At 61.9% G+C, this 224,609-nt stretch carries 210 protein-coding genes, 5 tRNA genes and 1 pseudogene (1 of these 216 cut by a window edge); 100 read left to right on the top strand and 116 right to left on the bottom strand.

The genetic code is table 11. The annotated features are described in order from the left end of the window. Positions 1-119 precede the first annotated feature (119 nt). On the top strand, positions 120-1,544 hold the full coding sequence (locus CTR2_RS04395) for a methyl-accepting chemotaxis protein (RefSeq protein WP_087084931.1): 1,425 nt from the start codon (positions 120-122) through the stop codon (positions 1,542-1,544). A gap of 58 nt (positions 1,545-1,602) precedes the next feature. Here CTR2_RS04395 and lolD read toward each other — a convergent pair whose 3' ends face one another. From lolD to CTR2_RS04380, 3 genes are all read right to left on the bottom strand, one after another. Next, complete coding sequence (gene lolD / locus CTR2_RS04390; RefSeq protein WP_087084932.1) at positions 1,603-2,292, bottom strand: lipoprotein-releasing ABC transporter ATP-binding protein LolD; 690 nt, start codon at positions 2,290-2,292, stop codon at positions 1,603-1,605. Next, positions 2,285-3,538, bottom strand: a complete 1,254-nt coding sequence (locus CTR2_RS04385) for a lipoprotein-releasing ABC transporter permease subunit (RefSeq protein WP_003076911.1) — start codon at positions 3,536-3,538, stop codon at positions 2,285-2,287. Before CTR2_RS04385 ends, lolD begins: the two co-directional genes overlap by 8 nt. A 78-nt stretch (positions 3,539-3,616) precedes the next feature. Next, on the bottom strand, positions 3,617-4,087 hold the full coding sequence (locus CTR2_RS04380; protein ID WP_087084933.1) for a MarR family winged helix-turn-helix transcriptional regulator: 471 nt from the start codon (positions 4,085-4,087) through the stop codon (positions 3,617-3,619). 160 nt (positions 4,088-4,247) lie between these two features. Here CTR2_RS04380 and CTR2_RS04375 point away from each other — a divergent pair, with 160 nt between their 5' ends. The 4 genes from CTR2_RS04375 to recJ are packed head-to-tail and all read left to right on the top strand — an operon-like array spanning position 4,248 to position 9,378. Beyond that, positions 4,248-5,249, top strand: a complete 1,002-nt coding sequence (locus CTR2_RS04375; RefSeq protein ID WP_087084934.1) for a Bug family tripartite tricarboxylate transporter substrate binding protein — start codon at positions 4,248-4,250, stop codon at positions 5,247-5,249. 43 nt (positions 5,250-5,292) lie between these two features. Then, positions 5,293-6,618, top strand: a complete 1,326-nt coding sequence (locus CTR2_RS04370) for a sulfatase family protein (protein ID WP_087084935.1) — start codon at positions 5,293-5,295, stop codon at positions 6,616-6,618. Positions 6,619-6,670: 52 nt separating this feature from the next. Then, positions 6,671-7,642, top strand: a complete 972-nt coding sequence (locus CTR2_RS04365) for a phosphoglycerate mutase (RefSeq protein ID WP_087084936.1) — start codon at positions 6,671-6,673, stop codon at positions 7,640-7,642. Beyond that, complete coding sequence (recJ, locus tag CTR2_RS04360; protein WP_087084937.1) at positions 7,639-9,378, top strand: single-stranded-DNA-specific exonuclease RecJ; 1,740 nt, start codon at positions 7,639-7,641, stop codon at positions 9,376-9,378. The genes CTR2_RS04365 and recJ overlap by 4 nt, the downstream gene beginning before the upstream one ends. A 69-nt stretch (positions 9,379-9,447) precedes the next feature. Here recJ and CTR2_RS04355 read toward each other — a convergent pair whose 3' ends face one another. Together CTR2_RS04355 and CTR2_RS04350 are read right to left on the bottom strand one after the other, a co-directional pair. After that, positions 9,448-11,166 carry a methyl-accepting chemotaxis protein gene (locus CTR2_RS04355; RefSeq protein ID WP_087084938.1) on the bottom strand — a complete coding sequence of 573 codons (1,719 nt, stop codon included), beginning with the start codon at positions 11,164-11,166 and terminating at the stop codon, positions 9,448-9,450. Between the two features lie 310 nt (positions 11,167-11,476). After that, entirely contained in the window at positions 11,477-13,222 is a 1,746-nt protein-coding gene (locus CTR2_RS04350; protein WP_087084939.1) for a methyl-accepting chemotaxis protein, read from the bottom strand. Positions 13,223-13,412: 190 nt separating this feature from the next. On the opposite strand from CTR2_RS04350, the gene CTR2_RS04345 reads away from it, so the two are divergent. Genes CTR2_RS04345 through CTR2_RS04335 form a run of 3 tightly spaced genes read left to right on the top strand, consistent with a single transcriptional unit; the run spans position 13,413 to position 15,273 of the window. Further along, positions 13,413-14,276 (top strand): 3',5'-nucleoside bisphosphate phosphatase, encoded by an 864-nt coding sequence (locus CTR2_RS04345; RefSeq protein WP_087085248.1) that lies wholly within the window; start codon positions 13,413-13,415, stop codon positions 14,274-14,276. Positions 14,277-14,294: 18 nt separating this feature from the next. Next, complete coding sequence (locus CTR2_RS04340) at positions 14,295-14,939, top strand: L-threonylcarbamoyladenylate synthase (protein ID WP_003066094.1); 645 nt, start codon at positions 14,295-14,297, stop codon at positions 14,937-14,939. Positions 14,940-14,949: 10 nt separating this feature from the next. Continuing rightward, complete coding sequence (locus CTR2_RS04335) at positions 14,950-15,273, top strand: hypothetical protein (RefSeq protein WP_087084940.1); 324 nt, start codon at positions 14,950-14,952, stop codon at positions 15,271-15,273. 1 nt (position 15,274) lies between these two features. Here CTR2_RS04335 and CTR2_RS04330 read toward each other — a convergent pair whose 3' ends face one another. Further along, the gene (locus tag CTR2_RS04330) at positions 15,275-16,531 is read right to left on the bottom strand and encodes a methyl-accepting chemotaxis protein (RefSeq protein WP_087084941.1); all 1,257 of its coding nucleotides are present in this window, start codon (positions 16,529-16,531) and stop codon (positions 15,275-15,277) included. Positions 16,532-16,757: 226 nt separating this feature from the next. On the opposite strand from CTR2_RS04330, the gene CTR2_RS04325 reads away from it, so the two are divergent. The 5 genes from CTR2_RS04325 to CTR2_RS04305 all read left to right on the top strand — a co-directional run bounded on the left by CTR2_RS04325 (position 16,758) and on the right by CTR2_RS04305 (position 23,801). Beyond that, positions 16,758-17,426: a site-2 protease family protein gene (locus tag CTR2_RS04325; protein WP_087084942.1), complete on the top strand. Its 669-nt coding sequence runs from the start codon at positions 16,758-16,760 to the stop codon at positions 17,424-17,426. A gap of 42 nt (positions 17,427-17,468) precedes the next feature. Further along, on the top strand, positions 17,469-18,770 hold the full coding sequence (locus CTR2_RS04320) for a tryptophan--tRNA ligase (RefSeq protein WP_087084943.1): 1,302 nt from the start codon (positions 17,469-17,471) through the stop codon (positions 18,768-18,770). 79 nt (positions 18,771-18,849) lie between these two features. Then, positions 18,850-19,560, top strand: a complete 711-nt coding sequence (locus CTR2_RS04315) for a response regulator transcription factor (protein WP_087084944.1) — start codon at positions 18,850-18,852, stop codon at positions 19,558-19,560. A gap of 72 nt (positions 19,561-19,632) precedes the next feature. Further along, a complete protein-coding gene (locus CTR2_RS04310; protein ID WP_087084945.1) occupies positions 19,633-21,339 on the top strand; it encodes a FecR family protein in 1,707 nt (568 codons plus the stop codon). Positions 21,340-21,455: 116 nt separating this feature from the next. Then, entirely contained in the window at positions 21,456-23,801 is a 2,346-nt protein-coding gene (locus CTR2_RS04305; RefSeq protein ID WP_087084946.1) for a CHASE2 domain-containing protein, read from the top strand. A gap of 53 nt (positions 23,802-23,854) precedes the next feature. Here the strand turns inward: CTR2_RS04305 and CTR2_RS04300 are convergent. The 3 genes from CTR2_RS04300 to hrcA form a co-directional block, all read right to left on the bottom strand. Next, positions 23,855-23,931 (bottom strand) — tRNA-Arg (locus CTR2_RS04300). A 116-nt stretch (positions 23,932-24,047) separates the two neighbouring features. Then, positions 24,048-24,124 (bottom strand) — tRNA-Ile (locus CTR2_RS04295). A 52-nt stretch (positions 24,125-24,176) separates the two neighbouring features. Beyond that, positions 24,177-25,184 (bottom strand): heat-inducible transcriptional repressor HrcA, encoded by a 1,008-nt coding sequence (gene hrcA / locus CTR2_RS04290; RefSeq protein WP_087084947.1) that lies wholly within the window; start codon positions 25,182-25,184, stop codon positions 24,177-24,179. A 29-nt stretch (positions 25,185-25,213) separates the two neighbouring features. On the opposite strand from hrcA, the gene CTR2_RS04285 reads away from it, so the two are divergent. The 7 genes from CTR2_RS04285 to CTR2_RS04255 all read left to right on the top strand — a co-directional run bounded on the left by CTR2_RS04285 (position 25,214) and on the right by CTR2_RS04255 (position 32,784). Continuing rightward, complete coding sequence (locus tag CTR2_RS04285) at positions 25,214-26,113, top strand: NAD kinase (RefSeq protein WP_003066061.1); 900 nt, start codon at positions 25,214-25,216, stop codon at positions 26,111-26,113. A 2-nt stretch (positions 26,114-26,115) separates the two neighbouring features. Next, positions 26,116-27,873, top strand: a complete 1,758-nt coding sequence (gene recN / locus CTR2_RS04280; RefSeq protein WP_087084948.1) for a DNA repair protein RecN — start codon at positions 26,116-26,118, stop codon at positions 27,871-27,873. A gap of 4 nt (positions 27,874-27,877) precedes the next feature. After that, positions 27,878-28,801 carry an RNase adapter RapZ gene (rapZ, locus tag CTR2_RS04275; protein WP_087084949.1) on the top strand — a complete coding sequence of 308 codons (924 nt, stop codon included), beginning with the start codon at positions 27,878-27,880 and terminating at the stop codon, positions 28,799-28,801. A gap of 29 nt (positions 28,802-28,830) precedes the next feature. Continuing rightward, positions 28,831-29,514, top strand: a complete 684-nt coding sequence (locus tag CTR2_RS04270) for a winged helix-turn-helix domain-containing protein (RefSeq protein ID WP_087084950.1) — start codon at positions 28,831-28,833, stop codon at positions 29,512-29,514. Positions 29,515-29,519: 5 nt separating this feature from the next. After that, positions 29,520-30,974 (top strand): two-component system sensor histidine kinase CreC, encoded by a 1,455-nt coding sequence (gene creC, locus CTR2_RS04265; protein ID WP_087084951.1) that lies wholly within the window; start codon positions 29,520-29,522, stop codon positions 30,972-30,974. A gap of 107 nt (positions 30,975-31,081) precedes the next feature. Next, positions 31,082-32,506 (top strand): cell envelope integrity protein CreD, encoded by a 1,425-nt coding sequence (gene creD, locus CTR2_RS04260; RefSeq protein WP_087084952.1) that lies wholly within the window; start codon positions 31,082-31,084, stop codon positions 32,504-32,506. Next, complete coding sequence (locus CTR2_RS04255) at positions 32,503-32,784, top strand: hypothetical protein (protein ID WP_087084953.1); 282 nt, start codon at positions 32,503-32,505, stop codon at positions 32,782-32,784. Before creD ends, CTR2_RS04255 begins: the two co-directional genes overlap by 4 nt. Positions 32,785-32,848: 64 nt before the next feature. On the opposite strand, the gene mutY is transcribed toward CTR2_RS04255, so the two are convergent. From mutY to mutM, 3 genes are all read right to left on the bottom strand, one after another. Further along, positions 32,849-33,916 (bottom strand): A/G-specific adenine glycosylase, encoded by a 1,068-nt coding sequence (mutY, locus tag CTR2_RS04250; RefSeq protein WP_087084954.1) that lies wholly within the window; start codon positions 33,914-33,916, stop codon positions 32,849-32,851. 4 nt (positions 33,917-33,920) lie between these two features. Continuing rightward, the gene (locus CTR2_RS04245) at positions 33,921-35,918 is read right to left on the bottom strand and encodes a dynamin family protein (RefSeq protein WP_087084955.1); all 1,998 of its coding nucleotides are present in this window, start codon (positions 35,916-35,918) and stop codon (positions 33,921-33,923) included. Between the two features lie 266 nt (positions 35,919-36,184). Continuing rightward, a complete protein-coding gene (gene mutM, locus CTR2_RS04240) occupies positions 36,185-37,024 on the bottom strand; it encodes a bifunctional DNA-formamidopyrimidine glycosylase/DNA-(apurinic or apyrimidinic site) lyase (RefSeq protein ID WP_087084956.1) in 840 nt (279 codons plus the stop codon). 50 nt (positions 37,025-37,074) lie between these two features. Between mutM and CTR2_RS04235 the strand changes: the two genes are divergently transcribed. The 7 genes from CTR2_RS04235 (at position 37,075) to pth (ending at position 42,961) form a co-directional block, all read left to right on the top strand. Then, positions 37,075-38,862 (top strand): tetratricopeptide repeat protein, encoded by a 1,788-nt coding sequence (locus tag CTR2_RS04235; protein WP_087084957.1) that lies wholly within the window; start codon positions 37,075-37,077, stop codon positions 38,860-38,862. After that, positions 38,859-39,380, top strand: coding sequence for a lipoprotein insertase outer membrane protein LolB (locus CTR2_RS04230; protein ID WP_087084958.1), 522 nt, complete (start codon positions 38,859-38,861; stop codon positions 39,378-39,380). Before CTR2_RS04235 ends, CTR2_RS04230 begins: the two co-directional genes overlap by 4 nt. A 59-nt stretch (positions 39,381-39,439) precedes the next feature. Next, complete coding sequence (gene ispE, locus CTR2_RS04225) at positions 39,440-40,303, top strand: 4-(cytidine 5'-diphospho)-2-C-methyl-D-erythritol kinase (RefSeq protein ID WP_087084959.1); 864 nt, start codon at positions 39,440-39,442, stop codon at positions 40,301-40,303. 30 nt (positions 40,304-40,333) lie between these two features. Then, a tRNA-Gln gene (locus CTR2_RS04220) sits at positions 40,334-40,410 on the top strand. 44 nt (positions 40,411-40,454) lie between these two features. Beyond that, positions 40,455-41,414: a ribose-phosphate pyrophosphokinase gene (locus CTR2_RS04215; protein ID WP_003066035.1), complete on the top strand. Its 960-nt coding sequence runs from the start codon at positions 40,455-40,457 to the stop codon at positions 41,412-41,414. A 156-nt stretch (positions 41,415-41,570) separates the two neighbouring features. Beyond that, positions 41,571-42,194 carry a 50S ribosomal protein L25/general stress protein Ctc gene (locus CTR2_RS04210; protein WP_034381689.1) on the top strand — a complete coding sequence of 208 codons (624 nt, stop codon included), beginning with the start codon at positions 41,571-41,573 and terminating at the stop codon, positions 42,192-42,194. 128 nt (positions 42,195-42,322) lie between these two features. Beyond that, positions 42,323-42,961 carry an aminoacyl-tRNA hydrolase gene (gene pth / locus CTR2_RS04205; protein ID WP_087084960.1) on the top strand — a complete coding sequence of 213 codons (639 nt, stop codon included), beginning with the start codon at positions 42,323-42,325 and terminating at the stop codon, positions 42,959-42,961. An 80-nt stretch (positions 42,962-43,041) separates the two neighbouring features. Here the strand turns inward: pth and CTR2_RS04200 are convergent, their stop codons facing one another. Beyond that, positions 43,042-43,302 (bottom strand): YfhL family 4Fe-4S dicluster ferredoxin, encoded by a 261-nt coding sequence (locus CTR2_RS04200; RefSeq protein ID WP_087084961.1) that lies wholly within the window; start codon positions 43,300-43,302, stop codon positions 43,042-43,044. Positions 43,303-43,475: 173 nt separating this feature from the next. Between CTR2_RS04200 and CTR2_RS04195 the strand changes: the two genes are divergently transcribed. The 5 genes from CTR2_RS04195 (at position 43,476) to CTR2_RS04175 (ending at position 48,872) form a co-directional block, all read left to right on the top strand. Next, the gene (locus CTR2_RS04195; RefSeq protein WP_087084962.1) at positions 43,476-44,438 is read left to right on the top strand and encodes an ABC transporter permease; all 963 of its coding nucleotides are present in this window, start codon (positions 43,476-43,478) and stop codon (positions 44,436-44,438) included. Next, positions 44,435-45,340: an ABC transporter permease gene (locus tag CTR2_RS04190; RefSeq protein WP_087084963.1), complete on the top strand. Its 906-nt coding sequence runs from the start codon at positions 44,435-44,437 to the stop codon at positions 45,338-45,340. Before CTR2_RS04195 ends, CTR2_RS04190 begins: the two co-directional genes overlap by 4 nt. Positions 45,341-45,358: 18 nt before the next feature. After that, positions 45,359-46,387, top strand: coding sequence for an ABC transporter ATP-binding protein (locus tag CTR2_RS04185; protein WP_087084964.1), 1,029 nt, complete (start codon positions 45,359-45,361; stop codon positions 46,385-46,387). Continuing rightward, positions 46,384-47,214, top strand: coding sequence for an ATP-binding cassette domain-containing protein (locus tag CTR2_RS04180; RefSeq protein ID WP_087084965.1), 831 nt, complete (start codon positions 46,384-46,386; stop codon positions 47,212-47,214). The genes CTR2_RS04185 and CTR2_RS04180 overlap by 4 nt, the downstream gene beginning before the upstream one ends. A gap of 170 nt (positions 47,215-47,384) precedes the next feature. Next, on the top strand, positions 47,385-48,872 hold the full coding sequence (locus CTR2_RS04175; RefSeq protein WP_087084966.1) for an ABC transporter substrate-binding protein: 1,488 nt from the start codon (positions 47,385-47,387) through the stop codon (positions 48,870-48,872). A gap of 27 nt (positions 48,873-48,899) precedes the next feature. On the opposite strand, the gene CTR2_RS04170 is transcribed toward CTR2_RS04175, so the two are convergent. Further along, the gene (locus tag CTR2_RS04170; protein WP_087084967.1) at positions 48,900-49,751 is read right to left on the bottom strand and encodes a LysR family transcriptional regulator; all 852 of its coding nucleotides are present in this window, start codon (positions 49,749-49,751) and stop codon (positions 48,900-48,902) included. Between the two features lie 111 nt (positions 49,752-49,862). Between CTR2_RS04170 and CTR2_RS04165 the strand changes: the two genes are divergently transcribed. Beyond that, on the top strand, positions 49,863-50,255 hold the full coding sequence (locus CTR2_RS04165) for a tautomerase family protein (protein WP_087084968.1): 393 nt from the start codon (positions 49,863-49,865) through the stop codon (positions 50,253-50,255). A gap of 15 nt (positions 50,256-50,270) precedes the next feature. Here CTR2_RS04165 and CTR2_RS04160 read toward each other — a convergent pair whose 3' ends face one another. The 16 genes from CTR2_RS04160 to CTR2_RS04085 all read right to left on the bottom strand — a co-directional run bounded on the left by CTR2_RS04160 (position 50,271) and on the right by CTR2_RS04085 (position 68,152). After that, complete coding sequence (locus tag CTR2_RS04160) at positions 50,271-50,918, bottom strand: LysE family translocator (RefSeq protein WP_087084969.1); 648 nt, start codon at positions 50,916-50,918, stop codon at positions 50,271-50,273. A gap of 79 nt (positions 50,919-50,997) precedes the next feature. Beyond that, positions 50,998-51,888 carry a DMT family transporter gene (locus tag CTR2_RS04155; protein WP_087085249.1) on the bottom strand — a complete coding sequence of 297 codons (891 nt, stop codon included), beginning with the start codon at positions 51,886-51,888 and terminating at the stop codon, positions 50,998-51,000. Between the two features lie 176 nt (positions 51,889-52,064). After that, complete coding sequence (gene folE, locus CTR2_RS04150) at positions 52,065-52,787, bottom strand: GTP cyclohydrolase I (RefSeq protein WP_087084970.1); 723 nt, start codon at positions 52,785-52,787, stop codon at positions 52,065-52,067. A gap of 186 nt (positions 52,788-52,973) precedes the next feature. Further along, on the bottom strand, positions 52,974-53,738 hold the full coding sequence (locus CTR2_RS04145; protein WP_087084971.1) for an endonuclease/exonuclease/phosphatase family protein: 765 nt from the start codon (positions 53,736-53,738) through the stop codon (positions 52,974-52,976). Positions 53,739-53,752: 14 nt separating this feature from the next. Next, positions 53,753-54,256, bottom strand: a complete 504-nt coding sequence (nudB, locus tag CTR2_RS04140; protein ID WP_087084972.1) for a dihydroneopterin triphosphate diphosphatase — start codon at positions 54,254-54,256, stop codon at positions 53,753-53,755. 243 nt (positions 54,257-54,499) lie between these two features. After that, the gene (aspS, locus tag CTR2_RS04135; protein WP_087084973.1) at positions 54,500-56,329 is read right to left on the bottom strand and encodes an aspartate--tRNA ligase; all 1,830 of its coding nucleotides are present in this window, start codon (positions 56,327-56,329) and stop codon (positions 54,500-54,502) included. Between the two features lie 18 nt (positions 56,330-56,347). Then, complete coding sequence (locus CTR2_RS04130) at positions 56,348-56,992, bottom strand: DUF502 domain-containing protein (RefSeq protein ID WP_003058473.1); 645 nt, start codon at positions 56,990-56,992, stop codon at positions 56,348-56,350. Between the two features lie 14 nt (positions 56,993-57,006). Next, positions 57,007-57,276 carry an FmdB family zinc ribbon protein gene (locus CTR2_RS04125; RefSeq protein ID WP_039049629.1) on the bottom strand — a complete coding sequence of 90 codons (270 nt, stop codon included), beginning with the start codon at positions 57,274-57,276 and terminating at the stop codon, positions 57,007-57,009. Between the two features lie 101 nt (positions 57,277-57,377). Beyond that, complete coding sequence (locus CTR2_RS04120; RefSeq protein ID WP_087084974.1) at positions 57,378-58,829, bottom strand: high affinity choline transporter 1; 1,452 nt, start codon at positions 58,827-58,829, stop codon at positions 57,378-57,380. 35 nt (positions 58,830-58,864) lie between these two features. After that, the gene (ubiB, locus tag CTR2_RS04115) at positions 58,865-60,433 is read right to left on the bottom strand and encodes a ubiquinone biosynthesis regulatory protein kinase UbiB (protein WP_034357575.1); all 1,569 of its coding nucleotides are present in this window, start codon (positions 60,431-60,433) and stop codon (positions 58,865-58,867) included. Continuing rightward, a complete protein-coding gene (locus CTR2_RS04110) occupies positions 60,430-61,041 on the bottom strand; it encodes a hypothetical protein (RefSeq protein WP_003065999.1) in 612 nt (203 codons plus the stop codon). Before CTR2_RS04110 ends, ubiB begins: the two co-directional genes overlap by 4 nt. A gap of 90 nt (positions 61,042-61,131) precedes the next feature. After that, positions 61,132-62,133 (bottom strand): Tim44 domain-containing protein, encoded by a 1,002-nt coding sequence (locus tag CTR2_RS04105; protein WP_087084975.1) that lies wholly within the window; start codon positions 62,131-62,133, stop codon positions 61,132-61,134. 51 nt (positions 62,134-62,184) lie between these two features. Continuing rightward, the gene (ubiE, locus tag CTR2_RS04100) at positions 62,185-62,916 is read right to left on the bottom strand and encodes a bifunctional demethylmenaquinone methyltransferase/2-methoxy-6-polyprenyl-1,4-benzoquinol methylase UbiE (protein ID WP_087084976.1); all 732 of its coding nucleotides are present in this window, start codon (positions 62,914-62,916) and stop codon (positions 62,185-62,187) included. 243 nt (positions 62,917-63,159) lie between these two features. Next, the gene (locus tag CTR2_RS04095; protein ID WP_087084977.1) at positions 63,160-63,579 is read right to left on the bottom strand and encodes a gamma-butyrobetaine hydroxylase family protein; all 420 of its coding nucleotides are present in this window, start codon (positions 63,577-63,579) and stop codon (positions 63,160-63,162) included. A gap of 74 nt (positions 63,580-63,653) precedes the next feature. Then, on the bottom strand, positions 63,654-64,091 hold the full coding sequence (locus CTR2_RS04090; protein WP_087084978.1) for an HIT family protein: 438 nt from the start codon (positions 64,089-64,091) through the stop codon (positions 63,654-63,656). A gap of 143 nt (positions 64,092-64,234) precedes the next feature. Then, positions 64,235-68,152: a DUF3683 domain-containing protein gene (locus CTR2_RS04085; RefSeq protein ID WP_087084979.1), complete on the bottom strand. Its 3,918-nt coding sequence runs from the start codon at positions 68,150-68,152 to the stop codon at positions 64,235-64,237. A 503-nt stretch (positions 68,153-68,655) separates the two neighbouring features. Between CTR2_RS04085 and ugpB the strand changes: the two genes are divergently transcribed. The 5 genes from ugpB (at position 68,656) to ugpQ (ending at position 73,851) form a co-directional block, all read left to right on the top strand. After that, on the top strand, positions 68,656-69,969 hold the full coding sequence (gene ugpB / locus CTR2_RS04080) for a sn-glycerol-3-phosphate ABC transporter substrate-binding protein UgpB (RefSeq protein WP_003073957.1): 1,314 nt from the start codon (positions 68,656-68,658) through the stop codon (positions 69,967-69,969). Positions 69,970-70,091: 122 nt separating this feature from the next. Beyond that, positions 70,092-70,973 (top strand): sn-glycerol-3-phosphate ABC transporter permease UgpA, encoded by an 882-nt coding sequence (ugpA, locus tag CTR2_RS04075; RefSeq protein ID WP_087084980.1) that lies wholly within the window; start codon positions 70,092-70,094, stop codon positions 70,971-70,973. A gap of 2 nt (positions 70,974-70,975) precedes the next feature. Beyond that, positions 70,976-71,827, top strand: coding sequence for a sn-glycerol-3-phosphate ABC transporter permease UgpE (ugpE, locus tag CTR2_RS04070; protein ID WP_034364528.1), 852 nt, complete (start codon positions 70,976-70,978; stop codon positions 71,825-71,827). Positions 71,828-71,887: 60 nt separating this feature from the next. Beyond that, positions 71,888-72,895, top strand: a complete 1,008-nt coding sequence (locus tag CTR2_RS04065; protein WP_087084981.1) for a sn-glycerol-3-phosphate import ATP-binding protein UgpC — start codon at positions 71,888-71,890, stop codon at positions 72,893-72,895. Positions 72,896-73,074: 179 nt separating this feature from the next. Continuing rightward, positions 73,075-73,851 carry a glycerophosphodiester phosphodiesterase gene (gene ugpQ / locus CTR2_RS04060; protein WP_087084983.1) on the top strand — a complete coding sequence of 259 codons (777 nt, stop codon included), beginning with the start codon at positions 73,075-73,077 and terminating at the stop codon, positions 73,849-73,851. Positions 73,852-74,052: 201 nt separating this feature from the next. Here the strand turns inward: ugpQ and CTR2_RS04055 are convergent, their stop codons facing one another. From CTR2_RS04055 to CTR2_RS04040, 4 genes are all read right to left on the bottom strand, one after another. Then, on the bottom strand, positions 74,053-75,036 hold the full coding sequence (locus CTR2_RS04055; protein WP_254913448.1) for a Bug family tripartite tricarboxylate transporter substrate binding protein: 984 nt from the start codon (positions 75,034-75,036) through the stop codon (positions 74,053-74,055). A gap of 181 nt (positions 75,037-75,217) precedes the next feature. Then, positions 75,218-76,846 carry an SEL1-like repeat protein gene (locus tag CTR2_RS04050; RefSeq protein WP_087084985.1) on the bottom strand — a complete coding sequence of 543 codons (1,629 nt, stop codon included), beginning with the start codon at positions 76,844-76,846 and terminating at the stop codon, positions 75,218-75,220. Between the two features lie 190 nt (positions 76,847-77,036). Further along, complete coding sequence (locus CTR2_RS04045) at positions 77,037-77,930, bottom strand: N-formylglutamate amidohydrolase (protein ID WP_087085250.1); 894 nt, start codon at positions 77,928-77,930, stop codon at positions 77,037-77,039. Positions 77,931-77,941: 11 nt separating this feature from the next. Next, positions 77,942-78,931: a tripartite tricarboxylate transporter substrate binding protein BugE gene (locus tag CTR2_RS04040; protein ID WP_003058506.1), complete on the bottom strand. Its 990-nt coding sequence runs from the start codon at positions 78,929-78,931 to the stop codon at positions 77,942-77,944. 146 nt (positions 78,932-79,077) lie between these two features. Here CTR2_RS04040 and CTR2_RS04035 point away from each other — a divergent pair, with 146 nt between their 5' ends. Further along, entirely contained in the window at positions 79,078-79,983 is a 906-nt protein-coding gene (locus tag CTR2_RS04035) for a LysR substrate-binding domain-containing protein (RefSeq protein ID WP_087084986.1), read from the top strand. Between the two features lie 89 nt (positions 79,984-80,072). On the opposite strand, the gene CTR2_RS04030 is transcribed toward CTR2_RS04035, so the two are convergent. After that, a complete protein-coding gene (locus CTR2_RS04030; protein WP_409021370.1) occupies positions 80,073-80,366 on the bottom strand; it encodes a hypothetical protein in 294 nt (97 codons plus the stop codon). Positions 80,367-80,420: 54 nt separating this feature from the next. Here CTR2_RS04030 and hemA point away from each other — a divergent pair, with 54 nt between their 5' ends. The 8 genes from hemA to paeA all read left to right on the top strand — a co-directional run bounded on the left by hemA (position 80,421) and on the right by paeA (position 88,840). After that, on the top strand, positions 80,421-81,725 hold the full coding sequence (gene hemA / locus CTR2_RS04025; protein WP_012837115.1) for a glutamyl-tRNA reductase: 1,305 nt from the start codon (positions 80,421-80,423) through the stop codon (positions 81,723-81,725). Between the two features lie 125 nt (positions 81,726-81,850). Beyond that, positions 81,851-82,930, top strand: a complete 1,080-nt coding sequence (gene prfA, locus CTR2_RS04020) for a peptide chain release factor 1 (protein WP_003058512.1) — start codon at positions 81,851-81,853, stop codon at positions 82,928-82,930. Positions 82,931-83,011: 81 nt separating this feature from the next. Further along, positions 83,012-84,988, top strand: a complete 1,977-nt coding sequence (locus CTR2_RS04015; protein ID WP_087084988.1) for a PEP/pyruvate-binding domain-containing protein — start codon at positions 83,012-83,014, stop codon at positions 84,986-84,988. 9 nt (positions 84,989-84,997) lie between these two features. Then, entirely contained in the window at positions 84,998-85,531 is a 534-nt protein-coding gene (locus CTR2_RS04010; protein ID WP_087084989.1) for an SUKH-3 domain-containing protein, read from the top strand. Positions 85,532-85,562: 31 nt separating this feature from the next. Next, positions 85,563-86,420, top strand: coding sequence for a peptide chain release factor N(5)-glutamine methyltransferase (prmC, locus tag CTR2_RS04005; RefSeq protein WP_176391742.1), 858 nt, complete (start codon positions 85,563-85,565; stop codon positions 86,418-86,420). Between the two features lie 127 nt (positions 86,421-86,547). Continuing rightward, positions 86,548-86,868, top strand: a complete 321-nt coding sequence (grxD, locus tag CTR2_RS04000; RefSeq protein WP_003058519.1) for a Grx4 family monothiol glutaredoxin — start codon at positions 86,548-86,550, stop codon at positions 86,866-86,868. 33 nt (positions 86,869-86,901) lie between these two features. Next, positions 86,902-87,360 (top strand): ribonuclease HI family protein, encoded by a 459-nt coding sequence (locus CTR2_RS03995; protein ID WP_087084991.1) that lies wholly within the window; start codon positions 86,902-86,904, stop codon positions 87,358-87,360. Positions 87,361-87,457: 97 nt separating this feature from the next. Next, the gene (gene paeA / locus CTR2_RS03990; RefSeq protein ID WP_087084992.1) at positions 87,458-88,840 is read left to right on the top strand and encodes a polyamine export protein PaeA; all 1,383 of its coding nucleotides are present in this window, start codon (positions 87,458-87,460) and stop codon (positions 88,838-88,840) included. A 109-nt stretch (positions 88,841-88,949) separates the two neighbouring features. Here the strand turns inward: paeA and CTR2_RS03985 are convergent, their stop codons facing one another. Together CTR2_RS03985 and CTR2_RS03980 are read right to left on the bottom strand one after the other, a co-directional pair. Next, on the bottom strand, positions 88,950-89,603 hold the full coding sequence (locus CTR2_RS03985; RefSeq protein ID WP_087084993.1) for a lytic transglycosylase domain-containing protein: 654 nt from the start codon (positions 89,601-89,603) through the stop codon (positions 88,950-88,952). Between the two features lie 12 nt (positions 89,604-89,615). Beyond that, a complete protein-coding gene (locus CTR2_RS03980; protein ID WP_087084994.1) occupies positions 89,616-91,358 on the bottom strand; it encodes a proline--tRNA ligase in 1,743 nt (580 codons plus the stop codon). A gap of 94 nt (positions 91,359-91,452) precedes the next feature. Here CTR2_RS03980 and CTR2_RS03975 point away from each other — a divergent pair, with 94 nt between their 5' ends. Then, positions 91,453-92,157: an RNA pyrophosphohydrolase gene (locus CTR2_RS03975; RefSeq protein ID WP_087084995.1), complete on the top strand. Its 705-nt coding sequence runs from the start codon at positions 91,453-91,455 to the stop codon at positions 92,155-92,157. Between the two features lie 52 nt (positions 92,158-92,209). Here the strand turns inward: CTR2_RS03975 and proB are convergent, their stop codons facing one another. The 4 genes from proB to rplU all read right to left on the bottom strand — a co-directional run bounded on the left by proB (position 92,210) and on the right by rplU (position 95,317). After that, positions 92,210-93,349 (bottom strand): glutamate 5-kinase, encoded by a 1,140-nt coding sequence (gene proB / locus CTR2_RS03970; RefSeq protein ID WP_087084996.1) that lies wholly within the window; start codon positions 93,347-93,349, stop codon positions 92,210-92,212. A 110-nt stretch (positions 93,350-93,459) separates the two neighbouring features. Next, positions 93,460-94,575 carry an Obg family GTPase CgtA gene (gene cgtA / locus CTR2_RS03965; protein ID WP_087084997.1) on the bottom strand — a complete coding sequence of 372 codons (1,116 nt, stop codon included), beginning with the start codon at positions 94,573-94,575 and terminating at the stop codon, positions 93,460-93,462. Positions 94,576-94,731: 156 nt separating this feature from the next. After that, the gene (gene rpmA / locus CTR2_RS03960) at positions 94,732-94,989 is read right to left on the bottom strand and encodes a 50S ribosomal protein L27 (RefSeq protein WP_003058534.1); all 258 of its coding nucleotides are present in this window, start codon (positions 94,987-94,989) and stop codon (positions 94,732-94,734) included. 16 nt (positions 94,990-95,005) lie between these two features. Next, positions 95,006-95,317, bottom strand: coding sequence for a 50S ribosomal protein L21 (rplU, locus tag CTR2_RS03955; RefSeq protein ID WP_003058536.1), 312 nt, complete (start codon positions 95,315-95,317; stop codon positions 95,006-95,008). Positions 95,318-95,659: 342 nt separating this feature from the next. On the opposite strand from rplU, the gene CTR2_RS03950 reads away from it, so the two are divergent. From CTR2_RS03950 to CTR2_RS03915, 8 genes are all read left to right on the top strand, one after another. Beyond that, positions 95,660-96,589: a polyprenyl synthetase family protein gene (locus CTR2_RS03950; protein ID WP_003062198.1), complete on the top strand. Its 930-nt coding sequence runs from the start codon at positions 95,660-95,662 to the stop codon at positions 96,587-96,589. 39 nt (positions 96,590-96,628) lie between these two features. After that, positions 96,629-96,705 (top strand) — tRNA-Pro (locus CTR2_RS03945). A gap of 137 nt (positions 96,706-96,842) precedes the next feature. After that, positions 96,843-98,585, top strand: a complete 1,743-nt coding sequence (gene pilB, locus CTR2_RS03940; protein WP_087084998.1) for a type IV-A pilus assembly ATPase PilB — start codon at positions 96,843-96,845, stop codon at positions 98,583-98,585. A 24-nt stretch (positions 98,586-98,609) separates the two neighbouring features. Then, a complete protein-coding gene (locus CTR2_RS03935; protein ID WP_087084999.1) occupies positions 98,610-99,827 on the top strand; it encodes a type II secretion system F family protein in 1,218 nt (405 codons plus the stop codon). After that, positions 99,827-100,696 carry a prepilin peptidase gene (locus tag CTR2_RS03930; protein ID WP_087085000.1) on the top strand — a complete coding sequence of 290 codons (870 nt, stop codon included), beginning with the start codon at positions 99,827-99,829 and terminating at the stop codon, positions 100,694-100,696. Before CTR2_RS03935 ends, CTR2_RS03930 begins: the two co-directional genes overlap by 1 nt. Positions 100,697-100,699: 3 nt before the next feature. After that, on the top strand, positions 100,700-101,326 hold the full coding sequence (gene coaE, locus CTR2_RS03925; protein WP_087085001.1) for a dephospho-CoA kinase: 627 nt from the start codon (positions 100,700-100,702) through the stop codon (positions 101,324-101,326). 87 nt (positions 101,327-101,413) lie between these two features. After that, complete coding sequence (zapD, locus tag CTR2_RS03920; protein WP_087085002.1) at positions 101,414-102,169, top strand: cell division protein ZapD; 756 nt, start codon at positions 101,414-101,416, stop codon at positions 102,167-102,169. 99 nt (positions 102,170-102,268) lie between these two features. Continuing rightward, on the top strand, positions 102,269-102,478 hold the full coding sequence (locus CTR2_RS03915) for a DNA gyrase inhibitor YacG (protein ID WP_034357520.1): 210 nt from the start codon (positions 102,269-102,271) through the stop codon (positions 102,476-102,478). A gap of 117 nt (positions 102,479-102,595) precedes the next feature. Here the strand turns inward: CTR2_RS03915 and CTR2_RS03910 are convergent, their stop codons facing one another. The 4 genes from CTR2_RS03910 to secA all read right to left on the bottom strand — a co-directional run bounded on the left by CTR2_RS03910 (position 102,596) and on the right by secA (position 108,671). Continuing rightward, positions 102,596-103,066, bottom strand: coding sequence for an NUDIX domain-containing protein (locus CTR2_RS03910; protein ID WP_087085003.1), 471 nt, complete (start codon positions 103,064-103,066; stop codon positions 102,596-102,598). Between the two features lie 12 nt (positions 103,067-103,078). Beyond that, positions 103,079-104,014: an ATP-binding protein gene (locus tag CTR2_RS03905; protein ID WP_034381627.1), complete on the bottom strand. Its 936-nt coding sequence runs from the start codon at positions 104,012-104,014 to the stop codon at positions 103,079-103,081. A gap of 258 nt (positions 104,015-104,272) precedes the next feature. After that, positions 104,273-105,502, bottom strand: coding sequence for a bifunctional glutamate N-acetyltransferase/amino-acid acetyltransferase ArgJ (gene argJ / locus CTR2_RS03900; protein WP_087085004.1), 1,230 nt, complete (start codon positions 105,500-105,502; stop codon positions 104,273-104,275). A 406-nt stretch (positions 105,503-105,908) separates the two neighbouring features. Next, a complete protein-coding gene (gene secA / locus CTR2_RS03895; RefSeq protein WP_087085005.1) occupies positions 105,909-108,671 on the bottom strand; it encodes a preprotein translocase subunit SecA in 2,763 nt (920 codons plus the stop codon). 315 nt (positions 108,672-108,986) lie between these two features. On the opposite strand from secA, the gene CTR2_RS03890 reads away from it, so the two are divergent. Then, positions 108,987-109,292 (top strand): hypothetical protein, encoded by a 306-nt coding sequence (locus tag CTR2_RS03890; protein WP_087085006.1) that lies wholly within the window; start codon positions 108,987-108,989, stop codon positions 109,290-109,292. A gap of 56 nt (positions 109,293-109,348) precedes the next feature. Here the strand turns inward: CTR2_RS03890 and CTR2_RS03885 are convergent. The 6 genes from CTR2_RS03885 to petA form a co-directional block, all read right to left on the bottom strand. Further along, positions 109,349-109,424 (bottom strand) — tRNA-Thr (locus tag CTR2_RS03885). A gap of 84 nt (positions 109,425-109,508) precedes the next feature. Further along, the gene (locus CTR2_RS03880) at positions 109,509-110,027 is read right to left on the bottom strand and encodes a ClpXP protease specificity-enhancing factor (protein WP_087085007.1); all 519 of its coding nucleotides are present in this window, start codon (positions 110,025-110,027) and stop codon (positions 109,509-109,511) included. A gap of 99 nt (positions 110,028-110,126) precedes the next feature. After that, positions 110,127-110,738 carry a glutathione S-transferase N-terminal domain-containing protein gene (locus CTR2_RS03875; protein ID WP_003058564.1) on the bottom strand — a complete coding sequence of 204 codons (612 nt, stop codon included), beginning with the start codon at positions 110,736-110,738 and terminating at the stop codon, positions 110,127-110,129. Positions 110,739-110,838: 100 nt separating this feature from the next. Further along, positions 110,839-111,594 carry a cytochrome c1 gene (locus CTR2_RS03870; protein WP_087085008.1) on the bottom strand — a complete coding sequence of 252 codons (756 nt, stop codon included), beginning with the start codon at positions 111,592-111,594 and terminating at the stop codon, positions 110,839-110,841. A gap of 17 nt (positions 111,595-111,611) precedes the next feature. Further along, positions 111,612-113,027: a cytochrome b gene (locus CTR2_RS03865; RefSeq protein ID WP_087085009.1), complete on the bottom strand. Its 1,416-nt coding sequence runs from the start codon at positions 113,025-113,027 to the stop codon at positions 111,612-111,614. A gap of 14 nt (positions 113,028-113,041) precedes the next feature. After that, on the bottom strand, positions 113,042-113,644 hold the full coding sequence (petA, locus tag CTR2_RS03860; protein WP_087085010.1) for a ubiquinol-cytochrome c reductase iron-sulfur subunit: 603 nt from the start codon (positions 113,642-113,644) through the stop codon (positions 113,042-113,044). 149 nt (positions 113,645-113,793) lie between these two features. On the opposite strand from petA, the gene mscL reads away from it, so the two are divergent. Further along, the gene (gene mscL / locus CTR2_RS03855) at positions 113,794-114,228 is read left to right on the top strand and encodes a large conductance mechanosensitive channel protein MscL (RefSeq protein ID WP_087085011.1); all 435 of its coding nucleotides are present in this window, start codon (positions 113,794-113,796) and stop codon (positions 114,226-114,228) included. A gap of 157 nt (positions 114,229-114,385) precedes the next feature. Here the strand turns inward: mscL and pdxA are convergent, their stop codons facing one another. From pdxA to CTR2_RS03840, 3 genes are all read right to left on the bottom strand, one after another. Further along, positions 114,386-115,444, bottom strand: a complete 1,059-nt coding sequence (gene pdxA / locus CTR2_RS03850) for a 4-hydroxythreonine-4-phosphate dehydrogenase PdxA (RefSeq protein WP_087085012.1) — start codon at positions 115,442-115,444, stop codon at positions 114,386-114,388. 79 nt (positions 115,445-115,523) lie between these two features. Further along, the gene (locus CTR2_RS03845) at positions 115,524-116,276 is read right to left on the bottom strand and encodes a Nif3-like dinuclear metal center hexameric protein (RefSeq protein ID WP_087085013.1); all 753 of its coding nucleotides are present in this window, start codon (positions 116,274-116,276) and stop codon (positions 115,524-115,526) included. 102 nt (positions 116,277-116,378) lie between these two features. Continuing rightward, a complete protein-coding gene (locus CTR2_RS03840) occupies positions 116,379-117,704 on the bottom strand; it encodes an MFS transporter (RefSeq protein WP_087085014.1) in 1,326 nt (441 codons plus the stop codon). A gap of 364 nt (positions 117,705-118,068) precedes the next feature. Between CTR2_RS03840 and CTR2_RS03835 the strand changes: the two genes are divergently transcribed. After that, on the top strand, positions 118,069-119,229 hold the full coding sequence (locus CTR2_RS03835) for a Do family serine endopeptidase (protein WP_003074040.1): 1,161 nt from the start codon (positions 118,069-118,071) through the stop codon (positions 119,227-119,229). 194 nt (positions 119,230-119,423) lie between these two features. On the opposite strand, the gene tatC is transcribed toward CTR2_RS03835, so the two are convergent. The 9 genes from tatC to hisF form a co-directional block, all read right to left on the bottom strand. Continuing rightward, positions 119,424-120,236 carry a twin-arginine translocase subunit TatC gene (gene tatC / locus CTR2_RS03830; RefSeq protein ID WP_087085015.1) on the bottom strand — a complete coding sequence of 271 codons (813 nt, stop codon included), beginning with the start codon at positions 120,234-120,236 and terminating at the stop codon, positions 119,424-119,426. Between the two features lie 156 nt (positions 120,237-120,392). After that, the gene (tatB, locus tag CTR2_RS03825) at positions 120,393-120,914 is read right to left on the bottom strand and encodes a Sec-independent protein translocase protein TatB (RefSeq protein WP_087085016.1); all 522 of its coding nucleotides are present in this window, start codon (positions 120,912-120,914) and stop codon (positions 120,393-120,395) included. A gap of 22 nt (positions 120,915-120,936) precedes the next feature. After that, on the bottom strand, positions 120,937-121,173 hold the full coding sequence (tatA, locus tag CTR2_RS03820; protein WP_087085017.1) for a Sec-independent protein translocase subunit TatA: 237 nt from the start codon (positions 121,171-121,173) through the stop codon (positions 120,937-120,939). A 121-nt stretch (positions 121,174-121,294) separates the two neighbouring features. Then, positions 121,295-121,663 carry a histidine triad nucleotide-binding protein gene (locus CTR2_RS03815; protein WP_087085018.1) on the bottom strand — a complete coding sequence of 123 codons (369 nt, stop codon included), beginning with the start codon at positions 121,661-121,663 and terminating at the stop codon, positions 121,295-121,297. A 98-nt stretch (positions 121,664-121,761) separates the two neighbouring features. Next, positions 121,762-122,805, bottom strand: a complete 1,044-nt coding sequence (locus CTR2_RS03810) for a patatin-like phospholipase family protein (protein WP_087085019.1) — start codon at positions 122,803-122,805, stop codon at positions 121,762-121,764. 270 nt (positions 122,806-123,075) lie between these two features. After that, the gene (locus tag CTR2_RS03805) at positions 123,076-123,474 is read right to left on the bottom strand and encodes a DUF4870 family protein (protein WP_087085020.1); all 399 of its coding nucleotides are present in this window, start codon (positions 123,472-123,474) and stop codon (positions 123,076-123,078) included. Positions 123,475-123,485: 11 nt separating this feature from the next. Then, positions 123,486-123,884 carry a phosphoribosyl-ATP diphosphatase gene (locus CTR2_RS03800; protein WP_087085021.1) on the bottom strand — a complete coding sequence of 133 codons (399 nt, stop codon included), beginning with the start codon at positions 123,882-123,884 and terminating at the stop codon, positions 123,486-123,488. 4 nt (positions 123,885-123,888) lie between these two features. After that, positions 123,889-124,317 (bottom strand): phosphoribosyl-AMP cyclohydrolase, encoded by a 429-nt coding sequence (hisI, locus tag CTR2_RS03795; RefSeq protein ID WP_254913467.1) that lies wholly within the window; start codon positions 124,315-124,317, stop codon positions 123,889-123,891. Between the two features lie 68 nt (positions 124,318-124,385). After that, complete coding sequence (gene hisF, locus CTR2_RS03790; RefSeq protein WP_003058607.1) at positions 124,386-125,186, bottom strand: imidazole glycerol phosphate synthase subunit HisF; 801 nt, start codon at positions 125,184-125,186, stop codon at positions 124,386-124,388. 783 nt (positions 125,187-125,969) lie between these two features. Here hisF and glmM point away from each other — a divergent pair. From glmM to CTR2_RS03755, 7 genes are all read left to right on the top strand, one after another. Beyond that, the gene (gene glmM / locus CTR2_RS03785) at positions 125,970-127,304 is read left to right on the top strand and encodes a phosphoglucosamine mutase (protein WP_003062134.1); all 1,335 of its coding nucleotides are present in this window, start codon (positions 125,970-125,972) and stop codon (positions 127,302-127,304) included. Between the two features lie 160 nt (positions 127,305-127,464). Then, positions 127,465-128,646 (top strand): non-hydrolyzing UDP-N-acetylglucosamine 2-epimerase, encoded by a 1,182-nt coding sequence (gene wecB, locus CTR2_RS03780; protein WP_087085023.1) that lies wholly within the window; start codon positions 127,465-127,467, stop codon positions 128,644-128,646. Next, entirely contained in the window at positions 128,633-130,855 is a 2,223-nt protein-coding gene (gene nfrB / locus CTR2_RS03775) for a cyclic di-3',5'-guanylate-activated glycosyltransferase NfrB (RefSeq protein WP_087085024.1), read from the top strand. Before wecB ends, nfrB begins: the two co-directional genes overlap by 14 nt. A 10-nt stretch (positions 130,856-130,865) precedes the next feature. Next, positions 130,866-133,616, top strand: a complete 2,751-nt coding sequence (locus tag CTR2_RS03770) for an NfrA family protein (RefSeq protein ID WP_087085025.1) — start codon at positions 130,866-130,868, stop codon at positions 133,614-133,616. Positions 133,617-133,717: 101 nt separating this feature from the next. Then, positions 133,718-134,041: a hypothetical protein gene (locus CTR2_RS03765; protein WP_087085251.1), complete on the top strand. Its 324-nt coding sequence runs from the start codon at positions 133,718-133,720 to the stop codon at positions 134,039-134,041. Positions 134,042-134,073: 32 nt separating this feature from the next. Then, positions 134,074-135,708 (top strand): DUF2334 domain-containing protein, encoded by a 1,635-nt coding sequence (locus CTR2_RS03760; protein WP_087085026.1) that lies wholly within the window; start codon positions 134,074-134,076, stop codon positions 135,706-135,708. Positions 135,709-135,755: 47 nt separating this feature from the next. Then, positions 135,756-136,625, top strand: a complete 870-nt coding sequence (locus tag CTR2_RS03755) for a DUF4434 domain-containing protein (RefSeq protein ID WP_254913450.1) — start codon at positions 135,756-135,758, stop codon at positions 136,623-136,625. A 134-nt stretch (positions 136,626-136,759) separates the two neighbouring features. Here CTR2_RS03755 and CTR2_RS03750 read toward each other — a convergent pair whose 3' ends face one another. From CTR2_RS03750 to CTR2_RS03715, 8 genes are all read right to left on the bottom strand, one after another. Beyond that, positions 136,760-137,626 (bottom strand): D-hexose-6-phosphate mutarotase, encoded by an 867-nt coding sequence (locus tag CTR2_RS03750; RefSeq protein WP_087085028.1) that lies wholly within the window; start codon positions 137,624-137,626, stop codon positions 136,760-136,762. Next, the gene (gene hisA / locus CTR2_RS03745; protein ID WP_003058631.1) at positions 137,619-138,362 is read right to left on the bottom strand and encodes a 1-(5-phosphoribosyl)-5-[(5-phosphoribosylamino)methylideneamino]imidazole-4-carboxamide isomerase; all 744 of its coding nucleotides are present in this window, start codon (positions 138,360-138,362) and stop codon (positions 137,619-137,621) included. The genes CTR2_RS03750 and hisA overlap by 8 nt, the downstream gene beginning before the upstream one ends. Before the next feature lie 109 nt (positions 138,363-138,471). Then, the gene (hisH, locus tag CTR2_RS03740; RefSeq protein WP_034357476.1) at positions 138,472-139,140 is read right to left on the bottom strand and encodes an imidazole glycerol phosphate synthase subunit HisH; all 669 of its coding nucleotides are present in this window, start codon (positions 139,138-139,140) and stop codon (positions 138,472-138,474) included. 81 nt (positions 139,141-139,221) lie between these two features. Continuing rightward, complete coding sequence (gene hisB / locus CTR2_RS03735; RefSeq protein WP_003058637.1) at positions 139,222-139,845, bottom strand: imidazoleglycerol-phosphate dehydratase HisB; 624 nt, start codon at positions 139,843-139,845, stop codon at positions 139,222-139,224. Then, entirely contained in the window at positions 139,842-140,960 is a 1,119-nt protein-coding gene (hisC, locus tag CTR2_RS03730; RefSeq protein ID WP_087085029.1) for a histidinol-phosphate transaminase, read from the bottom strand. Before hisC ends, hisB begins: the two co-directional genes overlap by 4 nt. A gap of 69 nt (positions 140,961-141,029) precedes the next feature. Next, complete coding sequence (locus CTR2_RS03725) at positions 141,030-141,470, bottom strand: PIN domain-containing protein (protein WP_003058641.1); 441 nt, start codon at positions 141,468-141,470, stop codon at positions 141,030-141,032. Further along, entirely contained in the window at positions 141,467-141,739 is a 273-nt protein-coding gene (locus CTR2_RS03720) for a hypothetical protein (protein ID WP_238707592.1), read from the bottom strand. Before CTR2_RS03720 ends, CTR2_RS03725 begins: the two co-directional genes overlap by 4 nt. A gap of 52 nt (positions 141,740-141,791) precedes the next feature. Beyond that, the gene (locus CTR2_RS03715) at positions 141,792-143,228 is read right to left on the bottom strand and encodes an aminotransferase-like domain-containing protein (RefSeq protein ID WP_087085030.1); all 1,437 of its coding nucleotides are present in this window, start codon (positions 143,226-143,228) and stop codon (positions 141,792-141,794) included. A 152-nt stretch (positions 143,229-143,380) separates the two neighbouring features. On the opposite strand from CTR2_RS03715, the gene CTR2_RS03710 reads away from it, so the two are divergent. Next, positions 143,381-143,707, top strand: coding sequence for a DUF2917 domain-containing protein (locus CTR2_RS03710; RefSeq protein ID WP_087085031.1), 327 nt, complete (start codon positions 143,381-143,383; stop codon positions 143,705-143,707). Positions 143,708-143,760: 53 nt separating this feature from the next. Here the strand turns inward: CTR2_RS03710 and CTR2_RS03705 are convergent, their stop codons facing one another. The 16 genes from CTR2_RS03705 to CTR2_RS03630 all read right to left on the bottom strand — a co-directional run bounded on the left by CTR2_RS03705 (position 143,761) and on the right by CTR2_RS03630 (position 156,797). Next, the gene (locus tag CTR2_RS03705) at positions 143,761-144,606 is read right to left on the bottom strand and encodes a hypothetical protein (protein WP_087085032.1); all 846 of its coding nucleotides are present in this window, start codon (positions 144,604-144,606) and stop codon (positions 143,761-143,763) included. Positions 144,607-144,804: 198 nt separating this feature from the next. Continuing rightward, on the bottom strand, positions 144,805-146,121 hold the full coding sequence (gene hisD, locus CTR2_RS03700) for a histidinol dehydrogenase (RefSeq protein WP_087085033.1): 1,317 nt from the start codon (positions 146,119-146,121) through the stop codon (positions 144,805-144,807). 21 nt (positions 146,122-146,142) lie between these two features. Further along, a complete protein-coding gene (hisG, locus tag CTR2_RS03695; RefSeq protein ID WP_003058649.1) occupies positions 146,143-146,805 on the bottom strand; it encodes an ATP phosphoribosyltransferase in 663 nt (220 codons plus the stop codon). Further along, positions 146,802-148,073: a UDP-N-acetylglucosamine 1-carboxyvinyltransferase gene (murA, locus tag CTR2_RS03690; RefSeq protein ID WP_087085034.1), complete on the bottom strand. Its 1,272-nt coding sequence runs from the start codon at positions 148,071-148,073 to the stop codon at positions 146,802-146,804. Before murA ends, hisG begins: the two co-directional genes overlap by 4 nt. Positions 148,074-148,165: 92 nt before the next feature. Beyond that, positions 148,166-148,408 (bottom strand): BolA family protein, encoded by a 243-nt coding sequence (locus CTR2_RS03685; RefSeq protein WP_087085035.1) that lies wholly within the window; start codon positions 148,406-148,408, stop codon positions 148,166-148,168. A 73-nt stretch (positions 148,409-148,481) separates the two neighbouring features. After that, positions 148,482-149,237, bottom strand: a complete 756-nt coding sequence (locus CTR2_RS03680) for an ABC transporter permease (RefSeq protein ID WP_003058656.1) — start codon at positions 149,235-149,237, stop codon at positions 148,482-148,484. Then, positions 149,234-150,169 (bottom strand): ABC transporter ATP-binding protein, encoded by a 936-nt coding sequence (locus tag CTR2_RS03675; RefSeq protein ID WP_034348309.1) that lies wholly within the window; start codon positions 150,167-150,169, stop codon positions 149,234-149,236. The genes CTR2_RS03680 and CTR2_RS03675 overlap by 4 nt, the downstream gene beginning before the upstream one ends. A gap of 73 nt (positions 150,170-150,242) precedes the next feature. After that, positions 150,243-150,569 (bottom strand): STAS domain-containing protein, encoded by a 327-nt coding sequence (locus CTR2_RS03670; RefSeq protein ID WP_087085036.1) that lies wholly within the window; start codon positions 150,567-150,569, stop codon positions 150,243-150,245. A gap of 19 nt (positions 150,570-150,588) precedes the next feature. Then, complete coding sequence (locus CTR2_RS03665; RefSeq protein ID WP_087085037.1) at positions 150,589-151,221, bottom strand: MlaC/ttg2D family ABC transporter substrate-binding protein; 633 nt, start codon at positions 151,219-151,221, stop codon at positions 150,589-150,591. A gap of 79 nt (positions 151,222-151,300) precedes the next feature. Continuing rightward, positions 151,301-152,101: an MlaA family lipoprotein gene (locus tag CTR2_RS03660; protein WP_087085038.1), complete on the bottom strand. Its 801-nt coding sequence runs from the start codon at positions 152,099-152,101 to the stop codon at positions 151,301-151,303. Continuing rightward, positions 152,098-152,598: an outer membrane lipid asymmetry maintenance protein MlaD gene (gene mlaD / locus CTR2_RS03655; RefSeq protein WP_087085039.1), complete on the bottom strand. Its 501-nt coding sequence runs from the start codon at positions 152,596-152,598 to the stop codon at positions 152,098-152,100. The genes CTR2_RS03660 and mlaD overlap by 4 nt, the downstream gene beginning before the upstream one ends. Before the next feature lie 28 nt (positions 152,599-152,626). Next, on the bottom strand, positions 152,627-153,403 hold the full coding sequence (gene mlaE / locus CTR2_RS03650) for a lipid asymmetry maintenance ABC transporter permease subunit MlaE (protein WP_003062071.1): 777 nt from the start codon (positions 153,401-153,403) through the stop codon (positions 152,627-152,629). Next, the gene (locus CTR2_RS03645) at positions 153,400-154,212 is read right to left on the bottom strand and encodes an ABC transporter ATP-binding protein (RefSeq protein ID WP_087085040.1); all 813 of its coding nucleotides are present in this window, start codon (positions 154,210-154,212) and stop codon (positions 153,400-153,402) included. Before CTR2_RS03645 ends, mlaE begins: the two co-directional genes overlap by 4 nt. 221 nt (positions 154,213-154,433) lie before the next feature. Continuing rightward, the gene (locus CTR2_RS03640; RefSeq protein ID WP_269476157.1) at positions 154,434-155,210 is read right to left on the bottom strand and encodes an amino acid ABC transporter ATP-binding protein; all 777 of its coding nucleotides are present in this window, start codon (positions 155,208-155,210) and stop codon (positions 154,434-154,436) included. Continuing rightward, positions 155,191-155,844, bottom strand: coding sequence for an amino acid ABC transporter permease (locus CTR2_RS03635; protein ID WP_003058677.1), 654 nt, complete (start codon positions 155,842-155,844; stop codon positions 155,191-155,193). Before CTR2_RS03635 ends, CTR2_RS03640 begins: the two co-directional genes overlap by 20 nt. Positions 155,845-155,987: 143 nt before the next feature. After that, on the bottom strand, positions 155,988-156,797 hold the full coding sequence (locus CTR2_RS03630; RefSeq protein ID WP_087085041.1) for an amino acid ABC transporter substrate-binding protein: 810 nt from the start codon (positions 156,795-156,797) through the stop codon (positions 155,988-155,990). A 178-nt stretch (positions 156,798-156,975) separates the two neighbouring features. Here CTR2_RS03630 and CTR2_RS03625 point away from each other — a divergent pair, with 178 nt between their 5' ends. After that, positions 156,976-157,425: a DUF3293 domain-containing protein gene (locus tag CTR2_RS03625; protein WP_087085042.1), complete on the top strand. Its 450-nt coding sequence runs from the start codon at positions 156,976-156,978 to the stop codon at positions 157,423-157,425. 145 nt (positions 157,426-157,570) lie between these two features. Here CTR2_RS03625 and CTR2_RS03620 read toward each other — a convergent pair whose 3' ends face one another. The 4 genes from CTR2_RS03620 to CTR2_RS03605 all read right to left on the bottom strand — a co-directional run bounded on the left by CTR2_RS03620 (position 157,571) and on the right by CTR2_RS03605 (position 165,673). Then, positions 157,571-159,046 carry a glutamate synthase subunit beta gene (locus tag CTR2_RS03620; protein WP_087085043.1) on the bottom strand — a complete coding sequence of 492 codons (1,476 nt, stop codon included), beginning with the start codon at positions 159,044-159,046 and terminating at the stop codon, positions 157,571-157,573. Positions 159,047-159,119: 73 nt separating this feature from the next. After that, positions 159,120-163,856, bottom strand: a complete 4,737-nt coding sequence (locus CTR2_RS03615; protein ID WP_087085044.1) for a glutamate synthase-related protein — start codon at positions 163,854-163,856, stop codon at positions 159,120-159,122. 183 nt (positions 163,857-164,039) lie between these two features. Further along, entirely contained in the window at positions 164,040-164,747 is a 708-nt protein-coding gene (locus CTR2_RS03610) for a transposase (protein ID WP_003062049.1), read from the bottom strand. A gap of 89 nt (positions 164,748-164,836) precedes the next feature. Beyond that, positions 164,837-165,673: an IclR family transcriptional regulator domain-containing protein gene (locus tag CTR2_RS03605; protein WP_087085045.1), complete on the bottom strand. Its 837-nt coding sequence runs from the start codon at positions 165,671-165,673 to the stop codon at positions 164,837-164,839. A gap of 103 nt (positions 165,674-165,776) precedes the next feature. On the opposite strand from CTR2_RS03605, the gene CTR2_RS03600 reads away from it, so the two are divergent. The 5 genes from CTR2_RS03600 to CTR2_RS03580 all read left to right on the top strand — a co-directional run bounded on the left by CTR2_RS03600 (position 165,777) and on the right by CTR2_RS03580 (position 170,459). Further along, positions 165,777-166,478, top strand: a complete 702-nt coding sequence (locus CTR2_RS03600; protein ID WP_034357433.1) for a 3-oxoacid CoA-transferase subunit A — start codon at positions 165,777-165,779, stop codon at positions 166,476-166,478. Positions 166,479-166,505: 27 nt separating this feature from the next. Continuing rightward, on the top strand, positions 166,506-167,147 hold the full coding sequence (locus CTR2_RS03595; protein WP_087085046.1) for a 3-oxoacid CoA-transferase subunit B: 642 nt from the start codon (positions 166,506-166,508) through the stop codon (positions 167,145-167,147). Between the two features lie 60 nt (positions 167,148-167,207). Beyond that, the gene (gene pcaF, locus CTR2_RS03590; RefSeq protein ID WP_087085047.1) at positions 167,208-168,419 is read left to right on the top strand and encodes a 3-oxoadipyl-CoA thiolase; all 1,212 of its coding nucleotides are present in this window, start codon (positions 167,208-167,210) and stop codon (positions 168,417-168,419) included. Between the two features lie 164 nt (positions 168,420-168,583). Further along, the gene (locus tag CTR2_RS03585; protein ID WP_034381559.1) at positions 168,584-169,579 is read left to right on the top strand and encodes a Bug family tripartite tricarboxylate transporter substrate binding protein; all 996 of its coding nucleotides are present in this window, start codon (positions 168,584-168,586) and stop codon (positions 169,577-169,579) included. Positions 169,580-169,721: 142 nt separating this feature from the next. Then, the gene (locus CTR2_RS03580; protein ID WP_087085048.1) at positions 169,722-170,459 is read left to right on the top strand and encodes an SDR family oxidoreductase; all 738 of its coding nucleotides are present in this window, start codon (positions 169,722-169,724) and stop codon (positions 170,457-170,459) included. 255 nt (positions 170,460-170,714) lie between these two features. Here CTR2_RS03580 and CTR2_RS03575 read toward each other — a convergent pair whose 3' ends face one another. Then, positions 170,715-171,560, bottom strand: a complete 846-nt coding sequence (locus CTR2_RS03575; RefSeq protein ID WP_003058703.1) for an SIS domain-containing protein — start codon at positions 171,558-171,560, stop codon at positions 170,715-170,717. A 244-nt stretch (positions 171,561-171,804) separates the two neighbouring features. Between CTR2_RS03575 and tal the strand changes: the two genes are divergently transcribed. Then, positions 171,805-172,770, top strand: coding sequence for a transaldolase (tal, locus tag CTR2_RS03570; RefSeq protein WP_087085252.1), 966 nt, complete (start codon positions 171,805-171,807; stop codon positions 172,768-172,770). 12 nt (positions 172,771-172,782) lie between these two features. Continuing rightward, positions 172,783-174,387: a glucose-6-phosphate isomerase gene (gene pgi / locus CTR2_RS03565; RefSeq protein WP_087085049.1), complete on the top strand. Its 1,605-nt coding sequence runs from the start codon at positions 172,783-172,785 to the stop codon at positions 174,385-174,387. 42 nt (positions 174,388-174,429) lie between these two features. Here the strand turns inward: pgi and CTR2_RS03560 are convergent, their stop codons facing one another. The 10 genes and pseudogenes from CTR2_RS03560 to CTR2_RS03515 all read right to left on the bottom strand — a co-directional run bounded on the left by CTR2_RS03560 (position 174,430) and on the right by CTR2_RS03515 (position 184,212). Next, positions 174,430-175,335 carry a class I SAM-dependent methyltransferase gene (locus CTR2_RS03560; RefSeq protein ID WP_087085050.1) on the bottom strand — a complete coding sequence of 302 codons (906 nt, stop codon included), beginning with the start codon at positions 175,333-175,335 and terminating at the stop codon, positions 174,430-174,432. Beyond that, complete coding sequence (locus tag CTR2_RS03555; protein WP_087085051.1) at positions 175,335-175,952, bottom strand: DUF1415 domain-containing protein; 618 nt, start codon at positions 175,950-175,952, stop codon at positions 175,335-175,337. Before CTR2_RS03555 ends, CTR2_RS03560 begins: the two co-directional genes overlap by 1 nt. Positions 175,953-176,107: 155 nt before the next feature. Further along, positions 176,108-177,286: a deoxyguanosinetriphosphate triphosphohydrolase gene (locus tag CTR2_RS03550; RefSeq protein ID WP_087085052.1), complete on the bottom strand. Its 1,179-nt coding sequence runs from the start codon at positions 177,284-177,286 to the stop codon at positions 176,108-176,110. An 85-nt stretch (positions 177,287-177,371) separates the two neighbouring features. Further along, on the bottom strand, positions 177,372-178,469 hold the full coding sequence (gene aroB, locus CTR2_RS03545) for a 3-dehydroquinate synthase (protein WP_087085053.1): 1,098 nt from the start codon (positions 178,467-178,469) through the stop codon (positions 177,372-177,374). A 64-nt stretch (positions 178,470-178,533) separates the two neighbouring features. Continuing rightward, on the bottom strand, positions 178,534-179,070 hold the full coding sequence (locus CTR2_RS03540) for a shikimate kinase (RefSeq protein WP_087085054.1): 537 nt from the start codon (positions 179,068-179,070) through the stop codon (positions 178,534-178,536). Positions 179,071-179,184: 114 nt separating this feature from the next. Then, positions 179,185-181,296, bottom strand: coding sequence for a type IV pilus secretin PilQ (locus CTR2_RS03535; RefSeq protein WP_087085055.1), 2,112 nt, complete (start codon positions 181,294-181,296; stop codon positions 179,185-179,187). Then, complete coding sequence (locus CTR2_RS03530) at positions 181,293-181,844, bottom strand: pilus assembly protein PilP (protein WP_087085056.1); 552 nt, start codon at positions 181,842-181,844, stop codon at positions 181,293-181,295. Before CTR2_RS03530 ends, CTR2_RS03535 begins: the two co-directional genes overlap by 4 nt. After that, positions 181,841-182,515: a type IV pilus inner membrane component PilO gene (locus tag CTR2_RS03525; protein WP_087085057.1), complete on the bottom strand. Its 675-nt coding sequence runs from the start codon at positions 182,513-182,515 to the stop codon at positions 181,841-181,843. The genes CTR2_RS03530 and CTR2_RS03525 overlap by 4 nt, the downstream gene beginning before the upstream one ends. Next, on the bottom strand, positions 182,515-183,126 hold the full coding sequence (locus tag CTR2_RS03520; RefSeq protein WP_087085058.1) for a PilN domain-containing protein: 612 nt from the start codon (positions 183,124-183,126) through the stop codon (positions 182,515-182,517). Before CTR2_RS03520 ends, CTR2_RS03525 begins: the two co-directional genes overlap by 1 nt. Beyond that, positions 183,123-184,212: pseudogene (locus CTR2_RS03515) on the bottom strand (pilus assembly protein PilM). The gene CTR2_RS03520 and the pseudogene CTR2_RS03515 overlap by 4 nt, the downstream one beginning before the upstream one ends. Before the next feature lie 349 nt (positions 184,213-184,561). On the opposite strand from CTR2_RS03515, the gene CTR2_RS03510 reads away from it, so the two are divergent. Then, entirely contained in the window at positions 184,562-186,892 is a 2,331-nt protein-coding gene (locus CTR2_RS03510; RefSeq protein ID WP_087085059.1) for a penicillin-binding protein 1A, read from the top strand. A 67-nt stretch (positions 186,893-186,959) separates the two neighbouring features. On the opposite strand, the gene cyaY is transcribed toward CTR2_RS03510, so the two are convergent. Continuing rightward, a complete protein-coding gene (cyaY, locus tag CTR2_RS03505) occupies positions 186,960-187,301 on the bottom strand; it encodes an iron donor protein CyaY (RefSeq protein ID WP_087085060.1) in 342 nt (113 codons plus the stop codon). Positions 187,302-187,313: 12 nt separating this feature from the next. On the opposite strand from cyaY, the gene lptM reads away from it, so the two are divergent. Continuing rightward, positions 187,314-187,562 (top strand): LPS translocon maturation chaperone LptM, encoded by a 249-nt coding sequence (lptM, locus tag CTR2_RS03500; protein WP_087085061.1) that lies wholly within the window; start codon positions 187,314-187,316, stop codon positions 187,560-187,562. Positions 187,563-187,636: 74 nt separating this feature from the next. Further along, positions 187,637-188,464, top strand: a complete 828-nt coding sequence (locus CTR2_RS03495; RefSeq protein ID WP_087085062.1) for an oxygen-binding di-iron domain-containing protein — start codon at positions 187,637-187,639, stop codon at positions 188,462-188,464. On the opposite strand, the gene CTR2_RS03490 is transcribed toward CTR2_RS03495, so the two are convergent. The 5 genes from CTR2_RS03490 to CTR2_RS03470 form a co-directional block, all read right to left on the bottom strand. After that, positions 188,428-189,060 carry a protein-methionine-sulfoxide reductase heme-binding subunit MsrQ gene (locus tag CTR2_RS03490; RefSeq protein ID WP_087085063.1) on the bottom strand — a complete coding sequence of 211 codons (633 nt, stop codon included), beginning with the start codon at positions 189,058-189,060 and terminating at the stop codon, positions 188,428-188,430. The genes CTR2_RS03495 and CTR2_RS03490 overlap by 37 nt on opposite strands. Continuing rightward, positions 189,060-190,052 carry a protein-methionine-sulfoxide reductase catalytic subunit MsrP gene (gene msrP, locus CTR2_RS03485; RefSeq protein ID WP_087085064.1) on the bottom strand — a complete coding sequence of 331 codons (993 nt, stop codon included), beginning with the start codon at positions 190,050-190,052 and terminating at the stop codon, positions 189,060-189,062. Before msrP ends, CTR2_RS03490 begins: the two co-directional genes overlap by 1 nt. A gap of 194 nt (positions 190,053-190,246) precedes the next feature. Beyond that, positions 190,247-191,581 (bottom strand): c-type cytochrome biogenesis protein CcsB, encoded by a 1,335-nt coding sequence (gene ccsB, locus CTR2_RS03480; protein WP_087085065.1) that lies wholly within the window; start codon positions 191,579-191,581, stop codon positions 190,247-190,249. Then, entirely contained in the window at positions 191,578-193,758 is a 2,181-nt protein-coding gene (locus CTR2_RS03475; protein WP_087085066.1) for a cytochrome c biogenesis protein ResB, read from the bottom strand. The genes ccsB and CTR2_RS03475 overlap by 4 nt, the downstream gene beginning before the upstream one ends. Before the next feature lie 130 nt (positions 193,759-193,888). Next, complete coding sequence (locus CTR2_RS03470) at positions 193,889-194,512, bottom strand: c-type cytochrome (protein ID WP_034357400.1); 624 nt, start codon at positions 194,510-194,512, stop codon at positions 193,889-193,891. Between the two features lie 77 nt (positions 194,513-194,589). Between CTR2_RS03470 and yihA the strand changes: the two genes are divergently transcribed. Then, positions 194,590-195,330, top strand: coding sequence for a ribosome biogenesis GTP-binding protein YihA/YsxC (yihA, locus tag CTR2_RS03465; RefSeq protein ID WP_254913452.1), 741 nt, complete (start codon positions 194,590-194,592; stop codon positions 195,328-195,330). Positions 195,331-195,374: 44 nt separating this feature from the next. Next, positions 195,375-196,292: an alpha/beta fold hydrolase gene (locus CTR2_RS03460; protein WP_087085068.1), complete on the top strand. Its 918-nt coding sequence runs from the start codon at positions 195,375-195,377 to the stop codon at positions 196,290-196,292. Positions 196,293-196,342: 50 nt separating this feature from the next. On the opposite strand, the gene CTR2_RS03455 is transcribed toward CTR2_RS03460, so the two are convergent. Together CTR2_RS03455 and CTR2_RS03450 are read right to left on the bottom strand one after the other, a co-directional pair. Further along, positions 196,343-197,224 carry a lysophospholipid acyltransferase family protein gene (locus CTR2_RS03455; RefSeq protein ID WP_087085069.1) on the bottom strand — a complete coding sequence of 294 codons (882 nt, stop codon included), beginning with the start codon at positions 197,222-197,224 and terminating at the stop codon, positions 196,343-196,345. Next, complete coding sequence (locus CTR2_RS03450; RefSeq protein WP_087085070.1) at positions 197,221-198,072, bottom strand: lysophospholipid acyltransferase family protein; 852 nt, start codon at positions 198,070-198,072, stop codon at positions 197,221-197,223. Before CTR2_RS03450 ends, CTR2_RS03455 begins: the two co-directional genes overlap by 4 nt. Positions 198,073-198,198: 126 nt before the next feature. On the opposite strand from CTR2_RS03450, the gene metK reads away from it, so the two are divergent. Together metK and CTR2_RS03440 are read left to right on the top strand one after the other, a co-directional pair. Further along, positions 198,199-199,386: a methionine adenosyltransferase gene (metK, locus tag CTR2_RS03445; RefSeq protein ID WP_003061970.1), complete on the top strand. Its 1,188-nt coding sequence runs from the start codon at positions 198,199-198,201 to the stop codon at positions 199,384-199,386. Positions 199,387-199,575: 189 nt separating this feature from the next. Then, positions 199,576-199,749 carry a DUF1328 domain-containing protein gene (locus tag CTR2_RS03440; protein WP_003058756.1) on the top strand — a complete coding sequence of 58 codons (174 nt, stop codon included), beginning with the start codon at positions 199,576-199,578 and terminating at the stop codon, positions 199,747-199,749. A gap of 90 nt (positions 199,750-199,839) precedes the next feature. On the opposite strand, the gene CTR2_RS03435 is transcribed toward CTR2_RS03440, so the two are convergent. Further along, entirely contained in the window at positions 199,840-200,523 is a 684-nt protein-coding gene (locus CTR2_RS03435; RefSeq protein ID WP_087085071.1) for an NUDIX hydrolase, read from the bottom strand. A 122-nt stretch (positions 200,524-200,645) separates the two neighbouring features. Here CTR2_RS03435 and CTR2_RS03430 point away from each other — a divergent pair, with 122 nt between their 5' ends. From CTR2_RS03430 to CTR2_RS03405, 6 genes are all read left to right on the top strand, one after another. Beyond that, on the top strand, positions 200,646-201,494 hold the full coding sequence (locus CTR2_RS03430) for a cysteine hydrolase family protein (protein WP_087085072.1): 849 nt from the start codon (positions 200,646-200,648) through the stop codon (positions 201,492-201,494). Positions 201,495-201,561: 67 nt separating this feature from the next. Further along, complete coding sequence (gene pncB, locus CTR2_RS03425; RefSeq protein ID WP_087085253.1) at positions 201,562-202,767, top strand: nicotinate phosphoribosyltransferase; 1,206 nt, start codon at positions 201,562-201,564, stop codon at positions 202,765-202,767. A 16-nt stretch (positions 202,768-202,783) separates the two neighbouring features. Then, on the top strand, positions 202,784-204,487 hold the full coding sequence (locus CTR2_RS03420) for an NAD+ synthase (protein ID WP_087085073.1): 1,704 nt from the start codon (positions 202,784-202,786) through the stop codon (positions 204,485-204,487). A gap of 219 nt (positions 204,488-204,706) precedes the next feature. Continuing rightward, entirely contained in the window at positions 204,707-205,867 is a 1,161-nt protein-coding gene (locus tag CTR2_RS03415) for a bifunctional nicotinamide-nucleotide adenylyltransferase/Nudix hydroxylase (protein WP_087085074.1), read from the top strand. Between the two features lie 66 nt (positions 205,868-205,933). Next, positions 205,934-206,428 (top strand): GNAT family N-acetyltransferase, encoded by a 495-nt coding sequence (locus CTR2_RS03410; RefSeq protein ID WP_087085075.1) that lies wholly within the window; start codon positions 205,934-205,936, stop codon positions 206,426-206,428. Positions 206,429-206,616: 188 nt separating this feature from the next. Further along, positions 206,617-206,955, top strand: coding sequence for an H-NS histone family protein (locus tag CTR2_RS03405; RefSeq protein WP_012837020.1), 339 nt, complete (start codon positions 206,617-206,619; stop codon positions 206,953-206,955). Positions 206,956-206,969: 14 nt separating this feature from the next. Here the strand turns inward: CTR2_RS03405 and CTR2_RS03400 are convergent, their stop codons facing one another. Then, positions 206,970-209,597 carry a chemotaxis protein CheW gene (locus CTR2_RS03400; protein ID WP_087085076.1) on the bottom strand — a complete coding sequence of 876 codons (2,628 nt, stop codon included), beginning with the start codon at positions 209,595-209,597 and terminating at the stop codon, positions 206,970-206,972. 261 nt (positions 209,598-209,858) lie between these two features. On the opposite strand from CTR2_RS03400, the gene groES reads away from it, so the two are divergent. Together groES and groL are read left to right on the top strand one after the other, a co-directional pair. Then, positions 209,859-210,149, top strand: coding sequence for a co-chaperone GroES (groES, locus tag CTR2_RS03395; protein WP_003058782.1), 291 nt, complete (start codon positions 209,859-209,861; stop codon positions 210,147-210,149). A gap of 91 nt (positions 210,150-210,240) precedes the next feature. Next, positions 210,241-211,884 (top strand): chaperonin GroEL, encoded by a 1,644-nt coding sequence (gene groL / locus CTR2_RS03390; RefSeq protein ID WP_087085077.1) that lies wholly within the window; start codon positions 210,241-210,243, stop codon positions 211,882-211,884. Positions 211,885-212,042: 158 nt separating this feature from the next. Here groL and CTR2_RS03385 read toward each other — a convergent pair whose 3' ends face one another. Both CTR2_RS03385 and CTR2_RS03380 read right to left on the bottom strand, forming a co-directional pair. Continuing rightward, positions 212,043-213,212, bottom strand: coding sequence for a porin (locus CTR2_RS03385; RefSeq protein WP_087085078.1), 1,170 nt, complete (start codon positions 213,210-213,212; stop codon positions 212,043-212,045). A 224-nt stretch (positions 213,213-213,436) separates the two neighbouring features. Continuing rightward, on the bottom strand, positions 213,437-214,522 hold the full coding sequence (locus CTR2_RS03380; RefSeq protein ID WP_087085079.1) for a porin: 1,086 nt from the start codon (positions 214,520-214,522) through the stop codon (positions 213,437-213,439). 330 nt (positions 214,523-214,852) lie between these two features. Between CTR2_RS03380 and coq7 the strand changes: the two genes are divergently transcribed. After that, positions 214,853-215,470 (top strand): 2-polyprenyl-3-methyl-6-methoxy-1,4-benzoquinone monooxygenase, encoded by a 618-nt coding sequence (gene coq7 / locus CTR2_RS03375; RefSeq protein ID WP_003061949.1) that lies wholly within the window; start codon positions 214,853-214,855, stop codon positions 215,468-215,470. A gap of 58 nt (positions 215,471-215,528) precedes the next feature. Here the strand turns inward: coq7 and CTR2_RS03370 are convergent, their stop codons facing one another. After that, positions 215,529-215,981: an OsmC family protein gene (locus tag CTR2_RS03370; RefSeq protein WP_087085080.1), complete on the bottom strand. Its 453-nt coding sequence runs from the start codon at positions 215,979-215,981 to the stop codon at positions 215,529-215,531. A 383-nt stretch (positions 215,982-216,364) separates the two neighbouring features. On the opposite strand from CTR2_RS03370, the gene ilvA reads away from it, so the two are divergent. The 3 genes from ilvA to CTR2_RS03355 all read left to right on the top strand — a co-directional run bounded on the left by ilvA (position 216,365) and on the right by CTR2_RS03355 (position 219,713). After that, positions 216,365-217,918, top strand: coding sequence for a threonine ammonia-lyase, biosynthetic (ilvA, locus tag CTR2_RS03365; protein ID WP_087085081.1), 1,554 nt, complete (start codon positions 216,365-216,367; stop codon positions 217,916-217,918). A 104-nt stretch (positions 217,919-218,022) separates the two neighbouring features. Beyond that, on the top strand, positions 218,023-218,850 hold the full coding sequence (locus tag CTR2_RS03360) for an adenosylcobinamide-GDP ribazoletransferase (RefSeq protein WP_087085082.1): 828 nt from the start codon (positions 218,023-218,025) through the stop codon (positions 218,848-218,850). 299 nt (positions 218,851-219,149) lie between these two features. Beyond that, positions 219,150-219,713 carry a histidine phosphatase family protein gene (locus tag CTR2_RS03355; protein WP_087085083.1) on the top strand — a complete coding sequence of 188 codons (564 nt, stop codon included), beginning with the start codon at positions 219,150-219,152 and terminating at the stop codon, positions 219,711-219,713. Here CTR2_RS03355 and CTR2_RS03350 read toward each other — a convergent pair. After that, the gene (locus CTR2_RS03350; RefSeq protein WP_087085084.1) at positions 219,706-220,176 is read right to left on the bottom strand and encodes a general secretion pathway protein C; all 471 of its coding nucleotides are present in this window, start codon (positions 220,174-220,176) and stop codon (positions 219,706-219,708) included. The two genes, CTR2_RS03355 and CTR2_RS03350, sit on opposite strands and share 8 nt — an antisense overlap. A 70-nt stretch (positions 220,177-220,246) precedes the next feature. Here CTR2_RS03350 and gspG point away from each other — a divergent pair, with 70 nt between their 5' ends. The 6 genes from gspG to gspL form a co-directional block, all read left to right on the top strand. Continuing rightward, complete coding sequence (gspG, locus tag CTR2_RS03345) at positions 220,247-220,675, top strand: type II secretion system major pseudopilin GspG (RefSeq protein WP_080554087.1); 429 nt, start codon at positions 220,247-220,249, stop codon at positions 220,673-220,675. A 124-nt stretch (positions 220,676-220,799) separates the two neighbouring features. Beyond that, a complete protein-coding gene (locus tag CTR2_RS03340; RefSeq protein ID WP_409021392.1) occupies positions 220,800-221,315 on the top strand; it encodes a prepilin-type N-terminal cleavage/methylation domain-containing protein in 516 nt (171 codons plus the stop codon). Continuing rightward, complete coding sequence (gene gspI / locus CTR2_RS03335) at positions 221,312-221,677, top strand: type II secretion system minor pseudopilin GspI (RefSeq protein WP_087085085.1); 366 nt, start codon at positions 221,312-221,314, stop codon at positions 221,675-221,677. Before CTR2_RS03340 ends, gspI begins: the two co-directional genes overlap by 4 nt. Before the next feature lie 3 nt (positions 221,678-221,680). Continuing rightward, on the top strand, positions 221,681-222,373 hold the full coding sequence (locus tag CTR2_RS03330; RefSeq protein WP_087085086.1) for a prepilin-type N-terminal cleavage/methylation domain-containing protein: 693 nt from the start codon (positions 221,681-221,683) through the stop codon (positions 222,371-222,373). After that, positions 222,370-223,428 carry a type II secretion system minor pseudopilin GspK gene (gene gspK / locus CTR2_RS03325; protein WP_254913454.1) on the top strand — a complete coding sequence of 353 codons (1,059 nt, stop codon included), beginning with the start codon at positions 222,370-222,372 and terminating at the stop codon, positions 223,426-223,428. Before CTR2_RS03330 ends, gspK begins: the two co-directional genes overlap by 4 nt. Positions 223,429-223,473: 45 nt before the next feature. Beyond that, positions 223,474-224,609, top strand: partial view of a type II secretion system protein GspL gene (gene gspL / locus CTR2_RS03320; RefSeq protein WP_087085088.1) — the 5' portion only. Its footprint extends 91 nt past the window's final position; the window shows 1,136 of its 1,227 coding nt (coding positions 1-1,136); it begins with the start codon at positions 223,474-223,476; its stop codon lies beyond the right edge, outside the window.

Below are 224,609 nucleotides of genomic sequence, written 5' to 3'. Positions count from 1 at the left end.
TGACACGTCAAGTGACTACAGACAGTTTCCAGTGTTGTCCTACGGTACACACATTGAAACAAATAAAACATTAAGCAACCTTACCCCCTGCCCTGTGCTATCGGCCAAAGGAGCAAGTTATGACGGGACTTATGCAAAGCACGCTCTGGCAACGCCTGAGCCAAAGTCATCAGCGCGCCGACATGCAGGGCAAGCTGGCCGCGCTGGATCAGGTGCAGGCCGTGATCGAGTTCGATCTGCAAGGCCATGTGCTGACGGCCAATGACAACTTTCTGCGCACCATGGGCTATAGCGCCGAACAGATCATCGGCCAGCACCACCGCATGTTTGTCGATGAGGAAACCCGCGGTTCTGCCGAGTACGCCCAGTTCTGGCAACGCCTGGCAGCAGGCCTGCACGACAGCGGACGCTACCGCCGCATCAACAGCCAGGGCGAGGATGTGTGGCTGCAGGCCAGCTACAACCCGATCTTCGACAGCCAGGGCCAGCCGCGCAAAGTCATCAAGTACGCCACCGACATCACCGAGCAGCAGCAGCAAGAAGACGATGCCCGCGGCCAGCTCCAGGCCATTGCCAAGGTGCAGGCCATCATCGAGTTCGATCTGAACGGCAACATCCTCACGGCCAATGATCTGTTCCTGCAGACCATGGGCTACTCCCTCGCCGAAGTCGTGGGCAGGCACCACAGCATGTTCGTCCAGCCGCACGAACGCCAGTCCCCGGCCTATCAGCATTTCTGGCACAAGCTGGCCCTGGGCCATCATGATGCCGGCCAGTACCTGCGCATAGGCAAGGCCGGCCGCCAGGTCTGGATCGAAGCCAGCTACAACCCCATACTCGACGCCGAAGGCCGCCCCTTCAAGGTCGTCAAGTTCGCCACCAACATCACGCGCCGCGTGACCGCCGCGCAAACCCTGCGCGCCACGGTGGAAGGGCTGACCGAGAGCGCCAACCATGCACGCCAGGCCAACGAGCTGGCCCAGGACGCCTGCAGCGTGGCCGAGGCCGGCGGCCGTACCGTGCAGGACGTGGTGAGCACCATGGAATCCATCAGCGCCAGCTCGCGCAAGATCAGCGACATCATCGGCATGATGGACTCCATCGCCTTCCAGACCAATCTGCTGGCACTCAACGCCGCCGTGGAAGCGGCCCGCGCCGGTGACCAGGGACGCGGCTTTGCCGTGGTGGCCAATGAGGTGCGTCAGCTGGCCCAGCACAGCGCCGAAGCCGCCAAGGAGATCAAGCAGCTGATCCAAACCTCCGTCACCCAGGTCACCCAGGGGGTGACCCAGGTGCGCGAGGCCGGCACCACCATGGCCGAGATCGTGAACTCCTCGCGCCAGGTCACGCAGATCATGGGCGAGGTGGTGCAGACCTCGCTGGCCCAGTCCGCCAGGCTGCGCGAGGTCACCGACGATCTGACGGCGCAGGATGTCTCGGCCAATCATGGCCCGGCCAAGCCGCGCCCCGTCATGCCGCCGCAGGTCTCGGCCCGCGAGCAGGCCACGATCGCCATCCGAAACGCGGCGGTCGGCGCTTATTGAAAAAGGCCCGGCGCTGCAAAGGCCGCGACCGGGCCTTTGCCCATCGACAGACAGGAGGTCAAGCCAGTTGCCCGCGCCCCAGCCTGACCATGCGATCGCAGCGCGCGGCCAGTCCTTCGTCATGGGTGACCATCACAAACGCCGTGCCATGGCTGCGCGCCAGCTCCAGCATCAGCGCAAACACCGTATCAGCCGTGCCGCGATCCAGATTGCCCGTGGGCTCGTCGGCCAGCACGCAGGCCGGACGCGTGACCAGGGCACGTGCAATGGCCACGCGCTGACGCTCGCCGCCCGACAGCTCGGCCGGGCGATGCGCCATGCGCTGGCCCAGGCCCACGGCGCGCAGCATCTCGGCCGCGCGATCCATGCAGTCCTCCTTGGCATCGCGGCGAATGCGCAGCGGCATGGCCACATTCTCCTGGGCCGAGAACTCGGCCAGCAGATGATGGAACTGGTAGATGAAGCCCAGATGCTGGTTGCGCAGCGCGCCCTGCTTTTGCGGGCTGAGCTGGTGCAAGGGCTGGCCCATGAGGCTGACGCTGCCCGTGGTGGGCGCATCCAGCCCGCCCAGCAAGTGCAGCAAGGTGGATTTGCCCGAGCCCGAAGCGCCGACAATCGCCAGCGTCTCGCCCGCCTGAACCTGCAGATCCACGCCCTGCAGCACGGTCACATCCAGCTTGCCTTCGGCAAAGCGCTTGGTCAGGCCGCGTGCCTCCAGCACGCTCTGGCCCATCACGACATCATTCATAACGCAGTGCCTCCGCAGGGTTCACGCGGCTGGCACGCCAGCTGGGGTAAATCGTGGCCACAAAAGAAAGAATCAGGGAAATCACGGCAATCGGCACGATGTCCGTGGACTGCGGCTCGCTGGGCATCTTGCTGATCAGGTAGATGTCCTTGGGCAGGAAATTGGCATGCAGCGCCTGCTCTATGGCCGGCACGATGACGTCGATATTGAAGGCAATCGCCAGCCCCAGCGCCAGACCGGCCAAGGTGCCGATGACGCCGACCATGGCGCCCTGGACCATGAAGATGCCCATGATGGACGAAGGTGAGGCTCCCAGGGTACGCAGGATGGCAATATCGGCGCGCTTGTCCTGCACGCTCATCACCAGGGTGGACACCAGATTGAAAGCCGCCACGGCCACGATCAGGGTCAGGATGATGAACATCATGCGTTTTTCGAGCTGCACGGCGGCAAACCAGGTCTTGTTCTGCTGCGTCCAGTCGCGGATGAACAAACGGTCCGTCAAGGTGTCCGCCAGTTCATGCGCCACGCGCGGGGCCTCGTGCAAATCCTTGAGCTTGAGGCGAATGCCGGTCGGCCCTTCCAGGCGGAAGATGCGCTGCGCATCCTCGTAATGCATCATCACCAGCGCCGAGTCATATTCGTAGTGACCAGAATCGAAGGTGCCGGCTACCGTCATCTGCTTCATGCGCGGCAGCACGCCGGCCGGCGTGACCTGTCCGCTGGGAGCGATCAGCGTGATCACATCGCCTTCGCTCACACCGAGGCTGCGCGCCAGCTCGATGCCAAGCACCACCTTGAACTCGCCGGGCACCAGGCGCTTGAGCACCTCGCCGCTGGTGGCCGCCAGATCGGTTACCTCGCCCTCACGCGCCGGATCGATACCGCGCACCAAGGCGCCTTTCATATCCTCGCCGCGTGCCAGCAATGCCTGAGCCGCCACGAAAGGCGCGGCCCCCACCACATCGGGGTTGGCTCTGGCCTCGCGCATGGTGCGCTCCACATCGGGCAGAGGCGCGCCCTGCGGGGCGTAGATTTCCACATGGGAGACAACGCTGAGCATGCGATCCCGCACTTCCTTCTGGAAGCCGTTCATTACGCTCAGCACAATGATCAGCGCCGCCACGCCCAGCGCAATGCCAAGCATGGAGACACCCGAGATAAAGGAGATGAAGCCATTGCGGCGTGTGGCGCGCCCTGCACGGGTATAGCGCCAGCCCACGGCCAGTTCGTAGGGAAATTGCATGTTGCCAGCATTGTGGCATTGCAGGCAATGCCCTGCCGACGGCGCCAGCCTTATGCGATCTGACTGCCCACCGCCCCTCTATCGGGGCGGCCTGCTGCGCCCTATGCGCGGCAAATCCGCGTATCGCTCCTGCTGCTCCAGCGTCACCGCATGGGCCTGAAGCTTGGCCAGCAGGCCGTCAAACAAGGCCAGCTCTTCATCGCTGAGGACGGACACGATGTCGGCATGAATCTTGACCATCTCGGGCAGGATCAGGCCGTACATGCGCCGCCCCTCCTCGGTCAGATAAATGGCCACGCGCCGGCGATCTCCATCCAGAGGCTTGCGCAGCACCCAGCCTTTTTCCTCCAGGCCACTGAGCGCCCGCGAAGTGCGCGCCCTGTCCAGCTGCACCTTCTGCGCCAGCTCGGAGGACAGCAAACCCTCCTCGGTCGCCAGCGTCGCCATCACGCCCCATTCGCGGCGCGTCAGGCCGAAGTGAGCCTCGCACATGCGCATGGCCATGCCGCCCGCCACGCCAAAGAAGCGGCTGATGCGAAACAGCAGCATCTGCTGAATGGAGGTCGGTTGTCGGGTATTCACGGAGATGAGTTGATTAGATCAATTGTGGATGTCACTTCTACAGTGTGTATTCCCAATACAGAGACAAAGGGAAGTGCTTGGGATTTTCGCAAATGCCAGCTCTTCCCTCAGACAAGAGAGTGATTCCATGGCTCGCCTGACTGCACCCCGCCGCCTTCTTCAAACCAGCCTGGCTTTGCTGCTGGGCTGCTCCGTCTTCGCCTCCCAGGCTCAACCTGCTGATGGCGCGGCCGCCTCTGCCTGGCCCGGCAAGCCGGTTCGACTGATCGCCTCCTTCGCTCCCGGAGGAGCGGTGGACATACTGGCGCGCGGCGTCGGAGAAGTGCTTCAACGCGAGACCAAGCAGCCATTCGTGGTGGAGAATCGCACCGGCGCCGGCGGCAACATAGGAGCCGATTACGTCGCCAAGGCTGCCGCCGACGGCTACACCATGCTGATCGGCCTGGACACGAGCTTCACGGTCAACCCGCTGATCTACAAAAGCATGCCGTTCAAAAATGGCGACCTGCGTCCTGTCATGGTGTTCGCCTCGCAAGGCATGCTGATGGCGGTCAGCCCCAAGACCAATATCAAGACACTGGAGCAGTTCATCGCCCGCGGCAAGGACAAGGGCCTGACCCTGGGGTCCGCCGGCTATGGAACCCCCGGCCATCTGGCCTCCAGCATCCTGACTTACGCCACCGGTGCCAAGGTCAACCATGTGCCCTACAAAGGCAATGCACCTGCCACGCTGGCGATGCTCTCGGGCGAGGTGGACGGCGGCGTCATCAGCTCCACCGCCATGCTGCCCCATGTGACCACTGGAAAGATCACCCCGCTGGCGGTGACCACGGCCCAACGCAACCCCTTGCTGCCGGAAGTCCCGTCGGTGACCGAACTGGGACACAAGGAGCTGCAGCAGGAAGTGCTTTTCGCCGCCTGGGTGCCCAGCAGCACGCCTGAGCCGCTGGTGCAGAAAATCCAGGCCCAGTTCGAGAAGGCAATGAAGGACGGCACATTGCGTGAACGCATGCGTGTCAACGACATGGTCTACGAAGGACTGACAGGCGATGCAGCCGCCAAGCGCATTCAGGCCCTGACCGACCGCTACCGGGTGCTGGCCCAGGCCACGGGCATGAAGATGGAATAAGCGCCTGCGCCAAGCTTCAGCCTCCTCACAACAGCAAGCTTTCATGACCCGCCCCAACATCATCTTCATCGTCGCCGACGATCTCGGCTATGCCGACCTGGGCTGCTACGGCGGCCGCGATGCCGAGTTCGGTCCGGTATCCCCGGTGCTCGATCGCCTGGCGGCCAACGGCCTCAGGCTCACCCAGGGCTATGCCAATTCACCCGTGTGCTCGCCCACACGTTTTGCCTTGGCCACGGCCCGCTATCAATACCGCTTGCGCGGCGCGGCCGAGGAGCCCATCAACAGCAAGACGCGCGGCACGCCGCTGGGCGCCAAGCTGGGCCTGCCGCCCGAAATCCCCACCGTTGCCTCGCTGCTCAAGGGCGCGGGCTACCGCACGGCACTGATAGGCAAATGGCATCTGGGTTACCCTCCCCACTTCGGCCCGCTGCGCTCGGGCTACGAGGAATACTTCGGCCCCATGTCGGGCGGCGTGGATTACTTCACCCATCTGAGCAGCTCGGGCCAGCACGATCTGTGGGTGGGCGAAGAGGAGCACCACGACGAAGGCTATCTGACCGACCTGCTATCCCAGCGTAGCGTGGACTTCGTCAACCGCATGAGCGAAGGCAACTCCCCCTTCTTCTTGAGCCTTCACTACACGGCGCCGCACTGGCCCTGGGAAACCCGTGATGACCGTGAGACTGCCGAGCAGTTGGGGGCGGGCATCACGCATCTGGCGGGCGGCAATATTCACCAGTACCGCCGCATGATTCATCACATGGATGAAGGCATAGGCTGGATCGTCGAAGCACTGCGCAAAAACGGCCAACTCGACAACACGCTGATCGTCTTCACCAGCGATAACGGCGGCGAGCGCTTCTCGGACAGCTGGCCTCTCGTGGGCGGCAAGATGGACCTGACCGAAGGCGGCATTCGCGTGCCCTGGATCGCCCACTGGCCCGCCGTGATCGATGCCCATCGCAGCAGCGCCCAGCCATGCATGACCATGGACTGGTCGGCCACGGTGCTGGACGCAGCCGGTGTAAGCGCCGATCCGGACTACCCGCTGGACGGCGTCTCCATCCTGCCCGTGCTGCGCAGCGACGGTGCGGAGTTTGCCCGACCGCTGTACTGGCGCATGCTCTACCGCAACCAGCGTGCGCTGCGCGAAGGCGAATGGAAATACCTGCGCGTGGAAGACAACGAATACCTGTTCAATCTGGCGCAGGACGAACGCGAGCGTGCCAATCTGGCCGGCCAGCACCCCGAGCGCCTGCAGGCCATGCGACAGCGCTGGGACGACTGGAATGCCAACATGCCCGCCATTGCCGATGATGCGAGTTACAGCCTGGTCTACACCCTGAAAAATATGCCGGCGAGGTGACAAAGCACCCCGCAGCATGCCCGGGCGGCGGCCATGCCCGACAATAGCGCCCATGTCTTTGACCGCGCCTTTGCTGCCTGCCGCCCAAGCCCTGGGCACAGGCGCCCCTGAAATCATTGTTGCCTATGCCAGCGGCCCTGCCGACATTCCCCAGGCATGGGACGGTTTGCAACTCCCTCACCTTCAGGCCTTGCTGGCAACGCTGGCCCCGACCCTGCTGGTGCAGGGCGACGAGATGGACTTCTCCCCCCCGCATGAGCGAGTCCTGGCCCGTGGCATGCAGCTGCCCGATACACCCGGGCTGATTCCCTGGGCTGCGCTGGCGGCCGGAGACAGCAACCAGGCCTGTGCCTTCATCACGCCCTGCCACTGGCATATCACGCCGGACCAGGTCCACCAGACCGACCCGGCCAGCGCGCCACTGGACGAAGACGAATCCCGCCAGTTGCTGGCGTTGATCGCACCCTGGTTCAGCGACGACGGCATCACGCTGGAATATCTGCGTGCCGACCTCTGGCTGGCACGCGGAGCGGCCTTCAAGGACCTGGCTACCGCCTCGATGGACCGGGCACTGGGCCGCGACGTGCGCCCCTGGATGCCCGAGCCCATACAGGGAGCCATCATCCAGCGTCTGCAGACCGAGTTGCAGATGCTGCTCTACACCCATGTCTTCAACGACCAGCGTGCCGCACGCGGTCTACCGCCCATCAACTCCTTCTGGGTACATGGCACGGGAAGCCTGAGCAGCCTGCCCGCAGCGAGCCCTGCCGCAGTCTGTGTCGATGATCTGCGCCACACCGCGCTGCAGGGCAATGTGCAAGGCTGGCAAAAAGCCTGGCAGACGCTGGACAGCGGCCTGATCGCCGAGCTGCAGCAGCGGGCTGCCCGTGGCGAGCCCGTCAAGCTCACTCTCTGCGGCGAGCGCAATGCCGTGCAATGGCAAAGCCAGCCGCGCGGTCTGCTGGACAAGATCAAGAGTGTTTTTGGAACGAAACGCTTGCCTGACCTGCGAGAGATGCTATGAAAATAATCCCCAGGTCCGTGCCCAATGACAGTGTCTCTGCACTACTGCAGGCCAAGATTCATCCCTTGCTGGCCCAGCTCTATGCAGCACGCGGCGTTTGCTCCGCCGACGAGCTGGACGATGCACCGGCCCGGCTGCTCCCGCCCTCGGGCCTGCGCGGCATCGATACTGCCGTGCAGCTGCTGGCTGATGCCATCACCGCGCAAAAGCGTCTGTGCATCGTCGCCGACTATGACTGCGATGGAGCCACGGCCTGCGCCGTGGGCCTGCGCGGCCTGCGCATGCTGGGCGCAGCCCATGCCGACTACCTCGTGCCCGACCGCGTGGTCGACGGCTATGGCCTGACGACCCCCATCTCGCGCCGCGTCAAGGAGACCGGTGCCGACATGCTGATCACCGTGGACAACGGCATTGCCAGCGTCGAAGGCGTGGCCGTGGCCAAGGAGCTGGGCATGTCGGTCGTGGTGACCGACCACCATCTGCCGGGCGACCACCTGCCGCTGGCCGATGCCATCGTCAATCCCAACCAGCCCGGCTGCGAGTTCGCGAGCAAGTCCATGGCCGGTGTGGGCGTCATGTTCTATGTGCTGCTGGCCCTGCGCACCGAGCTGCGCAACCGTGGCCGCTTTGATCGCCACAACCAGCCCCGTCTCGAGCAATTGCTGCCCCTGGTAGCACTGGGCACGGTGGCCGACGTGGTCAAGCTCGATGCCAATAACCGCCGCCTGGTGGCACTGGGCCTCAAGCAGATTCGCAAAGGCGTCATGCAGCCCGGCATACGCGCGCTGTTCGAGGCATCGGGCCGCCGCTTCGACATGGCCACCACCATCGACTTCGGCTTTGCCCTGGGCCCGCGCATCAATGCCGCCGGTCGTCTGGCCGACATGACCATAGGCATCGAGTGCCTGACCACGGAAGATGTCAGCCGCGCCGACAATCTGGCACGCATGCTGGACAGCATCAACCGTGAACGCCGCGAGATCGAAGTAAGCATGCGCGAGCATGCCCTGCTCATGGCCGAAGGCCTGTGCGAGGACGGCATGACGCCGCCGCCTGCCATCAGCGTGTTCGACCCCGACTTTCATGAAGGCGTGGTCGGAGTGGTGGCTTCGCGCATCAAGGACAAGCTGCACCGGCCCACGTTTGTCTTTGCAGCCAGCGGCGCCCCGGGCAAGGAACACGAGCTCAAGGGCTCGGGCCGCTCCATTCCTGGCTTTCATCTGCGCGATGCGCTGGATCTGGTCAGCAAGCGCCACCCCGGTCTGATACTGCGTTTTGGCGGCCACGCCATGGCGGCAGGCTGCACCATCGCGGAAGCGCACTTTGACGAGTTCGAAAAGGCTTTTGCCCAGGTCGCCAGGGAATGGCTGGATGCCGCCACGCTGACGCGCAGGCTGGAGACCGATGGCCCGCTGTCGCCCCAATGGCTGGACACCGGCCTGATCGAACAAATGCAGCTGGCCGTCTGGGGCCAGGGCTTTGCCGCCCCGACTTTCAGCGAAGAGCTGGAAATCACCTCGCAGCGCCTGGTCGGCGAAAAGCACCTGAAGCTGGAACTGCTGCACCATGGCTTCAAGATCGACGGCATCTGGTTCAACCACACCGACCCTCTGCCCGCGCGCACCACCCTGGCCTATCGCCTGGACATCAACGAATGGCGCGGCGAACGCAAGGTGCAATTTCTCGTGGAAGCCGCACAGGACTTCGAGGGCGGTGCCGGCAACATGGGCTTCTGATCCTCGCCCCAGCCTGGACCGCCGCCACCGCGAACGTGGCGGCTGCCCATTTCACGCTTTGCCCGAAACTTAGAACTGTTCCCAGCTATCGTCATCCGCAGTGCTTGCGACCGACCGTGCCTTGGGTCTGGCCTCCGTCAGCCTGGGAACTGCTACGACAGGCTGAGCAGCGGGCCTGATCGCCTTGGTCGTCGCTGTCACTTTCGCAAGCGATACGGGCATGGCCTCGAAAGCCTCGGTATCGCGTCCCAGCTTGAAGACAGACACCACTTCCGCCAGGCGACGCGCCTGCTCCTGCATGGACAGCGCTGCCGCACTGGATTCCTCCACCAGCGCCGCGTTCTGCTGCGTCATCTGATCCAGATTGCTCACCGCCTGGTTGACCTGGTTGATGCCGTCGCGCTGCTCGGTGGACGAGGCCGTGATCTCGCCGATCAGATCGCTGACGCGGCGCACGCTGGCCACGATCTCGCTCATGCTCTGGCCCGCCAGCTCCACCTGCTGCGAGCCCGACTGCACATTGTCCACGCTGGTGGTGATGAGCTGCTTGATCTCCTTGGCTGCCTCGGCGCTGCGCTGCGCCAGGCTGCGCACCTCGCCCGCCACCACGGCAAAGCCACGGCCCTGCTCGCCGGCGCGTGCCGCCTCGACGGCTGCATTCAGAGCCAGGATGTTGGTCTGGAAGGCAATGGAGTCGATCACGCCGATGATGTCGGCAATCTTGCGGCTGCTGTCGGTGATCTGGCCCATGCTCTGCACCACCTGCTGCACCACGCGACCGCCTTGCTCGGCTGCCTGGGCAGCGGTCGAGGCCAGTTGATTGGCCTGACGCGCAGTGTCGGCAGACTGGGTGACGGTGGCCGTCAGCTCTTCCATGCTGGCTGCGGTTTCCTCGAGGTTGGCCGCCGTCTGCTCGGTGCGGGCCGACAGGTCCTGGTTGCCCGTGGCAATCTGGCCCGAGGCCGAAGAGACGGATTCCACGCCCGAGCGCACCTGGCCGACGACAGAGCGCAGGCGCTCGGCCATGGCATTCAGAGACTGGTGCAGATGCCCTAGCTCGTCTTCGCTGCCATGCCCGGTTCTGAAACTCAGATCGCCCTCGGCGATCGCATCTGCCAGCTCCACGGCCTTGACAAGAGGCCGGGTGATGGAGCGCATGATGAGCAAGCCAGTCGCCAATCCCAAAAACATGATGACGCCGCAAGCGACGGCGATCACCACATAGGCTTTGGAGCGGCTGGACTCACCCTGCTCCAGCGCCTGCACCCGGTAGCGGTCCTGCAGTTGCACATAGGCATCCAGGGCCGCGTAGTACTTTTGCGCCATGGGGTTGAGCCGCTCTTCGATCAGCTTTTGTGAACGCGCGAAATCCTTGGATTGACGAGCCTGATCCACCTCCTTGTTCACCGCAAACAAGGCATCTCTATGCGTGTTCACATCGACCATCAGGCTCTTGGCCTCTTGCGTATGAACCTGTGCCAGCACCTTGTCGCGCAACTCGTTGATGCTGGCGATCAGACCGGCCATGGCCTTGTACTGGTGCTCGACCAGATTCTCTTCCGTGGACATGGCGGCCGCCGTGAAGCGATCCATGCTCATCTGGGTCAGGATGCGCCACTCCTTTGCCTGCGCAGCAGCCGTCTGCGCCTCCAGCGCCGCCGTAAAAACGCCCTCGTTGACACGCTTGGAATAAGCCAGGCTGCCTGCCACCAGCAACAACATGCCCGCCAAAAGACCGATCACCAATGCCCACAGCTTCCGGGCCACGGTGAATTGAAACAACTTCATGAACCAACCAATCCAGACAAAAGAACTCACACACAGGCACGTCCGCATCGTGAACTCCGGGCTGGCTTGTGCATGACTCTGACGGTCAATTCCTGGCCCCTGACGTCCTCCCTCCACCTCTCCGGGATGCTCTCCCCGAGGTTGCATCAATATATTAATAATTGTTACAACTGCTTTGCGCATTGCGCACAACTGATGTTCTCAGTACTTTCCCGCTTTTCGGCAAGGCTGGAGTTGGCAATCCAGAATGAAAAAGCCCGCAGCCTCCTGTCAGAAGCGGCGGGCCTGCAAGCGGGTGTCGGCCTGCGGTTTAGAAAGTTTCCCAGTCCCCATCGTCGGAGTCCGCAGCAGGCTTGGCCTTGCTGGCACTCAGTGCTGTGGGAGCCGGGCCAGCAGGCGCTTTCTTGATCGCGGGTCTGGCTGCAGCAGCAGTCTGCTTCACCGGCGCCATGGCCGGCATGGCGCGGCTGGCCGAGCGCTGAGGTGTGGCGACCTTGGCATAGCCGGCTTCATGGCCGAGCTTGAAGACTGAGACCACTTCGGCCAGGCGACGCGCCTGCTCCTGCATGGACAGCGCCGCCGCACTGGATTCCTCCACCAGAGCCGCGTTCTGCTGCGTCATCTGATCCAGATTGCTCACCGCCTGGTTGACCTGGTTGATGCCGTCGCGCTGCTCGGTGGACGAGGCCGTGATCTCTCCGATCAGATCGCTGACGCGGCGCACGCTGGCCACGATCTCGCTCATGCTCTGGCCCGCCAGCTCCACCTGTTGCGAGCCCGACTGCACATTGTCCACGCTGGTGGTGATGAGCTGCTTGATCTCCTTGGCTGCCTCGGCGCTGCGCTGCGCCAGGCTGCGCACCTCGCCCGCCACCACGGCAAAGCCACGGCCCTGCTCGCCGGCGCGTGCCGCTTCCACGGCTGCATTCAGAGCCAGGATATTGGTCTGGAAGGCAATGGAGTCGATCACGCCGATGATGTCGGCAATCTTGCGGCTGCTGTCGGTGATCTGGCCCATGCTCTGCACCACCTGCTGCACCACGCGACCGCCTTGCTCGGCCGCCTGGGCAGCGGTCGAGGCCAGTTGATTGGCCTGACGCGCAGTGTCGGCAGACTGGGTGACGGTGGCCGTCAGCTCTTCCATGCTGGCCGCGGTTTCCTCGAGGTTGGCCGCCGTCTGTTCGGTGCGTGCCGACAGGTCCTGGTTGCCCGTGGCAATCTGGCCCGAGGCCGAAGAGACGGATTCCACGCCCGAGCGTACCTGGCCGACGACAGAGCGCAGGCGCTCTGCCATGGCGTTCAGGGACTTGAGCAGACGGCCCAGTTCGTCATGACGGTCATTGCGCACGGTGGCCGTCAAGTCGCCGGCAGCGATGGAATCGGCCAGAGCTACCGCCTCATTCAACGGAGCGATGATCGAGCGCAGGATCAGAGCCGCCATCGCCAGACCCAGCAGAACGATCAGGCCGCAGACCAGACCGATAGCCACATAGGCCTGAGACTGACGTGCTTCGCCATCGGCAATCGCACGCTGGCTACGTTGCTCCTGCAACTGCACGAACTTGCGCTGCGCCTCCACATAGACCTTGGCGTTGGGACGCAGCTGCTTTTCAACCAGATCGAAGGCAGTCGCAAAATCATTGTCTTTGCGCGCAGCCTGCACGGCGGCATTGCTCTCCAGCGTGGCGCGCCTGCGCTCGGCGACCTCGTCCAGCACCTTGCGCGATTCATCGTCAGTGACCAGCTCGTTGAGCTTTTTCTGCAGTTCGGTGATATGTGCAATCCCGTCACTCATCAGCTTGCGCTGCTGCTCCACCAGGTTTTCCTCGGAGGAAATGGCCGCGACGATGGAGCGATCCACACTTTGCTCGGTCAAATGACGCCACTCGCTGGCAATGTTGGCAGCCATTCGGGTACGTGTGGCCTCCTTGGAGATGCTCACATACACACGATCCAGATAGATCAGGCTGCCTGCAGATACCAGCAGCAAGCCCGCCAGCAAGCCAATCACCAAAGCCCACAGCTTTTGTGACACAGAGAACTGATTCAATTTCATTTTTTTATCCATCTCAATAGATCAAGCAAAACCGTGGCAGCCTTAACGAATTCAGAAACTCACAAGCGCTGTAGCCAATCCTTAATCGGCATACTGGCGGGAGATTTGAGCTTTGTTACAAGCTACGACCGCAATAGCGCTCGTGCTATGACACAAATCATGATTGCGTACAGCCACCTACAATCAAGCCGTGCCCAAAACCTATCTGAACGCCGATCTGCACTGCCACTCCGTCGTCTCCGACGGCACTCTGACGCCCGAGCAACTGGCTCTGCGTGCCGCCGAGCGAGGGGTTGAGCTCTGGGCGCTGACCGATCACGACGAGGTCGGCGGCCAGCACCGGGCAGCAGCCGCAGCCAGCTCAGCAGGGCTGGACTATCTGACAGGCACTGAAATTTCCGTCAGCTTCTCGGGCAGCGGCGTACATATCGTGGGCCTGGGCTTTGACGCCGACGATGCCGCTCTGACGCAAGGCCTCTACGACACGCGCCACGGCCGCGGCCCGCGCGCCCGCGAAATGGCCAGGCAGCTGGAGCTGGCCGGCATTCCCGGTGCCTATGAAGGAGCGCTGCGCCACGCAGGCAACCCCGAGCTGATCTCGCGCACCCACTTTGCCCGCTTTCTCGTGGAGACCGGGGTCTGCGCCGATACCTATGAGGTCTTCAAACGCTATCTGACCGAAGGCAAGCCTGGTTATGTCGCCCATGTCTGGGCGAATCTGGAGGACGCCGTGCGCTGGATCGTGGAGGCAGGCGGCGTGGCCGTGATTGCTCACCCGGCGCGTTACGACTTGAGCCAGAACGAGGAATATGCGCTGTTTTCCAAGTTCAAGGAGCTCGGCGGCCAGGGCGTGGAGGTCGTGACCGGCAGCCACCGCCCGCACGAATATGCGATCTATGCCGATCTGGCCCTGGAATTCGGCCTGGCCGCATCGCGCGGCAGCGACTTTCACAGCCCCGATGAATCGCAGATAGACCTGGGACAGCTGCCCTATCTGCCCGGCCAGCTCACTCCCGTCTGGGAGCTGCTGCAGGACCGCATACAGCGCGCATAAATCACAGAGAGAGATTGCATGACCACCGTTTTTGAAGTCTATCCAGAGAACCCGCAACCCCGCATCATCAAGCAGGCTGCGGACATGCTGCGCAAGGGTGCCATTCTTGCCGTACCCACCGATTCCAGCTATGCCCTGGTCTGCCACCTGGACGACAAGAACGCCGTGGACCGCATGCGCCGCATCCGGCAGATCAACGACAAGCACCACCTCACGCTGCTGTGCCGAGACCTGTCCGAGCTGGCCAACTATGCCCGCGTGGACAACCGCCAGTACCGCTTGCTCAAGCTGGCCACGCCAGGCCCCTACACCTTTATTCTTGAAGCCAGCAAGGAAGTGCCCAAGCGCCTGAGCCACCCTTCGCGCAAGACCATCGGCCTGCGGGTGCCGGATCGCAAAGGTCTGCAGCTGCTGCTGGAAGAGCTGGGCGAGCCCTTGCTGGCCACCACCTTGATCGCGCCCGGCGAGACCGAGCCGCTCAATGATGCCGAGTCGATTCTGGAGCGCTTCCCCCATGAGCTGGATGCCGTGGTCGACTCCGGTGCCTGCCCGCAGCAACCCACCACAGTGCTGGACCTCACGCCCATGGCCTTGAACAATCCCCCCGTCGTGGTGCGCCAGGGCATGGGCGGCCTGAAAGACATAGGCCTTCAGCCTGAATAGGCATGTCCCCATGCAAGAGCAGCAGCTGCCGCAAGACTTTGTTCAGCGTCACTGGCCCTGGCTCATCGGCTTTTTGTGCACTTACTCTTTGGTCGTGGGGCTGGTGTTTCGGCAGACATCCCAGCTATGGACGGTCTATGCCCTCGCGACTCTCTGGACGGCATGGACGATTCGGGCTTATGCCAGGGGCCAATCATTCCATGTCTCGCCAGGGCTGTCGGCACAGGCGGATGACTCCATGCTGCGCCGCAGAGTCCTGCTGGGAACGGCTATCTGCCTCCATTTCGGCTTTACCCTCGTAGCCATTTACGGCTATCTGCACGAAATTCGCTGAATCAAAGCTCTTCATAGGCCAGCTCGCGGGCACGAACTGGACGCGCCTGCGCGGCCCCAGCTCCGCGCGGAGCCGGCATGGCAGAAGGAGCCAGACCAGGTGACTCATCGTCATCGAGTTTGAAGGCCCCCACCGCCTGCTGCAGATCCTGCGTGCGCGCATTGAGCGCAGCAGCGGCTTGCGTGGCCTGCATGACCAGGGCTGCATTTTCCTGATTGGTGCTGTCCATGTGAGCCACGGCCGTATTCACATGGGCGATGCCCTCGCTTTGCTGCTGCAGCGCGCCGGAGATTTCACTCAGCAGACCTGTGACCTGACCCACGGACTGCATGATTTCCTTCATGGTGCTGCCGGCCTGGCCCACCAGGCCAGAGCCGCTTTCCACCTGAGTCACGCTGGCCGTGATCAGCTCCTTGATCTGTTTGGCCGCTTCGGCACTGCGCTGCGCCAGCGAGCGCACCTCGCTGGCCACCACGGCAAAGCCACGCCCCTGCTCTCCAGCGCGGGCCGCTTCCACGGCCGCATTGAGGGCCAGGATATTGGTCTGGAAGGCGATGCCTTCAATGACCTGAATGATGTCCACAATCTTGCGCGAGCTGCCGCTGATGGCATCCATGGTGTGAACGACCTGGTCCACCACATCACCGCCACGACCGGCCGTGGCCGATGCAGTGACTGCCAGAGAGCTGGCCGAATGAGCGCGCTCTGCGTTCTGGCGCACGGTGACGGTGAGCTGCTCCATGCTGGCTGCGGTTTCGGTCAGCGCGCTGACCTGCTGCTCGGTGCGGCTGGAGAGGTTGATGTTGCCCGCATCGATTTCATAGGCCGAAACGGCCAGCGAATCGGTGGACTGCTTGATGCGCCCCACCAACTCGGTCAGCGTGTCTTCCATGGTACTCAGCGCAGTCAGAAGACGGCCGAACTCGCCTTCGGCATTCGAAGAGAACTCCTTGCTCAAATCACCTGCCGCCACGGTCTCGGCAATCAGGATGGCTTCCTGCAAGGGCGCCACGATACGGCGGCGCAGGCTGATCCAGGACCAGGTGCAGGAAATGCAGACCCAGGCGCCCAGTGCCAGCAACCACCAGCGCGAACGCTCGACTTCCGCCATCAAGCTCTGCGACTGCTGCGCCGTGAGCGATCCCGCCTTCAACACCTCCAGCACATCAGACATCGCTGACCAGGCAATTCCCATCAAAGCCAGGACAAAAACACTGATGCTGACAAATGCAATCACCAGTCGCTTGCTTACCGTCATATTGATCCCCTTGCCCTGTCCTGCCGAACGCCGTGTTATGTATTGATGTCGTCAACCCGCACAAAACCTGTTCCGCTGCGCAGGCAGCAACCACGGATTTGCGCGAGTTGCATTTTGCTACATCTGGTTTACCACACAACTATGTGCAACCCGTATTTCTGCAACAGCAAGCGGCTTGTCCCTGCACAAGACAGCAGCTTGGCGCGACGTCTGAGACAATCAGTGCGTGGAACTCACCGAACTCATACAAACCGTACTGATTTACGCACTGCCCGTGCTGTTCGCCATCACCATCCATGAGGCGGCGCACGGCTATGCTGCGCGCCACTTTGGCGACAACACTGCAGCCATGATGGGCCGCATCACGCTCAACCCCATCAAGCATATCGACCCCATCGGCACCATCTTGATGCCGCTGCTGCTGTATTTCGCTACCTCGGGCGCGTTTCTTTTCGGCTATGCCAAGCCCGTTCCCGTGCGCTTTGACCATCTGCGCCACCCCAAGCGCGACATGATCTGGGTAGCGCTGGCCGGTCCTGCCTCCAATTTCGTGCAGGCCGTGTTCTGGGGTCTGCTGCTGATCGTCTTCGTAGGCACAGGTCTGCACGAGCGCTTTTTCCTCGAGATGTGCCGCGCCGGCATTCTGGTCAACCTGGTGATGTGGGCTTTCAATCTCTTTCCGCTGCCGCCTCTGGACGGCGGCCGCATTCTGGTCGGTCTGCTGCCCTGGAAACAGGCACAACTGGTGGCGCGTGTCGAGCCCTATGGCTTTTTCATCGTCATGGCACTGGTGATTGCCGGCGTGGTCGGCAGCTACTGGCTGCGCCCGTTGATGAGCCTGGGCTACTCGGCCATCGATCTGATCCTCTACCCCTTCATGGCCTTGTTGCGCTGATCCCAGCACCTGGTCTGCTACTGATATCTGTTGTTGATCCCTATGAGCACCACCCGTTTTCTGACCGGCATCACCCCCAGCGGTACCCCACACCTGGGCAATTACGCAGGCATGATGCGTCCCGCCATCGAAGCCAGTCGCGACAAGAATGTGGAGAACTTCTACTTTCTGGCCGACTACCACGCGCTCATCAAGTGCCAGGACCCCGAGCGCGTGCAGCGCTCGACCATCGAAATCGCCGCCAGTTGGCTGGCCGCGGGACTCGACCCCGAGCATGTGACCTTCTACCGTCAGTCGGACATCCCCGAGATTCCGGAGCTGACCTGGTTCCTGACCTGCGTGACCGGCAAGGGCCTGCTCAACCGCGCCCACGCCTACAAGGCGGCGGTGGACAAGAACAATGCATCCGGCAGCGAACCTGACGACGGCGTGACCGCCGGTCTCTTCATGTACCCCGTGCTCATGGGTGCCGACATTCTGATCTTCAACGCCAACAAGGTTCCTGTGGGTCGCGACCAGGTGCAGCACCTGGAGATGGCGCGCGACATGGCGTCGAGCTTCAACCACATCTATGGCGGCGAGTACTTCACGCTGCCCGAGGCCGTGGTGGAAGAGTCCGTCGCCACCCTGCCCGGCCTTGACGGCCGCAAGATGAGCAAAAGCTACAACAACACGATTCCGCTGTTTGCGCCACGTGAACAACTCAGGAAGCTCATCAACAGCATCACCACCGACTCGCGCGCCCCCGGCGAGGCCAAGGAAGTCGAAGGCTCGGCCCTGTTCCAGATCTATCAGGGCTTTGCCAGCGAAGACGAAAGTGCCGCCCTGCGCCAGCAATATGCCGAAGGCATTGCCTGGGGCGATGCCAAACAGACACTGTTCGAGCGCATCGACCGCGAAATCGCCCCCATGCGCGAGCGTTATGAATACCTGATTGCCCACCCCGCAGAGCTGGAAGAGATTCTTCAGGCCGGTGCCATCAAGGCACGCAAGCTGGCGACCCCTTTGCTGCAGCAACTGCGCGGCGCCGTGGGCATCCGCAATCTGGCGCAAGCCAGCAAGGCCAAGACCAAGGTTGCCAAGACGGCGCTGCCCCAGTTCAAGCAGTATCGCGAGTCCGATGGCCAGTTCTACTTCAAGCTGGTGGCTGCCGACGGCCAGTTGCTGCTGCAAAGCCTGGGCTTTACCGCCCCCAAGGAAGCGGGGCAGAACATCGCCCGGTTGCAGCGCGAAGGCGCGACGGCTCTGGCCGCCATCAAGCCGCGCCTGCAGACGCTGGCCGACGTCAGCGACGATCAGGTGATCCAGGCCCTGGAACAACTGCGTGAGGCCGCCGAGCAATAGCTCCTCACCCCCTATGGGATGCTGCCTCCTCACTCACGGGGCAGCGCGGATTTAATCCTTCGCACTAAAGGAACGACCGATGCGTATTGCTGCCCTGGATGACGATCCACTACAACTGGAACTGTTGCAACAAGTCGCGACGGAAGCCGGCCACAGCTGTCACTCTTACCTCAAGGGGGCCGCCCTGCAGCAAGCCCTGCGCCGCGAAAGCTTCGATTTGCTGCTGATTGACTGGGAGCTGCCCGATAGCAGCGGGCCGGATATCGTGCGCTGGGTGCGCGAGCAGATCAGCAAGGAGGTGCCGGTCATCTTCGTGACCCACCGCAGCGAAGAGGCCGACATTGTCGAAGGCCTGGCCAGCGGCGCCGATGACTTCATGATCAAGCCCATCCGCGCGGGCGAGCTGCGTGCTCGCATCTCCGCCCTGCTGCGCCGCGCCTATCCGCTGACCGCACAAAGCGTGCTGGACTTCGGCCCCTACCGCTTTCTCACCACCACCAATGGCATAGAGATGGACGGCCAGCCCGTGGAGGTTACGCACCGTGAATACACTCTGGCACTGACGCTGTTCCAGAACCAAGGCCGTTTGCTCTCGCGCGATCATCTGCGCGAAGTCGTCTGGGGCCATAACGCCGAGGTGCAGTCGCGCTCGCTGGACACCCATGTCTCGCGCCTGCGCAATCTGCTGAACCTGCGCGCCGGTCAGCCCTATGCCATTTCAGCCGTTTATGGCTATGGTTACCGCTTGGATGCCCCCGAAGCTGCGCAGCCCGCAGCCCCCGCTGCTTGAGTTCGGCAGCCCCCTCACCCATCTTTAAAAATGCCTGATTTACGTCAAAACCTCTTTTCCGCCCACTCCCCGATGCCCATTCTGGGCGCAGGCATGCTGTGGGTGGCGTTTGGAGGGATGACGGCAACAGGTCTGGCCCATGCCCAGATCACGCCCCGCGGCAACGATGTCATTGCCCACCGCGTGGTGACTGGAGATACGCTGGAGATGCTGGCAGCACGCTATCTTGGCGACCATAAGCGCTGGACAGCTCTGCAAAGCCACAACAAGGTGGAAGACCCTCTGCGTCTGCGCCCCGGCTCGGTGCTGGAAATTCCCACGCGCCTGTTGCGCGCCGCGATGGCTTCGGTGGTGTTTGTGCAAGGCGATGTGCAAAGCACACGCTCTGCGAGCCATCTCGCAGACTCCGTCAACGCGCCGCCTCAGCCCGTGCAAAAAGGCCAGCTGCTGCAGGAAGGTGATTCGCTCCAGGTTCCGGCCAACGCCTTTGTCTCCGTCCGCCTGGCAGATGGCTCACTGGTGCGTGTGCAGTCCGAATCCGATGTCGAGCTGCGCCAGATGCGCCGCAAAGGCCGAGCCGGCAGTCTGCAGTCCGTCATCGATCTCCGCGAGGGCGCAATTGAAGCACAAGTGTCCAGGCAAGCCAATAGCGAGCGCCGCTTCGAGGTGCGCACCCCGGCGGCTTCGACCAGCGTGCGCGGCACCCAGTTTCTGGTGATGAGCGATGACGAGGGCCGCACGGCTGCTGCCGTCGACGAAGGCTCGGTCGCCGTGCAGACGGGCCAGCCCTCAGCCTTGCTGAGGCCTGGTCAAGGTCTGTCCGTTTCCGCCAACGGCCAGATCGGCAGGCCCACTGCCATGCTGGGGGCTCCCGATATTGCGGCCTGGCCCGCTCTTGTCGAAGACGCCAACTGGGTCAGCCTGCCCCTGCCTGCCATGGCCGGTGCCGTGCGCTACCAAGTGCTGCTCGCTCAGGACAAGGAGCTGACCCAGATCGTGCGCGGAGGCATGTTCACCAAGTCACCTGCACGCCTGACGGGTGTGGAAGACGGCAGCTACATTGCGGCCATTCGCGCCATTGACGTCAACGGCATTCCTGGCAAACGCAGCCTGCAAGCGTTGCGCGTCAAAGCCCATCCGGTGCCCCCGCTCTATGAGTCTCCAGCACCTGAAGCCACCATCGGACAGGGCCAGCACGGCCTGCAATGCACCCAGGTGGCGGAAGCCTCGGCCTACCGCATCCAGGTAGCCACCGCCGACGGCAGCTTTGCCCGGCCACTCATCGACGCCAACGACCTCAAGGACTGCGCCCTGCCTGCCAGTACGCTGGCCAAGCTGCCTGTCGGCGAATATATGTGGCGCGTAGGCAGCATCCGTAAGCTCGGCAGCGGCCAGCTGGATGCGGGTCCTTTCGCCGCCCCGCAAAAGATGAAACTGGCCCTGGCACCCAAATCGCCCGAACTCCAGATCGGCGGCGCGCCCGGCGAAGGCAGCCGCCATATTCACTGGGCAGGTGAAGAGGGTCAACGCTACCGTATCGTGGTGGCCAGCGACGCCGGTTTTACTGCGCCCCTGATCGACACCTGGATGACCCAGCCTCAGTGGAGCACGCAGGGTCTGCCTCCTGGCACCTACTATCTGCAGATGCAGGTCGAGGATGCCAACGGCCTGCGCAGCAATCTCTCTGTCGCGCGCCAATTCCAGACCGGCAACTGGGTGACCTCGTCCGAGGGACAGGCGCTGACTTCCGGCGACGGTTCACGCCTGATGCGCCAGTAAAAACCATAGCTGCCAGCGCTTGAATTCCATGAAGCTTCATAGGATTCATATCTTGATCGCTTATATGACAGGCGCTGGAAGCTATTGTTTTACGAGCTTCTCACCGAGTCGCCCATATGGTTGAAGCTCCCAACCTGCGTAAAAACCGCTTGCAGGACCTGCGCCTGAGCTGGCTGCTGCTCAGCGCTTTCCTGCTCGGCATGACCTGGTGGCTCAGCGGCCCGGGGCAGCTGGCACGTCTCAACGGCATTATTCAGGACACCTCGGCCTGGCTTCATCAGCGTCCTGCCTCGCCCGAAGTCGTCATCGTGGCCATCGACGATGACAGTATCGACAGCATAGGCCGCTGGCCCTGGCGGCGTGCGCTGCACACAGCCTTGCTGGATCGCATCGCGCAGGGCCAGCCCCGCGCCATCGGCATGGATGTGGTCTTCAGCGAGGAAGACTGGGACTACCCCGGCGACGATCTGCTGCTGCAACGAGCACTGAAAAAAAGCGGCAACGTAGTGCTGCCCGTCACGCGTGCCGCGCAAAGCGCTGCCACCGCCCCTTTACAGAGCCTTGCCAGCGAGGCTGCTGCTCTGGGGCACACCCAGATGCCTGTGGATGCCGACGGTGTGGTGCGACGCTTTTATGCGCAGGAAGGCAAGGCCGGCCAGCTCTGGTGGCATATGGCGCTGAGCCTGCACTGCGTGGGCCAGAACGCCCAACCCTGCCAACCATCTGCCCCACCTCCAGCAGGCTCGGTTGCAGCCGACTCCTGGCAAAAGCTGCAGCCCCAGTTCATCGCCTTTGCCCAGGCGGCGCAGGACCGTCAGAAAAGCCTGGGCTCGCCGTTCACCACCTACTCCTATATCGACGTCTTGCGCGGCAACATTCCGGCAGCCGCCTTTCGCGGCAAATACGTGCTGATTGGAGCCACTGCCGCAGGTCTCGGCGAAAAATTCACGGCCCCCATCGGCTTTGATGCGCGCCTGATCTCGAATGTGGAGATGCTGGGTCATGTGCTCAACGGCATCCTTCAGGACACACATCTGGAGCCAGCCACTGCCACGCTCAACCGCAGCCTCAATGTGCTGCCCGTGCTGCTGGGCCTGCTGGCTCTGGCCTGGCTCGGCCCTTCTGGCGGGCTGATTTCCAGCATCCTGCTGGCCTTGCTCAGTCTGTCGATAGCCGGTTTGGCGCCGCGTTGGGGTCATGTGCAGACAGCCCCCGCTGCGGCACTGCTGAGCCTGTCGCTTGCCTACCCGCTCTGGAGCTGGCTGCGCCTGCGCGCCGCCACACGCTTTCTGGCGCTGGAGCTGCGCGATCTGCAAGGCCAGGGCCTGCCCGCCCCCTCGCTCAAGAGCGATGCACTCGATCAGCGGATCGACGCTGTGGAACAAGCCTCGCGCCAGCTGCGCGCATTGCATCACTTCGTCAGCGAAAGCCTGCGCCAACTGCCCTCGGCCACTTTTGTCTGCGACCGCGAAGGGCTGCTGCTGCTTGCCAACACGGCCGCGCACCGCTATATCGAAAGCCTGGAACACAAACTCCAGCAAGGTGACGATCTGGTCGCCTTGCTCCAAGGCCTGAACAGCGCCAGCAGCGGCGGCGCCCGCACTGCCAGCAGCACACCACTGCTCACGCGCAGTGCATTGCAGCAGGCCACTCTGTCACGCCAGAGCGAAGGGCGCGACACCCAGGGCCGCCATCTGATGCTGCTGAGCCAGAGCTTCGAGGCACCGCCCACCTCAGGCTGGCTCATCACCCTGGTCGATATCAGCGACCTGCGCAGTGCACAGGCCCAGCGCGACCAGGCCATGCAGTTCATCTCCCACGACATCCGTGCCCCGATAGGGTCCATCATCACCTTGCTGGAGATGCAGCGCACAGGCAAGCGCATCGAGTCGCAAGATGCACTGTTTGACCGCATTGAGAGCTATGCCCAGTCGTCTCTTCAGCTGGCAGACGATTTTGTGCATCTGGCCAGAGCCCAGCAGCAGCAATACCGCAGCGAAGTCCTGGATCTGGGTCTGCTGGCGGATCAGGCCGTCTCGGATTGCTGGACCCTTGCCCAGCAGCAGAACATGCAACTGCTATTCCAGCTGCCGGATGCCGAAGCCTGCGTACATGGAGATCCCGGTCTGCTGCACCGCGCCGTCATCAACCTGCTGAGCAATGCCATCAAATACGGCAAGCCACAGACTGGGGATGGCGGAGCCCAAGTGGAAGTCGCCGTTGTCGAGCAAGACAACCAATGGGGCATCGCCGTGCGCGATCACGGATCCGGCATGGACGAGGCATCGCTGGCCAGACTCAGCCAGCCGTTCGAGCGCCTGCAGCAACACCAGCGCATGGATGGCGTGGGCCTGGGCCTGGCCTTCACGCGCACCGTGGCACAGCGTCATGGCGGCAGCCTGCAGATAAGCAGCCAGCTGGGCCAAGGCAGCAGCTTCACCTTGCTGATACCCAAAGCCTGAGTCCAGAAACGAAAAAGCCTCAGAACTTTTCAGTTCTGAGGCTTGACGTTTTGTGGTGCGGCTGGCAGGAATCGAACCCACGACCCCTTGGTTCGTAGCCAAGTACTCTATCCAGCTGAGCTACAGCCGCAACAGGGTTGTATTCTAGCAGTGCAAAAACGGCTCTCGGACCAAATCGACAACTTTTTCGCGTTCATGCAAAGAAAAAGCCTGCCATCGGTGAAGACGGCAGGCTTTCATGCAGCTTGGTAGGGCGTGGCGGACTTGAACCGACGACCAAAGGATTATGAGTCCTCTGCTCTAACCAACTGAGCTAACGCCCCAACACTGACAACAGCCGTGGCTGCCACCAGAAAAACTTCGCCATTGTAGGGCCTAACGCTTGTGGCTCAGAGCATTGCTCACCAGTTTGGACGTGATATCGACAATCTGGATCATCTTGTCGTAGTGCATACGCGTGGGGCCGATCACCCCCAAGGTGCCAACCACCTTGCCGTCGAGCTCATAGGGAGCACTCACTACGGACAGATCTTCAAATGGAACGATCTGGCTCTCGCCGCCGATGTAAATGCGTACGCCATCAGCCTGATTGGAGAAGTCCAGCAGCCTGAGAATCTGCGTTTTCTGTTCGAACAGGTCGAAAGCGCGGCGCAGATTGCCCATATCGCTGGAAAAATCGCTCACGGACAGCAGATTACGCTCGCCGGCGATCACCACATCCTCGCGATCATGGTTGCTCATGACCTCAGTGCCTACATTCACCGCTGCCTGCATGAGGCTGGCAACCTGGCCCCGCAATTGCTCCACCTCGGTTTGCAGCCGCGTGCGCACCTCCTCCATTGCCAAACCGGCGTAGTGGTGATTGAGGAAATTCGAGGCTTCTATCAGTTGCGAGGACTCGTAGTCCACATCTGTGAAGATCACGCGGTTTTGCACATCGCCCTCGGGCGAGACGATGATGACCAGAAAGCGCCGCTCCGACAGGCGCACGAACTCGATATGCTTGAAGACGGAGCTGCGACGCGGCACCATGACCACACCCACGAACTGGGAGAGGTTGGACAGCAGATTGGCCGCATTGGCAATCACCTTCTGCGGCTGTTCAGGCATCAGGCCGGGCGTTACAAGATCGCAGCGGTCCACAGTCAGCATGGTGTCGACAAACAGGCGGTATCCCCTGGCTGTCGGCACGCGGCCTGCCGATGTGTGAGGGCTGATGATCAGACCCATCTCTTCCAGGTCGGCCATCACGTTGCGTATGGTGGCAGGCGACAATTCAAGCCCGGATGCACGTGAAAGAGTGCGCGAGCCGACTGGTTGACCGTCAGCGATGTAACGCTCGATCAGCGCTTTGAGCAATAACTTGGCACGTTCGTCGAGCATGATTTCATTTTAATGATGTAATTTCCCAGATGACATCCACGTTCCACCATATTGCCCTGATCGGCAAGTACCACACACCCGCAGCAGGCGTTCCGTCCGATGCAGCCAGCGAAGCGCTGCAACGGATTGCCGGTTACGTGCGCAGCCTGGGTTGTGAGGTGATTCTGGATACCCAGTCGGCCATCTATGCGGGCCTGCCCGATTACCCGAGCATGGACGTGGACGGCCTGGGCAGGCATTGCGACCTCGGCCTGGTCGTGGGCGGCGACGGCACCATGCTGGGTGTGTGTCGCCATCTGGCACGCTATGGAACGCCGCTGGTCGGCATCAACCAGGGCCGCCTGGGGTTTGTCACCGATATCGCCCTGGATGAATTCGAAGCCTCCATCACGCCCATATTGCAGGGCGAGTACGAGGAAGACGAACGCACGCTGATGAATGCTCGCGTCATGCGCGACGGCCAGTGCGTGTTTGAAGCACAGGCCATGAATGACGTGGTGGTCAACCGTGGCTCGACCTCGGGCATGGTGGAGCTGCGCATCGAGGTCGGCGGCAGCTTTGTCTCCAACCAGCGCGCGGACGGCTTGATCGTGGCCACTCCCACGGGCTCCACCGCCTATGCGCTATCGGCTGGCGGCCCCATGCTGCACCCATCGATTCCGGCCTGGGTGATGGTGCCCATCGCGCCGCACAACCTCTCCAACCGCCCCATCGTGCTCTCCGACGCCCAGGAAGTGACTATCGAGGTGGTGGGCGGCCGAGGCGACGCCAGCGCGAACTTCGACATGCAGTCCCTGAAATCGCTGCAGCATGGCGACCGCATCCTGGTGACGCGCGCCGATCACAGCGTGCACTTTCTGCACCCCAAGGGCTGGAATTACTTCGATACCCTGCGCAAAAAACTGGGCTGGAACGAGGGAGGCGTCTGACCATGGCCTTGAAGCGCATCGTCCTGCGGGACTTTGTGATTGTCCAGTCACTCGATCTGGACTGGCAGACCGGCTTCACGGTGCTGACCGGCGAAACCGGGGCCGGCAAATCCATCATGCTCGATGCCCTGCAACTGGTGCTGGGCGCGCGAGCCGATGCACAGGTGGTGCGCGAAGGCTGCCCTCAGGCCGATATTTGCGCAGAGTTCGATTGCCCACCCCATCTTCATGAATGGCTGGAAGAGTCGGGTTTTGCGCAGGAGCAGGATTTGCTGCTGCGCCGCGTCATCGACAGTCTGGGCCGCAGCCGCGCCTGGATCAACGGCTCTCCCGCCACGGCCACGCAGCTGCGCCATCTGGGCGATCAGCTGATCGACATTCACGGCCAGCATGCCTGGCAAAGCCTGACCCGCCCGGACGCAGCACGCGCCATGCTGGATACCTACGGCGGCATTGAAACGGCCCAGCTCAAATCGCTTTGGCAGGACTGGCGCCAGAACCATCAGGCACTGGAGCAGGCGCTCTCGGCCCAGGACAATCTGCAACGCGAACGGGAACGGCTGCAATGGCAGATTTCCGAGCTGGACAAGCTGTCGCCGCACGCCGAAGAGTGGGATGAGCTCAATGCCCAGCACACACGTCTGTCACACGCGCAGACCTTGATGGACTCGGCCCAGTCCTGCCTGCAACTACTGGAGGATGACGATTCGGGAGCGGCCACCCCATTGGGCAGGGCCCACCACCTGCTGCAGGATCAGGAGCATCTTGAGCCTGAGTTTCAGAGCATTGCCGACGTACTGGGCTCCTGTGTGGCCCAGTTGCACGATGCCCGTCACTCGCTGCAGGCCTATCTGCGCCGCGCCGATCTGGATCCCGAGCTGCTGGCCGATCTCGATGAACGCCTGTCGCTGTGGATGCAACTGGCGCGCCGCTACAAGCGCACACCCGAGGACTTGCCCGCCCTGCTCGAAGGCTGGAAACAGGAGCTGCACCAGCTGGATGCTGCCGTCGATGTGGAGGGGCTGCGCGCCAAAGAGCAAGCCGCCCACCTCAGGTATCAGGCCGAAGCGCGCAAAATCTCGCAGCAGCGAACCCTGGCTGCACCACGCCTGTCCCGCGCCATCACCCAGTCCATGCAAAGTCTGGGCATGAAGGGCGGCCGTTTCGAAGTGCAGCTCGAGCATGCCGATACCGCCAGTCCTGCGGGCACGGACAGCATCACTTTTCTGGTTGCAGGCCATACCGGCGCCACGCCCAAGCCCGTTGCCAAGGTGGCATCGGGCGGCGAGTTGTCGCGCATCTCGCTGGCCATTGCCGTGACCACCAGCGAACTGGGCCAGGCCGGGACCCTGATTTTTGACGAGGTGGACTCCGGCGTGGGTGGAGCCGTGGCCGAAACCGTGGGCCGCCTCATGCACTCGCTCGGCGATTCACGCCAGGTGCTGGCCGTCACTCACCTGCCCCAGGTCGCTGCCTATGCAGACCAGCACTACCGGGTGACCAAGCGCCCCAAGTCCAACACCACCATCAGCAGCGTGGATCCACTGACTGGCGAGGAGCGCGAGATGGAAATGGCCCGCATGCTGGGCGGCGAACACCTGTCCGAAGCAACCATGGCCCATGCCAGAGAAATGCTGGCCATGGCAAGATTGCCTGCAAAGCAGGCCGCCAACAGCGCCCAGCGTCCATCGGGCACCCAGGCCCGAAGTGCCAAGGCCAGCACTACAGCACGCAAAAGCGGCAAAGTCAGAGGAGTTTGAAATCATGTCCATGGAGATTGTTCTGATCAGCGGCATGTCCGGATCGGGCAAATCCGTTGCGCTGCATGCGCTGGAGGATGCTGGCTACTACTGCGTCGACAACCTGCCCCCGGAACTGCTGCAGTCCTTTGTGGAGCTCAAGCTCAATCATCAGGACGAGAAAGTGGCCATTGCCATGGATGCACGCAGCGCCAAGGGCCTGCCTCAGCTGCCTGAGCAGCTGCATCGCCTCAAAAAGCAGGGGCTGATGCCACGCATGATTTTTCTCGATGCCGACAGCAGCACTCTGATCAGGCGCTTTTCGGAAACCCGCAGGCGCCACCCTCTGTCTCCAGGCACCCAGACGAACGAGCGCCAGGCGCTGGAGCTCGATATCGAAAAGGAACGCGAGCTGCTGGGCCTGCTGCGCGACCGCTCCATCGTCATCGACACCGGCGACCTCAAGTCGGCACAGCTGCAAAGCTATATCAAGCAGATCATCGAAGCCCCCACAGGGCAGATGACGCTGATGTTCCAGTCCTTTGGGTTCAAGCACAGCATGCCTACAGACTCTGACTATGTGTTTGATGTGCGCATGCTGCCCAATCCCTTCTACGACAAGGAACTGCGTGTCTTGACGGGCCTGGACAAGCCGGTTGCCGACTATCTGGGCGCCTTGCCCGAGGTGCAGCAGATGCAGCTGGATATACAGCAGTTCCTCGAACGCTGGCTGCCGCTGCTGGCCAGAGACCACCGCAGCTACGTCACCGTGGGCATAGGCTGCACGGGCGGGCAGCACCGCTCGGTCTTTCTCGTCGAAGCTCTCGCCAGGCACTTCGAGAAGCAGTGGCCCACCGTACGCCGCCACCGCTCACTGGATTTTCGCGACAAATTCATCCAGGTCTCTCAGCAGTTTCTGGCTCCGGACTCCATCCACCCGATCAGCTGACCCGCATGCTCAGCCCTCAGACGTCAGCCATGCAGGTGCTGCTGCTCGAAGACGACCCAGCCATTGCAAGAACGATTTGCTACGCTCTGGAGCGCGAGGGCATTGCCGTCACCCACAGCCTGCTGATCGCCGATGCGCGCCAGCAATGGAGCAGGACAGCGTTTGATGTGCTGCTCATGGACGTAGGCCTGCCCGACGGCAACGGCCTGGACTGGTGCCGCGAGCTGCGCTCTGCCGGCTCCATTGTTCCGGTACTGGTGCTCAGTGCCAGAGGCGAGGAGATGGACAAGGTTCTGGGCCTGGAGCTGGGCGCGGACGACTATCTGACCAAGCCCTTCAGCCCGCGCGAGCTGCTGGCGCGCACCCGCGCCCTGCTGCGCCGCTCCAGGCAATTTCAGCCTGCAGCGCCCGCCCAGCTTGCGAAGACACTTCAAATAGATGAGCAAGGGCAGCGTGCACTGGTCCACAGCAAGGCGCTGGATCTGACAAGACGCGAATATCAGCTGCTGCAAAGCCTGGTCAACGCGGCAGGCCGCATCCTGAGCCGCGATGCCTTGCTGGAGCAAATCTGGGGGCTGGACAGCGAGAGCACGGATCGCACGGTGGACACCCACATCAAGACCCTGCGCGCCAAACTGCGCGAGCGTTTGCCCGATCAGGAACTCATCGTCACCCACCGCGGTCTGGGCTATAGCCTGAACCAGCCCGGATAGCCGGCATGCGTCTGGGCCTGCGTCTCTTCTTTGCCTTCTTCCTGATCAACGGCCTGGCCGCCTTTTTCGTGCTGCGCGTCTTCATGGTGGAGATCAAGCCCAGCGTGCGCAAGGTGACCGAGGACACGCTGGTGGAGACCGCCTATGCGCTGGCCACGCTGGCCAGTGCCGACATGAAAACAGGCCGGCTGCAAGCCGGTGCGGACAGCACGTTTGCCGCCCAGTTGCAGGGCTACACGCAAAAGCCGATACAGGCCTGGATCTGGGACACACGCAAGACCACGCTGGATATGCGCATCACCGTCACCGACGCCCGGGGCATGGTGCTGTTCGACTCTCAGGGCAAGGACCAGGGCGCCGACTACTCGCGCTGGCGCGATGTCTATCTGACGCTGCGCGGTGAATATGGTGCACGCACCACGCGAGCCGTCAAGGAAGACGAATCCAGCAGCGTCATGTATGTCTCCGCGCCCATCATGGTGGACGGCCAGATTGCCGGGGTTCTGACCGCCTCCAAGCCCTCCAGCTCGGTACAGAAGATCGTCGACGGCGCGGAGCAGAAGATTCTGCGCGGCGGCCTGCTGTTTGTGCTGCTGTCCGCCGCCGTGGGCTGTGCGGTCACCTGGTGGTTTGTGCTTCACGTGCGCCGGCTGCGCAACTATGCGCAGCAGGTGCAGGCCCCCACGCTCAACGAGTCTGCTCACCCCGCACAGGCCTCTGCCCCTGCGGCCATACCCGACATGCCCGGCGAGCTGGGCGAGCTGGCCCAGGCCATGGACAATATGCGCAAGCGCCTGGAAGGGCGCGACTATATCGAGGGCTATGTACGCGCCCTGACCCACGAACTCAAAAGCCCGGTAGCCGCCATACGCGGCGCGGGCGAGTTGCTGCAGGAAGAGCTGCCGCCCCAGGACCGGGCCATGTTCGCCGGACAGGTGGTGGACCAGAGCCTGCGTCTGCAAAACCTGATCGACCAGCTGCTCCAGCTCAGCCGTCTGGAGCAGCGCCAGCAGCTGGACACCAGCCATGGCTGCAGCCTGATGGAATGCGCCCGGCAGGCCGTGGACTCCCTGCAAAGCCATGCAGCGCAGCGCGGCATGGCCATGCGCCTGAGCGGCGTGGACAGCAGCGGCCCCTGGGAGGCCGGCCTGGTCACCCTGGCCATCAGCAACCTGCTGCAGAACGCCCTGGATTTCTCCGCAGAGAACAGCGTGATCGAGCTTGAGCTGGCCCCGCACCGCATCACCGTCAGCGATCAGGGCCCGGGCGTGGCCGAGCCCTTGCTGGCCCGCCTGGGCGAGCGCTTCTTCACGACCCCCAGACCCAACGGAGAGCGCAGCGGCACCGGACTGGGCCTGTCCATCGTCACCCGCATCATGCATCTTCATGGCGGCAGCATGCAGGTCCGCAATCGTCACCCCGGCCTTGTCGTGACACTGGATTTCGCTCCCCAAAGCTGAGCGACCAAGGCTTTCGGGCAGGACTTCACACCCGCTTCACAGACTTCATTGCGTCCACACAGTCGCTGCCGACACTGCGTCCTGAAATCCCTCATTCAGGAGCACGCATGAAAAACCGACTGCTGTTCAAGACAGTCTCACTGCTGATCGTTCTGGCCTTGCTCATGGCCGGCCTTTCCATGATTCAGGATGTGGTGAAAGACCGCATCCGCAACCGCGACTACGCCGTGCAAAGCGTGGTCTCCAGCCTGGCCGGCACGCAGACGCTGATGGGTCCTGCCCTGGTGCAGAACTGCACGGAAACCACCAGCACGACCAACGGCAAAAAAGTGGAATACAGCACACGGGAATTCCAGCGCATGCTGCTGCCCGACACGCTTAACCACGATGCCAACGCCAAAATGGAAGAGCGCTCACGCGGCCTGCATCACATCAACACCTATGTGCTGCACGACCAGATATCAGCCGGTTTTGCCAATGCCGCGCAGTATGCGGAGCTGCCCAAGCCCAGCGAGCCCAACGCCGTGGTGCGCTGCAAGAAGGTCTTTGCGGCATTCGCGCTCAGCGACCCACGCGGCATCCGCAGTGCGACGCTGCAGGCCAACGGCCAGGATCTGGCTGTCGAGTCCGGCACTCCGCTGGAGCGCTACGGCAAAGGCATTCAGGCGGAGATTGACGCCCGCCTGCTGAAAAAAGGCGAAACCCTGAACCTGGACCTCAAGCTGCAGCTGCTGGGCACGGAACAGCTCGCCTTCAGCCCCATCGCCACGGAAAGCAAGGTCACGCTGACTGCCGACTGGCCTCATCCCTCGTTTGGCGGCAGCTTTCTACCCAGCCGACGCGAAGTGACGGACAGCGGCTTCACCGCCAGTTGGGAGCTGTCCTCGCTGGCTACCTCTGCCAGCACGGCCTTCACCCGCCAGCAACGTCTTTGCAGCCCCGGCTACTGGGGCAGCTCGGAAACCTATGCCGCCTCCGCAGCCCGCGGCCATGACGACAGCGGTCCCTGCCTCGAAACCATGGACACGGAGTTCGTCAACCCCGTCAACGTCTACTCGCTGAACGAGCGCGCCACCAAGTACGGCATTCTTTTTGTGATCCTGACCTTTGTCGCGGTCGGCCTGTTCGAAGTCATGAAAAAGCTGCGCGTTCACCCCGTGCAGTACCTGCTGGTCGGCTCGGCCTTGTGCAGCTTCTTCCTGTTGCTGATCGGCCTGTCCGAGCATCTGGGCTTTGCCACGGCCTATGCGATAGCAGCCAGTTCCTGCGTGGCTCTGCTGGCCTTTTATGCCAGCCACATTCTGGGCAGCATCAGACGCGGCCTGCCGTTCGCGATGGCCATCTCGGCCCTGTACGGACTGCTGTATGTGCTGCTGCAGCTGGAGCAGACCGCTCTGGTTGTCGGCTCCATCGCCCTGTTCGGCGTGCTGGCCCTGGTCATGATCTGCACCCGCCATGTGGACTGGTACGCCTTTGGACGCAGCGAGAGCGAAGTGCCGAACAAGTCTTCGAAACAGGAGGAGGCCGCATGAGCCAGTCACGACACACCCCGCAGGCCCAGGCCTTGCTGAACGTTTCGTCGCGCCATCTGCTCGGCGAGCCTTGCCAGCTCAGCGTGCAGCAATACCAGCAACTCTGGCTGAGCGCACAGAGCCAAGGCGACCGCAGGGCGCAGCAAGTCCTGCGCCAGCAGGTGGTGGCCGCCGGCCGGCAATTGCAGGCGCAGCGCAGCAACCCGCAGGCCAGGGCCCTGTGGCTGGCCTTGATGGGGCTGCGCTGCTCCATGCTGATGCCCAGATTGCGCTTCTGAAATCTGCAGCCATGAAAAAAAGGTGACGCCAGCCGTCACCTTTTTTCATTCATGCGGCAGGCTCTCAGGCCAGCTCGGCATCGAGCAGCTTGCGGATCGGAGCCGGCAGACCCAGCTCGGCCCAGGCCGCTGCATCCGCCCAGCACGATTCATCGGCCTCTAAGACCTGGGCGGCATGTGCCTGATCGACAGGCACCAGAACCGGATGCAGGTGCAGATCCTTGTGGGTCAGCACATGCAGAAAGCCTGGAAGATCCTGCCAGCCCCGGGACCCGTCCTGAGGCCATGCGGCCTGCGCATGGCTTTGCAGTGCCGCATAGTCTTCAAAGACCGGTGGGCTGTAAAGCCCGGCCCAGATACCGGCTTGCGGGCGCTTTTGCAGCCAGACGCGACGCTGTGCATCCACCGCCAGCAGCAGCCACCAGGACTCGGAGCTGCGCTTGATCTTGCGCGTGCGCACGGGATAGTTCTCCGGGTTGCCGGCGCGGGCCGCCCGGCATTCGGAGTGCAGAGGGCACACCAGGCAGGTGGGCTTGCGCGATGTGCAGACGCTGGCGCCCAGATCCATCATGCCCTGGGTGTAGCGCGGCATGGCTTCGTGCAGATTCTCGGTGGGACACAGTTGCTGGGCGTGTTCCCACAGCTGCTTTTCATTTCTGGACTGAGCCAGATCCGCATCGAACGCCAGCACCCTTGTGAGAACACGTCGCACATTGGCATCCAGAATCGGCACCCGCTCGGAAAAGCAGAACGATGAAATGGCACCGGCCGTGGAACGGCCAATGCCTGGCAAGGTCGCCAATTCTTCGGCCGTTTGCGGAAAGGCCCCACCCCATTGCTCCATCACGGTCTGCGCGCATTTATGCAGATTGCGCGCGCGGCTGTAGTAGCCCAGGCCGCTCCACAGCGCCAGCACGGCATCCTGCGGTGCAGCCGCCAGGCTGGCCACATCCGGAAAAGCGTCCAGGAAGCGCTGGTAATAGCCCAGCACGGTACTGACCTGGGTCTGCTGCAGCATGATTTCAGACAGCCAGACTCGGTAAGGGTCACGGGTTTGCTGCCAGGGCAGATGATTGCGGCCATGACTGGCCTGCCACTGCACTACGGCTGCGGCAATCGAAGGGAGAGTCAAGATTTCAAGCTACCAGGTTGATGTCCAGCGGCATGGACGCGGCCTGCGGCCGCTCGGCCGCAATCGGATCCAGCAGTTGCGCCGATGCACTGATCAGCTGCGTCTGCAGCATTCCCAGGCGGGTTTGCGCATTTTCCATGTCTGCAATGCGCTCCTCCAGCTCAGTGGCTGCACCGCTGATCCGGTCCACGGCCTCCAGGCGGCGCGTATAACTGCGTTTACGTTCGCGCAATTGTGCATCGACTGGCGCAGTCAGCGATTTGCTCCACATATCCACGTCGTTCGATGCCGCTTCAAACACCGTGCGCAGACGCAGCGCCAGAGCTTTGATCAGGCGTTGCGAAAAGTCGGCACTGCCGAGCCTGATGGCACGGCTTAGCCCCAGATACTGGGTGTAACTGCCCTCGATGCTGCGCAAGTCGTCCTTGAGCTCGGACAGCACCAGCTGCGGCGGTGTCTGCAGGGAGAAGCCAAACTCCGCATTGAGCTCCTTGAACGAGGCGCTCATCATGGTCTGGATTTCATCGGCCTGGACCTGCACCGTGGCAGCCACGACATGCAGGCGCTCGAAAGTCTGCTCATAGACCTTGCGCAGGCCAAGTTTGAGCCCACGCTGATCCAGCGCTTCTTTCAGCTCGGCCAATTCGGCCTTCAAAGTGCTCGAGCTCAGCAACAGGAAAAGCTCCTTGAGCATGCGCATATGGATGTTGCGCATGGCCTGGATGCGGCTGGCACTCTGGTCGAACTCCTTGTGCTCGGCCTCGATGCGGGCACGCATGCCGGCAATCACCGTCGCATTCTTTCCGCGCAGGCCGCAGAGCTCGGCCAGTTGGTCGTCGAGATCGCCGCGACGCATATTGATGACGCGCTCCACCTGCGACTGCAGTTGTTGCACATTGGTGCGCACAGCGGCCTGCAGCACTTTCTGGCGCTGCCCCATGATGCCATTGGCCAGAAGGTCTTCAAAAGCGGGCAGGCCGCTGGCCTGAAGCAGGCTGTCGTTGCGCCCCACCTTGGCGACCAGCCCCTTCTGGGCGGAGATGGGCAGCACGCGCTCCAGCGCCACCCCCAGCAACTGGGCCGAGTCCTGCTGCTGACGGCGCAACTGGGCCTGCACCTGCGCGCCAGAACTCAGGCTGTCCCACAGCGTATCCACCTTGTTGAGTACCACCAGACGCGATGCGGCCAAAGCGTCATCGCCCCCCGTCTTGCCGGCTCCTGCCGGCAGCACATGGTCGCGCCAGATGGCAAGGTCGGACTTGGTCACGCCGGTATCGGCGCCCAGCACAAAGACCACGGCATGTGCCTGGGGTATCAGATTGACGGTCAGCTCCGGCTCGGCCCCCACGGCATTCAGACCAGGCGTGTCGAGAATCACCAGCCCCTGTTTGAGCAGAGGATGGGGCATATTGATCAAGGCATGGCGCCACATCGGCACTTCGACCCAGCCGTCGGCATCGACCATGGGGTTGTCGGCAGCCTCGTCGTCATGCCAAAAGCCCCAGGCCCTGGCCTGATCGATGGAGACCTTGCGCACCTCCGCCACCTTGGTCAGCGTGTCGGATATCTGCTGCGCATCGGCGATATCCAGCGGCTGCTGCACCCAGGCGTCGGGACGCATGCGCCACTGGCCGAGGCTCTCCGGCGACTCTCTGGTATCAATGGGCAGCAGACGCAGACAAGGCGGCAGCTCCGGCTCCCAGCCCAGCTCCGCCGGACACATGGTGGTGCGACCTGCACTGGCCGGCATCAGCCGGCGACCGTAATGGGCAAAGAAGACAGCGTTGATCAGCTCGGATTTGCCGCGCGAGAACTCGGCCACGAAGGCAACCATGACCTTGTCGGTGCGCATCTGCTCTTCCAGTCTCTGCAAGCGCTCCTGCACCGAGACGTCCAGCAGATCCTGGGCAATCAACCATTCACGCAGCTCCTGCAGTTGGGTGGCAAAGCCCCGTCGCCATGCACCATACTGACCAAACTGCTCGTTGAATGAAGCTGACACATCTACCCCTCTTGTTTGTCTGAGTCGCCGGGTCAGCCAAGGCTGACAGCCTGATCAATATATAGCATTGCCCCTTGACAGCATCTACGGCTCTTCCAGAGGCTGGCCTGATATCTTCAGCCGCAAAGTATCTGCGCGCAACGGCGCAGAACAGCGCCAATGCCTGGGCATTGGCGCTGTTCTGAGGCATATCAAGCATCAAAATTAAATTGTGACGTCAAAACATGCCTGAACGCATACTCAAACTGCGGTATTAGCTATCAAATTCAGAGAGTTTTCGCAGCCTTCTGGCAACGAGCGCAGTAATAGGTGCTGCGCTGCCCCTGGCGCATGAGCTGGATGGCGGCGCCGCAATGCGAGCAAGGCAGGCCATCGCGGCCATAGACCTGGGCCTCCAGCTGAAAGTGCCCTTCCATGCCGTTGGCCGCGGAAAAGTCGCGCAAGGTCGTGCCGCCTTTCTCCACCGCCAAGGCCAGCACGGTGCGAATGGCCTCATACAAAACCTTGACCTTGCGCGCCCCCACATCGCGCGCCGGTGTTGTCGGGTGAATCCGCGAGAGAAACAACACCTCGGAAGCATAGATATTGCCGACACCGACGACCACGCTGCCGCTGAGCAGCAGTTGCTTGATGGGCGAGCGACTGGCAGCCAGCCCGGCCTGAAAGGCATCCAGCGTGAATCCGTCGCTCAGCGGCTCCATACCCAGATGGTCAAGCAGCTTGCGCGCCAGGGCATCGCCTTCATCCGGAACATAGATCACGGCTCCGAAGCGACGCGGATCATGCAGACGCAGCAAGCCGCGCGATGTCTGCAGGTCGAAGTGATCATGCGCTCCGCCAGTGCCCAGCGGCTCCTCGTCGCGGCCCGCAAAGCGCAGACTGCCAGACATGCCCAGGTGCATGAGCAGCAGACCTTCGCTCAGGTCCAGCAGCAGATACTTGCCGCGTCTGCGCACGCCCAGCACGACTCTGCCGACCAGTGCCTGCGGCAACAACCCCAGAGGCCAGCGCAGGGGCTTTCCCAAGGTGGCTTTCTCAATCTGCGCACCCGCAATGCGGTCAGCAAAAGAGCGGCGCGTAACCTCGACTTCGGGCAACTCAGGCATGCAATCTCATCTTCGCCAAGTGTTCAACAAGCTTGGATTATTATGAGCCGATGGTTCATCCTCTACGTTTTCAGGGACTCGCCGTGGCCGCCGTTCTGGCCATGGGATCGGCAATCGCATCCGCCCAGACCGCCGACCCGCCATCCCGGCAGGACAAGATCGAGCAAAGCGCCGATCTCGAACAGGCCGCAGAGCGTGAGAATGAGCAAGCAGCCCTCTCTGCCGAGCTGTTCTACGAAATCCTGGTGGGAGAGATGGCCGCTCAGGAAGGCGCCCTGACGGACGCCCAGGCCCTGATGATGGAGGCCGCGCGCAGCAGCAACAACGAAAAGCTCTATCGCCGCGCCACCGAACTTGCCATTCAGTCCCGCTCGGGCGACCGCGCACTGCGCAATGCCCGCGCCTGGCTGGAGGCCTACCCCGAATCACGCGATGCCAACCGCGCAATGCTGCGCATTCTGGTGGTGATGAACCGCATTGCAGACTCGGCCAGCTATCTGCGTCGAGAGGTCGAACTGACCCCTCAAGCCAATCGCAGCGCCACTTTTCTGGCCATCACCCAGCTCTACAACAATGCCTCGGACAAGCCTCTGGCCGCCGATGTGGTCGAGCAAGCGCTGGAAATCGATTTAAAGGACCCGAAGAACGGCCCCACGGCCTGGGCCACCATAGGCCATATGCGCCTGATCGCCGGTCAGAAGCCTGCCGCCCTGCAGGCGCTGCAGAACGGCGCCAAGCTGGGTCCTGAATCAGGTGCCGTCGCATTGCTGGCCATGGAACTGCTGGAATCGGGTTCCGCCGAAGTGGAGCCGCTGGTCAAGCGCTATCTTGAAAAGAATCATTCGCCACAACTGCGCCTGACCTATGCCCGCGTGCTGCTGGGACAAAAACGCAACGCCGATGCCAAGACCCAGTTGCAGCTCATCACCCGCGAAGCGCCCGAATTTCCGGAAGCCTGGGTCATGCTCGCCAATTTGCAATTGCAGGATGGCGAGCTGGATGCTGCCGACGTTTCCCTGACACAGTTCAGCGCTCTGCTGCCCAAGCTGCCTGAAGGTGTAGGTCGCGCTGCTGGCGAATCCCAGCTCTATCTGCTCAGGGCCGATCTGGCCGAGAAGCGCCAGCGCTACGACGAAGCCGACATCTATCTGCAGCGCATTCCCGATGCCGCCAACCTGCTCAGCGTGCAGGCCCGGCGTGCCGATCTGCTGGCTCGCCAGGGCAAGGTGAAGGAAGCTCGCGCCCTGATCCAGGCCATTCCTGCAAACGGTCCCAACCAGAAGCGCCTCAAGCAGATTGCCGAGGTGCAGCTGCTGCGCGACGCGGGCCTGAACAAGGAAGCCTATGCGCTGCAAGCCCAGCTGCTGAGCCAGGCACCCGATGATGTGGAGCTGGCCTACGACACCGCCTTGCTCGCGGAAAGAGCCGGAAACTTCAGCGAGATGGAGCGCCTGCTGCGCGACATCATCAAGCGCAAACCCGATTTCAAGCATGCGTACAACGCACTGGGATACTCCTACGCTGATCGCGGCATCAAGCTGGAAGAAGCGCAGACCTTGATCCAGACCGCTCTGGACATGCAGCCCGGTGATCCATTCATCACCGACAGCCTGGCCTGGGTGCATTTCCGCCGCGGTAATCTGGACGAAGCCGAAAAACTGCTGGAGCAGGCCTATGCCACGCGTCAGGATGCGGAAATTGCAGCCCACCTGGGGGAAGTTCTCTGGGCCCAAGGCAAGCAAGACCGCGCCCAGCTCATCTGGCGCCAGGGCATGAAGGCAGACAGCAGCAATGACACTCTGCTGGAAACGCTCAAACGCCTCAAAGTGACGCCATGAAGCGCAGCCCGACTTTCTTGAAAATTCTTCCAGCCCTCGGACTGGCTCTGGGAGCGGCCATGCTCGGCGGCTGCGCCCAACCTGCACGGCAGTTGCAACCCGATGTGGCGGCCAGCCACCACTGGTCCGGCCGCATGGCGCTACAGGTCCAGGATGCCCAGCAGCAATCCTTCAGCGCCGGTTTTGAGCTGCAAGGCCAACCCGAGAGCGGCACTTTGCTGGTCTTCAACCCGTTGGGCTCCATCATGGCCCGCCTGCAATGGACGCGTGCCGGAGCCACCTTGCAGCAGGGCGATCAGATCACCCAGTCAGACTCCCTGCCTGAACTCATCACCCGCATGACAGGCAGCGAGATTCCCGTCACCGCGCTGTTCGACTGGCTGCAAGGCAAGAACACGGCTGTGACCGGCTGGCAGACAGATCTTTCGCGCATCAACGATGGCCGCCTGCGTGCCGACCGCATAAGCCCCCCACCCGAGGCTTCCTTGCGCATCGTTCTCGATCAGGACGCTCGCTGACTGGCCGGCAACCCGGTGCTATCGTTGCACCGTTTTTCTCTTACTGACACATACACGCCATGCACTCGCTCTATGACGTGCCGGCCCCGGCCAAGCTCAACCTTTTTTTGCATATTACCGGCCGCAGGCCTGACGGCTATCACCTGCTGGAATCCGTCTTCATGCTCATCGACTGGCATGATGTGCTGCATTTCGAGCGTACGGTCAGCAGCCAGATCAGCCGTGAAGACCTCAACGGCGTGGCCCTGCCTGCCGATGATCTGATCACACGCGCGGCTCGTGCCCTGCAGCAAGCCACAGGCTGCACGCAAGGCGTGCGCATAGGGATTGAAAAGCACCTGCCCGCCCAGGCCGGCATGGGGGGCGGCTCATCCGATGCGGCCAGCACGCTGATGGCATTGAACCGCCTCTGGAATCTGAAGCTCTCGCGCCAGGAACTGCAAAACATAGGCTTGAAGCTCGGCGCCGATGTCCCCTTTTTCCTCTGCGGTCACTCGGCCTGGGTCAGCGGCATCGGCGAAATCATCACCCCACTGACAGGCCGCAATGCCTTGCCGCAGCAACAGTTCCTGGTGGTCAAGCCCGAACAGGGCCTGGAAACTGGCAAGATTTTTTCCAGCGAGCTCCTGAAACGCGATACAAAGCCTGCTATAGTTGCGGACTTCGCTGCGAATCACTTCGGCTTTGGCCGAAACGACCTGCAGCCGGTCGCTGAAGGCTTGCAGCCCGAGGTGATGAAAGTCAGAAGCTGGCTCGAATCACTCAAATTGCATGCTACAATGACGGGCTCTGGAAGTGCGGTATTTGCACCGATAACGCAAAGCATTGATCTGAGCTGCGCACCTAGCACATGGCAGATCAAAGTTTGCAGAAATCTGGAAAAACACCCACTTAATAGCTGGATTCCAGAGAACAAGTTATAAGGCTGTTTGTCTTCGACAAAAGGCCTGTGTAGGGGAGTCGCCAAGTTGGTTAAGGCACCGGATTTTGATTCCGGCATGCGAAGGTTCGAATCCTTCTTCCCCTGCCAAACATCTTCTTGCGTCATAGCAACCCACAGCACTGGGACGCACAATGCATTCACATCACTCTGATTTCATGGTCTTCACAGGCAATGCCAATGCTGGCATGGCCGAAGAGATTGTTAAGCACCTCGGCACCTCTCTTGGTGCTGCTGACGTTGGCCGTTTCTCCGATGGAGAAGTCGCGGTCGAGATCAAGCAGAACGTTCGCGCCCGCGACGTGTTTGTGGTTCAGTCCACCTGCGCTCCGACCAACGACAACCTGATGGAGTTGCTGGTCATGGTCGATGCCCTCAAGCGTGCATCGGCCGAGCGCATCTGCGCCGTGATCCCCTATTTCGGCTACGCCCGTCAGGATCGCCGCCCCCGCTCCAGCCGCGTGCCCATCACCGCCAAGGTGGTGGCCAACATGCTGCAGGCAGTTGGCGTCGAGCGCGTCCTGACGATGGATCTGCACGCCGACCAGATCCAGGGCTTCTTCGACATTCCCGTGGACAACATCTACGCCACCCCCGTGTTGCTGGGTGACCTGCGTCAGAAGAACTACGAAGACCTGATCGTCGTCTCCCCCGACGTTGGCGGTGTGGTGCGTGCTCGCGCCCTGGCCAAGGAACTGGGTTGCGATCTGGCCATCATCGACAAGCGTCGCCCCAAGGCGAACGTGTCCGAAGTCATGCACGTGATCGGCGATATCGACGGCCGCAACTGCGTGATCATGGACGACATGATCGACACCGCCGGCACGCTGGTGAAGGCAGCCGAAGTGCTCAAGCAGCGCGGCGCCAAGAACGTGTACGCCTACTGCTCGCACCCCATCTTCTCGGGCCCTGCCCTGGAACGCATCGGCAACGGCAGCGCTCTGGACGAAGTGGTTGTGACCAACACCATTCCTCTGAGCCCCGCAGCCCAGCAGTGCGGCAAGATTCGCCAGCTGTCCGTGGCCGGCCTGTTTGCCGAGACAATTCACCGCATTTCCACAGGTGATTCGGTGAGCAGTCTGTTTACCGCTTAAAATCTCTGGTTTTTCGGCTTCGAGCCCAAGCAAACCTCCTTCGGGAGGTTTGACTGTTTCGAGGCCACCGCAAGAATCCACGGCCTTGCTGCAAGGTGCAGATTCTTTTATCAATCGGGCGAGACTGGTCGCGGTCCGCCCATCTAGGAGTTAGTTATGCAATTCGTCGCTACTGAGCGCGCCAAGCAAGGTACGGGTGCGAGCCGCCGTCTGCGTCTGTCGGGCAAGACCCCCGGTATCGTCTACGGTGCTGGTGAAGCCCAACTGATCGAAATCGATCACAACGCCCTGTGGCACGCTGTGCACAAGGAAGCTTTCCACTCCAGCATCCTGGACATGGAAATCAACGGTCAAGTGACCAAGGTCGTGCTGCGCGACGTGCAGTTCCACCCCTACAAGAAGCTGGTGCAACACATCGACTTCCAGCGCGTGGACGGTAACACCAAGCTGCACATGAACGTGCCCCTGCACTTCGAAGGCGCTGCTGAATCCCCCGCCGTGAAGGGCGAGAACTGCACCGTGACTCCTCTGATGCACGAACTGCAAGTGATCTGCGAACCCGCAAACCTGCCCGAGTTCATCAAGGTGGACCTGAGCGCTCTGACTTCCAAGTCCGTGCTGGGCCTGCAAGCTCTGAAGCTGCCCAACGGCGTGAAGGCTGTGGTGCGTGGCGCCAACAAGAACCCTTCGCTGATCTCGATCAAGCTGCCCGAAGTGGCTCCTGCCGAAGGCGCCGCACCTGCTCCCGCAGCTGCCCCCGCCAAGAAGGGCAAGAAGTAATTCTTGTGTCTTCGGTACAGCGCCTGCCGCTGTACTCCAAGAAAAAGCCCACCTCGGTGGGCTTTTTCTTTGGGCCACGCAGAACCAGCGTGCCAGCCCAGCTTTGCCAGCAAGAAGATAATCCAGCAATGATCAAACTGTTTGTCGGCCTCGGCAATCCCGGCCCTGAATATGAAGACACCCGGCACAATGCCGGCTTCTGGTGGATTGATGCGCTGGCGCGCGAACTCAAGGTCAGTCTGGTTCCAGAACGCAGCTACTGGGGACTGATGGCCCGCACCAGCATCCACGGCCAGAATGTCTGGCTGCTGGAGCCGCAGACCTTCATGAATCTCTCGGGCAAGTCGGTCGGCACACTGGCCCGCTTCTTCAAGATTCAGCCCGAGGAAATCCTGGTCGTGCATGACGAGCTGGACTTCGATCCCGGCGTGGTCAAGCTCAAGCTCGGCGGCAGCCATGGCGGCCACAATGGCTTGCGCGATATCCATGCCCAGCTGGGTTCGCCCAATTACTGGCGTCTGCGCGTAGGCATCGGCCACCCCGGCCACAAGGGCGAGGTCGCCAGCTGGGTGCTCAAAAAGCCGGCCCCCGACCAGCTCAAGCTGATCGAAGACGCCATCGCACATTCGCTCAAGGCATGGCCCGAGATGGTGGCAGGCCAGATGGACAAGGCCACTCTCGCCATCCACACCACCAAGCCCCCCCGCCCCAAGCCTGCCCGCAAGCCGGCGCCCGATGCCACCCAGCCCGCAGCCGGCGAGGCCTGAGCCTGAGGCAGAATGAAAAACAGCTCCTGAATCAGGAGCTATTTGCGCTTGATATACAAAGAATTCAGACTCAAAAAGCCTTAACCTTCTTTCTTGGCCTGCGTAAGCAGCTCATATTTCTTGAACAGCACCTCACGGCTTTCGATGTACTCCGGATTCACCGGTATGCAGGCCACAGGGCAGATCTGCACGCACTGGGGCTCGTCAAAATGGCCCACGCACTCGGTGCACTTGTGCGGGTCGATTTCGTAGAACTCCTCGCCCATGTAGATGGCATCGTTAGGGCACTCGGGCTCGCACACATCACAGTTGATGCATTCATCGGTAATCATCAATGCCATGTGCCAGCTCCTGTGCAGTTCTCGGTATCGGCCCACATTATCCCAAGCTCCCCAAGACATGGCAGCACCCGGGACAAAGCCTGCACCTCCAGGAAGCGGCACAATGGCCGCTATGCTGCGCAGCACGCACACGCCGCCTGCGCCCACTTCACGATGAAACAACGCCCCACGCCATGAGCATCTTCTTGCTCAAACGCCTGCTCACGCTGATCGCCACATTGATCGGTGCTTCCATCGTGGTTTTTGCCGTGCTGGAAGTCCTTCCCGGCAATGCCGCCCAGATGCTCATGGGCCCCGATGCCGAGCCCGAGGCCGTGGCCGCCATGACGCAGCAACTGGGCCTGGATCAGCCCGCGCTGACACGCTACTGGCAGTGGATCAGCGGCCTGCTGCAGGGCGATATGGGCAACAGCTATGCCTATGGCTCCGCCGTGACCGAACTGGTCTGGGAACGCCTTGCCGTTACCGTGCCGCTGGCCATCATGGCCATGTTCATCACCGCCGTGCTGGCCATTGCTGCGGGAGTGTTTGCGGCCGCCAACCACAAGCGCTGGGGCGATGTGGGCCTCATGGGCCTGGCCCAGATCGGCATTGCCATCCCCAACTTCTGGTTTGCGATTCTTTTGATTCTGCTGTTCTCGGTGAAGCTGCAATGGTTCTCGGCCGGCGGCTTTCCGGGCTGGAGCGAGGAGGCCAGCGGCGGCTTCTGGCCTGCGCTGCAGGCATTGCTGCTGCCTGCCGTTGCGCTGGCCGTGGTGCAGGCCGCCATTCTGGCGCGCATCACGCGCTCAGCGGTGCTGGAGGTGCTGCGCGAGGACTTTGTGCGCACTGCCCGCGCCAAGGGGCTGTCACGCGGCGCGGCGCTCTGGCGCCATGTGCTGCGCAACGCCATGATTCCCGTCGTCACCGTCATGGGCCTGCAGTTCGCCAATCTGCTGGCCGGCACCATCGTGGTGGAGAACGTGTTCTACCTGCCTGGCCTGGGCCGGCTGATCTTTCAATCCATCTCCAACCGGGACGTGATCGTGGTGCGCAACTGCGTGCTGCTGCTGGCGGCCATGGTGGTGGTGGTGAATTTTGTTGTCGACGTGCTTTATGCCGCCATCGACCCCCGCATCAAGGCCGGCGATATATGAGCAGGCAGACCGATACCCGCGCCCGCGTTCCCGACTACCCGACACGCGCCTTCTCCCGCACAAGGCCGCTCGGCCTTGGCCAGCGCGCCAGGCAGCACCACAGCTTCGTGCTCGGCGCCTTGCTCACGGCCTCGCTGATTGCCGCCGCACTGCTGTCTTTTGTCTGGACGCCGGGCTCGGCCTACGAGATGGACATGGACGCTGTCCTCCAGTCCAGCAGCAGCCGGCACTGGCTTGGCACCGACGCCTTCGGGCGCGACCTGGCCTCGCAGATTCTGGTCGGCGCGCGCGCCTCGATTGCCGTGGGCCTGATTGCCGTGGGCATAGGACTGGCGCTGGGCGTGCTGCTGGGTCTGGTCGCCGCCGCCCGCCGCGGCTGGGTCGAAGAAGTCATCATGCGGCTGGCGGATTTCACCTTTGCCTTCCCGGCCCTGCTCTCGGCCATCATGCTCACGGCCGTCTACGGGCCGGGCATGGTCAATGCCATCATTGCCATCGGCATCTTCAACATCCCCACCTTTGCGCGCATCACCCGCGCCTCGGCCAATGCCATCTGGTCGCGCGACTATGTGATGGCGGCACGGGCCTGCGGGCAAAGCCGCACGGCCATCACCGTGCGCCATGTGCTGCCCAATATTGCCTCGGTACTGGTCGTACAGGCCACCATTCAGTTTGCGCTGGCCATTCTGGCCGAGGCCGCCCTCTCCTATCTGGGCCTGGGCACGCAGCCACCCCAGCCATCCTGGGGACGCATGCTCAGCGAAGCCCAGACCCTGATGTTCCAGGCGCCGCTGCTGGCCGTCTGGCCCGGCCTGGCAATCGCCTTGTCGGTGCTGGGTCTGAACCTGCTGGGCGACGGCCTGCGCGACCTGCTGGACCCCCGACTGACACGCGAGCGCTAATGCGTAGGGATACCGACCATGGCTTTGCTTGAAGTCTCCAACCTCACCATCAATCTGCAGACCCATCGCGGCCGGGCCCAGGCCGTGCGAGATGTGAGCTTCACGCTGGAGCGTGGTGCCACGCTGGGCCTGATCGGCGAATCGGGCTGCGGCAAATCACTGACGGCACTGGCGTTGCTGGGTCTGCTGCCCGAGCACGCACAAGTGGACGGCAGCATCCAGCTGGACGGCCAGGAGCTGCTGGGCCTGAGCGAGCGCCAGCTCTGCGCCCTGCGCGGCAACCGCATGGCCATGGTGTTTCAGGAACCCATGAGTGCCCTCAACCCCGTGCACAGCATCGGCCGCCAGGTGGCAGAGCCACTGCGGCTTCATCTGGGAATGAGCCGCGCCCAGGCCCGCGCCCGCGCCACCGAGCTGCTGGAGAGGGTGGGCATTGCACAGGCCGCACAGCGGCTGGACGACTATCCGCACCAGTTCTCCGGCGGCCAGCGCCAGCGCATCATGATTGCCATGGCTCTGGCCTGCGGTCCCGATCTGCTGGTGGCCGACGAGCCCACCACCGCCCTGGATGTGACGGTTCAGCAGCGCATTCTGGATCTGCTGCAGGAGCTGGTGGCCGAGCATTCCATGGCGCTGGTACTCATCAGCCATGATCTGGGCGTGATTGCCCAGAATGCGGAGCAGTTGCTGGTCATGTATGGCGGCACCGTGGTCGAATCCGGCATGACGGAAGCGGTGTTCGCCAGGCGCGCCCACCCTTATACGCGCGGCCTGTTTGCTGCACGCCCGCAACTCCACGCCACAGAAGGTACAGCCCATCTGCCCACCATTGCCGGAGCCGTGCCAGAGCTCGTGGACCTGCCCGCAGGCTGCCCGTTTGCGGGCCGCTGCGCCCATACTCAGGACGACTGCTATGTGGAGCGCCCCCAGCCTCGCACGCTGCATCAGCCCAGCATGGCGGCACCGGCCTCTCTTGCTTCCTGGCGCCAACCCCATGTGGCACGCTGCCTGTATGAACAGGTGCTGACGGCAGGAGCGAGTACATGATCAAGCCGGCCGAATCTTCTGAAACGGGAAACAGCGGCGCAATCTTGCTGAAGGTTAGCGGCCTGAAACGCGCATATTCGCGCCCCCGAACATCGCTGTGGCACAAGCCCGAGCCGCTGCAGGCACTGCGCGGCGTGAGCTTTGAATTGCAAGCGGGACAGAGCCTGGGCGTGGTCGGCGAATCGGGTTCCGGCAAGTCCACGCTGGCGCGCCTGGTCATGGCACTGGATCGCCCCAGCGAGGGCACGGTGGAGCTGCTGGGCCGCAATCTGCATCAGCTGGGCGAACAGGAGCTGCGCGTGGCGCGGCGCGACTTCCAGATGGTGTTTCAGGACCCCTATGGATCGCTGGACCCGCGCATGACAGTGGAAGCCATCGTCAGCGAGCCTTTGGGAACGACTCATGAAAAGCTCAGTCGCCCTGCCAGGCGCCAGCAGGTGCTGAGCGTGCTTGACCAGGTCGGTCTGCGCGCGCAGGACGCCGACAAATATCCGCACGAGTTCTCCGGCGGCCAACGCCAGCGCATTGCCATTGCCCGCGCTCTGATTACCCGCCCCCGCCTGATCGTGGCCGACGAGCCGGTCAGTGCGCTCGATGTCTCGGTGCAGGCCCAGGTGCTCAATCTCATGCAGGACCTGCAGCGCGAGCTGGGCCTGTCCTATCTGTTCATCAGTCATGACCTGGCCGTGGTCCAGCATGTCTGCGATCAGGTCATCGTGCTCCATCAAGGCCTGGTGGTGGAGCGCGGCACGCCGCGCAAGCTGTTCTCCGCCCCAGAGCACCCCTATACCCAGGCCTTGGTCAAGGCCGCACCGCGAGCCATCTGAACCGGGCCGGCAAACAGTTGTTCACACTCGCAGCAGCGATATGCCTGCGACCACAGCAAAGACTGCTCCGACTGGTGTAAAAACGCATATGAAACAAGTCCGCTCCCCGCGATGACTTGCAGCGCTTTTGATGGCCCCATGCGGCCAACCCCCCATCGGAGACTTTGTTGATGCTCAATCGCCGCTCCTTGCTGGCCAGCTCGGCTGCCAGCTTGCCCTTGTTCGCCGCCTGGCCTGCCATGGCCCAGGCCAAGAAAGACAGCGTCACGCTGGCCATGACGCTGGAGCCGCCAGGACTGGACCCCACGGCCGGGGCAGCCTCCTCGATTGCCGAAGTCGTGCTCTACAACGTGTTTGAGACACTGACCAAGATCAACTCCGACGGCAGCGTCTCGCCTCTGCTGGCCGAAAGCTGGGAAGTCTCGTCCGACCTCAAGACCTATACCTTTCGCCTGCGCAAGGATGTGAAGTTCCAGAACGGCGAGCCCTTCAACGCTGCTGCCGTCAAGTTCTCGTTCGACCGCGCGGCCGCCGACAAAAGCACCAACAAGGACAAGCGCACCTTTGCCAATCTGAGCACCAAGGTCGCCGACGAGCATACGGTGGTGCTGAGCAACCAGGAGATCGATCCCGACTTTCTGTTCATGATGGGTCAGGCCACTTCCATCATCGTCGAGCCCAAGAGCGCCACCACCAACGCCAGCAAGCCCGTGGGCACCGGCCCCTACAAGCTGGCGGCCTGGGCCAGGGGTGCCTCGGTCACGCTGACCGCCTGGCCCGACTATCGCTCGGCACAGAGCATTCGCATCAAGCGCGCCGTGTTCCGCTTCATTCCCGACCCCGCAGCACAGGTTGCAGCCCTGCTGGCCGGCGATGTCGAAGCCTTCCCGCGCGTCTCTCCGCGCAGCGTGCCTCAGTTCAAAGCCAATGTCCGCTTTCAGGTGGTGGTGAGCAACTCGCGCGCCAAGACCATTCTGGCCATCAACAATGCGCGAAAGCCGCTCAACGATATTCGCGTGCGCCGTGCCATTGCCGCCGCCATCGATCGCAAGGCCATGATTGCCGGTGCCGCCGATGGCTATGGCGTGCCCATCGGCAGCTACTATGTGCCCACGGCCTTTGGCTATGTGGACACCACGGGCGTGAACCCTTTCGACCTGGAAAAAGCCAAGGCACTGATGGCCGAAACCGGCATCAAGACCCCGCTGACGCTGACCATGACGCTGCCGCCCGCTCCCTATGCGCGCCAGGGCGGCGAGCTGATTGCAGCCCAGCTGGCCAAAATCGGCATCCAGCTCAAGCTGCAGAACGTGGAGTGGGCGCAATGGCTATCGGGCACCTACACCAACAAGAACTACGACCTGACCATCATTTCGCATGTCGAGCCGTTTGATCTGGGTAACTTCGCCAAGCCTGACTACTACTGGGGCTACCAGTCCCAGGAATTCAACGAACTTTTCGACAAGATCAAGCACACACCGCGCCCTGCCGACCGCGCACGCCTGCTTGGCGATGCCCAGCGCCTGCTGGCCCACGACTCGGTGCATGGCTTTCTCTACACCCCGCAATGGGTGACCGTGGCGAGCAAGAAGCTGCGCGGACTCTGGAAGGACATGCCGGTGTTTGTGAACGATCTCTCGGCGCTGTCCTGGGGCTAGCACCGGCTTTGCGCGAGCTGTCCTCGCTCAGAACGACCAATGCTGCAGCAGCAGCGCGCGCACCTGCCCCAGCAGTTCCGGCTCCTCGCCTTTCGCCGGCAGCAATCCAAACCAGACCGGGGGCAGGCCTGGCAGGTTCAGCCCCGCCGGAACCTGCACCACGCCTTCTCCCAGCGCCGAGGCATTGATGCAGGCCACCCCCAGGCCGGCAGCGATGGCCGATTGCAGGCCTGCAACGCCCGAGGCCTGATGCGCGATCTCATACGCAATGGCCCGCTTCTCCAGCTCCCGGATTGCCAGTTGGTGCAAGGCGCAGCTCTGCGGCAGCACCAACAGCGGCAGCGGGCCTGCCTGCTGCCAGCCCGGCGCGCTGGCCCACACCAGCGCCTCACTGGAGCCCATGGGCTGCAGCTGCGTCTGTGCGCTGTCCAGCGACATCACCAGCCCAAGATCGCTGCGGCCTGAAGACACGGCTGCGTGCACCTCGACGCTGCGCAACACGCTCACCTCCATGCGCACGCCAGGATGGATATGCGCCAGCTGCTTCAGCATCCGGGCCAGCAGGCCGGGCTTGAAGTAGTCCGTCACCGCCAGACGGATCCGTCCGCGCAGGGACTCTCCACGCAAGTCCAGGAGCGCCTCGTCGGCCATGGCCGTGATGCGGCGGGCATGCTCGAGCAGCTGCAGACCGCTGGCGGTCGGCGTCACACCGGCCTTGCCGCGCAGCAGCAGCTGCTCACCCACGCAATCCTCCAGTTTCTTGATCTGCTCGCTGACCGCAGATTGGGACAGAAACAACCGGGGTGCGGCCGCCGTCAGGCTGCCGGCCTCGCTCACCGCAATCAGGGTTCTCAACTGGGAAATTTCGAGAGAGGCCATGTTCTATCCATCGGAAAAACCGGATATATCAATCATATCTTTCCGTTTTTCAAATGGATAGAGAGTCCACAGAATAAGGCTGTCTTCACCAACCTACCCAGGGACAAGTCCATGCCACATATCGACATCCAGCTCTCGGGACAAGCCGATGCCCGGCTCAGCCGCGAAGTCAGCTCGCAGATTGCGCGCCTGACCCGGGACATCCTGCACAAGCAGCCCGAACTCATCTCCATTTCCATTCGGTATGTGCCTGCCGATGCATGGTGGATCGACGGCCGGACCCTGGCCGAAACCGGCCATAGCTCGTTCTACCTGGGCATCAGCATCACCGACGAAACCAACACCAAGGCGGAAAAAGCGCTCTATCTGGAGGCCGTTCACCAGACCATGGCGGGCTTGCTGCCCAGGCTGCACGAGGTCTCCTATGTGCATCTGATCGATGCGCGTGCCGCGGCCTATGGATACGGCGGAAAAACACAAGAGTTTCGCCACCAGCATCGCTAGGCTTTGGACCCCTCGCTACCTCTGCACCATCACCAGGCGCAGCGCCAGCGCGCCGAAGACGGTGGCGGCAATGCGGTTGAGCCAGCGCTGGGCGCGGGCGGAGCGCTGCAGCAGCTGACCGAACAGGCCCGAGAAGCAGGCGATGGAGCCGAACACCAGCCAGGCCGCCAGCATGAACACGCAGCCCAGCACCATGACCTGCAGCGCGACACTGCCGCGTGCCGGGTCGGTGAACTGGGGCAGGAAGGCCAGAAAGAAGATCAGCACCTTGGGATTGGTGAGGTTCATCACCACACCGCGGCCCATCCAGCGCAGGGCGACTCTCAGGCTCAGTACATCAGGCTCGGTCTGCGCCTTGGCGGTTTCCTCGACACGCACGGGCGCACGCCAGGCTCCCCACGCCAGATAGGCCAGATAGGCAGCGCCGCAGAGCTTGAGCGCCGTGAACAGCATGGGCGATGCGGCCACCACGGCCGCCAAGCCCAGTGCCACCGCCGCCGTGTGCCCGACAATGCCCAGACACAGGCCCGCCACCACGCACAGCCCCACGCGCCAGCCGCGCTGGGCCGATTGCACCAGCACAAACAGATTGTCGGGGCCGGGGCTCAGGCCCAGCAGCAGGGCCACGCCAAAGAATGTGATCAGGACTTCCCAGGTCGGCATTGTCAGCTCTCTTCAAAAAATACAGCGGCTTGCGATCCATCGGCAACGGCCGCCAGCCTATGCGATACATCCGTCCATTTCAACCCAGCCCCAGAGCGGTCACGCCCAGGGCGATCATGATGGCACCGGCGATGCGCAGGGCTCGATCGCCCTCGCCCAGCAGCCTGCCGCCGATCAGGGCCGCGAACAGCATGGACACCTCGCGCGCGGGCGCGACATGGGAGATGGGTGCGCTTTGCACCGCATACAGCACCAGCACATAGGCAATGGGGCTGAAAAACGCCACCACGGCCGCATAGCGCCACTGCAGATGCCACAGGCGCTTGGTCTCGGGCCAGTCCCGGGCGGCCAGCGGCGCCAGAATCACCAGGCGGATCAGATTGCCCATATAGTCCACCAGAATCGGCGACATCATCAGCATCTTGACGGCATAGCTGTCCACCACCGTGTAGCTGGCAATGAACAAGCCCGTCAGCAGGCCGTAGTAGAGACCGGACAGCACGCGCTGGCGTGCCTCCAGATCCTGCCCCTCGCGAATGGCAACAATCATGCGCGGGCCGCCCGCGATCAGAAACACGCCCAGCACCACGCCCGCAATGCCGGCAGCCCCCAGTGTGGAGATCTGCTCGCCGAGAAAGATCACCGCCACCAGCGAGGAGATCAGCGGCCCGCTGCCGCGCGCCAGCGGATAGACCACGGTGAGATCGGCCACGCGATAGCCGCGCAGCAGCACCACGAAATAAGCCACATGCAGCACGGCGCTGGCGGTGACGAAGGCCCACTCCATCCAGCCCCAGCCCGGCACCACGTCCTTGCCCAGCCACCAGCCCAGCGGCAGCCAGATGACGGCGTTGCAGATGGCGGTGTAGAGCGAAAAGCGGGCATCCCCGCCGGCCTTCTTGGCCACGATGTTCCAGCCCGAATGGATCAGGCCGGCCAGGATGATGAGAGTGAACGCTTGCAGGGACATGGGAGCCGGAAATGCAAAAGGCCGCGCGACGCGCAGCCCTTCCAAAGATCAGTTTTCAACACAGAACACAACCCACAAACTAGCGTGCCCCAGGCCAGAGACACCGAGCAAGAACCGCCTCGCGGCGAAGGTGTCGTCCCCCTTCGGGGGAAGGCGCAAAGCGCCACAGGGGGCATTTATTTTCTAGCTGCTATGAGCGACAGGAATTCGCGGCGCAGTTCGGAGTTGGTGAGGAAGGCACCGCGCATGACGGAGTTCAGCATCTTGGAATCCATCTCGCGCACGCCGCGCCAGGACATGCAGAAATGCGAGGCTTCCATGACCACGGCCAGTCCGTCGGGACGAGTCTTGTCCATGATCAGGTCGGCCAGCTGGATGATGGCTTCTTCCTGAATCTGCGGACGGCCCATGATCCAGTCCACCAGACGCGCGTACTTGGACAGACCGATCACATTGGTGTTCTTGTTGGGCAGCACGCCGATCCAGATCTTGCCGATCACGGGGCACAGGTGGTGGCTGCAGGCGCTGCGCACGGTGATCGGGCCGACGATCATCAGCTCATTCAGGTGTTCGGCGTTGGGGAATTCGGTGATGGCCGGCTGATGCACATAACGGCCGCGGAACACCTCATTCACATACATCTTGGCCACACGGCGGGCCGTGGCGCGCGTGTTGTGGTCGTGCACGGTGTCGATGACCATGGAGTCGAGCACGCCCTGCATCTTCTCCTGCACCTCGTCCAGCAGCTTCTCCAGCTCGCCGGGCTCAATGAATTCGGCAATGTTGTCGTTGGCGTGGAAACGTTTGTTAGCTGCCTGCAGCCGCTCGCGGATCTTGACCGAAACGGGTGTTCCTTCGGCTGAGTTGTCTTTTTTCATGTCGGCGAGATCTCTGAACATCCAAGAATGGTACCAGTGAATCAACTTCCCGAAGCTACAAAGGATTTGCCGTCCAGATGCATGCTTACAAGGCATTGGAAGCTATGGTTTCAGGAGCAATCTCAAAATAGGCATGCACCCGACCAGCGACAGCGAGCAAGCGCCGCAGCGCGGCGAGGCTGTCGCGCCCTCCCGGGCTCAGGGTTGCTACAGCCTGAACTCCGCGATCAGCGGCAGATGATCCGACATGCGCCACCAGATGCGCCCCTTAGGCACCTGCAGCCCCAGCGGGGTCAGGCCGCGCACATAGATATGGTCGAGCTGCGCAATCGGCAGCCGCGAAGGATAGGTCAGAATGCCCTGCGTCTCCTCGTACTCGAACAGGCCGAAGCCCGCCAGCATGCGCTTGATCTGGTTGCCCCAGTCGTTGAAGTCGCCCGCCACCACCAGCGGCGCATTGGGCGGCACCTCGCGCTCGATGAAGCGCTGCAGCAGTGCAATCTGGCGAATGCGGCTGCCCGGAATCAGGCCCAGGTGCACGACGATGGAGTGCACGCGCTTGCCGTGGATGTCCAGCTCCACATGCAGCAGGCCGCGCTGTTCGAAGCGATGGTCAGAGATGTCCTCGTGCTGGTAGCCGATCACCGGCCAGCGGCTGAGCAGCGCATTGCCGTGCTCGCCGTCCCGGGTGTAGGCATTGGTCAGATAGACGGACTCGTAGCCTTCGGGAGCCAGATACTCGGCCTGCGGCACATTGGGCCAGCGATCGAAATACTGCTCCTCCTTGCGGTTCATCTTGCGAACCTCCTGAAGGCAGACGATGTCCGCATCGAGCTGCTCCACCGCGAGTCCCAGATTGTGAATCTCCAGCCTCCTGGCAGGACCCAGGCCCTGCACACCCTTGTGAATGTTGTAGGTAGCCACGCGCAGGATCTGCGGCTCTGGCGGCGTAAACAACTGAACTTCAGACATAGGCACTGTTGGTTTCAAGGCTGTTGCCTGCAGCGGCGCTCGATCAGCGCCGGCTCGAAGCGCGGCAACAGCAAAATAGCTTCTGCGTTGGAAGAAGAAAAGCAGCGCTGGGCTGCCTCACGCCAATCATGCCAATCATGTGCGGTGTGCTCCCTGGGATTCAAGTGCACGGTCAGGTGAGGTGGCACACGAAGGCCGAAGACACGCTCCTGGTTATGACTGACGCCCGGTGCGTAACGATGCAGCCATTGCGGATAGATGGCGTAGACGTTCTCGAGTTCCCAATCGGTCAGGCAACAGTCCGGCGCCAGGGCATCGATGCCGGTTTCCTCCAGCACCTCGCGCACGGCGGTTTCATGCCAGTCCTCGTCCAGGCTGTCCTTGCTGCCCGTGACGGATTGCCAGAAAGGCTCGCCCTCGGGCGCGGCAATGCTTCGGCGCAGCAGCAACACCTGCCCGTCTTCACGGTAGATCACAACCAGCACGGACTGCGGAATCTTGTAGGGCCTGACTTCCATCGCAGCATATTAGCGCGGCCAGGATGACAGCAGGCTGAGTCGCCCTGCTGCTTGATAGCCATCAATATTCATAGCTGTAGCCGCCTTCCATTCATTGAGTTCAGACTGAAAACCATCTGAGTTTCAAGATTGATCGGTGCAAGCAGCTCCCGATTCAAAAGCGACAAAAAAGCGCCAGCTGCTTTCGCGAACTGGCGCCTGGGTGTGAACAGCGACCGGCGCTGTTTACAGGGGGCTTGGCAATCAAGCCTCGGTGGTCGTCACGGCCACGTTGCGCAACTTGATATGCAGCTCGCGCAGCTGCTTCTCGTCTACGGGCGAAGGCGCCTGGGTCAGCAGATCCTGGGCGCGCTGGGTCTTGGGGAAGGCGATCACGTCACGGATGGAGTCGGAGCCCGTCATCAGCGTGATCAGACGGTCCAGACCGAAGGCCAGGCCGCCATGAGGAGGCGCACCATACTGCAGAGCATCCAGCAGGTAGCCGAACTTGGCGCGCTGCTCGTCAGGCGTAATATTCAGCGCCGCAAACACCTTGGCTTGCACGTCAGCGCGGTGGATACGCACCGAGCCGCCGCCCAGTTCCCAGCCGTTCAAGACCATGTCGTAGGCCTTGGCAATGCACTTGCCGGGGTCGGTCACCATCAGTTCTTCGTGGCCATCCTTGGGCGAGGTGAAGGGGTGGTGCACAGCGGCCCAGCGGTCGTTTTCCTCGTCATGCTCGAACATGGGGAAATCCACCACCCACAGCGGTGCCCAGCGGTCTTCAAACAGACCGCTCTTCTTGCCGAATTCGCTGTGACCGACCTTCAGGCGCAGGGCGCCGATGGAGTCGTTGACGATCTTTTCCTTGTCGGCACCGAAGAACAGCAGGTCGCCGCTTTGAGCACCCGTGCGCTTGATGATTTCGGTCAAGGCAGCATCATGCAGGTTCTTGACGATGGGCGACTGCAGACCAGGCCAACGCTTCTCCGGATCGTCACCAGCACCAATGCTAGCGTCGTTGACCTTGATCCAGGCCAGGCCCTTGGCACCGTAGATCTTGACGAACTCGGTGTAGCCGTCGATCTCGCCGCGCGAGATGGCAGCGCCGCCGGGCACGCGCAGGGCCACGACACGGCCGCCCTTGGTGGTGGCGGGGGTGGAGAAGACCTTGAAGTCCACGTCGCCCATGATGTCGGTCAGCTCGGTGAACTCCAGCTTGACGCGCAGGTCGGGCTTGTCCGAACCGAAGCGGAAGGCCGCATCCTGGTAGGTCATGATGGGGAACTCGCCCAGATCCACGTTCAGCTGGGTCTGGAACACTTCCTTGATCATGCGCTGGAAGATGGCGCGGATTTCCTCTTCGTTCAGGAAGGAGGTTTCGCAGTCGATCTGCGTGAATTCGGGCTGGCGGTCAGCGCGCAGGTCTTCGTCGCGGAAGCACTTGGTGATCTGGTAGTAGCGGTCGAAGCCCGAGACCATCAGCATCTGCTTGTACAGCTGGGGCGACTGGGGCAGCGCGAAGAATTCGCCGTCATGCACACGCGAGGGCACCAGGTAGTCACGGGCGCCTTCGGGCGTGGACTTGCCCAGCATGGGAGTCTCGATGTCGATGAAGCCTTCCTTGTCGAGGAAGTTGCGCACCTGGATGGCGGTCTTGTAGCGCAGCATCATGTTGCGCTGCATCACGGGACGGCGCAGATCCATCACGCGATTCGTGAGGCGCACGGTTTCCGACAGGTTGTCGTCGTCCAGCTGGAAAGGAGGCGTGACGGACGCGTTGAGCACGTTCAGCTCGTGGCACAGCACTTCGATCTGGCCGCTCTTGAGCTTGTCGTTGGTGGTGCCGGCGGGACGCGCACGCACCACGCCCTTGACCTGCACGCAGAACTCGTTGCGCACGTCTTCGGCTACCTTGAACATCTCGGCGCGGTCGGGATCGCAGACCACCTGCACATAGCCTTCGCGGTCGCGCAGGTCGATGAAGATCACGCCACCATGGTCACGGCGGCGATTCACCCAGCCGCACAAGGTCACGGTTTCGCCCATCTGGGCTTCGGTCACCAGACCGCAGTATTGAGAACGCATTGCCATGAAAATTCTTCCTGCACCTTAGGGGTGCGACAAGGTTGTTTGTTTGGATTCTTCGATCAGGGCGAGGTCTGGCGGAGCCACCACACCCATCGAAACAATGTATTTGAGCGCCGCATCCACACTCATTTCCAGCTCGATGCACTCGCTCTTGCGCACCAGCACGAAGTAACCCCCAGTGGGGTTGGGCGTGGTGGGCACGAAGACGCTCACATATTCATCGCGCAGCAAAGCTGCCACTTCACCGCTGGGCTGGCCGGTGACGAAAGCCACGGTCCATACGCCCTCGCGCGGCCACTGCACCAGCACTGCCGTGCGAAAAGCGTTGCCGCTGTCGGAGAACACAGTGTCCGAGACCTGCTTGACGCTGGAATAGATGGAGCGCACCACGGGAATGCGACGCACCAGCGCATCACCCCAACCCACCAGCTTGCGGCCGATGAAATTACTGGCAATGCCGCCCACGAGCAGCAGAATCAGCAAGGTCAGAATAACGCCAAAGCCCGGAATATGCATGCCCAGCAATCTGTCGGGCTGCCAGGCCTCGGGAAGAATGGCCAGCGTCTGATCCAGCGTTCCGATGATCCAGTTGAGCACGCCCAGCGTGATCACCAGGGGAACGATGACCAGCAAACCGGCAATCAGCCACTTGCGCAATGCAGACATAGTGTGGGTAAGCCTCAGGAATTGGCGGGCGCAGGGGCAGCTGCTGCAGGTGCAGCGGCACTGTCACTGGATGAAGAGGTGCTTGCAGCCGGCTTGCTGCCGCTGTTCTTGAAGTCCGTGGCATACCAGCCAGAACCCTTGAGCTGAAAGCCCGGAGCGGTGAGCTGCTTGGAAAAGGCCTCGGCCCCGCAAGCTGGGCACACGGTCAGCGGCGCGTCCGAGATTTTCTGCAGCACATCTTTGGCGTGACCGCAGGAGCCACACTTGTATGCATAGATAGGCATAGCGCTAAAAACGGGGAAAGTGCAAAAACCCTCAATTATAGGCGCCGCCCCTGGTTTTGCTGCGCTGCGCAAGCAAGCCCCGGCGCCGTTGGTTTGCTCTCTCAGGCCTTGATCTCGGTAAAGGACTCGATTTCACGGTGATGGTTGCTGATCCACTGTGGCAGCAGCGAGCCCGCCAGCATGCCGGAGACAGCAGCCAAAAGACCAGCCAGCTGCTGTGGAAAAGCCTGGTTGAGCGCGGGCGTGACCATGAAGACCAGCCACACACCTATGCCCAGCGCCACGGCGCTGATGGCGCCCTGGGTGGTGGCGCGCTTCCAGTACAGGCCGAACACCAGCGGTACGAAGGCGCCCACCAGCGGCACCTGATAGGCACTGGCGACCAGCTCATAGATAGGCGTGCCTTCCATGACGATCGAATAGGCCAGCACGCAGGCCGCGAACACCAGCACGCTGATGCGCATGGTCCTGAGATTGTCCTTGTCCGAGGTATAGGGCCGGAACTGACGCCAGATGTTCTCGGTGAAGGTCACGCTGGGGGCCAGCAAGGTGGCGGAAGCGCAGGACTTGATGGCCGAGAGCAGCGCGCCGAAGAACAGCACCTGCATGGCGAACGGCATCTTGTCCATCACCAGGGTGGGCAGCACCTTCTGCGGATCATCGGCCAGCAGGGCCGTGGCTTCGGCGGGCATGATGATGAGCGCACTGGCCACCAGGAACATGGGCACGAAGGCAAAGATCACATAGCAGGCACCGCCGATGATGGTGCCGCGCACGGCCGATTTTTCGGTGTCTGCCGACATCACGCGCTGAAAGATGTCCTGCTGCGGAATCGAGCCCAGCATCATGGTCACGGCAGCGCCGATGAAGAAAACGATTTCATGCAGCGAAGGCTCGGGCAGGAACTTGAACAGATCCCGGCTGGTGGCCAGATCGACCACCTTGCCCGCGCCGCCCGCCATGTCACCGGCAAAGAAGGCCAGTATCAGCAGGCCGGCGACCAGAATGATCATCTGCACGAAATCCGTCACGGCCACGGACCACATGCCGCCGAACAGCGTGTAGACCAGCACGGAGAGCACGCCGATCGTCATGCCCATGGGAATGCTGACGGCACCGCCCGAGAGCAGGTTGAACACCAGGCCCAGCGCCGTGACCTGGGCCGAGACCCAGCCCAGATAGCTGAGCATGATGATCAGCGAGCAGACCACCTCGATAGCCCGGCCATAGCGCGAGCGGTAGTAGTCGCTGATGGTCAGCAGATTCATGCGGTAGAGCTTGGCCGCAAAAAAGACGCCCACCAGGATCAGGCACATGCCCGCGCCAAACGGGTCTTCCACCAGCGCATGCAGCCCGCCTTCGATGAACTTGGCAGGCACGCCCAGCACCAGCTCGGACCCGAACCAGGTCGCAAAGGTGGTGGTGATGATCATGTAGAGCGGCAGATGACGGCCGGCAATGGCGAAATCCGCCGTGTTCTTCACGCGTCTGGCGGCCCACAGACCAATGCCGATGGTCACTAACAGGTAGACGATCACCAATGAGAGCAGCACGCTGGCACTCCTCGAACTCTAAAGAAAGGGAAAGCTCAGAAGCGGATGCGCAGCAGAACCTGCAGCACCACCAGACCGATGACGAAACCGATACCGCCGCAGAGGATGGCCTGCAGCAAACGGTTGGTCGTTTTCTGCTGCTGCAGCAGCTCCTTGAGCAGGGCCTCGCTGTCATTGCCGGCGCCATGTCTGGACAGATACTGGTGCAGCACGCGCGGAATGTCGGGCAGGATCTTGGCGTAACGCGGTGCCTGCGCCTGCAGCTCATGCCATAGGCGCTGCGGTCCCATCTGGTCCAGCATCCATTTCTCGAGAAACGGCTTGGCCGTGCTCCACAGATCGAGGTTGGGGTCGAGCTGACGCCCCAGGCCTTCAATATTGAGCAGCGTCTTTTGCAGCAGCACCAGCTGGGGCTGGATCTCGACCTGGAAACGGCGCGAGGTCTGGAACAGGCGCATCAGCACCATGCCCAGCGAGATTTCGGCCAGAGGCCGGTCGAAATAAGGCTCGCAGACGGCGCGGATGGCTGCCTCCAGCTCCTCGACGCGCGTCGTGGCCGGTACCCAGCCGCTTTCCACATGCAAGGCGGCAACGCGCTTGTAGTCGCGGCGGAAGAAGGCCAGGAAGTTCTGCGCCAGATATTCCTTGTCGAACTCGGTCAGCGTGCCGACGATGCCGAAGTCCAGCGAGATATAGCGCCCGAAGGTATCGGGCTCCAGGCTGACCATGATGTTGCCCGGGTGCATGTCGGCATGAAAGAAACCGTCGCGGAACACCTGGGTAAAGAAGATGGTCACGCCGTCGCGCGCCAGCTTGGGGATGTCCACGCCGGCTTCGCGCAGGCGCTCGACCTGGCTGATGGGCACGCCCTTCATGCGCTCCATCACCATCACATCGGTGTGGCAGTAATCCCAGTGGATCTCGGGGATCAGCACCAGATCCAGCCCTTCCATATTGCGGCGCAGCTGCGCGGCATTGGAGGCTTCACGGATCAGGTCCAGTTCGTCATGCAGATAGTTGTCGAACTCGGCAACCACTTCCTTGGGCTTGAGGCGCTTGCCATCATGGGAGAGCTTTTCCAGCCAGCTCGCCATCATGTGCATCAGCGCCAGATCCTTGTCGATCACGGACTTCATGCCCGGGCGCAGCACCTTGACGGCGACGTCGTGCTCGACGCCAGACTTGTCGCGAACCCTGGCAAAGTGCACCTGGGCGATGGACGCACTGGCCACGGGCTCACGCTCGAAGCTGATGAAGATCTGCTCCAGCGGCTTGCGAAAGGAACGCTCGATGGTGTCCACCGCGATCTGGGAATCGAACGGCGGCACGCGATCCTGCAGCTTGGCCAGTTCCTCGGCCACATCGGGCGGCATCAGGTCGCTGCGTGTAGACAGCACCTGACCGAACTTCACGAAGATGGGTCCCAGCTCTTCCAGCGCTTCGCGCAGGCGCACGCCACGTGGCTTGTCCAGCTTGCGGCCGAAGGTCAGCACGCCGCGCAGGCTGCGCAGGCGCGGATGGGGAATCCCGGAGAGCACCAGCTCGTCGAGTCCATAACGAAACACCACCCAGAGGATGGCCCAGCCTCGCAGAAAGCGGCTCATGGCTGTGTGTAATCGGCCCCGGGCATGGCTGCCACGGGTGCCGTGCCGGCAGGATTGGCAACATCGGCAGCAGAGGCAGACTTGCTGCCCATGCGTGCGCCGACGAACTGACGCAGCCCCTGTGCGGCCGTGCGTGCCACCTTGCCAATGGTGTGGGCCGGCACATCGCCAATCAGGCGAGCCAGATCTTCCTCCACATCCCACTTGACGTTATCCACCAGCCAATTGATCTCGGCGGCAAACTGCACGTCGCCTTCGATGCGAATGCTGGGCTTGTCGCCACGCAAGGCCGTCTGAGCCAGCGACAAAGGAGAGGTCTCCGTGACTTCCAGCATCAGATCGGGTGCTGCCTCCGCAGGAGCCACGTCAAACAGACCGGCAGGAGTGACCAGCAAGGCGACCGAATACTGGCGCCATTGCACGCGCGCAATACGCCCCTTCTGGCGCACGAGGCGATCCATGGCCTCTTTTTCCTGCATCAGCACGTGATTGAGGAAAAGCACCAGACGCTGGTGCATTTCACTCACCAGCCATTCGGGAGCTTGGGGACCGGCCATCACGCGTTCGACGAGACCGCCCAGAAAAGAAAAAGGGGACTGTGTTGCCATAGTCCCCGATTATTCATGAAATTAATCCCCCGCTGTGGCGCTTTGCGCCTTCCCCCCTAGGGGGACGGCACCATCGCTGCGGGGCGGTGCTTATTGCAGCGCCTGCACGCCTGCCACCAGCCAGCCGCTGGTGCCACTCTTGGGCTTGGTCATGTTCCAGACTTCACGGAAGGGGCTGGGGCCTGCCGATGCCTCTTCGCGGATCATGCCGGAGAACTCGACGCTGGCCATATAGCCATTACCCAGATCTTCGATACCCAGCAGCTGCGCATCAATCATCAGCACATCGGTGTGGTTGGGTTCACCGGCACGCTGGCTCTCGCGCTCGGACAGCTGGCTGCGGATTTCCGCGAGCATCTCGTCGGTCATCATGGAGCGCAGAGTGGTGATGTCGGACCTATCCCAGGCCGACTGCAGCGTCACGAAGTTGCGCTTGGCTGCCGTGAGAAAGCCTTCGGCGTCGAAGTCTGCAGGCACGCCCCAGTTCTGTGAACCCGACAGGGCAGAGCCGATCATGGAGCCGCCAGCTGCAGCTGCGGCTTCGGGAATATGGTTCTGTTCCCAAGGACGAGCCGACGCATCATTGCCCACTTTTTCGGGGTTGTACTGACGTGCCTGAGGTGCATTCACATCACCGCCCAGATTGCCTGCACCCTGAAAGGCGAATGGACTGCTGGCGCTCTGCACGGCAGGCGCTGCCTTGCGACGGCGCATGATCATGCCGACCACCACCATGATCACCATGGCCAGCAGACCGAACATCAGCATATTGGCAAAGGCCTCGCCCATGCCCAGCGAGTTGGCCAGCCAGGCCAGGCCCAGGCCTGCGGCGAGGCCGCCCAGCATGGCTCCCCATGGCTTCTTGGGTGCAGCGGCCGGAGCCGCTGCAGGCGGAGCAGCACGGTTTTGCTGCGCCGCACTCTGCTGCGTAGCCTGCTGGGTATTCTGAGCGGGAGCACGAGATGCTTCGCGTTGAGTGACGTTGCCCGACTGCTTGCCGAACGATGAGCCACCGCCCATGCGTTTGGCATCGGCCTGACCATGTGCCACCACCAGCATTGCCACCAAGGCGATTGACCAAAGTTTCTTCATCTCATCTCCCTTCTTATAGAAAGTCGCTATAAATCTGCGCACAGGGCGCACTTAACACTTGATTCCCACATGCAAGGCACAGACGCCTCCTGTCATGTTGTGATAGTCCACATGGCCAAAGCCGCATTGCTGCATCAGGGCCTTGAGCTCCTTCTGGCCTGGGTGCATGCGGATTGACTCAGCCAGATAGCGATAGCTTTCGGCGTCGCCGGCAATCATCTTGCCCATGGCCGGCAAAATCTTGAACGAGTACCAGTCATAGGCCTTCTCCAGGGGCTTGGCCACCTTGGAGAATTCCAGCACCAGCAGCTTGCCGCCAGGACGCAGCACGCGGTTCATTTCCTTGAGCGCGGCATCCTTGTGCGTCATATTGCGCAGACCGAAGGCCACGCTGACCAGATCGAAATAGTTGTCGGGAAAGGGCAGCTTTTCAGCATCGCAGACCAGCGTGGGCAGGATCACGCCCTTGTCGGTCAGGCGGTCGCGCCCCACACGCAGCATGGCTTCGTTGATGTCGGTGTGCACCACCTGACCGCTGGCCCCGACCTTCTTGGAAAAAGCCAGGGACAGATCCCCTGTGCCGCCCGCGATGTCCAGCGCCTTGTCGCCTTCCTTGAGGTTGGCCACCATCAACGTGTAAGCCTTCCAGGCGCGATGCATGCCGCCCGACATCACATCGTTCATGACGTCGTACTTGGAAGCCACGGAGTCGAACACACCGCGTACGCGCGATGCCTTCTCGCTTTCATCAACAGTCTGGAATCCGAAGTGTGTGGAGCTCATAACAAAGAATGCTAAGCAGGCAGTGCTTGCGCGTACAGCGACAACCCCGTATAGCTACAGGCTTTGAAGCACTATGGTTTTTTGAAAGAATTCGCCTTGAGCGCTTATTTCACATGCGCTGCAAGCTATTGGAAATATAGCACCAGCCTCAATAACCCTGTGCTGTACGCATGGGCTATGTGGCGTGTACGGGACGTTGCTGCCGGCTTTTGAGCCGACATGCAAGCCCCTGGGAGTCAAAGCTCAATGCACGCTGCAGCCATGACCGCTGGCGCCCTTCTCGGGCATGGGCGTATCTCGATCCATCCCGGCCTCTTCGAGGCGCTGCAGATATTGCTGCCACAGAGCATCCTGCTGGCTGCCCAGCTGGTAGAGGTATTCCCAGGTATACAGACCGCTTTCATGCCCATCGCTGAAGAAGGGCTTGATGGCGTAGTTGCCGACCGGCTCTATGGTGTTGATGCCCACATCGCGCTTGCCGGTCTGCAGCACCTCCTGGCCCGGGCCATGGCCTTGCACCTCGGCCGAAGGCGAGTACACGCGCAGCAACTCGAACGGGATGCGGAAAGTCTTGCCGTCCGAATAAGAGACCTCCAGCACGCGTGACGCACCATGCACGGTCAACGACTGGGGGGTGGGAGTGTTGGCTTGCAGTCCTGCCATGGTTTTCTCCTAATCAATGCATAAAAGGGCAGCCTCAAGCTGCCCTTTGAATCTCCCGACGGAGATGAAAAACATCACGCGGCCCAGAGGGTCAACGCCTTTTGCAGCACTTCATCCACCTGCGGCAGCTGGCGGGCAATCGCAGCTTCGCGGGCTTCATCGCGCTCGCGCTGGGCCGCAGCCCAGACGGCAGCGGGAAAGTGGCTGTCCCAGTCATAGCGCGCAATCACATGCCAGTGCAGATGCGCCACCATATTACCGAGCGCAGCCAGGTTGATCTTGGTAGGAGCCAGCTGCTCGCGCAGCACACGTTCGACCAGAGCCACGGCATCCATGCAGACAATGCGATCCGCTGCGCTCAGATCCGAGAACTCGGCCGCATGCTCATTCCAGACCACGCGATAGAAGGCCGGAAAGCCAGCTTCCGCTGCGCGAATCACACGCAGCTTGTCGCCGTGCCAGACCAGCGCACCGCCATCGCTTGCACACAGAGGACAATTTTCAACCAACATCTGAAATCTCCATTGCAATGCTTCCTACCCACATCACTGCGATGTGACCCCGGCCCAGGCCGGAGACACCGAGGAAGGGCCTATGCCGGCCGCACCGCCCCGCGCCGAGGGCGTCGTCCCGGCGCGAAGCGACTCAGGGGGCATCACACCAGCACGCGCTCGATGCCGCCCTGGTTGGCGCGATTGACATACTCGGCCATCCAGTTTTCGCCCAGGATGTCGCGCGCCATCTCGACCACGATGTAGTCGGCTTCGAGCAGACCGTTGTTCAGGTCATTGCCATAGCGGCTCAGGCCCTGCAGGCAACTGGGGCAGCTGGTCAGGATCTTGACGTTGTCCTGGGCACCCAGCTGACCGTTGTCGCGCAATGCGGCCTCGCCCTTGCGGATCTCCTCGGTCTTGCGGAAACGGATCTGCGTGGAGATGTCGGGACGCGTCACGCCCAGCGTGCCCGACTCGCCGCAGCAGCGCTCGCTCTTGAGCACGTTGTCGCCCATCAAGGCCTTGACGGTCTTCATCGGGTCCTGCTGCTTCATGGGCGTATGGCAGGGGTCGTGGTACAGGTAAGCACCCTTGTTCTGCAGCGTGATGCCTTTTTCGAGCAGATATTCGTGGATGTCGATGATGCGGCAGCCGGGGAAGATCTTGTCGAACTGGTAGCCCTGCAACTGGTCATAGCAGGTACCGCAGCTCACCACCACGGTCTTGATGTCCAGATAGTTGAGCGTGGTCGCCACACGGTGGAAGAGCACACGGTTGTCCGTGATCATCTTCTCGGCCTTGTCGAACTGGCCCGAACCGCGCTGGGGATAGCCGCAGCACAGATAACCGGGCGGCAGCACGGTCTGCACGCCGGCATGCCAGAGCATGGCCTGCGTGGCCAGACCCACCTGGCTGAACAGGCGCTCCGAGCCACAGCCGGGGAAGTAGAACACCGCCTCGGTGTCCGACTTGGTGGCCTGCGGATCGCGGATGATGGGCACGTAGTCCTTGTCCTCGATGTCCAGCAAGGCGCGCGCCGTCTTGGTGGGCAGACCACCGGGCAGCTTCTTGTTGATGAAGTGAATCACCTGCTCCTTGATGGGAGCCGTGCCCACCGATGCGGGTGGATGCGCGGTCTGCTTCTTGGCGACAGCCCCCAGCACGTCGGCCGCCAGGCGCTGGGCCTTGAAGCCCACGCCCACCATGGCCGTGCGCATGAACTTGATGGTGTCGGGGTTGGTGGCATTGAGCATGGCCATGGCCAGCTTGTTGCCGGGACGGAAGCTCTTCTTGTCCATCTTGCGCAGCAGGTTGCGCATATTCATGGTCACGTCGCCAAAGTCGATCTTGACCGGGCAGGGATTGAAGCACTTGTGGCAGACCGTGCAATGGTCGGCCACGTCTTCGAATTCCTGCCAGTGCTTGATGGACACGCCACGGCGTGTCTGCTCTTCGTAGAGGAAGGCCTCCACCAGCAGCGAGGTGGCCAGGATCTTGTTGCGCGGCGAGTACAGCAGATTGGCACGCGGCACATGGGTGGCGCACACGGGCTTGCACTTGCCGCAGCGCAGGCAGTCCTTGACGGAGTTGGCGATGGCGCCGATGTCCGACTGCTGCATGATGATGGATTCATAACCCATCAGGCCGAAGCTGGGCGTGTAGGCATTGGTCAGATCGGCAAACATCAGCGACTCGCGCGGCGAGCGACCGTCGTGACTCTGGTGCGCCAGGGCATCCCATTCTTCGTTGCGGATCAGCTTGCCCTTGTTGAAGCGGCCTTCGGGGTCCACACGCTTCTTGTAATCGGCAAACGGTGCCAGCTCGGCATCCGAGAGGAATTCCAGCTTGGTGATGCCGATGCCGTGCTCACCCGAGATCACGCCATCGAGGCTGCGCGCCAGCTCCATGATGCGGGCCACGGCTTCGTGCGCGGTCTGCAGCATTTCATAGTCATCGGAGTTGACGGGGATGTTGGTGTGCACATTGCCGTCGCCGGCATGCATGTGCAGGGCCACCCAGACGCGCCCCTTGAGCACAGTCTGGTGAATCTCGTTGACGGACTCGCGCAGCGGCTGGAAGGCAACGCCCGCAAAAATCTTGGACAGCGGCTCCTTGAGCTGGGTCTTCCAACTCGCACGCAGGCGGTGATCCTGCAGCTCGGGGAACAGCGTGGCCACGCCGTCCAGCCAGCCCTGCCAGAGCTCGCGCACCTCAGCCACCAGCGCCAGGGCCTGCTGCACGCGGTCTTCCAGCAGTTCGGCACTGGGGATGTCGCCGGCATCGTCGCTCTTGCCCAGGGGCAGATCGGAGTGCTTGAAGAAGCCGCTCAGCTCGTCGCAGAGCTTGAGCTTGTTGCGCAGCGACAGCTCGATATTGATGCGCTCGATGCCATCTGTGTACTCGGCCATGCGCGGCAGCGGAATCACCACGTCTTCGTTGATCTTGAAGGCGTTGGTGTGGCGTGAGATCGCTGCCGTGCGCTTGCGGTCCAGCCAGAATTTCTTGCGTGCCTCGGCGCTGACGGCGGTAAAGCCTTCGCCGTTGCGCGAATTGGCAATGCGCACCACCTCGGCAGCCACGCGTGCCACTTCGTCGGCATCGTCACCGGCGATATCGCCCAGCAGCACCATCTTGGGCAGACGGCCATTGCCCTTCTTGCTCTTGGTCGCGTAGCCCACGGCCTTGAGGTAGCGATCGTCCAGGTGTTCAAGGCCGGCCAGCAGCACGCCCGAGCGCTTTTGCTCGGCGAACATATAGTCCTTGATCTCGACGATGGAGGGCACGGCATCCTTGGCATTGCCGAAGAATTCCATGCAAACGGTACGCGTATGCGCCGGCATGCGGTGCACCACCCAGCGCGCGCTGGTGATCAGGCCGTCCGTGCCTTCCTTCTGGATGCCGGGCAGACCCGAGAGGAATTTGTCGGTCACGTCCTTGCCCAGGCCTTCCTTGCGGAAGGTGTGACCGGGGATGTCCAGGCGCTCGGTGCGCACATGGGTCTTGCCGTCCGCCTCGAAGTACTTCAGTTCGAAGCAGGCCATCTCGGCATCATGGATCTTGCCGAGGTTGTGATCCAGGCGCGTGACCTCCAGCCATTGCGCATCGGGCGTGACCATGCGCCAGGACACCAGATTGTCCAGGGCAGTCCCCCAGAGCACGGCCTTTTTACCGCCCGCGTTCATGGCGATATTGCCGCCTATGCAGGAGGCCTCGATGGAGGTCGGATCCACGGCAAACACAAAGCCGCCGCGCTCGGCCGCATCGGCCACACGCTGGGTCACCACACCGGCTTCGGAGTAGATGGTGGGCACTTCGTGATCCACGCCGGGAATCATGCGCATCTCGACTTCGGTCAGCGCCTCCAGCTTCTCGGTGTTGATGACCACCGAGCGCCAGGTCAAAGGAATGGCGCCACCCGTATAGCCGGTACCGCCTCCGCGCGGAATGATGGTCAGACCCAGCTCGATACAGCCCTTGACCAGGCCGGCCATCTCGGCTTCGGTATCGGGTGTTAGCACCACAAACGGGTACTCGACGCGCCAGTCGGTCGCGTCGGTCACATGGGCCACGCGCGACAGGCCGTCAAACTTGATGTTGTCCTTGGCGGTATAGCGACGCAGCGTCTTCTGCGCGCGACGGCGCAGCTGCTCGGCCTCGACAAAAGTGGCGTTGAATTCATGCACGGCGCGATGGGCCGCTTCCACCAGTTGACCCACCAGCTGATCGCGCAGCGCATCCTCGTTGGGCTCGCGGCGCTTGTCGATCTCGGCCAGGCGATGCTCCAGCGCCTCGACCAGCGACTTGCGGCGGTCAGGGTTGTGGATCAGGTCGTCCTGAAGATAGGGATTGCGCTGCACAACCCAGATATCCCCCAGCACTTCGTAGAGCATGCGGGCGGATCGGCCGGTACGGCGTTCCTGACGCAGCTGATTGAGCACATCCCACATGGATGAGCCCAACAGACGAATCACAATCTCACGGTCAGAGAACGATGTGTAGTTATAGGGAATCTCGCGCAGTCGTGCGGGTTCGGCAGCCTGGGCCTGGAGGGCGGCAGCCAACGCAATCGGTACATTCATGGGGGTAGACCGTGTCGGGCGCCCTCTGTGTGGCGCCCCTAAGCCAGTGGGATGACGATTTTAAGCGACGGCGGCTCAGCCATGCTTTGCTATGGGTTCTGAGTGGCCAGCCCTGCTATCGCCAAAGCAGCAAGCCCCACCGGCATTTCCCAGGCGATTCGCTGAATGACAGTGCACAAAGGCGCTGCGAACCCGTTCACCGCTGCATGCAGCCCAATGGTAGATGAATCTTTCATAGGCTATTTAGACAAAAATCATACATTTCCGAATCAAAAACAACTCAATACGAAAGACTACCAACAACAAACGAAATGCCGTTGACCTAGAATGGCGCAGCTTCGCGCACCATCAGATGTCACCGGATCGTCATACAAAGGCTTGTGACTGCGGGTTCTGCCCATGGTGCGGCGCGTTGCCCATGCAAACAATGACATCCATATGTCATACGGATGACTTAGTGTGCATCACCGCATATTTCGTCAACGATCGTTAGAGGAGCCTTCATGCAATTCAAGCAACTGGCCATGGCCGCCGCCGTCGCCGCTACTACTTTCTCGGCACAAGCCGTCACCGAAATCCAATGGTGGCACTCGATGACTGCCGTGAATAACGAGTGGGTCAATGACCTGGCCAAGCAGTTCAACGAAAGCCAGAAGGATTACAAGGTCGTTCCCACGTTCAAGGGCGTGTACGACGAATCCATGACAGCCGCGATTGCAGCCTTCCGCTCGGGCAACGCCCCTCACATCCTGCAGGTGTTTGAAGTGGGTACCGCCACCATGATGGCTTCCAAGGGCGCGACCGTGCCCGTGGGCAAGGTGATGCAGGACGCGGGCGTCGCCTTCGACCCCAAGGCCTATATCCCCGCCGTGGCCGGTTACTACACGGCCCCCAACGGCCAGATGCTGAGCTTCCCCTTCAACAGCTCGACAACCATCTTCTACTACAACAAGGACGCCTTCAAGAAGGCCGGCCTGAACCCCGACGTCGCCCCCAAGACCTGGCCCGAAGTCTTTGCTGCCGCCAAGAAGCTCAAGGAAAGCGGCCACAGCTGCCCCATGACCCTGGCATGGCAAGGCTGGACCCAGCTGGAGTCCTTCTCCACCTGGCACAACGTGGAATTCGCCACCGAGCACAACGGTCTGAGCGCCAACGGCTACAAGGCGCGCATGAAGATCAACTCGCCTCTGCACGTCAAGCACATCGACAACCTGGCCGCAGCAGCCAAGGCTGGCGAGTTTGTCTACAAGGGTCGTGCCTCCACTTCCCAGGCTTCGTTCACCGCCGGTGAATGCGCCATGATCCAGACTTCGTCCGGCTTCTACGGCGATGTGGCCAAGAACGCCAAGTTCAACTACGCCCTGGCTCCCCTGCCCTACTATCCCGATGTCAAGGGCGCTCCCCAGAACACCGTGATCGGCGGCGCTTCGCTGTGGGTCATGGCCGGCAAGAAGGCCGAAGAGTACAAGGGCGTGGCCAAGTTCTTCGAGTTCCTGTCGCAGACCAAGGTGCAGGCCGCTTCGCACCAGCGCACCGGCTACCTGCCCGTGACCATGGCTGCCTATGACCTGACCGAGAAGTCCGGCTTCTACGCCAAGCACCCCGGCACCGACACCGCCGTGACACAGATGATCCGCAAGGTGACCGACAACTCGCGCGGCATCCGTCTGGGCAACTATGTGCAGATCCGCACCATCGAGGACGAAGAACTCGAACAGGTGTGGGCTGGCAAGAAGACCGGCAAGCAGGCGCTGGACTCCATCGTGAGCCGTGGCAACGAACTGCTGGCTCGCTTCGAGCGCTCCTACAAACAGTAAACCCTCCAGGCACCCGCAAGGGTGCCGCCAAGGCCTGCGGGGCCTTCAAACAAGGCTCTGCACCCCCAAATACCCCGTTGACTGCACCCAGGCTCCGGCGGTTTTTTTATTTGTAACTCCTCATGGAAAAACGCGTTCTTTTCCGATCCAAGTGGCTGCCCTGGGTGCTGATCGCCCCCCAGCTACTGATCATCGGTATCTTCTTTTTCTGGCCCGCTGGTCAGGCTGTCCTCCAGTCATTCCAGATGGAAGACGCGTTCGGCATGAGCACCGAATGGGTGGGGTTTGACAATTTCCGGCAGATCTTCTCCGACCCCACCTATCTGAATTCCTTCAAGCGTACAGCCCTGTTTTCCGTGCTCGTCGCTGGTCTTGGCATTGCCACCTCATTGGCCTTGGCCATCTTTGCGGATCGCATCGTGCGCTTCGCCATGGTCTACAAGACCTTGTTGATCATCCCCTATGCAGTGGCACCCGTGATTGCGGGCGTGCTGTGGGTCTTCATGTTCTCGCCCTCCATCGGTGTGGTGGCGTATCTCCTGAACAAGCTAGGCTATACCTGGAACCATCTGATGAACGAAAACCAGGCCATGACGCTGATCGTGCTGGCCTCGGTGTGGAAACAGATCTCCTACAACTTCCTGTTCTTCCTTGCGGGCCTGCAGTCCATCCCCAAGGCGCTGATCGAAGCCGCATCCATCGACGGTGCCGGCCCATGGCGCCGCTTCTGGAACATCCAGCTGCCGCTGCTCTCGCCCACCACCTTCTTCCTGCTGGTGATCAACATCGTCTACGCCTTCTTTGACACCTTCGGCATCATCGACGCAGCCACCCATGGTGGCCCCGGCCAGTCGACATCGATTCTGGTCTACAAGGTCTATCTGGACGGCTTCAAGGCGCTGGACCTGGGCGGCTCGGCAGCCCAGTCCGTGATCCTGATGCTGATTGTTGTCGTGCTGACCGTGATCCAGTTCCGCTATGTTGAAAAGAAAGTGCAGTACTGATCATGGTCGATCGCAATCCCTGGCTTAATTTCTTCTCCCACGCCGTACTGATTCTCGGCGTGGCCATCGTCGCCTTCCCGCTGTACCTGGCACTGGTCGCCTCCACCCACACAGCCAGCGAGATCGTGCAGGCACCCATGCCTCTGCTGCCCGGCACCCACCTGTGGGAAAACTACAAGGAAGCCCTGGTGGGCTCGGGCAAACTGGGCTCCAACACCAACGTCGTGCAGATGATGTGGGTGAGCTTTGTCGTGGCCATGATCATCACCGTGGGCAAGATCGCGATTTCGCTGCTCTCGGCCTTTGCCATCGTCTACTTCCGCTTCCCCTTCAAGATGCTGTGCTTTTGGGCCATCTTCGTGACGCTGATGCTGCCCGTGGAAGTGCGCATTCTGCCCACCTACAAGGTTGTGGCAGAACTGGGCCTGCTCAACAGCTACGCCGGCCTGTCCCTGCCGCTGATCGCCTCCGCCACCGCCACCTTCCTGTTCCGCCAGTTCTTCCTGAGCGTGCCGGACGAACTGGTGGAAGCCGCCCGCATCGACGGCGCCGGCCCCATGCGCTTTTTCAAGGACATTCTGGTGCCCTTGTCCAAGACCTCGATTGCCGCACTGTTCGTGATCCAGTTCATCTATGGCTGGAACCAGTACCTGTGGCCTCTTCTCATGACCACCTCGGAAGACATGTACCCCGTGGTCGTCGGTATCAAGAGCATGCTGGGCGGCGGCGGCGACGCCAGCGTCGACTGGAACATTGTGATGGCCACTGCCATCCTGGCCATGCTGCCGCCTACGGCCGTGGTGATGCTGATGCAAAAGTGGTTTGTGAAGGGTCTGGTGGATACCGAGAAATAAGCCTCGACCACGACCCATCCCGCCTTTTGCCCCATTGAACGAATACTTGGAAGACCTGTCATGGCATCCATCTCTCTGAAGAACATCATCAAGCGTTACGGCACCGGCAAGTCTGCTGTGCCCGTCATTCACGGCATCAACGTCGAAATCAAGGACGGCGAATTCATCGTGCTGGTCGGCCCCTCGGGCTGCGGCAAGTCCACCCTGCTGCGCATGATCGCGGGCCTGGAAGAAATCACCGATGGCGACCTGCTGATCGGCAGCAACAAGGTCAACGACCTGGAGCCTGCCAAGCGCAATATCGCCATGGTGTTCCAGAACTACGCGCTCTACCCCCACATGAGCAACTACGAGAACATGGCCTACGGCCTGAAGCTCGCCAAGGTGCCCGAGGACGAGATCAAGCGCCGCGTGGACAAGGCTGCCAAGATTCTGGAGCTGAGCCATCTGCTGGACCGCAAGCCGCGCCAGCTCTCTGGCGGCCAGCGCCAGCGCGTGGCCATGGGCCGCGCCATCGTGCGCCAGCCCCAGGTGTTCCTGTTCGACGAACCCCTGTCCAATCTGGACGCCAAGCTGCGCGGCCAGACCCGCCTGGAAATCCAGAAGCTGCATGCCGAGCTGGGCATCACCAGCCTGTTCGTGACCCACGATCAGGTCGAGGCCATGACCCTGGCCCAGCGCATGGTGGTGATGAACGGCGGCAATGTGGAGCAGTTCGGCACGCCCGAAGAGGTCTATCACACGCCCGCCTCCACCTTTGTGGCGGGTTTCATCGGCTCGCCTCCCATGAACCTGCTCAAGCACTCGCCCAACGGCAAGCCCGGCATGATCCTTGGCATCCGCCCCGAGCACATTGACCTGGTGGAAGCCGGCGGTGTGGAGTTCAAGGTCCAGACCGTGGAACTGCTGGGCGCCGAACGCCTGCTCTACGGCAAGGTGGGCGACGAAGACGTCACCGTGCGTGTGGAAGAAGGCAAGCCCTATCCCAAGCCCGGTGACACGGCCCGCATCTCGGCGCGCGAAGACCGCCTGCACTGGTTCAACGCCGAAACCGGCAAACGGGCCTAAATCGAAACACCCCCTGAGCGGCTTCGCCGCTTCCCCCTCTCTCGCTACGCGGGAGGGGGACGACACCTTCGCCGCAAGGCGGCTCTTGCTCGGTGTCTCTGAGATGGGTTGCGCCAGTTCTCATCGACGCGCCCAAAGCTACCCTGAAGTATGAAGCCGCAAACTTTGTTGGACTCACTATGACGAATGCTTTGAAACCCTGGCCCTACCCCCGTTGGGTGGCCCACCGCGGCGCCGGCAAGCTGGCACCTGAGAACACCATGAGCGCCTTCCGTCTGGGCGCGCAACATGGCTACCGCTTCTTTGAATGCGATGCCAAGCTCAGCCAGGACGGCGTGCTGTTTCTGATGCATGACGCCACGCTGGAGCGCACCACCAACGGCCACGGCATTGGTGGCGAACTGAGCATGGGAGAGATCGCCCAGCTCGACGCCGGCAGCTGGCACTCACGTGCCTATGCGGGCGAAGCACTGCCCACGCTGGAGGCCCTGGCGCGCTGGTGCCTGGCCAACCAGCTGCACCTGAATGTGGAAATCAAGCCGACTCCGGGCCAGGAGCTGGAAACCGGCCGTGCCTGCGGCGAGCTGATGAACCGTATCTGGCCGCAAGCCGAGGTACAGCCGCTGTTCACCTCGTTCAAGTCCGAATCGCTCAAGGGCGCCCGCGAGACCGCACCGCATATTCCGCGTGGCCTGCTGGTGGACAAGCTGGCCGACGCCAGTGGCGACGCCGACCTGACGCTGGCCCTGGAACTGGACTGCAGCGCCATGGTGCTCAACCATGCGCTGTGGACGCCCGAGCTGGTGGCCAAGGTGCATGGCGCAGGCCTCTACTGCAGCAGCTACACCGTCAACGACCAATGGGCGGCACAGCGCCTGATCGACCTGGGCACGGACGGCATCATCACCGACCGCGTGGATCTGTTCAGCCCTGCACAGAGCGGCGCGCATCTCTGAGACATGAGCTGCTAACGTACATCTGCAAAAGATTTCAGCATCAATCAATGCCGAATTCCTTTCAAATCAAACGCAAGCAGCTTCGATACTCATAGCAAAACCAAAGCCCGGCCACCCAAAGTGACCGGGCTTTTTTGCGCTCAAAGGCATCAAGAACTGACGCGACCCGGCAAAGGGACAGCGAGGAAAGGCCTCAGGGGATCAATCCAGTTTCGTGCCGGAGGCCTTGACGGCTGCCGCCCAACGCGGCGTCTCGCTGGCCAGGAACTTGCCGAAGGCTTCAGAGCCGAGGAAGGCCGGATCGGCTCCCTGCTCCACCATGCGGCTCTTCACATCGGGCAGATTCATGACCTGCTGGAAGGCGTTGCTGAGCTTGGCCGTCACGTCCTTGGGCAGGCCGGCAGGGGCGAGAAAGCCATAGAAGCCCACCACCTCGAAGCCCTTGAGGCCCGACTCGATGGCGGTCGGCACTTCGGGCAGCGCGGGGTTGCGTTCCTTGCTGGTCACGGCCAGAGCGCGCACCTTGCCCTGCTTGTGATAGGCGGCCGCCTGCGGAATGCTCTCGGCCATGAACTGCACCTGACCGCCAATCAGATCGGTGAACGCAGGCGCGCTGCCCTTGTAGGGGATGTGCACCAGATCCACGCCTGCGGCGCTCTTGAACATCTCAGGCACCAGATGGCTGATGCCGCCGTTGCCGGCCGAGCCGAAGTTGATCTTGCCGGGGTTGGCCTTGGCATAGGTCGTGAACTCGGTCAGCGTCTTGGCCGGCACCTTGTTGTTGACCAGCAGCGCCAGCGGCTGCATGGCGGTGCGGGCAATCGGCGTGAAATCCTTGAGCGTGTTGTAGGGCAGCTTGCTGTAGAGCGCAGGGTTGATGACCATCACGCCGGTATTGGCCAGCATCAGCGTATAGCCGTCTGCGGGCGAGCGCATCACGTCCTGCGCCCCCACGGAGCCGCCCGCTCCGGGCTTGTAATCCACCACCAGCGGCTGACCGAGCACGCCTTGCAGCTTGTCAGTCAGCAGACGGGCATGCTGGTCCAGCGGGCCGCCGGCGGGAAAGCCCAGCACGATGCGAATCGGCTTGGTCGGAAAGGCGTCCTGAGCCTGTGCGCCCGCGGACAAAAGCAGGCCTGCGCCAGCCATCAGGCCGGCCAGTATGTTCATTGAAGTCTTGTTCATTGTTGTCTCCTTGGTTTTAGAAATCATCGGCCGCACAAGGCGCTCTCCAGCAACCTGATCGGTAGCCGGCCTGCGCTGGATAGCTGCATTCGAGCCATGATTTGAACCATGGCGGGAGCCGGCCGGCATAAAAAAGCGCTTCTCGAGGGAAGCGCTTGGGTGCCTGAGTGCCAAGTGGCAATCAGCGCTTGGGTTGCCAGGCCAAGGCCTTGTTCTGCTGCTCGGCCACCTGGGCAATGCTGAGCTTGTTGGCCGCTTCGTCGCGGCGCTTGGCGGCATCGCCGCCCAGCTCCATGGCCGCCAGGTTGTACCAGAAGTAGGCCCTGGCATTGTCACGCGCCACTCCCTGGCCCTGTGCATAGACCATGCCCAGGTTGTACTGGGCCGCAGCGTCGCCCTGTTCGGCCGCACGCTGATACCACTGCACGGCCTTGCCGTAGTCGCGCGCAGCGCCCTGGCCTTCGGCGTACATCACGCCCAGGCGGTTCTGCGCACCGGAATGACCTTGCTCGGCCGCTGCGGTGTACCACTTCATCGCCTGAGCAGGGCTGGAGGCACCGCCCTGGCCATCGGCATACAGTCGCGCCAGGTTGAACTGGGCCGAGGCATCGCCCTTGTCGGCTGCGCGACGGAACCACTGCATGGCCGTCGCATAGTTCTGCGGCACGCCACGACCTTCGGCGTACAAGGTGCCCACGTTGTTGATGGCGGCAGCATGGCCTTGCTCGGCTGCCTTCTGATACCACTGCAGGGCCGTGCCGTAGTTCTGGGGCGTGCCCAGACCTTCGGCATAGATGGTGCCCAGGTTGTACTGGGCATCGGCATGATTCTGGTCAGCCGCGCGCTGGAACCATTGCGCCGCATAGGCAGGGCTCTGCTCCACACCCAGACCGTAGAGATACAGACGACCCAGATGGTTCTGGCCGTCGGCATTCCACTGCTCGGCGCTCTTCTGGAACCAGGAAGCCGCCAGCTTGTAGTCGCGCGGGACACCCACACCATCCATATACATGCGGCCCAGGCTGTTCTGGGCCCTGGCGTCGCCCTGCTCGGCAGCGCGCTGCAGCCACTGGGCGGCCTGCACGGGGTCCAGCTTCACGCCCACGCCGTCGGACAGCATGGAGCCCAGCTGGTTCTGCGCTTCCGCATGGCCTTGATCGGCGGCTTTCTTGAACCAGTCGGCGGCCGTCATGTAATTCACGGCCACGCCATTGCCCTTGAGGTAGCGCTGGCCCAGCTCGAACTGGGCCGTCACATGGCCTTGAGCGGCAGATTTCTCCAGCCACTGGGCTGCGGTGCTGAAGCTCTGGGGCACGCCCAGACCTTCCTGATAGAGGTGGGACAGGTTGTACTGGGCCACGGCATTGTTCTGCTGCGCCGCGCGGCCATACCACTGGGCAGCCTCGCGGTAGTTCTGCGGCAGGCCCTGACCGTTGGCGTACAGCGCACCCAGACTGTTCTGGGCGCCCGCATGTCCCTGGGCCGCGGCCTTGCGGAACCATTGTGCGGCGGTGGCGGCATTCTGGGGCACGCCCTGTCCATGCACATACATTTCGCCCAGCTGGTTCTGCGCCTTGGCATCGCCGCGCTCGGCCGCCTGAAGCGGACCGGCCGTGGAGGCCACGCGCGAGCCTGCAATCGGCAGCGGGCCATATTGCAGACGGCTGAATTCAAACTGGGGGCCCGATGTGGCGGCTCTGGAATCGCGCAAAAAATTCATGCGACCTTCCGCACCGGTTTGCGCGGATGCGCTCTGGGCAAAGGCCGCCAGACTCGACATGACCAGCGCTGCGATGGGAGTGAACTTCATTCCGGTACGATTCCTAGACGCGTGTTGTTACATCAGACATACGATGACACCAGCCTGCGAGCGTAACTGATTCTGATAGCAGCTTCGATAAGGAATCCCTCAATCGCGGCATCCTAGCCACAGTTTTTTGACATTTGGCCGTGACATAAAAAAAGCCCGGCATTGCCGGGCCTGACAGGACGCACAGGTTTCAGCCCCTGGCCATCTGCTGGCGCACATAGTCCGCCAGCACCTGCATGAGCTCTGCAAAATGCGTGCGCAGCGGCTCAAAGCCGGCATTCGGTTCGCGCGTATCCTCATCCATATAGACGGGGCGACGGATCTCGATCTGCATCGAGTGGCGATTGAGCTGCGGCTGGCCTATGCGCCCGATCAGCTCCACGCCCTTGTAGGGCTCGTTGTAGGCCACGCTGTAGCCGAAGCCCTTGAGCGTATCGCCCACCAGATGGATGAACTCGGGCGCGCAGGTCGTGCCGTCGCGGTCGCCCAGCACGAAGTCGGCCAGCGGCGGCGCATCGCTGCGCCCCAGTCGCTGGTACACGTCGTTGGGCATGGAGTGCAGATTCAGGTGCCACACGGCCCCGAAGCCAGCCACGCTGTCGCCGATGGCCTGCGCCAGCGCCGCGTGATAGGGGCGCCAGTAGCGCTCGATACGGTGCTGCACTTCGGCCACGGTGCGCTTGCGCTCATACAGGGGGGTGGCCACGCCGGCCTTGCTGATGCGCTGCCAGATCAGGCCCAACCCCTGCTGGGTCTTGATGCTGGGCGACAGCGGCACCGGCCACTCGCCCTCGATCTGCGCAGGGTCCAGATCGGACTCGTTGCGGTTCGGATCGACATAGGTGCGCGGAAACGTCGCTTCCAGCAGGGTGGCACCAAACTCGGGCCAGCGGTCCCAGAGCGCAGCCACATGCGTGTCCTCGCCGCGGCGCAGCAGACTCATGGGCACGACGGCGCCGAAATCCTCGGGATAGGCCGTGCCGCTGTGCGGCGAGTCGCAGACTATGGGCAGAACCTCGCCCCGGGCCGGGTGCACCAGCACCGGCTCGGCCGGTCTGGCTCGCAGAAAATCAGGCACAGACATTGCGGTCTTCATCAGTCCAGCTTGATATTGGCGCGCTTGGCCACGGCCGTGTAGCGCTCGATCGCGGTCTTGATCTGCTTGGCAAACTGCTCGGGCGTGTTGCCCATGGACTCACCGGAGATGGACTTCTGCTTTTCCAGATAGTCGGGCGAAGCCATGACCTTGTGGGCCGCAGCATTGAGCTTGTCGATGATAGGCTTGGGTGTGCCCGCGGGCGCCACCAGGCCGAACCAGCCGCCGTCACCCATCTGGGGGTAGCCCAGCTCGGTATAGGTGGGCACATCGGGCAGCACATCGCTGCGCTTGAGCGCCAGCACGGCCAGGGGACGCAGCTGGCCGGCCTTGATATGCGGCAGGGTCGAGGGCAGGTTGTCCGTCATGGCATTGACCTGTCCGCCCAGCGCATCGGTAATCGCCTGACCCGCACCCTTGTAAGGAATGTGCAGCAACTGGATGCCAGCCAGATTCATGAAGTTCTCGATATTGGCATGACCCAGGGAACCCGTGCCCGGCGAGGCAAAGGTGTACTTGTCGGGGTTGGCCTTGGCCAGCGCGATGAATTCCTTCATGGTCTTGGCAGGCACGCTGGCGTTCACGACGAACACGCTGGGCACGCTCATCACATTGGTGATGGGAGCAAAGTCCTTGATCGCGTCATAGGGCAGCTTGCGGAAGATGGCGGGATTGGAGCCATGGGTGGACACCGTGGCCATGCCGATGGTGTAGCCGTCGGGTGCCGCCTTGGCGATTTCCGAAGCGCCGATGGAGCCGCCGGCTCCACCGCGGTTGTCCACCACCACGGCCTTGCCCAGTATCTGGCCCATCTTGTCGGCCAGCAGGCGCGCCACCATGTCGGTGGAGCCACCGGCTCCAAAGGGCACGATCAGGCGGATGGGGCGATTGGGGTAGTCCGCTGCGGCATTCGCAGCGAACGCGGGGGACAGCGCGGCAGCTGCGGCGCAGGCGGCAATGGACGACAGAACGGTACGACGAATAGCCATGCGGCTTCTCCTTGACTGGTTATGAGTCGGTCGAAGGGCGCAGAACCTGGCACTCCAACCTTTTTTTCATTCTGTGCCGCAGGCCGCCCCACGAAAAGCGACAAGACGGCACGCAAGTATTACCAGCCGTCATAATTCAGGCCGTCATGCGCATGCACTCTCCCTCTCTCTCCGAACTTCACGCCTTTGCCGCAGCCGCCCGCCTGGGCAGTTACTCGCTCGCCGCGCAGGAGCTGTATGTGACGCAGGGGGGCATCAGCCGAGCCATTGCCAGGCTTGAGGAGCATCTGGGCTTTGCCCTGTTCGAGCGCCTGGGCAGACGCAACGCGCTCACCGCGGCAGGCCAGGACTATCTGCAGGCGATAGAGCCCGCCGTGATGGCGATCGAAGCCGCATCGGCTGCCGCGCGCAGGCGCCGCCATGGGCCGCAGTTGCGCCTGTCGGTCGTTCCCACGCTGTTCAGCCACTGGCTGATTCCGCGCCTGCCCGACTTCAACCGCCGCCACCCGCAAATCATGCTGTCCTTCGCGCCCTACCGGCGTGACGATCCGCTCAATGCGCCGGAGATCGATGCCTGGATTCGCGTCGGCAGCCAGCAATGGCCGGCGGGCGTGGAGGCCGAATATGTGATCGGCCGGGACCTCATCCCCATCTGCCACCCGCGCGAGCTGCAGGGACCGAACCCCATCCGCAGCGAGCAGGATCTGCTGAGCCGCCCGCTGCTGTTCCACACCAACTACCCGGGAAACTGGGCCAGCTGGATGCAGGCCCGGGGCCTGAGCCAGCCCTGCCCCGTCCCAGTCGCGGACTTTGAGACCGTGGCCCTGCTGGTGCAGGCCGTGGCCGCAGGCATGGGCACAGCCGTGGTGCAGCGCTGTCTGGTGGAAGAGGATCTGGCATCGGGGCGCGTGGCTCTGGCGCTGAATGCGCCGGTGCATATCGAGCGCGGCTACTTTCTGTGCCAGCAAGGCAGCCGCCCCCCCACGGAGGCCTTAAAGCAGTTTCGCAGCTGGATACTGGAGCAGGCCGGGCCCAGGGCTGTCAGCGACTGAGGCCTGGCCAGACACTGGCGCGAATACAACAGGCACTCTTGAGTCAGATCAAGATTTCACGCAAAACAGCTTTCCGGCCGCTGCGCCAATCAGCGCCAGGCTCTGGAAAGCACCCACTGGCAGCAGGCACTTGTGCAGACCAGCGCGGCATAGCCGAGCATCTTTCCGTCGCGTGAAAACAACCAGAGACTGACCAGCAAAACCGCCACACCCAATATGAAATTGATAGCTACTTGCGCAATGAAGGATTGGGATCCAGCCTTGTTTTGTTTGAATAAGCTGGCGCAGATCGCCAGACCCAGCGCGAGAAAAAACGCGGGAGCGACAAAGTTGAGTAAATGATTAACGCTCGCAACAAAATCCATGGCAACAATCGATTCCAAGGCTTTGAGCCGGGGGGGTGCCCAATTCGGTACTAAATTTTATAATCCCCTGTTATGGCAGTCTGGGCTTTAGGTATCAATCACCACACGGCTCCGCTCGATATGCGGGGCCGTTTTGCGTTCGCGCTCGATCAGATCGCGCCGACGCTGCAAGGCCTGCGCGCATCCCTGTCCCACGCGGGCCGGGCTCACAGCGCCGTGGAAACCGCCATCCTCTCCACCTGCAACCGCACCGAGATCTACTGCGCTGCCGACGCCCCCGCCATGGATCACACCATGCACTGGCTGGCCAACAGCGGCGGCGTGGCGCCTGAGCTGCTGCGCCAGCACTCGTATCTGCTGCAGGATGGCTCGGTCGCCCGCCACGCCTTCCGCGTGGCCTCAGGACTGGACTCCATGGTGCTGGGCGAGGCACAGATCCTCGGCCAGATGAAGAACGCCGTGCGCGCGGCCGAGACTGCGGGGGCCCTGGGCACCACGCTCAACCAGCTGTTTCAACGCAGCTTTGCCGTGGCCAAGGAAGTGCGCAGCTCCACCGAGATCGGCGCGCACAGCATCTCCATGGCTGCCGCTGCCGTGCGTCTGGCCGGCCAGCTGTTCGAAGATCTGAGCAAGATTCGCGTGCTGTTCGTGGGCGCGGGCGAGATGATCGAGCTGGTCTCCACCCACTTTGCCGCCCGCAACCCCAGACAGATCACCATCGCCAACCGCACCATGGAGCGCGGCGAGAAGCTGGCCGCCCAGTTCGGCGCCGGCACCATGCGTCTGGCCGACCTGCCCGAGCATCTGCACGAGTACGACGCCATCATCAGCTGCACGGCATCCACCCTGCCCATCATCGGCCTGGGTGCCGTGGAGTCGGCCCTCAAGAAGCGCAAGCGCCGCCCCATCTTCATGGTCGATCTGGCCGTGCCGCGCGATATCGAATCCGAGGTCAAAGACCTCAACGACGTCTACCTCTATACCGTGGACGATCTGGCAACCGTCGTGCGCACCGGTCAGGCCCAGCGCCAGGCCGCCGTGCAACAGGCCGAGGTCATCATCGACACCGGCGTGCAGAGCTTTATGCAATGGATGGACCAGCGCAACCCCGTGGGTGGCGCGGTCTCGCTGATCCAGCAGGTCAACGCCCAGGCCGACGAATGGCGCGCGCTGGAAATTGCCCGTGCCAAAAAGCTGTTGGCCAAGGGTGAAGACATCGACACCGTGCTGGAAGCGCTCTCGCGCGGCCTCACGCAGAAAATGCTGCACGGAACCATGGCCGAGCTGCACAAGGGCGACGCCGAAGAACGCGCCCAGACGGCGGACACCGTCTCCCGCCTGTTCCTGCGCGCCAGCCGCAACCCCAGCAAGCTTTAGCGGCGCTCGCCCGCTTTGGCGCTGCCGTCCTCGTGCAGCGCATGGCCCGGCCGTGGCCTGACCTCCCTCTTCCCTGACTCCACAAAGGTGAGCCCCTCACCTTTCCCAAGCCCTCGGTACCCCCTATGCAAGACTTTTTGCGCAACCAGCTCGAACGCTATGCCCAACGCCTGCAGGAGCTTGATTTTCTGCTCTCGCGCGAAGACATCATGGGCGACATGAAGCAGTACCGCACCATTTCGCGCGAACATGCCGATGTGACGGCCATTGCCAGTCGCTACACCCGCTACCTGCAGACCGAAGCCGACATCGCCGCCGCGCGTGAAATGCTGGACGACCCCGACATGGCCGAAATGGCTCAGGAAGAGATCGGCAGCGGCGAGGCCGAGCTGATCAAGCTCGAGGACGAACTGCAGCGCCTGCTGCTGCCCAAGGACCCCGACGATGCCCGCCCCGCCTTTGTCGAAATCCGCGCCGGCACGGGTGGCGACGAATCGGCCCTGTTTGCCGGCGACCTGACCCGCATGTACACCCGCTACGCGGCCAACGTGGGCTGGAAGGTGGAAGTGATGAGCGCCAGCGAAAACGAGATCGGCGGCTACAAGGAAGTGGTGCTGCGCATCGAGGGCGACAACGTGTACGGCGCGCTGCGCTTCGAGTCGGGCGGCCACCGCGTGCAGCGTGTGCCCGCCACCGAAACCCAGGGACGCATCCACACCAGTGCCTGCACCGTGGCCGTGATGCCCGAGCCGGACGAGGCCGAGGCCATCACGCTCAATCCCGCCGATCTGCGCATCGACACCTTTCGCGCCAGCGGTGCAGGCGGCCAGCACATCAACAAGACCGACTCCGCCGTGCGCGTGGTCCACCTGCCCACGGGCATCGTGGCCGAGTGCCAGGACGGCCGCAGCCAGCACAGCAACAAGGCCAAGGCCCTGCAGGTGCTGCAGGCCCGCATCCAGGAAAAGGAACGCAGCGAGCGGGCCGCCAAGGAAGCGGCCATGCGCAAGGGCCTGATCGGCTCGGGCGACCGCAGCGATCGCATCCGCACCTACAACTTTCCCCAGGGCCGCCTCACCGACCACCGCATCAACCTCACGCTGTACAAGCTGCTGGCCGTGATGGAAGGCGATCTGGGCGATGTGATCCAGGCCCTGCAACATGCACGCGAGGCCGAGTTGCTGGCAGAGCTGGCCGCTTCCTGAGTCCGCAGACACCGGCCAGGCGGCAGCCGGCTCGAACCGGGTCCGTTCGGACGCTTCGCCAGAAATGGGGACAATCTCAAGATGACACAGCGCTTTTTGCCGGTTCTGGTTTCGGCCCTGCTCTCCAGTCTTTTGCTCGCATCGACCGCCACCCAGGCCCAGGCCTTGCGCAAGCCCTCGGCCTATGACTCGGGTGCGGGGCGCCCGGTCGACGCCAGCGGCAACCGCAACGCTCCTGCCGGCCTGCCGGCACTGACCAGCCGCGCCGATTTCGATCGCGTGGCCCGCATCTTCGACCCGGCCGGTGCCATGCCTCACGTGCTGTTCGTGATCGACCGCCACAGCAAGAACGCGCCGCTGCATTTCATCAACACGCCGCGCTACGCGTTTCACGAAGATTTTCTGCGTGCCAAAGGACTGCTGCAGGGCGGCAAGCCTGAGCTCAACCGCAATTACCGCGAGCCAGGCCGTCGCTTCATTCTCGGCACGCTGAGCTGGCAGCCCGTGCTCAAGGACTACAGCTACGAGTTCTGGGAGGGCGACCAGCTCACGCCCGAGCTGCTGCAAACCACGGCGGCCGCGCTGAAAACCGGCTTCTTCGCCCCTGTGCGCTTCAAGGCCAACTCCACGCAACAGGAGGCCGTGGCCCAGCAGGCCGGTGTTGCAGCGGTCACCCAGGCCCAGTTGCTGGGTGCCCAGACCTATCTGCCGCTGAACCAGGGCCTGGCCGTGGGCCGGCTGCGCATCCTGAACCAGGCCGAAGCCGTGAATGACCTCCAGCCCAGGGACATCGTGCTGTTGCGTGAAGTACCCATCAGCCTGCCGCCCGTGGCCGGCGTGGTGACGGAGCGCCCCTCCACGGTGCTGTCCCATGTCAATCTGCTGGCGCGCGGCTGGGGCATACCCAATGCCTATGTGCAAAAAGCGGCCGAGCAATACGCGGACTTCAACGGACGCTGGGTGCATATCGACGTGCAGCCCGCCAGCTTTGCGCTGCGCGCCGCCACGGCTGCCGAACAGCAGAGCGCGGAGCAGCTGGCACTGCGCCAGCCCGCCAAGGGCAGCAAGGTCTTGCTGCAGCCCGATCTGCGTCGCAGCGAACTGGTGCCGCTGACAGCCCTGCGCAGCGCGGATCGCCGCCGCTGCGGAGCCAAGGCGGCCAATCTGGGCGAGATCCAGTCCGCCCGCCTCGCGGACGTCAGCGTGCCCGATGGCTTTTGCATTCCATTTGCCGCCTATGCCGACTTCATGCGCGCCAACGGCCTGGCCGAGCGCATTGCCCGCATGCGCCAGCAGCCCGGTTTTGCGACGGATGCAGGCCTTCGAAAGCAGGCCCTGTCCGCGCTGCAGGCCGAAATCGAGCAATGGCCCATCAGCCCGGCCGCGGCCGATGGCTGGGCACAGCGCTGGTCCGGCCAGCTGGGCAGCCAGGGCGTGTTCGTGCGCAGCTCGTCCAGCTCCGAGGACCTGCCCAACTTCAGCGGAGCAGGCCTCTACACCACCGTGCCCAATGTGCGCAGCGGCACGGATCTGGCTGCCGCCGTGCGCAAGGTCTGGGCCTCGGTCTACAACTTCGAGGCCTGGGAAGCCAGGCAGGCAGCGGGCATTGACGACGCGCAGGTGATGATGTCGGTGTTTGTGCAAAAAGCCGTGGACTCCTCCGCATCGGGCGTGATGATCACCCGCGACCCCTTCGATGCCTCGCATCGCTACATGAGCTATATCGCCGCCAAGCGCGGCATCGGCATCCGCGTGGTCGAGGGCCGGCGGGTTGCAGAGCAGATCCTCTACTCCAGCCGCAGCAAGGCCGTGCAGGTGCTCAACCACTCCCAGGACGATGTGGCGCTGCAGCTAGATGCCAAGGGCGGCGTGCGTGAAGTGGCAGTGACTGCCGGCCGCGCCGTGCTCAGCGACGCACTGGTGCAGCGACTGGCCCGCGCCGGAGCCGGCATCAAGCAACGCTTTGGCGGCAAGGACCAGGACATCGAGTGGGCCGTGCAGGACGATCAGCTCATCATCCTGCAGGCGCGCCCCTTCATCTCGGCGCCCGGACGTTAAGAGTTCGCCATGCTGAAATTCGACTCACCTGTCGTGGTTGAGCTGCTGCAAGCCCAGGGCTGGACCCCGCAGCGAGAAGTCGCCATTCCCGCGCCCATCCTGAGCGCTCTGGACCGTCAGCCCCGACTGGCCGGCCATCCTGCCGTGGCTGCACTGCAGAACCTGGCGGGCTTGCACATCGGCCAGGTGGGCAAGGGCCGGGAATGCGCCAGCAGCGATATAGAGTTTGACTGGCTTGAAGCATATTTCACCGGGGAAGATGCGGACGATGCCCTGCTCTCCTGGGAACAGCGCCTGAACACCCGGCTGATAGCGCTTGCCGAAGTTCACCATGCCCACGGCCAGCTGCTGATGGCGGGCGATGGACGCTGCTTTTCCTGGTCCTTTGTAGGCATGTGCTTCGAGGGCCAGAATATTCAGCAGGCACTGGAGCATCTGCTGCTGGGAATACGTTCACGCCCCATGCTGGAGCCCGGCCAGTCGTCGACCCAGCTGTACGGCACGCTCTACAAGGCGGGCGACCCCGAGATATACCGCTACTGAATTTCTGAAGAAGATCGCCACCGGCCAAGCCATGACCGAATTCTCGCCCCCCTTTTTCTCCGTTGCCCAGGCCCTGCAGCAAGCCGCCCGCCAAGGCCTGGCGCGTGTCGATGCACAGATGCTACTGCTGCACCTGATGCAGCAGCCAGCGCATGCCCGCGCCTGGCTCATCACCCATGACGGCGATATGCTGAACGCCGAGCAGCAGGCCCGCTGGGCCCTGCTCTGCGCCCAGCGCCAGCAAGGCGCGCCCGTGGCCTATCTGACCGGAAGCAAGGAGTTCTACGGCCTGGATCTGGCCGTGGACAGCAGAGTGCTGGACCCGCGCCCCGATACCGAGACCCTGGTGGACTGGGCGCTGGAGCTCATGCCTGAAGGGCAGCCGGTTCGCGTCGTAGACCTGGGCACCGGCAGCGGCGCCATCGCCCTGGCCCTGCAAAGCCAGCGCCCCACAGCCCGGGTGCTCGCCGTGGACGCCAGCGCCGATGCCCTGGCCGTGGCCCGCAGCAACGCCGCCCGGCTCCAACTGCCCGTGCAGTTCGCCCATGGCAGCTGGCTGGAGCCTTTGGACGGGCAGGAGCCCGTCGATCTGATCGTCAGCAATCCGCCCTATATCCGCGCCGACGACCCGCACCTGGCGGCGCTGACCCACGAGCCGCTATCGGCCCTGGCCAGCGGCGCGGATGGGCTGGAGGACATACGCAGCATCATCGACCAGGCTCCGGCCCGCCTGAAAGACGGCGGCTGGCTGCTCTTCGAGCATGGCTGGGATCAGGCCGAAGACGTGGCCGGGCTGATGCGGGCTGCTGGCTTCGGGCAGGTACAGCACCGCCAAGACCTGGCCGGCATTGCGCGCTGCACGGGCGGCTGCCGGACCCACAAGACTTGATTTTCAGGACTGAGCCCCCAGATAAACAGGTAGCAAGATTTCCTCACAGCACCGCATTCCTTGCGGTCGGTGAAATAATCACAGACATCGCGGCTGGTACCGCCATTTCCAAAATCCGGAGCCCACTATGAGCAACACCCAACAACGCATCGACGACCTGGTCAAGAACAACGACATCCTGCTGTTCATGAAGGGCAACGCCAGCTTCCCTCAGTGCGGCTTCTCGGGCCGTGCCATCCAGATCCTCAAGGCCTGCGGCGTGGATGCCAAGTCCATCGCCACCGTGAACGTGCTGGAAGACCAGGAAATCCGCCAGGGCATCAAGGACTACAGCCAGTGGCCCACGATTCCCCAGCTCTACATCAAGGGCGAATTCATCGGTGGCTCGGACATCATGATGGAGATGTACGAATCGGGCGAGCTGCAGCAAGTGCTGGCCGCCAAGTAAGCCGCATCCCGTCTGCAAGCCACCGGCACCCCGGTGGCTTTTTTCATGCCGCCCCCCAAACCTGTTCCCCCTCACCACTGCAGCATCCATATCGATGGCAGTGCCCTGCCCAACCCCGGCCCCATGAGCCTGGGCGTGTTGCTGCAGCTGCCCGACGGCAGCCGCCATACGCTGTCGCAGAATCTGCACCGCAGCGGCTGCAACAACGAAGCCGAACTGCGCGCCCTGATGGCTGCCCTGAAGCTGGCACGCGATCTCGGCGCGCGCAGCCTGACCGTGCGCACCGACTCCCAGGTGCTGCTGGAGCAGCTCGGCCCGCCCACGGCCAAGCCGGCGCGGCCCATCGCCCGGCTCGCCACGCTGTTCGAGGCCGCCCGTGCGCAGATGCAGGGCTTTGACGAGCTGGTGCTGCAATGGGTGCCCAGGCACCGCAATACCGAGGCCGATGCACTGGCACGCATGGCCCATTCGGCAGCCGCGCTTCAGCCCTGAAGCCAGTACCGCTGCCTGCCACAGGCTTTATGTGGTCGAATAGAGACTCCTTGATAACCGGCCGCAGGCACGTCGACGTGCCGCAGCAGCCCTGCCTATGAGTGTGTCCCAAAGCCTTGCGGTGATTGTTCTGCTGATTCTGCTCAGCGCCTTTTTCTCTGTGGCGGAGATTTCTCTGGCCGCCTCGCGTCGCCTGCGCCTGCGCCAGATGGCCGACGACGGCAATGAGGGAGCCGAGCATGCGCTGCGCGTACAGGAGCAGCCGGGCGAATATTTCACCGTGGTGCAAGTGGGGCAGAATGCCGTCGCCATACTCGGCGGCATCGTCGGCGAGGGGGCGTTCAGCCCTGCGCTGACCGAGTTCTTTTCGATCTGGTTCTCGCCCAGCCTCTCGGCAACCCTCGGCTTCCTGCTCTCGTTTTTCATAGTCACCTCGGCCTTCATCCTGCTGGCCGACCTGTTGCCGCGCCGCATCAGCATGAACGAGCCCGAGCGCTACGTGGTGCGCGTGCTCGCCCCCATGCGCTGGTTTGTGGTGATCTTCAAGCCCGTCATCTGGTTCTACAACCTCGCGACCGACGCCTTGTTTCGCCTGCTGGGCCTGCCCGCCACGCGCGACGAGCGCATCACCAGCGACGACATCCTGGCCATGACCGAAGCGGGCACCAAGGCCGGCGTGCTGGCCGCCCGCGAGCAGCAGGTGATTGCCAATGTCTTCGAGCTGGACTCGCGCACCGTGGCCTCGGCCATGACCCAGCGCGACAGCGTGGCCTTTTTCTACCGCGACGACAGCGACGCCATCATTCGCGCCCGCATTGCCGAGGAGCCCTTCTCCACCTACCCAGTCTGCGACGGCGATATCGACCATGTGATCGGCTATGTAGACGCCAAGGACCTGTTCCAGCGCGCGCTCAACAACCAGCCGCTGTCACTCAGCGACGACAGCCTGATCCGCAAGGTGCTCATCGTGCCCGACCGCCTGACGCTGGCCGAGGTGCTGGAGCAGTTCCGCATGGTGCATGAAGACTTTGCCGTCATCGTCAACGAATACAGCCTGGTCGTGGGCGTGGTGACGCTCAACGACGTGATGAGCACGGTGATGGGCGATCTGGTCGGCCCGGCCGACGAGGAGCAGATCATCCGCCGCGACGAGCATTCCTGGCTGATCGACGGCATCACGCCCATCGAGGACGTGATGCGTGTGCTGCATCTGGACGATATGCCACATGACGACGAGTACGAAACGCTGGCCGGCTTTCTCATGGTCATGCTGCGCCGCGTACCGCGCCGCACCGATTCCGTTACCTGGGGCGGCTTCAAGTTCGAGGTGCTGGACGTGGACAGCTACCGCATCGACCAGGTCATGGTGACCCGTCTGCCCGAGCCGGCAGCGGAATCGGCCGCACCTTCGGCGGCCGCTGCGGCCAAGGTACAGGGCAGCGCGGCCCAGTCCCAGGCCGGCAAAAGCAGCCACTCCTGAATCAGGAGCCCCTGACGCTTGCCTTCAAAGGACTTCAGGTTATTTTCTTGATGAAACCAATAAAAAGAGAGCGCTAGGCGCTCTCTTTTTTCTGCATATCGCCACGGTATCAGACCGGCTGAGGCTCTTCCACCAGCCAGCGCCGCTGGGCGCCGAACACGGCATTCGGATACTGGGGCTGACCCCGGCTGCCGTTGTAGCGACCCAGCGCCATATAGGCATCGCCCTTTTCGCGATCCATGTAGTGGCGCAGGATCACGCAGCCAAAGCGCAGATTGGTCTGCATGTGGAACAGCTTGCCGATATCGCCGTCACCGATCAGCCGCATCCAGAACGGCATGATCTGCATATAGCCACGCGCACCCACGCTGGAGATGGCGTATTTGCGATAACCGCTCTCCACCTGGATCAGGCCCATGACCATGGACACATCGAGACCCGCGCGTTTGGACTCGTACCAGACGGTCTGCAGGAACTCGCGCCGTGCCTGCAGATCGGGCTTGCGCTTGGCCAGCTTGTCGCTGCTGGCGACCAGCCAGCGCAGATAGCTCATGCGCGCCTCGGTGGAAGTGAACTCCAGCTCGGGCGGAGCCCCAGAGCCGGCCACCGCTGCACTCAGAGCCGTACGTACCGAATCCGCCAGCGGCTCCTCCAACTGACCGCCCGCCCATGCGGTGTGCGGCAGCAGCCAGCCCGCCGATGGAACGGCCAGCGAGGCTGCGGCAGTCAGGCAGTGGCGGCGGCTGAGGAGGATTTCTGGCATTGAAACAGCAGCTTACAGGCCCAGGCGGCTCTTGAGGTGACCCAGCACCTCATTCGTCGCCAGCTTCGTGGCTTCCGTGTCACGGCGCTGCTGGTACTCGACCACGCCTTCCTTCAGGCCACGGTCGCCCAGCACCACGCGGTGGGGCACGCCGATCAGCTCCCAGTCGGCCAGCATGGCACCGGGGCGCTCGTCGCGGTCGTCGAGGATCACGTCCACGCCCAGTGCCAGCAGCTCGCCATAGAGCTTCTCTGCCTCGGTCTTCACGGCCTCGCTGCGACCCATGCCGATGGGGCAGATCACCACGGTGAACGGCGCAATCGCATCGGGCCAGATCATGCCGCGCTCGTCGTGGTTCTGCTCCACGGCAGCAGCGGGCAGGCGGGTCACGCCAATGCCGTAGCAACCCATTTCGAAGTGCTGTGGCTTGCCGTTGTCGCCGAGGAAAGTGGCTTCCATGGCCTTGGAGTACTTGGTGCCCAGATAGAACACATGGCCGATCTCGATGCCGCGCTCGATCGCCAGCTCGCCCGCGCCGTCGGGCGAACGGTCGCCAGCCACCACATTGCGCAGATCCGCCACCACGGCGGGCTCGGGCAGGTCGCGGCCGAAGTTCACGCCGGTGATGTGGAAATCTTCCTCGTTGGCACCGCAGACCCAGTCGGCCATCACGGCCACGTCGCGGTCCACCACGATGTTCACGGGCTTCTTGAGGCCGATGGGGCCCAGATAACCGGGCTTGGCACCGAAGTGCTCCTCAATCTCGCCTACGGTCGCGAAACGGAAGCCCGCCAGGCCTTCAACCTTGCCGACCTTGATCTCGTTCATCTCGTGATCGCCGCGCAGCAGCAGCAGCCACACTTGCGACTTGACGATCAGACCCTTGTCGTCGAGCTCGTCCGTGGCCAGCACCAGCGACTTCACTGTCTGCGCCAGGGGCAGGCCGAGCTGCTCGGCCACGGCTTCGCAGGTGCTGTTGCCGGGTGTGGCGACCTTTTGCATGGCCTGGGCGGCGGCAGGACGAGCCTGGGTGGGCGCCAGGCTCTCGGCCTTCTCGATATTGGCAGCGTAGTCGCTGTTCGGGCAGTAGACGATGGCGTCCTCGCCCGTGGAAGCGATGACCTGGAACTCTTCGCTCAGATCGCCGCCGATGGCGCCCGAGTCGGCACGCACGGCGCGGTACTGCAGGCCGAAGCGGTCGAAGATGCGCTTGTAGGCTTCGCGCATGGTCTGGTAGCTGATCTGGGCCGCATCGCGATCCTTGTCGAAGGAATAGGCGTCCTTCATGATGAACTCGCGACCGCGCATCAGGCCGAAGCGGGGACGGCGCTCGTCGCGGAACTTGGTCTGGATCTGGTAGAGGTTCTTGGGCAGCTGCTTGTAGCTCTTGAACTCCTGGCGCGCGATATCGGTGACCACCTCTTCGGAAGTGGGCTGGATCACGAAATCACGGCCATGGCGATCCTGGATACGCAGCAGCTCGGGGCCCATCTTCTCGAAACGGCCGGTTTCCTGCCACAGCTCGGCAGGCTGCACCACGGGCATGGTGGTTTCGATGGCGCCTGCGCGGTTCATTTCCTCGCGCACGATGGCCTCGACCTTGCGGATCACGCGCAGGCCCATGGGCATGTAGTTGTAAATGCCAGCACCCAGCTTTTTGATCATGCCAGCCCGCATCATGAGCTTGTGGCTGACCACTTCGGCGTCGGCCGGAGCTTCTTTCAGGGTGGAGATGAGAAATTGGGAGGCTTTCATGGAACTGGCAATTCAGTGGAAATAGGCATGGCCCGCTTGTCGATCACAAGGGGCCATGCATAATGAACACAATTCAAAAATTTGGGGTTTGATTATGCTTGACCGGGACGGATTTCGCCCGAACGTCGGCATCATCCTGCTCAACCAAAGAAACCAGGTGTTCTGGGGAAAACGCATTCGCACCCACAGCTGGCAGTTTCCGCAAGGTGGCATTGATCGGGGTGAGACACCCGAGCAAGCCATGTTCCGCGAGCTGCACGAGGAAGTGGGGCTGAAGCCCAATCACGTTCGCGTGGTTGCCCGCACCAGGGACTGGTTGCGCTACGAGGTGCCAGACAGGTACATCCGCCGCGACGCGCGCGGGCATTACAAAGGCCAGAAGCAGATATGGTTTTTGCTTCAACTGGTCGGGCATGACTGGGACTTGAACCTGCGTGCCACCGACCACCCTGAGTTCGATGCCTGGCGCTGGAATGACTACTGGGTTCCTCTGGATGTGGTGGTCGAATTCAAACGCGGCGTCTATGAAATGGCGCTGACCGAGCTGGCGCGCTTTCTGCCGCGCGGCGAGCAGCAGCGCAACCGCTATCTGCGCAGCGGCATGCGGCCGCGCGATCAGGAGGCAGGCCAGGCCACCGGCGGCACTCCCCATCCGGGGCAGCACCATCAGGTCATGTACCCTGCCCGCACAGGGAGCTTTCGCATCAACCCCGGCATAGAGCTGCCGCCCGGCGCCAGTTTTGACCCGGACCCGCAGACCGGCATAGACAATCCGCCCGATCACAAGCCTCTGCAATGAAAAAAGCCGTAATGCCTCACAGCATTACGGCTTTTTTGGTGACGGCTGGTGCTCAGTGCCCTGCCACCACCATATTGTCGCGGTGCATCATTTCGGGACCTGCCGAGTAGCCCAACAGTGATTCAATCTCCGAGGAGCTCTTGCGGCACAGCAGCCGCGCTTCGGCGCTGGCATAGCTGGCCAAGCCACGGGCGATCTCGACGCCGTCCTCATCACGCACGGCAATCACTTCGCCGCGCGAAAAGTCGCCCTCCACGGCGATCATGCCGATGGGCAGCAGGCTCTTGCCTTCATCACGCAGCTTGGAGACGGCACCCGCATCCACGGTCACCGAGCCGCGCAGCTGCAGATGGTCGGCAATCCACTGCTTGCGCGCCTGCATCTTATGCGTGTTGGCAACCAGCAGCGTGCCTATGGACTCGCCACGCGTCAGGCGCAGCAGCACGTCTTTCTCACGCCCCCAGGCGATCACGGTGGAAGCACCGGAGCCCGCCGCACGCTTGGCCGCCAAAATCTTGGTGATCATGCCGCCCGTACCAATGGACAGGCCCGCTCCGCCGGCCATCGCTTCCAGCTCGGGGTTGCCGGCTTCGGCCACGTCGATGAACCTGGCATCGGGATTCTTGCGCGGATCGGCGCTATAGAGGCCGCGCTGATCGGTCAGTATGACCAGGGCATCGGCCTCGACCAGATTGGCCACCAGCGCGCCCAGGGTGTCGTTGTCGCCGAAGCGGATCTCATCGATCACCACCGTGTCGTTCTCGTTGATGACGGGCACCACGCCCAGCTGCAGCAGCGTCAGCAGCGTGGTGCGGGCGTTCAGATAGCGCTCGCGATCAGCCAGATCCGCATGGGTCAGCAGCACCTGGGCACTGGGCACGCCTTCGCCGCGCAGCTTGGTCTCGTACATCTGGGCCAGCCCCATCTGACCGACGGCAGCAGCGGCCTGCAGCTCATGCACCTCGGTCGGACGCGTGGCCCAGCCAAGTCGCTTCATGCCTTCGGCAATGGCGCCGCTGGAAACCATGATGACTTCGCGCTTGACGCCGTCTTCACCATTCACCAAGGCCGCCAGCTGGCGGCTCCACTCTTCAATGGCGGCCTCATCCAGACCGCGACCTTCATTCGTAACCAGGCTGGAGCCGACTTTGACGACGATGCGACGGGCATCACGCAGCACATTGGAAGACATGAGAATTTACAGTGTTTTAGGCCTCTAACGCCTATGGATAAAGCGAAAGCAGCTATTAAATTCAAAGCAAAACAGCGCACCAAGTGCGCTGCTGGGTTATACCCTCTAGCTTATTCCGGATCGTAGGATGCGAAACGCGGATCGGTCATATCCAGACCAGAATCCTCGCCTCCCGCAAAGCGAGGGTCAACTTCCTTGGGAGCCTGCTCCGCGAGTTGCTGGTTGTGCACATGCTCGTAGATCTTGCGGATCAGCGGTTCGCAGCCTTCGCGGGTCAGCGCCGAGATCTCGTAGACCGGGCCCTTCCACTTGAAGCGCTTGACGAAGTCCTTGACCTTGGCTGCACGCTCTTCCACGGGAACCATGTCCAGCTTGTTGAGCACCAGCCAGCGTGGCTTGTCGTAGAGCTCGGCATCGTACTTCTTGAGCTCGGCCACGATGGCCCTGGCCTGCTCGACCGGGTCCACGCCTTCGTCGAACGGAGCAATGTCCACGATATGCAGCAACAGTCGGGTGCGCTGCAGATGGCGCAGGAACTGGTGACCCAGGCCCGCACCTTCGGAGGCGCCCTCGATCAGACCTGGGATGTCGGCCACCACAAAGCTCTGCTCGGCGGCCACGCGCACCACGCCCAGATTGGGATGCAAGGTGGTGAAGGGATAATCGGCAATCTTGGGACGGGCGTTGGAGACGGCCGTGATGAAAGTGGACTTGCCGGCATTGGGCATGCCCAGCAGGCCTACATCGGCCAGCACCTTGAGCTCCAGCTTGAGGTTGCGACGCTCGCCGGGATAGCCGGGCGTCTTCTGGCGCGGCGCCCGGTTGATGGCGCTCTTGAAACGCAGATTGCCGAAACCGCCGTCACCGCCCTTGGCGATGGTGATGACCTGGCCGGGCTCCAGCAGCTCGAACAGCACTTCGCCGGTATCCGCATCGCTGATGATGGTGCCCACGGGCATGTTCAGCGTGATGTCGTCACCGGCTGCACCGAACATGTCGGAGCCCATGCCGTGCTGACCACGCTTGGCCTCGTGGCGACGCGAATAGCGGTAATCCACCAGCGTGTTCAGGTTCACATCGGCCACGGCATACACATGACCGCCACGGCCGCCGTCGCCACCGTCGGGGCCGCCAAATTCCTTGTATTTTTCGTGCCGGAAAGACACGCAACCATTGCCGCCGTCACCGGCTGCAATGTCGATAAAAGCTTCGTCAACGAACTTCATGAGGCATCCAGTCTACAAAATCAGTGTGCACCAGAAGCCCCGGGCCACACCTGAGTGGTCTATTACCATGCCCCATCTGCCAGAAATCTGCTGCCTGGAGCCTTTTCAAACAACAAAGCCCCGACAAGTCGGGGCTTTGTTTGAGTCAAAGACGACTTATGCAGCCGTGATGTTGACTGTTTGCTTGGACAGAGCGCCCTTCACACCGAACGACACGTGGCCGTCAACCAGTGCAAACAGGGTGTGATCCTTGCCCACGCCAACGTTCTCACCGGGGTGGAACTTGGTGCCGCGCTGACGCACGATGATGGAACCAGCTGTCACCAGCTCGCCACCAAAGGCCTTCACGCCCAGCATTTTTGGCTTGGAATCACGTCCGTTACGCGTAGAGCCGCCGCCTTTTTTCTGTGCCATGACTTAGCTCCTAAAATTAAGCAGCGATTGCCACGATTTGCAGTTCGGTGAACTGCTGACGATGGCCTTGGCGCTTTTGATAGTGCTTACGACGGCGCATCTTGAAGATGTGCACCTTGTCGTGCTTGCCGTGAGCAACCACAGTTGCCTTTACAGATGCACCGGACACCAGGGGAGCACCAACCTTGATTTCAGCGCCGTTGCCGACGGCCAAAACTTGGTCGATCACGATTTCCTGGCCTACGTCCGCAGCAATCTGTTCTACCTTGATCTTTTCGCCAGCTGCAACGCGATACTGCTTGCCGCCGGTTTTTATGACTGCGTACATTGAAAACCTCTAAAGTCTGAGAGTTCCATGAAATGATTTCCACGGAGCCGGCAATTCTAGCACGCATGCATTTTCTCTGCTGCCATACCCCTAGGAAGCGCTTCAGCATCACCGCACGCAGCGACCGTGGCCGCGCGGGACGGATGTCAGGCACAGGTGTGCGGTGAGGCTTGCGCCTTGCGAGCGACGGCAATGTCGCGACCTTCGTTCACTTGAACGGGCTCTGAGGACACCACGCAAAACTTGGTTGCATCTTTCTATAATCGTGAGTCCACTTGGCGGTTCATCACCTTGACTACAGAAATTTCCACATCCAATCCGCTTGCCTTGATCGCAGATGACATGCGCGAAGTGGATATCGTCATTGCTCAGCGACTGACAACCAGCGTTCCCCTGATCGCACAGATCTCCCAATACATCATTGCCGCCGGCGGCAAGCGCCTGCGCCCGGCGCTGCTGCTGCTGATCGCCGGTGCCTTGGGCCACCAGGGCAAGAACAAATACATTCTGGCCGCCGTGGTGGAGCTGATCCACACGGCGACCTTGCTGCACGACGATGTGGTGGACGAGTCCACGCTGCGCCGCGGCAGGGCCACGGCCAACGAAACCTTTGGCAACCCCGCCAGTGTTCTGGTCGGAGACTTTCTGCACACCCGCTCCTTCCAGATGATGGTGGAAGTGGGCAGCATGCGCGTGCTGCAAATCCTGTCCGACGCCACCAACGTGATCGCAGAAGGCGAAGTCCAGCAGCTCATCAATACCCATGATGCTTCGCTGAACGAAGCCGGCTATCTGCACGTCATCCGCTCCAAGACCGCCCAGCTCTTCGAGGCCAGCGCCCAGTTGGCTGCCGTGCTGGCGGGTGCCACACCTGAAGTGGAGCAGGCCTGTGCCGCCTATGGCCAGGCCCTTGGAACGGCATTCCAGATCATTGACGATGTGCTGGACTACACAGGAAACACTCAGGAAATGGGCAAGAACCTGGGCGATGACCTGCGCGAAGGCAAATGCACCTTGCCCCTGATCGCCGCCATGCAGCGCGGCAGCGCCGAGCAGGCCGCCATCGTCCGCAACGCCATCGAACAAGGCTCTACGGATCAACTGGATGCCGTAGTGGAGATCGTGCGCAGCACCGGTGCCCTGGACGTCGCCCGAGCCGCCGCGCATGCGGAAGCCCAGCGAGCCATTGATGCACTGGCCTCGCTGCCAAGCAATGCATACACCGCAAGTTTGCTACAATTGGCCTCTCAGCTTTTGGAGCGCCGCACCTGAATCGCCAGGTGCACCACGGTGCTCGACAAACAAAGCCTGCGGGGTGTAGCTTAGCCTGGTAGAGCGCTACGTTCGGGACGTAGAGGCCGGAGGTTCGAATCCTCTCACCCCGACCAATCTCATTTTTGTCGCCGTTTCTTGCGCCATGTTCAATGACGCGGCATTGACGCATGCATGCGCGCCTGGCGGCCTGTCGTTTGTCACAACAAGAATGGTAGGATAGATCTTCTCCTCCCCTCCCAGACTTGGATACATGGCTGCTGCCGACACTCTGCAAAAGAACGCCCCTGCGCCCATTGCCATCCCGGGTTTAGGCAGGGCCCTGATTTCTGCAGGAAAGGTTTCACAGCAAGCTGCCGAGAACGCAGCCAAGAAAGCCGCCACAGGCAAGACGCCGTTCATCACCGAACTGAGCCAGTCCGGCGAGATCAGCGCGCTGGAAATTGCCGAAACCATTTCCATGATGTTCAGCACACCGCTGCTGGACCTCAACGCCATCGACGCCCAGCAGCTGCCGCGCGAGCTGCTGGACCCGAAAATCAGCAACGCCTATCGCGTGCTGGCACTCAGCAAGCGCGGCAACCGGCTCACCATTGCCACGGCAGACCCCACGCAGCAGGAAGCGGCCGAGCAGATCAAGTTCACCACCCAGCTGCTGGTGGACTGGGTGGTTGTCGAGGCCGACAAGCTGCAAAAGCTGGTCGAGCAGACCGGCAAGAGCGTCAGCGAATCCCTGGACTCCTATTCCAGCTCCGGAGACTTTGACTTCGACGACGTCAAGATCGAGGATGCCCCCGAGGAAAAAGACAATGCCATCGGCGCCGAGGTCGAGGATGCGCCGGTCGTCAAGTTTTTGCACAAGATGCTGCTGGACGCCTTCAATATGCGCGCGTCCGACCTGCACTTCGAGCCCTACGAACACAATTACCGCGTGCGCTTTCGTATCGACGGCGAGCTGCGCGAGATTGCCTCGCCCCCGATTGCGATCAAGGACAAGCTGGCTTCCCGCATCAAGGTGATCTCGCGCCTGGACATCTCGGAGAAACGCGTTCCGCAAGACGGCCGCATGAAGCTCAAGGTCGGCCCTGATCGCGTCATCGACTTTCGTGTCAGCACCTTGCCCACGCTGTTTGGCGAAAAGATCGTGATCCGTATTCTGGACCCGAGTTCGGCCAAGATGGGCATTGATGCCCTCGGCTACGAACCCGAGGAAAAAGAGCGCCTGCTCAAGGCCATCAACCGCCCCTACGGCATGATTCTGGTCACCGGCCCCACGGGCTCGGGCAAGACCGTGTCGCTCTATACCTGTCTGAACCTGCTCAACCAGCCGGGCGTGAACATTGCCACCGCCGAAGACCCTTCCGAAATCAACATGCCCGGCGTCAACCAGGTGAATGTGAATGAGAAGGCCGGCCTGACCTTTGCCGCTGCGCTCAAGTCCTTTCTGCGCCAGGATCCGGACATCATCATGGTCGGCGAAATCCGCGACCTGGAAACCGCCGACATCTCGATCAAGGCCGCCCAGACCGGGCACCTGGTGCTGTCCACGCTGCACACCAATGACGCTCCGACCACGCTGACGCGCATGCGCAATATGGGCATCGCCCCTTTCAATATTGCCTCCAGCGTGATTCTGATCACCGCCCAGCGTCTGGCGCGACGCCTGTGTGCGCAGTGCAAGGAGCCCGCCGACATACCGCACGACGCCCTGATCGATGCTGGCTACGATGAAGCCGAGCTCGACGGCAGCTGGGTCAGCTACAAGCCTGTCGGCTGCCCTGCCTGCAACAACGGCTACAAGGGACGCGTCGGTATCTATCAGGTGATGCCCATCAGCGAAGAGATTCAGCGCATCATCCTGCGTGACGGCAGCGCCCTGGAGATTGCCGCACAGGCCAAGGCCGAAGGAGTACGCTCTCTGCGCGGCTCGGGCCTGCATAAAGTCAAGCTGGGTCTGACCTCACTCGAAGAAGTGCTGGCGGTCACCAACGAATAAAACCAGTATCAGTGAGGGAACGCCATGGCAAGCGCAGCGTCCAAGGGAATCAAGGAATTTCTCTTTGAGTGGGAAGGCAAGGACCGCAACGGCAAGATCGTTCGCGGCGAGACTCGTGCCGGCGGAGAAAACCAGATCCAGGCCATGCTGCGCCGCCAGGGCGTGACTCCGTCCAAGATCAAGAAGCGCAGGACCCGCGGCGGCAGGAAGATCAAGCCCAAGGACATTGCGCTGTTCACGCGCCAGCTGGCCACCATGATGAAGGCCGGCGTGCCGCTGCTGCAGTCTTTCGACATCGTGGGCCGGGGCAATACCAACCCCAATGTCACCAAGCTGCTCAACGACATCCGCTCCGATGTGGAAACCGGCACCTCGCTGAGCGCTGCCTTTCGCAAGTTTCCGCTCTATTTCAACAGTCTCTACTGCAATCTGGTGGAGGCCGGCGAGGCCGCAGGTATTCTGGAATCGCTGCTGGACCGTCTTGCCACCTATATGGAGAAGACGGAAGCCATCAAGTCCAAGATCAAGTCGGCGCTGATGTACCCCACGTCGGTCATGATCGTGGCCTTTGTCGTGGTGGCCGTGATCATGATTTTCGTGATTCCGGCCTTCAAGGAGGTCTTCACCTCCTTTGGCGCCGACCTGCCTGCGCCCACGCTGCTGGTGATGGGCATCAGCGAGTATTTCGTCCAGTACTGGTGGCTGATCTTTGGCGTGCTGGGCGGCGGCATCTACTTCTTCATGCAGGCCTGGAAGCGCAACGAGCGAGTGCAGCAGTTCATGGACCGCACCATACTCAAGCTGCCCATCTTCGGCGTGCTGATCGAGAAGTCCTGTGTGGCCCGCTGGACACGTACGCTGTCCACCATGTTTGCTGCCGGCGTGCCGCTGGTCGAGGCACTGGACTCCGTGGGAGGCGCTTCGGGCAACTACCTCTATAAAAACGCCACCGACAGGATTCAGTCGGAAGTCTCCACGGGCACCAGCCTGACCGTGGCCATGGCCAATGCCAATATCTTCCCTTCCATGGTGCTGCAGATGTGTGCCATCGGCGAGGAATCGGGCGCCATCGACCATATGCTGGGCAAGGCAGCCGATTTCTATGAAAGCGAAGTCGACGAAATGGTGGCGGGCCTCTCCAGCCTGATGGAGCCCATCATCATCGTCTTCCTGGGTACCTTGATCGGCGGCATCGTGGTGTCCATGTATCTGCCTATCTTCAAGCTGGGTCAAGTGGTCTGATGATTTCCGAACTGGTGTTGAATGCCGCGGCCGGCGGCGTGCTGGGCTTGCTGATCGGCAGCTTTCTGAATGTGGTGATCCACCGCCTGCCGCTGATGATGGAGCAGGAATGGCATGCCGAAGGCGCGCAATGGGCCCAGGAACAGAAGGACAAGGGCGCCAGGATCGAGCTGCCGCCGGCCAAGCCTGCCATCACGCTGAGCCAGCCTCGTTCGCGCTGCCCGCATTGCGGCCATCAGATCGCCTGGTACGAGAACATCCCCGTGCTCAGCTATCTGTTTCTGCGCGGCCGCTGCGCCGATTGCAAAAAGCCCATCAGCCTGCGCTATCCCGTGGTCGAACTGGTCTGTGCCGCGCTGTTTGCCTTCTGTCTGGGCCGCGACGGCCTGACCGCCACCGGCTTTGCCTGGTGCGGCTTCAGCGCGGCGCTGCTGGCGCTTGCCTTGATAGACTGGGACACCACGTTCCTGCCGGACTCCATCACCCTGCCCCTGCTCTGGGCCGGCCTGATTGCCTCCGCACTGCAGTGGACCAGCGTGCCTCTGCATCAATCGCTGTGGGGCGCCGTCGCAGGCTATATATCACTATGGCTGATCTTCTGGGCCTTCAAGCTGGCAACGGGCAAGGAAGGCATGGGCTATGGCGACTTCAAGCTGTTTGCCGCGCTCGGCGCCTGGTTCGGCTGGCAGGCACTGGTGCCCATCATTCTCATGGCCTCGGTCGTGGGCGCCGTCATCGGCATTGCACTCAAGATCAACAGCAAGCTGCGCGAAGGTGGCTATGTACCCTTCGGCCCTTTTCTCGCCGGCGGCGGTTTCGTCAGCCTGATCTGGGGCCCGCAGGCGGTGCTCAGCTTTGCAGGCCTCTAAGCCATGAAAGTCGCACCTGAGCGCTCACCATTCAGACTGGGGCTGACGGGCGGCATCGGCAGCGGCAAAAGCACGGTGGCAGCCAGGCTGCAGGCATGCGGCGCAACGCTGATCGATGCCGACCATATCTCGCGCAGCCTGACGGCAGCTGGAGGCATGGCCCTACCCCTCATCGCTCAGGCTTTTGGTGCCGACCTGATCGACACGCAGGGCGCCCTCAACCGCGCCCGCATGCGCGAGCTGGTCTTTGCCGATCCCAGCGCGCGGCATCGCCTGGAAGCCATACTCCACCCCCTGATCGCCGAGCAGACCCGTCGGCAGCATGAAGCCGCCGTGGCGGCGGGCAGCAAGCTCATCGTGCACGACATTCCGCTGCTGGTCGAGTCCGGCCACTGGCGAACACGCCTGGATGGCGTGCTGGTCGTGGACTGCCGCGAGAGCACGCAGACAGCGCGCGTCATGGCGCGCAGCGCTCTCACACGCGAGGCCGTGCAGGCCATCATCGACGTCCAGGCCACGCGCGCGCAGCGCCTGGCAGCGGCCGACTGGGTCGTCTACAACGATGACGGCGTCACAATCGAAACTCTCCACGCATATACCGATCAAATCGCTGCATGGTTCGGGCTATGATGCAGGCCATGGCTTGGCCTGTGCGTGTGATCGCCGCATGTGCACGTTGACCGCTGATTCCTGTGCGCCCCGAGGAGCCCAGCAAACGTGATCCTGTACGAATATCCTTTTAACGAGCGTCTGAGAACTTATCTGCGCCTTGAGCAGCTGTATCGCCGTCTGCGCGAGCTGCTGACCCGCGCACATTCGGTCGATCATCATTTCGCCCTGATCACCATCTTCGAGATCATGGATGTGGCCTCGCGCAGCGACCTTCGGGCCGACGTCATCAAGGATCTGGAGCGCCAGAAGCACCTGCTGGACGTGCTGCGCGACAACCCCGATATTTCCCAGCACATGCTGCACCAGGTGGCGCGCCAGGTGGAAGGCTGCTTTGCCACCATCAATGCACAGACCGGCAAGACCGGCCAGGCGCTGACCGAGAACGAATGGCTGATGTCCATACGCAGCCGTGTGGGCATCCCCGGCGGCACCTGCAGCTTTGACCTGCCGGCCTATCACGCCTGGCAGAACCTCGATCCGCGCTACCGCCAGCGCGACCTCGAAGACTGGGCCGGCGAGCTGACCCCGCTGGGTCAGGCGCTCGAGTTGATCCTGCAGCTGCTGCGCGAAACCGGCATTCCCCAGCGCGTGGTGGCCGAGCAAGGCGTATTCCAGCAGGCCATGCCGGCCGGCCGCAGCTTCCAGCTGCTGCGCCTGCGCATAGACCCGCATCTGAATCTGGTGCCGGAGATCAGCGGCAACCGCCTGCTGGTATCGGTGCGCCTGCTCAAGCTGGCCCATGGCAGCAAGCCCCAGCCCAGCAATGACGACGCCACTTTCGAGCTCACGCTCTGCGCATAAGTCACCGGCAGTCTTCTCCTCCCGATTGAGCCGCACATTGCGGCTCAATGGCTTTCAGGGTCGGCCACCCGTGTTTTCCAGCTATGATACACCTACGCCATGAGCACTGACAAGCAATCCCCCACCATGGTGAAATGCCCGACCTGCGGCGGCCCCAGCGTTTTTTTGCCCAGCAACAAATTCCGCCCCTTCTGTAGCGAGCGTTGCCGCAATATCGACCTGGGCGCCTGGGGCAATGAAGAGTTCCGCGTTCCGGCTCAGACGCCTCCAGAAGATGCGCCGTTTGGCGATCCACGCACGGAAAACTAAGCGAGGCAGTAAAAAAAAGAGCGCCTTGCGCTTGGTATGTCTTGATTTCAGCTTGATTGACCAAGCAGATCGAGATTCAACCAGCGCAAGGCGCTCTTTATTTCAGAGCATACCGCTTCACTCCACGGGCTGCTGCGCCTCGTAATGGCTTTGATCAAAGACCAGGCCGCGCTCCTCGCTCAGCCATTGCAGCACAGGATAGGCGCCGGGCAGGACGGGGTGCACATCGAGCGGCAGTTGCTGCCAGGCCATCTGCTGGCCCTCGCGCATCTCGAAATCGCCCGTCCATTGCGTCACCTTGCACCAGTGCAGACGCACCAGCGCATGCGGGTAGTCATGTTCGGTCACCTTCCAGGCATGGGCCTGGCCAATGGTCACGCCCAGCTCTTCGATCAACTCGCGGCGCAAGGCCTGTTCCACGCTCTCGCCGGCCTCCAGCTTGCCGCCAGGAAACTCCCAGTAGCCCGCATACGGCTTGCCTGCAGGGCGGCTTGAAATCAGCAGCGCCCCATCGGATTCGCGCAACAGCACGCCCACGGCCACTTCCGTGTGCTTGCGCTGCGCCTGTGTTTCAGCAGTCACTTCCACAAAACTCTTTCTTCATTCCAGGTCTGCTTCTTCAGCCAGACCGTCCACATCTTCAATGCGCTTCTTGACCGTCACCGGACGCTCGTTGCGACCTGCGTAGTCGCGCGCGAACTGGTGGGCCACGCGGCCGCTGCGCGAGCCGCGCTCCAGCGCCCAGACCAGGGCTTCGGGCCTGGCCGCCTCGATGGTGGCCTGGTCCATGCCCAGAGCAGACAGCCACTGCGCCACCACGCGCAGATACTCGTCCTGGCTGAAGGGGTAGAAGCTCACCCAGAGACCGAAGCGCTCGGACAGGGAAATCTTTTCCTCCACCACCTCGCCGGGATGGATCTCGCCGTTCTCGCTTTTTTGCTGCGCCAGGTTGTCCGTCATGTACTCGGGCAGCAGATGGCGGCGATTGCTGGTGGCATAGACCAGCACATTCGGCGTGGCCGCGGAAACCGAGCCATCCAGCATGGACTTCATGGCCTTGTAGCCGGGCTCGCCCTCTTCAAAGCTCAGATCGTCGCAATAGATGATGAACTTCTCGCTGCGGCCGGCAACCACGTCGACGATGTCGGGCAGATCGGTCAGATCGGCCTTGTCCACCTCGATCAGACGCAGGCCCTGGGGCGCAAAGCTGTGCAGGCAGGCACGGATCAGCGAGGACTTGCCCGTGCCGCGCGCGCCCGTCAGCAGCACGTTGTTCGCCGTGCGACCGCTGACGAACTGCTCGGTATTGCGGGCAATCTTTTCCTTTTGCACGTCGATGTTCTGCAGATCGGACAACTGCATGGCGCCCACATGGCGCACGGGCTCCAGCACGCCGCAGCCGTTCGCGCGCTTGCGGTAGCGCCAGGCAATCGCCGCATCCCAGTCGGCAGGCGCCTGCAGGGGCTGGGGCAGCACGGACTCGATGCGCTGCATCAATTGCTCGGCCCGCTCGACCAGGCGCTCCAAAGGGTTCATCACATCTTGCACAAGCCAATCTCCATCTGTTTTTATAGCTGCCGGCGCTTGATATTGATTGGTTTCAGCACATAAAGCACTGAAAACCCAATACAGACAAGCGCTAGAAGCTTCTGAATTTGCAGCACCAGCAACGCTTAAAACTGGCACGCCCTAAGCCAGAGACAGCGAGCAAGCGCCGCCGCGCAGCGATGCTGTCGTCCCCCTCCGGCGCAAAGCGCCAGAGAGGGGGAAGCGGCAAAGCCGCTCAGGGGGTGACTAGGAACGATAATCCGCATTGATCGTCACATATTCGTGACTCAGATCGCAGGTCCACACCGTCTGTGCGGCATCGCCACGACCCAGCACCACGCGCACCACGATCTCCTGCTGCTTCATCACGCGCTGGCCGTCTTCTTCCTTGTAGGAAGGATTGCGGCCGCCGTCGACCACCACATGCACATCGTCCAGGTACAGATCGATCTTGGTCTGGTCCAGGTCGGCAATGCCGGCATAGCCCACAGCGGCCAGGATACGGCCCAGGTTGGGGTCGGAAGCAAAAAAGGCCGTCTTGACCAGGGGCGAGTGGGCAATGGAGTAAGCAACCAGGCGGCACTCTTCCTCATTCTTGCCGCCCTCGACCTTGACGCTGATGAACTTGGTGGCACCCTCGCCATCGCGAACAATCGCTTGCGCGAGTTTTTGCGCCACTTCCAGCAATGCGGCCTTGAGCTGCTCGCCTTCGGCGCTGGAGAGCGCCTTGATCTGGGCGTTGCCTGCCTTGTGGGTGGCGATCAGCACGAACGAGTCATTGGTGGAGGTGTCGCCATCAATGGTCACGCGGTTGAAGGAGCCGTCGGCCAGCTCCTTGACCAGAGGCTGCAGCAGCTCGGGTGCGATCGCCGCATCGGTAGCCAGAAAGCCCAGCATGGTCGCCATATTGGGGCGGATCATGCCCGCGCCCTTGCTGATGCCGGTGATGGCAACCGTCTTGCCGCCAATGCTGACGCTGCGGCTGAAGGCCTTGGGCAAGGTGTCGGTGGTCATGATGCCTTCGGCAGCCGTGGCCCAGTTATCAGCCTTGGCGGCAGCGATGGCCTTGGGCATGCCCGCCACGATGCGGTCAACAGGCAGCTCCTCCATGATCACGCCGGTGGAAAAAGGCAGGATCTGGCCCGCGTTCAGATCCAGCTCCTTGGCCAGAGCCGCGCAGGTGGCACGGGCATTGGCCAGACCGGCGGCGCCGGTGCCGGCATTGGCATTGCCGGTGTTGATGACCATGGCGCGGATGCCGGTGCCGGCCGCCAGATGCTCGCGGCAGATCTGCACGGGAGCGGCGCAGAAACGGTTCTGGGTAAACACGCCCGCCACCGAGGCGCCTTCGTCGAGCAGGAACACCGTCAGGTCCTTGCGATTGGCCTTGCGCACGCCGGCTTCGGTAACGCCAATGCGAACGCCATTGATCGCCAGCAGATCAGCGGCGACGGGAGCGGAAAGATTCACGGACATTTCTGTATGTTCCTAGAAAAGTGGAAAACACCCCCTGAGCCGCTGCGCGGCTTCCCCCTCTCTCGCCTAGCGGGAGGGGGACGACATCCTCGCTGCGGGACGGCTCTTGCTCGATGTCTCTCGCCTGGAGCACGCCACTGATTCACAGTCCGCGGGGCAAGTTCGGGCTGCAAGCAAAACGTTCCCCATTATCGGAACAATCAAGCCGACCTCAGGCTTTACTGGCATTGTCCGAGTAAAAAGCCAACGCACCAATGCAAACACGGGCCGAAGCCCGTGTTGTGATTACGCTCCGCCAAAGAGCTGGCCCAAGTCAGGGACGCCAAGCAAGAGCCGCCTCGCAGCGGGGCCGCCCAGGCGATGGCGTCGTCCCCCTCCGGGGGAAGCGGCAAAGCCGCTCAGGGGGTTACGACAGCTTGCCGTGGCAAAGCTTGAACTTCTTGCCGCTGCCGCAAGGGCAAGGGTCGTTGCGGCCCACATGCACGCCCTCGGGCATGGCCAGAGGCTCCTCGGCCAGCATCACGTCGTCCTCTATGCTCATGCCTTCGGTTTCCGAGGGCGAGGCATAGCTCATGTGCTCCAGGCTCTGCGCACCGCGCTCGTTCATGGCGACGGCGGCTTCGTCCATCTCCTCGCGCGAGCGGACCTGGACCGTCATCAGCACGCGGGTGACTTCGGTCTTGACCTGATCGATCAGCTGGCGGAACAGCTCGAAAGCCTCGCGCTTGTATTCCTGCTTGGGCTGCTTCTGGGCATAGCCGCGCAGGTGAATGCCCTGGCGCAGATAGTCCAGCGCGGCCAGGTGATCGCGCCAGTTGGTGTCGAAGCTCTGCAGCAGCACGGCGCGCTGGAATTGCGTGAAGTTCTCCTGGCCGATCAGGGCCACCTTGGCGTCGAACAGATCGTGGGCCGCCTTGACAACCTTCTCCAGAATGTCTTCGTCGGTGATGGATTCGGAACCCGCCACGTCCTGCTGCAAGGAAAGATCGATCTGCCACTCGCTGGCCAGCGCCTTCTCCAGGCCGGGCACATCCCACTGCTCTTCCATGGACTCGGCCGGCACGTACTGACGCACCAGGTCGGTGATCACGTCCTCGCGCATGGCGGCCAGCATGCCGTTCAGGTCTGTGGAATCCAGAATGTCGTTGCGCTGCTGGTAGATCACCTTGCGCTGGTCGTTGGCCACGTCGTCATATTCGAGCAGTTGCTTGCGCATGTCGAAGTTGCGTGCTTCGACCTTGCGCTGCGCCGACTCGATGGAGCGGGTCACGATGCCGGCCTCGATGGCTTCGCCTTCGGGCATCTTCAGGCGGTCCATGATGGCCTTGACTCGGTCGCCCGCGAAGATGCGCATCAGCTGGTCGTCCAGGCTCAGATAGAAGCGCGAGGAACCGGGGTCACCCTGGCGGCCCGAGCGACCACGCAGCTGGTTGTCGATACGGCGCGACTCATGACGCTCGGTGGCAATGATGCGCAGACCGCCCAGCGCCACGATCTTGTCGTGGGCCACTTGCCAGTCGGCACGCAGCTGCTCAATCTGCTGCTGGCGTTCGGTCTCGCTGAGTGCCTCGTTGCTCTCGATGGCCTTGAGCTGCTTGTCGATATTGCCGCCCAGCACGATGTCGGTACCACGGCCGGCCATATTGGTGGCGATGGTGATCATGCCTTCGCTGCCCGCCTGGGCAATGATGTCGGCCTCGCGCTCATGCTGCTTGGCGTTGAGCACCTGATGGGGCAACTTTTCGCGCGTCAGCAGCTGGTCGATGATTTCGGAGTTCTCGATCGAGGTCGTGCCGACCAGCACGGGCTGGCCGCGCTCGTAGCACTCGCGGATGTCCTTGATCGCCGCGTCGTACTTTTCCTTGGTGGTCTTGTAAACGCGATCGAGCTGATCCTGGCGCTTGCTGGGCTTGTTGGGCGGCACCACCACGGTTTCCAGGCCATAGATTTCCTGGAATTCGTAGGCTTCGGTGTCGGCCGTTCCTGTCATGCCCGACAGCTTCTTGTAGAGACGGAAGTAGTTCTGGAAGGTGATCGAGGCCATGGTCTGGTTCTCGGCCTGGATGGCCACACCTTCCTTGGCTTCCACCGCCTGGTGCAGGCCATCGCTCCAGCGACGACCGGCCATCAGACGGCCGGTGAACTCGTCCACGATCACGATTTCGTCGTTCTGCACCACATAGTGCTGGTCGCGGAAGTACAGCTGGTTGGCACGCAGTGCGGCGTACAGATGGTGCACCAGAGAGATATTGGAGGGATCGTACAGGGACGAGCCTTCGGCGATCAGGCCGGCATGGCTCAGCAGGCGCTCGGCCGCTTCATAGCCTTGATCGGTCAAGTAGACCTGATGGGATTTCTCATCGACCGTGAAATCGCCGGGCTTGGTCACGCCTTCGCCCGTGCGGGGATCGGCTTCGCCTTCCTGACGCACCAGATTCGGCACGATCTGGTTCATGGCCACGTACATGGCCGTGTGATCTTCGGCCGGCCCGGAGATGATCAGCGGAGTGCGCGCCTCGTCGATCAGGATGGAGTCCACCTCGTCGACGATGGCGTAGTTCAGCACGCGCTGCACGCGGTCGCCGGGCTCGTACACCATGTTGTCGCGCAGGTAGTCGAAGCCGTATTCGTTGTTCGTGCCGTAGGTGATGTCGGAGTTGTATGCCTGCTGCTTTTGTTCACGCGACAGATTGGGCAGGTTGATGCCCACCGACAGGCCGAGGAAGTTGTAGAGGCGGGCCATGGTCATGGCATCGCGGTTGGCCAGGTAATCGTTGACGGTCACCACATGCACGCCCTCGCCCGACAGGGCATTGAGGTACACGGGCAGCGTCGCGGTCAGCGTCTTGCCTTCTCCGGTGCGCATTTCGGCAATCTTGCCGTAATGCAGCGCCATGGCGCCCAGCATCTGCACGTCGAAGTGACGCATCTTCATGACGCGCTTGGAGCCTTCACGCACTACGGCAAAGGCTTCGGGCAACAACTCGTCCAGCGCCTCGCCCTTGGCAACGCGGTCCTTGAACTCCTGCGTCTTGGCGCGCAATGCCTCATCGCTGAGCTTTTCGTACTCAGGCTCCATCGCATTGATGCGAGCGACTGTTTTACGGTATTGCTTGAGCAACCGGTCATTGCGGCTGCCGAACAGTTTGGTGAGGAAATTGGTGGCCATGCGTGCGAAGGCACATTGCTTTTTTGCCTGTTGCGCAAAGCAATGTGTCCAGAATCCCTTGATTGTTGGTCTTCAGATGGGGCCGTCCCTGCGGCAGTCAAGAGCCACACCCGAAATGGGTGAAAAAACCTCCTGACGCACCCCAAACAGGGACAGGACCAAAAAATGATTCTAACCGCGCAAGCCTGCCTTGGCTTTTCGCTACTCCAGAGCACGTATGGGATTGCACTGCACGCGCAAATAGCCGGCACTGCGGCATTCATTCCCGGCTGAGCTAAGCTCGGGCTTGCCCTTGCCCAACTGTTTGCCGCTCGCATGACCATTGTTCGCCGCCATCACGCCGTAACTGCCATCAATGCCATGGAGTCTTCTCCCACTTTGGCGCGCCTGGCAGCACTGACTCAGGACTCCAGCAACCGGCTCAAAGCCGTTTTACCCCTGGTTCCGCCCATGCTGCGCGCCAGCTTGCAGGCCGGCCCCATTGATGGAGACGGCTGGTGCCTGATTGTGAAAAACAACGCTGCTGCGGCCAAAGTGCGCCAATTGCTGCCGGCCATGGCGGCTCATCTGCGCACCAAAGGCTGGGCCGTCAACAGCATCCGCATCAAGGTTCAGGCCTGACAAGATCTTTTTAGAGGCAGAAAAACAAAAAAGGCCTCCGAAGAGACCTATTTGTTTGGTGCCGGTTGTCGGATTCGAACTGACGACCTACCGCTTACAAGGCGGGTGCTCTACCAACTGAGCTAAACCGGCGAAGACTGAATTCTAGCGTAGAAATTCAGCCCTAAAAGAAGAATCCTGAAATTTCCCGATCTACCGGCAAAAACACTGGCCGGACTACTTCACACGCTTGAGCGCCGGACGACCACCTGCGGGGGGCGGCGTACGAGGAGCATCATCTTCGCCGGAAGCTTCTGCTTCCGCCTTGACGGGAACCAGTTGCACCACACGCTCGGCCGAAGACTCCTCATCCGGCTCCATGTCGGGTTCGGCATCCTCCATCGATGGCGCATCGCCATCCTCGGGGACTTCGTCCTCCTCGGGCGGGAAGGCCATGCCCTGACCGGTCTCGCGGGCGTAGATGGCCATGACGTTCGCCACAGGCACCATGATTTCCCGTGGCTGGCCGCCAAAGCGTGCCTTGAATTCAACATACTCATTGCCGATCAGCAGGCCGCTGGTCGCGTCATAGCTGATGTTGAGCACGATTTGACCATCACGCACAAACTCCATGGGCACCTGGGTGCTACGGTCCACGCGCACGGCAATATGCGGCGTCAAACCATTGTCGGTACACCATTCAAACAATGCCCGCAGCAGATACGGACGGGTTGAAGTCGTTTCAGGGGCTGTCATCTCGTTTCCTGACGAATCAAATCCAGAAGATTGCAAAGACAAAAAAGCGGGCAGATGAAGGAAAGCCCTTCAACATGCCCGCTCTGCGCTCATGTGCAATTACTTGCGCATGACCTTTTCAGAGGGAGTCAGTGCTTCAATGTAAGCGGGGCGCGAGAAAATGCGCTCGGCATACTTGAGCAGAGGGGCAGCATTCTTGGACAGCTCGATGCCGTAATAGTCCAGGCGCCACAGCAGGGGAGCAATCGCCACATCCAGCATGGAGAAGTTCTCGCCCATGATGTACTTGTTCTTCAGGAAGATGGGCGCCATCTGGGTCAGGCGGTCACGGATATGGGCACGAGCCTTCTCCAGAGCCTTTTCATTGCCCTTGACGTTGCGCTCTTCCAGAGCGCTCACGTGCACGAACAGTTCCTTTTCGAAGTTCAGCAGGAACAGGCGCACACGGGCACGATCCACAGGGTCGCCAGGCATCAGCTGGGGATGGGGAAAGCGCTCATCGATGTACTCGTTGATGATGTTGGACTCGTACAGAATCAGGTCGCGCTCGACCAAGATTGGCACTTGACCATAGGGGTTCATCACGGCGATTTCTTCGGGCTTGCTGAACAAGTCCACATCGCGGATCTCGAAATCCATGCCTTTTTCAAACAGCACAAAGCGGCAGCGGTGTGAGAAGGGGCAAGTCGTTCCCGAATAAAGCACCATCATGGTGGAGACTCCTAAAAATCAAAAAGAGTGGGTTGCCCACGGCACCCCACTCTGCACTAACACGGTTTGGCTGCAGACAACTTCTGCACGGCGGCAAAGCTTATTTCACGTCTTTCCAGAACGCGGCATTCAGGCGCCAAGCGATAAAGATGAAGAAGGCCAGGAAAATCAACACGCCCACCCCGATACGGGTTCGGGTGTTCTGAGCCGGCTCCCCCATCCATTGCAGGTAATTCACCAGATCGCCAACTGCCTGATCGTACTGCACTGCGCTCATCTTGCCAGGAGACACCTGCTCCCAACCCTTGAAGACCTGGGTCTTAGTTCCGTGGTCGTCATGCTCTTCGAAGATGGCGCGACGCTCGCCCTGCAGCTCCCACAGCGCATGCGGCATGCCTACGCTGGGAAAGGCAAGATTATTCCAGCCTGTGGCCTTGGTGTCATCCCTGTAGAAAGTACGCAAGAAGGTATACAGGTAATCAGCTCCCGAGCCGCCCGAGCCGGCACGCGAACGCGCGATCACGGTCAGGTCGGGAGGATTGGCACCGAACCACTCCTTGGCCTCCTTGGGGTTGATGGCGGCCTTCATGGTCTCACCCACCTTGTCGGTGGTGAACAACAGATTGTCCTTGATGTCCTGATCGGTCAGACCGATGTCCTTCAGGCGGTTGAAACGCATGAAGGCAGCGGAGTGGCAACTCAGGCAGTAGTTGACAAAGATCTTGGCACCATTTTGCAGGGATGCCGTATTGCTGGTGTTGACCGGCGCCTTGTCCCAGTGGATGCCGCCTTCAGAAGCTTGCGCTGCACCGGCAATACCCAGGGCTGCAACCAGGGTCAGAATCAGTTTCTTCATTCTTGTTCTCTCCTGCTTCAGTGAGGCTTGAAGGTGACACGCTCGGGCACGGGCTTGGTTTCACCCAAGCGGCTCCACCAGGGCATGAGCAGGAAGAAGCCGAAGTAGAACAGCGTGCCGACCTGCGACACCTTCTCGCCAATAGGCGACGGAGGCTGCACCCCCAGATAGGCCAGGACGACGAAGTTCACCACAAACACTGCATACACATATTTGTGCCAGCTGGGACGATAGCGGATCGACTTGACCGGGCTGCAATCGAGCCAGGGGAGGGCAAACAGGATGATGACCGCACCACCCATGACGACCACGCCCCAGAACTTGGCGTCGATGGACAGCATCATGGCGATGGCACCCAGGGCCACGATGGCGACGGCGCCCTTGGCAAAACCGGGCAGGCGCGATTTGAGAATGCCGTAGCCGGCACCCAGCACCACGCAGGCAATCAGCACATACATCATCTCGCTGGTGATGGCACGCAGCATCGAATAGAAGGGCGTGAAATACCAGACAGGGGCAATGTGATTGGGCGTCTTGAGCGGGTCGGCGGGAATGAAGTTGTTGTACTCCAGGAAGTAGCCGCCGAACTCGGGCGCAAAGAACACCACGGCCGAGAACAGGAACAGGAACACCGTCACGCCAAAGATGTCATGCACCGTGTAGTAAGGATGGAAGGGAACGCCATCCAGAGGGCGGCCTTTCTCATCCTTGGGCGCATTCGGGCCCTTAATCTCGATGCCGTCGGGATTGTTGGAGCCCACGTCGTGCAGCGCCAGCAAATGTGCGACGACCAGACCCAGCAGCACCAGGGGCACGGCGATCACGTGGAAGCTGAAGAAGCGGTTCAGAGTCGCATCGCCCACCACATAGTCGCCACGGATCAGCAGAGCCAGATCGGGACCGACAAAGGGGATGGCGGAGAACAGGTTCACGATCACCTGAGCGCCCCAGTACGACATCTGGCCCCAGGGCAGCAGATAGCCCATAAAGGCTTCGGCCATGAGCACCAGGAAGATGGCGCAACCGAAGATCCAGACCAGTTCACGTGGTTTGCGGTAAGAACCGTACAGAAGACCGCGGAACATATGCAGATAGACCACCACAAAGAACGCCGAGGCGCCTGTGGAGTGCATATAGCGGATCAGCCAGCCCCAGGGCACATCACGCATGATGTATTCCACGGAAGCAAACGCCTTTTCGGCATCGGGCTTGTAGTGCATCACCAGGAAGATGCCGGTGACGATCTGGATCACCAGCACCAGCAGCGCCAGCGAGCCGAAGATGTACCAGAAGTTGAAGTTCTTGGGAGCGTAGTACTCCGACATATGGACGCGGTACGCATCGAATGCCGTCGGAAACCGGTTCTCCAGCCAGTTCATGGCCTTCGCTCCGGTCGTGGAGTTCGGGTCGATTTGCTTGAATTCGTGGGCCATTGTTCTTCTCTCCCTCAGGCTGCCTTGGTGTCTTCACCAATCAGCAGCTTGGTGTCGGACAGATACATATGTGGCGGCACTTGCAGGTTGTCCGGCGCTGGCTTGTTCTTGAACACCCGGCCGGCCATGTCAAAAGTGGAGCCATGGCATGGGCACAGGAAGCCGCCCTTCCAGTCTGCAGGCAGCGAAGGCTGAGGCCCGGCGACGAACTTGTCGGTGGGAGAGCAGCCCAGATGCGTGCAGATACCCACGACCACCAGAATTTCAGGCTTGATGGAGCGCGCTTCATTGCGTGCATAGGGAGGAGTGAACTCTTCGGGATGACGCGCCGAGGTCGGGTCTGCCAGTTCGCCATCGAGGCCGGGCAAGTCCTTGAGCTGCTCGGGTGTGCGCTTGATGATCCACACCGGCTTGCCGCGCCATTCGACGGTGAGCTTCTCACCATTCTTGAGATTGGAGATATCCACCTCTACCGCAGCACCTGCTGCTTTGGCTTTTTCAGAAGGCTGGAAGGAGCTCACAAAAGGGACGGCCGTTGCCACACCGCCCACGGCACCAGCACATGCTGACGTGATGATCCACGTGCGCTTGCTGGAGTCGACTGGAGAGTCACTCATGGATTTCCTCGAAGTACATCGCTTGATTTGGGGTCAACTGCAAATTCTAGCGGTGGGGTTATGGTTATTCCAGCCCCAGTCCGACGTTGACAACCGCCAAAGTCACGCAATACTGCGCTATCTCAAACTCTTAGTGACTGGAACTGCTTATGGGCATGATGCAAGAATTCCGCGAGTTCGCAATCAAGGGAAACGTCATGGATCTTGCCGTGGGCGTGATCATCGGCGGCGCGTTCGGGAAAATCGTTGATTCCGTGGTCAACGACCTCATCATGCCTCTGGTGGGCCTGTTCTTTGGCAAGCTGGATTTTTCCAACCTGTTCGTCGTTCTGGGCACCATGCCCGAAGGAGTTCCACGCACTCTGGATGCACTGAAAAAAGCCGGCATTCCCGTCTTTGCCTATGGCAACTTCATCACGGTTGCGGTGAACTTCGTGATTCTGGCCTTCATCATTTTCATGATGGTCAAACAGATCAACCGCCTCAAGCGCGAGGCACCGCCCGCACCGGAGCAAGCACCCACTACGCCCGAAGACATTCAGCTGCTGCGCGAGATCCGCGACAGCCTCAATCGCAAGGCCTGAGAGCGTTCAACCCAGTGACGAAAAGCCTGCTGACCTCCAGCAGGCTTTTTTCATGGCATCGAGCATTCAGCGCGACCCAACACAATGCATGAATCCATCCGGCAAACGCTTGGATGCCTGACGCATAAACGGCTGGTGAACCAGCAGTTGAAGTCCATCAACTCGCCAGACTGCGGGCCATATGCACGGCTTCAAGCAGGCTGGCCTCGTCGGCCACGCCCAGGCCGGCAATGTCAAAGGCCGTGCCGTGGTCGGGACTGGTACGCACCAGCGGCAATCCCAGGGTCACGTTGACACCTTTTTCCACACCCAAATATTTGACTGGGATCAACCCTTGGTCGTGGTACATCGCCAACACCACATCGAATTCACCCGGGTGGGCTGGCGTATTTCGCGCCCGCATGAAGACCGTGTCCGGCGCAAACGGTCCCTGCACATCCATGCCTTCGGCCTGCGCTGCCGCTATCGCCGGGGCAATGATCTCGATTTCTTCACGCCCGAAGATGCCGCCCTCGCCCGCATGCGGATTGAGTCCTGCCACGGCAATGCGAGGCGTACGTCCCAGGCTCTTGCCCAGCGCCTGATGCGTGATGCGCAGGGTCTGCAGAATCTGCGGCCCGGTCACGGCCTCGATGGCCTCGCGCAGCGAGACATGGATGCTGACCAGCACGGTGCGCAACTCGTCGTTCGCCAGCATCATGCGCACCGGCATTTGCTCCAGCGAAACGCCTGCATGGGCGGCCGCTTCGGCCTGCAGGAGTTCTGTGTGCCCTGGGAAAGTCACGCCTGCCAGATGCAGCGCTTCCTTGTGCAAGGGTGCCGTGACCAGGGCAGCAATCTCGCCACGCAAAGCCGCTTGCGCGGCCCAGACCACGCATTGCGCAGCGGCCTGCCCGGCAGCTGCGCAAATCTGGCCATAGGGCTGAGGCCCCGCCAGTCCCGGCAGGTTCAGCAGCGCGACAGCACCTTCCGGAACAGACCAGGCGTCGCTCGGCTCATCGATCACCACCACGGGCTGGGCGATGCCCTGATCGCCGTCAGCGGCTCGAGCTGCCAGTGCCGTGGCTCGGCGCAGAGTCTGCAACTCGCCCACCACAAAACAGCCTCGCATGGCCTGCGGCGCAGCCCGGAAGGCCTTGGCGATGATTTCAGGCCCTATGCCTGCACAGTCGCCCTGGGTGATGGCGATGGTTTGGGTTGAAGCAATGACGGACATAGGCATCAGAGTCGCCGCAAGCCCCCTCTTCCAGAGTGCTTGCAGCCATCAAAGTGAAAGACAAAGGTCCAGGAGCGGATCAGGCCGGGTTGTCGATATCGATGAAACGGTGCTCCAGCCCGCACTCCTGAGCTACATGGGCCGCCACGGCCGGCGCTCCATAGCGCTCGGTCGCATGATGGCCGGCAGCGATGAAGCTCACGCCCATCTCACTCGCCAGATGCATCTGGGGTTCGGAAATCTCGCCGGTGATATAGGCATCGGCGCCTGCGGCAATCGCGGACTCGAAAAAGCCCTGCGCCCCTCCGGTGCACCAGGCCAGCTTGCGGATCGGCTTGTACCCTTGCGCACCGGCCAGCGTCACCTTGCGCCCCAGCACGGCTTGCACATGTTCGGCCAGAGCTGTGGCATCGGCAAAGTCCACATCGGCCAGCCAGCCCAGGTTCTGGTCGCCGAATGTGGCCTGCCCCTGCACGCCCAGCCGCGTACCGAGCTGCGCGTTGTTGCCCAGTTCGGCATGGGCATCCAGCGGCAGGTGATAGGCAAACAGATTGATGTCATGCGCCAGCAACAGACGGATGCGCTCCTTGAGCCAGCCCGTGATGCGACCATCCATACCGCGCCAGAACAGACCGTGGTGCACGAAGATGGCATCGGCCCCGGACTCGATCGCCGCCTCGATCAGGGCGCGACTGGCCGTCACACCGCTGACGATGCGACGAATCTCGCTCTTGCCTTCGACCTGCAGGCCGTTGGGTCCGTAGTCCTTGAAACGTTCAGGCTGCAGCAGCCCGTTGAAAACGGATAACAGGGTGTTTCGCTCAATGCTCATGGCTCGATTGTGCCCAAGCCCGCACGCAGACCCAGCCAGCAAGGCTTTGACAGACGTAAAAAGGGCAGCCCAGAGCTGCCCTTTTCATCAGAACAAGTGACTTCAAGCCTTCTTGGCTTGCCAGCCCTTGCAGGCCAGTGGCCAGAATCCCATGGCCATGCCCAGCACGCCCATGGCCGCCACATAGTGGGCTGGAGCCATCACATCCACCTGCTGCCACACGGACACCAGCATCGGGGTCAGGCCGCCAAACACGGCATAAGCCATGTTGTAGGAGAAGGACAGACCGGTGAAGCGCACCTCCGGCGGGAAGGCCCGCACACCCACCACGGGCAGCAGCGAGATGGAGCCCACAAAAAAGCCCACGGTTGCATAGTTGCAGATCAGCGATGCTTCGTTGCCAGGCAGGTTCAGGTAGAACAGATAGGCCGTGGCCGTCATGCCGCCCCAGCCGATGAGCATGGTCAGCTTGGTGCCTATCTTGTCGGACAGCCAGCCCCAGAACACGCAGCCTATGGTCAGCGTCACGGTCGCCACGGCATTGGCCTTCAGGGCCATGGCCGGCTCGATGTGGAACACCTTTTGCAGATAGGCTGGTGTGAACAGAATCACCACCACGATCGCCGTGGACAGCACCCAGGTCATCAGCGCCACGACGACGCAGGCTTCACGGTGGTCGCGCAGGATGGTCTTGATCGGCAGTTCGCGGTCGGCGGCCTTGCGGGCCTGCAGCTCCTGGAAGATGGGAGTCTCGTGCAGGAACTTGCGCAGATACACAGACACCAGGCCGAAGACACCGCCCAGAATGAAGGGCAGACGCCAGGCCCAGTCGTGGATCTCGCCCTGACTGTAGGTGCTGTTGAGCCACACCCCGATGATGGAGCCCAGGAAAATGCCGCCGGTAATCCCGGAAGTCAGTGCGCCAATCGCAAAGCCGTAACGCTTCTGGGGCGCATGCTCGGCCACGAACACCCAGGCACCAGGCATTTCACCGCCAATGGCAGCACCTTGCATCACACGCATCAGCAGCAGCAGGATGGGAGCGGCCAGGCCGATGGTTTCATAAGTCGGCAACAGACCGATGACCAGGGTAGGCACGGCCATCAGGAACACCGACAGCGTGAACATCTTCTTGCGGCCCAGGATGTCGCCGAAGTGGGCAATCAAGATACCGCCGATGGGGCGCGCCAGATAACCGGCCGCGAAAATGCCCAGCGTCTGCAGCTGGCGCATCCACTCCGGCAGCGAGGCTGGAAAGAACAGGCTGCCAATCACATTGGCAAAAAAGACGAACACCACGAAGTCATAAAACTCCAGCGTTCCGCCCAGGGCCGATAAGCCCAGGGTCTTGTAGTCCTCCCGGTTCAGGAGACGATTCGGCGCTGCAGCCGGCGCGTTGGCCGATGCAGCGTGGTCAAGCGTAGTCATGGTGTTTCCTAGATCGAACAGCAGGACAGCGCGGATAAGGCCGCTGATCACGGGTCAACGTGCAGTGGCAGACCGATTGCGGCGGGCTTCAGATACAAAGCCGCACCAGACCGAATATGAGCACCTTGTGGGCAGTCACTTCAGTAACGGCGGCGTAAGCGCAGTCGAAAAAACATTCTAGGGTTTTCACTCATGGCTCCTGGACGCGCAAAACTTTAGATGCCTGCAGTCCTATAGCCATCGCTCCTGCAATCTGTGAAGCTTTGCGTTATGCAATTGCGTGCAAGCAAATGTTCGCTTCGACGCCTGGCGCGGCCATGCTTCACAATGTGGGCTTATTCCCCTTACTACCTATACGCATTACATGAAACGCACCTGGTTGCTGTTTTCGCAGGTCGTCACCGTGCTGGTGGCTATCTATTTTGTAGTGGCTACCCTACAGCCCACTTGGCTTCAGCGCGGAAATATCCGTAGCAGCGCCGGTGTTTCGCTGCTGCAGGCTCCATCCACTCCAGCGGGTGAAGTCGCGCCGGGCAGCTTTGCGCCTGCCGCGCGCAAGGCCTCGCCTGCCGTGGTCAGCATCAACACCAGCAAGGCGGTTCGCCACCCGCGGGCCAACGACCCCTGGTTCCAGTTCTTCTTTGGCGATCAGGGCCCGCAAGAGCAATCTGGTTTGGGTAGTGGCGTCATCATCAGTCAAGATGGCTACATCCTCACCAACAACCATGTGGTGGAAGGCGCCGACGATATCGAGGTCACGCTGACCGACAGCCGCCAGGCCAAGGCCAAGATCATAGGAACAGACCCCGAGACCGATCTGGCCATTCTCAAGATCGAGCTCGACAAGTTGCCCGTCATCGTGCTGGGCAACTCCGATCAGGTCGCTGTGGGCGACCGCGTGCTGGCCATCGGCAACCCCTTCGGCGTGGGCCAGACCGTGACCAGCGGCATCATCAGCGCTCTGGGCCGCAGTCAACTGGGCATCAACACCTTCGAGAACTTCATCCAGACCGACGCTGCCATCAACCCCGGCAACTCCGGCGGTGCGCTGGTGGATGCCAACGGCAATCTGCTGGGCATCAACACGGCCATCTATTCGCGCTCTGGCGGCAGCATGGGCATCGGGTTCGCGATTCCCGTCTCCACAGCCAAGATGGTGCTGGACGGCATCGTCAAGGACGGCAAGGTCACGCGCGGCTGGATCGGCGTGGAGCCCAACGAGCTCTCGCCCGAGCTGGCCGAGACCTTTGGCGTCAAGGCCGATGCCGGCGTCATCATCACCGGCGTGCTGCAGGCCGGCCCCGCGGCCCAGGCCGGCATGCGCCCCGGCGACGTGATCGTCAAGGTGGGCGAGACCGCGACCCGCAATGTCTCCGAACTGCTGACGGCCGTGGCCTCGCTCAAGCCCGGCGAAGCCGCCAAGTTCGATGTGCGCCGCGGCGACAGCGAAGTGGTGCTGAACATCACTCCGGGCGCTCGCCCTGCAGCCAGCACCCTGCAGCAGCAGAGCCGCCCACGACGCTGATTTCAGCGCCATCAAGCCCACAAGCCAGCGCCAGTCGCTGGCTTTTTTCATGCCGCGGCCTGTTGCAGGCCGCAGCGGGCCAGCACGACTCATCGAAAAATACGACTCAAGCGCTTACAGGCAAAGCGTCGACAGCTATCAAAACAAAAGCCCTTGAATCGCTTCAAGGGCTTTATCAGGAGTCTGGCCGAAGATCAGTGGCCGTCCGTGGATTTCTCCACTTCCGTGCCCGCGCCTTCTTCGGCATCGGGCGCACGCGATACCCGGCTGAACCAGCCGGCTCCCAGAATGCCGATCTCGTAGAGCAGGCACATGGGCAAGGCCAGGGCCAGCTGAGAGATCACATCGGGCGGCGTGATGACGGCAGCAATCACAAAGGCCAGCACCACGAAATAGCCGCGGAAGGCCTTGAGCTTTTCAATCTCCACCAGCCCGAAGCGCACCAGCAGCATCACCACGATGGGCACCTGAAAGGCTGCCGCAAACGCGATGTAGAGCGAGAGAATCGCTTCCACGTACGAGGCAATGTCGGGTGTTGCCGCCACGCTGGCCGGCGTGAAGTGCTGGATGAACTTGAACATATTGCCCAGCACAAAGAACTGTACGAAGGCAATGCCGGCATAGGCCAGCAGGCTGCCGAACATGATCAGCGGCAGGGCGAACTTCTTCTCGTGGCTGTACAGCCCCGGTGCCACAAAAGCCCAGATCTGGTACATGATCCAGGGCAGCGCCAGCAGCACGGCCACCATCATCAGCACCTTGAGCGGCACGAAGAAGGGCGAGAAAACGCCCACCGCAATCAGCTTGGCGCCGGGCGGCATGTGCTCCTTGATGGGCAGGGCGATGAAGTCGATCAGGCCGTCGGGGCCCGGCCAGAACATCAGCAGCCCGACGCCGATCAAAACGCCATACAGGCTGTAGAGCAGGCGGTCACGCAGCTCCATCAGGTGCTGGACAAACGGCTGTTCCGTACCTGCGAGTTCGTCTTCTTTAGAGGGTTCGGACATGGTGCAAAACCGCGCCGGAGCCCGATCGGCCCCACACGCTTGAGAAACAACAACGCCCGTGAATCACGGGCAAAGGACGACATGCTGGCAGCCAAGCCTGCCCCCTGGGGCCGGCCATGGCCGACCTTGCGGCCGGCAGGCTGCTGAGCTGCATGTTCAATGGAACTTCTTGGGGCGAAAGCGCGCCACGCGTGCCGCACCCGACTGGACCTTGCTGCGTACCCCGGCACGGGCCTTGTACCACTGGGGCACGGCACCGCGCTTGACGCGCCAGTTCTTGCGCGGATGGCGATAGCCGGGCACCACGCTGCTGTGCGTGTCCAGACCGGTGTAGCCACCTTCTGCGTCATAGGAGCCGAAGGACGAAGCCGAAGTCATGTTCGAGTCGTCGCGCAGGTCCTTGGTCGCATCGCTCCAGTCCTTTTCAAGATCGGAGGCCTGATTGCGCATGCTGGACTCAACGTCCCGCGCGGCAGTCTCGACCGTGTCCTTCATCTTGCGCAGCTCATCGAGCTCCATGGAGCGGTTGACCTCGGCCTTGACGTCGGACACATAGCGCTGTGCCCTGCCAAGCAAGGTGCCCACCATGCGGGCCACGCGCGGCAGCTTCTCGGGACCGATGACCACCAGGGCCACGGCACCGATCAGCGCCATTTTGGACAGGCCAATATCAAACATCTAAATGTCAGTCCTGCCGCGATCAGCTCTTTTGCTTGGCTTCCACGTCGATGGTGGCCTTTTCGGCAGCCTGCTGGTTGGCCACTTGGCCGGTCGCAGCGTTGGCTTCGGCGTCAGTCGCGCCGTCCTTCATGCCGTCCTTGAAGCCCTTGACGGCGCCGCCCAGATCGGAGCCGATGTTCTTGAGCTTCTTGGTGCCGAACACCAGAACCACGATGAGCAGCACGATCGCCCAGTGCCAGATAGAAAACGAGCCCATGAGAATCTCCTAGAAATTGCAAACCATTTTAGACGGGGCTTGTGACAGATACGAATCAATCACCCAAAAAGCCTGCAGCCCACAGCTCTATCGCCGCGTGCAGACCCGGTGCGCCGCCTGATCAGCCCTTGAGCCAGGGGCGCGGGCCACCCATGACATGCAGGTGAAGATGGTGCACTTCCTGCCCGCCTTCGCTGCCGGTGTTGACCACGATGCGGAAACCGCCATCGGGATAAGGGTTGCAGCCCTGCTCCATCGCCAGCTTGGGAGCCAGCGCCATCATGCGGCCCAGCAGGGGCGCATCCTCGGCCCCGACCTGGGCCATGGAATGGATGTGTTTCTTGGGAATCACCAGGAAGTGCACAGGCGCACCCGGGTGAATGTCGTGGAAGGCGAACAGCTCCTCGTCCTCATACACCTTGCGCGAAGGAATCTCCCCTTTGGCGATGCGGCAGAAAATGCAATGGGCGTCGTAATCGTGGTCGTGCATGGTCTCTTGTATCTCTACGGTTCGGTACTCCGGGCGCCCTGCCCTGCCCATGACCCGGGAAGCCGGAAAGCAGGCAATGGCGTCGCCCCTTGCGGAGGCTACCCCTTATTCTCGTTGAATCGCAGCGTCTGCTTGACGCCAAGGTGCTCGCGGTTGAGCTGCAGCCATTGCTGGCCGCGCTCGCGTCCCAGCTCGAACAGCTTGCGCACCATGCCCATGTCTGCGCGCACCTTGCTCGAGGCGCCAAAGGGCTTGAGCACCGAGCCGCCATCGATGCGGTGCATCAGCACATGCTTGTAGCGCTCGGGATCCAGGCGCTTTTGCTCCAGCAGCTTGACCACGAACTCGATGGCCCGCAGCTCGGCCAGCAAGCTGGCGTTGAAGGTGATTTCGTTCATGCGGTCCATGATCTCGCGGGCCGTGTCGGGCGAGACATCGGACTCCTTGGGATTGATCTGCACCAGCAGGATATCCCTGCTCCGGGTCTCGTAGATCAGCGGATACAGGGCCGGATTGCCCGAGAACCCACCGTCCCAGTAGCACTCCCCGTCAATCTCCACAGCCTTGAACAGCTGCGGCAGGCAGGCCGACGCCATGATGGCGTCTGCCGTCACCTGCTCGCCCTTGAAGATCTTGCCGGCACCCGTGCGCACATTGGTGGCGCAGATGAAGAGCTTGGGCACCACGCTGGGATGCTCAGGATGTGCCAGCGTCTCGAAGTCCACCACCCGGGTGAGCAGCTGCCGCAGCGGGTTGATATTGAGCGGATTGGTCTGATAGGGCGACAGAAACTGGTTGAGCACGCCCATGAACTGCTTGCTGCCCGGCAACGGTGCGGCCCAGAACATCTTGCCCACGCTGCCCATGGTGCCCACGCCCTCCCACAACTCGCGCAGAGACTGGCGCGCCAGTTGCCGCCCAAGGTAGCGGGCATCGTCCACTTTCTTTTCCTGCGCGGCCGCCTGCGCGAAGCCATGGGCCAGCGCCACGGCGTTCATGGCACCGGCGCTGGTGCCGCTGATGCCTTCGAAGATCAGTCCGTCATCGTCCAGCAATGCATCCAGCACGCCCCAGGTCAGCGCACCATGCGATCCCCCGCCCTGCAGGGCAAGGTTGAGGGTGTGGGAAGTCTCTGCAGCCATGGCACGATCCTGTGAGGGTTGATGAACCAAGTAAGGGACTTGGGACTTACGCCAACAAAGAATGCACAGCGGGCATATCCATGGACAAAACACCATGCCCGATCCGAATCTGCGCAAGTCGTGGAGCTTATCCAGCACAGCAAGCATTGCACAGGCCCTGCACTCGTGTCAGCCTGCCACCCCGAATCTGTTGCAGCGCAGCACAACCGCTTGCAAAAACAAAAAAGCCCCGGCTGTAAAGCGGGGGCTTGGGTGTCTGGCAAGTGCAGCTCAGGACTGGATCGCGCGATTCTTGTTCATGGCGATCATGCCGCTGACGATGCGGTAGAGGAACCAGATGGAGATCAGCACCCAGGCAGGGTTGAAGATCAGGAGGCCCAGCAGGAAGAACGGGAAAGTCACCGCATAGAGCACGATGGCCCAGAGCACGCTGCGCAGCCGCCAGGAAAAATGGCTCTCCTGCCAGGTGCCGCGCGCATCATCGCGCTTGACCAGATCGATGACAACGGCAATCAGCAACAGCAGCACACTGACCTGAGCGCCCGGCAGCACGGCTGCCACGGCCACGACCAAGTGCAGCAGATAGCTGACCCAGCCCCAGGCCTTCAGGCCCTCGACCTCGGTAGAGCTGCTGCTGTTGACATCGATGATGTCGCGATCGTCATTCATGCGCTTCCTCCTTATTGCTTGGCCGCCCCTTCCTGAGCAGCGCGTTCCTGGGCCTTGCGCAGGGCTTTTTCCTCCAGACCGCTGGTGCCCTCGCGGCGCTCCAGCTCGGCTACCACCTCTGCGGGTGTCAGTCCGTAGTGCGACAGCGCAATCATGGAGTGAAACCACAGATCCGCCACTTCATAGAGGATCTTGCCCTTGTCCGCACCATGATCGACATCCTTGGCAGCCATGACGACTTCGGTGGCCTCTTCGCCGATCTTCTTCAGAAAGGCGTCAGGCCCCTTGTGCAGCAGGCGCGCGACATAGCTTTTCTCGGGGTCGCCACCATTGGCGACCTTGCGGCTTTCGATCACGGCGGCCAGACGGGCCAGTGCGCCCTCGACCGACGCGGTGTTTTGTTCAGGCATGACTTTATTTATAGATGGAAGCAGGATCTTTCAAGACCGGATCGACAGCAAGCCACTGTCCGTCCTTGAAAACGCTGTAGAAGCAGGAGTGGCGGCCGGTATGGCAGGCAATACCGGGATCATGCCCCTCTTGCGTGATCTTGAGCAAAACCACGTCGTTGTCGCAGTCGATGCGTATCTCGTGCACGGTCTGCACATGGCCGGACTCCTCGCCCTTGAACCACAGCTTGTTGCGCGAGCGGCTGAAGTAGACGGCACGCCCCAGCTCGGCGGTCTTTTCCAGTGCCTCGCGGTTCATCCAGGCGAACATGACCACGTCGCCGCTGCTTTGCTCCTGCGCAATCACGGGCACCAGACCCTGCGCATCCCATTTGACTTGATCGAGCCAGCTCATTGCAGACCTTTGTTTTGTATAGCTTCCAGCGCAGGCCAGCAGCCAACATCAACCATAAAACATATGGAAAGCCGCTTGTAGCCTGCGCAAGCAGCTCTCAAAAAACTTTAGAGACGCACGGGAATGCCGCGCGCGCGCATGCATTCCTTGGCCTGCTGCACGGTGTACTCGCCATAGTGGAAGATGCTGGCAGCCAGCACGGCATCGGCGCCGCCAATGGTCACTCCATCGGCCAGGTCTTCGAGATTGCCGACACCGCCCGATGCGATCACGGGCACGGCCACGGCATCGGCCACGGCACGCGTGAGCTTCAGATCGAAGCCGCTCTTGGTGCCGTCCTTGTCCATGCTGGTCAGCAGGATCTCGCCGGCACCGCGCCTGGCCATCTCTTCGGCCCAGCGCACCACATCCAGCCCCACATTCTTGCGGCCGCCGTGGCTGTACACATCCCAGCCCGGCCCCATGGGCGTGCCGCCGGGGCCGATGCGCTGCTCGTCCTCGGGAGTGCGGCGCTTGGCGTCGATGGCCACCACGATACATTGCGCGCCGTACTTGTCGCTGCAGGCATTGATGGTGTCCGGGTTGGCAATGGCGGCGGAGTTGAAGCTGGTCTTGTCGGCTCCGGCATTGAGCAGGCGGCGAACATCTTCCACGCTGCGCACGCCACCGCCCACGGTCAGCGGAATGAAGACCTGCGAAGCCACGGCCTCGATGATGGGCAAAATCAGGTCACGGCCATCGCTGGTGGCCGTGATGTCCAGAAAAGTCAGCTCGTCTGCACCCTGGGCGTTGTAGCGTGCGGCAATCTCCACCGGGTCGCCCGCATCGCGCAGCTCCAGAAAATTGACGCCCTTGACCACGCGGCCGCCGGTCACGTCAAGGCAGGGAATGATGCGTTTGGCAAGCATGGACCAGTCTCGGAATATCTAGGAACAAGGAGTCCAAAGATACCACGGCCTCGCCGCTGCCTAGGGCATCTGCCGACGGCGCCCCCCCTGCCGCTGCCATGGCATTGCCACCTGGCTTCGGCGGCACGCAGCCCGGCCGCAGCCACCGCATCGCGAGTCAAACCTGCTCGATTTGAAACGATTCAACTCAGCAGCAGCCCCAATCCATAAAGCGGCACAAAATCCCTGTGCTCCCAATTGAATAACAGTAAACGCAGAGCCGGCCTCACGATTTATTGTTTTCCGCCGCAACCTCTTTCCTGCATCGATATTCCGGCTGCGATTAACTGGTGCACATAGAACCATCGCCCACTCCTGACTAGGCATGCCACAAGCGATCCGGAAACAAAGGCACCGATATTCTCAATGAGAAGCCTACAAGCCTGAGAGAAGCTGCCCTGCCTAGAGCGGCATCTGACTGCGTGACAAGCAGAGCTATTGCGGGTTGGACTTCGGCAAGCCGCCTGACGCTAGGGTTGACAGCAATGCAGTCCCGACCGGGAAGGGAAATACCTTAAATATTGTGTATAAAACCCCAATTCAGCATCCAGATATTCATGGCGTAAAAAGATGTTTCTTTTTACGCTGCATTCTTGTTCGGATTGTTTTTGCTAGTGAAACTATGAAAAAAATAAATCAATAGTTTTTAATATTTCGACAGTGTTGTCGTCATAAATAATTGACCGGACCCGGAAACCCATCCCGTTCGATGAATGCATTCAGGCACAGGTGATCATCATGGATATGAGACGCCAATATTTCGGTACCGACGGAATCCGTGGGCGGGCTGGGTATTTCCCCATCACGCCGGACTTCGCTCTGCATCTCGCCCATGTCGTCGGACGAATGCTTCATCGCAACGAAGAGCGCCCGACGGTGCTGATTGGCAAGGACACGCGTATCTCGGGTCACATGCTCGAAAGCGCCTTGGTGTCGGGCTTCAATTCGTCTGGCGTGGATGTGGTGCTGCTTGGGACGCTGCCAACACCGGGAGTGGCCTATCTCACGCGGGCCTTGCGGGCCAGTCTGGGAGTGGTCATCAGCGCCAGCCACAACACCTTCGAGGACAACGGCATCAAATTCTTCAGTGCCAAAGGCACCAAACTACCCTACGTCTGGGAGGTAGCCGTCGAGCAGATGCTGCTGGATGAGCCGCATTGGGTCCCGGCAATCGCACTCGGAAAAACCCAGCTCCTGGATGACGCCGCCGGCCGCTATATAGAGTTTTGCAAGAGCACTTGCGACCATGCGTTCACCTTGCGGGGACTGAAGATCGTGGTCGATGCCGGCCATGGTGCGGCCTATCAGATAGCGCCCATGGTCTTGCATGAACTCGGGGCCGAAGTGGTGGCCATAGGCTGCGCTCCCGATGGCATGAACATCAACCAGGGGGCCGGAGCCGCACACCCTGAGCTCCTGGCCACCACTGTTTCCGGCTGCGGTGCGGATTTCGGCATCGCCCTGGATGGCGATGCGGATCGCCTGCTGGTCGTCGATGCCGCCGGCCGGCTCTATAACGGGGACGAACTGCTGTACCTGATCGTCGCCGACCGCCTGGAGCATGACGAGAGCATTGCGGGTGCCGTCGGCACGCTGATGACAAATATGGCGGTGGAGCGGGCATTCGGGGTGCTGGATGTGGACTTCATGCGCACCAAGGTCGGCGACCGTTACGTGCTTGAGGAGCTCAGCCGCAGGGGCTGGACCTTCGGCGGCGAGGGGTCAGGCCATCTGCTGATACTGGACCGGCACAGCACGGGCGACGGTCTGGTGAATGCGCTGCAGATATTGCAGGCCTGCGTGCGCACCGGCCGCACGTTATCGCAATGGCTGCTGCCGGTGCAGCTCTACCCTCAGGCATTGCTCAATGTGCACTGGTCGCCAGACCGGGATTGGCGCAGCAATGCCTTGCTGGCACGAGTGCAGGCGCAGGTCGAGGCCGAACTGGGTTCTACCGGGCGTGTGCTGGTGCGTCACAGTGGCACGGAGCCGCTGCTGCATGTGATGGTGGAAGCGCAGGATGGCGATCAGGCCAGCCGCTGTGCCGAGAGACTGGTCACGGCAGCCAGAGACGGTTAGCCGCCGATGCGGCTGCGCCGCTCATGCAGCAGATAAGCCGGCACCAATGGCGACCAGCACGAGGAGCTGGCTGACATACCCGAAGCAGAGCGTGAAAGATGATTTTGAGCAGGTACGAATGAAGAACGTCTGATACCAATTGACTCAAAGGGAGAACGCAATGAATCAGGACTCCGAGGCTCTTCACGCCAAGCCAGACATCGCGCAGTTGCTCATCGTGTCCGGGACCAGGCCCGAAATCATCAAGCTGGCCCCTGTCTATCACGCCCTGCAGCAGACGCACTGGGCTCGCCCCATCTGGCTGCATACCGGCCAGCATGGCGACATGGCCGCGCAAATGCTGGATTGCTTTCATATCCAGCCCGATCATGTGCTGCAAAGGCAAGGAAGTTCACTGCTGGAATTCGCCACGGGCTGCCGGGTTCAGCTGGAGTCCGTGCTGACGAATACGAGCTGTGAGGCAGTGATCGTTCAAGGCGACACAGAGAGCGCGTTTCAGGGTGCATTGGCCGGCTTCTATCTCAAGATTCCCGTCGTCCATGTCGAAGCCGGCCTGCGCACCTACAACCTGCACCGACCTTTTCCGGAGGAAGGCCTGCGGCAAATGATAGGTCGCATTGCCAGTCTGCATCTGGCCCCCACCCCGAGGGCCCAGCAGGCGCTGGAGCGCGAAAACGTGGCCAAGGAAAAGATCGAGCTCACCGGCAACACCGTCGTCGATGCCCAGCTCTGGGCCAGCCAGCATCACCACATCCACCGCCGCATGCAGGGCCGGGGCCATATTCTGGTCACCATGCACAGGCGTGAGAACTGGGGCCCCGATGTGGACCATGTGTGCGAAGCGATTGCCGATATCGCGCGCGAGTTCCCCCAGGTGCCGGTGCTGTTCCCGGTCCACCTCAATCCGGTGGTCAAGGAGCCCGTATACCGCCTGCTGGGCGGACTTCCCAATGTCAAGCTGACGGAGCCTCTGGACTATCTGGCCATGCAGCAGGCCCTGGCCGATGCCTGGCTGGTGCTGACCGATTCCGGCGGACTGCAGGAAGAGGCGCCAACCTTCAAGGTGCCGGTGCTGGTCTTGCGCGACGAGACCGAGCGTCCCGAGGTACTGGAAGCTGGCTGCGCCGCTTTGGTCGGAGCCGACAGAAGCAGGATCGTTCAGTCCGTGCGCCACCTGATGCATGACGATGCTGCCTACCGGAGCATGCAGGCCAGCAGCAACCCGTTTGGTGACGGGACTGCAGCACAGCGCACCGAGAAAAGACTGCACCAGATGCTGAGGCCTGATCACGCAGGCCTGGCCCAGAAAGCCGCTGAAAGGACGCGCCATGTCCTGGCTTGACCTGTTCACCGGATACCTCTATGTTCTCAAGAGCATCGCCATCGTCATTGCGGTGGTGATCTTCATCAGCGGACTGGACGATCTGTTCATCGACCTCATGTACTGGGGACGGCGCGCTTGGCGTGCACTGACCGTGTATTCGCGCCATGAGCAGATGAATCACAAGGCCTTGCTCGGGGTGGACGAGAAGCCGCTGGCCATCATGGTGCCCGCCTGGCAGGAGCATGGCGTGATCGGCAAGATGGCGCAGCTGGCGGCAACCACGCTGGACTATGAGAACTACCACATCTTCATCGGCACCTACCCCAACGACCCCCAGACCCACGCCGATGTGGAGCAGGTAAGAGCCCATTTCCCGAATGTGCACAGCGTGGTCTGCGCACGCCCCGGGCCGACCAGCAAGGCCGACTGTCTCAACAATGTGCTCGATGCCATCTTCCAGTTCGAGCAGCGCTCGGGCATCGAATTTGCGGGCTTCATCCTGCATGACTCGGAAGACGTGCTGTCCAGGCTGGAGCTGAGGCTGTTCAATTTTCTCGTGGATCGCAAGGATCTGATCCAGCTGCCGGTCTACCCCCTGGAGCGGCCGCTGCGCGAATTCACCGGCGGGCATTACCTGGACGAGTTTGCCGAACTGCATGCCAAGGACATCGTCGTGCGCGAGGCCATGGTGGGCCAGGTGCCCAGCGCCGGGGTCGGCACCTGCTTCAGCCGCCGCGCCATCACGGCGCTGCTGGAGCTGGGCGATGGCGTGGCCTTCGATACCCAGAGCCTGACCGAGGACTACGACATCGGTTTCCGGCTCAAGCAGCTGGGCATGCGCGAGATCTTCGTGCGCTTTCCCGTGCATGACGCGGACCAGCCTGCCGATCCCGACCAGCCACGCCGACACGGGCGCAGCGCGCGTGAAGCCAGCGTCATCTGCGTGCGGGAGTTCTTCCCCGATACGCTGAATGCGGCGGTGCGACAGAAATCCCGATGGATCACGGGCATCGTGATCCAGGGTTTCAAGACCCTGCGCTGGACCAAGAGCGGCGTGCTGAACTATTTTCTCTGGCGCGACCGCAAAGGGGCTCTCACCAATTTCGCCAGCTTTCTGGCCATGCTGCTGGCGATGCAGCTGATTGCCATCTGGATCTACCAGCGCCTGGTACCGGACAGCTACCGGTTTCTCTCCATCTTCCAGGGCGACTGGTGGCTGTATGCACTGCTGGCTGCGAACTTCATGCTGATGCTCAACCGCATTGCCCAGCGCATGTTCTTCGTCACCAGCTACTACGGCATCGTCCAGGGATTGATGTCGCTTCCGCGCCTGCTATGGGGCAATCTGGTGAACTTTCTGGCCAACTGGCGGGCAATCGCCCAGGCGCTGCAGGCCAAGGATATCCGGCGCATGGCATGGGCCAAGACCGATCATGACTTCCCCATGCTGGGAGAAGGACCCAGACTGCGACAGCCCCTGGGACAGATACTGATCGCACAAGGTGCCCTGACAGAGAGCCAGTTGCAGGAAGCACTGGTGCGCCCCACTCCCGGCTTGCGCCTGGGCAGTGCGCTGGTGCACAAGGACCTGATCAGCACCGCACAACTGGCCGCTGCAGTTGCCCAGCAGGCTGGCGTTCCATGGGAATTTCTGGGAGAGCACCTGATCCCCGACGAGATCGCGGCGCTGCTACCGGCACATCTGGCACTGCATTACAGCGTGGTGCCGCTGCGCGAGGAGGGAGAAGCGCTGATCCTGGCCAGCGAGTCGGTCATAGACCCGGTCTCGCATGCAGCCCTGGAGCGCAAGCTCGAGAGGCCTGTGCGCTACCTCATTGCCCCCAAGGGAGAAGTCACGGTCGAGCTGCGGCGTCTGTATGCAAGACAGCATGGGGAGCCGGCTCGCGAACTGCTGACCTGGGCCGTGGAGCGCAAACGCGTATCCGCCGAACAGGCGAAAGAGCTGTGGAAATTCTATGTGTCGCGGCAGCTGATGCTGGGCGAAGTGCTGCAAGCCCTGGGCCGCATCGACACGGCCGTGCTGAATGCCTTGCTGCTCAGGCATGAGCAAAGCGATGACAGCCTGGGCCTGTTCCTGGTGAACCAGGGGGCGTTGACGCAGGCCACGCTGGATGAAGCACTGCGACTGCAGCAACAGCTGCAGGTCACCATGGCGCAACTTTTGCGCCGCCTTGATGCCGCCCCGATCGTGTCTGTTGCTGCTTAGGTGCCAATATATGAAGCTTTCTCGTCCTATTCTGGTTCTTTCCCTGGCATGCGCCACCCCATACGATGGTCTGGCGCAGACGGTGGATCTAGGTCCGGATATCACTCCCAGACAGCGCTTTCAGGTCTATCCCCGGATCGACAAGGCGTATGAGGCCATGGCGCGCGGAGATGGTCAGCGCGCCATCTCCGAGCTGCAGCAGGCTCAGCGTCTGGCACCGGACAACACCGAGATCGCCTTGCAATTGGCGGCAGCCCATCGCCGCTTTGGCCAGCCCGCACAGGCCGAAGCTGTGCTGAAGGCTCAGCTTCAGCGCCACCCTGGCGATGCGCGCCTGGCCCAGGCTCTGCGCGATATGCATCAGGGAGCCGTTCCGGCCAGACAGCCCGAGTCTCAAGCCCTGCCCGCTCCTGCGGCCAAGGAGCCACCGAAGACACCAGGCACAGCCGCGCCTTCAGCAGCGACAGTACCAGAGCCGACAAAGGCTGCCACCTCGACAGCAGACACCACGCCGCGCCCGCGCAAGAGCCCGGCAACACAGGCCATGCCTGCGGGTTACGCCAAGGCCAGCCAGGCCTATGCCGCAACCGAGCGGCGCGACTTCGCCGTGGCCTTGCCTCTTGCAAGGCAGGCCGTAGCTGCAGCCCCCGGGCGTCTGGACTATCAGCGCCTGCTGGTCTACCTGCTCGTCGAGAACGGGCGCTTCGACGAGGCCGAAGCCCGGGCAACAAGGCTGGACAAGGTCAAGCAGCTGCAGTCGGACTCCGATTGGCAGATGCTGCGCACATCCATACGTCAGCGCCGCGCCCTGCGGCCCTTCGAGCAGGCCTTGCAGGCACGCGAGCAAGGCGACATGGTCAAGGCCCTCAGGTATGCCGAGACCAGCGTCCGAATAGCGCCGGATGCACTGGCTCCCCGGCTTCAGTGGCTGGGCTTGCTGCTTCAGGATGGGCAAGCGGCCCAGGCGCAGCGTGTGGCAGAGCAAGGGCTGGCACTGCAGGACGATCCAGCACTGCAAGTGCTGCTGGGTGTGGCCCTGCATGCACAGGGTCGCGGCAATGCTTCTGTGCAGGCTTTCGACGCAGCACTGGCGGCCCCCCATCTGGCGCGCTCGGAACGGCAGAATTACGGTGTCATTGCCGTTGATGCGGCGCTGGCCAGCGGTCAGACCGATCGGGCGCAGCGGCTTGTTCAGGCGCTGGAGACGGACAGCAATGCCGACGTCAGCAGCCGCCGGCAACAGCTCAAGATGCTGCGCTCCTCAACCATGTCACGCAACTACGAGCTGCCACTGCCCCTGGTCAACTGCTTCAGCGCCGGCGATGTGCCCGGCTGCGAAATCTGGCCCGGGCAGGAGGCGCCAGACCCGGCATACAAAGTCGCACATGAGGCCTATCAGGCCTACAGCGATGGGCAATATGCTTTGGCGGCAGAAAAGGCCGGGGCTGCCGTGCAGCTCAACCCCGGACATCTACCCTACCGTCAGCTTCGCCTGCAAGCCTTGCTGGCTGCAGGCCAGAAGGAGCAAGCCCTCGAAGAGGCCGATCAAACCCTGCAGCTGCAGCCCGATGCCGTCGAAGTGCTGGCCTTGCGCAGTCGTCTGCGCCACGAGCAGGGAATGACCGAGGCGGCCAATGCCGATGCACAGGCGGCCTTGCAGATGGGCGGCCTGTCGCTTTCCAGCGAGGTGGATCTGCTGCTTCAGCTGGGGCGGCGAGACGAGGCTGCAGCACGCTTTGCCCAGGCTGTCTCGGAGCCTGAGCTGCAGCAAAGCGCCGACCCCAATCTGGCCTATCTGGCCATCCGCGTGGGGGACGATCGCAGTGCCTTGTCCATCTTCAACCGAGCACGGGACCAGGAGCGCCTGCCGGACACGGCGCTGCGCGATGGCGCCTACGCTGCCAGCAGGCTGGCCGAGAACGATCAGTCCATCGACTACTTCAAGCAGGCCATTGCCGCAGCACATGAAGGCAGGCTCGCCATGACGCCGCAGCAGCAATATGAAACGCGGCGTGAAGTTGCCGACCGGGATCGCTCCTGGGGCATCAACACCTTGCTCGGCTATCGAGGTATTTCCCTGGGCGCGGCTGGCGCCCAGCCCGGCCTCTATGGCGACGTGGCCCAGCTCGTCAGCGAGGTGTACTGGCGCCCGCAGAAGTTCGGCGACGGCCGCTTCTGGGAGCTGTACGGCGGCGCTGCTCAAACGGTCTACAGCCGCCACGATGTGCCCACGGGCGGCGAGACCACTCAGGGTGCCGTCGGCATTCGTGCCAAGCCGCTGAGCGATCACAACCTCATACTCGCGGTCGAGCGGCGCGTGCGCATCGGCTCGCTGTCCAGCAACGACTGGTTGCTGCGCATGGGGTATTCGGGCGGCATGGGCACCGATCTACGCGTCGATGTGCCCAGCTGGAACACCGTCAATGTGTACACCGAAGTAGGCCGTTTCATTCATCGCAAGCAGAACTACGCGACTTTCGAAGCCCAAGCAGGGCGCAGTTTCCGTATGGGGGGGGGCGACTCGAGACTGGTGCTGTTTCCGCACGCAGTCCTGGGCGCTGATTACAACTCTGAACGCACAGCCTCGGGCAAGCAAAGCTCGGTGGGCGCTGGCGTTGGTGTGAACATGCGTTTCTGGTTCCGCGAGGACCGTGACCATGCTCCTCGCTCCTACCTCGACCTCTCCCTGCAGTATCGCGCCCGGCTTGCCGGGGACGAAAGAGGGAAAGGCGTGTTTCTACGTGCCGCCTTGGTGTTTTGAGATGGCACGCCTTTAAGGCCCGAACCCATCGCCATTTTTAGAGTTTATGGAGATGGTGTTGTTTGCACTTTTTCTTTCTGCTCTCCAGAAAGGAGACTCTCATGCACTCCCATGATCAAAGGCAGGCTACGCGCGCGCTGCTCGTGCTGGCACTGCTGACCTGGGCCAACTGGACCCTGGCCTCCAACGTCATGCCGCCCCCCTTGCCGCCTGGGGCCTCCCAGATCCGCATGGACGCAGGCGCTTCACCCGTAGAGCGCAAGCGCAACGAACGTGCGCATCACCACAAAGGACATTTCAAGAAGGATTTCACACGGGATGACACGCTGGACGAGCCGCCTATCAAACCCGGCAACTCCTCCCCCGGCAGCCCGCCGAAAGGCAAGCCCAATCCAGGCAGTCCATTCCGCGACCAGCAGCAATAGGCCTCACCGTGTACTGATCTCAGGAGAGTCTCATGAAAACCCTAGGACGCATTCTTGGGGCATGGCTGCTCGCCATGCTCTTTGCGAGCCCTGGCGCCTTTGCGCAAACAGGTCCCCGCACACTGATCCTTTATGACGCGCCGCCCAATACGGCCTACACCAAGCTCGGTATGGGCTATGCCATCATGCTGCGCAATCTGCTCGGACATTTCGACAGCAAGGTCGATATGGTCCCGGTGCAGAACTACACGGCAGGCCAGCTCAGCGGCTACGACGCCACGTTCTATCTGGGCTCGTACTACGACAACCCGGTTCCCGCCGCCTTCATGACCGATGCCGCCAGTTCGAGCAAGACCATAGTCTGGTTCAAGTACAACATCTGGCAGTTTGCCTGGGACCCAACCTACGGCTTCCAGTCCCGCTATGGCTTCAACCTGACGGCGCTACGAGGACTCAATGCGGCGCCAACTGCGAGCAACACCACGCCGGGGTTCTTTGACACCATCACCTACAAAAACCTGCCCTTTGTCAAATACTACGCATACGACAGCAGCACTGGTGCCGTGAATGCGGATCCCGATGTGGGGCTGACGGCCATCACCGACACCACCAAGGCCCAAACCCTGGTTTCCATGTCCAATCCCAAGACCGGCGAGCAGGCGCCCTATGTGGTGAGGTCGGGCAACTTCTGGTATGTGGCGGATATGCCGTTCAGCTATATCGGACCGCGCGATCGCTATCTCGTGCTGGCAGACATGCTGCATGACATGCTGGGGGTGAACCATGCCGAGAGCCACAAGGCCATGGTCCGTCTTGAGGATGTGAGTGCCAATGTCAGCGTGACGGCAATGAAATCGCTGACGGACTACCTCTACCAGCAGCGGATACCGTTTTCGATTGCGACCATTCCGTACTACAAAGATCCTCTTGGCGTGTACAACTCGGGAGTGCCGATGCAGGTGCCGATGTCACTGGCGACCAATCTGAAGAGAGCTCTCAACTATGCACTGGTGCGCGGCGGCGAAATCGTGATGCATGGCTACACGCACCAGTACAGCAATGTGCGCAACCGCTATACGGCAGTGAGTGGCGATGACTACGAGTTCTGGGACATTGTCAACAACAAGCCCGTGCCGGAAGACTCGACCACCTGGGCTTTGGGACGCTATCGAGCCGGTCTGCTGGAGTTGTCTCTCAATGGATATCGCGCTACAGCATGGGAAACCCCGCACTACCAGGGCTCGGCGCTGGCATCCAAGGCCAGTACGCAGGTCTTCCCCAAGACTTATCAGCGCGTGGTGTACTACACCGCAGACAACCCCAATTTCACGGCATCGGTGGAGAAGGATTTTGCCGTGGGCCAGATCTTCCCCTACCCCATCCAGACCGACTACTACGGCCAGAAGGTGCTGCCCGAAAGCCTGGGAAACATCGAATACGACATCCACCTGATCGATCCGACTTCCTCCTTCAACTACACATGGCAGGACATTCTCACCAATGCCCAGTATGTGAAGACGGTGCGTGACGGCTATGCCTCGTTCTTCTTCCACCCGTTCTGGCTGGAGCCGCAGGTTGGAACCCCTGGCCTGGCGGACTTCAAGAGCCTTGTCAGCGGCATCTCCAATCTGGGCTTCACCTGGACGGTTCCGAGCCAGCTGCCATGAAAGAAAAGCGCTTTCTCCGAAAGGAGAAAGCGGCTCGATCCATAGATATGACGATGGAACAATGCACCAGACGCGAGGCGCTGGGCCTGGCATGGGCGCTGACCTGCAGCCTGCCTGATGCACAGGCCAAGCCCAGCCTGCGTCTGCCTGGCATGGTCTGGCAGCCCAGTGCCGGCACGCTACGCCCTCAAGGCGCATGGCAGCGCCTGGGCATCCGCCGCCTGCTGGTGCAATGGACGGCCGTAGACAATCTGAGCCTGGTGCCCGGCACTTACCTGCCCTCTATGAGCCGCTACCTCCCGGACTGGGAGCGCATCGCTGCAGAACCCTGGGCGCAGGAGCTGATTCTCGGCTTGGCCGGCATGCATGACGAGGCCAAGGCCCGCGCCGGTCTCGCAGATCTGGCAATGCAGTCCTATGCTTTGAAAGCGGCGATCACGGCACTACCACTGCGGGTTGCCGGCTGGTACTTTCCGGTCGAAGTCGATCCGACCTGGGCTGCACCCAGTCTTCTCACCGAGGTTCTCAACAAACTGCCACGTCCGCTGTGGATCAGCGCCTATGACAATGCCAACATGGGTCCCCAGGCGCTGGTTGACTGGATCATGCGCTGGATACCCGAAGATGTGGGCGTGTTTTTCCAGGACGGCGTCGGCGTACACGCGCGCACTCCCAACGTGGCACGCGAATACCTGCAGATGCTGACCGCCCATCTGGGCCAGGCACGGGTACGGGTGATTGCAGAGGCCTTCCGGCCTGCACCGGGCGGCGGATTTCGCAGCGCCATGGCAGAAGAATTCCTGCCGCAGTTGGCGGCCTACCAAGGCTGGACGGTCTTCGCATTCGACGGCCCGCATTATCTGAACCCGCCTCTGGTCGATGCATTGGCGGATGCTCTGGGCACCAAATCCCGATGAATCGCCGTCCGCCTTGCTTCTGCAGCTCCGGCTCATGGAGCCGGCAACAGGGCCGAGCAGGCTGACGGCCAACAGGTCTTCGCACAAGGACAGACCCGGGCTCGGGGTGGCATCACCCCGCCCCGTTCAAAGTCTCAAAAGCATTCGAAGGTTTGCGCCGCCTTCCAGCGCTGCTCGGGTGCAAGAACCACAGGTGCATCAATGGCCGCAGCCTCCACACACAGCATCTGCTGCCAGCTGTCGGCCTCCATGTCCTTGAGCGTGGCGCACAATGCGGGGCCGGGATTCCAGACCACGGTTTCGCTCCAGGATGCATCCTGGGCAAGCCGCAGCCATGGCTGAGCCGAGCTTTGCAGTTGCAGGGCTGCAGCCGCACCTGGATAGACGCGATCGATCTCCGCACCGAAGCTGACGCAGCCCTCCTGCGTGACATGGGTGTCCGGCTGAGCCGCAGCAGCATCCCAATAGCTCAAACCTTCGAGACCGTGCAAGCTGGCCTGCTCGACCTGCGCAACGCGCAGATAGCCGTGCAAGGCGGCGGTAAAAGACAGGTCCTGCCGGCCGCGGTTATGCACGGCCAGCTCCACGCGCAACATGCCGGGCCTGAGCTCGACCCTGAGCACGGCTTCGAAGGCATGCGGCCAGACGGCCCGCGATGCTTCGCTGTCCGTCAGGCGCAGGGATATCTGCGCACCATCCTCGCCCGATGGCTGCGCAGCATCGGCCTGCCAGTGGCTGATGCGCGCAAAGCCATGCTTGACCAAGGGGCCGCGCTGATTGAACTGGGGAAAGCAGACCGGAATGCCGCCGCGAATGGCGCTCTGGCCGTCATGGGCCGCGCGGGGACTGAGGAACAGGCGCTCCTGCCCGCGCCCGACCCAGGACAGCACCTGGGCGCCCTGCAGGCAGATCAGCACCGAGTCGCCCTGGCCCAGCTTCAAAGCAATGGCAGGGAGTCCTTTCCAGTCAGCGGCCTGGGCCTGAAACGTCAAATCACTCACCCGTGAGTTCGTCCGCACGCTCCTGGCCTGCGGCGAAGTCCAGATCGCCGGTATAGATGGCGCGGCCACAGATCACGCCTTCCACGCCTTCGTCCTGCACCTTGCACAGCGCTTCGATGTCGGCCATGCCGGCCAGACCGCCCGAGGCGATGACCGGAATCTTCAGCGACTGGGCCAGCTTGACAGTGGCGTCGATATTGATGCCGCTGAGCATGCCGTCACGACCGATGTCGGTGTAGATGATGGATTCCACACCCCAGTCCTCGAAGCGCTTGGCGGTCTCGATCACATCCTGGCCGGTGAGCTTGCTCCAGCCGTCGATGGCCACCTTGCCATCCTTGGCATCCAGGCCCACGATGATGTGGCCGGGAAAGGCGCTGCAGGCATCCTGCAGGAAGCCCGGGTTCTTCACGGCAGCGGTGCCGATGATCAGGTACTCGATGCCCAGATCGATGTAACGCTCGATGGTGTCCAGATCACGGATGCCGCCGCCCAGCTGCACGGGAATCTCGCCATCGACTTCCTTGAGGATGCTCTTGATGGCCGACAGGTTCTTGGGCTGACCCGCAAAGGCGCCGTTCAGGTCCACTAGGTGCAGGCGGCGGGCGCCAGCATCCAGCCATTTGGCGGCCATGGCCGCGGGATCTTCACCGAAAGTGGTGGACTGGTCCATATCACCCTGAATCAGGCGAACGCAGTGGCCGTCCTTGAGGTCGATAGCGGGGATGAGCAACATGATGGTGATCTGCTAGCAAGTTTGGCCGTCAGAAATGGCCGGTTGAAGAAACTCGGGTTGACAGTGAATAAGTCCTGCGATGCGCGCAAAGACTGGTTCAATGTTGACCTTAGGGCTTCCAGCCCAGGAAGTTGCGGAACAGCGCCAGTCCCTGGTCCGAGCTTTTCTCGGGGTGGAACTGGGTTGCGAAAATATTATCGCGTGCGACGGCACATGCAAAGAGGCCGCCGTAATCGGTCTCGGCCGCGCAATGCGCGCTTTGTTGCACCTGCGCATAAAAGCTGTGCACAAAGTAGTAGAAGCTGCCGTCGGGAATTCCGGCCCACAGCGCATGGGGCTTGCCGCCCTGCTGCGTCTGCTGCACCTGGTTCCAGCCCATCTGCGGCACCTTGAAGCGGCTGCCGTCGGCTTGCGTCCTGCCTTCGAGATCGAACTTGCGCACATTGCCGGGAATCAGCCCCAGGCCCGGCACATCACCTTCGTCGCTGTGGTCGAGCAGCATCTGCATGCCCACACAGACGCCGAACAGCGGCTTGTTGACGGCGGCATCGAGCACGGCCTGCTGCAGGCCCGATTCGCGCAGCTCGCGCATGCAGTCGGGCATGGCGCCCTGACCGGGCAGGACCACGCGGTTGGCGGCATGGACCACATCGGGGTCGGCCGTGACGACCACGTCCCAGCCGGTATCGGCTGCGGCCGTGCGCACCGCCTGCGAGACCGAGCGCAGATTGCCCATGCCGTAATCGACCACGGCCACGGTATTGTTCTTCAAACTCATAGCAGCTACCGCTTATGGAGATTGGTTTTTACAGACAAATAGCTTTGAAACTCACTGTGAACAGGCGCATGAAGCTCCTGATTACAGAGCACCCTTGGTCGAAGGAATCACGCCAGCCATGCGCTCATCATGCTCCAGCGCAAAGCGCATGGCACGCGCGAAGGCCTTGAAGATGGTTTCGCACTGGTGATGGGCATTGAAGCCCTTGAGGTTGTCGATGTGCAGGGTCACGCCGGCGTGGTTGACAAAGCCCTGGAAGAATTCGAAGACCAGCTGCGTGTCGAGCTGGCCGATGCTGCCGGCGGTGAACTTCACATCCATGTGCAGACCGGGACGGCCCGAGAAGTCGATGACGACGCGGCTCAGGGCTTCATCCAGCGGCACATAGGCATGACCGTAGCGGCGAATGCCTTTCTTGTCGCCGATGGCCTTGGCGAAGGCCTGGCCCAGGGTGATGCCGATGTCCTCCACCGTGTGGTGGCCGTCGATGTGCAGATCGCCCGCGCATTCGATGTCCATGTCGATCAGGCCGTGGCGCGCGATCTGGTCCAGCATGTGGTCGAGAAAGCCGATGCCGGAGTTCAGGCTGGCCTTGCCCGTGCCGTCGAGGTTGACGCGCACGGCGACGCGGGTCTCGGCCGTGTTGCGCTGCACTTCGGCAATGCGCGGCAGGTTCTGGGCGATGGAGGGGACGATATTGCTCATAGGCTTTCTTTCAGTGCCGCCAGCATCTGGGCGTTTTCTTCGCGGGTGCCCACGGTCAGGCGCAGGCAGTTGTGCAGCAAGGGGTGCATGGCCGATACGTTCTTGACCAGCACGCCGCGCTGCTTCATCTCGATCTGGGCCTTGCCGGCATCGCGCACGCGCAGCAGCACCATATTGGCTTCGGAGGGCCAGACTTTTTCCACGCCGTCCAGCACGGCCAGCGCATCGATCAGCGGCTGGCGTTCGGCACGGATGGCCGCAGCCTGCTCGGCATACAGAGACTCGTGCTGCAGCGCAAAAATCGCCGTCTCGCAGTTGAGCACGCTGATGTTGTAGGGCGGGCGCACCTTGTCGATCTCGTTGACGATGGCCGAAGGACCGATCAGATAGCCCAGACGCGCACCGGCCAGACCGAACTTGGACAGCGTGCGCATCAGCAGCACATGGGCATTGCGCGCAGGATCGGCCTTCATGCGGGTGATCCAGCTGCGGCTGGCGAAGGGCTGGTAGGCCTCGTCCATCACGACCAGACCACCGATCCCGGCCACGGCATCGATCACGGCCTGCACCTTGTCCTCGGCCCACAGCGTGGCCGTGGGATTGTTGGGATAGGCGATATAGGTGATGGCAGGCTGGTGCTCGGCGATGGCGGCCTGCATGGCCGGCACATCGAGGTCGAAGTCGCTCGTCAGATTCACGCCCACGAAATCCAGACCCTGCAGCTTGGCAGACAGCGGATACATCACAAAGCCCGGCATGGGCGCCAGCATCTTGGCGCGGGCATCGTTGCAGGGCTGGGCCGTGGCCAGCGCCAGCAAGGTGATGATCTCGTCCGAGCCATTGCCCAGCAGCACCGAGGTGCCGGCGGGGGCGCCGGCGTAGTCGGCCAGCATCTGCTTGAGCACTTCCTGGCGCTCGCCGGGATAGCGGTTGATTTCCAGCGCACCCAGATGCTCGCCCAGCTTCTGCTGCAGCTCGGGCGGCAGACGGTAGGGGTTCTCCATCGTGTCCATCTTGAGCAGGCCCTGCGCGGGCTGCACATGGTAGCCCTGCATGGCGCGCACATCGGCGCGAATGCGTTGCAGGGCTTTGGTCTGGATGTCTTGAGCAGTCATGGGTTCACTCCTTCACACGAGGCTTGCGTTGGCCAATGCAGTCGATACCGATCGCTGCGATTGTGGCGCTCAAGCCTCAAGATTCTGCGTGGCGGCTTGCTCCAGCGGGTGCACCACGGTCACACCGCCAAACTCCGCCCCGTGGGGCAGATGCAGGCTCAGCATCTGGTTGCAGCCGCTGTGCTGGGCGCAGGCCACGGCCAGGCAGTCGCCAAAATCCAGCGCATGGCGGGCCTGTACAGCCCAGGCCGTCTCCAGCGTGGCGGCGTCGGTCTTCCAGGGCGTCCAGGTCTGGTAGCGGCGGATGGCGGCGCGGGCATCGCCCTGAGGCAGGGGCAAGGCGGCCGTGGTCGCCTGGTCATAGAACTCCACCAGGGCCTGATTGCTGGTGCGGCCGCTGCGGCTGCGCCACAGCAGATCCAGCCATTCCAGCGTGGCCGCATACAGCGCACCGCCGGCTGCATCTTCCGCGGCGATCAGCACCGAGGTATCGACAAATACGGGGTTCACCTGACCACCTCGGCTTCGGCATTGCTGTGCGCTGCAGCCCGCTTGCTGCTGGCACTGCGCGCCAGGGATTTGGCCGACTGGCCGGCAGCTTGCCAGGTGCGCTCATCGGTGCGCCAGGCCAGGTAGGCTCGCTCGTAGGCATCCTCGCGCTGCATCAGCTCGGCCATGAAGTCACCCAGCATGCGCGAGACGCTGCTGCCGCGCCTGGCCGCTTCAATGCGCGCCCAGTCAAGCACGCTGTCTTCGACGGTGATGGTGACGTTCTTCATGCCCCGGATAGTACACGAATTTCGTGCAACACGAAATTCGTGTACTTCGAAATCACACCGAAGCCAGCATGGAGCAGGCGATGGCTCCCACCTGCCGCAAGGCCTGCAGATGCTGCGGCGTCCAATCGCCTCCCAGACCCACACGGACTCCCTGCCGGAAGCGACCGGCAGCACCAAACAACATTCCGGGCGCTATCAGGATCTGCCGGGACAGACAGGCTTGATGCAGAGCCATGGCATCCAGTGGCGCCGGCAGTTCCAGCCACAGCAGCAGCCCGCCCGGTGGATCGCTGACCCGCGTGCCGGCAGGAAAGCTCTGCGCAATCACTTGCCTGGCTTGCTCGACCCGTGCGGCAATGACGGCACGCAACTGGCGCATGGCGGCATGGTGGCCGGCCTGTGAGATCAGGTCCGCCAGAGCCAGCTCCAGGACCGCCGATTGGCCGCCTGCCTGCATTTCCTTGATCTGGCGCACCTTGTCCGTCCAGCGCCCTGCCTCCAGCCAACCCAGGCGCAGACCCGGCGCCAGCGTCTTGGAAAAGGAATGGCACAGCATCACCTGGCCTGTGCCGTCATAGGACTTGAGGCTACGCCGGGCTGCATCGCCTTCGGCCAGATCGGCATAGATGGCATCCTCGATCACCGGCAGCTGATGCTGGAGCGCCAGCTGTACCAGCTTTTTGCGCTCAGCCTGGGGCATGCAGCTGCCCAGAGGGTTGCTGAGCGTGGGCACCAGCAGCAGGGCCTTGACAGGCTGGGTTTCCAGCGCCAGCTGCAGAGCATCCAGCGACAGGCCATGGCGCGGGTGGCAGGGTATCTCCAGGGCCTTCAGCTGCAAGGCCTGCAGCACCTCCAGAAAGGAAAAATGTGTGGGCGACTCCAGCGCCACCACATCGCCAGGCTGGGTCACGGCACGCAGACACAGGGCCACACTGTCCATGCAGCCGCCAGTGATGAGAATCCGCTCCGGATCCAGGCTGCAGCCCAAACCCACGGCATAGCGCGCCAGTGCACGGCGCGCCTCTTCATGACCGTCCGAGCCTGGATAGGTGCACAGCAGGTGACGGTGCTTTTGCACGGCACGGGTCAAAGCACGGCGCACCCGGTCGGGGTTGAGCAGATCAATGCCCGGGGTGCCGCTGCTGAATGACACCATGCCTTCTGGTTGCTCCCGCCCCAGCACGCGCTGTCCCAGCCAGTCCAGCGACACAGTCCGTGGACGACGCATGGGCCGGGCAATCTTGGGCTCGGGCAGTTGCACGGCGCGCGGCGCCACAAAAAATCCCGAACGTGGCCGAGCCGTTACCTGCCGGGCATCTTCCAGCCAGTGATAGGCCTGCACCACCGTGGTCTGCGCCACACCATACTGCCGCGCCAACATGCGCACCGAAGGCAGTTTTTGCCCATGGGCCAGCGCCCCCTGTCGTATGGCCTGACTCAGTTGCCCGGCAATCTGCAGATATAGCGGTGTCGACGCATCAAAATCCATGACGGGATTCTGTACTGGCGCAGGCGAGCACATACAGCACAGATGAAAGCCAGGACGAGCAGTACAGATGCCATGCCGCAGGCATCTGTACTCATCCAGATCCACTGCCGCTGTGGCTGGCAGTACAGACCCGCGTTCTGCAAAGTCGGGGCATGAACTCAGCTCCCGCCAACGCCCCCTGGAAAACCTTGTCCCTGCAAGCCGCCGCATCGGTGCAGACCATGCATCTGGGCGCCGGTCAAAGCCTCTGGCTGCAGACACAGAGCGGCATTGTCTGGCTGACCTGCGAAGGACAGCCGATGGACTATTTTCTGCAGGCCGGAGAATCACTGCGCTTTGACGGCCCCGCCCGGCTTTATCTTGGCGCGCAAGGCTCACAGAACGCGACCCTGCACTGGAGCCGTGCTCGCGTTCGCACTTCATCATCTCCTGCCGCAGCCGCAGCGCCTATAGTGCCGGCCACAGCCGCGGCGTCCTGAGGCCTCATGTCAAAGGCCGGACAGCGTCGGGCCTCGGCAGCGCAGAACCGACCTCAGCGCCGATACTGCGGCGGTGGCGCGTACTGCCGGCCATCCGCCGGGAAGGCTACGGGGTCCCGGGGATCGCGTTGCTCCAGCCCTGGCGCAGAGCGGCGGGGCAGATCCGGGTCGCGCTCGTCGAGACGCACATCAAACAGCGCCGTACCAATCACCCCCACATTGCGCGCATCACCTGCGGGCGTATTGTTGGCATAGGCCCGGCCCTTGCCAGCAAAGCGAAACGCCGCCACCTCGCGGTCATTCTTTCGGAAGCCGTCGATCACCAGTCGCTCACCAGGGCGCAGCAGATAGCCGCCGCTGCGCACGCTGCCAGGCTGGCCGCTCAGCACATCCAGACCATCCACCGTCGTCACCACTTCGTAGAAGCGATTGCTGCGGTTGGTGTAGACCAGCTCATAGCGCTCCCCATGGCGGCCCGCGACATGAAAGTCCCGTCCCCCACGCGTGGAAAAAATACGCAGCGCCGCTGCGCTGCCATCGAGCACCTGCAGCTCCACATCGCCATCGGCCAACAGCGCATTGGTTTGGCGTTCGGCCGCATTGCCAAGAGCACGGACAATGCTGAGCTCGTCCGAATAGCGAAGCTGGCTCACATCGCGCGGACGCTCGGGCGTCAGGCGCGATGCGTGCACCACCTTGGTGACGGACTCCCGCCCTTCCCCCCATTGCGTTCCCAGCGTGGACTCGACCCTGGGCGTGCGTGGCGCCCTGGTCTGCGCAGCCTGCATGGCATCCTGGTTTGAAGGCGCTACGCCGCAGGCAGCCAGCCCTGCAACCAGCAACAGCCCGCCCAGCAACTTGCAGCTGCCTCGGCGCCAGAAACTCACGACTTGACTCATCTACACGCTCCCTTGTTTGAATGGGCTACCAAATGCCCGCTGCAACGCAGCTCGCCGAGTGTCACAGCAAATCCGCTCTTTCCCGCACCACGAAACATCTGGAGATGATTTGCCCCTGGACGGGGGGCATACGGATCTGGCCGGCAATGAAAAAAGCCGTGGGCTGGCCACGGCTTTGAGAGGAGAGCGCTTGCCGATTTACTTCAGACGCATTTCGGCTGCACGGGCATGGCCCTGCAGGCCTTCGCCATAGGCCAGCACGGCAGCGGTCTTGCCCAGGATCTGGGCGCCGGCCTCGCTGACTTCGATGATGGAGCTGCGCTTCTGGAAGTCGTACACCCCCAGCGGCGAGGAAAAGCGCGCCGTGCCGCTGGTCGGCAGCACGTGATTCGGGCCGGCACAGTAGTCGCCCAGGCTCTCGGAGGTATAGGCGCCCAGGAAGATGGCGCCGGCGTGCCTCAGCAGAGGCTCCCAGCGGTGCGGGTCACGGCTGGAGACTTCCAGGTGCTCGGGCGCAATGCGGTTGCTGATCGCGCAAGCCTCTTCCATGTCCTTGGTCAGAATCAGTGCGCCACGGTCGCTCAGGCTCTTGGCGATGATGGCCTTGCGCGGCATCTCGGGCAGCAGGCGGTCGATCGCGGCCTGAACGGCATCGAGATAGGCCGCATCGGGGCACAGCAGGATGGACTGGGCCAGCTCGTCGTGTTCTGCCTGGCTGAACAGATCCATGGCCACCCAGTCGGGCGGGGTCGAGCCGTCGGCCAGCACCAGAATCTCCGAAGGACCGGCAATCATGTCGATGCCCACGATGCCGAACACGCGCTTCTTGGCGCTGGCCACATAGGCATTGCCGGGGCCGGTGATCTTGTCCACCTTGGGCACGGTGTCCGTGCCGTAGGCCAGGGCAGCCACGGCCTGGGCGCCACCGATGGTGAAGGCGCGGTGCACGCCCGCCACATAGGCAGCGGCCAGCACCAGCGGGTTCTTCTGACCTTGCGGCGTGGGCACGACCATGATGATGTCCTGCACACCGGCCACATGGGCGGGAATGGCGTTCATCAGCACGCTGGACGGATAGGCGGCCTTGCCGCCGGGCACGTAGATGCCCACGCGATCCAGAGGCGTGACCTTCTGGCCCAGCAGCGTGCCGTCCTCGTCGCGGTAGCTCCAGCTCTCGCCATTGGCCTTTTTCTGCGCCTCGTGATAGCTGCGCACACGGCGCGCCGCCGACTCCAGCGCTTCGCGCTCGGCTGCCGGCAGGCTCTCGAAGGCCGCTTTGAGCTCCTGCTTGGTCAGCTCCAGCGCCGCCATGGAATCGGCCTGCAGGCCGTCAAAGCGTGCCGTGTACTCCAGCACGGCGGCGTCGCCGCGGGTCTGGACATCGGCCAGGATGTCGGCCACCCGCTGCTCGATGGCTGCGTCCGTGTCCGCCGACCAATGCAGACGCTGCGCAAAATCATGCTCGAACTGGGCATCAGCGGTTGAAAGACGGGCGGGAGCAGCTACGAATTCCATAGTATTTACCAGTGAGGAAAATCAGTTGTTCTTGGCGGCAACGGCCTGCGCAAACGCATCGATGATGTGGCGCAGCGGAGCCTGTTTGAGCTTGAGCGAAGCCTGGTTGACGACCAGACGCGAGCTGATGTCCATGATGGGCTCGACTTCGACCAGATCATTGGCCTTGAGCGTGTTGCCGGTGGACACCAGGTCGACGATGGCATCGGCCATGCCGGTCAACGGCGCCAGCTCCATGGAGCCGTAGAGCTTGACCATGTCCACGTGCACGCCCTTCTTGGCAAAGAAATTACGAGCAATCTCGGGGTACTTGGTGGCGATGCGCAGACGCGCGCCCTGCTTGACGGCCAGCTGATAGTCAAAGCCGTTGCGCACGGCCACGCTGACGCGGCACTTGGCAATCTGCAGGTCCAGCGGCTGGTACAGGCCCTGGCCGCCATGCTCGATCAGCGAGTCCAGGCCCGAGACACCCAGATCCGCTCCGCCGTATTGCACATAGACGGGCACGTCCGAAGCACGCACCAGCACCACGCGCACATCGGAGCGGTTGGTGTCGAAAATCAGCTTGCGCGACTTTTCCACATCCTCGGTCACCTCGATGCCGGCAGCGGCCAGCAGGGGCACGGTTTCTTCAAAAATGCGGCCCTTGGACAGGGCGATGGTCACAGGCGTTGCGGTGCTCATGCGGAAATTCTCTCGATATCGGCGCCCAGGGCGCGCAGCTTGTCTTCCATGCGGTCGTAGCCACGATCCAGGTGGTAGATGCGATCGACGATGGTCTCGCCCTCGGCCACCAGACCGGCAATCACCAGGCTGGCCGAAGCGCGCAAATCGGTCGCCATCACGGTGGCGCCGGACAGGCGCTTGCCGCCTTCGATGGTCGCCACGCGGCCATCGGTGGTGATGCGCGCGCCCAGGCGCACCATCTCGTTGACATGCATGAAGCGGTTCTCGAAGATGGTCTCGGTCACCATGCTGGTGCCTTCGGCCACCAGATTCAGCGCCATGAACTGGGCCTGCATATCGGTGGGAAAGCCCGGATATTCGGTGGTGCGAAAGCCCTGGGCCTTGAGCTTGCCCGAGGACGCCACCTTCAGGCCGCCATCCACGCAGTCCACGCTCACGCCCGCATCCTTGAGCTTGTCGATCACGGCGCCCAGATGGTCGGCACGCGCGTGGTGCAGCAAGGCTTCACCGCTGGTGGCCGCCACGGCGCAGAGGAAGGTGCCGGCCTCGATACGGTCGGCCACCACCTGATGCTCGCAGCCATGCAGCTTGTCCACGCCCTGAATCACGATATGGCTGGTGCCGTGACCGGTGATCCTGGCCCCCATCTTGATCAGCATCTCGGCCAGATCAGTGATTTCGGGTTCCATGGCGGCGTTTTCCAGCACCGTCTCGCCTTCGGCCAGCGCTGCGGCCATCAGGAAGTTCTCGGTGCCCGTCACGGTCACCATGTCGGTGGTGATGCGTGCGCCCTTCAGGCGCTTGCGGCCTTCGGGCAGGCTGGCATGCATATAGCCGTTTTCCACGGTGATGATGGCACCCATGGCCTGCAGGCCCTTGATGTGCTGATCCACCGGGCGCGAGCCGATCGCGCAGCCGCCGGGCAGCGACACCTTGGCGTGGCCGAAACGGGCCAGCAGCGGGCCCAGGGCCAGCACCGAGGCGCGCATGGTCTTGACCAGCTCATAAGGCGCTTCGGGCGTCAGACTGTCGGGAGCCACAAAGCTCATGCCGCCGCGCTCGCCATGGGTTTCGGTCTGCACGCCCATATTGGCCAGCAGCTTGCGCATGGTGGCCACATCGTGCAGACGCGGCACATTGTGCAGATGCACGGGCTCGGCCGTGAGCAGTGCGGCACACATTTCAGGCAGAGCGGCGTTTTTGGCACCGGAAATGATCACTTCGCCCTTGAGGGGACGACCACCGTGGATCTTGAGTTTGTCCATGGCTTCAAGCCTTGAATGTTTATAGGTAAAAAATGCACTCAGCGCTTATGCAGCAAGCGCTGACAGCTATCAATCTTGCTTTGCAAGCCACCTCAGGCCTGGGCAGCAGCCCATTCTGCCGGGGTGTAGGTCTTCATGGACAGGGCATGGACTTCATCGGTGGCCATGCGGTTGCCCAGCGTGGCATAGACCAGGCGCTGGCGGCCCAGCAGACGCTGGCCGTCGAACTGCGCAGACACAATGGTGGCAAACCAATGTCGGCCATCGCCTTCCAGCGCAATATGCTCGCAGGGCAGGCCGGCGGCGATCAGGTCTTTGAGTTGGTCTGCAGTCATGGGGAACCTTTATGCGCAAAAGCTGGCGAAACCGGTCATTGTCTCGCAAGCAGCCCTGCGTCAATTCTAAAAATCAGTTACGAATCTTGTAGCCGATACGCAGCAGGTGCACGGCCAGCGCGCTCACAGCCAGCCAGGCAGCGCCCACGATGGCAAAGCTGAGCCAGGGCGAGACATCGCTCTGACCGAAAAAGCCGTAGCGGAAGCCGTCGATCATGTAGAAGAACGGGTTGACATGGCTGACCGCCTGCCAGAAGCCGGGCAGCGAGTGCACGGAATAGAACACGCCGGACAGAAAGGTCAGGGGCATGATCAGAAAGTTCTGGAAGGCCGCCATCTGGTCGAACTTCTCGGCCCAGAGGCCGGCAATCAGACCCAGCGTACCCATCAGGGCGCAACCCAGAAAGCCGAACACCAGAATCCACAGCGGCGCGGCAAAGTCGGGCACGGCAAAGAACAGGGTGACCACAAACACGCCCAGCCCCACCAGCAGGCCGCGCAGAATCGCCGCTCCCACATAGGCGCTGAACCAGGCCCAATGCGACAGCGGCGTGAGCAGCACGAATACCAGCGAGCCCATGATCTTGCTCTGCACCAGGCTGGACGAGCTGTTGGCAAACGCGTTTTGCAGCATGCTCATCATCACCAGACCGGGAATCAGAAACGCGGTGTAGGGGATGCGGTCATAGACCATGACCCGGCCTTCGAGCACATGGCCGAAAACCAGCAGATACAGCACGGCCGTGAGCACCGGTGCGGCCACGGTCTGAAAGCTCACCTTCCAGAAGCGCAGCACTTCCTTCTTGAGCAGGGTCTGCCAGCCGTTCATTGGACACCTCCTGCAGGAGCCTGTGTCCTGGAGCCTTCATTCATGATGTGGATGAACACATCCTCCAGATCCGCACGGCGGATTTCCACATCCTCGGGGGTCACGCCCGCTTCGCGCAAAGCGGCCAGCAACTGCTCCACATCGACTGCATGGGCGGCGGGAATCTGGACGATTCGACCGGTGACCCGGGCCCTGTCGGCCACAGCCTTGGGCAGGGCGCTATCGGTCTTGAACTGCAACACATTGCTGGAAGCCGACTTGAGCAGCTCGCTCATGGGCGAGAGCTTGATGATCTCGCCGCGCTTGAGCATGGCCACGCGGCTGCACAGTGCCTCGGCTTCTTCGAGGTAGTGGGTGGTCAGCAGCACCGTATGGCCCTGCTTGTTGAGCTTGGCGATGAAGTGCCACAGCGTCTGGCGCAGCTCCACGTCCACACCGGCCGTGGGTTCGTCCAGCACGATGATGGGCGGCTTGTGCACCAGGGCCTGGGCCACCAGCACGCGACGCTTCATGCCGCCCGAGAGCTGGCGCATATTGTTGTGTGCCTTGTCCGTCAGGCCCAGGCTGTCGAGCAGCTCGTCGATCCAGTCGTCGTTGTTCTTGACGCCGAAATATCCGGACTGGAACTTCAAGGCCTCGCGCACATTGAAGAAGGGGTCGAACACCAGCTCCTGCGGCACGATGCCCAGCTTGCGGCGTGCATCGGCGTAGTTTGCCTGCACATCGCTGCCCTGCACCAGCACGCGCCCGCCCGTGGCTTGCGCCAGTCCGGCGAGGATGCTGATCATCGTGGTCTTGCCGGCGCCGTTGGGGCCGAGCAGACCGAAGAATTCACCTTCCTCGATATCCAGGCTCACCGATTTGAGGGCCTGAAAATCCCCCTTGGGGGTGCGGTAGGTCTTGGAGACGGATTGGAATGAGACTGCGGACATGGAGCCCAGATTCTAGGGCTTGCCCACAGCCTCTGCCTTGGCGGGGCTTAGCCGGACACAGTGATTCGTCAGCCTAGCCTTGCTGAGCGGTGGCGGCCGCATCGGGCACAGGAGCGGGCATCAGCAAGCCGTCCACGCCATACAGCGCGGCCATGGACTGCAGCCCCTTGGGCAGACCTTCGACGATGAGCTGCTTGCCCGCCTCCTGCGCAGCGCGCCGGCAGGCCAGCAGCACGGCCAGGGCCGCCGAGTCGAAGACCTTGACGGCGCTGGCATCCACCACCACCTGGGCATCCGCATGGCCCGTGACCAGCGGACGCAGGCGCAGCAGACAGTCGCGCCCCTGACGATAGGTCAGTTCCTTGGGCAGTTGCAGAGGGTTGCTAGCTGAGCGGGCCATGACGTCTGAAGCGCTTTGCTTACTTGGTGGCGGTGGCCGGCATGGAGCTGCGCGAGGCCAGGGTCTTGATCAGGCCGTCGATGCCGTTGGCATTGATTTCCTGCGCAAACTGGTTGCGATAGGTCTCCACCAGCCACACGCCAAGCACGTTGAAGTTGTAGAGCTTCCAGCCCGTAGCCTGCTTTTCCAAACGGAAATCCAGCTGCACGGGATCGCCACGGCCGTTGACCTGGGTACGCACCAGCACATCGGTGTCACCGGCCGCCATGCGCACAGGCCTGACGGTAATGGTCTGATCGCCGACCTGGGACAGGGCTCCCGCATAGGTGCGAATCAGCAGGGCCTTGAACTCGTCCTGCAGCTTCTGACGCTGCTCGGGCGTGGCCTGGCGCCAGGCCGGACCGACGGCGGCCGATGTCATGCGGCGAAAGTCCACATAGGGCATGACCTTCTCGTTGACCAGCGCATTGATCTTGCTGGAATCGCCGTTGCGCAGCGAGGCATCCTTCTTGATGGTCTCCAGCACATCGGCAGAGACGCGCTTGACCAGGGCATCGGGCGCTTCATCGGCGGCCTGGGCTGCGGGCAGACCCAGATTCAAAGCGAGCATGGCACCTGCTGCCATGCCCCACATGCGACGAGTAATCTTCATTGCGTTTTTCTCCTAGGCCCGCAAGTGTCACCGCACTCACGCAGCCTGTGCATCATGTTTGTAACCAAGCTCTACCGGCTCACTTGCCTTCGGGGGGCAGCTTGCCGGCGTTGTCGTCATCATAGTTTTCGAGACGACCATCACCGCCGGACGCCGCGCCGCCAATGCGTGAGCGCAGATAGACATCGCGCACCAGGCTGTATTTGTCGAGCGCAACGGAGTCCAGTACATCGCCGGCCTTGAGCAGATTGGCACGGTTGTTGACCATGCGCAGACCGAACAGGCTGTTGCGCCAGCGCACATCATCCATGGTGTTGGCCGGATAGCCGAAGGCGTCGACCACCAGGCCGGCCGAATCCCGCACCGTGGAAGGACCCCAGAAGGGCAGCACCAGATACGGTCCCGTGGGCATGCCCCAGCGACCCAGAGTCTGGCCAAAGTCCTGCTTCTGGCGCTCAATGCCGGCCTCGCTGGCGATGTCGAACAGACCGCCTATGCCCAGCACCGAGTTCACGCTGAAGCGCACCATGGAGTTGTAGGCGCCCTGACCCTGGCCCTGCAGCACATTGTTGACGAAGGACCAGGCATCGCCGAGGTTGTCGAAGAAGTTGGTCACGCCCTGACGCGCCACACGCGGCGTCACGTTCTGATAGGCCGTGGCCACGGGCTTGAAGATCGCCTCGTCCACGCCTTCGTTGAAGGAATAGATGCTGCGGTTCATGGATTCCAGCGGATCGGCTGGGTTGGCAGGGCCCGTGTTGGTGGTGGCGCAGCCGGACAGCAGTGCGGCTACGGAAACGCTGGCTGCCAGCGCAACGCGCCTGAGCGCCTGGTTCTCGTCTGACGTCAATTTCGTCTGTGGGCTTGTTGTAGTCATCATTCTTTCGCTCCCCCGTTGGCTGCGGCACCACCGGAATCACCACCCTGCTCGGCCTTGCTGTAGAGAAACTGACCGATCAGATTCTCCAGCACCACGGCAGACTGGGTGGCCGTCACACGGTCGCCTGCCTTGAGGTTCTCTTCGCTGGCGCCCGCTTCAATACCAATGTACTGATCGCCCAGCAGGCCGCTTGTCAGAATTTTCAGCGAACTATCCTTGGGAAAGGCGTAACGGGTTTCCATGCTCATGGCCACATCGGCCTGAAAGGTCTGGTCGTTGAAGGTAATGGATTCAATACGGCCCACGACCACGCCGGCGCTCTTGACCGCAGCCTTGGGCTTGAGTCCGCCGATATTGTCAAAACGTGCCGTGATCGCATAGGTCTTCTGGAAATTCAGACTCAGCAGATTGGCCGACTGCAAGGCCAGGAAGACCAGGGCCAGAACACCGATCAGCACAAACAGGCCGACCCAGACATCACTTTTCTTTTGCTGCATGATTTTTACCTCTATCTGCTGAGCAGCCTCAAATACTGAACATGGTTGCGGTGAGCAGGAAGTCCAGGCCCAGAACCGCTAGCGAGGCCACGACCACGGTGCGGGTGGTGGCACGGGAAACTCCTTCAGGCGTGGGCTTGGCCGCATAGCCTTCGAGCAGAGCCACAAAGGTCACGGCTAGGCCAAAGACAAAGCTCTTGAGCACGCCATTGCCCAGGTCGCTCCACCAGTCCACGCCCTGCTGCATCTGGCCCCAGAAAGCACCGCTGTCGACGCCGATCATCACCACGCCCACCAGCCAGCCGCCCAGCACACCCACGGCGCTAAAGACCGCAGCCAGCAAAGGCATGGTGATCAGCCCGGCCCAGAAGCGCGGCGCCAGAATGCGTTTGACGGGGTCGACCGCCATCATCTCCATGGCAGACAGCTGTTCACCGGCCTTCATCAGGCCGATTTCGGCCGTCAAGGCCGTGCCGGCACGACCTGCGAACAGCAGGGCCGTGACCACGGGTCCCAACTCGCGCAGCAGACTCAGGGCCACCATCATGCCCAGCGCCTCGGCCGAGCCATAGCGCTGCAGGATGTAATAGCCCTGCAGACCCAGCACAAAGCCCACGAACAGACCGGAGACGCCGATGATGGCCAGCGAATAATTGCCCAGAAAGTGAATCTGATCGCCTATCAGGCGCGGGCGCCTGAGCGCCGGCCCCATCAAGCCCAGCAGGCGCCACAGCAGGCGCGCGCCAATCCCCATGTTGACCAGCTGGCAGCGCACTGCCAGGCCAATGCGTGCGAGAAAGTTCATGCACGCCTCCTGCTGCCAAAGTCCTCGTCGGCGCTGACGCCGGGATAGTGGAACGGCACAGGCCCCGTGGGTCTGGCATGGATGAATTGCTGCACCAGCGGATCGCTGCTGGCGCGCACCTCTTCGGGTGTGCCCTGGGCGGCAACGCTGCCAGCCCCCAGAATCACCACATGGTCGGCCACGCGGAAGGTTTCTTCCAGATCGTGGGATACCAGAATCGAAGTCAGGCCCATGGCATCGTTGAGCTGGCGGATCAGCTGCGCCGAGGTGCCCAGCGAAATGGGGTCCAGGCCTGCGAAAGGCTCGTCGTACATGATGAGCTCGGGGTCCAGCGCAATCGCGCGGGCCAGTGCCACGCGGCGGGCCATGCCACCCGAAACCTGGGAAGGCATCAGATCGCGAGCACCGCGCAGGCCCACGGCATGCAGCTTCATGAGCACGATGTCGCGGATCAGCTCTTCGGGCAGATCGGTGTGCTCGCGCAGCGGAAAGGCCACGTTGTCGAACACGCTCATGTCGGTGAACAGTGCACCGAACTGAAACAGCATACCCATGCGGCGACGCGCGGCGTAGAGCTGCTGCGCATCCATGGCGGTCACATCCTGGCCGTCAAACAGCACCTGGCCCTGCTGGGCGCGGTTCTGCCCGCCGATCAGACGCAGCACCGTGGTCTTGCCGCCGCCCGATGCGCCCATCAGCGCCGTGACCTTGCCGCGCGGCACTTGCAGGGACAGATCGCGCAGGATGACGCGGTCACCATAGCCAAAGGTGACATTGCGCAGTTCCACAAAGGGTGCGTTGGGTGACATGCGTGAATAGCCGCTCAAGAGAAAGCAAACTGGTATTGTGCCGACAAGCTCGGCAAAAAGCTCGGGTTAGCCCCAAGTAAACATACATTCGCGAATGTTTCTTCAAGGTCTGGCTTGAATCGCAGAGCATTCACTCCTATTTCAGGAGCATTCAGTGCTTGCTGGGCATGCGCAAACTGCTGTTTTTGCGATATGAAATCACATCAGCAGCTGCGACTTATTTACAACATATTCTGCAGAAACGCCTTGGTGCGCTCGTGCTGAGGCGCCACAAAGAAGGCTTCGGACGGGCCTTGCTCGACGATGTAGCCACCGTCCATGAAGATGACGCGGTTGGCCACCTCCCGCGCAAAACCCATCTCGTGGGTCACGACCAGCATGGTCATGTGCTCCTCGGCCAGCTCGCGCATGGTGCGCAGCACCTCGCCGGTCAGCTCGGGATCCAGCGCCGAGGTCGGCTCGTCGAACAGCAGAATGTCCGGCTCCATGGCCAGCGCACGGGCAATCGCCACGCGCTGCTTCTGACCGCCGGAGAGATGGTTGGGGTAGGCATCGCGCTTGGCGGCCAGCCCCACCTTGGCAAGCAGAGCCTCGGCCTTGGGAATGATGTCTTCGCGCTTCATGCCCTTGACGATGACGGGCGCCTCAATGATGTTTTCCAGCACCGTGAGATGGGGAAACAGATTGAAGGACTGAAACACCATGCCCATCTTGCGGCCGATCTTGCGGATTTCGGCATCGCTCACATACTGAGCCCTGGCCTCACCCTCGGAGCGGGCCAACACCTCGCCTTCGATGCTGATGGTGCCGCGGTCAATCGTCTCCAGGTGGTTGAGGCAGCGCAAAAAGGTGCTCTTGCCCGAGCCGGACGGGCCGATCACGGCGACCACCTCGCCGCGCAGCAGTTCCAGAGAGACACCGCGCAGCACTTCGTTGTTGCCAAAGGCCTTGTGGATGCCCTGGGCGGAAATCATCACGTCAGGCGTCGTACTTGGCATATTTTTTCTCAAGATATTGGAAGCCCCAGGTCAGCACCAGGGTCATGATGAGATAGAAGGCCGCAGCCACGATGAAGGGCGTGAAGCTGAAGTCGCGCTGCACCACGCCACGCGCCACGCGCAGCAGATCGTTGAGTGCCAGCACATAGATCAGCGAGGTGTCCTTGACCAGGGTGATGGTCTCGTTGCTGACGGGCGGCAGGATGCGGGCCCACATCTGGGGCAGCACGATGCGGCGCATGGTCTGGGCATAGGTCATGCCCAGCACCTTGGCGCCCTCGTACTGGCCGCGGTCCACGGACTTGATGCCGGCGCGGAAGATCTCCGCGAAGTAGGCCGCGTAGTTCAGCGCAAACGCCACCACGGCGGCAGGAAAGTCGGGCAGGCGCACACCGATGTAGGGCACAAAGGGCAGCGCGAAGTACACGAACAGCAGCTGCAGCATCAGCGGCGTGCCGCGCATCAGCCAGATATAGGCGCCCACGGCGCTGCTCAGCGGCTTGATGCTGGAGATGCGCATCAGCGCCAGCGCCAGGCCCATGGGAATGGACAGCGCCAGCGTGATGAAGAACAGCTTGAGTGTGACAAGGGCACCAGCCGACATGGGCCCCAGGAGCGAGATTACATAGTCCATCAAATGGCCTTCAGTGTGGCGCTGCAGCTATCGAAAGCCCGCCACAGGCACGGGCGTGCGCAGGAGGAAGTGTTTGCACGCATTGTCGTCGCAAAAAAAACCGGCAATGCCAGGCATTGCCGGTGCAGTACGTCAAAAAGGGATTAGTGCTTGATGACGTCGGCGCCGAACCACTTCTGGGCGATTTCAGCAGCCTTGCCGTCCTTCTTCATTTCGGTCAGCACGTCGTTGACCTTGTTGCGAGTGGCTTCGTCGTCCTTGCGGAAGCCCACACCGTAGTCTTCGGTACCGAAGTCCTCGGCCAGCACCACGTAGTTGTCGGGCTTCTTGTTGACGTAGTAGCGCCCCACCACCTCATCCACCACCACCACATCCAGACGACCGGCTTCCAGGTCCATCATGGCAGCGATGTTGTCGCCGAAGAGCTTGGTTTCCTTGAACTTGTCCGACAGTTCCTTGTCCTTGGTCAGGGCCGTCACGGCGCTGGAGCCTTCCTGGGCACCCACGACCTTGCCGACCATGTCAGCCTTGCTCTTGATGGGCGAGCCGGCCTTCACGATGATGATCTGCTTGTTCACCATGTAGGGGTCGGAGAACAGGATCTTTTCCTTGCGCTCTTCCAGAATGGTCAGGCCGTTCCACAGAGCGTCCACACGCTTGCCCAGCAGCTCGGCTTCCTTGGCGTTCCAGTCGATGGGCTTGAACTCCACTTCGATATTGGCGCGCTTGGCGACTTCACGGGCCATGTCGATGTCGAAACCGACCAGCTCGTTCTTTTCGTCACGGAAACCCATGGGCGGGAAGTTGTCGTCCAGGCCCACCACCAGCTTGGCGGCGGCTGCCGCGGGAGCGGGCGCAGGAGCTGCAGCGGTGTTGCTTGCGGGCTCGTTCTTGCCGCAGGCAGCCAAAATTGCAGTCAGGGCCACCGAGGCCAGCAGGGTACGTTTTTTCATGGCGTCAAAATTTGAAGTGGAAAAAGCGGAGGCAGGGGCTTTGTCTCCCGTCCGGGGCCACCGCAGCCGCCCCGAAGCCGGGCTGCCGCCAGCGCCGAATCCGCTATTGTCGCGCAGACGGGGCAGAACGTCACTCGCCGGTCGCAAAACCATGTGCAAGCTTGCAAAACTCCAGACCATGTCACCACCGTCACCAGACACCAGCCAGCTCCCGCCCGCCTTGCAGCAGGCCTATCGCGACGCGCTCTACCAGGTCGATGCCAGCAAGGGTGCTGTCGCACAGACGCTACGCGTGGGCGAGCGCAATGACTGGCTAGTGCAGCAGTTGGGACGGCAGCCCATCCAGGCCGCCTGCTATCTCACGGCCTGCAATCCCTGGGGACAGATCCTGGAGCCGACTGAAAACGAGCGTCGCATGAGTGATCTGCGCCATGCGCTGGACAGCGAGGGCTGGCAGTATCTGGACGGCTGCGGCCATGACCCGCAAGGCCAGTGGCCCGCCGAGGACAGCGTGCTGATCTGGGGCATGGATGCCGACACGGCCCGGCAATGGGGCCAGCACTGGCAGCAGAACGCCGTGCTCTGGAGCGATGCCGGGGCCCGGCCTCAGCTTTTGTGGCTGCGCTGATTGCTTTTGATAGCAGCTTGCGCTTTCCACTATTGAAAATTCAATACAAAACTACCTGTATCTCATAAAACACTGCCGGTTGCAGCTATCAAAAACAAAAGGCATTCCGAGGAATGCCTTTTGTGGGACGACCCGCTGTGAATGATCAGCGCGGCAGTTCGCTGGCGCCCATCAGGAACTCGTCCACGGCACGGGCCGCTTGGCGGCCTTCGCGAATTGCCCACACGACCAGCGACTGGCCGCGGCGGATGTCGCCAGCGGCGAACACCTTGGGCACGCTGGTGACATAGCCGCCGATGAAGTCGGTGCTGGCCTTGGCGTTGCCGCGGGCATCCTTGTCGACGCCAAAGGCTTCGAGCACGGTGGCCACCGGGTTCACAAAGCCCATGGCCAGCAGCACCAGATCGGCAGGCCAGACCTTTTCGGTGCCGGGCACTTCGGTCAGCTTGCCGTCCTTGAACTCGACCTGCACGGTGGTCAGGCTCTTGACCTTGCCCTTTTCGCCGGTGAATTCCTTGGTGGAGATGGCGAACTCGCGCGTCACGCCTTCGTCGTGGCTGGAGGAGGTACGCAGCTTGATCGGCCAGTAAGGCCAGACCAGGGGCTTGTTCTCCTGCTCGGGCGGCATGGGCATGACCTCGAACTGGGTCACGCTCTTGGCGCCATGGCGGTTGGAGGTACCCACGCAGTCGGAGCCGGTGTCGCCACCGCCGATGACGATGACATGCTTGCCGTCGGCACGGATCTGGCCCTTGAGCTTGTCGCCCGCGTTGACCTTGTTCTGCTGGGGCAGGAACTCCATCGCGAAGTGCACGCCTTCCAGATCGCGGCCGGGCACGGGCAGATCACGCGACTGCTCGGAGCCGCCGGTCAGCAGCACCGCGTCGAACTCGGCATCGAGCTGCTCGGGGCTGATGGTTTCCTTGGCCCAGTTGGTGACCTTGGAATCCTTGCCCAGACCGTCCTTGCCGGCAATCAGCACGCCGGTGCGGATCTTCAGGCCTTCGGCCACCATCTGCTCGACACGGCGGTCGATCAGGCCCTTGTCCAGCTTGAAGTCGGGGATGCCGTAGCGCAGCAGGCCGCCCACGCGGTCGTTCTTCTCGAACAGCGTCACGTCGTGGCCGGCACGCACCAGTTGCTGGGCCGCTGCCATGCCCGCAGGGCCGGCACCGACCACGGCCACCTTCTTGCCGGTCTTGTGCTTGGACGGCAGGGGCTTGACCCAGCCTTCGCTCCAGGCGCGGTCGATGATGGAGTGCTCGATGGACTTGATGCCGATGGCGTCGCCATTGATATTGGCCACGCAGGCAGCTTCGCAGGGTGCGGGGCAGATGCGGCCCGTGAACTCGGGGAAGTTGTTGGTGCTGTGCAGCGTGGTGATGGCATTCTTCCAGTCACCCTGGTACACGAGGTCGTTGAAGTCCGGAATGATGTTGTTGACCGGGCAGCCGTTGTTGCAGAACGGCGTGCCGCAGTCCATGCAGCGTGCAGCCTGCACCTTGGCCTGATCGGTGGTCAGGCCGATGACGAATTCCTTGTAGTGCTTGAGACGTTCCGCAACGGGGGCATAGCCCTCTTCGATGCGCTCGTATTCCATGAAGCCGGTGGTCTTTCCCATGATCTTTAATCCTTGAAATCTGTGTTCGCTTGCAGTGCGGTGGCCGCCTGGCCGCCACCGCTTCGAGCCATGTTTACTTGGCGGCTACTGCTTCTTTTTGAGGAGCTGCTGGCGCTTTCGCAGCTTGCTTTTCCTTCTGTTTGCGTTCAAAGATCTCGCCGAGTGCACGCTGGTACTCGGTCGGGAACACCTTGACAAACTTGGCACGCGCTGCGGCCCAGTTGTCCAGCAGATCACGGGCACGCTTGGAACCCGTCCAGCGGCTGTGAGCCTCCACCATATTGCGCAGCTGCTGATCGTCGCTCTGGCCACGGTGCCAGATGCCGGGATCGACGCGCGAGACAAACTCGTCGTGCGGCAGCACCTTTTCCAGCTTCACCGAAGCGGTGTTGCAACGCTCGGCAAACTTGCCGTCCTCGTCATAGACATAGGCCACGCCGCCGCTCATGCCGGCAGCGAAGTTGCGGCCGGTCTTGCCCAGCACGACCACGGTACCGCCGGTCATGTATTCGCAGCCGTGGTCACCCACGCCTTCGACCACGGCCATGGCGCCGGACAGACGCACGGCAAAGCGCTCGCCGGCCACGCCGCTGAAGAAGGCTTCACCGCTGGTGGCGCCGAACATCACGGTGTTGCCCACGATGGTGTTGGTCGTCGTCGAGCCACGGAACTCATGGCTGGGATGCACCACCACACGGCCGCCGGACAGGCCCTTGCCGGTGTAGTCGTTGGCTTCGCCGCTGAGGTTCAGCGTGATGCCGTTGCACAGGAAGGCACCGAAGGACTGGCCGCCCGTACCTTCGAAGTGGATGCGGATGGTGTCGTCTGGCAGGCCTTCGGCGTGATGCTTGGTCACCGCGCCCGAGAGCATGGCACCGACGGAGCGGTTGACGTTGCGCGCCACTTCCATGATGCGCACCTTCTCGCCGTTTTCGATGGCTGGCTTGCAGCGCTCGATGAGCTTGACGTCCAGCGCCTTGTCCAGCAGGTGATCCTGGCTTTCCACGTGATAGCGGGCCACGTCGGCAGGCACTTCGGGCTGGGCGAACAGACGGCTGAAGTCCAGGCCCTGAGCCTTCCAGTGCTCGATGCCCTTGCGGGTGTCGAGCAGGTCGGAGCGGCCGATCAGGTCGTCGAACTTGGCGATACCCAGCTGGGCCATGATCTGGCGCACTTCTTCGGCGATGAAGAAGAAATAGTTCACCACATGCTCGGGCTTGCCGGTGAACTTGGCACGCAGCACGGGGTCTTGCGTAGCCACGCCCACGGGGCAGGTGTTGAGGTGGCACTTGCGCATCATGATGCAGCCTTCAACCACCAGCGGAGCCGTGGCGAAGCCGAACTCGTCGGCACCCAGCAGAGCGCCGATGATCACGTCGCGGCCGGTCTTCATCTGGCCGTCGGCCTGCACACGCACACGGCCGCGCAGACGGTTCAGCACCAGGGTCTGCTGGGTCTCGGCCAGGCCGATTTCCCAGGGACCGCCGGCATGCTTGATGGAGGACCAGGGCGAGGCGCCGGTGCCGCCGTCGTGCCCTGCGATCACCAGGTGATCGCTCTTGCACTTGGTCACGCCTGCGGCGATCGTGCCCACACCGACCTCGGACACCAGCTTGGTGCTGATGCTGGCATGCGGAGCCACGTTCTTCAGATCGTGGATCAGCTGTGCCAGGTCTTCGATCGAGTAGATGTCGTGGTGCGGAGGAGGCGAGATCAGGCCCACACCGGGCACCGAGTGACGCAGTGCCCCGATGTAGTCGGAGACCTTGCCACCGGGCAGCTGACCGCCTTCACCGGGCTTGGCACCCTGGGCCATCTTGATCTGGATCTGGTCCGAAGAGGCCAGATATTCGGCAGTCACGCCGAAACGACCGGACGCGACCTGCTTGATCTTGGAGCGCAGCGAGTCGCCGGCCTGCAGTTCGATATCGGACTCGACCTTGTCCTTGCCGATGATGGAAGCCAGGGTTTCGCCCTTGCTGATGGGGATGCCCTTCAACTCGTTGCGATAGCGCTTGGGATCTTCGCCGCCTTCGCCGGTGTTGCTCTTGCCGCCGATGCGGTTCATGGCCACGGCCAGCGTGGCATGGGCTTCGGTGGAGATGGAGCCCAGCGACATGGCACCCGTGGCAAAGCGCTTGACGATTTCCTTGGCCGACTCGACCTGGTCCACGGGAATCGCCTTGGTGGGATCGAACTTGAACTCGAACAGGCCGCGCAGCGTCATGTGGCGCTTGGTCTGATCGTTGATCAGCTGGGCGTATTCCTTGTAGGTGCTGAAGTTGTTGGCACGCGTGGAGTGCTGCAGCTTGGCGATCACGTCAGGCGTCCACATATGCTCTTCGCCACGGGCACGCCAGGCGTACTCGCCGCCGGCATCCAGCATGGTTTCCAGCACGGGGTCGTCGCTGAAGGCAGCCTCGTGGTTGCGGATGGTTTCCTCGGCAATCTCGAAGACGCCGATACCTTCCACACGGCTGGCCGTGCCCGTGAAGTACTTGTCCACGGTCTCGCTGTTCAGGCCCACGGCTTCGAACAGCTGGGCGCCGCAGTAGGACATATAGGTGGACACGCCCATCTTGGACATGATCTTGGACAGACCCTTGCCGATGGCCTTCACATAGTGATAGATAGCCTTGTCGGCAGTGATGGGCGCAGCTTCGCGGCTGAAGATGTCGACCAGGGTCTCCATCGCCAGATAGGGGTGCACGGCTTCCGCGCCATAGCCGGCCAGCACGGCGAAGTGATGCACTTCGCGGGCGGTGCCGGTTTCCACCACCAGACCGGCGGTGGTGCGCAGACCTTCACGCACCAGATGCTGGTGGATGGCGGACAGCGCCAGCAGCGCGGGGATGGCCACTTGCGTGGCGCTCATGTTGCGGTCGCTGATGATCAGGATGTTGGCACCGCCCTTGATCTCATCCACGGCATGGGCGCACAGCGAGGCCAGCTTGGCTTCCACGCCCTGCTTGCCCCAGGACAGCGGGTAGGTGATGTCGATCGTCGAGCTCTTGAACTTGCCGTTGGTGCGCTTTTCGATATCACGCAGCCTGGCCATGCCTTCGAAGTCGAGCACGGGCTGCTGCAACTCCAGGCGCATGGGCGGGTTGACTTGGTTGATGTCCAGCAGGTTGGGCTTGGGACCCACGAACGACACCAGCGACATCACGATCGCTTCGCGGATCGGGTCGATGGGAGGGTTCGTCACCTGGGCGAACATCTGGCGGAAGTAGTTGTACAGCGGCTTGTTCTTGTCGGACAGCACGGCCAGCGGGCTGTCGTTGCCCATGGAGCCAATGCCTTCCTCGCCCTTCTCGGCCATGGGGGTCAGCAGGAACTTGATGTCCTCCTGCGTGAAGCCGAAGGCTTGCTGGCGGTCCAGCAGGGACAGCTCGGTCTTGGCTGCGGGCGCCTTGAAGTCGGCGGGGATTTCCACCTCGTCGAGCTTGATGCGCAGGTTCTCGATCCACTGCTTGTAGGGCTTGGTGTTGACGACGTTGGCCTTGAGCTCTTCGTCTTCGATCATGCGACCCTGCTCCAGGTCGATCAGCAGCATCTTGCCGGGCTGCAGGCGCCACTTGCGCACGATCTTGCTATCGGGAACGGGCAGCACGCCGGCTTCGGAAGCCAGGATCACCATATCGTCATCGGTGATGCAGTAGCGCGAGGGACGCAGACCGTTGCGGTCCAGCGTGGCGCCGATCTGGCGGCCATCGGTGAACACGATGGAGGCGGGACCGTCCCAGGGCTCGATCATCGCAGCGTGGTATTCATAGAAGGCGCGGCGGCGCTCGTCCATGGCTTCGTGCTGCTCCCAGGGCTCGGGAATCATCATCATCACGGCCTGGCTGATGGGATAGCCGGCCATGGTCAGCAGTTCCAGGCAGTTGTCGAAGGTGGCGGTGTCGGACTGGCCGGCAAAGCTGATGGGATAGAGCTTTTGCAGGTCTTCGCCCAGCACGGGAGAGGCCATCACGCCTTCGCGCGCTAGCATCCAGTTGTAGTTGCCGCGCACGGTGTTGATTTCACCGTTGTGGGCCACGTAGCGGTAGGGGTGAGCCAGAGGCCACTCGGGGAAGGTGTTGGTGGAGAAACGCTGGTGCACCAGACCAATGGCCGAGACGCAGCGCTCGTCAGCCAGATCACGGTAGTACACACCCACCTGATCGGCCAGCAGCAGGCCCTTGTAGACCACGGTGCGGCTGCTCATGCTGGGAACGTAGTATTCCTTGCTGTGCTTGAGGCCCAGGTTCTGGATGGCGGCCGAGGCCGTCTTGCGGATCACGTACAGCTTGCGCTCCAGCGCGTCCTGCACGATGACGTCGGCACCACGGCCGATGAAGACCTGGCGCAGGATGGGCTCCTTTTCCTGCACGGTGGGCGACATGGGCATGTCGCGGTTCACCGGCACATCGCGCCAGCCCAGCAGCACCTGGCCTTCGGCCTTGATTGCGCGCTCCATCTCCTGCTGGCAAGCCAGACGAGAGGCATGCTCCTTGGGCAGGAAGATCATGCCCACGCCATATTCGCCGGCAGGAGGCAGTGCCACGCCCTGCTTGGCCATTTCTTCGCGGTAGAGCTGATCGGGGATCTGGATCAGGATACCGGCGCCGTCGCCCATCAGGGGGTCTGCGCCCACCGCGCCGCGATGGTCGATGTTTTCGAGGATCTTCAGTGCCCCCAGCACAATGTCATGGCGCTTCTGGCCCTTGATATGGGCCACAAAGCCCAGACCGCAGGCATCGTGCTCGTTGCTCTTGGAGTACAGACCGTGGTCCTGGAGATACTTGATCTCGGCAGCAGTCGTCATGGGGGAATCCTCTTATATCAATCGCGGGGAACGCAAGATTACGACAGGACATGAAGTTATGCAATAAGTTTTAATTAGGGTCAGATTCCAATTAATTCCCAACTTTTTTTATTTGCATTTAATTAGGGACATATAAAAATAGCGCAAAGCCACCCAATAAAAACAAGGAGTTGGAAAAGCTGCCTAGTCCTCGTGCACCGAAGCTGTGCGTGCCGCAGGCCTGCCTGCCTTCTGCCGCTTCACGCGCCTCTCGGTTTTTTGTTGCAAATTTTCAATGAAATCGGGCTCGCCCAGAGCCCAGCCACGCAGTGCGGCATGGCTGATCTGCGCCTGGGTATCGGCATCCAGACCGGCCTCCACGGCCCTGACATAAGCAGCATCTCTGGCAAACGGCGTGTTGCCCAGGGCCCAGAAAAGCGCATGCGGGCTGATGAGCGCATCGCTTTGCAGGCCTGCGTTGTGCGCATAGCTGGACCAGGGCCAGTCCACCGCGCGCTGCACCAGCCCGTCACGCACGGGATTCAGATCCATGGAGACCATGGTGGCCATCAGCCATTGCTCGGCCTGCAGCACGGTGCATCGGTAGCGCCCCTCCCACAAGGTACCGGTACGTCCATGCCGGTTGTTGAAGTAACGCACATAGCTGCGCCCCACGGCCTGCATGAACTGGGGCACGCCCTGCTCCGTCCTGGGCGTCAGCAGCAGATGGAAGTGATTGGGCATGAGCACATAGGCATGCACATCGACCTCGAAGCGCCGCGCCATCTCCCGCATCAGATCCAGCATGACCAGGCGGTCCTGCGCGTCCACAAAGATCTCGCCGCTGTTGTTGCCACGCTGGATGATGTGGTGCGGCATGTTTGCCAGCGTGAGACGGGGAAGACGGGCCATGGAGCGGACTTGGACAGGGGCGACAGGGAAGGCGTTTCAGCCATTATGAAGCGTCGCGCCAGGGCCGACGCCTCCTCAGGCGGCAGACATCACAGATGCATGCGACCCGAAGCACTCAGCAACTGGCTGATGTGGCGCGTGGCGGCCAGCAGTTGAGGCAGCAGCCGCTCGCGCATCATCTGCTCGCTGGTGCGGTTGGCCTGGCCACTGATATTGAGCGCCGCCACCGTCTGGCCGCGCGCATTGCGTATGGGGGCGGCAATCGAGATCAGGCCCTCCTCCAGCTCCTGGTTGAGCAGGGCCCAGCCCTGCTCGCGCACGCGGGCGATCTCGGCATACAGCTCGTCGTCGCCGTTCAGCGTGTGGCGCGTGAAGGCACGCTGCTCGCGCCGGGCCATCAGCGCCCGCAGCTCATCGGGGGGCAGCGCCGCCAGCAGCACCCGGCCCATGGATGTCCAGAAGGCAGGCAGTCGCGAGCCCACGCCCAGATTGGTGCTCATGATCTTGTGCGTGTGCACGCGCAGCACATAGACCACATCCAGACCTTCAAGAACGGCAGCCGAGCACGACTCCTTGACCTCGTCCACCAACGCCTCCATGGCCGGCTCGGCCAGATTCCACAGCGGCGTGGAGCTCAGATAGGCAAAGCCCAGATCCAGGATGCGCGGCGTGAGCGCGTAGTGCTTGCCATCGCTGCGTACATAGCCCAGCGTCTGCAGCGTCAGCAGGATGCGCCTTGCACCGGCACGCGTCAGACCCGTGGCGGCAGCCACCTCGCTGAGCGTCTGTTCCGGCGCCCTGGCGCTGAACGAACGTATGACTTCCAGCCCCCGCGCAAAGGACTGCACATAGCTGTCACCGGGCTTGAGCGGGGCCGCCTCGCCCTCGACAGGGGTTTTCCCTGATGTGGTTTTTACAGTCTCCATTTTCATCATCCTTTTCTACAATTCTTTTAGCGAACAAATGTTCTATATACGAACATTTTAGCGCCAATGGCGCAAGTCTTTGTATAGAAAATTGGAGACCCCCATGATCAACAAGATCGCCGACTCGGTCGCTCAGGCCCTGTCCGGCATTCAAGACGGCTCCACCGTGCTCATTGGCGGCTTCGGCACCTCGGGCATTCCCGGCGAGCTGATCGACGGCCTGATCGCCCAGGGTGCACGCGAGCTCACCGTGGTCAACAACAATGCCGGCAATGGCGACACCGGCCTGGCCGCCCTGCTCAAGACCGGCCAGGTGCGCAAGATCATCTGCAGCTTCCCGCGCCAGGTGGACAGCTGGGTCTTCGACGAGCTGTACCGCAGCGGCAAGATCGAGCTCGAACTGGTGGCCCAGGGCAATCTGGCCGAACGCATGCGCGCAGCCGCTGCAGGCATAGGCGCTTTCTTCTGCCCCACGGCCTACGGCACCGAACTCGCAAAAGGCAAGGAAACGCGCGAGATCAACGGCAAGCACTATGTGCTGGAGCACCCCATCCATGGCGATGTGGCCCTGATCAAGGCCGAAAAAGGCGACCGCTGGGGCAACCTGACCTACCGCATGTCGGCGCGCAACTTCGGCCCCGTGATGGCTTCGGCCGCCAGGTTCACCGTGGCCACCGTGCATGAGATCGTGGAACTCGGCCAGCTTGATCCCGAATCCGTGGTCACCCCAGGCATCTATGTGAGCCAGGTGGTGAAGATCGAGCGCGTGGCCACCCAGGCCGGCGGCTTCAAGAAGGCGGCCTGAGCCAAGGTCCAGCAAGGAGATACAAGCGTGAGCTATCAAAAACGAAGCAAGGACGAACTGGCCCTGCGCGTGGCCCAGGACATTCATGACGGTGCCTATGTGAATCTGGGCATAGGTCAGCCTACCCTGGTGGCCAACCACATTCCCGCAGGACGCGAAATCGTGCTGCAAAGCGAAAACGGCATTCTGGGCATGGGCCCGGCACCAGCGGCCGGCTCCGAAGACTACGACCTGACCAATGCCGGCAAGCAGCCCGTGACCCTGCTGCCCGGCGGCAGCTATTTCCACCACGCCGACAGCTTCGCCATGATGCGCGGCGGCCACCTGGACATCTGCGTGCTCGGAGCCTTCCAGGTTTCGGCCACGGGCGATCTGGCCAACTGGAGCACAGGCGAGCCCGGCGCCATTCCCGCCGTGGGCGGAGCCATGGACCTGGCCATTGGTGCCAAGCAGACCTGGGTGATGATGGATCTGCTCACCAAAAAGGGCGAGAGCAAGGTCGTGGCCCAGTGCAGCTACCCGCTGACCGGCCTGGGCTGCGTCAAACGCATCTACACCGATCTGTGCACCCTGGCCTGCTGCCCCGAGGGGCTGCGCCTGATCGACAAGGTCGAAGGCCTGGAGCACGCCGAGCTCGAACGCATCGTGGGCCTGCCCATCGCGGCCTGAACGGCCCTTAGGCCAACCCGGCCTAGACCCCAAGCTCAATTTTTATAACGGAGACATGTCATGAGCAACCAGAACCAAGCCTTTATCTGCGACGCCATCCGCACCCCCTTCGGTCGCTACGGCGGCGCGCTGTCCAGCGTGCGCACCGATGATCTGGGCGCCCTGCCCATCAAGGCGCTGATGCAGCGCAACCCCGACGTGGACTGGACCGCCGTGGCCGATGTGCTCTACGGCTGCGCCAACCAAGCCGGCGAGGACAACCGCAACGTGGCGCGCATGTCGTCGCTGCTGGCCGGCCTGCCGATCGATGTACCGGGCGCCACCATCAACCGCCTGTGCGGCTCGGGCCTGGACGCTGTCGGCACGGCCGCGCGTGCCATCAAGTCCAGTGAAGCACGCCTGATGATCGCCGGCGGCGTGGAGAGCATGAGCCGCGCGCCCTTCGTCATGCCCAAGGCCGAGTCCGCCTTCAGCCGCAGCAATGCCGTCTACGACACCACCATCGGCTGGCGCTTTGTCAACAAGCTGATGAAAGCCCAGTACGGCGTGGACTCCATGCCCGAGACCGCCGAAAACGTGGCCGACGACTTCGGGATCGAACGCGAAGCCCAGGACCGCATGGCCCTGGCCAGCCAGGAAAAGGCCGCGGCCGCGATTGCCGCCGGCCATCTGGCACGCGAGATCGTGCCCGTCTCCATCGCCCAGAAAAAGGGCGACCCCATCGTCGTCAGCCAGGATGAGCACCCCCGCGCCACCACCATCGAGGCCCTGGCCAGACTCAAGGGCGTGGTACGCCCTGACGGCACGGTCACGGCCGGCAACGCCAGCGGCGTCAACGACGGTGCCTGCGCCCTGCTGCTGGCCAACGAGGAAGCCGCCAAGCAGTACGGCCTGGTGCCGCGTGCCCGTGTGGTCGGCATGGCCGTGGCCGGCGTCGCGCCGCGCATCATGGGCTTTGGTCCGGCTCCCGCCGTGCGCAAGGTGCTGGCCCAGACCGGGCTGACTCTTGAGCAGATGGATGTCATCGAGCTCAACGAAGCCTTTGCCGCACAAGGCCTGGCCGTGCTGCGCGATCTGGGCATTGCCGACGACGACCGCCGCGTCAACCAGTGGGGCGGTGCCATCGCCCTGGGCCATCCCCTGGGTGCGTCGGGCGCTCGTCTTGCCACCACGGCCGTGAACCAGCTGCATGCCCTGGGTGGCCGCTATGCGCTGTGCACCATGTGCATCGGCGTGGGCCAGGGCATTGCCGTGGTGCTCGAACGCGTCTGATCCGACTGCGGCAGGGACCGGCCAAGCCCAGCCTGCTGCCGCCCCCTGCCTCTTACACCCAAACAACGACCGCTGGCGTGCACCTTCTCTCGGAGGTGTGCCACCGCGGCAGCCCGCGCCCCGGCCTTTGGCCGGCGGTGTCTTGCCTTTTTCCGGAGACCTCAATGTCCAATTCCCTTTCCCTGTCTCGCCGCCGCAGCCTGCAGACCCTGGCAGCAAGCGCCCTGTTCGCTCTGGGCGCTGCTCCCTCCATGGCCCAGACGCCCTATCCCAGCAAGCCCATCACCATGATCGTGCCCTTCTCGGCCGGCGGCACGACCGACATCCTGGCGCGCGTGGTGGGTCAGGCTCTGAGCACCGAACTGGGCCAGAGCATCATCATCGACAACCGTCCCGGCGCGGGCGGCAATATCGGCGGCCAGGCGGCCGCACGGGCGGCCGGTGACGGCTACACCCTGTTCATGGGAACGGTGGGCACGCACGCCATCAACGAAGCCCTGTACAAGAAGATGCCTTTCGATCCGGTCAAGGACTTTGCTCCGCTGACCCGCGTCGCCAATGTGCCCAATCTGCTGGTGGCCCACCCCAGCCAGCCCTTCAAGACCGTCAAGGAAATGATGGCCTACGCCAAGGCCAATCCCGGCAAGCTGAATTTCGGCTCCTCGGGCTCGGGCAGCTCCATTCACCTGTCGGGCGAGCTGTTCAAGTCCATGACCCATCTGGACATGGTGCATGTGCCCTACAAGGGCAGCGCGCCGGCCATCACCGATCTGCTGGGCAACCAGATCGCCATCATGTTCGACAACATGCCCTCGGCCATCCAGCATGTGCGCTCGGGCAAGCTGCGCCCCATCGCCGTGACCACGGCCAAGCGCTCGCCCGAGCTGCCCGATGTGCCCACGGTGGCCGAAGCCGGCGTGCCCGGCTATGAAGCCACTTCCTGGTTCGGTCTCTTCGTGCCTGTCAAGACACCGGCCGACATCCAGCAAAAGCTGCATGCCGCCATTGCCAAGGTGCTCAAAGATCCCGCCGTGATCAAGAAGATCAACGACCAGGGCGGCGAAGTCGTGATCGACACCCAGGAAGGCTTTGCCAAGTTCATCGACGCCGAAGCCAAGAAGTGGGGCAAGGTCGTCAAGGACTCCGGCGCCAGCGTCTGACCCCCTCAGGTGCCGGCCTGTCCCGGCCGCCCCCGGCTCCAGAACCGGCACTGCCGGCGCATGCCGGTGGTTGCTGTTGCCCTGACTGCCCCGGACCCACGCCTATCGCAACCGCCCCGTTTTCCGTCTGAAAGTTATTGCCATGTCTTCCCAGAGCGCCTCCCTTACTGACCGCCCTCGCGTGTTGATCACCGGTGGCGGAGCCGGCATCGGCGCCGCCGCTGCCGAGCGCTGCCGCGCCGACGGCTACGAGCCCATCATCATCGACCGTGTGGTCGATCACGTTCCCGGCGGCATACAGGCCGACCTCAGCGATGTCGAGGACACGGCCCGCGCCCTGCGTCAGGCTCTGGAAACAGGCCCCATCACGCGCCTGATCAACAACGTGGGCGTGGTCGTCCCCAACGACGCCGCCTCGCAGACCCTGGCCGAGTTCGACCTGGCCGTCTCGCTGAACCTGCGCTGCGCCTTCCAGTGCATGCAGGCCCTGCTGCCCGGCATGAAGCAAGCGGGGTTCGGGCGCATCGTCAATATGTCCTCGCGTGCCGCGCTGGGCAAGGACTTGCGCACAGCCTATGCGGCCACCAAGGCCGGTCTGATCGGCATGACCCGCGTCTGGGCGCTGGAGCTGGGCCAATGGGGCATCACGGCCAACGCCATCGGCCCCGGCCCGATACGCACCGAGCTGTTCGACAAGGCCAATCCGCCCGACGCTCCGCGCACGCAGAAGATCATCGCTTCCGTACCCGTCAAGCGGGTGGGCACTCCCGAGGATGTGGCCCATGCCGTGTCCTACATGCTCGACGAGCGCAGTGGCTTTGTGACCGGGCAGGTGCTCTATGTCTGCGGCGGCATGACCGTGGGCGTCGCCTCGGTGTAAGCGGCTCGATACGAGCTGTTGCACGGGCAAGCCAAGTCCCCAAGCCGCAGATGCATCACCCTCGTCTGGCGCGCCCCCTGCAAGCTAGCGGGATCTGGATGCTTTCTTAATTCTGATAGCTGAAAGCACCTTCCCCATAATGATTTCAATGTGTTTTATGCTTGAAAACATTTATGGAGAAGCGACAGAAGCTCTCAATAAGAGAGCCCTCTTGCCTGGCATTTCGACGCGCACAGGCCGCGCCTTTGCAGACCCTCAGGTATAGCGCTTGGCGCGCAGATTGTTCTTCATCTGCTCCAGCGCCGGCTGAAGTGCCGGCCCGATGCGCAAAGCCACACAGGTCGCCAGCACATCAATGATGAGCAGGTGCAGCAGCCGCGAGACCATGGGGCTGTAGCGGTCGTACCCTTCGGGATGATCGGCCGCCAGGTGCACCTGGCAAGCCGAGGCCAAAGGGGAGCCGCTGGCCGTGATGGCTATCGTGGTGGCCCCGTTCTTGCGGGCGATATCCGCCGCATCCATCAGATCTCGCGTGCGCCCGGAGTTCGAGATGATGACCACGCAATCGCCCGGCCCCAGCAAGGTGGCGCTCATGACCTGCATATGGCCATCGCTGGTGGCCAGACTGGTCACACCGAGGCGGAAAAACTTGTGCTGGGCATCCAGCGCCACGATGCCCGAGTTCCCGGCGCCGTAAAACTCGATGCGCTTGCCCGTCTGCCAGGTCGCTGCAATCGCCTGCGCAGCCTGCTCTATGGCCGCCGTGCTGGCTGCATTGCGGTACTGCAGAAAAGCGGCAACCGCGTTGTCCACCACCTTGACCATGACATCGCTGGTCTTGTCATCGCTGTCCACACTGCGATGGATGAAGGGCACGCCTTCGCTGACGCTGCCCGCGAGCTTGAGCTTGAAGTCCGCCAGGCCGTCATAGCCCATGCTGCGGCAAAAGCGCACCACCGTGGGTTTGCTGACATGTGCCCGCACTGCCAGCTCTCGCACCGGCAGATGCGCGAAGGCCCGTGGATCGGCCAGTACCAGGCGTGCAACACGCTGCTCTGCAGGCGCCAGGGACGGAAGGGAGGCAGTAATCCGATCAAGCATATTGGCGCGGATGAGGTGGAGGCAATGAATGAGTGCAGAAAAAAGCGAGCATAAGACCGAAGCGCCTCATGCCTCGCAAAATGGCCGCAAAACTTGAATATTTCCGCAAATAAATAGGCGAGCGCGCATATTCAGCAGGGTTTGCCTTGATACATCATCAAACAGAGTATCTGCAAGCTCATTCTCAATCAGGAATTCACGCTCTACACTTGCTGGTTAGTTTGAAACACAGCAAAGGATGGACATGAATCAGTTGGAGGCGCTCAAGCAATTCACGACCGTGGTCGCGGACACCGGTGATTTTCATCAATTGGCGCAGTTTCAACCGCAAGATGCCACCACCAATCCATCCCTGATTCTCAAAGCGGTTCAAAAGACCGAATATGCGCCGCTGATGCGCGCCACCGTGGCGCAATTCAAAGACAGAGGGCTGGACGAAATCATGGACCGGACGCTGGTGCGCTTCGGCTGCGAGATTCTGAGCACCATACCTGGTCGTGTCTCCACCGAGGTTGATGCCCGCCTGTCTTTCGACACCGTGGCCACGGTCACGCGCGCCGAGCGACTGATCGAGCTGTATCAGGCCGCCGGCATCCACACCGAGCGCGTGCTCATCAAGATCGCCGCCACCTGGGAAGGAATTGAAGCGGCTCGCATTCTCGAGCAGCGCGGCATTCACACCAATCTGACGCTGCTGTTCTCCTTCTGCCAGGCGGTTGCCTGCGGCCAGGCCAAGGTCCAGCTGATCTCGCCCTTTGTGGGCCGCATCTACGACTGGTACAAGAAACAAGCCGGCACGCAATGGGATGAGGCCGCCATGGCCGGCGCCAATGATCCAGGCGTGCGCTCCGTACAGAAAATCTACGACTATTACAAGCACTTCGATGTTTCCACCGAGGTCATGGGTGCAAGCTTTCGTAATACCGGCCAGATTCTGGCTCTGGCGGGCTGCGATCTGCTTACCATTGCACCTGAGCTGCTGGCTCAGCTCCGCACACAGCAGGACGACGTCATGCCTTTGGCCCGCGCCCTGGACCCGAACAAGGCCAGAGCCCAGCCGCAGGAACGCGTTCTGTATGACCAGGCCTCGTTTCGCTTTGCGCTGAACGAAGATGCCATGGCCACCGAAAAGCTGGCCGAGGGCATTCGCGCTTTCACCGCAGACACCCTGAAGCTGGAAGCATTGATGCAGCAAGCGGCTGCAGATTGACGGAAATTTCCTTTGACGCCTCTTTGTCACGAGCTGCCTGCCTGGCAGGCTTTGCAAACCCATTACCGGTCGCAGATCCAGCATCTGGATTTGCGCCAGGCTTTTGCACAAGACCCACAACGTCTTGATGCCCTGAGCATGCAGGCACCGCATGTCTTCGCCGATCTGTCGAAGAACCTCTGGACTAGCGAGACCGAGGCCTTACTGAGACAGCTTGCGGCCGAGAGCCAGCTCGCTCGCAAACGCGATGCCATGCTGGCCGGCGCAGCCATCAATACCAGCGAGCATCGCAGCGCGATGCACTGGCTGCTGCGCACTCCTGCAGACGGCGGGCAGCTCGCCCAGTCCTCCGTGCTTCGGTCCTGGCCCCAGGACATGCATTCGGCGCTGCGTGAAGTTCACGACACACTGGATAGCATGCTCGCCCTGGCCGATCAGATCAGGAGCAGCAAGCAGATCACCGATATCGTCAATATCGGCATCGGCGGCTCGCACCTGGGTCCGGAAGTCGTGGTCAATGCCCTTGAGGACTGGATAGACCAGGACAAGAACTTTCACTTTGTATCCAACGTGGACGGTCACGAGTTGGGACATGTGCTGCGCCGGGTCAAACCGGAAAGCACGCTGTTTCTGATTGCCTCCAAATCCTTCACCACGGCCGAGACCATGCTGAATGCTCGCTCGGCCAGGCAGTGGTTTCTCGATCATGGGGGCAGCGCAGATCCGCAGGCCCCATGCTCGATCGACCGCCACTTCGTGGCCCTCACCACCAATACACAGGCGGCTGCAGAGTTCGGCATACAGCGCACGCTTGGCTTCTGGGACTGGGTGGGTGGACGCTTTTCGCTGTGGTCCGCCATCGGCTTGCCTATCGCCATCGCCATAGGTTCAGAACAGTTCAGGGCTCTGCTGAACGGCGCTCATGCGATGGACGCCCACTTTTTCACGGCGCCCATGGAGAACAATCTCCCTGTGCGCCTGGGCCTGCTGGACGTCTGGTATCGCAATTTCTGCCACTTCTCCAGCCGCTGCATCGCCCCATACAGCCATGGCCTGCGCCGCCTGACGGCCTATCTGCAGCAGCTGGAGATGGAGAGCAATGGCAAAAGCACCAACAAGAATGGCACTCGGCTCTCAGCTCCCACGGCACCGGTGATCTGGGGCGAGCCCGGCACCAATGGGCAGCATGCTTTTTTCCAGATGCTGCATCAGGGACGCGATGTCATACCGGTCGAATTCATCGCCCTGCGCGACGGAGGCAAATACCTGGGCGAGCACCATCAAAGCCTGGTGGTCAACGCGATTGCCCAGGCCCAGGCGCTGATGGTGGGGCGCTGTGGAGAAGGTCTGGAGAAAGACTGCCCCGGCAATCGCCCAAGCAGTTTCTTGATGCTTGAAAGACTGGATCCAGCCTCTTTGGGCGCCTTGATTGCGCTGTATGAACATCGCATTTTTGTCTCTGGCGCCATCTGGGACATCAACAGCTTCGACCAGTGGGGTGTGGAACTGGGCAAGAAGCTGGCAAAGCAGCTGCATTCCCGCCAGAACCACAATGACTGGGCAGGAGTGGATGCGTCAACGCAGGAGCTGATGAAGCGCCTGATGGAAGGTCACTGAGCACACAAGCAGGGCCCGGCAGCGCTCATGCTTCAAGCCTGCTCAGACCGCGCTGGTTTCCGGCAAATGGGGATAGCGCACGCCAGCCAGGCCTTCCAGTCCAAACTCGGCGAGCAGCTGACGCAGGCGTTGCGCCGCACTGCGCTTTTTCTGCCCCGTGTACCGGGCCACGATCAATTCGTTTTTCATGCTGTGTTCCCAGCCCACCAGCTCGGTGACCGTGACCTGGTAGCCGCAAGCCTCCAGGTACAGACAGCGCAGCACATTGGTAATCTGACTTCCCATCTCGCGCGTGTGGATCGGGTGACGCCACAACTCGGCCAGCGGAGTGCGCGCCAGGCTCATGGCCTTGGTCTGGCGCAGGCATGCCGCCACCTCGGCCTGGCAGCAAGGCACCAGCACCATGGCCCTGGCCTGCTTTTCCAGCCCGAAGGCTATCGCATCATCGGTCGCCGTGTCGCAGGCGTGCAAGGCCGTGACCACATCGAACTGCGAAGGCATGAAGTCTGCTCGCGTGGACTCGGCCACCGACATATTGAGAAACTCCATGCGCTCGAAGCCAAGTTCAGCCGCCAGCTTCTGAGACGCCTCTACCAGCGGTGCACGCGTCTCGATACCGAAAATCCGGCCCTGAGCCAAGGCCTTGAAATACAGGTCGTAAAGAATGAACCCCAGATAGGACTTGCCCGCACCATGGTCAGCCAATGTCACGGTATGCCCATCCTTGGACAGCTCTGTCAGCAAAGGCTCGATGAACTGATAGAGGTGATAGACCTGCTTGAGTTTGCGGCGCGAATCCTGGTTGAGCTTTCCCTCGCGCGTCAGAATATGCAGGGCCTTGAGCAGCTCAAGGCTCTGGCCGGGCTTGAGCCCCAGTTGCTCGGCGATATCAGGTGCCCCTGCTTTGGCGGGCTTTTGCAGGCTCTGCTTCTTATCGGTCTTGCCCATCACTTCTCTGCCTTCGTCTGACCATGGCCGGTCACGGGGCAGCGGGCCCCGACATCCAGGTCCAGCCAACCTTCGATGCCGATCTTTTCCAGCGTTTCCATATTGCGCTCGTATATCGTTTCGGCTTCCGGAAACACCTCCACAGCCTTGTCGATGCTGTCTTCGCGCAGCAAGTGCAATATGGGATAGGGAGCACGATTGGTGCAGTTGGTAACGTCGTCCACATCCGTGCCCTCAAACTGAAATTGAGGATGAAACGAGGCGACCTGCAAAATACCGCCCAGATCCAGCTCCTCGATCATGGCATCCGCGATTTCAAGAAAGTCATTGAAGTCCAGAAAATCCTGCAGGGCATGGGGCAGTATCAGCAGCGTGGTGTCGCGTTTTTCTGCGTTGGCTTCAGCCAGAGCCTCAAGCTCGCGATGCAGAGCCTCGGCAACAGCCTCCGCATCGGTCGCATCGCTGACGGCGTAGTGGATCTGAGCTTTGACATGCACGCCTTTGGCGAAAGGGCATAGGTTGAGACCTATCACGGCCTTTTCCAGCCAGCGCACGGTATCCGCAATCACAAGCTCCGGCGGGAAAGCCTGATCGGCGATGGTTGAAGTTTCGGTCATGACAGGGCCCTCCAAAATGCAAACGGGGGCCATCGCCCCCAAAGAATGCGCACTGGGCGGGAAATATTCCGGCTCTAGATACACAGAACCGCTATTTTAGCGATCCGGCCTGTGCCATGCTCGCCACTGGCAGCAAGACCGTTGGCGAGCTTCCATCAGGCCTCGCCCAGCAGCCTAAGCCCGGTGATGCGCTCATGTTCGCGCGCCGCATAACGATCCGTCATACCCGCAATAAAGTCTGCCACCACTCGCGCTCGTTCATGCAGGGTAGTGACGATATGGGCACGCTGAACAAAGCGCGGTTTCATGCGTTCAGGCTCCACCATATAAGCGGCAAACAGCTCTTTCACAACTTGCTGGGCACTGTTCATGGTCTGCATGACTTGAGGGTGCCGATAGAGCTGCCTGAACAGGAACTGCTTTAGCACCAGGGACTGCGCTTTCATCTCTTCGCTGAAACCGATCAGCGTCCGGCCTTGCTGGCGAACCTCCTGCACCGAGCGCACAGCCGCCCGCTCAATACCGGCCTGTGAGTGATGAATGACGTCATAGACCTGGTCACTGAGCATGCGGCGAATGCTCTCATAGAGCAACTTGCGCTGAGCATCCGGCAGAGCCAGATCGGGCCAATCCGCCAATGTCGAGGCGTAATAGCGGGCAAACAACGGCACGGCTTCACGCAGCTGGGCCATGGTGATCAAACCCGATCGAACGCCGTCGTCCACATCATGGGCGTTATAGGCAATCGCATCCGCCAGATTGCATAGCTGCGCCTCCAGAGAAGGCTGAGTGCCATCCAGAAAACGCTGAGCCACGCCGCCGGGCTCACGTGCATTCAGCAATTGCGCATTGTTGAGCGAGCAATGCTTGAGAATTCCCTCGCGCGTTTCAAAAGTCAGGTTCAGACCGTCAAAGGCAGGATAACGCTCCTCCAACCTGTCCACTACACGCAGGCTTTGCAGATTGTGCTCAAAGCCGCCATGGGGCTTCATGCATTCATTGAGCGCATCCTGCCCCGCATGCCCAAAAGGCGTGTGCCCCAGATCATGCGCCAGACAGATGGCTTCAACCAGGTCTTCATCCAGCCGCAAAGAACGCGCGATGGAGCGCCCCAGTTGCGCCACTTCCAGAGAATGCGTGAGCCGGGTTCGGAACAGATCACCCTCATGGTTCACAAAGACCTGGGTCTTGTAAACCAGTCGCCTGAAGGCTGAGGAGTGAACAATGCGATCCCGATCGCGCTGAAAGTCGCTGCGCGTGGGAGCGGGGGGCTCAGCAAAGCGACGCCCGCGGCTTTGCTGGGGATGGCAGGCGTAGGAAGCCAGAGCGGTCATGCAAATCGCCTCAACAACTCGATGCAATGACTCTAACAGCTATGGACTCGCCTCCCCTCAGGGTCTGCTCACATAGCGCCAGCCATCAAGCACAGCAACTGTCGATCACTTCACGCACCAGCGCGTCGGGTGCCGACCTCATCACCGCCTTGCCGGGACCATCGATCAGCACAAAGCGGATTTCACCGGCTTCGGATTTCTTGTCGACCCGCATCAGCTCCAGATAGCGACCAGCATTGTCCAGGGCATCGATGACCGCTGCGCGCACCGGCAAGCCCGCTCGCTCAATCAGCTTGCGCAGACGCGAGACAAAGCTCGCCTCCACCAGGCCAAGACGTTGGGACAGTTCCGCCGCCATCACCATGCCTGCCGCCACACCTTCACCGTGCAGCCAGTTGCCATAACCCATGCCGGCCTCGATCGCATGACCGAAGGTATGACCAAAATTGAGAATCGCGCGAAGACCCGCTTCCTTCTCGTCCTGCCCCACGACCCAGGCCTTGATCTCCACACTTCGCTTGACGGCATGGGCGAGCAGCGCGCGATCACGGCGCAGCAGGCCATCCATGTTCTGCTCAAGCCAGTCGAAGAACTGCATATCGGCAATAGGGCCGTATTTGATGATTTCCCCCAGACCTGCGCTCAACTCGCGCTCGGGCAGGGTATCCAGCGTAGCAAGATCGCAGAGCACCAGCTGCGGCTGGTAGAAGGCCCCAATCATGTTCTTGCCCAGCGGGTGGTTGATGGCGGTCTTGCCTCCCACCGAAGAGTCGACCTGGGACAGCAGCGTGGTCGGCACCTGCACAAAAGGCACGCCGCGCATATAGCTAGCGGCCGCAAAACCCGTCATATCCCCCACCACGCCGCCGCCCAGTGCAAACAGCACCGTCTTGCGATCGCAAGCATGCTGCAGCAGGGCGTCAAAAATCAGGTTCAGCGTCTGCCAGTCCTTGTGCGCTTCGCCATCGGGCAGCACCACCGCATGAACCTGGGCGTACTGGCTGCTCAAAGCCTGCTTGAGTGCAGACAGATAAAGCGGGGCCACGACATCATTCGTCACGACCAGAGCCGCCGCTGCCTTGGGCAATGCCTGCCAGGTGGAGCTCTGGGCCAGCAAGCCCTCTGCAATCACGATGGGATAGCTGCGCTCTCCCAGATCAATATGCACTGTTTCCACGTTCAACCTCTCTCAAAATACATAGCAGGAACCACACGCAATGTATTGACCAACAAGCTTTTCAGCGCAATCAGGAATGCTGACCGAGTTCAATCTGCATGGCCACTCGCTGAGCCACCTGAGTCGCGGACAGGCCGCTTCCTGCCACCACAAAATCCGCCACCTCCTTGTAGAGCGGATCCCTGATGGCATGCAAATCCAGCAAGCGCTGCAAAGGATTGTCCACCTGCAGCAAGGGGCGCTGCGTGTCTCGCTGCAGACGCTTGGCAATTTCATGGGGCGAAGCACTCAGATAGACCACCTGTGCATGCTCGGCCAGCTCTTGCCGGTTTTCAGCCTTAAGCACGGCACCGCCACCTGTGGCAACCACGGTTTTTTCAACGCGTGCCAGCAGCGCGGCCAGGACCTCCTGCTCTACATCCCTGAATCTGGACTCGCCTTCCTTGGCAAAAAAGTCACGAATCGTGCAGCCGATATGCTCTTCGATAGCCACGTCCACATCCACAAAAGGCATGGACCAACGCTTGGCCAAATAGCGTCCGATGGTGGATTTGCCGGAGCCTGGCAAACCCACAAGAGCAATATGAAATTTCTTTAGAACAGTCATCGCGTTACCGTCATCCGCCAATCCGGCCAGTCCGTGATTCTCGCAGGCCGCAGATATTACAAACGAAAAGGCCCGCATCAAATCATGCGGGCCCTATGTAAAAACGGATAACGCCTATTTGCTGGTGCTGCGCGCCTGACTCAGCATCTTGGGAGTGATGAAAACCAGCATTTCACGCTTGCTCGAGGCCTTGGTGTTGCTACGGAACAAGTGCCCCAACACAGGCAGATCTCCGAACAGCGGTACCTTGTTGAGCTGATTGGTCTCCTCCATCTCAAAGATGCCGCCGATCACGACCGTGCCGCCATTCTCGACCAGCACCTGGGTCTTGACATGCTTGGTATCAATGGCGACGCCCTGAGTCGTGGTCTCACCGCGGCTGTCCTTGTTCACATCCAGATCCAGAATGATGTCGCCTTCAGGGGTAATCTGCGGTGTCACTTCGAGCTTCAGCACGGCCTTCTTGAACGCAATCGTCGTGGCGCCGTTCGGCGCCGTGACGGAATAAGGATACTCCGTGCCTTGCTCGATCAAGGCCTTGTTCTGGTCTGCTGTCACCAGACGGGGGTTGGAGATGATCTTGCCGTCGCCTTCAGCTTCCAGAGCGGACAGCTCCAGGGACAGGAAACGCGTCATCGAGCTATTGAAGACCGAAAAAGCGACCTGCCCCACGGTGTTAACACCAGCAACACTGGCCGGCAAATTGACAAAGTTGCCGCTCGGAAACTTGGGGGTCGCTCCGGAATTGCCATCCGGCAGAAACTGGGACGATGTCATGGATGCATTGCTGCCAACAGCCCCTCCGCCGAACTTCACGCCCAGCGAACGACCAAAGGTATCGCGTGCCTCCACAATGCGGGCCTCGATCATGACCTGACGCACGGGCACATCCAGCTTGACCAACAAGGCTTTCATTTCATCGAGCTTGGTCGGCGTGTCGGTCACAAACAGCTGGTTGGTGCGAGGCTCGGAAATAGCCGAGCCGCGCGTGGACAAGAAGCGTGTGCTGGCTCCGGCGCCACCACCGCCACCGCCCGTCGAGGTCGTGATCTGCTGCAGGATGTCTGCGGCCTTGGCGTAGTTGAGCTGGAAGCCTTGTGTGCGCAAGGGCTCGAGCTTCTGAATCTCCATGGCCGCTTCGTAGTCACGCTTGGTGCGCGCATCGATCTCGTCCTTGGGAGCGATCCAGAGCACGGAGCCGGACTTGCGCATGCCCAGTCCTTTGGCATCCATGATGATCTGCAGCGCCTGGTCCCAGGGCACATCCTTGAGACGCAGAGTCAAGGCACCTGTCACCGTGTCCGAGGTGACGATATTGAAGTTGGTGAAGTCCGCAATGACCTGCAGCAAAGAGCGCACTTCAATATTCTGGAAATTGAGCGACAGCTTTTCGCCGCTGTAGCCCGGGCCTTGCGTCAACTTGCTGGTGTCGACCTTTTTCTGGCGCACTTCCACCACGAACTGACTGTCGCTCTGGTAGGCGCTGTGCTCCCAGTCACCCACCGGGTCGATGCGCATGCGCACTCGGTCACCTTGCTGAGTGGTCGATATCGTTTGCACAGGCGTACCGAAATCTCCCACATCAAGCTTCTTGCGCAAATTTTCAGGCAGGGCAGTGCGCAGAAAGTCCACTGTCAGGCCCTTGCCCTCCTGCCTCAGATCCACCCCCACCTGGCTGCTGCCAAGGCTGACTACAACCCGGCCGGAGCCATCGCTACCACGGCGAAAGTCGATACCGCGAATCGGAGCCGCATCAGAGGCTGCCGTCTTGTTCTCAAACACCGGAGCCATGACAGGAGCCGCAGCTGCAGCGGTTGTCGCGGCACCTGCGGGATCGAGCAAGATCAGCAAGGATTTGCCCTGGCGCTGCAAGCGATAGGTCGTGGCCGTCTTCAGGTTCAATACCAGACGTGAGCGACCCGATGCTTCCACCAGATTTGCCGAACGCAGATTGCCCTGATTGAATTCAAGCAACGACTTGCCTGAGCCATTGCTCACACCCGGAAAATCCAGAGCGATACGCGCCGGAGACTGAACCACGAATCCGGTCGGGTCTGCAGCCAGCGGTTCGGACAGCTCGACGCGAATGACCTCGGAGCCTGACTGCAAAGCACCTGTAACAGCCTCAATGCGGGCTTGCGCCCAAGCTGCCGAAGAAAGCAAAAGGCCGCTCAGGGTCAGACCCCAACGGGCCTTCGCCATAGTGCTGCGATTAATACCCATCATTTGCCAACCTCCTGCAACTCCAAAGTGCTTGTTCTTTCAATCCAGTCACCACCGCCATCCTGGACAATTTCTCTTAGCTGGATGGAGTTTTCCGTAATCTTGGTGATCTTTCCGTAGTTCTGCCCCAGATAGTTACCGACACGTACCTGATAGAGCAGGCCGCCGACCTTGACCAAGGCCGTGGGCACGTTCTTTTTGTCGAGACTGCCCACCATGGTCATGGTGTCCAGCGGCTCGGCCTCCAGCGGCTCCTTGCGACGACTCAGCTCTGGCGTGAGCAACGCCGTGCTGATGTTGGATTGCGCAGACTCCTTGCGCAGCACCTGGATCAGCTTGAGCGGATTGAAGGGTTCCATGCCATCAGCCCCTGTATAGGCCTGGGGCTTGAAAGGCTTGGGCTCCTCCAGAGGCGTCACGCGAGGCCTGGCATTGGCACGCTCCTGCGCCAACCACTCACGCAGTTGCTCCTCCTCGGAGGAGGTGCAAGCCGACAGCAAAGCACTGCTCATCAGGACCAGCCAGACAGGGCTCAAGAATGCTCTGCTCATTTCTTCCCCTTGGCCGCGTTGCGCTGCGCCTTGACTTCGTCCGCATCCAGATAGCGGAATGTCCGTGCCGTAGCATCCATGGACAGCACATCCGTGTCCTTGCCGCCCGGGGCGATGGACAGATTGTTCAAGGTCACGATACGCGACAGAAAAGCGATATCCGAGGCAAAAGCACCGATGTCGTGATAGCGCCCCGTCACCTTCAGGGTGATTGGCAGCTCGGCGTAGTACTCCTTGGTCACCATGGCGCCAGGGCGGAATACTTCAAACTGCAGACTACGTCCCAAGCCGGCCTGGTTGATATCGGAAAGCAGAGCTGCCATCTCCGCCTTGCTGGGCAGTTGCTTTTCCAGCTGCGTCACATACTGCTGCACCTGCTCGCGCTGCTTCTTCAAGCCCTCCAGGCTCACTGCCTTGACCATTTTCTTGGAATAGTCTTCACGCAGAGTCACCTCGGTCGCACGCTCGGCGTCGAGCTCTGCTTCGTAATCCTTCAGAACGACGAACCACAGCAAGGCTGCGACAACGACTGCAACGGCAACATACAGCAGTGCCTTTGGCAAGGCGGGCCAGACTGAAGGGTCATTCGGATCCAGATTCCGGAATTGGCGCTGAATTCTCTCTTGCAGCGCAGCGAAGTCGATGTCCAGAGATTTCTTCTTTTTTGCCATTACTGCGCCTTCACAGAGGAGCTTGCAGCTTGCAGATTTTTCTCTGCATCGCTGGCCCGGGTCAGATTGAAGCGCAATGTGAATGCAGCTGCACGGCGCTTGTCCTTGGCAGTCACATCAACAGTCTTGGCCACAATTTCCATCAGCTCCGGCTTGGAGAACCAGGGCGAGCCATCCGTCAGATTGCGCAGCATCTCGGAAATACGCTCGTTCGACTGTGCAGTTCCCTGCATGGTCACCGACAGGCCTTCTTGCTTGATGCTGCTGATGTAGACACCGTCCGGCAGTTGCTTGACCAGCTCATTGAGCATGTACACCGGCAGATTGCGGTCGGACTGCAGATCCTCGACGGCCTTCTGGCGTGCCCGCAGGGCAGTAATTTCAGCCTCCAGGCCTTCGATTTCCTTGATCTGTGTCTCCAGGACCTTGATTTCGGAGCGCAGCAGATTGTTCTTGTTCTGCTGGCCCTCGATCATCATCTGGAAGTACCAGTAGATCAGTGCTGCGATCAGCAGTCCACCCAGCGCGCCCAGCACCATATTGACCTGAAACGCTTCTTTACGGCGCTTCTTGGCCGCTTCGCGATGCGGTAAAAGGTTAATCAGTATCACTCTTGAAACCTCCGCATGGCCAAACCGCAAGAGGTCAGATAGGACGGCGCTTCACGCGCCATCTTCTTCAGACGCACGCCGCTGCCAATTTCCATGCCTTCGAAGGGATTGGCAAGACTGCAGGCACATCCAGTCTGCTGGCTGACGGCATCCACCAGCCCCGGCAAGGACGACGATCCACCTGCCAGCAAAACATGATCGACGCGGTTATAGGGAGTACTCGTGAAGAAGAACTGCAACGCTCGCGCCACTTCCTGGGTCAGGCTTTGCACGAAGGGCTTGAGCACGCCAGCCGCGTAGTCGTCCGGCAATTCGCCGCTGCGCTTCTTGGCCTCCGCCTCTTCCGGAGAAAAACCGTACTGACGTGCAATCAACTGGGTAAGCTGTGCACCGCCAAAGGCCAAAGGCCTGATCACGCTCATACAGCACCTCGTCATTGCGAAGCACCTGCATGCTGGTAGTCATTGCGCCCACCTCGAATAGCGCCACGACGGCGTCACGCCCGGCATTGGGCAAACGCGACACCAGACGCGTTGCCGCCATTCGGGCGGCATAGGGCTCGATATCGATGACGATGGGCTTGAGACCGGCAGCCTCGGCCAGGCCCTGGCGGTCCTGCACTTTTTCCTTGCGCGATGCAGCGATCAGCACATCCACATCGCCAGGCGACACCAGCGACGGGCCTATGACACAGAAATCCAGGCTCACCTCATCGAGCGAGAACGGAATGTATTGATTGGCTTCGGACTCGACCTGAACTTCCATTTCCAGTTCGGTCAAGCCGGCTGGCAAGGTGATCTTCTTCGTAATCACTGCAGCGGCTGGCAACGCCATGGCCACTTGCTTTGTACGCGTTCCGCTTTTCTTGACCAGGCGGCGCACAGCCTCCGCCACCTCATCAAATTTCTCAATATTGCCGTCGGTGATCCAGCCTTTTTCAAGAGGCTCAATCGCACAACGCTCCAGTTGCCACTCGCCGGATTTGCTTTTGGCCAGCTCGACCAGCTTCACGCTGGAGGAGCTGACATCAATGCCAAGCAAAGGTGCAGGCTGACGGCTGAATAAAGAACTCAGAGCAATCAACATGCCCCCCCAGGTTTGTAAGAATGGAAACAAAAGCCAGCAATACCCCGGAATCCTAGCAGCAAGCTATAGCAGCACATGCTTTGCTGCAGCGCTTTTCACCGTATTTCGTGGTCAAAAAAAGACAAACTTGTGTAACGTCAAACCGCAAGAACCTCAGCCCTTGCGCATACTGGTGCTTACCCTGTGATTTAGGATTCAATCAAAGCGCGGCCCCCACCCGGCCGCCACGATGCTTTTCCGGGCGGCATTTCTATAATGCCCTACCCCTTGCCAATACTGCGAAATGCCGCCATCAGAACATTCTGCTCACCAGGCACCTGCGCCTGGGTCTCAAACTCCCAAAAAACGCATGCACTGGCTGCCGCGTTCCATTTTCTGGCTGATCGGACTTGCCGTCGCCGCCGCCCTGGCCGTTTTGCTGGCCGTGGCCGTGGCGCTGGCCATGGCTTACCCCAATCTTCCAGACGTCTCCGAACTTGCAGACTACCGCCCCAAGCTACCGCTGCGGGTCTACTCCAGCGAAGGCGCTCTGCTGGGCGAATTTGGGGAGGAGCGTCGCACCCTGACGCCCATCAACGAGATCCCCAAGGTCATGACGGATGCCGTGCTGGCCATCGAAGACACCCGCTTCTTCGAGCATGGCGGCGTGGACTACAAGGGCATGCTGCGTGCTGCGCTGGCCAACCTGGGCAAGGTAAAGAGCCAGGGCGCCTCCACCATCACCATGCAGGTCGCACGCAATGTCTACCTCTCTTCCGAGAAGACCTATACCCGCAAGATCTACGAAATCCTGCTGACCTTCAAGCTTGAGCACTTGCTCACCAAGGAGCAGATCCTCGAGATCTACATGAACCAGATTTTCCTTGGCAATCGTGCCTATGGCTTTGCAGCAGCCTGTGAAGCCTATTTCGGCCATCCGCTCAAGGACATCACGGTGGCCGAAGCCGCCATGCTGGCCGGCCTGCCCAAGGCCCCATCGGCCTACAACCCGATCAGCAACCCCAAGCGCGCTCGCATCCGCCAGCTCTACATCATCGAGCGCATGGAGGAAAACGGCTTCATCACCGCAGAGCAGGCCAGGCAGGCCCGCGAAGAGCCGCTCAAGCTGCGTACTGCCGCCAATTCGACCCGTGTACATGCAGAGTACGTGGCTGAAATGGCCCGTCAACTGATCTTTGCCCAATACGGCAGCGACGCCTATACCCGCGGCCTGAACGTCTACACCACTCTCAATGCCGGTGAACAAGAGGCTGCCTACAAGGCTTTGCGCGAAGGCATCATGAACTACGAACGCCGCCAGAAGTACCGTGGCCCCGAGAAGTTCATCACTCTGCCAGTCAACGCACAGGAGCTGGAAGACGCCATCGACGATGCCCTGGCCAACCATCCCGACAACGGCGATGTGGTTGCGGCCGTGGTGCTGGAAGCCTCGCCGCGCAAGATTGTCGCGGCCCGTGCGGACGGTACCCATTTCGAGATCACGGGGGACAACCTCAAGCCCGCCGAATCCGGCCTCAGCCCCAAGGCACCGCCCAATATCAAGATCCGCCCCGGTGCCGTGATCCGCGCCATCAAGAACGCCAAGGGTGCCTGGGAAATCACCCAGCTGCCCGAAGTCGAAGGCGCTTTTGTGGCCATGTCCACGCAAACCGGTGCCATCCGCGCGCTGATCGGTGGCTTCGACTTCGAAAAGAACAAGTTCAACCATGTGACCCAGGCCTGGCGCCAGCCCGGCTCCAGCTTCAAGCCATTCATCTACTCGGCGGCGCTGGAGCACGGCTTCTCGCCCTCCACCATGATCAATGACGCACCGATCTTCTTCAGTGCGGCAACCACCGGTGGTCAGCCCTGGGAGCCCAAGAACTACGACGGCCGCTACGACGGCCCCATGACCATGCGTACGGGCCTGAACAAGTCCAAGAACATGATCTCCATCCGGTTGCTGCAGGCCATCGGCCCCAAGACCGGGCAGGAATGGGCGACCCGCTTCGGCTTTGAAGCCGCCAAACAGCCCGCCTACCTGACCATGGCTTTGGGCGCCGGCTCCGTCACGCCGCTGCAGATGGCGGGAGCCTATTCGGTGTTTGCCAACGGCGGCCACCGCATCAACCCCTGGCTGATTGCCCGCGTGACAGACCACAAGGGTCGCATCCTCTCCGAGTTCACCCCTCCGGCGGTGAAGGAACTGCCCCAGGCCATTCCCGAGCGCAACGCCTTCCTCACCGGCACCCTGCTCAATGATGTGGCACGCGTGGGCACGGCTGCACGTGCGCAGGCCACTCTCAAGCGCCCCGACCTGTATGGCAAGACCGGCACCACCAATGACTCGGTGGACGCCTGGTTTGCCGGCTACCAGCCCAGCCTTGCCGCAGTCTCGTGGATCGGCTACGACACCCCGCGCAACCTGGGTTCGCGCGAAACCGGTGGCGGCCTGAGCCTGCCCATCTGGATCAGCTTCATGCAGCACGCACTCAAGGGTGTGCCGGTGGCCGAAGTGCAAACCCCGCCCGGCGTGGTCAATATGGGCGGCGACTGGTATTACGAAGAAAACGCCCGCAACGGCGGCGTCTCCAGCCTCGGCATGGAAGGTGCCTCCGATCCTGGCAACGCAGGCCCGGGTGCCACCCAGCCGCCGGCCGCAGAGGAGCGCAGCCGCATTCTGGACCTGTTCAGAAACTAAGCCCTCGCAAAGCAAAAAGCCTGCCTCTCGTCGAGGCAGGCTTTTTTTATTCCAGCGCCCTGAAGACTCAGGCCAGGGCCTTGAACTCCAGCGCCATACCTGACTGCTCGCTCGCGTATTGCGTCAGATTGGCAAAGAACTCGCCAGCACCCTTGGTGTCCAGCCAGACTTTCTTGTCCTCGTCAAAGCGATAGTGAAAGCCGCCTGCCTTGGCCGCCAGCCAGATTTCATGCAGGGGCTTTTGCTGGTTGATGACAATCTGGCTGCGATTGGCAAACACCAAAGTCACCATGCCGCCCACGCGCTGGGCATCAAGGTCGGCATCGGTTTCGTCGTCGATGCGATCGCAGCATTGCTCCACAGCCAGCAGAAGTTGGTCGGCGCGATCCAGATATTCAAGGTCAGTCATTACAATTTGCCCATGTTGAAAGCCAACCAAATTTTAGTCAGGAGCATTGCCCTTGCGGCTTGTGCGGCGTCCCTGGCAGCACTTTCCGCCTGCGGGCAAAAAGGCCCGCTCTATCTGCCTACAGATCCTGCGGCGCAGGGTCGCGCCACGCTGCCCGAAACGCTGGGCATTTCCACCAAGCCTTCCAGTGCAACAACACCGGCAACGAAAGCCACGCCGATAGAGGCTGACGAGATGCCCCAGACCGATGCCAAGCCCTGAGGCTTGATGCACATCAACATGGCGCCCGGACTTACTCTCTAGAGTGATGGCATCTTGTCCTTTGACAAACTGCCATGTCCATTGAGCTCTATCGCGACAAAAACCACGTCTGTCTGATGTTCACCGACCTCATCGAGGAGGACGGTCAGGCCATTCAGGCCAACCAGTTCCTGATCGTGGACAACGGCACGGGCGCCATCATTGATCCCGGTGGCAACCTGGCTTTCAACGAGCTGTTCATGGGCATGTCGCGGCATTTCCCGCCGCAAAAGCTCGCCTATCTGATTGCCTCTCACGCCGACCCGGACATCATTGCCTCGCTGGATCGCTGGATGAGCAGCACGCGCGCACAACTGGTCATCTCGCGCATCTGGGAGCGCTTTGCACCGCACTTCACCAAGGTGGGCAAGACGGAAAACCGCGTCATCGGCGTACCTGACTCGGGCGGGCGCCTGCCTCTGGGCCATAGCGAGCTGGTGCTGCTGCCCGCGCATTTTCTGCATGCCGAGGGCAACTTCCACTTCTACGACCCGATCAGCAAAATTCTGTTCACGGGCGACCTGGGCGTTTCTCTGACCACCGGCGCAGAAGCGCAGAAGCCCGTCACCGACCTCGCTCCCCATATCTCGCGCATGGAAGGCTTTCACCGCCGCTACATGGTCTCCAACAAGATTCTGAGGCTATGGGTGCAGATGGCACGGCAGTTGCCCATAGACATGATCGTGCCCCAGCATGGCGCGCCCATCATGGGCAAACAGGCGATTGGCGACCTGTTCAACTGGCTCGAAGGCCTGCAATGCGGAATCGACCTGTTCGACCAGCGCGCTTACCAACTGCCTTCAGCCGAGATCGACCCGGTCTCGCGTCAAGTACGTCCGCCGCTGCGCGCCGTGGCCGGTTGATTGCTTCTGAGTGCACGCAGCACTCGCCAGCCAAGCAAGCTGCCGAGAATGGCCGCATAGACGGCCACCTCGGCAAAATTGTTCTTGCCGGCGCGCATCCAGAAAAAATGCAGCAAAGCCAGAGGCACCGCCACATAGACGGCACGGTGCAGCCATTGCCAGCGCCTGCCGCCCAGAGCCCTGAGCATGAACTTTGGCGAGGTGACGGCCAGCACCAGCAGCAGCAGCCAGGTGCTGAAACCTACCAAGATAAAGGGACGCTTGGGAATATCGGCCACGATATCGCCCCAGTCCAGCCCCACGTCGAACCAGGCATAGCAAAGCAGGTGCAGACAGGCGTAGAAGAACACGTACAGGCCCAGCATGCGCCGGTAACGCACCAGCAGATTCCAGCCGCTGATCTGGCGCAGCGGCGTCACCGCCAGCACGATGCAGAGAAAACGCAGGGTCCAGTCGCCCGTGCTGCGCAGCAGGGCTTCGGCCGGATTGGCCCCCAGCCCGTCGGTGAACGCCGCATAGAACAGCCATGCACAAGGCAGCAGGCACAGCGTGAAGACCAGTGGCTTGACCCAGGGCCTGAGCAACCAGGCCTGCATCAGTAGAACTTCTTCAGGTCCATGCCCGCATACAGCGACGCCACCTGATCGCCATAGCCGTTGAACAGCAGTGTCTTGCGGCGCTTGGCGAACAACCCGCCCTCGCCGATGCGCCGTTCGGTGGCCTGGCTCCAGCGCGGATGATCGACCTCGGGGTTCACATTGGAATAAAAGCCGTACTCGTTGCGTGCCGCCTTGTTCCAGGCGGTGCCGGGCTCCTTGTCGGTCAGACGGATCGCCACCAGCGACTTGGCGCTCTTGAAACCATATTTCCAGGGCACGACCAGACGCAGCGGCGCACCATTCTGGTTGGGCAGAATCTCGCCATACATGCCGAAAGCCAGCATCGTCAGCGGGTGCATGGCCTCATCCAGCCGCAAGCCTTCGGTATAGGGCCAGTCCAGCACGCCGCTTCTGAGCCCTGGCATCTGGGCCTTGTCGGCCAGGGTGACGAATTCCACATACCTGGCGCCGGCGAGTGGCTGCACTTTCCTAAGCAGCTCGGACAGCGAGTAGCCCACCCAGGGGATGACCATGGACCAGCCCTCCACGCAGCGCAGGCGGTAGATGCGCTCCTCCATGGGCGCGAGCTTGAGCAGGCTGTCGATGTCCAGGGTCTGCGGCTTCTGCACCAGACCTTCGATGCGCACCGTCCAGGGCCGGGTCTTGAGCGTGTGCGCATTGCGTGCAGGCTCGTCCTTGTCCAGACCGAACTCGTAGTAGTTATTGTAGCTGGTCACGTCCTGATAGCTGGTGGCCGCCTCCACGGTCATGGCGCCGGCCACCTTGCTGGCCACGCCCTTCAGGGCGGGCAGATGCACGCGGTCGGCCGCAGCCAGCGCGTCACGGCCGGCCCAGCCCGCCAGGCTCGCACCCGCCGCCCCCATGGCCAGGGTCTGCAGAAAGTCCCGGCGCTGCCGGTATTGAGCCTGCGGCGTGATCTCGCTGGCCAGTGGATGTTCAAAGCCTTGGTTGCGGTGACGTATCAGCATAGGAATGCTCCCAAACGACGATCAAGAGTAGTGCGATTTGGAAGCCCACTGCGTCAGCAAAGTTCCTCCAAACTTCTCAATAAAAAAGGAGCTTCTTGCACTTGATGATCAAGGGTTTCATAGTGTTTTCAACCTGAAACCCTTATTCAATCAGCGCAAGCAGCTCCTGTTTTTTGGAGTGCCTGGTGCGAGGCCTACAGCTCGCCGTAGCTGTGCAGACCCGACAGGAACATGTTCACACCCAGGAAGGCAAAGGTGGTGACGGCCAGACCCGCCAGCGCCCACCAGGCGGACACCGTGCCGCGCAGGCCCTTCATCAATCGCATGTGCAGCCAGGCCGCATAGTTGAGCCAGACGATCAGCGCCCAGGTCTCCTTGGGGTCCCAGCTCCAGTAGCCGCCCCAGGCCTCGGCCGCCCAGAGTGCACCGAGCACGGTGGCAATGGTGAAAAAGGCAAAGCCCACGGCGATGGCCTTGTACATCACGTCATCCAGAATCTCGAACGAAGGCAGGCGTGCGGCAATGCGCTTGCGCGAGAGCAGAATGCCGGCCACGATCAGGGCCGAGATGCCGAAGTACACCATCCAGTAGCTGCCGCCGTTCTCGGTCGCGCCCTTGCGAAAGACGATGGGCTCGAAGCACAGCACCACGCCCAGCAGCCACAGCGGTGCAAGCTTGTACCACTTGGTCTCGGTGGCCTGCTGCTTGATCAGATAGGCAAACGCCACCATGGCAGACAGCGCGAACGTGCCGTAGCCTATGAAGTTGGCGGGCACATGCAGCTTCATCCACCAGCTCTTGAGGGCAGGCACCAGGGGCTGAATCTCATGGGCCTGGCGCACCAGCGTGTACCAGAGCAGAAAACCCACGGCCGCGCTGACCACCAGCATCACAAAACCGCCCAGGGCACGCGTGTCGTAATGCTGCTCGTAGTACAGATAGAAGATGGCCGTCATCCAGCAGAACATGACGAACACTTCGTAGAGATTGCTGACGGGGATATGGCCGATGTCAGGACCCAGCAGATAGCTCTCGTACCAGCGCACCATGGTGCCGATCAGCGCCATGGCGACGGCCAGCCAGGCCAAGCGCGAGCCCAGCAGCGACATCACCGAGCGCTCGCCCTTGGCAAACACGCCTATCCAGTAGAAAGCCGTACTGATGAAGAACACCATGCTCATCCACAGGATGGCGGACTGGCTGGAGAGGAAGTACTTCAGGCCGAAGACGGTCTCCGATCGTGCCAGTTCGCCGCCATCTCCTCCCTGGTACAGACCGATGGTCATCAGCGAGAAGCCGGCCACGGTCAGCATCAGCACCGCCAGCGGGCGCCAGAACCAGCCCATCCAGATCATGGCCGGGATGGTCGCCAGCAAAATGCCCTTCTCATACACATCCATATAGGCGGCGTAGCGCTGCAGCGCATAGCCCAGGCCCACTGCCACCACGACCGCGAACAACCAGTCAAACCAGTTGCGGCGGGCGAAATAGCCTTCGTTCAGAGTCAATGTCGTGGTTACGGTGTTCATACAGAACCTCCGGGAGTCTTCTTTTGTAAGGGCTTGGCCCCGATCAGCTTGTCGGCCAGCATGACGAATTCGCGGTCGCCATCCATGGTCTTGCGGTTGGTGGACAAAGCCATGTTCGCATGGCTGGCACCGTTCGCAGGGGTCAGCCAGATCCAGATGCGGCGGTCACGCACGTACAGCATGGCAAAAACACCGATGATCAGGAAGAGGCAACCCAGGTAAACAATGTTTTTACCGGGAGCTCTCGCCACCTGGAACACGCTGGCCTGCACCTGCTTGAAGTCCTGCAGCATGAAGACCACGGGTGCCGGATAGAACTGCGCATCGCTGAGCGAGAACACCGATTGCGTCATGAAGGCCTGGGTCTTCTCGTCGTTCTCGAAAGGCTTGAGCCCCGCCTGCTGGCGCACCTGCTGGGCCAGCTCGAACAGCACGCCGTTCAGAATCCGCACCAGCACCTCACCGGCGCGCTCGCGCTCGGCCTCGGGCACATTGCTGTCCATGAAGTCCGATATCGCCTGCAGACCCCCGAGCTGGCGGCCGTCAGGGCCCTTGAGCTTGGCGTCCTGACCAGCAAACAGCTCCAGCGCCTTGAGAGCGGACTGCGTCAGCGGCTCGGCCAGCTCGGGCTTGGAGACATCGACCGCCCGCTGCACATAGGCACGCGCCGCCTTTTCGGCCTGGGTCTTGCTCTGCATGGCCTGGCGCAGCTGCATGAAGGTGTTCATCGTGCCTTCAGGATCGGCAGGCACGCGCAGATAGCGCATCTGGTCGGCCTGGTTCTCACGCACGCCAAGCAGGAAAACGGGCTGGCCCTCGCCCGTGTCCACGGGCAGCATGTAGTTCTGGAACTCGCGCGCCTGACCCGAGGCATCGCGCAGCTTGTAGCCCACGCTGGGGCCGATATTGCGCAAATCCTTTTTGTCCGTGGTCTTGTGGGCAGCGCCCAGACGCTCGTCGATGGCCTGCTTCAGGTCGACCTTGCGCACATCGGTACCGGCGCCGCCCTTGTCCTGGCCGCCGAAGTTCTCCACATTGATGGTGCGCAGCGCCGTGTACTCCAGCGTCACCTTGTCCTGCTGGCCATCGGCCAGCTTGCGCACGAACTCGGTGGAGTTGCCGATCACGCCCTCCACGTCGAAGGGCTGGGAGACGCCATCCATGGGCACGGCATGCAGCTTGACGCTGGAGCCGCCATCATCGAAGCTGCTCTGGTAGATCTCGATGCCTTTGTAGCTGGCCGGATGGTTCACTTCCACGCGCTTTTCCAGCTTCTCGCCAGTGGCGCGGTCATGAATCACTATATCGCTGGCAAACAGCTTGGGCATGCCGGTGGAGTAGTACTCCACGATGAATTTCTTGAGTTCTACCGAAAATGGCAGATCCTGCAGCAAGATGCCATCCGATTGATTCAGGATGGCCGTGCCGGACTGCGTACCTTCGGACACCATGAGATTGCCGCGGAAGGTCGGATTCTTGATGGACAGACGGTGTTCGGGCGCCACGTCCGAGATCATGCCGCCACCGGTATAAGGTGTTTTACCGCCCAGCAGCATCTGGGCCCGCACGATGAGATCGCCGTCAAACAGGCCGCCAATGCAGATCAGCACAATCGCACAATGCGCGGCGATATAACCCAGCTTGTTGGCCGCACCGGCCTTGGCAGCCAGCATCCAGCCGGTGCCGGGCCCGGCCGCCGTATCGCGCTGCTGCATCTTGACCTTCCAGCCGCCAGACACCAGTTGCTGGCCAAGGCGCTTGGCCGCCTCTTCGGTGCTACCCGCCACATCCGCCTCGGCGCGATGGTGGAAGGCCTTGAGGCTTTGCTCGCGGAGGTTCTCCTTGTAGTTGCGGATGTCGGCCAGATATTTGGGAGCATGGCGGCTCACGCACAACGAGGTGCTGATGACTAGGAAGGCCAGAATCAGCAGAAACCACCAGGCGCTGTAGACCGCATTGAGCTTCAGCGCCAGAAACAGCTGCGCCCAGAAGGGACCAAACTGATTGACATAGTTGACCAGCGGTTCATGTTGCTTGAGCACCGTGCCGATGACCGATGCGATGCAGATCACCGTGAGCAGTGAAATCGCAAAGCGCATGGAGGCCAGCAACTCCAGAGTCGCGCGCACTGCCTGTGAGCGAGAGGAGTCACGATCGCGAAGTGGAAGGTCTGACATGAGGATGAGATAGAGCCGAACGCAAAAAGGCGGGCCATCTGCTGAACTAGCCGATGGGCCCGCCTGACTTGGGGGGTGCCAGATGCCTGAAAGTTCCCGGAGTCACCCGCGCATCTGATGAAAAGGATTTTTAACGCAAGCCAGCTATATAGTCTGCCACGGCCTTGATTTCGCGATCATTAAGCTTGGCAGCAACCTGGGCCATGGGAATGCTATTGCTGCGCTTGCCGTCGCGGAAGTCCGTCAACGACTTCACGGTGTATTCCGCATGCTGACCCGACAGACGCGGGTACTGGGCCGGAATGCCGGAGCCGTTGGGACTGTGGCAGCTCGCGCAGGCGGCAATCTGGCGCTCCTGAATGCCGCCGCGGTAAATGCGTTCACCCAGAGCGATGGAGTCCTTGTCCTTGGAGAAGCCGTTCTTGGGTGCCTGGGTATGCAGCCAGGCCGCAATGTTCTGCATGTCGCCATCGCTGAGCGTGGCGGCGAAGCCCTTCATCACCGGGTCATTGCGCTTGCCATCCTTGAACTCGCGCAGCTGCTTGACCAGATACTCGGGGTGCTGGCCTGCCAGCTTGGGCTGCAGGGGAATGGTGGAATTGCCGTCTGCGGCGTGACAGGCGGCGCAAACCGCCCCATAACTGGCTTGCCCTTTGGCAGCATCCGCCTTCACAGGTGTTTCTCCCGCCGAAAATGCGGGGAAGGCAGGTGCTGCGAAAATGGCAGCAGTCAGCAAAGAGGCAAGCAACTTCATATCAAGGGGCTGGGTCTATTGTTGAGAGCGCGAATCCGTCAAATTCTACAATGGGCCTCCCTGAAATAGTTACCGTCATGACCCATGCTTCCCCGGATACCACTACCGGAAAAACACTTTCTTTGATCGACAGCAAGCTTGCGATGGGCTGGATGCACACCGCGCGTTTTTTCACGACCGCGGCCCAGCTCAACCAGCTGCCCAAAGTCGACGTTCCCGAGATTGCCTTCGTTGGCCGCTCCAACGCCGGCAAGTCCACCGCCATCAACACCCTGACCCAGCAAAAGCAGCTGGCTTTCGCTTCCAAGAAGCCCGGCCGCACCCAGCACATCAACCTGTTTGCGCTGGGCAAGCAGGGCGTGACCGATGCCGTGCTGGCCGACCTGCCCGGCTACGGCTACGCAGCTGTCTCCCGCACCGACAAGGAGCGCTGGCAGCGCGTCATGCTCAACTATCTGATGAGCCGCGAAAGCCTCTCCGCCGTGGTGCTGCTGTGCGACCCGCGCCTGGGCCTCACCGAACTCGACGAAGCCCTGCTGGATGCCATCCGCCCGCGCGTGGAGCAAGGCCTGAAGTTTCTCATCGTGCTGACCAAGGCCGACAAGCTGACCCGTGCCGAGCAGGCCAAGATCCTGTCCATCACCAAGCTCAATGCCGGTGGCGGCGAGGTGCGTCTGTTCTCTGCCCTCAAAAAGCAGGGCGTGGACGATGTGGCCCAGCTGCTGTGGCACTGGTGCCACCCCGAGGGATTGCCCCAGGCGGCTCCCGTCACCCAAGCGACGCCTGCAGACGAGACACCTGCGCAAAATCAGCCATAGGCGCTTATCTTGCAAGCGCCAGAAGCTACAAAAAGGAGAGCTTCATGGTCACGACTTGCATGCATACCCTGTCCACAGGGGTTGAACTGGAATGCCGCACCAGCGGCGAGCCGGGTCAGCCCCTGTTGCTGTTTCTGCACGGTTTCCCCGAAGGCGCTTTCATCTGGGATGGGCTGCTTGAGCAATTCGGCAGCCGCTACCGCTGCGTGGCGCCCAATCTGCGCGGCTATGGCCGATCCAGCCAACCCACGGCCATCAGTGACTACCGCGCCAAATACCTGGTAGAGGATCTTGCCGCACTGATTGCGCTGGAAAGCCCTGCCAAGCGCGCCGCCTGCGTGATTGCCCATGACTGGGGCGGTGCCGTGGCCTGGGGCCTGGCCAACCGCTATCCCCAGCAGCTTGAGCGGCTGCTGATACTCAACTCCCCGCATCCTGGCAGCTTCTTGCGGGAGCTGCAGTCCAATCCCGTGCAGCAGTCCGCCAGCCAGTACATGCATTTTCTGCGCCGGCCCGATGCCCCCGAGCTGCTGGCCGAAAACGGCTGGCAGCGCATGCTCGGATTCTTTCAGAACCCCGACGGCAGCATGCCCGCATGGCTGACGCCCGAGCGTCAGCAGCAATACCGCGAGCATTGGGATCTGGGCGTGCACGGCGCCTGCATGTTCTACGCGGCCAGCCCGCTGGTGCCGCCCCGACCCGGCGGCAGCGCCGATGAACTGCAGGACATTCGCGAGCTCAGCCTGCCCGATGAAATGCTGCACATTCCTGTGCCAGTGCGCATTCTCTGGGGCGATAGCGACCTGGCACTGCAGCCCGCCTTGCTGCACGGGCTGGAGCAATGGGTGCCGCAGCTGGAGATAGAGCATCTCCAAGGCTGCAGCCACTGGGTGGTCCACGAAAGGCCGGAGGCCGTGCAGCGCGCCCTGGCGAAGTTTCTTCTAGCGCCAGTTCGCTCCTGAACAGGAAGCCTCTGGCGCCCTGCCATCAAGCCTGGATAACGATTTGACGCCTATTTCCCGGAGTACAGCGATGGCTCGCCATCGGGGCGCGTCTTGAAGCGTTTGTGCACCCAGTAATACTGCGGCACCATGGTCATGATGGCGGCCTGCAGCTCTCGGTTCATGCGGGCGGTGTCGGCCACATGGTCGTCCGTCGGGAAGTTCTCCCAGGCCGGCGTCAGCTCGGCCACATAGCCTTCAGGCGTCATTCGGTTGTAGAGCGCCACTACCTTGGCCTTGCCCAGGCGCGCAAAGCGCGAAAGCGAGGGAATCGTGGCCGTGTTTTCCACCGCAAAAAAGGGCACGAACACCGAATCGTTCTTGCCATAGTCCATATCGGGCAGCAGATACAGCAGCCCGCCCTTGCGCAGGCACTGGATGATGGGTTTGACGCCATCTGCGCGGTTGAGCATCTTCACATTGCCGAAGCGCTGACGGCCATTCATGAACCAGGCATCCAGGTCCGGGTCGGGATTGGTGGCAAAGATGGAGGTGAACTCGCGCTCGGTATTGAGCGGCAGGGCCAGGCCACCGGCATCCATGCTGTAGAAATGCGGCGCGAAGACGATGGTGGGTGTATCGCCCTCCAGCTCATGCGTGGCCCCGATCAGCTTGACACGGCTGCGCACCAGCTCCTCGGAGCCGAACCACAGCCAGCTTCTGTCGAGAAAAGTCTGGCAAAAGACCTCAAAGGACTCTTTCGCCCAGGCTTTGCGCTGTGCCTCAGGCACATCGGGAAAGCACAGCTCGAAGTTGCGCAGCGCAATGCGCCGGCGCTGGCCCGCCACCACAAACAGCACACGCCCCACGAATTTGCCCAGCCCGCGCAGCAGGGGCAGCGGCAGCTTGGCCAGCACATGCATGCCGGCAATGGCGATCTTGCTGGCGCTCATGCCTTCTCCCCCGAGGGTTGCTTGTCTTCACGCGGCTGCTTGTAGCGGCCATAGCCCCACAGATATTGCTGCGGAGACTGGCGAATGGTGGTTTCCATGGCGCGATTGATCAGCGCCACGGTGGCTTCCAGCGTTTGAGATTCGGGCACAGGCAATTCCTCTAGATACAGCGTGTAGCCCCGCCCCCAGGACTTGCGCTCGCACCGCGCCACGATGACCGTGGCCCCGGTTTGCAGCACCAGGCGTGCTGCCAATGTCATCGTATACGCATCGCGGCCGAAAAAAGGCGACCAGATGCCAAGACCGTTGGGCGGCACCTGATCGGGCAACAGCCCCACGGCCGCACCCTTGCGCAGCGCCTTGATCATCTGACGCACACCCGCCAGGGTGGTGGGAACGGCCTGAACGCCAGGACGATTGCGCGCGGTTTCCAGAATTTCGGCCAGCCAGCCCTGGCGTGCAGGGCGGTAGAGCACGGTGATTGCGCCATGCAGGTCCGACCAGCGCCGCGCTGCGGCCTGCACGGACATCTCGAAGCAGCCCAGATGCGGCGTGAGAAACACAATGCCCTTGCCACGCGCATAGGCCTGCTCGGCCACGGCTCCATTAACAATATCGCAATCCGGCAAATGGCCCAGCCAGATGCGCGGCATCTCGAACACCATGCGACCCGCCTGCCCCACGGCAGCCTTGACCTGGGCAAATGCATAGCCAGCCTGCGCCGCATTGGCTGCAAATCGGCGCCGATAGGTGGGAGATAGCGCCCAGGTCACCCACCCCATGGCAGCACCAAGGCCATGCAATAGCCATAAAGGCAGTGCAGCAAACAGTCGAAACAGGGAAGGCATTAGAATAGCGGGGTCGCTGAGTTAAAGAGCAACTTGCAGGGCGACGTAAAAACAAAACTGCTAAAGCGTTCGCCAGACTTCGAAGCTCGGGCAACGCAATTGCCCAAGCTACAAGGAGTTATATCAATGGCGAACAGCGATTTTCTGTTTACCTCGGAATCGGTTTCTGAAGGCCACCCCGACAAGGTTGCCGACCAGATCTCTGACGCGATTCTGGACGCTATTTTCACCCAAGACCCGCACAGCCGCGTGGCTGCCGAGACACTGACCAACACCGGTCTGGTGGTATTGGCCGGTGAAATCACCACCGGTGCGAATGTGGACTACATCCAGGTCGCACGCGACACCATCAAGCGCATCGGCTACGACAACACCGAATACGGCATCGACTACAAGGGTTGCTCGGTGCTCGTCGCCTATGACAAGCAAAGCCAGGACATCGCCCAGGGCGTGGACAAGGCCAGCGATGACGAGCTGAATACCGGCGCTGGCGACCAGGGCCTGATGTTCGGCTACGCCTGTGACGAAACGCCCGAGCTGATGCCCGCCCCCATCTATTACGCACACCGTCTGATGGAGCGCCAAGCCCAGTTGCGCAAGGATGGCCGTCTGCCTTTCCTGCGCCCCGACGCCAAGAGCCAGGTGACCCTGCGCTATGTGGACGGCAAGCCCCACAGCATCGACACCGTGGTGCTGTCCACCCAGCACAGCCCCGATCAGTCGGAAACGGCGACCAAGATGAAGGCATCGTTCACCGAAGCCATCATCGAAGAGATCATCAAGCCCGTGCTGCCCTCCGAGTGGCTGCTGGACACCAAATACCTGATCAACCCTACCGGCCGCTTCGTCGTGGGCGGCCCTCAGGGTGACTGCGGCCTGACCGGCCGCAAGATCATCGTGGACACCTACGGCGGTGCCTGCCCCCATGGCGGCGGCGCCTTCTCCGGCAAAGATCCAACCAAGGTGGACCGCTCGGCGGCCTACGCCGCCCGCTATGTGGCCAAGAACGTGGTGGCCGCCGGTCTGGCGCGCCAGTGCCAAGTGCAGGTCGCTTACGCCATCGGCGTGGCCCGCCCCATGAACATCACCGTGTACACCGAAGGCACGGGCGTGATTCCCGATGCGGAAATCGCCAAGCTGGTGGCGGCGCATTTCGACCTGCGTCCCAAGGGCATCATCCAGATGCTGGATCTGCTGCGCCCCATCTACAGCAAGACTGCAGCTTACGGTCACTTCGGCCGCGAAGAGCCCGAGTTCACCTGGGAACGCACCGACAAGGCAGCCCTGCTGCGCGCCGCCGCAGGTCTGAAGTAATTCGGACACCCGCCGAGCCTGAGGATCCAAGGGCTTGAGCCCTCAAGCCTCATCAAGAAGCCATCGCGAACCATCGCGGTGGCTTTTTTGTTGTCGGATCAAGCCGACAAGGATTTTCCCCAAATGAGCACCATGAGTCCGCACCTGGCGACTTAGTCTCGAGGCATCGCTTCAGACAAAGGAGTTCCGATGCTCAAGTGGGCCATTATTTTTGCCATCATCTCCCTGGTGGCCGGTGTTTTCGGCTTTACCGGCGTAGCAGCAGGCGCAGCCGGCATCGCCAAGATCCTGTTTTTTATTTTCATTGCCGTTGCCGTGATCTTCGTGGTTCTGGCCCTGCTGGGCATTGGCGCAGTCAGCTAGTCGACGCGGCCCGACCCGAAACACCAACCCGAATGCCTGCCTTGTGCAGGCATTTTTCATGCAGGCCGACCCGAGAACGTGCTTACGATCTCAAAGCCCACGGGCAGTCAGCGCCAGCGTCTGACTGAAGTCGGGCTTGGCCCGGTAAAGCTGGGCGGGCCGATGCGCCCCGCCACCCAGCATGGCTCCTGGCACGGCTTCCAGCCAGTCCATCTCGTCCATCTTGCGCCTGAAGCTGACCTTGTTCAGCGGCTCGCCCAGAATGTTTTCATAGACCTGCTGCAGCTGCGGCAGCGTGAAGGTTTCGCCGCACAGATGCACGGGCAAAGAGGAATACAGGCTTTTGCTGCGCACGCGCTCCAGGGCTGCATCCAGGATGGCACGGTGATCGAACGGCAGTTGCGGCAGGGCCGAGAGCGGCACCACGCTGATATCGGCGCGATCGGGGGGCAGGTTCTGCACGGGCAGCAAAGCGCAATAGGCGATTGCCACCGACCAGCCGCGCGGATCGCGCGCCGGGCCGCTGAAGGTGGCCAGCTGCTCAAGATACGCACCTTCTATGCCCACCTTGGTTCTGAGCACGCGCGCCGCACTGGCCTTGGCGTCCGCATCCTCATCGGTATGAATAAAGCCGCCGGGCAAGGCCCACACCCCGGCAAAAGGCGCAGCCTGACGACGCAGCAGCACGGCATGCAGCTGCTGCTCCACCAGGGTCAGCAGCACCACATCCACGCTCACCTGCACCGCTTCCCTGCGCTCATCACTTTGATTCATTTTTTTACCAACTTCGTTTTTCTTTCCTAATTATTTCACACGAAGCAAAAGATACTTAGTTGCAAAAATATTTTAAGTGTTTTAGACTGCAGACATCGCATCTCGCAGGAAAGCTGAACACCATGAGTCATCCACAAACCCAGCTGCTCATCATTGACCCGCAAAACGACTTCTGCGATCTGCCTGCCGACTGGTGCCCCCGCTCACCTGACACTCATCAGCTGATGGCACCCAGCCTTCCGGTGACGGGTGCTCATGCCGATATGCAGCGCCTGAGCAGCTGGATGGCAGCCCAGGGAGACAAGCTGGACCAGATCACCATCACTCTGGACTCGCACCAGGCTTACGACATTGCCCATCCCGCTTTCTGGCAGCAGCGCGATGGCCGTGCCGTCCTGCCATTCACCCCGATCACGGCAGCGCAGGTCCGTGCCGGCGACTATGCACCGCGCAACGCTGCCGAACGTGAACACACGCTGCAATACCTGGATCAGCTGGAGGCCCAGGGCAGCTACACCCTCATGGTCTGGCCGCTGCACTGCGAGATCGGCAGCTGGGGTCATGGCATCCATGCCAGTGTGCTCGCGGCCTGCCGCCAATGGCAGGAGCTGCAGCACCGTGCCACCCGCCATGTCTTCAAGGGCATGAACCCCTGGACCGAGCATTACAGCGCCATTCGTGCCGAGGTTCCCGACCCGCAGGATGGCGAAACTGGACTCAACACCGCCCTGGTGGCCCAGTTGCGCCAGAGCAGCACCCTGGTGATTGCGGGCGAGGCCAGCAGCCATTGCGTGCGCGCCACCACCGAGCACATCGTGGAGCACTGGGGCAGCAGCGACTACTCACGCATCGTACTGCTGACGGACTGCATGAGCCCGGTCGCAGGATTCGAGGCCGCACACCGCGACTTCCTGCAACGCATGCGAGCAACCGGTGTACGCTGCGAAACCAGCGCCAGCTTTGGCTTATGAGACAAATCAGCCTCTAGCACTTATGGATAAAGCGCTAGCAGCTCATATTTTTGAAAAGAAGAACGGCATGAAGCCCATCATCACCAGCCTGCTGGACACCGACCTCTACAAGTTCACCATGTGGCAGGCCATGCTGCACCGCCACCCCCAGACCGAGGCCGAGTACGAATTTGTCTGCCGCACGCCCACGGCCTTCCCGCTGGCCGACTTGCTGCCCGAGGTGGAGCGCGAGCTGGACGCCCTGTGCAGTCTGCGCTTTGACCAGGGCGAGCTGGACTATCTGGCCGGTCTGCGCTTCATGAAGAGCGACTTCATCGACTTTCTGCGCATCTTCCAGTTCCAGCGTGCCTTCATTCGCGCCTGGGCCGAGGGCGACCGGCTGCATATCGTGGCCAAGGGCCCGCAAGTCCATGTGATGGGCTTCGAGATCTATGTGCTGGCCATCGTCAACGAGCTGTACTTCCGCCGCTTCGATGCCGAGGCCGCTCTGGTCGAAGGCCGCAAGCGCCTGCAGGTCAAGCTGGCCCAGCTCAGGCACCTGGCTGTCGAGGCCAAGCTGCACAACCCCTTCGAGCTGTTTGACTTCGGCGTGCGCCGCCGCTTCTCGGGAGCCTGGCAACGCGAGGTGGTGCAGGCTTTTGCCCAGGAGACCGCGCAGTGGTTCAAGGGCACATCCAATGTGCTGCTGGCGCGCGATCTGAACCTGGTGCCCATCGGCACCATGGCCCATGAGTATCTGCAGACCTATCAGGCCCTGGGCGTGCGTCTGCGCGACTTCCAGGTAGCTGCCCTCGAGGACTGGGTGCAGGAATACCGCGGCGATCTCGGTATCGCCCTGACCGATACCGTGGGCATGGACGCCTTTCTGGCCGACTTCGACATGTATTTCGCCAAGCTGTTCGACGGCCTGCGTCATGACTCCGGCGATCCGTTTGAATGGGGCGAGAAGGCCATTGCCCACTATGACCAGCTGCGCATTGCCCCGCAGAGCAAGCGTCTGGTGTTCTCGGACGGTCTGGATCTGGACACGGCCCTGGCGCTCTACCACCGCTTTGCCGATCGTATTCAGTGCGGCTTCGGCATAGGCACGCGACTGACCAATGACATGGGACTGACCACGATCAATATCGTGATGAAGCTGACCCATGCCAACGGCCAGCCCGTAGCCAAGATTTCGGACTCGCCCGGCAAGACACTGTGCAACGACGAGACCTATCTGGCCTATCTGCGTCAGGTCTTCAATATCCCTGAGCCTGCTGCCAAGGCCGCCTGATTCCCTGGAGAAAACCATGCTGAAAGTCACCCTCGCCCAGCTCAACTACATGGTGGGCGACATCAGCGGCAATATCCGCCGCATGAGAGAAGCCGCGACCAGGGCGGCGGCCGAACAGGCCGACCTGGTGGTGTTTTCCGAACTGTCGCTGTGCGGCTACTACCCCGGCGACCTGCTGGACGAGCCCAGCTTTCTGCAAAGACTGGATGCAGGTCTGCAGGAGCTGCTGCAGGCCACGCGCCAGTTCCCCGATCTGCACTGGGTCGTGGGCGCACCCACGCGCCACGACGGCCCCGGCAAACCGCTGCACAACAGCCTGCTGGTGCTGAAGAACGGACAGATCCGCCTGCAGTACGACAAGCAACTGCTGCCCACCTACAACATCTTTGACGAGCGCCGCCATTTCGAGCCCGGAGCCGACACGGCCAAGGTGCTGCGCGTGGGCAACTGCCAGGTGGGCTTTCTGGTCTGCGAGGACGGCTGGAACGACCAGGGCGCCGACTACGCCACCAACCCCTTTGTACGCATGGGCGATGCGGCCCCCGACCTGGTCATCAGCATCAACGCCAGCCCCAGCCACCTGGGCAAGCGCGAGCAGCGTCACGAGGTCTTCACCCAGGCGGCGGCACGCCACAAGCTGGCCATCCTCTACATCAACCAGATCGGCGGCCAGGACCAGATCGTGTTCGATGGCGCCTCGTTTGCCGTGGAGCCCGAGGCGGGCCTGGTGTTTGAAGCCAAGCGCTTCGAAGAAGATATCTACACACTGGAGCTGAATGCGCAGGGCCGGTTTCAGGCCTGCGACGGCACGGCCTTGCCTGCCGTGCCGGCGCAAGGCCTGGCCACCATGGAGTTCTACCGCCAGCAGATCGTGCTGGGCCTGCGCGACTATGCACGCCGCTGCGGTTTCCGGCAGGTGGTGGTCGGCAGCTCGGGCGGCATCGATTCGGCCTTGACGCTGGCCCTGGCCGTCGATGCCCTGGGGGCGGACAACGTGGTCGGCATCACCATGCCATCCAGCTACTCCTCGGCGGGCTCGGTCGACGACTCGGTGCAGCTGTGCCGCAATCTGGGCATCAGGCTGTACGAGCACCCCATCAAGGAGCTGGTCACCACCTATGCACGCCAGTTCGAGGCCAGCTTTGGCGAACCGCTCAAGGGTCTGGCACTGGAAAACCTGCAGGCCCGCGCACGCGGCACCACGCTGATGGAGTTTTCCAATGCTTTCGGTCATCTGCTGCTGACCACGGGCAACAAGTCCGAAGTCTCGGTGGGCTACTGCACCCTGTATGGCGACACCAACGGCGGTCTGGGCCTGCTCGGCGATCTGTACAAGACCGAGGTCTTCGAGCTGTCACGCCATATCAACCGCCATGCGGGCCGCGAGCTGATCCCGCAGGCCATCATCGACAAGCCGCCCTCGGCCGAGCTGGCTCCCGGCCAGAAGGACGAGGACAACCTGCCGCCCTATGCCGTGCTCGACGAGATTCTCAAATGGCATATCGAGGGCCAGCATCTGTCCAACAAGGAATATGCGCAGGCCGCGGCCTTTGTGGCCAAGCTGCGCACCGAGGCCGGTGGCCCCGAGACCATCGCCCGCGTGCAGAAGCTGGTGTTCCGCAGCGAATACAAGCGCCGCCAGGCTCCGCCCATGCTCAGAGTACGCCCACGGGCCTTTGGCACGGGCCGGCAGATGCCGATTGCGGCACACTACGAATAGCAATGCCCGACACCCGCTTGAGACAAGCTGGCAAAGCCCTGTCGCACCTTGTGTGCGGCCGAGCACCTGCCGACCTGCCTCGAATGCCGACTGTGGCCGTGCCGGGCCTGGTTAAATCTTTAAAAATGTGAGCTACTCTCGCTTACCCAGTAAGCGTTTTGCGCACTTTTATCCATATTTGCCCTTGCGGGCGCAGATTTCTGTACGGGTTTTGCTCTCATGCCTCAAGCCAGTCCCAACACCTCCAGCAAGCGTGTCATCGCCGCCGCCCCTGAGACTCTGCCCACCTCCGTGCCCCTGCATACCGCCGTGCTGATCGGCCGCTTTCAGCCACTGCACAACGGCCACATGGCTTTGCTTCACGCCGCACTGGAGCGGGCTCGCCAGGTCGTGGTGGTACTGGGCAGCGCCTGGCAGGCACCCAATCCCAAAAACCCGTTCAGCTGGCAGGAGCGCGCGCAGATGTTGCGCAATGCGCTATCGAAAGAGGATGCCGAACGCGTGCGCTGCGTTCCCGTGCGCGACTACTACAACGAGCCGCTGTGGGTGCATGCCGTGCGCGAAGCTGTGCAGGCCCATGTGCCCGAAGGCGCGAGCGTGGCCCTGGTCGGACATTTCAAGGACTCCAGCAGCAGCTATCTGGCCCGCTTTCCGGGCTGGGAGCTGATCAGCCTGCCACGCCTGGGCCAGTTCGATGCCACTCCGCTGCGCGAAATCTTCTTCGGTGAAGGCGACGCCTCGCCCGAGACCATGGAGGCCGCCCTGGCCAGGCTTTCCTCCCAGATGCCCGAGAGCACGCTGGACTTTTTGCGCCGCTGGGCCCAGACACCGCTGTATCTGCGCCTGCAAAAAGAGTGGCATATGCTGCAGGACTACAAGCGGGCCTGGGCCAAGGCACCTTATGCACCGGTGTTCGTCACCGTGGATGCGCTGCTGCGCTGCCGTGCCAAGGGCCAGGACCAGGTGCTTCTGATCCAGCGCGGCCATGCTCCGGGCCAGGGCCTGTGGGCACTGCCCGGCGGCTTTCTGGAGCAGCGTGACAGCCTCTGGCAATCCTGCATGCGCGAGTTGCGTGAAGAAACCTGCTCCTCCATCAGCGAGGCCGATCTGCTGGCCGCCCTGCAGGCCGTGCAGGTCTTCGATCACCCGGACCGCAGCCTGCGCGGGCGTACCATCACCCATGTGCACTATCTGGATCTGGGCGTGCAGCCCAGCCTGCCCCCGGTACAGGGCGCGGACGACGCCGCCCTGGCCCGTTGGGTGCCGGTTGCCGATCTGCCTCGCATGGAGGCCGAGTTCTTCGAGGACCACTTCCAGATCCTGTGCCAGTTCCTGCCCGTGACTCTGGCTCAGAGCGAGCCCGAGCGCCAGGTCGCCTGACACATAAAAACCATAGCTGCGAGCGCTTGACTATCAAGCGCTGAAGCCACTTTTTCCTGTTATTTTATGAGCCAGCTCCATATCCGCCCCGCCACCGAGCAAGACATCGACCTGATCCTGCACTTCGTACGCGAACTCGCCATCTATGAAAAGGCCGAGCATGAAGTCAAGGCCACGCCCGACCATGTGCGTCGCACGCTGTTCTGCGCCAACCCGGCTGTCTTCGGCCTGATCTGCGAGATTGACGGCCAGGCCGTGGGCTTTGCCGTGTACTTCTTCAACTATTCCACCTGGCAGGGCCAGCATGGCCTGTATCTGGAAGACCTATACATCACGCCCGACGCTCGCGGCCACGGCGCCGGCAAGGCCCTGCTCCAGCATCTGGCGCGCATTGCCATGGAAAAGGACTGCGGCCGCTTTGAATGGAGCTGCCTGGACTGGAACACCCCCTCCATCAAGTTCTATGACAGCCTGGGCGCCCTGCCGCAGACCGAATGGATCCGCTATCGCATGACGGGCTCCGCCCTGCAGGCCATGGCCACGGGTGAAAAACAGGCTTGAGCCCCAGACCGGATCATCCAGAGTGATGTGTGCAGCCCTTCGAAGTGATGTGCGCCCCTTTGCAGATTGAGTGTACGCAGCATCAACAATGCGGCGCGTTCGCGCTTGCGCCAAAATGAATGGTTTTGCAAAACAATAACAAAGGCGGCAATCAGTGCTGACCTTTCACACTATCTCTGGAATCCAGAATGCCAAGCTATCAAGAACTCATCGCTCAGAAAAATGCGCTGGACAAGCGCATCGAAGAAGCGCGCAGCACCGAAGCCAAGGAAGCCCTGGCCACCGTCAAGCAACTGATCGCCACCTTCGGCTTTACCTCTCAGCAGGTCTTCCCCTGGAAGCCTGAAGAAAAGAAAAAGGTCGAGGCCAGGTACTACGACCCCGAAAGTGGTGCGACCTGGACCGGCCGCGGCAAGCCCCCGAAGTGGATCGAAGGCAAGGATCGCGGCCAGTACGAGATCAAGACCACGCCGACCGTGGACTTCAGCGCCCCTCGCGACGAAAAGAACCCGTTCCCGGTTCAGTAAGCGCCCCTGCCCGTTCAGCCCCCAGCAGCCTGCTCCGCCGGCAGCGGTGCCTTGAGCATGCGCACCAGGGCCGTCACGTTCAGGCATTGGATGAGCAGATCTCCGTCATTGGCACGGATCAAGCGGTCCACCAGCTGATCTGCCGCACCCGCCATTGCAGGAGCCAGTCGCAACTGCCCGCTCTCGAAGCGCACCACGCCTTCGAGATCACTGACCAGCACGCCCAGCTTGAGCCCCTGGTGCTCCAGCACGATCACCTGGCTTTGCGCCGTCCTGATGACAGGTTTGCCAAAGAGCAGGGCTCCCAGATCGAAGACCCATACATAGCCGGCCACGACGCCCTGGCTGCGCCGCGCCAGCGTTCCCACGCAGTGCGGCAAGCGACCGGCCGAAACGGGAGCGATGGCCGAGGCGCTCTGGGCCTCGAGCACGCAGGCCGCATCGACGGCAAGCACGCTGCGCCCCACAAAAAAAGTCGCCATCTCAATGCCCAAAGCGCTGCCCTGACTGGCCGCAGCCAGGCTTTGCACCCTGGTGTTGCGCCGACCGACAGCCGCCAGGGCATCGTCCTGCACCGCACCAAAAGCCTGCACGGACAGCGCAAGCACCTCTTCGCGATAGCCGTCGCTGCGCTTGAACTCCCGGTAGCCGCTGCCTGCCGTAATCGCCACCACGCAATACTGACCCTGATACACCATGGCGCGGGCCATGCTCTGGCCTGGTGCCAAAGCCAGCATCTGCGGCGGCAGATCCAGCCGCATGCCTGGCTGCAGCAGCACATCCGAGGAGGACATGACCAGGCCCGAGCGGTTCAGGTAGGCCACCCGCCTGCTGCCTGCACCTGCCGCCTGAACGCCGCTCACGCCCTCGAGCATGGCCTTGAATTCACGCTGTGCATGAAACACCAGGCCGATCCCGCCCAGCACCATCCCATCGGCGTTGCGTATGGCCGCGTGATAGACATAGGTCGGACCATCCTCCTCGTGCTGAACACAAGGGCGCCATGGCGAGACGTGATAGGCCTGGGTCCCTGCCAGCGCCATGACCTGGTGCAAGCTGTCCGCCTCTATATAACTGCCCAGTAGCTCCCGACTCTCTGCCTGCCCTCTCTGGCTGACGGCCACGACTCTGCCGCGGGCGTCATAGACCATGATTTGCTGGTAGACCGTATAGAGGTCGTGAATGGCGGTGAGCAACTCGCACACCTCACTTACCTGATCTGGGGCCGTCTCGCCCAAAGCCTGGTCCTCGAGCAATTCGGACAGCTGCGGCGTCAAGGCCCACCAGCGGCAGTCGTTGGCACGCTCGTAGAGATTGCGATCAAGCAGATCCACCAGCAGACTGGTCAACAGGCTGTTGTCCCGCAGTGCGGTATTGAGCACCGTGCCGTAGAGCGCATCGATGGACTGGGAGAAGACCTCGTTGGTCCTTGCCCCGGTCTCGCCAATCTGCTCGAGCACGGCTTGCAGCCGCGTGTTGTCCATCTGCTTGCCTGCCGTCATCACTCGCCCGTTCCAGACCACACGGCGTATGGTGTCCGCCGCGCTGTGGATGGCGTGCAGAGGCGGGCAGAAACGGTGCGCATGTGTCAGCAGGCCCTGGGCCACCTCGGCATCCAGCCCATCCAGACCCGCCTGCGACTGGAGGCCGAAGGCCAGCTCCAGCGGCGTCATGATCTGCGCCCGCCAGCCCTGGGGGCCCATATAGCCCTGATAGCCTGCCGATGCCGCAGATTGCACCAGATAGGTGCGTCCTCCATGCACATGCAGCGCGCTCGCACCATCACGGTGAGGCCGCACATTCGCACCCACACCAATCCAGTGCAGATCGCTGCTGGCCAGCACCTGACCCTGCTCATCCAGCAGCAGGGCGATGCTGGTCTGCGCCTCAGGTGCGCCACTGCCGTCAGCCTGCTCGCGTCCGCTCCAGATGCCTTGCATCTCGCCGTCGAAGTCAAAGCACAGGCACAGCACGCCCATGGCTTGCCGGTTGGTGGGGTCCAGCATGCGATGCGCATAGATCAGCCCACTGTCATGGCCCGGCAGCAGGTCGGTAGCACCAAAGCTCTGCACAAAGCCCGGGCTCTGCAGCGCACGGGCAATCAACGCATCCCGGCATGGCTGATCCTTGGCCTGACTCCTCTCCCGCGCGCTCGCTCGTACCTGGCCTTTGGCATCCAGCAGCAGAATGTCTGCATAGACCGTGTATTTGCTCCGATAGGCCTGCAGACGCCGGGTAATGGCTGCCTCATCGCCATCCAGCCCGGCCATGAAACCGCACAGCACGGCATCGGTCGCCAGAAACCCCACATCGGCCGTGCGCTCGTAGAGATTGCGCACCAGGGTATCGATCAGATGCTGCGCCTGACTGGACAGCCCTGCCGTCACCCCTGCCACCGCCTGCATGACCATGGAGCGCACCAGATCCTGCTCCAGCCGTTCGAAGCCGCCACGCGTGGCGGCCATCATGGGCAGCAAGGCCTGCGCTTCCTCAGGGCAATTCATCTTGGCGGAGGACTCTATGAGCCGCCACATCAGATTCAGCTCCCTGAGCGAACTCTCGCAGCGCCCGACCTGGCGCATATGAGGAATGAAGACGTCTGTCTGCAGCAGATCCTGGGCGCGCTGCGCCGGGGCAGTCATGGTTTCTAGAGGCATGTTCTGACAGAGCAAAAGCCAGGCCTATTTGTAAAAACACGTTACACATGACTCCGCACAAACCCTGCTCCTTGACAGATTGGCCCTCTGATCGGCTGGGGGGAGGTCTTGAAAGCTCGGGAAATTGCCTTATTATTAGCACTCGATGGGGTTGAGTGCTAACAGCTTGACCCTAGATATTCCGAATGTCGGCCAGGATGGCTGGCAAGTCTTGTTTCAACTTTGTTGATGTATTTAGGAGTTGGTATGAACCTGCGTCCCCTGCACGATCGCGTGATCGTCAAGCGCCTCGAAAACGAAACCAAGACAGCCTCGGGCATCGTGCTCCCTGATGCTGCCACCGAGAAGCCTGACCAGGGCGAAGTGCTGGCTGTGGGTCCCGGCAAGCGCAATGACAAGGGCGAACTGATCGCCCTGAACGTGAAGGTCGGCGACCGCGTTCTGTTCGGCAAGTACTCTGGCCAAACCGTGAAGATCCACGGCGACGAGCTGCTGGTCATGAAGGAAGACGACCTGTTCGCAGTCGTCGAGAAGTAATCCTTCCCGAACACCCCCCTATTCATAGCTGCTGGCGATTGATTGATAAGCGCCGGCAGAACATTTGAACCCCATTCTTTAGGAGCCAAAAATGGCAGCAAAAGACGTAGTTTTCGGCGGTGAAGCACGTGCACGCATGGTTGAAGGCGTGAACATCCTGGCCAACGCAGTCAAGGTTACCCTGGGCCCCAAGGGTCGCAACGTGGTGCTGGAGCGCTCCTTCGGCGCCCCCACCGTGACCAAGGACGGTGTGTCCGTGGCCAAGGAAATCGAACTCAAGGACAAGCTGCAGAACATGGGCGCCCAGCTCGTGAAGGAAGTGGCCTCCAAGACCAACGACATCGCCGGTGACGGCACGACCACCGCTACCGTGCTGGCCCAGGCCATCGTGCGCGAAGGCTCCAAGTACGTGGCTTCCGGCCTGAACCCCATGGATCTGAAGCGCGGCATCGACAAGGCTGTCGCCGCCCTGGTGGAAGAGCTGAAGAAGCAATCCAAGGCCACCACTACCTCCAAGGAAATCGCCCAGGTCGGCTCGATCTCCGCCAACTCCGACGAATCCGTGGGCAAGATCATTGCCGACGCGATGGACAAGGTCGGCAAGGAAGGCGTGATCACGGTTGAAGAAGGCAAGTCGCTGGACAACGAGCTCGACGTCGTCGAAGGCATGCAGTTCGACCGCGGTTACCTGTCGCCCTACTTCATCAACAACCCCGAAAAGCAAGCCGCTATTCTGGACAACCCCTTCGTGCTGCTGTTCGACAAGAAGATCAGCAACATCCGCGACCTGCTGCCCACACTGGAAGCTGTGGCCAAGGCCGGCCGTCCTCTGCTGATCATTGCCGAAGACGTCGAAGGCGAAGCCCTGGCGACTCTGGTGGTCAACACCATCCGCGGCATCCTGAAGGTTGTGGCTGTGAAGGCCCCTGGCTTCGGCGACCGCCGCAAGGCCATGCTGGAAGACATCGCCATCCTGACTGGCGGCAAGGTCATCGCTGAAGAAGTGGGCCTGTCGCTGGAAAAGGTGACCCTGGAAGACCTGGGCCAAGCCCAACGCGTCGAAATCGGCAAGGAAAACACCACCATCATCGACGGTGCTGGCCAAGCTGCTGAAATCGAAGCCCGCGTCAAGCAAATCCGCGCCCAGATCGAAGAAGCCACTTCCGACTACGACCGTGAAAAGCTGCAAGAGCGCGTGGCCAAGCTGGCTGGCGGTGTTGCCGTGATCAAGGTTGGCGCTGCCACCGAAGTCGAAATGAAGGAAAAGAAGGCCCGCGTGGAAGACGCCCTGCACGCTACCCGCGCTGCTGTGGAAGAAGGCATCGTGGCCGGCGGTGGCGTGGCCCTGCTGCGCGCCAAGCAAGCCGTTGGCGCCCTGGCTACCGGCAATGCCGAACAAGACGCTGGCATCAAGCTGGTTCTGAAGGCCATCGAAGCACCTCTGCGCGAAATCGTGGCCAACGCCGGTGGCGAGCCCTCGGTGGTCGTGAACGCCGTGCTGAACGGCTCCGGCAACTACGGCTTCAATGCGGCCAACGACAGCTACGGCGACATGCTGGAAATGGGTATTCTGGATCCCACCAAGGTGACTCGCACTGCTCTGCAGAACGCCGCTTCCGTGGCCTCCCTGCTGCTGACCACCGAGTGCATGATCGCCGAAGCCCCCAAGGCTGACGCAGCTCCTGCCATGCCCGACATGGGCGGCATGGGCGGCATGGGTGGTATGGGCATGTAATTGCTCTGCTGCTGACCAGGTGGTTTGCTCCACCTGGTTTGCCCACAAGAAAAAGGCCGCATCTGCGGCCTTTTTCTTTTGCGTCGAGCTTCACGAATTGCTCCGAGCACAAAAAAGCCAGCCGATATCGGGCTGGCTTTTCTATCCAAAGATTCGCCTTAGAAACGATGACGCAGGCCGACAGTGATGCCGGTACGCTTTTTCGCTCCATTGGAATCAAGCATCACACCCGCACCGCCTTTGGTCTTGGTGTAGTCCACCGCGAAATAAGCGTCGGTGCGCTTGGAGAAGGCATAGTCAGCCACGGCAACGATAAAGTCGGCCTTGCCATTGAAGGCGCCAGTCGCCGATCCCGATTGCTTGGCATGGTAGTAATGCAGGCCGGCATTGAGCTGCGGCGTGACCTGGTAGCCAAAACCGACCTTGAACATCTCACGCTTGTTGGCAAAGTTGCCAGGCGCATTGCCCGCGATAAAGCCACCATTGGAAGAGCCTGTCCAATATGCATTGAGCAGGCCGGCGTCAAAAATGGCACCAGCCCCAGCAGCACCGAGACTATCCTTGACCTTGTTCTGGCCGTAACCAGCCATCAGATACAGAGGCCCGGTGCGATAGGAGCCGCCCAATGTCCAGGCATCCACATCGGTGCCGGCCGGCAAGGTGGAGCGCTGGAAAGCACCGCCCACGGAAATGCCGTCGGCAGAATAGCGCAGATAGCCACCTGCGGTCTTCAATGCCAGACCACCTGGCGTCATATCAATACTGCCGCCCTTCTTGGCAAAGGTATTTCCTTCGTCAAAAGAATACTGCAACCCCGCACGAACCGGCCCGAACTCGGCAACGTACTTCAGCATATTGTTTGCACGCGCGCCCAGAGACATGCCGATTTCAGGCTTGTAGGCATCCATATAAGGGGAATATGGGAACGATGCATAGGTAGAGGTCACCAGATCAAACAGCACGTTGTATTGGCGCCCCATGGTCACCTGACCAAAACTGGTGCTGCGCAAGCCCACCCAGGACTGCGCAAAGTAAGGCTGAGCGGTGCTGGGCGTGCCCGAATCCGTCCAGAAACGATTTTCCAGGTTGGCAATAGCCGACAGGCCACCACCCAAATCTTCCTTGATATTGATACCCCAGCGGCTCTCCGACATGCCACCACCGATCATTTTGGTCAGACCGCTTTTATTTGGCCCCTCATTAGTCGTGTGACGAATCGCTGCATCCACAATGCCATACAGTTGCACGCTGCTTTGTGCATAAGCCATTGTTCCCAGAGAACCCAGCACAGCCAAAGCCAATGTTTTTTTCACAAATGAAGATGTCATTGTGTTGCCTCTCTCTTAATTCACTAACAGTTGGTGGAAATTTCATTCTAGAAATGCTTTCTCCAGCAACGAGAGCTTTGGCACAAGCGCAACACAGGCCTTTCCCTCTGGGGACAAACCTCTCAGCAAACACCCTTTCAGGTTTAACCCCAGAAATAAAAAAGGCCTGTCTTTCGACAGGCCTTTTGGCTTTTAAGCAATTACTGGCTTATGCCAGCAACTGATTAGAAAGCGTGGCGGATACCAACTTGCACGCCGTTGCTAGCCTTGCCAGCGCCAACTGCGTAGGAAGGAACGCCACCCAGGGTGAACTGAGCGTTGTCCTTGTTCTTCAGGAAGGAGTATGTACCGTACAGAGCTGTACGCTTGGACAGGTTGTGCACATAACCCAGGCTCAGCTGGTGAGCCTTGCCAGACAGGTCGCCACCGGCCTTGTACAGAGCGTACTGAGCCTTGACTTCACCCACGCCACCCACGGGAGCGGACACGCCCAGAGCGTAGCTGGTCAGCTTGGAGTTCACAACAGCGCCCTTTTCCTTGACTTGCAGAGCCAAGCCATTGACCTTGGCCACGCCGAAGTCATAAGTAGCACCCAGACCGTAGGAGTCCAGCTTGTCGCCTTGTGTGAAGGCAGCATTGGAACCACCGTAGGAACCGTCAGTAGTAGAAGGATTGTTCTTACGGTCAGCGCCCAGAGTCACAGCCAGAGGGCCGTTGTTGTAAGCCACGAAACCGCCGAAGTAACGACCGTTCTGACCGTCGCCAGCCTTTTCACCAAAGGCGTAGTCCACGCCAGCAGTGAAGCCGGAGAAGTTAGGCGTGAAGTAAGTGATCTTGTTGTTTTGACGGATAGCATCGCCTTGGCTGTTAGCCCAGCCGCGGAAACCGCCCACGCCGATCACGCTGAAGTTGGAGTGAGCGGACAGCTTGTTGTAAGCCACCACTTCGTCACGACCCAGACGCACTTCACCGAAGTTGCCCATCAGGCTCACGGTGGAACGACGACCGAACTGGAAGCCGCTGCCGCCCTTCAGGCCAGCGCCGGAACCGTCACCCACGTCGGTGCCGATAGCGCCTTCCAGCCAGAAGCCAGCCTTCAGACCGCCACCCAGGTCTTCCACGCCGCGGAAGCCCAGACGGGAAGAAGCGTTGGAACCGTTGTGCAGACCGTAGTTGGAATTGCCAGCGCTACCATTGCCCTTGACGTAGGAAACGCCGGTGTCAACCACACCAAACAGGGTCACGGAAGATTGAGCCATTGCGGCGCCGGAAGCGGCCAGCACTGCCAGGGCGATCAGAGATTTTTTCATTACGAGTTACTCCAAGGTTTAGAAGGGCGCCGGTTCTATGGGAGAGAGACTTGAGCCTCGAGCTCCACCGGTTTCCCGCGCCAACCTCCTGGTGGGGAAGTTGGGTCTATTGCACCAGACCACCGAGCCCAGCGCAAAGGAATTCACCCAAAACTGCTCGATTCGGCGCGTTTTCGTTGCACCACCGCAACAAACACCAAGCCGCACCAGCGGGCACACCCTTAGGGGTTCCTGCCTAGGATTGCCCCAGCGCAAGTTGCGGATGAGCCACTCTGGTGTACCTTATGTGCATTGACGCCAGACAGGCGCCGCACTGAGTTCTTTTTAGCCATGGACAAGTTTCTGACCGCTGCCGATGCAGCTCTTCGCACTCTGTTTGCCGACCCGGTGGCCGCAGAGCGCTCGCCTGCAGCTGGGATCGCCGAAGCCGATCTGAGCGATGAACAGCGCAAGCTCTCCGCAGCCTTGATGCGCGTCAATCATGTGGGCGAGGTCTGTGCGCAGGCCCTGTACAACGCCCAGGCCATGGTGACCAAGGACATGGAGTTGCGCGAGCATCTGCTGCATGCCGCTCGCGAGGAAATGGACCACCTGGCCTGGACCCGCGAGCGCCTGCATGCCCTGGGTGACAGACCCTCGTTGCTGAACCCGCTGTGGTTTGCTGGCGCTTTTGCCATTGGCACGATTGCCGCCAAATTCAGCGATGCCGCCAGCCTGGGTTTTGTGGTCGAGACAGAAAACCAGGTCTCCGCCCACCTGGCAAGCCATCTGGGCCGCCTGCCCGAGGAGGACGAGGCTTCGCGTGCCGTGGTCGAGCGCATGAAGGATGACGAAGAGCGTCATGCCGCAGCAGCGATCGACGAAGGCGCGATGCAACTGCCCCCGATTGCCCAGGGACTGATGCGCGTGGCGGCCAAAGTCATGACGATTACAGCGCATCGCATCTGACTGGCGCCTGTTCAACAAAAACGGGCCGTTGAGGCCCGTTTTCGATCGAATGTCCAGCTCAGGCTTCGACGATGTCGAAACCCGTCGTGATTTCGGCCGTCTTGCCCAGCATGATGGTGGCCGAGCAGTATTTGTCGTGGCTCATGGCGATGGCACGCTCGACGGCACCGACCGGCAGGTTCTTGCCGCTGACCGTGAACTGCATGTGGATCTTGGTGAACACCTTGGGGTCGGTTTCGGCGCGCTCGGAAGTCAGCTGCACGCTGCAGCCCTTCACATCGTGGCGACCACGCTTGAGGATGAGCACCACGTCGTAGGCGGTGCAGCCGCCGGCGCCAGCCAGCAGCATCTCCATGGGGCGCGGTGCCTGGTTGCGACCGCCGTTGGCCGGGTTCTTCTCGTCCGGCGCACCATCCATATTGACCACATGGCCGCTGCCGGTCTCGGCCACGAACCCCATGCCCGAGCGCGTTCCGGTGGCCGCGCCTGTCCAACTAACCGTGCATTCCATTGTTTTTCCTCTCGAAACTGTTGCAATTTTGCATCAAATACATAAAAACCCGAATCTTTTGATGCACAGAAAACACAAGCCTCATACAATACAACCCAAGCGTTACCTGTGAGGTCAAACCCGCAGGCAGACTGCAGATTACTGGTTAATCCTTATCTGTATCGCACCCTTTGTCTCCTCCACCTCCTCTAATGGTGGATTCAGCCCCTAGCTCCTGAGCTAGGGGCTTTTTTTCGTGCCTGCCCATCCTGCTTCTCAGAGCAGCAGCATGCACCTCTTGAGCGAGTACTGCAGCGCAGCAAGCAAGCGCCTATCATGGTCGGCTTCCATGCACCCGGCAGGCTGATTGCCCTGGCTCTGGTGCTCTGCTTTCGATTTGCACCATGACTCAAGCCCTGACCCCTGCCGATTATCTGACTCGCATCCTCAATGCACGCGTCTATGACGTGGCCGTGGAGTCGGATCTGGACATTGCCAAGAACCTCAGCCGTCGCCTGCACAACAAAGTGCTTCTGAAGCGCGAGGACCAGCAGCCCGTGTTCAGCTTCAAGTTGCGCGGCGCCTATAACAAGATGGCCAATCTGACGGCCGAGCAGCTGCAAAAGGGCGTGATCTGCGCCAGCGCGGGCAACCATGCCCAGGGTACGGCGATGAGCGCCAGGAAGCTGGGCTGCCGCGCCGTGATCGTGATGCCCACCACCACGCCCCAAGTGAAGATCGATGCCGTGATCGCCCTGGGCGGCGAGGCGGTGCTGGCCGGAGAAAGTTACTCGGACGCCTACAAGCACGCCGTCAAGCTCCAGAAGTCCGAGGGCCTGACCTTTGTCCACCCCTTTGACGACCCCGACGTGATTGCCGGCCAGGGCACCATCGCCATGGAAATGCTGCGCCAGCTGCAAAAACTGGGCAGCCAGCGTCTGGATGCCATCTTCGTGCCCATCGGCGGCGGCGGCCTGATTGCCGGCATTGCCAACTACATCAAGGCCGTACGCCCCGAGGTGAAGGTGATCGGCGTGCACACCAAGGACTCGAACGCCATGATGCAGTCCGTGCAGGCGGGCGAGCGCGTGGAGCTGGCCGACGTGGGCCTGTTTGCCGACGGCACGGCCGTGAAGCTGGTGGGAGCGGAAACCTTCCGCGTCACCCAGGGTCTGGTGGATGACTATGTGACCGTGGACACCGATGCCGTCTGCGCCGCCATCAAGGACATCTTCACCGACACCCGCTCCATCGTCGAGCCCTCGGGCGCCCTGGGCGTGGCGGCCATCAAGCAGTACGTGGCCAAGCACAAGACCAAGGGCGAGACCTACGCCGCCATACTGAGCGGCGCCAATATGAACTTCGACCGCCTGCGCTTTGTGGCCGAGCGCGCCGAGGTAGGCGAGGAGCGCGAAGCCCTGTTCGCCGTCACCATCCCCGAAGAGCGCGGCAGCTTCAAGCATTTCTGCGAGGTGGTGGGCAAGCTGCCCGGCGGCCCGCGCAATGTGACCGAGTTCAACTACCGCATCAGCCACGACAGCAAGGCCCATGTGTTCGTGGGTCTGACCACGCCGACAAAGGGCGAGTCCGAGAAGATCTGCAAGAACTTCCAGAAGAACGGCTTTGAGGCTCTGGACCTGACCTTCGACGAGATGGCCAAGGAGCATCTGCGCCATATGGTGGGCGGCCACTCGCCGCTGGCACAGGACGAGCGCCTGCTGCGCTTTGTCTTTCCCGAGCGCCCCGGCGCGCTGTTCAAGTTCCTGAGCCTGATGGCGCCGACCTGGAATATCTCGCTGTTCCACTACCGCAACCAGGGCGCCGACTACGGCCGCATCCTGGTCGGCATGCAGGTGCCAGCCAAGGACCACAAGAAGTTCGACAGCTTCCTCAAGAACCTCGGCTATCCCTGGGTGGAGGAAACCGGCAATCCTGCGTACCAGTTGTTCCTGAAGTAAAAAACAGGAGCTTCGACCGCTATCCCTGCAATGATTTCAGATAGAAAAGACTCTGAAACATAGGAATATCAAGCGGAATAAGCTCCTTTTTTATTCGCAACACCATGCAAGCCCTGCGCCACTATCTGCTGGCCGTCCAGTTCTTCAGCCGCATCCCCGTGGCTGGACGTCTGGCCGCCTGGGTGGGCTGGAGCCCCGAGATGCAGCGTGCCAGCGCCGCGCATCTGCCGGGCGTGGGCTGGCTGGTGGGCCTGTGGGCTGCGCTGCTGCTGGGAGCCTTGCTCTGGCTGCTGCCGGCAAGCCCCTGGTCGCCGCTGGCGGCTGCGCTCATCAGCACCGCCGGCACCCTGTGGCTGACCGGCGGTTTCCATGAGGACGGCCTGGCCGACGTCGCCGACGGGCTGGGCGGCCTGGTCCCGCCCGAGCGCGCACTGGAGATCATGAAGGACTCGCGCATAGGCGCGTATGGCGTGATGGCGCTGCTCATGGCTCTGCTCACCAAGGTCGTGCTGATCGCCCTGCTGCTGTCCGTCATGCAGCCGTTCTGGGGACCGGTTCCGGTGCTCATCCTCGTGTGCTGCATTCATGTGCTGTCGCGCTTTGCGCCGCTGGTGCTGATGCACAAGCTGCCTCATGTCGGCCTGGCCGCGAGCAGCAAGACCCTGCATATCGCGGGCAGGCAGCTGGGCTGGCCAGGCCTGCTGACCGGCGGCCTCTGGTGCCTGCCGGCATTGGGTCTGTTGGGCTGGCTCGGCGTCTGGAGCTTTGTGCCCAGCCTGCTGGCGGCCATGCTGGTCACCACCTGGCTGCTGCGGCGCTGGTTGCTTCAGCGTCTGGGCGGCATGACGGGCGACTGCCTGGGTGCCTGCCAGCAACTCAATGAGCTGGCTCTGCTGCTGACCAGCTGCATCTATCTGCGCCAGCTGCTTTAGAACGTGTTTACGATCTCCTCGCGCCGCGACAGAGGCTTTGCGGGATAGGATGCAAGGAGCGATACCGCAGCAATAGCCGCGCTATTGCGAGGATTTGCGCGGCCGGCGAGGCAACGCCGCAGACCGCCCCTGACCGGGCGTCCGCAAAGACACTGTCCCGAAGGGTTGGAGCGAAATCGGGCGATTTCTGTGCGCTGTCTCTTGCTTGCACCCCGGTGCAAGCGGCGAGCCATCGCTTCGAACTCATCCCGATTGCGCTCCAACGCGGCTGCGTAGAGATCGCAAACAAGTTCTGAGGCATGAAAACACTATGGCTGGTGCGCCACGCACGCCCCTTGATCGATACAGAGCGCTGCTACGGCCGCCTCGATATCGCCGCCGATGCAGAGGCCACCCGACAAGCCGCTCAGGCCCTTCAGCAATCTCTGCAGCCCCTGCATGGCAGGCTGCAGGTCCGGCATTCGCCGCTAAAAAGATGCAAGCAGTTGGCTTTGGATCTGCAGGTACTGGAGCCGGATTTCGTCTCCACTCCCGACGGCAGACTGCTGGAGATGGACTTCGGGCATTGGGAAGGCCTGCGCTGGAATGACATCGGCGAAGCTGCCATCGGTGCCTGGGCGCACGATCTGGCGCGGCACGCACCCGGCGAGGGCGAATCACTGGCACAGATGCTGCAGCGCGTCCACGAAGCACTGCAGGACGCGCTCAGCAGCGACAGCGAGCATATGGTGTGGATCTGCCATGCCGGTGTGGCACGCTGTGCGCAGTGGCTGCTACAACATGGCCACCGGCTGCCGCAAAGCCATGAATGGACCTTGCCAGCGCCCGCCTATGGACAGTGGCTGCAGCTCGAACTCAGTTGAATGCCGCCATGGGCGGCCTGGGCAATTGCAGCACCGTGCTGGTCGGCCCGTTGGCGGGGCCCAGTCGCGCTTCGCGCGCCGCCAGTGATTGCAGAATCACGCCCTCCTCCACGGCCTCGCCCACACGCACGGCCTTGCTGCCCTTGCCTTCCACGGCAATCACGGCGGCACCGCCGCCTGTTTCATGCCCTGCCAGCACCCCCAGCAGCGCATAGCGGCTGGCCACTGGTGCGGCCACGGCGGCGACAGGCGCGGCGACCGCCCCCAAAGCCTTGGCCATGGCCTGGGCATTGGCCTGTACCGGCTGAGCAGGCACGACCGAGGGTAACTGCTCACTGGCACTGCCGACGAACCGGAGTATCCAGAACACCACCACCGCAGCGGCAATCGCCCACAGCAGCAGGTTCGTGAGTTTGACCGGCATGGAAAGGCCCTGACCGGTATTGAAAGATTGCAGTCGCATTCGAAGATTATGATGGTGCAATACTGCATTTTTCCTACAGTTTCCAATGAGCACCAACTGCCGTCATCCGATGTCTGCTATTCGCCACGCCGCATCACGCGGCTTTACCCTGATCGAATTGATGGTGGTGCTGGTCATCATTGGCGTGCTGGCAGCGCTTATCGTGCCCAATGTGCTGGACCGCGCCGACGATGCCCGCGTGACCGCAGCCAAGACCGATATCGCCAATATCAACCAGGCACTCAAGCTCTACCGTCTCGACAACCAGCGCTATCCAACGGCCGAGCAGGGTCTGCAGGCGCTGGTGGTCAAGCCCACCACCGGCCCCGCTCCGCAGAACTGGAAGCCTTATCTGGAAAAGCTGCCCAACGATCCCTGGGGCAATCCTTATCAGTACCTGAATCCCGGCGTGAAGGGCCCCATCGACATCATGTCCCTGGGCGCTGACGGCAAGGCCGGCGGCGAAGGCAAGGATGCGGATATCGGCTCCTGGCAATAGCAATGAGCCCCCACGCTCCCTCACTGCGTGTGGTCGCTGCCCCCCGAGGGGGGCCTGACCGGCTGGCGCCGGGGTTTGCCTTGGGGCGGCCCGGCGGCAACCCCGCACGCATCAAATGCCTGTAATGCTGGCGCGCTCGGTCACAGGGACGGCCCACCAGGGGCGCCCCGCTGCACAGGCGGCCGCCCCCCGCAGAGGAAGGCGCACAACGCTTCAGGGAGGCTTCACACTCTTGGAGTTGCTGGTGGTCATCTCCATCATGGCACTGGCAACGGCCGGCGTGAGCTTGGCCATACGAGACAGCGGAGAGCAGCAGCTGGAGCGCGAAGCCCAGCGCCTGGCCACGCTGCTGGAGTCGGCACGCGCCCAGGCCCGCACCAACGGCACGCTGGTGGTCTGGCGCCCGATGCCGCAGGGCTTCCGGTTTGAAGGCCTGCCACCCAACGTCAAGATGCCCACGCAATGGCTTCAGACTCCTGTGCTGGTGCAGCCCAATACACCCGTGGTGCTGGGGCCGGAGCCGCTGATTCCAAGGCAGAGCATTACCTTGTCGCTGCCCGGCAGCAGCTCGGCGCCGCTGCAACTGGCCACCGACGGGCTGCGCCCGTTCAGCATTCAAAGCCAGCAGGTGACGCCATGAAGCCCGCCCAGCAGCAACGCGGCTTCACGCTGATCGAGGTACTGGTCGCGGTCGGTATCGTCGGCATCACCCTGCTGGCTGGACTTCAGGCCAGCAGCGCCCTGACGCGCAATGCCCAGCGCCAGTCCGACGTCATCCTGGCCCAGCTATGCGCACAGAACGAACTGGTGCGACTGCGCCTGTTCAATCAGATGCCTGCCGTCGGCGACACCACCATCCAGTGCCAGCAGGCCGGCAGACAGATGCAGGTACAGCTCAGCGTGCGCCCCACGCCCAATCCCAGTTTCAGGCGCGTGGATGCTCAGGTGTTTTCCGAAGCGGCTGCGGTGCTGCGCGTCTCTACCATTGTCGGTCGCTACTGAATCATGAGCAGCATGCGCAACAGAAGCCAAGGTTTCACGCTGATCGAGCTGCTGGTGGCCCTGGCCGCCATGGCTTTGCTGTCCATCATGAGCTGGCGCGGCATCGACGGCATGCTGAGAGCGCAGGAGGTGACGCGCGAGCAGGGCGAGCAGCACGCCGTCATGCAGACCGTGCTGGCCCAGTGGAATGCCGACCTCAACGCGCTGATGCCGCTGCAGGGTCGCCAGGTGCTGGACTGGGACGGCCAGGTGCTGCGCCTGACGCGCAAGACCAGTGCCGCCGTCGACAACGGGGCGCTCATCGTGGCCTGGAGCCGACGCAATGTGGACGGCCGCTTCCAATGGGTGCGCTGGCAATCGCTGCCCGCGCGCACGGTCAGCGAATGGAACGATGCCTGGAACCAGGCGGCCCAATGGGGCCGCAACCCCTCCAGCGACCAGATGCGCCGCGAGACCGTGCTGATCCCGCTTGATCTGTGGCGCGTCTACTACTACCGCAGCAACGCCTGGACCAACCCGCAGTCCAGCGATCAGGGCGACGATGACGGCAGCAGCGTCGGCAGCGACGGCAATGCCGTGCTGCCGACGGTGCCCGACGGCATACGCATCGAGCTGACCCTGCCGCCCGGCCGCGCGCTCAACGGCGTGATGACGGTGGACTGGGTCAACCCGCTGCGCTCCAACTCACGATCATGAAATCCCCCCTGAGTCGCTTCGCGCCTTCCCACCCCATCGCTGCGGGGCGGCCCTTGCTCGGGGTTTCCGGCTTGGGGCGCTCCAGTTTCAGGCGCACGCGCCAGCGCGGTGCAGCGTTGCTGGCGGCCATGCTGACGGTGGTGCTGGTTGCTACCCTGGCCTCGGCCGCGCTCTGGCAGCAATGGCGCGATGTTGAAATCGAGACCGCCGAACGCAATCGCGTGCAGGCCAACTGGTTGCTGCTGGGTGCGCTGGACTGGTCGCGCGTGGTGCTGCAGGAGGACTCGCGCGCCAACCGCAGCAACCCGGTCGATCATCTGGGCGAGCCCTGGGCGGTGCCGCTGAAGGAGGCTCGCCTGTCCACATTTCTGGCAGCCAAGAACAATGTCAGCCAGGTCGATGACGGTCTTGCCGACATGCAGGACGCTTTTCTCTCGGGCGAGATCGTGGATCTGCAGTCGCGCCTGAATCTGCGCAATCTGCTCAGCGGGGCCGATTCGAGCGTGAAGGAGGAAAACCTCAAGCCTTTTCTGCGCCTGTTCGAGCGCCTGGGCCTGCCCGGCAGCTCCGCCATGCAGATCGCCACGGCCTTGCAGCAAGCCATGCGCGGCAAGAGCCAGACAGCGCCGCTGATGCCGCGCACGGTCGGGCAGCTGGGCTGGCTGGGCGTCGATCCGCGCATCATCGCGCGCATCGAGCCCTATGTCTCACTGTTGCCCGAGCGCACCATGGTCAATCTCAACACGGCCAGCGCCGAGGTCATCTGGGCCAGCACCGAGGATCTGGACTGGGCCCGTGCCAACCAGCTGGTGCAGTTGCGCGGCGCCTCGCCTTTCAAGTCCCTGAATGCAGCGGCTGCGGCCATAGGCCTGAGCGGCGTCTTCAACAGTGCCACACACTCCGTGACCACCAGCTATTTCGAAGCCCGCGGTCGTCTGCGCCTCGGGGACAACGTCTTGAGTCAGCGCTCACTGATTCAGCGCAAGGGCATGAGCGTGACTACCCTGTGGCAAGAGCATGCCGACTGGGGTATGCCCGCAGTTGCCAGACCCTGACACCCTGATGTCACACTGCCCCCATAGAATGCTGCATCTTCCCTCATGAGCACATTGCTAATACAGCTGTCGGCGAAGCCCGCCAACTCCGCCACGGAATATCTATACGTCGTCAGCGACGATGGCCAAAGCATTCTGCGCAGCGGCCAGGCTGCGGCGTCCCTGCTGCCGGCCACGGGCCGCACGACCCAGGTCACCGCCGTCATCCCGGCAGCTCAGCTGTCCTGGCATGCCGTCACCTTGCCTTTGGGACTGAATGTACAAAGCCGGCGCCAGCAGCGTCTGCGCGCCGTGCTCGAGGGTTTGCTGGAAGAAAAACTGCTCGATGAGCCAGCCGCCATGCACCTGGCACTGGACGCTGGCTCGGCGACGGGTCAGACCTGCTGGGTGGCCGCCTGCAACAAGGGCTGGCTGCAATCCCATCTGCAGGCCCTGGAGCAGCAGGGTCATGCCGCCAGCCGCCTGGTGCCCGAACAATGGCCAAGCAGCAAGGCCCAGCTGCTTCTGTCGGGCGACAGCACCCAGCCCCAGTTGAGCGCCACCGGACTGGATGAACAGGCCTGCCTCGTCGTCCTGCCCCAGCATGCCGATGCCGGCCTGTTGCAGCCACTGCTGGCTCGCCTGCCCGAGGATCTGCCAGTGCTGGCCGAACCCCACCTGGCACACAGCGCGGAGACACTGCAGCGCCCGGTCAGTATCTTCACCGCCGCCCAGCGGCTGCTGCAAAGCCATGGCTACGCCGGCGACCTGGCCCAGTTCGATCTGGACCTGGGCGGCAGCACCCGCGCCAAGCGGCGCCTGCTCGATGCCTGGCATGGTTTTGCCAAGGCCCCGCAATGGCGCGCTGCACGCTGGGCAGCTGGCATTGCCGTCGTCGCCCAACTGGCCGGACTCAACGCCTGGGCTTTCAGGGAAAACCGTGCCATCGAACTGCGCCAGCAGCAGGCCAAGCAGGTGCTTCAGACCACCTTCCCTCACGTGCCCGTCATCATCGATGCTCCGGTACAGATGCAACGCGAACTGGATCTGCTGCGCAGCAACTCCGGCGCACTGTCCGCCAGCGACCTTGAAGCCCTGCTGGCTACAAGCGCCAGCATTCAGGGCGTGCAGAATGCCAAGAGCCTGCAATACCAGGACAAGCAGCTGCGTATCTCGGGCCTGGACCTGAGTCCCGAAGCACT

Origin of the sequence: Comamonas thiooxydans (assembly GCF_002157685.2) — a bacterium.
Taxonomy (GTDB): domain Bacteria; phylum Pseudomonadota; class Gammaproteobacteria; order Burkholderiales; family Burkholderiaceae_C; genus Comamonas; species Comamonas testosteroni_H.
The sequence above is the reverse complement of the archived record's forward strand: the minus strand, read 5'-3'. Positions and strand labels throughout refer to the sequence as shown.

What these genes read in the sequence shown, in the direction of transcription:
- CTR2_RS04395 (WP_087084931.1), top strand. Translation starts at nt 120, where the DNA reads ATGACGGGACTTATGCAAAGCACGCTCTGGCAACGCCTGAGCCAAAGT.
- lolD (WP_087084932.1), bottom strand. Translation starts at nt 2,292, where the DNA reads ATGAATGATGTCGTGATGGGCCAGAGCGTGCTGGAGGCACGCGGCCTG.
- CTR2_RS04385 (WP_003076911.1), bottom strand. Translation starts at nt 3,538, where the DNA reads ATGCAATTTCCCTACGAACTGGCCGTGGGCTGGCGCTATACCCGTGCA.
- CTR2_RS04380 (WP_087084933.1), bottom strand. Translation starts at nt 4,087, where the DNA reads ATGCTGCTGTTTCGCATCAGCCGCTTCTTTGGCGTGGCGGGCGGCATG.
- CTR2_RS04375 (WP_087084934.1), top strand. Translation starts at nt 4,248, where the DNA reads ATGGCTCGCCTGACTGCACCCCGCCGCCTTCTTCAAACCAGCCTGGCT.
- CTR2_RS04370 (WP_087084935.1), top strand. Translation starts at nt 5,293, where the DNA reads ATGACCCGCCCCAACATCATCTTCATCGTCGCCGACGATCTCGGCTAT.
- CTR2_RS04365 (WP_087084936.1), top strand. Translation starts at nt 6,671, where the DNA reads ATGTCTTTGACCGCGCCTTTGCTGCCTGCCGCCCAAGCCCTGGGCACA.
- recJ (WP_087084937.1), top strand. Translation starts at nt 7,639, where the DNA reads ATGAAAATAATCCCCAGGTCCGTGCCCAATGACAGTGTCTCTGCACTA.
- CTR2_RS04355 (WP_087084938.1), bottom strand. Translation starts at nt 11,166, where the DNA reads ATGAAGTTGTTTCAATTCACCGTGGCCCGGAAGCTGTGGGCATTGGTG.
- CTR2_RS04350 (WP_087084939.1), bottom strand. Translation starts at nt 13,222, where the DNA reads ATGAAATTGAATCAGTTCTCTGTGTCACAAAAGCTGTGGGCTTTGGTG.
- CTR2_RS04340 (WP_003066094.1), top strand. Translation starts at nt 14,295, where the DNA reads ATGACCACCGTTTTTGAAGTCTATCCAGAGAACCCGCAACCCCGCATC.
- CTR2_RS04335 (WP_087084940.1), top strand. Translation starts at nt 14,950, where the DNA reads ATGCAAGAGCAGCAGCTGCCGCAAGACTTTGTTCAGCGTCACTGGCCC.
- CTR2_RS04330 (WP_087084941.1), bottom strand. Translation starts at nt 16,531, where the DNA reads ATGACGGTAAGCAAGCGACTGGTGATTGCATTTGTCAGCATCAGTGTT.
- CTR2_RS04320 (WP_087084943.1), top strand. Translation starts at nt 17,469, where the DNA reads ATGAGCACCACCCGTTTTCTGACCGGCATCACCCCCAGCGGTACCCCA.
- CTR2_RS04315 (WP_087084944.1), top strand. Translation starts at nt 18,850, where the DNA reads ATGCGTATTGCTGCCCTGGATGACGATCCACTACAACTGGAACTGTTG.
- CTR2_RS04310 (WP_087084945.1), top strand. Translation starts at nt 19,633, where the DNA reads ATGCCCATTCTGGGCGCAGGCATGCTGTGGGTGGCGTTTGGAGGGATG.
- CTR2_RS04305 (WP_087084946.1), top strand. Translation starts at nt 21,456, where the DNA reads ATGGTTGAAGCTCCCAACCTGCGTAAAAACCGCTTGCAGGACCTGCGC.
- hrcA (WP_087084947.1), bottom strand. Translation starts at nt 25,184, where the DNA reads ATGCTCGACGAACGTGCCAAGTTATTGCTCAAAGCGCTGATCGAGCGT.
- CTR2_RS04285 (WP_003066061.1), top strand. Translation starts at nt 25,214, where the DNA reads ATGACATCCACGTTCCACCATATTGCCCTGATCGGCAAGTACCACACA.
- recN (WP_087084948.1), top strand. Translation starts at nt 26,116, where the DNA reads ATGGCCTTGAAGCGCATCGTCCTGCGGGACTTTGTGATTGTCCAGTCA.
- rapZ (WP_087084949.1), top strand. Translation starts at nt 27,878, where the DNA reads ATGTCCATGGAGATTGTTCTGATCAGCGGCATGTCCGGATCGGGCAAA.
- CTR2_RS04270 (WP_087084950.1), top strand. Translation starts at nt 28,831, where the DNA reads ATGCAGGTGCTGCTGCTCGAAGACGACCCAGCCATTGCAAGAACGATT.
- creC (WP_087084951.1), top strand. Translation starts at nt 29,520, where the DNA reads ATGCGTCTGGGCCTGCGTCTCTTCTTTGCCTTCTTCCTGATCAACGGC.
- creD (WP_087084952.1), top strand. Translation starts at nt 31,082, where the DNA reads ATGAAAAACCGACTGCTGTTCAAGACAGTCTCACTGCTGATCGTTCTG.
- CTR2_RS04255 (WP_087084953.1), top strand. Translation starts at nt 32,503, where the DNA reads ATGAGCCAGTCACGACACACCCCGCAGGCCCAGGCCTTGCTGAACGTT.
- mutM (WP_087084956.1), bottom strand. Translation starts at nt 37,024, where the DNA reads ATGCCTGAGTTGCCCGAAGTCGAGGTTACGCGCCGCTCTTTTGCTGAC.
- CTR2_RS04235 (WP_087084957.1), top strand. Translation starts at nt 37,075, where the DNA reads ATGGTTCATCCTCTACGTTTTCAGGGACTCGCCGTGGCCGCCGTTCTG.
- CTR2_RS04230 (WP_087084958.1), top strand. Translation starts at nt 38,859, where the DNA reads ATGAAGCGCAGCCCGACTTTCTTGAAAATTCTTCCAGCCCTCGGACTG.
- ispE (WP_087084959.1), top strand. Translation starts at nt 39,440, where the DNA reads ATGCACTCGCTCTATGACGTGCCGGCCCCGGCCAAGCTCAACCTTTTT.
- CTR2_RS04215 (WP_003066035.1), top strand. Translation starts at nt 40,455, where the DNA reads ATGCATTCACATCACTCTGATTTCATGGTCTTCACAGGCAATGCCAAT.
- CTR2_RS04210 (WP_034381689.1), top strand. Translation starts at nt 41,571, where the DNA reads ATGCAATTCGTCGCTACTGAGCGCGCCAAGCAAGGTACGGGTGCGAGC.
- pth (WP_087084960.1), top strand. Translation starts at nt 42,323, where the DNA reads ATGATCAAACTGTTTGTCGGCCTCGGCAATCCCGGCCCTGAATATGAA.
- CTR2_RS04200 (WP_087084961.1), bottom strand. Translation starts at nt 43,302, where the DNA reads ATGGCATTGATGATTACCGATGAATGCATCAACTGTGATGTGTGCGAG.
- CTR2_RS04195 (WP_087084962.1), top strand. Translation starts at nt 43,476, where the DNA reads ATGAGCATCTTCTTGCTCAAACGCCTGCTCACGCTGATCGCCACATTG.
- CTR2_RS04190 (WP_087084963.1), top strand. Translation starts at nt 44,435, where the DNA reads ATGAGCAGGCAGACCGATACCCGCGCCCGCGTTCCCGACTACCCGACA.
- CTR2_RS04185 (WP_087084964.1), top strand. Translation starts at nt 45,359, where the DNA reads ATGGCTTTGCTTGAAGTCTCCAACCTCACCATCAATCTGCAGACCCAT.
- CTR2_RS04180 (WP_087084965.1), top strand. Translation starts at nt 46,384, where the DNA reads ATGATCAAGCCGGCCGAATCTTCTGAAACGGGAAACAGCGGCGCAATC.
- CTR2_RS04175 (WP_087084966.1), top strand. Translation starts at nt 47,385, where the DNA reads ATGCTCAATCGCCGCTCCTTGCTGGCCAGCTCGGCTGCCAGCTTGCCC.
- CTR2_RS04170 (WP_087084967.1), bottom strand. Translation starts at nt 49,751, where the DNA reads ATGGCCTCTCTCGAAATTTCCCAGTTGAGAACCCTGATTGCGGTGAGC.
- CTR2_RS04165 (WP_087084968.1), top strand. Translation starts at nt 49,863, where the DNA reads ATGCCACATATCGACATCCAGCTCTCGGGACAAGCCGATGCCCGGCTC.
- CTR2_RS04160 (WP_087084969.1), bottom strand. Translation starts at nt 50,918, where the DNA reads ATGCCGACCTGGGAAGTCCTGATCACATTCTTTGGCGTGGCCCTGCTG.
- CTR2_RS04155 (WP_087085249.1), bottom strand. Translation starts at nt 51,888, where the DNA reads ATGTCCCTGCAAGCGTTCACTCTCATCATCCTGGCCGGCCTGATCCAT.
- folE (WP_087084970.1), bottom strand. Translation starts at nt 52,787, where the DNA reads ATGTTCAGAGATCTCGCCGACATGAAAAAAGACAACTCAGCCGAAGGA.
- CTR2_RS04145 (WP_087084971.1), bottom strand. Translation starts at nt 53,738, where the DNA reads ATGTCTGAAGTTCAGTTGTTTACGCCGCCAGAGCCGCAGATCCTGCGC.
- nudB (WP_087084972.1), bottom strand. Translation starts at nt 54,256, where the DNA reads ATGGAAGTCAGGCCCTACAAGATTCCGCAGTCCGTGCTGGTTGTGATC.
- aspS (WP_087084973.1), bottom strand. Translation starts at nt 56,329, where the DNA reads ATGGCAATGCGTTCTCAATACTGCGGTCTGGTGACCGAAGCCCAGATG.
- CTR2_RS04130 (WP_003058473.1), bottom strand. Translation starts at nt 56,992, where the DNA reads ATGTCTGCATTGCGCAAGTGGCTGATTGCCGGTTTGCTGGTCATCGTT.
- CTR2_RS04125 (WP_039049629.1), bottom strand. Translation starts at nt 57,276, where the DNA reads ATGCCTATCTATGCATACAAGTGTGGCTCCTGCGGTCACGCCAAAGAT.
- ubiB (WP_034357575.1), bottom strand. Translation starts at nt 60,433, where the DNA reads ATGAGCCGCTTTCTGCGAGGCTGGGCCATCCTCTGGGTGGTGTTTCGT.
- CTR2_RS04110 (WP_003065999.1), bottom strand. Translation starts at nt 61,041, where the DNA reads ATGGCAACACAGTCCCCTTTTTCTTTTCTGGGCGGTCTCGTCGAACGC.
- CTR2_RS04105 (WP_087084975.1), bottom strand. Translation starts at nt 62,133, where the DNA reads ATGAAGAAACTTTGGTCAATCGCCTTGGTGGCAATGCTGGTGGTGGCA.
- ubiE (WP_087084976.1), bottom strand. Translation starts at nt 62,916, where the DNA reads ATGAGCTCCACACACTTCGGATTCCAGACTGTTGATGAAAGCGAGAAG.
- CTR2_RS04095 (WP_087084977.1), bottom strand. Translation starts at nt 63,579, where the DNA reads ATGGCAGGACTGCAAGCCAACACTCCCACCCCCCAGTCGTTGACCGTG.
- CTR2_RS04090 (WP_087084978.1), bottom strand. Translation starts at nt 64,091, where the DNA reads ATGTTGGTTGAAAATTGTCCTCTGTGTGCAAGCGATGGCGGTGCGCTG.
- CTR2_RS04085 (WP_087084979.1), bottom strand. Translation starts at nt 68,152, where the DNA reads ATGAATGTACCGATTGCGTTGGCTGCCGCCCTCCAGGCCCAGGCTGCC.
- ugpB (WP_003073957.1), top strand. Translation starts at nt 68,656, where the DNA reads ATGCAATTCAAGCAACTGGCCATGGCCGCCGCCGTCGCCGCTACTACT.
- ugpA (WP_087084980.1), top strand. Translation starts at nt 70,092, where the DNA reads ATGGAAAAACGCGTTCTTTTCCGATCCAAGTGGCTGCCCTGGGTGCTG.
- ugpE (WP_034364528.1), top strand. Translation starts at nt 70,976, where the DNA reads ATGGTCGATCGCAATCCCTGGCTTAATTTCTTCTCCCACGCCGTACTG.
- CTR2_RS04065 (WP_087084981.1), top strand. Translation starts at nt 71,888, where the DNA reads ATGGCATCCATCTCTCTGAAGAACATCATCAAGCGTTACGGCACCGGC.
- ugpQ (WP_087084983.1), top strand. Translation starts at nt 73,075, where the DNA reads ATGACGAATGCTTTGAAACCCTGGCCCTACCCCCGTTGGGTGGCCCAC.
- CTR2_RS04055 (WP_254913448.1), bottom strand. Translation starts at nt 75,036, where the DNA reads ATGAACAAGACTTCAATGAACATACTGGCCGGCCTGATGGCTGGCGCA.
- CTR2_RS04050 (WP_087084985.1), bottom strand. Translation starts at nt 76,846, where the DNA reads ATGAAGTTCACTCCCATCGCAGCGCTGGTCATGTCGAGTCTGGCGGCC.
- CTR2_RS04045 (WP_087085250.1), bottom strand. Translation starts at nt 77,930, where the DNA reads ATGTCTGTGCCTGATTTTCTGCGAGCCAGACCGGCCGAGCCGGTGCTG.
- CTR2_RS04040 (WP_003058506.1), bottom strand. Translation starts at nt 78,931, where the DNA reads ATGGCTATTCGTCGTACCGTTCTGTCGTCCATTGCCGCCTGCGCCGCA.
- CTR2_RS04035 (WP_087084986.1), top strand. Translation starts at nt 79,078, where the DNA reads ATGCGCATGCACTCTCCCTCTCTCTCCGAACTTCACGCCTTTGCCGCA.
- hemA (WP_012837115.1), top strand. Translation starts at nt 80,421, where the DNA reads ATGGCAGTCTGGGCTTTAGGTATCAATCACCACACGGCTCCGCTCGAT.
- prfA (WP_003058512.1), top strand. Translation starts at nt 81,851, where the DNA reads ATGCAAGACTTTTTGCGCAACCAGCTCGAACGCTATGCCCAACGCCTG.
- CTR2_RS04015 (WP_087084988.1), top strand. Translation starts at nt 83,012, where the DNA reads ATGACACAGCGCTTTTTGCCGGTTCTGGTTTCGGCCCTGCTCTCCAGT.
- CTR2_RS04010 (WP_087084989.1), top strand. Translation starts at nt 84,998, where the DNA reads ATGCTGAAATTCGACTCACCTGTCGTGGTTGAGCTGCTGCAAGCCCAG.
- prmC (WP_176391742.1), top strand. Translation starts at nt 85,563, where the DNA reads ATGACCGAATTCTCGCCCCCCTTTTTCTCCGTTGCCCAGGCCCTGCAG.
- grxD (WP_003058519.1), top strand. Translation starts at nt 86,548, where the DNA reads ATGAGCAACACCCAACAACGCATCGACGACCTGGTCAAGAACAACGAC.
- paeA (WP_087084992.1), top strand. Translation starts at nt 87,458, where the DNA reads ATGAGTGTGTCCCAAAGCCTTGCGGTGATTGTTCTGCTGATTCTGCTC.
- CTR2_RS03985 (WP_087084993.1), bottom strand. Translation starts at nt 89,603, where the DNA reads ATGCCAGAAATCCTCCTCAGCCGCCGCCACTGCCTGACTGCCGCAGCC.
- CTR2_RS03980 (WP_087084994.1), bottom strand. Translation starts at nt 91,358, where the DNA reads ATGAAAGCCTCCCAATTTCTCATCTCCACCCTGAAAGAAGCTCCGGCC.
- CTR2_RS03975 (WP_087084995.1), top strand. Translation starts at nt 91,453, where the DNA reads ATGCTTGACCGGGACGGATTTCGCCCGAACGTCGGCATCATCCTGCTC.
- proB (WP_087084996.1), bottom strand. Translation starts at nt 93,349, where the DNA reads ATGTCTTCCAATGTGCTGCGTGATGCCCGTCGCATCGTCGTCAAAGTC.
- cgtA (WP_087084997.1), bottom strand. Translation starts at nt 94,575, where the DNA reads ATGAAGTTCGTTGACGAAGCTTTTATCGACATTGCAGCCGGTGACGGC.
- rpmA (WP_003058534.1), bottom strand. Translation starts at nt 94,989, where the DNA reads ATGGCACAGAAAAAAGGCGGCGGCTCTACGCGTAACGGACGTGATTCC.
- rplU (WP_003058536.1), bottom strand. Translation starts at nt 95,317, where the DNA reads ATGTACGCAGTCATAAAAACCGGCGGCAAGCAGTATCGCGTTGCAGCT.
- CTR2_RS03950 (WP_003062198.1), top strand. Translation starts at nt 95,660, where the DNA reads ATGCGCGAAGTGGATATCGTCATTGCTCAGCGACTGACAACCAGCGTT.
- pilB (WP_087084998.1), top strand. Translation starts at nt 96,843, where the DNA reads ATGGCTGCTGCCGACACTCTGCAAAAGAACGCCCCTGCGCCCATTGCC.
- CTR2_RS03935 (WP_087084999.1), top strand. Translation starts at nt 98,610, where the DNA reads ATGGCAAGCGCAGCGTCCAAGGGAATCAAGGAATTTCTCTTTGAGTGG.
- CTR2_RS03930 (WP_087085000.1), top strand. Translation starts at nt 99,827, where the DNA reads ATGATTTCCGAACTGGTGTTGAATGCCGCGGCCGGCGGCGTGCTGGGC.
- coaE (WP_087085001.1), top strand. Translation starts at nt 100,700, where the DNA reads ATGAAAGTCGCACCTGAGCGCTCACCATTCAGACTGGGGCTGACGGGC.
- CTR2_RS03915 (WP_034357520.1), top strand. Translation starts at nt 102,269, where the DNA reads ATGAGCACTGACAAGCAATCCCCCACCATGGTGAAATGCCCGACCTGC.
- CTR2_RS03905 (WP_034381627.1), bottom strand. Translation starts at nt 104,014, where the DNA reads ATGAACCCTTTGGAGCGCCTGGTCGAGCGGGCCGAGCAATTGATGCAG.
- argJ (WP_087085004.1), bottom strand. Translation starts at nt 105,502, where the DNA reads ATGTCCGTGAATCTTTCCGCTCCCGTCGCCGCTGATCTGCTGGCGATC.
- secA (WP_087085005.1), bottom strand. Translation starts at nt 108,671, where the DNA reads ATGGCCACCAATTTCCTCACCAAACTGTTCGGCAGCCGCAATGACCGG.
- CTR2_RS03890 (WP_087085006.1), top strand. Translation starts at nt 108,987, where the DNA reads ATGACCATTGTTCGCCGCCATCACGCCGTAACTGCCATCAATGCCATG.
- CTR2_RS03880 (WP_087085007.1), bottom strand. Translation starts at nt 110,027, where the DNA reads ATGACAGCCCCTGAAACGACTTCAACCCGTCCGTATCTGCTGCGGGCA.
- CTR2_RS03875 (WP_003058564.1), bottom strand. Translation starts at nt 110,738, where the DNA reads ATGATGGTGCTTTATTCGGGAACGACTTGCCCCTTCTCACACCGCTGC.
- CTR2_RS03870 (WP_087085008.1), bottom strand. Translation starts at nt 111,594, where the DNA reads ATGAAGAAACTGATTCTGACCCTGGTTGCAGCCCTGGGTATTGCCGGT.
- CTR2_RS03865 (WP_087085009.1), bottom strand. Translation starts at nt 113,027, where the DNA reads ATGGCCCACGAATTCAAGCAAATCGACCCGAACTCCACGACCGGAGCG.
- petA (WP_087085010.1), bottom strand. Translation starts at nt 113,644, where the DNA reads ATGAGTGACTCTCCAGTCGACTCCAGCAAGCGCACGTGGATCATCACG.
- mscL (WP_087085011.1), top strand. Translation starts at nt 113,794, where the DNA reads ATGGGCATGATGCAAGAATTCCGCGAGTTCGCAATCAAGGGAAACGTC.
- pdxA (WP_087085012.1), bottom strand. Translation starts at nt 115,444, where the DNA reads ATGTCCGTCATTGCTTCAACCCAAACCATCGCCATCACCCAGGGCGAC.
- CTR2_RS03845 (WP_087085013.1), bottom strand. Translation starts at nt 116,276, where the DNA reads ATGAGCATTGAGCGAAACACCCTGTTATCCGTTTTCAACGGGCTGCTG.
- CTR2_RS03840 (WP_087085014.1), bottom strand. Translation starts at nt 117,704, where the DNA reads ATGACTACGCTTGACCACGCTGCATCGGCCAACGCGCCGGCTGCAGCG.
- CTR2_RS03835 (WP_003074040.1), top strand. Translation starts at nt 118,069, where the DNA reads ATGAAACGCACCTGGTTGCTGTTTTCGCAGGTCGTCACCGTGCTGGTG.
- tatC (WP_087085015.1), bottom strand. Translation starts at nt 120,236, where the DNA reads ATGTCCGAACCCTCTAAAGAAGACGAACTCGCAGGTACGGAACAGCCG.
- tatB (WP_087085016.1), bottom strand. Translation starts at nt 120,914, where the DNA reads ATGTTTGATATTGGCCTGTCCAAAATGGCGCTGATCGGTGCCGTGGCC.
- tatA (WP_087085017.1), bottom strand. Translation starts at nt 121,173, where the DNA reads ATGGGCTCGTTTTCTATCTGGCACTGGGCGATCGTGCTGCTCATCGTG.
- CTR2_RS03815 (WP_087085018.1), bottom strand. Translation starts at nt 121,663, where the DNA reads ATGCACGACCACGATTACGACGCCCATTGCATTTTCTGCCGCATCGCC.
- CTR2_RS03810 (WP_087085019.1), bottom strand. Translation starts at nt 122,805, where the DNA reads ATGGCTGCAGAGACTTCCCACACCCTCAACCTTGCCCTGCAGGGCGGG.
- CTR2_RS03805 (WP_087085020.1), bottom strand. Translation starts at nt 123,474, where the DNA reads ATGAATGACGATCGCGACATCATCGATGTCAACAGCAGCAGCTCTACC.
- CTR2_RS03800 (WP_087085021.1), bottom strand. Translation starts at nt 123,884, where the DNA reads ATGCCTGAACAAAACACCGCGTCGGTCGAGGGCGCACTGGCCCGTCTG.
- hisF (WP_003058607.1), bottom strand. Translation starts at nt 125,186, where the DNA reads ATGCTTGCCAAACGCATCATTCCCTGCCTTGACGTGACCGGCGGCCGC.
- glmM (WP_003062134.1), top strand. Translation starts at nt 125,970, where the DNA reads ATGAGACGCCAATATTTCGGTACCGACGGAATCCGTGGGCGGGCTGGG.
- wecB (WP_087085023.1), top strand. Translation starts at nt 127,465, where the DNA reads ATGAATCAGGACTCCGAGGCTCTTCACGCCAAGCCAGACATCGCGCAG.
- nfrB (WP_087085024.1), top strand. Translation starts at nt 128,633, where the DNA reads ATGTCCTGGCTTGACCTGTTCACCGGATACCTCTATGTTCTCAAGAGC.
- CTR2_RS03770 (WP_087085025.1), top strand. Translation starts at nt 130,866, where the DNA reads ATGAAGCTTTCTCGTCCTATTCTGGTTCTTTCCCTGGCATGCGCCACC.
- CTR2_RS03765 (WP_087085251.1), top strand. Translation starts at nt 133,718, where the DNA reads ATGCACTCCCATGATCAAAGGCAGGCTACGCGCGCGCTGCTCGTGCTG.
- CTR2_RS03760 (WP_087085026.1), top strand. Translation starts at nt 134,074, where the DNA reads ATGAAAACCCTAGGACGCATTCTTGGGGCATGGCTGCTCGCCATGCTC.
- CTR2_RS03755 (WP_254913450.1), top strand. Translation starts at nt 135,756, where the DNA reads ATGACGATGGAACAATGCACCAGACGCGAGGCGCTGGGCCTGGCATGG.
- hisA (WP_003058631.1), bottom strand. Translation starts at nt 138,362, where the DNA reads ATGTTGCTCATCCCCGCTATCGACCTCAAGGACGGCCACTGCGTTCGC.
- hisH (WP_034357476.1), bottom strand. Translation starts at nt 139,140, where the DNA reads ATGAGTTTGAAGAACAATACCGTGGCCGTGGTCGATTACGGCATGGGC.
- hisB (WP_003058637.1), bottom strand. Translation starts at nt 139,845, where the DNA reads ATGAGCAATATCGTCCCCTCCATCGCCCAGAACCTGCCGCGCATTGCC.
- hisC (WP_087085029.1), bottom strand. Translation starts at nt 140,960, where the DNA reads ATGACTGCTCAAGACATCCAGACCAAAGCCCTGCAACGCATTCGCGCC.
- CTR2_RS03720 (WP_238707592.1), bottom strand. Translation starts at nt 141,739, where the DNA reads ATGAAGAACGTCACCATCACCGTCGAAGACAGCGTGCTTGACTGGGCG.
- CTR2_RS03715 (WP_087085030.1), bottom strand. Translation starts at nt 143,228, where the DNA reads ATGGATTTTGATGCGTCGACACCGCTATATCTGCAGATTGCCGGGCAA.
- CTR2_RS03710 (WP_087085031.1), top strand. Translation starts at nt 143,381, where the DNA reads ATGAACTCAGCTCCCGCCAACGCCCCCTGGAAAACCTTGTCCCTGCAA.
- CTR2_RS03705 (WP_087085032.1), bottom strand. Translation starts at nt 144,606, where the DNA reads ATGAGTCAAGTCGTGAGTTTCTGGCGCCGAGGCAGCTGCAAGTTGCTG.
- hisD (WP_087085033.1), bottom strand. Translation starts at nt 146,121, where the DNA reads ATGGAATTCGTAGCTGCTCCCGCCCGTCTTTCAACCGCTGATGCCCAG.
- hisG (WP_003058649.1), bottom strand. Translation starts at nt 146,805, where the DNA reads ATGAGCACCGCAACGCCTGTGACCATCGCCCTGTCCAAGGGCCGCATT.
- murA (WP_087085034.1), bottom strand. Translation starts at nt 148,073, where the DNA reads ATGGACAAACTCAAGATCCACGGTGGTCGTCCCCTCAAGGGCGAAGTG.
- CTR2_RS03685 (WP_087085035.1), bottom strand. Translation starts at nt 148,408, where the DNA reads ATGACTGCAGACCAACTCAAAGACCTGATCGCCGCCGGCCTGCCCTGC.
- CTR2_RS03680 (WP_003058656.1), bottom strand. Translation starts at nt 149,237, where the DNA reads ATGAACGGCTGGCAGACCCTGCTCAAGAAGGAAGTGCTGCGCTTCTGG.
- CTR2_RS03675 (WP_034348309.1), bottom strand. Translation starts at nt 150,169, where the DNA reads ATGTCCGCAGTCTCATTCCAATCCGTCTCCAAGACCTACCGCACCCCC.
- CTR2_RS03670 (WP_087085036.1), bottom strand. Translation starts at nt 150,569, where the DNA reads ATGGCCCGCTCAGCTAGCAACCCTCTGCAACTGCCCAAGGAACTGACC.
- CTR2_RS03665 (WP_087085037.1), bottom strand. Translation starts at nt 151,221, where the DNA reads ATGAAGATTACTCGTCGCATGTGGGGCATGGCAGCAGGTGCCATGCTC.
- CTR2_RS03660 (WP_087085038.1), bottom strand. Translation starts at nt 152,101, where the DNA reads ATGATGACTACAACAAGCCCACAGACGAAATTGACGTCAGACGAGAAC.
- mlaD (WP_087085039.1), bottom strand. Translation starts at nt 152,598, where the DNA reads ATGCAGCAAAAGAAAAGTGATGTCTGGGTCGGCCTGTTTGTGCTGATC.
- mlaE (WP_003062071.1), bottom strand. Translation starts at nt 153,403, where the DNA reads ATGAACTTTCTCGCACGCATTGGCCTGGCAGTGCGCTGCCAGCTGGTC.
- CTR2_RS03645 (WP_087085040.1), bottom strand. Translation starts at nt 154,212, where the DNA reads ATGTCACCCAACGCACCCTTTGTGGAACTGCGCAATGTCACCTTTGGC.
- CTR2_RS03640 (WP_269476157.1), bottom strand. Translation starts at nt 155,210, where the DNA reads ATGCCAAGTACGACGCCTGACGTGATGATTTCCGCCCAGGGCATCCAC.
- CTR2_RS03635 (WP_003058677.1), bottom strand. Translation starts at nt 155,844, where the DNA reads ATGGACTATGTAATCTCGCTCCTGGGGCCCATGTCGGCTGGTGCCCTT.
- CTR2_RS03630 (WP_087085041.1), bottom strand. Translation starts at nt 156,797, where the DNA reads ATGAAAAAACGTACCCTGCTGGCCTCGGTGGCCCTGACTGCAATTTTG.
- CTR2_RS03625 (WP_087085042.1), top strand. Translation starts at nt 156,976, where the DNA reads ATGTCACCACCGTCACCAGACACCAGCCAGCTCCCGCCCGCCTTGCAG.
- CTR2_RS03620 (WP_087085043.1), bottom strand. Translation starts at nt 159,046, where the DNA reads ATGGGAAAGACCACCGGCTTCATGGAATACGAGCGCATCGAAGAGGGC.
- CTR2_RS03615 (WP_087085044.1), bottom strand. Translation starts at nt 163,856, where the DNA reads ATGACGACTGCTGCCGAGATCAAGTATCTCCAGGACCACGGTCTGTAC.
- CTR2_RS03610 (WP_003062049.1), bottom strand. Translation starts at nt 164,747, where the DNA reads ATGGCCCGTCTTCCCCGTCTCACGCTGGCAAACATGCCGCACCACATC.
- CTR2_RS03605 (WP_087085045.1), bottom strand. Translation starts at nt 165,673, where the DNA reads ATGGAGACTGTAAAAACCACATCAGGGAAAACCCCTGTCGAGGGCGAG.
- CTR2_RS03600 (WP_034357433.1), top strand. Translation starts at nt 165,777, where the DNA reads ATGATCAACAAGATCGCCGACTCGGTCGCTCAGGCCCTGTCCGGCATT.
- pcaF (WP_087085047.1), top strand. Translation starts at nt 167,208, where the DNA reads ATGAGCAACCAGAACCAAGCCTTTATCTGCGACGCCATCCGCACCCCC.
- CTR2_RS03585 (WP_034381559.1), top strand. Translation starts at nt 168,584, where the DNA reads ATGTCCAATTCCCTTTCCCTGTCTCGCCGCCGCAGCCTGCAGACCCTG.
- CTR2_RS03580 (WP_087085048.1), top strand. Translation starts at nt 169,722, where the DNA reads ATGTCTTCCCAGAGCGCCTCCCTTACTGACCGCCCTCGCGTGTTGATC.
- CTR2_RS03575 (WP_003058703.1), bottom strand. Translation starts at nt 171,560, where the DNA reads ATGCTTGATCGGATTACTGCCTCCCTTCCGTCCCTGGCGCCTGCAGAG.
- tal (WP_087085252.1), top strand. Translation starts at nt 171,805, where the DNA reads ATGAATCAGTTGGAGGCGCTCAAGCAATTCACGACCGTGGTCGCGGAC.
- CTR2_RS03560 (WP_087085050.1), bottom strand. Translation starts at nt 175,335, where the DNA reads ATGGGCAAGACCGATAAGAAGCAGAGCCTGCAAAAGCCCGCCAAAGCA.
- CTR2_RS03555 (WP_087085051.1), bottom strand. Translation starts at nt 175,952, where the DNA reads ATGACCGAAACTTCAACCATCGCCGATCAGGCTTTCCCGCCGGAGCTT.
- CTR2_RS03550 (WP_087085052.1), bottom strand. Translation starts at nt 177,286, where the DNA reads ATGACCGCTCTGGCTTCCTACGCCTGCCATCCCCAGCAAAGCCGCGGG.
- CTR2_RS03540 (WP_087085054.1), bottom strand. Translation starts at nt 179,070, where the DNA reads ATGACTGTTCTAAAGAAATTTCATATTGCTCTTGTGGGTTTGCCAGGC.
- CTR2_RS03535 (WP_087085055.1), bottom strand. Translation starts at nt 181,296, where the DNA reads ATGATGGGTATTAATCGCAGCACTATGGCGAAGGCCCGTTGGGGTCTG.
- CTR2_RS03530 (WP_087085056.1), bottom strand. Translation starts at nt 181,844, where the DNA reads ATGAGCAGAGCATTCTTGAGCCCTGTCTGGCTGGTCCTGATGAGCAGT.
- CTR2_RS03525 (WP_087085057.1), bottom strand. Translation starts at nt 182,515, where the DNA reads ATGGCAAAAAAGAAGAAATCTCTGGACATCGACTTCGCTGCGCTGCAA.
- CTR2_RS03510 (WP_087085059.1), top strand. Translation starts at nt 184,562, where the DNA reads ATGCACTGGCTGCCGCGTTCCATTTTCTGGCTGATCGGACTTGCCGTC.
- cyaY (WP_087085060.1), bottom strand. Translation starts at nt 187,301, where the DNA reads ATGACTGACCTTGAATATCTGGATCGCGCCGACCAACTTCTGCTGGCT.
- lptM (WP_087085061.1), top strand. Translation starts at nt 187,314, where the DNA reads ATGTTGAAAGCCAACCAAATTTTAGTCAGGAGCATTGCCCTTGCGGCT.
- CTR2_RS03495 (WP_087085062.1), top strand. Translation starts at nt 187,637, where the DNA reads ATGTCCATTGAGCTCTATCGCGACAAAAACCACGTCTGTCTGATGTTC.
- CTR2_RS03490 (WP_087085063.1), bottom strand. Translation starts at nt 189,060, where the DNA reads ATGCAGGCCTGGTTGCTCAGGCCCTGGGTCAAGCCACTGGTCTTCACG.
- msrP (WP_087085064.1), bottom strand. Translation starts at nt 190,052, where the DNA reads ATGCTGATACGTCACCGCAACCAAGGCTTTGAACATCCACTGGCCAGC.
- ccsB (WP_087085065.1), bottom strand. Translation starts at nt 191,581, where the DNA reads ATGAACACCGTAACCACGACATTGACTCTGAACGAAGGCTATTTCGCC.
- CTR2_RS03475 (WP_087085066.1), bottom strand. Translation starts at nt 193,758, where the DNA reads ATGTCAGACCTTCCACTTCGCGATCGTGACTCCTCTCGCTCACAGGCA.
- CTR2_RS03470 (WP_034357400.1), bottom strand. Translation starts at nt 194,512, where the DNA reads ATGAAGTTGCTTGCCTCTTTGCTGACTGCTGCCATTTTCGCAGCACCT.
- yihA (WP_254913452.1), top strand. Translation starts at nt 194,590, where the DNA reads ATGACCCATGCTTCCCCGGATACCACTACCGGAAAAACACTTTCTTTG.
- CTR2_RS03460 (WP_087085068.1), top strand. Translation starts at nt 195,375, where the DNA reads ATGGTCACGACTTGCATGCATACCCTGTCCACAGGGGTTGAACTGGAA.
- CTR2_RS03455 (WP_087085069.1), bottom strand. Translation starts at nt 197,224, where the DNA reads ATGAGCGCCAGCAAGATCGCCATTGCCGGCATGCATGTGCTGGCCAAG.
- CTR2_RS03450 (WP_087085070.1), bottom strand. Translation starts at nt 198,072, where the DNA reads ATGCCTTCCCTGTTTCGACTGTTTGCTGCACTGCCTTTATGGCTATTG.
- metK (WP_003061970.1), top strand. Translation starts at nt 198,199, where the DNA reads ATGGCGAACAGCGATTTTCTGTTTACCTCGGAATCGGTTTCTGAAGGC.
- CTR2_RS03440 (WP_003058756.1), top strand. Translation starts at nt 199,576, where the DNA reads ATGCTCAAGTGGGCCATTATTTTTGCCATCATCTCCCTGGTGGCCGGT.
- CTR2_RS03435 (WP_087085071.1), bottom strand. Translation starts at nt 200,523, where the DNA reads ATGAATCAAAGTGATGAGCGCAGGGAAGCGGTGCAGGTGAGCGTGGAT.
- CTR2_RS03430 (WP_087085072.1), top strand. Translation starts at nt 200,646, where the DNA reads ATGAGTCATCCACAAACCCAGCTGCTCATCATTGACCCGCAAAACGAC.
- pncB (WP_087085253.1), top strand. Translation starts at nt 201,562, where the DNA reads ATGAAGCCCATCATCACCAGCCTGCTGGACACCGACCTCTACAAGTTC.
- CTR2_RS03420 (WP_087085073.1), top strand. Translation starts at nt 202,784, where the DNA reads ATGCTGAAAGTCACCCTCGCCCAGCTCAACTACATGGTGGGCGACATC.
- CTR2_RS03415 (WP_087085074.1), top strand. Translation starts at nt 204,707, where the DNA reads ATGCCTCAAGCCAGTCCCAACACCTCCAGCAAGCGTGTCATCGCCGCC.
- CTR2_RS03410 (WP_087085075.1), top strand. Translation starts at nt 205,934, where the DNA reads ATGAGCCAGCTCCATATCCGCCCCGCCACCGAGCAAGACATCGACCTG.
- CTR2_RS03405 (WP_012837020.1), top strand. Translation starts at nt 206,617, where the DNA reads ATGCCAAGCTATCAAGAACTCATCGCTCAGAAAAATGCGCTGGACAAG.
- CTR2_RS03400 (WP_087085076.1), bottom strand. Translation starts at nt 209,597, where the DNA reads ATGACTGCCCCGGCGCAGCGCGCCCAGGATCTGCTGCAGACAGACGTC.
- groES (WP_003058782.1), top strand. Translation starts at nt 209,859, where the DNA reads ATGAACCTGCGTCCCCTGCACGATCGCGTGATCGTCAAGCGCCTCGAA.
- groL (WP_087085077.1), top strand. Translation starts at nt 210,241, where the DNA reads ATGGCAGCAAAAGACGTAGTTTTCGGCGGTGAAGCACGTGCACGCATG.
- CTR2_RS03385 (WP_087085078.1), bottom strand. Translation starts at nt 213,212, where the DNA reads ATGACATCTTCATTTGTGAAAAAAACATTGGCTTTGGCTGTGCTGGGT.
- CTR2_RS03380 (WP_087085079.1), bottom strand. Translation starts at nt 214,522, where the DNA reads ATGAAAAAATCTCTGATCGCCCTGGCAGTGCTGGCCGCTTCCGGCGCC.
- coq7 (WP_003061949.1), top strand. Translation starts at nt 214,853, where the DNA reads ATGGACAAGTTTCTGACCGCTGCCGATGCAGCTCTTCGCACTCTGTTT.
- CTR2_RS03370 (WP_087085080.1), bottom strand. Translation starts at nt 215,981, where the DNA reads ATGGAATGCACGGTTAGTTGGACAGGCGCGGCCACCGGAACGCGCTCG.
- ilvA (WP_087085081.1), top strand. Translation starts at nt 216,365, where the DNA reads ATGACTCAAGCCCTGACCCCTGCCGATTATCTGACTCGCATCCTCAAT.
- CTR2_RS03360 (WP_087085082.1), top strand. Translation starts at nt 218,023, where the DNA reads ATGCAAGCCCTGCGCCACTATCTGCTGGCCGTCCAGTTCTTCAGCCGC.
- CTR2_RS03355 (WP_087085083.1), top strand. Translation starts at nt 219,150, where the DNA reads ATGAAAACACTATGGCTGGTGCGCCACGCACGCCCCTTGATCGATACA.
- CTR2_RS03350 (WP_087085084.1), bottom strand. Translation starts at nt 220,176, where the DNA reads ATGCGACTGCAATCTTTCAATACCGGTCAGGGCCTTTCCATGCCGGTC.
- gspG (WP_080554087.1), top strand. Translation starts at nt 220,247, where the DNA reads ATGTCTGCTATTCGCCACGCCGCATCACGCGGCTTTACCCTGATCGAA.
- CTR2_RS03340 (WP_409021392.1), top strand. Translation starts at nt 220,800, where the DNA reads ATGCTGGCGCGCTCGGTCACAGGGACGGCCCACCAGGGGCGCCCCGCT.
- gspI (WP_087085085.1), top strand. Translation starts at nt 221,312, where the DNA reads ATGAAGCCCGCCCAGCAGCAACGCGGCTTCACGCTGATCGAGGTACTG.
- CTR2_RS03330 (WP_087085086.1), top strand. Translation starts at nt 221,681, where the DNA reads ATGAGCAGCATGCGCAACAGAAGCCAAGGTTTCACGCTGATCGAGCTG.
- gspK (WP_254913454.1), top strand. Translation starts at nt 222,370, where the DNA reads ATGAAATCCCCCCTGAGTCGCTTCGCGCCTTCCCACCCCATCGCTGCG.